217 protein-coding genes and 6 pseudogenes (1 of these 223 cut by a window edge) are annotated in these 230,686 nt (G+C 44.4%); 119 read left to right on the plus strand and 104 right to left on the minus strand.

Annotated elements, in window-relative coordinates; all coding sequences use genetic code 11:
• Positions 1-101 precede the first annotated feature (101 nt).
• Positions 102-1,574, minus strand: coding sequence for a group II intron reverse transcriptase/maturase (ltrA, locus tag PG915_RS23910; protein WP_353500326.1), 1,473 nt, complete (start codon positions 1,572-1,574; stop codon positions 102-104).
• Between the two features lie 993 nt (positions 1,575-2,567).
• On the opposite strand from ltrA (PG915_RS23910), the gene hflK reads away from it, so the two are divergent.
• Genes hflK through nhaA form a run of 3 tightly spaced genes read left to right on the plus strand, consistent with a single transcriptional unit; the run spans position 2,568 to position 5,952 of the window.
• Positions 2,568-3,626 (plus strand): FtsH protease activity modulator HflK, encoded by a 1,059-nt coding sequence (hflK, locus tag PG915_RS23915; RefSeq protein WP_353500327.1) that lies wholly within the window; start codon positions 2,568-2,570, stop codon positions 3,624-3,626.
• Positions 3,623-4,612 carry a protease modulator HflC gene (gene hflC / locus PG915_RS23920; RefSeq protein WP_353500328.1) on the plus strand — a complete coding sequence of 330 codons (990 nt, stop codon included), beginning with the start codon at positions 3,623-3,625 and terminating at the stop codon, positions 4,610-4,612. The genes hflK and hflC overlap by 4 nt, the downstream gene beginning before the upstream one ends.
• Positions 4,609-5,952, plus strand: a complete 1,344-nt coding sequence (gene nhaA, locus PG915_RS23925; protein ID WP_353500329.1) for a Na+/H+ antiporter NhaA — start codon at positions 4,609-4,611, stop codon at positions 5,950-5,952. The genes hflC and nhaA overlap by 4 nt, the downstream gene beginning before the upstream one ends.
• 148 nt (positions 5,953-6,100) lie before the next feature.
• On the opposite strand, the pseudogene PG915_RS23930 reads toward nhaA, so the two are convergent.
• The 7 genes and pseudogenes from PG915_RS23930 to PG915_RS23960 form a co-directional block, all read right to left on the minus strand.
• Positions 6,101-6,408 (minus strand): annotated as a pseudogene (locus tag PG915_RS23930) (DUF1840 domain-containing protein).
• Positions 6,409-6,500: 92 nt separating this feature from the next.
• Positions 6,501-6,878: a type II secretion system pilot lipoprotein GspS-beta gene (gene gspS2 / locus PG915_RS23935; RefSeq protein WP_353500330.1), complete on the minus strand. Its 378-nt coding sequence runs from the start codon at positions 6,876-6,878 to the stop codon at positions 6,501-6,503.
• Positions 6,862-7,974, minus strand: coding sequence for an alanine/ornithine racemase family PLP-dependent enzyme (locus PG915_RS23940; RefSeq protein WP_353500331.1), 1,113 nt, complete (start codon positions 7,972-7,974; stop codon positions 6,862-6,864). Before PG915_RS23940 ends, gspS2 begins: the two co-directional genes overlap by 17 nt.
• Entirely contained in the window at positions 7,971-9,176 is a 1,206-nt protein-coding gene (locus PG915_RS23945; protein ID WP_353500332.1) for a DUF1611 domain-containing protein, read from the minus strand. The genes PG915_RS23940 and PG915_RS23945 overlap by 4 nt, the downstream gene beginning before the upstream one ends.
• A 305-nt stretch (positions 9,177-9,481) precedes the next feature.
• A pseudogene (locus PG915_RS23950) lies at positions 9,482-10,084 on the minus strand (IS5 family transposase); the annotation flags it as partial.
• A gap of 198 nt (positions 10,085-10,282) precedes the next feature.
• Positions 10,283-10,809, minus strand: a pseudogene (locus PG915_RS23955) (IS66 family transposase zinc-finger binding domain-containing protein); the annotation flags it as partial.
• Positions 10,790-11,149: a hypothetical protein gene (locus PG915_RS23960; RefSeq protein WP_353500432.1), complete on the minus strand. Its 360-nt coding sequence runs from the start codon at positions 11,147-11,149 to the stop codon at positions 10,790-10,792. The gene PG915_RS23960 and the pseudogene PG915_RS23955, both read right to left, overlap by 20 nt.
• Positions 11,150-11,996: 847 nt before the next feature.
• On the opposite strand from PG915_RS23960, the gene PG915_RS23965 reads away from it, so the two are divergent.
• Positions 11,997-12,470: a hypothetical protein gene (locus PG915_RS23965; protein ID WP_353500333.1), complete on the plus strand. Its 474-nt coding sequence runs from the start codon at positions 11,997-11,999 to the stop codon at positions 12,468-12,470.
• Positions 12,471-12,508: 38 nt separating this feature from the next.
• On the opposite strand, the gene PG915_RS23970 is transcribed toward PG915_RS23965, so the two are convergent.
• A complete protein-coding gene (locus tag PG915_RS23970) occupies positions 12,509-14,698 on the minus strand; it encodes an Ig-like domain-containing protein (RefSeq protein WP_353500334.1) in 2,190 nt (729 codons plus the stop codon).
• The gene (locus PG915_RS23975; RefSeq protein ID WP_353500335.1) at positions 14,652-14,903 is read right to left on the minus strand and encodes a DUF4165 domain-containing protein; all 252 of its coding nucleotides are present in this window, start codon (positions 14,901-14,903) and stop codon (positions 14,652-14,654) included. Before PG915_RS23975 ends, PG915_RS23970 begins: the two co-directional genes overlap by 47 nt.
• A 179-nt stretch (positions 14,904-15,082) precedes the next feature.
• Here PG915_RS23975 and PG915_RS23980 point away from each other — a divergent pair, with 179 nt between their 5' ends.
• Both PG915_RS23980 and PG915_RS23985 read left to right on the plus strand, forming a co-directional pair.
• Entirely contained in the window at positions 15,083-16,915 is a 1,833-nt protein-coding gene (locus PG915_RS23980; RefSeq protein ID WP_353500336.1) for an ATP-dependent helicase, read from the plus strand.
• Between the two features lie 106 nt (positions 16,916-17,021).
• Positions 17,022-17,990, plus strand: coding sequence for a hypothetical protein (locus PG915_RS23985; RefSeq protein WP_353500337.1), 969 nt, complete (start codon positions 17,022-17,024; stop codon positions 17,988-17,990).
• Positions 17,991-18,051: 61 nt separating this feature from the next.
• Here PG915_RS23985 and PG915_RS23990 read toward each other — a convergent pair whose 3' ends face one another.
• Together PG915_RS23990 and PG915_RS23995 are read right to left on the minus strand one after the other, a co-directional pair.
• Positions 18,052-18,567 carry a hypothetical protein gene (locus PG915_RS23990; protein WP_353500338.1) on the minus strand — a complete coding sequence of 172 codons (516 nt, stop codon included), beginning with the start codon at positions 18,565-18,567 and terminating at the stop codon, positions 18,052-18,054.
• A 10-nt stretch (positions 18,568-18,577) separates the two neighbouring features.
• Positions 18,578-18,847 (minus strand): hypothetical protein, encoded by a 270-nt coding sequence (locus PG915_RS23995; RefSeq protein ID WP_353500339.1) that lies wholly within the window; start codon positions 18,845-18,847, stop codon positions 18,578-18,580.
• 85 nt (positions 18,848-18,932) lie between these two features.
• Here PG915_RS23995 and PG915_RS24000 point away from each other — a divergent pair, with 85 nt between their 5' ends.
• The 6 genes from PG915_RS24000 to PG915_RS24025 all read left to right on the plus strand — a co-directional run bounded on the left by PG915_RS24000 (position 18,933) and on the right by PG915_RS24025 (position 23,444).
• The gene (locus PG915_RS24000; RefSeq protein ID WP_353500279.1) at positions 18,933-19,853 is read left to right on the plus strand and encodes an IS5 family transposase; all 921 of its coding nucleotides are present in this window, start codon (positions 18,933-18,935) and stop codon (positions 19,851-19,853) included.
• 311 nt (positions 19,854-20,164) lie between these two features.
• On the plus strand, positions 20,165-20,425 hold the full coding sequence (locus PG915_RS24005) for a hypothetical protein (RefSeq protein WP_353500340.1): 261 nt from the start codon (positions 20,165-20,167) through the stop codon (positions 20,423-20,425).
• A complete protein-coding gene (locus PG915_RS24010) occupies positions 20,425-20,757 on the plus strand; it encodes a hypothetical protein (protein WP_353500341.1) in 333 nt (110 codons plus the stop codon). Before PG915_RS24005 ends, PG915_RS24010 begins: the two co-directional genes overlap by 1 nt.
• Before the next feature lies 1 nt (position 20,758).
• Complete coding sequence (locus tag PG915_RS24015; protein WP_353500342.1) at positions 20,759-21,274, plus strand: hypothetical protein; 516 nt, start codon at positions 20,759-20,761, stop codon at positions 21,272-21,274.
• A gap of 10 nt (positions 21,275-21,284) precedes the next feature.
• On the plus strand, positions 21,285-21,785 hold the full coding sequence (locus PG915_RS24020) for a hypothetical protein (RefSeq protein WP_353500343.1): 501 nt from the start codon (positions 21,285-21,287) through the stop codon (positions 21,783-21,785).
• Between the two features lie 195 nt (positions 21,786-21,980).
• On the plus strand, positions 21,981-23,444 hold the full coding sequence (locus tag PG915_RS24025; RefSeq protein ID WP_353500344.1) for a tyrosine-type recombinase/integrase: 1,464 nt from the start codon (positions 21,981-21,983) through the stop codon (positions 23,442-23,444).
• Between the two features lie 1,008 nt (positions 23,445-24,452).
• On the opposite strand, the gene PG915_RS24030 is transcribed toward PG915_RS24025, so the two are convergent.
• Entirely contained in the window at positions 24,453-24,911 is a 459-nt protein-coding gene (locus PG915_RS24030; protein ID WP_353500345.1) for an aromatic amino acid transport family protein, read from the minus strand.
• Entirely contained in the window at positions 24,871-25,005 is a 135-nt protein-coding gene (locus tag PG915_RS24035) for a hypothetical protein (protein ID WP_353500346.1), read from the minus strand. The genes PG915_RS24030 and PG915_RS24035 overlap by 41 nt, the downstream gene beginning before the upstream one ends.
• Before the next feature lie 753 nt (positions 25,006-25,758).
• Here PG915_RS24035 and PG915_RS24040 point away from each other — a divergent pair.
• Both PG915_RS24040 and PG915_RS24045 read left to right on the plus strand, forming a co-directional pair.
• A complete protein-coding gene (locus PG915_RS24040) occupies positions 25,759-26,091 on the plus strand; it encodes a hypothetical protein (RefSeq protein WP_353500347.1) in 333 nt (110 codons plus the stop codon).
• 3 nt (positions 26,092-26,094) lie between these two features.
• Positions 26,095-26,271: a hypothetical protein gene (locus PG915_RS24045; RefSeq protein WP_353500348.1), complete on the plus strand. Its 177-nt coding sequence runs from the start codon at positions 26,095-26,097 to the stop codon at positions 26,269-26,271.
• 301 nt (positions 26,272-26,572) lie between these two features.
• Here the strand turns inward: PG915_RS24045 and PG915_RS24050 are convergent, their stop codons facing one another.
• From PG915_RS24050 to PG915_RS24095, 10 genes and pseudogenes are all read right to left on the minus strand, one after another.
• The gene (locus PG915_RS24050; RefSeq protein WP_353500349.1) at positions 26,573-27,502 is read right to left on the minus strand and encodes a DMT family transporter; all 930 of its coding nucleotides are present in this window, start codon (positions 27,500-27,502) and stop codon (positions 26,573-26,575) included.
• Positions 27,503-27,507: 5 nt separating this feature from the next.
• On the minus strand, positions 27,508-29,343 hold the full coding sequence (gene asnB, locus PG915_RS24055; RefSeq protein ID WP_353500426.1) for an asparagine synthase (glutamine-hydrolyzing): 1,836 nt from the start codon (positions 29,341-29,343) through the stop codon (positions 27,508-27,510).
• A 14-nt stretch (positions 29,344-29,357) separates the two neighbouring features.
• On the minus strand, positions 29,358-31,832 hold the full coding sequence (locus PG915_RS24060; protein ID WP_353500350.1) for an ATP-grasp domain-containing protein: 2,475 nt from the start codon (positions 31,830-31,832) through the stop codon (positions 29,358-29,360).
• Between the two features lie 7 nt (positions 31,833-31,839).
• Positions 31,840-32,526, minus strand: coding sequence for a thioesterase II family protein (locus tag PG915_RS24065; protein WP_353500427.1), 687 nt, complete (start codon positions 32,524-32,526; stop codon positions 31,840-31,842).
• Positions 32,527-32,528: 2 nt separating this feature from the next.
• Entirely contained in the window at positions 32,529-33,062 is a 534-nt protein-coding gene (locus tag PG915_RS24070; protein WP_353500351.1) for a phosphopantetheine-binding protein, read from the minus strand.
• On the minus strand, positions 33,059-34,213 hold the full coding sequence (locus tag PG915_RS24075) for an AMP-binding protein (protein WP_353500352.1): 1,155 nt from the start codon (positions 34,211-34,213) through the stop codon (positions 33,059-33,061). The genes PG915_RS24070 and PG915_RS24075 overlap by 4 nt, the downstream gene beginning before the upstream one ends.
• Before the next feature lie 13 nt (positions 34,214-34,226).
• Positions 34,227-35,189 carry a TauD/TfdA family dioxygenase gene (locus PG915_RS24080; protein WP_353500428.1) on the minus strand — a complete coding sequence of 321 codons (963 nt, stop codon included), beginning with the start codon at positions 35,187-35,189 and terminating at the stop codon, positions 34,227-34,229.
• A complete protein-coding gene (gene sbnB, locus PG915_RS24085) occupies positions 35,189-36,214 on the minus strand; it encodes a 2,3-diaminopropionate biosynthesis protein SbnB (RefSeq protein WP_353500353.1) in 1,026 nt (341 codons plus the stop codon). The genes PG915_RS24080 and sbnB overlap by 1 nt, the downstream gene beginning before the upstream one ends.
• Complete coding sequence (sbnA, locus tag PG915_RS24090; RefSeq protein ID WP_353500354.1) at positions 36,198-37,178, minus strand: 2,3-diaminopropionate biosynthesis protein SbnA; 981 nt, start codon at positions 37,176-37,178, stop codon at positions 36,198-36,200. The genes sbnB and sbnA overlap by 17 nt, the downstream gene beginning before the upstream one ends.
• Positions 37,179-37,755: 577 nt before the next feature.
• Positions 37,756-37,930 (minus strand): annotated as a pseudogene (locus PG915_RS24095) (IS1634 family transposase); the annotation flags it as partial.
• 588 nt (positions 37,931-38,518) lie between these two features.
• Here PG915_RS24095 and PG915_RS24100 point away from each other — a divergent pair.
• On the plus strand, positions 38,519-39,313 hold the full coding sequence (locus PG915_RS24100) for a hypothetical protein (RefSeq protein ID WP_353500355.1): 795 nt from the start codon (positions 38,519-38,521) through the stop codon (positions 39,311-39,313).
• 46 nt (positions 39,314-39,359) lie between these two features.
• Here the strand turns inward: PG915_RS24100 and PG915_RS24105 are convergent, their stop codons facing one another.
• From PG915_RS24105 to PG915_RS24120, 4 genes are all read right to left on the minus strand, one after another.
• Positions 39,360-39,827, minus strand: a complete 468-nt coding sequence (locus PG915_RS24105; RefSeq protein ID WP_353500356.1) for a hypothetical protein — start codon at positions 39,825-39,827, stop codon at positions 39,360-39,362.
• Between the two features lie 232 nt (positions 39,828-40,059).
• On the minus strand, positions 40,060-40,704 hold the full coding sequence (locus tag PG915_RS24110; protein ID WP_353500357.1) for a hypothetical protein: 645 nt from the start codon (positions 40,702-40,704) through the stop codon (positions 40,060-40,062).
• A 1-nt stretch (position 40,705) separates the two neighbouring features.
• The gene (locus PG915_RS24115) at positions 40,706-41,095 is read right to left on the minus strand and encodes a hypothetical protein (protein WP_353500358.1); all 390 of its coding nucleotides are present in this window, start codon (positions 41,093-41,095) and stop codon (positions 40,706-40,708) included.
• 5 nt (positions 41,096-41,100) lie between these two features.
• On the minus strand, positions 41,101-41,472 hold the full coding sequence (locus tag PG915_RS24120; RefSeq protein WP_353500359.1) for a hypothetical protein: 372 nt from the start codon (positions 41,470-41,472) through the stop codon (positions 41,101-41,103).
• Positions 41,473-41,835: 363 nt separating this feature from the next.
• On the opposite strand from PG915_RS24120, the gene PG915_RS24125 reads away from it, so the two are divergent.
• The 15 genes from PG915_RS24125 (at position 41,836) to radC (ending at position 49,749) form a co-directional block, all read left to right on the plus strand.
• On the plus strand, positions 41,836-42,132 hold the full coding sequence (locus tag PG915_RS24125; protein WP_353500360.1) for a hypothetical protein: 297 nt from the start codon (positions 41,836-41,838) through the stop codon (positions 42,130-42,132).
• An 11-nt stretch (positions 42,133-42,143) separates the two neighbouring features.
• Positions 42,144-42,407: a hypothetical protein gene (locus PG915_RS24130; RefSeq protein WP_353500361.1), complete on the plus strand. Its 264-nt coding sequence runs from the start codon at positions 42,144-42,146 to the stop codon at positions 42,405-42,407.
• A 125-nt stretch (positions 42,408-42,532) separates the two neighbouring features.
• A complete protein-coding gene (locus PG915_RS24135; RefSeq protein ID WP_353500362.1) occupies positions 42,533-44,266 on the plus strand; it encodes a hypothetical protein in 1,734 nt (577 codons plus the stop codon).
• A gap of 251 nt (positions 44,267-44,517) precedes the next feature.
• Entirely contained in the window at positions 44,518-44,790 is a 273-nt protein-coding gene (locus tag PG915_RS24140; protein WP_353500363.1) for a hypothetical protein, read from the plus strand.
• 1 nt (position 44,791) lies between these two features.
• Positions 44,792-45,130: a hypothetical protein gene (locus tag PG915_RS24145; protein ID WP_353500364.1), complete on the plus strand. Its 339-nt coding sequence runs from the start codon at positions 44,792-44,794 to the stop codon at positions 45,128-45,130.
• 10 nt (positions 45,131-45,140) lie between these two features.
• Entirely contained in the window at positions 45,141-45,389 is a 249-nt protein-coding gene (locus PG915_RS24150) for a hypothetical protein (protein WP_353500365.1), read from the plus strand.
• A gap of 11 nt (positions 45,390-45,400) precedes the next feature.
• Positions 45,401-46,009, plus strand: a complete 609-nt coding sequence (locus tag PG915_RS24155; RefSeq protein ID WP_353500366.1) for a hypothetical protein — start codon at positions 45,401-45,403, stop codon at positions 46,007-46,009.
• Positions 45,999-46,547, plus strand: coding sequence for a hypothetical protein (locus PG915_RS24160; RefSeq protein ID WP_353500367.1), 549 nt, complete (start codon positions 45,999-46,001; stop codon positions 46,545-46,547). Before PG915_RS24155 ends, PG915_RS24160 begins: the two co-directional genes overlap by 11 nt.
• Positions 46,548-46,618: 71 nt before the next feature.
• A complete protein-coding gene (locus tag PG915_RS24165) occupies positions 46,619-47,170 on the plus strand; it encodes a hypothetical protein (RefSeq protein ID WP_353500368.1) in 552 nt (183 codons plus the stop codon).
• Entirely contained in the window at positions 47,163-47,408 is a 246-nt protein-coding gene (locus PG915_RS24170; RefSeq protein WP_353500369.1) for a hypothetical protein, read from the plus strand. Before PG915_RS24165 ends, PG915_RS24170 begins: the two co-directional genes overlap by 8 nt.
• A gap of 91 nt (positions 47,409-47,499) precedes the next feature.
• Positions 47,500-47,802, plus strand: a complete 303-nt coding sequence (locus tag PG915_RS24175; RefSeq protein WP_353500370.1) for a hypothetical protein — start codon at positions 47,500-47,502, stop codon at positions 47,800-47,802.
• Positions 47,803-47,835: 33 nt separating this feature from the next.
• On the plus strand, positions 47,836-48,417 hold the full coding sequence (locus PG915_RS24180) for a hypothetical protein (RefSeq protein ID WP_353500371.1): 582 nt from the start codon (positions 47,836-47,838) through the stop codon (positions 48,415-48,417).
• A 9-nt stretch (positions 48,418-48,426) separates the two neighbouring features.
• Positions 48,427-48,861, plus strand: coding sequence for a hypothetical protein (locus tag PG915_RS24185; RefSeq protein WP_353500372.1), 435 nt, complete (start codon positions 48,427-48,429; stop codon positions 48,859-48,861).
• 9 nt (positions 48,862-48,870) lie between these two features.
• Positions 48,871-49,152, plus strand: a complete 282-nt coding sequence (locus PG915_RS24190) for a hypothetical protein (RefSeq protein WP_353500373.1) — start codon at positions 48,871-48,873, stop codon at positions 49,150-49,152.
• Between the two features lie 72 nt (positions 49,153-49,224).
• Positions 49,225-49,749, plus strand: a complete 525-nt coding sequence (gene radC / locus PG915_RS24195) for a RadC family protein (RefSeq protein ID WP_353500374.1) — start codon at positions 49,225-49,227, stop codon at positions 49,747-49,749.
• A 113-nt stretch (positions 49,750-49,862) separates the two neighbouring features.
• Here radC and PG915_RS24200 read toward each other — a convergent pair whose 3' ends face one another.
• Positions 49,863-51,299 carry an IS1182 family transposase gene (locus tag PG915_RS24200; RefSeq protein ID WP_353500429.1) on the minus strand — a complete coding sequence of 479 codons (1,437 nt, stop codon included), beginning with the start codon at positions 51,297-51,299 and terminating at the stop codon, positions 49,863-49,865.
• 290 nt (positions 51,300-51,589) lie between these two features.
• Between PG915_RS24200 and PG915_RS24205 the strand changes: the two genes are divergently transcribed.
• The 5 genes from PG915_RS24205 to PG915_RS24225 all read left to right on the plus strand — a co-directional run bounded on the left by PG915_RS24205 (position 51,590) and on the right by PG915_RS24225 (position 58,087).
• Positions 51,590-52,432 carry a single-stranded DNA-binding protein gene (locus PG915_RS24205; RefSeq protein ID WP_353500375.1) on the plus strand — a complete coding sequence of 281 codons (843 nt, stop codon included), beginning with the start codon at positions 51,590-51,592 and terminating at the stop codon, positions 52,430-52,432.
• A gap of 168 nt (positions 52,433-52,600) precedes the next feature.
• A complete protein-coding gene (locus PG915_RS24210; RefSeq protein ID WP_353500376.1) occupies positions 52,601-53,998 on the plus strand; it encodes an AAA family ATPase in 1,398 nt (465 codons plus the stop codon).
• 78 nt (positions 53,999-54,076) lie between these two features.
• Positions 54,077-55,171, plus strand: a complete 1,095-nt coding sequence (locus tag PG915_RS24215; protein ID WP_353500377.1) for a DUF3150 domain-containing protein — start codon at positions 54,077-54,079, stop codon at positions 55,169-55,171.
• A 51-nt stretch (positions 55,172-55,222) separates the two neighbouring features.
• On the plus strand, positions 55,223-56,866 hold the full coding sequence (locus tag PG915_RS24220; protein ID WP_353500378.1) for a vWA domain-containing protein: 1,644 nt from the start codon (positions 55,223-55,225) through the stop codon (positions 56,864-56,866).
• A 63-nt stretch (positions 56,867-56,929) separates the two neighbouring features.
• A complete protein-coding gene (locus tag PG915_RS24225) occupies positions 56,930-58,087 on the plus strand; it encodes a DUF7146 domain-containing protein (RefSeq protein WP_353500379.1) in 1,158 nt (385 codons plus the stop codon).
• A gap of 46 nt (positions 58,088-58,133) precedes the next feature.
• Here the strand turns inward: PG915_RS24225 and PG915_RS24230 are convergent, their stop codons facing one another.
• Positions 58,134-58,685, minus strand: coding sequence for a hypothetical protein (locus PG915_RS24230; RefSeq protein ID WP_353500380.1), 552 nt, complete (start codon positions 58,683-58,685; stop codon positions 58,134-58,136).
• 158 nt (positions 58,686-58,843) lie between these two features.
• Here PG915_RS24230 and PG915_RS24235 point away from each other — a divergent pair, with 158 nt between their 5' ends.
• On the plus strand, positions 58,844-59,599 hold the full coding sequence (locus PG915_RS24235) for a DsbA family protein (RefSeq protein WP_353500381.1): 756 nt from the start codon (positions 58,844-58,846) through the stop codon (positions 59,597-59,599).
• A 495-nt stretch (positions 59,600-60,094) separates the two neighbouring features.
• Here the strand turns inward: PG915_RS24235 and PG915_RS24240 are convergent, their stop codons facing one another.
• Positions 60,095-60,997 (minus strand): hypothetical protein, encoded by a 903-nt coding sequence (locus PG915_RS24240; RefSeq protein WP_353500382.1) that lies wholly within the window; start codon positions 60,995-60,997, stop codon positions 60,095-60,097.
• 797 nt (positions 60,998-61,794) lie between these two features.
• Between PG915_RS24240 and PG915_RS24245 the strand changes: the two genes are divergently transcribed.
• The 3 genes from PG915_RS24245 (at position 61,795) to PG915_RS24255 (ending at position 69,089) form a co-directional block, all read left to right on the plus strand.
• Entirely contained in the window at positions 61,795-62,319 is a 525-nt protein-coding gene (locus tag PG915_RS24245; RefSeq protein ID WP_353500383.1) for a hypothetical protein, read from the plus strand.
• A gap of 1,342 nt (positions 62,320-63,661) precedes the next feature.
• Positions 63,662-66,967 (plus strand): Ig-like domain-containing protein, encoded by a 3,306-nt coding sequence (locus PG915_RS24250; RefSeq protein WP_353500384.1) that lies wholly within the window; start codon positions 63,662-63,664, stop codon positions 66,965-66,967.
• A 532-nt stretch (positions 66,968-67,499) separates the two neighbouring features.
• Complete coding sequence (locus tag PG915_RS24255; RefSeq protein ID WP_353500385.1) at positions 67,500-69,089, plus strand: EAL domain-containing protein; 1,590 nt, start codon at positions 67,500-67,502, stop codon at positions 69,087-69,089.
• 68 nt (positions 69,090-69,157) lie between these two features.
• On the opposite strand, the gene PG915_RS24260 is transcribed toward PG915_RS24255, so the two are convergent.
• The 13 genes from PG915_RS24260 to PG915_RS24320 all read right to left on the minus strand — a co-directional run bounded on the left by PG915_RS24260 (position 69,158) and on the right by PG915_RS24320 (position 81,191).
• A complete protein-coding gene (locus tag PG915_RS24260; RefSeq protein WP_353500386.1) occupies positions 69,158-69,787 on the minus strand; it encodes a LysE family translocator in 630 nt (209 codons plus the stop codon).
• A gap of 458 nt (positions 69,788-70,245) precedes the next feature.
• Positions 70,246-71,223: a sterol desaturase family protein gene (locus PG915_RS24265; RefSeq protein ID WP_353500387.1), complete on the minus strand. Its 978-nt coding sequence runs from the start codon at positions 71,221-71,223 to the stop codon at positions 70,246-70,248.
• A 2-nt stretch (positions 71,224-71,225) separates the two neighbouring features.
• Entirely contained in the window at positions 71,226-72,257 is a 1,032-nt protein-coding gene (locus tag PG915_RS24270; RefSeq protein ID WP_353500388.1) for a Gfo/Idh/MocA family protein, read from the minus strand.
• Positions 72,250-72,555 (minus strand): pyrimidine/purine nucleoside phosphorylase, encoded by a 306-nt coding sequence (locus PG915_RS24275; protein WP_353500389.1) that lies wholly within the window; start codon positions 72,553-72,555, stop codon positions 72,250-72,252. The genes PG915_RS24270 and PG915_RS24275 overlap by 8 nt, the downstream gene beginning before the upstream one ends.
• The gene (locus PG915_RS24280; RefSeq protein ID WP_353500390.1) at positions 72,542-73,144 is read right to left on the minus strand and encodes a hypothetical protein; all 603 of its coding nucleotides are present in this window, start codon (positions 73,142-73,144) and stop codon (positions 72,542-72,544) included. The genes PG915_RS24275 and PG915_RS24280 overlap by 14 nt, the downstream gene beginning before the upstream one ends.
• Position 73,145: 1 nt before the next feature.
• On the minus strand, positions 73,146-73,895 hold the full coding sequence (locus PG915_RS24285; RefSeq protein WP_353500391.1) for a hypothetical protein: 750 nt from the start codon (positions 73,893-73,895) through the stop codon (positions 73,146-73,148).
• A 12-nt stretch (positions 73,896-73,907) separates the two neighbouring features.
• A complete protein-coding gene (locus PG915_RS24290; protein ID WP_367357795.1) occupies positions 73,908-75,071 on the minus strand; it encodes an MFS transporter in 1,164 nt (387 codons plus the stop codon).
• 209 nt (positions 75,072-75,280) lie between these two features.
• Complete coding sequence (locus PG915_RS24295; RefSeq protein WP_353500393.1) at positions 75,281-75,736, minus strand: hypothetical protein; 456 nt, start codon at positions 75,734-75,736, stop codon at positions 75,281-75,283.
• Between the two features lie 66 nt (positions 75,737-75,802).
• On the minus strand, positions 75,803-76,045 hold the full coding sequence (locus PG915_RS24300; protein ID WP_353500394.1) for a hypothetical protein: 243 nt from the start codon (positions 76,043-76,045) through the stop codon (positions 75,803-75,805).
• A 351-nt stretch (positions 76,046-76,396) separates the two neighbouring features.
• A complete protein-coding gene (locus PG915_RS24305; protein WP_353500395.1) occupies positions 76,397-77,038 on the minus strand; it encodes an IbrB-like domain-containing protein in 642 nt (213 codons plus the stop codon).
• Complete coding sequence (locus tag PG915_RS24310; protein ID WP_353500396.1) at positions 77,035-78,255, minus strand: phosphoadenosine phosphosulfate reductase; 1,221 nt, start codon at positions 78,253-78,255, stop codon at positions 77,035-77,037. Before PG915_RS24310 ends, PG915_RS24305 begins: the two co-directional genes overlap by 4 nt.
• A gap of 206 nt (positions 78,256-78,461) precedes the next feature.
• On the minus strand, positions 78,462-79,715 hold the full coding sequence (locus tag PG915_RS24315; RefSeq protein ID WP_353500397.1) for an aromatic amino acid transport family protein: 1,254 nt from the start codon (positions 79,713-79,715) through the stop codon (positions 78,462-78,464).
• A 75-nt stretch (positions 79,716-79,790) separates the two neighbouring features.
• The gene (locus PG915_RS24320) at positions 79,791-81,191 is read right to left on the minus strand and encodes a tryptophanase (RefSeq protein WP_353500430.1); all 1,401 of its coding nucleotides are present in this window, start codon (positions 81,189-81,191) and stop codon (positions 79,791-79,793) included.
• Positions 81,192-81,893: 702 nt separating this feature from the next.
• On the opposite strand from PG915_RS24320, the pseudogene PG915_RS24325 reads away from it, so the two are divergent.
• The 6 genes and pseudogenes from PG915_RS24325 to PG915_RS24350 all read left to right on the plus strand — a co-directional run.
• Positions 81,894-82,115 (plus strand): annotated as a pseudogene (locus PG915_RS24325) (IS5/IS1182 family transposase); the annotation flags it as partial.
• Positions 82,116-82,368: 253 nt separating this feature from the next.
• Positions 82,369-83,007: a hypothetical protein gene (locus PG915_RS24330; protein ID WP_353500398.1), complete on the plus strand. Its 639-nt coding sequence runs from the start codon at positions 82,369-82,371 to the stop codon at positions 83,005-83,007.
• Positions 83,004-83,471 (plus strand): metal-dependent hydrolase, encoded by a 468-nt coding sequence (locus PG915_RS24335; RefSeq protein WP_353500399.1) that lies wholly within the window; start codon positions 83,004-83,006, stop codon positions 83,469-83,471. Before PG915_RS24330 ends, PG915_RS24335 begins: the two co-directional genes overlap by 4 nt.
• An 89-nt stretch (positions 83,472-83,560) precedes the next feature.
• Positions 83,561-86,032: an Ig-like domain-containing protein gene (locus tag PG915_RS24340; RefSeq protein WP_353500400.1), complete on the plus strand. Its 2,472-nt coding sequence runs from the start codon at positions 83,561-83,563 to the stop codon at positions 86,030-86,032.
• A gap of 275 nt (positions 86,033-86,307) precedes the next feature.
• The gene (locus tag PG915_RS24345; protein ID WP_353500401.1) at positions 86,308-88,785 is read left to right on the plus strand and encodes an Ig-like domain-containing protein; all 2,478 of its coding nucleotides are present in this window, start codon (positions 86,308-86,310) and stop codon (positions 88,783-88,785) included.
• Positions 88,786-89,122: 337 nt separating this feature from the next.
• Complete coding sequence (locus tag PG915_RS24350; protein WP_353500402.1) at positions 89,123-91,096, plus strand: Ig-like domain-containing protein; 1,974 nt, start codon at positions 89,123-89,125, stop codon at positions 91,094-91,096.
• A gap of 20 nt (positions 91,097-91,116) precedes the next feature.
• Here PG915_RS24350 and PG915_RS24355 read toward each other — a convergent pair whose 3' ends face one another.
• Together PG915_RS24355 and PG915_RS24360 are read right to left on the minus strand one after the other, a co-directional pair.
• Positions 91,117-93,033, minus strand: a complete 1,917-nt coding sequence (locus PG915_RS24355; protein WP_353500403.1) for a helicase-related protein — start codon at positions 93,031-93,033, stop codon at positions 91,117-91,119.
• Positions 93,034-93,086: 53 nt separating this feature from the next.
• Positions 93,087-93,446 carry a hypothetical protein gene (locus PG915_RS24360; RefSeq protein ID WP_353500404.1) on the minus strand — a complete coding sequence of 120 codons (360 nt, stop codon included), beginning with the start codon at positions 93,444-93,446 and terminating at the stop codon, positions 93,087-93,089.
• A gap of 162 nt (positions 93,447-93,608) precedes the next feature.
• On the opposite strand from PG915_RS24360, the gene PG915_RS24365 reads away from it, so the two are divergent.
• The 3 genes from PG915_RS24365 (at position 93,609) to PG915_RS24375 (ending at position 100,835) form a co-directional block, all read left to right on the plus strand.
• A complete protein-coding gene (locus PG915_RS24365; RefSeq protein WP_353500405.1) occupies positions 93,609-97,829 on the plus strand; it encodes an Ig-like domain-containing protein in 4,221 nt (1,406 codons plus the stop codon).
• A 109-nt stretch (positions 97,830-97,938) separates the two neighbouring features.
• Positions 97,939-98,601, plus strand: a complete 663-nt coding sequence (locus PG915_RS24370) for a hypothetical protein (RefSeq protein ID WP_353500406.1) — start codon at positions 97,939-97,941, stop codon at positions 98,599-98,601.
• A gap of 1,169 nt (positions 98,602-99,770) precedes the next feature.
• On the plus strand, positions 99,771-100,835 hold the full coding sequence (locus tag PG915_RS24375; RefSeq protein WP_353500407.1) for a replication initiation protein: 1,065 nt from the start codon (positions 99,771-99,773) through the stop codon (positions 100,833-100,835).
• 373 nt (positions 100,836-101,208) lie between these two features.
• Here the strand turns inward: PG915_RS24375 and PG915_RS24380 are convergent, their stop codons facing one another.
• On the minus strand, positions 101,209-102,057 hold the full coding sequence (locus tag PG915_RS24380; RefSeq protein WP_353500408.1) for a hypothetical protein: 849 nt from the start codon (positions 102,055-102,057) through the stop codon (positions 101,209-101,211).
• A gap of 166 nt (positions 102,058-102,223) precedes the next feature.
• Here PG915_RS24380 and PG915_RS24385 point away from each other — a divergent pair, with 166 nt between their 5' ends.
• From PG915_RS24385 to PG915_RS24405, 5 genes are all read left to right on the plus strand, one after another.
• A complete protein-coding gene (locus tag PG915_RS24385) occupies positions 102,224-102,724 on the plus strand; it encodes a S26 family signal peptidase (RefSeq protein WP_353500409.1) in 501 nt (166 codons plus the stop codon).
• A 34-nt stretch (positions 102,725-102,758) separates the two neighbouring features.
• Positions 102,759-104,189 carry a TrbC family F-type conjugative pilus assembly protein gene (locus tag PG915_RS24390; RefSeq protein WP_353500410.1) on the plus strand — a complete coding sequence of 477 codons (1,431 nt, stop codon included), beginning with the start codon at positions 102,759-102,761 and terminating at the stop codon, positions 104,187-104,189.
• 3 nt (positions 104,190-104,192) lie between these two features.
• Positions 104,193-104,336 (plus strand): hypothetical protein, encoded by a 144-nt coding sequence (locus PG915_RS24395; protein ID WP_353500411.1) that lies wholly within the window; start codon positions 104,193-104,195, stop codon positions 104,334-104,336.
• A complete protein-coding gene (locus PG915_RS24400) occupies positions 104,333-105,484 on the plus strand; it encodes a TraU family protein (protein ID WP_353500412.1) in 1,152 nt (383 codons plus the stop codon). Before PG915_RS24395 ends, PG915_RS24400 begins: the two co-directional genes overlap by 4 nt.
• A 63-nt stretch (positions 105,485-105,547) precedes the next feature.
• Positions 105,548-105,949: a hypothetical protein gene (locus PG915_RS24405; protein WP_353500413.1), complete on the plus strand. Its 402-nt coding sequence runs from the start codon at positions 105,548-105,550 to the stop codon at positions 105,947-105,949.
• 6 nt (positions 105,950-105,955) lie between these two features.
• On the opposite strand, the gene PG915_RS24410 is transcribed toward PG915_RS24405, so the two are convergent.
• On the minus strand, positions 105,956-106,777 hold the full coding sequence (locus tag PG915_RS24410; RefSeq protein ID WP_353500414.1) for a hypothetical protein: 822 nt from the start codon (positions 106,775-106,777) through the stop codon (positions 105,956-105,958).
• Between the two features lie 153 nt (positions 106,778-106,930).
• Between PG915_RS24410 and PG915_RS24415 the strand changes: the two genes are divergently transcribed.
• The 9 genes from PG915_RS24415 (at position 106,931) to PG915_RS24455 (ending at position 113,745) form a co-directional block, all read left to right on the plus strand.
• Positions 106,931-108,277, plus strand: a complete 1,347-nt coding sequence (locus PG915_RS24415) for a PhoH family protein (RefSeq protein ID WP_353500415.1) — start codon at positions 106,931-106,933, stop codon at positions 108,275-108,277.
• Between the two features lie 3 nt (positions 108,278-108,280).
• Positions 108,281-108,634: a hypothetical protein gene (locus PG915_RS24420; RefSeq protein WP_353500416.1), complete on the plus strand. Its 354-nt coding sequence runs from the start codon at positions 108,281-108,283 to the stop codon at positions 108,632-108,634.
• A 118-nt stretch (positions 108,635-108,752) separates the two neighbouring features.
• Positions 108,753-108,992 (plus strand): 2Fe-2S iron-sulfur cluster-binding protein, encoded by a 240-nt coding sequence (locus PG915_RS24425; protein ID WP_353500417.1) that lies wholly within the window; start codon positions 108,753-108,755, stop codon positions 108,990-108,992.
• Positions 108,989-109,231: a hypothetical protein gene (locus PG915_RS24430; protein ID WP_353500418.1), complete on the plus strand. Its 243-nt coding sequence runs from the start codon at positions 108,989-108,991 to the stop codon at positions 109,229-109,231. The genes PG915_RS24425 and PG915_RS24430 overlap by 4 nt, the downstream gene beginning before the upstream one ends.
• Positions 109,232-109,300: 69 nt before the next feature.
• Entirely contained in the window at positions 109,301-109,930 is a 630-nt protein-coding gene (locus PG915_RS24435) for a hypothetical protein (protein ID WP_353500419.1), read from the plus strand.
• A gap of 22 nt (positions 109,931-109,952) precedes the next feature.
• Positions 109,953-110,351 carry a hypothetical protein gene (locus PG915_RS24440; RefSeq protein ID WP_353500420.1) on the plus strand — a complete coding sequence of 133 codons (399 nt, stop codon included), beginning with the start codon at positions 109,953-109,955 and terminating at the stop codon, positions 110,349-110,351.
• A gap of 74 nt (positions 110,352-110,425) precedes the next feature.
• The gene (locus PG915_RS24445) at positions 110,426-110,962 is read left to right on the plus strand and encodes a hypothetical protein (protein WP_353500421.1); all 537 of its coding nucleotides are present in this window, start codon (positions 110,426-110,428) and stop codon (positions 110,960-110,962) included.
• A gap of 86 nt (positions 110,963-111,048) precedes the next feature.
• Positions 111,049-111,660, plus strand: a complete 612-nt coding sequence (locus tag PG915_RS24450; RefSeq protein WP_353500422.1) for a hypothetical protein — start codon at positions 111,049-111,051, stop codon at positions 111,658-111,660.
• Positions 111,661-112,938: 1,278 nt separating this feature from the next.
• Positions 112,939-113,745, plus strand: a complete 807-nt coding sequence (locus PG915_RS24455; RefSeq protein WP_353500423.1) for an AAC(3) family N-acetyltransferase — start codon at positions 112,939-112,941, stop codon at positions 113,743-113,745.
• Between the two features lie 259 nt (positions 113,746-114,004).
• On the opposite strand, the gene ltrA (PG915_RS24460) is transcribed toward PG915_RS24455, so the two are convergent.
• Entirely contained in the window at positions 114,005-115,477 is a 1,473-nt protein-coding gene (gene ltrA / locus PG915_RS24460) for a group II intron reverse transcriptase/maturase (RefSeq protein ID WP_353500326.1), read from the minus strand.
• Between the two features lie 798 nt (positions 115,478-116,275).
• Here ltrA (PG915_RS24460) and PG915_RS24465 point away from each other — a divergent pair.
• Positions 116,276-117,805, plus strand: coding sequence for a DUF4041 domain-containing protein (locus PG915_RS24465; protein ID WP_353500424.1), 1,530 nt, complete (start codon positions 116,276-116,278; stop codon positions 117,803-117,805).
• A 270-nt stretch (positions 117,806-118,075) separates the two neighbouring features.
• The gene (locus PG915_RS24470) at positions 118,076-121,936 is read left to right on the plus strand and encodes an SIR2 family protein (RefSeq protein WP_353500425.1); all 3,861 of its coding nucleotides are present in this window, start codon (positions 118,076-118,078) and stop codon (positions 121,934-121,936) included.
• A gap of 894 nt (positions 121,937-122,830) precedes the next feature.
• On the opposite strand, the gene PG915_RS24475 is transcribed toward PG915_RS24470, so the two are convergent.
• From PG915_RS24475 to PG915_RS24540, 14 genes are all read right to left on the minus strand, one after another.
• Entirely contained in the window at positions 122,831-123,835 is a 1,005-nt protein-coding gene (locus PG915_RS24475; protein WP_353500215.1) for a hypothetical protein, read from the minus strand.
• Positions 123,835-125,076, minus strand: a complete 1,242-nt coding sequence (locus PG915_RS24480; RefSeq protein WP_353500216.1) for a ParA family protein — start codon at positions 125,074-125,076, stop codon at positions 123,835-123,837. The genes PG915_RS24475 and PG915_RS24480 overlap by 1 nt, the downstream gene beginning before the upstream one ends.
• 118 nt (positions 125,077-125,194) lie before the next feature.
• Complete coding sequence (locus tag PG915_RS24485; RefSeq protein ID WP_353500217.1) at positions 125,195-125,560, minus strand: hypothetical protein; 366 nt, start codon at positions 125,558-125,560, stop codon at positions 125,195-125,197.
• A gap of 211 nt (positions 125,561-125,771) precedes the next feature.
• Positions 125,772-126,086 carry a hypothetical protein gene (locus tag PG915_RS24490; RefSeq protein WP_353500218.1) on the minus strand — a complete coding sequence of 105 codons (315 nt, stop codon included), beginning with the start codon at positions 126,084-126,086 and terminating at the stop codon, positions 125,772-125,774.
• Positions 126,087-126,468: 382 nt separating this feature from the next.
• Complete coding sequence (locus tag PG915_RS24495) at positions 126,469-127,299, minus strand: hypothetical protein (protein ID WP_353500219.1); 831 nt, start codon at positions 127,297-127,299, stop codon at positions 126,469-126,471.
• Positions 127,292-129,646, minus strand: a complete 2,355-nt coding sequence (locus tag PG915_RS24500) for a hypothetical protein (RefSeq protein WP_353500220.1) — start codon at positions 129,644-129,646, stop codon at positions 127,292-127,294. The genes PG915_RS24495 and PG915_RS24500 overlap by 8 nt, the downstream gene beginning before the upstream one ends.
• A gap of 61 nt (positions 129,647-129,707) precedes the next feature.
• Positions 129,708-135,218: a conjugal transfer protein TraG N-terminal domain-containing protein gene (locus tag PG915_RS24505; protein WP_353500221.1), complete on the minus strand. Its 5,511-nt coding sequence runs from the start codon at positions 135,216-135,218 to the stop codon at positions 129,708-129,710.
• A 9-nt stretch (positions 135,219-135,227) separates the two neighbouring features.
• Positions 135,228-136,637: a conjugal transfer protein TraH gene (locus tag PG915_RS24510; protein WP_353500222.1), complete on the minus strand. Its 1,410-nt coding sequence runs from the start codon at positions 136,635-136,637 to the stop codon at positions 135,228-135,230.
• A complete protein-coding gene (locus tag PG915_RS24515; RefSeq protein ID WP_353500223.1) occupies positions 136,637-137,059 on the minus strand; it encodes a hypothetical protein in 423 nt (140 codons plus the stop codon). The genes PG915_RS24510 and PG915_RS24515 overlap by 1 nt, the downstream gene beginning before the upstream one ends.
• A 122-nt stretch (positions 137,060-137,181) precedes the next feature.
• Positions 137,182-138,114, minus strand: coding sequence for a conjugal transfer protein TraF (gene traF / locus PG915_RS24520; RefSeq protein ID WP_353500224.1), 933 nt, complete (start codon positions 138,112-138,114; stop codon positions 137,182-137,184).
• Positions 138,111-138,644 carry a hypothetical protein gene (locus PG915_RS24525; RefSeq protein ID WP_353500225.1) on the minus strand — a complete coding sequence of 178 codons (534 nt, stop codon included), beginning with the start codon at positions 138,642-138,644 and terminating at the stop codon, positions 138,111-138,113. The genes traF and PG915_RS24525 overlap by 4 nt, the downstream gene beginning before the upstream one ends.
• A 58-nt stretch (positions 138,645-138,702) precedes the next feature.
• Complete coding sequence (locus PG915_RS24530) at positions 138,703-139,302, minus strand: hypothetical protein (RefSeq protein WP_353500226.1); 600 nt, start codon at positions 139,300-139,302, stop codon at positions 138,703-138,705.
• Between the two features lie 198 nt (positions 139,303-139,500).
• The gene (locus PG915_RS24535; RefSeq protein WP_353500227.1) at positions 139,501-139,962 is read right to left on the minus strand and encodes a hypothetical protein; all 462 of its coding nucleotides are present in this window, start codon (positions 139,960-139,962) and stop codon (positions 139,501-139,503) included.
• A complete protein-coding gene (locus PG915_RS24540) occupies positions 139,946-141,028 on the minus strand; it encodes a hypothetical protein (protein WP_353500228.1) in 1,083 nt (360 codons plus the stop codon). The genes PG915_RS24535 and PG915_RS24540 overlap by 17 nt, the downstream gene beginning before the upstream one ends.
• Positions 141,029-143,217: 2,189 nt before the next feature.
• On the opposite strand from PG915_RS24540, the gene PG915_RS24545 reads away from it, so the two are divergent.
• From PG915_RS24545 to PG915_RS24600, 12 genes are all read left to right on the plus strand, one after another.
• Entirely contained in the window at positions 143,218-143,922 is a 705-nt protein-coding gene (locus tag PG915_RS24545; protein ID WP_353500229.1) for a hypothetical protein, read from the plus strand.
• Positions 143,915-144,748 carry a hypothetical protein gene (locus PG915_RS24550; protein WP_353500230.1) on the plus strand — a complete coding sequence of 278 codons (834 nt, stop codon included), beginning with the start codon at positions 143,915-143,917 and terminating at the stop codon, positions 144,746-144,748. The genes PG915_RS24545 and PG915_RS24550 overlap by 8 nt, the downstream gene beginning before the upstream one ends.
• Before the next feature lie 3 nt (positions 144,749-144,751).
• Positions 144,752-147,229, plus strand: coding sequence for a MobH family relaxase (mobH, locus tag PG915_RS24555; RefSeq protein ID WP_353500231.1), 2,478 nt, complete (start codon positions 144,752-144,754; stop codon positions 147,227-147,229).
• Positions 147,219-149,126, plus strand: coding sequence for a conjugative transfer system coupling protein TraD (gene traD, locus PG915_RS24560; RefSeq protein WP_353500232.1), 1,908 nt, complete (start codon positions 147,219-147,221; stop codon positions 149,124-149,126). Before mobH ends, traD begins: the two co-directional genes overlap by 11 nt.
• A 10-nt stretch (positions 149,127-149,136) precedes the next feature.
• Positions 149,137-149,769 carry a hypothetical protein gene (locus PG915_RS24565; RefSeq protein ID WP_353500233.1) on the plus strand — a complete coding sequence of 211 codons (633 nt, stop codon included), beginning with the start codon at positions 149,137-149,139 and terminating at the stop codon, positions 149,767-149,769.
• Positions 149,756-150,457 carry a DUF4400 domain-containing protein gene (locus tag PG915_RS24570; RefSeq protein ID WP_353500234.1) on the plus strand — a complete coding sequence of 234 codons (702 nt, stop codon included), beginning with the start codon at positions 149,756-149,758 and terminating at the stop codon, positions 150,455-150,457. The genes PG915_RS24565 and PG915_RS24570 overlap by 14 nt, the downstream gene beginning before the upstream one ends.
• A gap of 10 nt (positions 150,458-150,467) precedes the next feature.
• Complete coding sequence (locus PG915_RS24575) at positions 150,468-151,487, plus strand: S49 family peptidase (protein WP_353500235.1); 1,020 nt, start codon at positions 150,468-150,470, stop codon at positions 151,485-151,487.
• An 8-nt stretch (positions 151,488-151,495) separates the two neighbouring features.
• Positions 151,496-151,966, plus strand: coding sequence for a hypothetical protein (locus tag PG915_RS24580; protein ID WP_353500236.1), 471 nt, complete (start codon positions 151,496-151,498; stop codon positions 151,964-151,966).
• The gene (locus tag PG915_RS24585; protein WP_353500237.1) at positions 151,948-152,199 is read left to right on the plus strand and encodes a hypothetical protein; all 252 of its coding nucleotides are present in this window, start codon (positions 151,948-151,950) and stop codon (positions 152,197-152,199) included. Before PG915_RS24580 ends, PG915_RS24585 begins: the two co-directional genes overlap by 19 nt.
• 264 nt (positions 152,200-152,463) lie before the next feature.
• The gene (locus tag PG915_RS24590; protein WP_353500238.1) at positions 152,464-153,855 is read left to right on the plus strand and encodes an IS4 family transposase; all 1,392 of its coding nucleotides are present in this window, start codon (positions 152,464-152,466) and stop codon (positions 153,853-153,855) included.
• 153 nt (positions 153,856-154,008) lie between these two features.
• Positions 154,009-154,479 (plus strand): hypothetical protein, encoded by a 471-nt coding sequence (locus tag PG915_RS24595; RefSeq protein WP_353500239.1) that lies wholly within the window; start codon positions 154,009-154,011, stop codon positions 154,477-154,479.
• Positions 154,480-154,489: 10 nt separating this feature from the next.
• A complete protein-coding gene (locus PG915_RS24600; protein ID WP_367357791.1) occupies positions 154,490-154,933 on the plus strand; it encodes a hypothetical protein in 444 nt (147 codons plus the stop codon).
• A 188-nt stretch (positions 154,934-155,121) separates the two neighbouring features.
• Here the strand turns inward: PG915_RS24600 and ltrA (PG915_RS24605) are convergent, their stop codons facing one another.
• Positions 155,122-156,594 carry a group II intron reverse transcriptase/maturase gene (gene ltrA / locus PG915_RS24605; protein WP_353500241.1) on the minus strand — a complete coding sequence of 491 codons (1,473 nt, stop codon included), beginning with the start codon at positions 156,592-156,594 and terminating at the stop codon, positions 155,122-155,124.
• A gap of 615 nt (positions 156,595-157,209) precedes the next feature.
• On the opposite strand from ltrA (PG915_RS24605), the gene PG915_RS24610 reads away from it, so the two are divergent.
• On the plus strand, positions 157,210-158,295 hold the full coding sequence (locus PG915_RS24610) for a toxin-antitoxin system YwqK family antitoxin (protein ID WP_353500242.1): 1,086 nt from the start codon (positions 157,210-157,212) through the stop codon (positions 158,293-158,295).
• Between the two features lie 76 nt (positions 158,296-158,371).
• On the opposite strand, the gene PG915_RS24615 is transcribed toward PG915_RS24610, so the two are convergent.
• From PG915_RS24615 to PG915_RS24645, 7 genes are all read right to left on the minus strand, one after another.
• Complete coding sequence (locus PG915_RS24615) at positions 158,372-159,013, minus strand: hypothetical protein (RefSeq protein ID WP_353500243.1); 642 nt, start codon at positions 159,011-159,013, stop codon at positions 158,372-158,374.
• 395 nt (positions 159,014-159,408) lie between these two features.
• Entirely contained in the window at positions 159,409-159,768 is a 360-nt protein-coding gene (locus PG915_RS24620; RefSeq protein WP_353500244.1) for a hypothetical protein, read from the minus strand.
• A 25-nt stretch (positions 159,769-159,793) separates the two neighbouring features.
• Complete coding sequence (locus PG915_RS24625; RefSeq protein ID WP_353500245.1) at positions 159,794-160,021, minus strand: hypothetical protein; 228 nt, start codon at positions 160,019-160,021, stop codon at positions 159,794-159,796.
• Between the two features lie 33 nt (positions 160,022-160,054).
• Entirely contained in the window at positions 160,055-160,201 is a 147-nt protein-coding gene (locus PG915_RS24630) for a hypothetical protein (RefSeq protein ID WP_353500246.1), read from the minus strand.
• Positions 160,201-160,584, minus strand: coding sequence for a hypothetical protein (locus PG915_RS24635; RefSeq protein ID WP_353500247.1), 384 nt, complete (start codon positions 160,582-160,584; stop codon positions 160,201-160,203). Before PG915_RS24635 ends, PG915_RS24630 begins: the two co-directional genes overlap by 1 nt.
• A 723-nt stretch (positions 160,585-161,307) precedes the next feature.
• Positions 161,308-162,972, minus strand: coding sequence for an ATP-binding protein (locus tag PG915_RS24640; protein ID WP_353500248.1), 1,665 nt, complete (start codon positions 162,970-162,972; stop codon positions 161,308-161,310).
• 183 nt (positions 162,973-163,155) lie between these two features.
• Entirely contained in the window at positions 163,156-163,347 is a 192-nt protein-coding gene (locus PG915_RS24645) for a hypothetical protein (RefSeq protein WP_353500249.1), read from the minus strand.
• Between the two features lie 396 nt (positions 163,348-163,743).
• Between PG915_RS24645 and PG915_RS24650 the strand changes: the two genes are divergently transcribed.
• Positions 163,744-164,622, plus strand: a complete 879-nt coding sequence (locus PG915_RS24650) for a hypothetical protein (protein ID WP_353500250.1) — start codon at positions 163,744-163,746, stop codon at positions 164,620-164,622.
• 219 nt (positions 164,623-164,841) lie between these two features.
• Here PG915_RS24650 and PG915_RS24655 read toward each other — a convergent pair whose 3' ends face one another.
• The gene (locus tag PG915_RS24655) at positions 164,842-165,126 is read right to left on the minus strand and encodes a DUF6471 domain-containing protein (RefSeq protein ID WP_353500251.1); all 285 of its coding nucleotides are present in this window, start codon (positions 165,124-165,126) and stop codon (positions 164,842-164,844) included.
• Positions 165,127-165,272: 146 nt separating this feature from the next.
• Here PG915_RS24655 and PG915_RS24660 point away from each other — a divergent pair, with 146 nt between their 5' ends.
• The 3 genes from PG915_RS24660 to PG915_RS24670 all read left to right on the plus strand — a co-directional run bounded on the left by PG915_RS24660 (position 165,273) and on the right by PG915_RS24670 (position 166,559).
• Entirely contained in the window at positions 165,273-165,800 is a 528-nt protein-coding gene (locus tag PG915_RS24660; RefSeq protein ID WP_353500252.1) for a hypothetical protein, read from the plus strand.
• A gap of 40 nt (positions 165,801-165,840) precedes the next feature.
• Positions 165,841-166,143 (plus strand): hypothetical protein, encoded by a 303-nt coding sequence (locus PG915_RS24665; protein ID WP_353500253.1) that lies wholly within the window; start codon positions 165,841-165,843, stop codon positions 166,141-166,143.
• 176 nt (positions 166,144-166,319) lie between these two features.
• A complete protein-coding gene (locus PG915_RS24670) occupies positions 166,320-166,559 on the plus strand; it encodes a hypothetical protein (RefSeq protein ID WP_353500254.1) in 240 nt (79 codons plus the stop codon).
• A 71-nt stretch (positions 166,560-166,630) separates the two neighbouring features.
• On the opposite strand, the gene PG915_RS24675 is transcribed toward PG915_RS24670, so the two are convergent.
• From PG915_RS24675 to PG915_RS24690, 4 genes are all read right to left on the minus strand, one after another.
• On the minus strand, positions 166,631-166,819 hold the full coding sequence (locus PG915_RS24675; protein WP_353500255.1) for a hypothetical protein: 189 nt from the start codon (positions 166,817-166,819) through the stop codon (positions 166,631-166,633).
• Positions 166,820-166,901: 82 nt separating this feature from the next.
• Complete coding sequence (locus PG915_RS24680; protein ID WP_418642828.1) at positions 166,902-167,027, minus strand: hypothetical protein; 126 nt, start codon at positions 167,025-167,027, stop codon at positions 166,902-166,904.
• A gap of 234 nt (positions 167,028-167,261) precedes the next feature.
• Complete coding sequence (locus tag PG915_RS24685) at positions 167,262-168,389, minus strand: hypothetical protein (protein WP_353500256.1); 1,128 nt, start codon at positions 168,387-168,389, stop codon at positions 167,262-167,264.
• A gap of 240 nt (positions 168,390-168,629) precedes the next feature.
• A complete protein-coding gene (locus PG915_RS24690; RefSeq protein WP_353500257.1) occupies positions 168,630-169,562 on the minus strand; it encodes a DNA cytosine methyltransferase in 933 nt (310 codons plus the stop codon).
• A 268-nt stretch (positions 169,563-169,830) separates the two neighbouring features.
• On the opposite strand from PG915_RS24690, the gene PG915_RS24695 reads away from it, so the two are divergent.
• Together PG915_RS24695 and tnpA (PG915_RS24700) are read left to right on the plus strand one after the other, a co-directional pair.
• Positions 169,831-169,992: a hypothetical protein gene (locus tag PG915_RS24695; RefSeq protein ID WP_353500258.1), complete on the plus strand. Its 162-nt coding sequence runs from the start codon at positions 169,831-169,833 to the stop codon at positions 169,990-169,992.
• 206 nt (positions 169,993-170,198) lie between these two features.
• Positions 170,199-170,645, plus strand: a complete 447-nt coding sequence (gene tnpA, locus PG915_RS24700; protein ID WP_042473647.1) for an IS200/IS605 family transposase — start codon at positions 170,199-170,201, stop codon at positions 170,643-170,645.
• A 152-nt stretch (positions 170,646-170,797) separates the two neighbouring features.
• Here tnpA (PG915_RS24700) and PG915_RS24705 read toward each other — a convergent pair whose 3' ends face one another.
• Entirely contained in the window at positions 170,798-171,814 is a 1,017-nt protein-coding gene (locus PG915_RS24705; RefSeq protein ID WP_353500259.1) for a hypothetical protein, read from the minus strand.
• Positions 171,815-172,161: 347 nt separating this feature from the next.
• On the opposite strand from PG915_RS24705, the gene PG915_RS24710 reads away from it, so the two are divergent.
• Both PG915_RS24710 and PG915_RS24715 read left to right on the plus strand, forming a co-directional pair.
• On the plus strand, positions 172,162-172,653 hold the full coding sequence (locus PG915_RS24710; protein WP_353500260.1) for a hypothetical protein: 492 nt from the start codon (positions 172,162-172,164) through the stop codon (positions 172,651-172,653).
• Positions 172,646-173,314, plus strand: coding sequence for a DUF4406 domain-containing protein (locus PG915_RS24715; protein ID WP_353500261.1), 669 nt, complete (start codon positions 172,646-172,648; stop codon positions 173,312-173,314). The genes PG915_RS24710 and PG915_RS24715 overlap by 8 nt, the downstream gene beginning before the upstream one ends.
• On the opposite strand, the gene PG915_RS24720 is transcribed toward PG915_RS24715, so the two are convergent.
• From PG915_RS24720 to PG915_RS24730, 3 genes are all read right to left on the minus strand, one after another.
• The gene (locus tag PG915_RS24720) at positions 173,298-174,200 is read right to left on the minus strand and encodes a tetratricopeptide repeat protein (RefSeq protein WP_367357792.1); all 903 of its coding nucleotides are present in this window, start codon (positions 174,198-174,200) and stop codon (positions 173,298-173,300) included. The genes PG915_RS24715 and PG915_RS24720 overlap by 17 nt on opposite strands.
• An 88-nt stretch (positions 174,201-174,288) precedes the next feature.
• On the minus strand, positions 174,289-174,705 hold the full coding sequence (locus PG915_RS24725) for a DUF4145 domain-containing protein (protein WP_353500263.1): 417 nt from the start codon (positions 174,703-174,705) through the stop codon (positions 174,289-174,291).
• A 380-nt stretch (positions 174,706-175,085) separates the two neighbouring features.
• A complete protein-coding gene (locus PG915_RS24730) occupies positions 175,086-175,493 on the minus strand; it encodes a hypothetical protein (RefSeq protein ID WP_353500264.1) in 408 nt (135 codons plus the stop codon).
• A 116-nt stretch (positions 175,494-175,609) separates the two neighbouring features.
• Between PG915_RS24730 and PG915_RS24735 the strand changes: the two genes are divergently transcribed.
• Both PG915_RS24735 and PG915_RS24740 read left to right on the plus strand, forming a co-directional pair.
• Complete coding sequence (locus tag PG915_RS24735; protein WP_353500265.1) at positions 175,610-175,768, plus strand: hypothetical protein; 159 nt, start codon at positions 175,610-175,612, stop codon at positions 175,766-175,768.
• 12 nt (positions 175,769-175,780) lie between these two features.
• Positions 175,781-176,023, plus strand: coding sequence for a hypothetical protein (locus tag PG915_RS24740; protein WP_353500266.1), 243 nt, complete (start codon positions 175,781-175,783; stop codon positions 176,021-176,023).
• Between the two features lie 37 nt (positions 176,024-176,060).
• Here PG915_RS24740 and PG915_RS24745 read toward each other — a convergent pair whose 3' ends face one another.
• The 3 genes from PG915_RS24745 to PG915_RS24755 are packed head-to-tail and all read right to left on the minus strand — an operon-like array spanning position 176,061 to position 179,895.
• The gene (locus PG915_RS24745; RefSeq protein WP_353500267.1) at positions 176,061-176,525 is read right to left on the minus strand and encodes a hypothetical protein; all 465 of its coding nucleotides are present in this window, start codon (positions 176,523-176,525) and stop codon (positions 176,061-176,063) included.
• Entirely contained in the window at positions 176,525-177,493 is a 969-nt protein-coding gene (locus PG915_RS24750) for a hypothetical protein (RefSeq protein WP_353500268.1), read from the minus strand. The genes PG915_RS24745 and PG915_RS24750 overlap by 1 nt, the downstream gene beginning before the upstream one ends.
• Before the next feature lie 20 nt (positions 177,494-177,513).
• The gene (locus tag PG915_RS24755; protein ID WP_353500269.1) at positions 177,514-179,895 is read right to left on the minus strand and encodes a hypothetical protein; all 2,382 of its coding nucleotides are present in this window, start codon (positions 179,893-179,895) and stop codon (positions 177,514-177,516) included.
• A 210-nt stretch (positions 179,896-180,105) separates the two neighbouring features.
• Here PG915_RS24755 and PG915_RS24760 point away from each other — a divergent pair, with 210 nt between their 5' ends.
• From PG915_RS24760 to tnpA (PG915_RS24795), 8 genes are all read left to right on the plus strand, one after another.
• The gene (locus PG915_RS24760; RefSeq protein ID WP_353500270.1) at positions 180,106-181,278 is read left to right on the plus strand and encodes a DGQHR domain-containing protein; all 1,173 of its coding nucleotides are present in this window, start codon (positions 180,106-180,108) and stop codon (positions 181,276-181,278) included.
• Positions 181,279-181,285: 7 nt separating this feature from the next.
• Entirely contained in the window at positions 181,286-181,609 is a 324-nt protein-coding gene (locus PG915_RS24765; RefSeq protein WP_353500271.1) for a hypothetical protein, read from the plus strand.
• Positions 181,602-181,835 (plus strand): hypothetical protein, encoded by a 234-nt coding sequence (locus tag PG915_RS24770; protein ID WP_353500272.1) that lies wholly within the window; start codon positions 181,602-181,604, stop codon positions 181,833-181,835. The genes PG915_RS24765 and PG915_RS24770 overlap by 8 nt, the downstream gene beginning before the upstream one ends.
• A gap of 14 nt (positions 181,836-181,849) precedes the next feature.
• Positions 181,850-182,311, plus strand: coding sequence for a hypothetical protein (locus tag PG915_RS24775; protein WP_353500273.1), 462 nt, complete (start codon positions 181,850-181,852; stop codon positions 182,309-182,311).
• 96 nt (positions 182,312-182,407) lie between these two features.
• Positions 182,408-183,193, plus strand: coding sequence for an endonuclease/exonuclease/phosphatase family protein (locus PG915_RS24780; protein WP_353500274.1), 786 nt, complete (start codon positions 182,408-182,410; stop codon positions 183,191-183,193).
• 312 nt (positions 183,194-183,505) lie between these two features.
• Positions 183,506-183,910, plus strand: coding sequence for a DUF6088 family protein (locus tag PG915_RS24785; protein WP_353500275.1), 405 nt, complete (start codon positions 183,506-183,508; stop codon positions 183,908-183,910).
• Between the two features lie 2 nt (positions 183,911-183,912).
• Positions 183,913-184,848, plus strand: coding sequence for a nucleotidyl transferase AbiEii/AbiGii toxin family protein (locus PG915_RS24790; RefSeq protein ID WP_353500431.1), 936 nt, complete (start codon positions 183,913-183,915; stop codon positions 184,846-184,848).
• Positions 184,849-185,090: 242 nt separating this feature from the next.
• Entirely contained in the window at positions 185,091-185,537 is a 447-nt protein-coding gene (gene tnpA / locus PG915_RS24795; RefSeq protein WP_353500276.1) for an IS200/IS605 family transposase, read from the plus strand.
• A gap of 602 nt (positions 185,538-186,139) precedes the next feature.
• Here tnpA (PG915_RS24795) and PG915_RS24800 read toward each other — a convergent pair.
• Both PG915_RS24800 and PG915_RS24805 read right to left on the minus strand, forming a co-directional pair.
• Positions 186,140-187,084: a LysR family transcriptional regulator gene (locus PG915_RS24800; RefSeq protein WP_353500277.1), complete on the minus strand. Its 945-nt coding sequence runs from the start codon at positions 187,082-187,084 to the stop codon at positions 186,140-186,142.
• Positions 187,085-187,211: 127 nt separating this feature from the next.
• Positions 187,212-187,502 (minus strand): hypothetical protein, encoded by a 291-nt coding sequence (locus PG915_RS24805; RefSeq protein WP_353500278.1) that lies wholly within the window; start codon positions 187,500-187,502, stop codon positions 187,212-187,214.
• 234 nt (positions 187,503-187,736) lie between these two features.
• Here PG915_RS24805 and PG915_RS24810 point away from each other — a divergent pair, with 234 nt between their 5' ends.
• On the plus strand, positions 187,737-188,657 hold the full coding sequence (locus tag PG915_RS24810; protein ID WP_353500279.1) for an IS5 family transposase: 921 nt from the start codon (positions 187,737-187,739) through the stop codon (positions 188,655-188,657).
• A gap of 13 nt (positions 188,658-188,670) precedes the next feature.
• Here the strand turns inward: PG915_RS24810 and PG915_RS24815 are convergent, their stop codons facing one another.
• Entirely contained in the window at positions 188,671-188,982 is a 312-nt protein-coding gene (locus PG915_RS24815; protein WP_420884641.1) for a hypothetical protein, read from the minus strand.
• An 86-nt stretch (positions 188,983-189,068) separates the two neighbouring features.
• Positions 189,069-189,827: a hypothetical protein gene (locus tag PG915_RS24820; RefSeq protein ID WP_353500280.1), complete on the minus strand. Its 759-nt coding sequence runs from the start codon at positions 189,825-189,827 to the stop codon at positions 189,069-189,071.
• 439 nt (positions 189,828-190,266) lie between these two features.
• Here PG915_RS24820 and PG915_RS24825 point away from each other — a divergent pair, with 439 nt between their 5' ends.
• From PG915_RS24825 to PG915_RS24850, 6 genes are all read left to right on the plus strand, one after another.
• Positions 190,267-191,724, plus strand: a complete 1,458-nt coding sequence (locus PG915_RS24825) for a DUF1214 domain-containing protein (RefSeq protein WP_367357793.1) — start codon at positions 190,267-190,269, stop codon at positions 191,722-191,724.
• 172 nt (positions 191,725-191,896) lie between these two features.
• Complete coding sequence (locus PG915_RS24830; RefSeq protein ID WP_353500282.1) at positions 191,897-193,336, plus strand: DUF3943 domain-containing protein; 1,440 nt, start codon at positions 191,897-191,899, stop codon at positions 193,334-193,336.
• A gap of 1,040 nt (positions 193,337-194,376) precedes the next feature.
• Positions 194,377-195,318 carry a substrate-binding domain-containing protein gene (locus PG915_RS24835; protein WP_353499453.1) on the plus strand — a complete coding sequence of 314 codons (942 nt, stop codon included), beginning with the start codon at positions 194,377-194,379 and terminating at the stop codon, positions 195,316-195,318.
• 62 nt (positions 195,319-195,380) lie between these two features.
• The gene (locus tag PG915_RS24840) at positions 195,381-197,507 is read left to right on the plus strand and encodes a sensor domain-containing protein (protein ID WP_353500283.1); all 2,127 of its coding nucleotides are present in this window, start codon (positions 195,381-195,383) and stop codon (positions 197,505-197,507) included.
• A gap of 13 nt (positions 197,508-197,520) precedes the next feature.
• Positions 197,521-197,808 carry an EAL domain-containing protein gene (locus tag PG915_RS24845; protein WP_353500284.1) on the plus strand — a complete coding sequence of 96 codons (288 nt, stop codon included), beginning with the start codon at positions 197,521-197,523 and terminating at the stop codon, positions 197,806-197,808.
• A 64-nt stretch (positions 197,809-197,872) separates the two neighbouring features.
• Positions 197,873-198,793, plus strand: coding sequence for an IS5 family transposase (locus PG915_RS24850; protein ID WP_353500279.1), 921 nt, complete (start codon positions 197,873-197,875; stop codon positions 198,791-198,793).
• Between the two features lie 13 nt (positions 198,794-198,806).
• On the opposite strand, the gene PG915_RS24855 is transcribed toward PG915_RS24850, so the two are convergent.
• Positions 198,807-199,364, minus strand: a complete 558-nt coding sequence (locus tag PG915_RS24855; RefSeq protein WP_353500285.1) for a GmrSD restriction endonuclease domain-containing protein — start codon at positions 199,362-199,364, stop codon at positions 198,807-198,809.
• 47 nt (positions 199,365-199,411) lie between these two features.
• Positions 199,412-200,371 (minus strand): LysR family transcriptional regulator, encoded by a 960-nt coding sequence (locus tag PG915_RS24860; protein ID WP_353500286.1) that lies wholly within the window; start codon positions 200,369-200,371, stop codon positions 199,412-199,414.
• Between the two features lie 99 nt (positions 200,372-200,470).
• On the opposite strand from PG915_RS24860, the gene PG915_RS24865 reads away from it, so the two are divergent.
• The 5 genes from PG915_RS24865 (at position 200,471) to PG915_RS24885 (ending at position 204,288) form a co-directional block, all read left to right on the plus strand.
• The gene (locus PG915_RS24865; RefSeq protein ID WP_353500287.1) at positions 200,471-201,685 is read left to right on the plus strand and encodes an argininosuccinate synthase-related protein; all 1,215 of its coding nucleotides are present in this window, start codon (positions 200,471-200,473) and stop codon (positions 201,683-201,685) included.
• Between the two features lie 10 nt (positions 201,686-201,695).
• A complete protein-coding gene (locus PG915_RS24870; RefSeq protein ID WP_353500288.1) occupies positions 201,696-202,430 on the plus strand; it encodes a 2OG-Fe dioxygenase family protein in 735 nt (244 codons plus the stop codon).
• A gap of 1 nt (position 202,431) precedes the next feature.
• A complete protein-coding gene (locus PG915_RS24875) occupies positions 202,432-203,334 on the plus strand; it encodes a DMT family transporter (RefSeq protein ID WP_353500289.1) in 903 nt (300 codons plus the stop codon).
• A gap of 9 nt (positions 203,335-203,343) precedes the next feature.
• Complete coding sequence (locus PG915_RS24880) at positions 203,344-203,538, plus strand: hypothetical protein (protein WP_353500290.1); 195 nt, start codon at positions 203,344-203,346, stop codon at positions 203,536-203,538.
• Between the two features lie 63 nt (positions 203,539-203,601).
• The gene (locus tag PG915_RS24885) at positions 203,602-204,288 is read left to right on the plus strand and encodes a hypothetical protein (protein WP_353500291.1); all 687 of its coding nucleotides are present in this window, start codon (positions 203,602-203,604) and stop codon (positions 204,286-204,288) included.
• Between the two features lie 619 nt (positions 204,289-204,907).
• Here PG915_RS24885 and PG915_RS24890 read toward each other — a convergent pair.
• A complete protein-coding gene (locus tag PG915_RS24890; protein ID WP_353500279.1) occupies positions 204,908-205,828 on the minus strand; it encodes an IS5 family transposase in 921 nt (306 codons plus the stop codon).
• Between the two features lie 117 nt (positions 205,829-205,945).
• On the opposite strand from PG915_RS24890, the gene PG915_RS24895 reads away from it, so the two are divergent.
• The gene (locus tag PG915_RS24895) at positions 205,946-206,143 is read left to right on the plus strand and encodes an excalibur calcium-binding domain-containing protein (RefSeq protein WP_353500292.1); all 198 of its coding nucleotides are present in this window, start codon (positions 205,946-205,948) and stop codon (positions 206,141-206,143) included.
• Between the two features lie 28 nt (positions 206,144-206,171).
• Here the strand turns inward: PG915_RS24895 and PG915_RS24900 are convergent, their stop codons facing one another.
• On the minus strand, positions 206,172-206,702 hold the full coding sequence (locus PG915_RS24900; protein WP_353500293.1) for a hypothetical protein: 531 nt from the start codon (positions 206,700-206,702) through the stop codon (positions 206,172-206,174).
• Positions 206,703-207,059: 357 nt separating this feature from the next.
• On the opposite strand from PG915_RS24900, the gene PG915_RS24905 reads away from it, so the two are divergent.
• From PG915_RS24905 to PG915_RS24930, 6 genes are all read left to right on the plus strand, one after another.
• The gene (locus PG915_RS24905) at positions 207,060-207,383 is read left to right on the plus strand and encodes a hypothetical protein (protein ID WP_353500294.1); all 324 of its coding nucleotides are present in this window, start codon (positions 207,060-207,062) and stop codon (positions 207,381-207,383) included.
• A 521-nt stretch (positions 207,384-207,904) separates the two neighbouring features.
• On the plus strand, positions 207,905-208,234 hold the full coding sequence (locus PG915_RS24910; RefSeq protein ID WP_353500295.1) for a type IV conjugative transfer system protein TraL: 330 nt from the start codon (positions 207,905-207,907) through the stop codon (positions 208,232-208,234).
• A 10-nt stretch (positions 208,235-208,244) separates the two neighbouring features.
• Positions 208,245-208,895 (plus strand): TraE/TraK family type IV conjugative transfer system protein, encoded by a 651-nt coding sequence (locus PG915_RS24915; protein ID WP_353500296.1) that lies wholly within the window; start codon positions 208,245-208,247, stop codon positions 208,893-208,895.
• A complete protein-coding gene (locus PG915_RS24920) occupies positions 208,892-210,055 on the plus strand; it encodes a hypothetical protein (RefSeq protein WP_353500297.1) in 1,164 nt (387 codons plus the stop codon). The genes PG915_RS24915 and PG915_RS24920 overlap by 4 nt, the downstream gene beginning before the upstream one ends.
• Before the next feature lie 10 nt (positions 210,056-210,065).
• On the plus strand, positions 210,066-211,415 hold the full coding sequence (locus PG915_RS24925; protein ID WP_353500298.1) for a TraB/VirB10 family protein: 1,350 nt from the start codon (positions 210,066-210,068) through the stop codon (positions 211,413-211,415).
• 10 nt (positions 211,416-211,425) lie between these two features.
• The gene (locus tag PG915_RS24930; RefSeq protein WP_353500299.1) at positions 211,426-211,920 is read left to right on the plus strand and encodes a hypothetical protein; all 495 of its coding nucleotides are present in this window, start codon (positions 211,426-211,428) and stop codon (positions 211,918-211,920) included.
• Positions 211,921-212,013: 93 nt separating this feature from the next.
• Here the strand turns inward: PG915_RS24930 and PG915_RS24935 are convergent, their stop codons facing one another.
• From PG915_RS24935 to PG915_RS24985, 10 genes and pseudogenes are all read right to left on the minus strand, one after another.
• Complete coding sequence (locus PG915_RS24935) at positions 212,014-212,247, minus strand: hypothetical protein (protein ID WP_353500300.1); 234 nt, start codon at positions 212,245-212,247, stop codon at positions 212,014-212,016.
• Between the two features lie 310 nt (positions 212,248-212,557).
• Positions 212,558-212,710 (minus strand): hypothetical protein, encoded by a 153-nt coding sequence (locus PG915_RS24940; protein ID WP_367357794.1) that lies wholly within the window; start codon positions 212,708-212,710, stop codon positions 212,558-212,560.
• Complete coding sequence (locus PG915_RS24945; RefSeq protein WP_353500301.1) at positions 212,700-213,710, minus strand: recombinase RecT; 1,011 nt, start codon at positions 213,708-213,710, stop codon at positions 212,700-212,702. The genes PG915_RS24940 and PG915_RS24945 overlap by 11 nt, the downstream gene beginning before the upstream one ends.
• A 44-nt stretch (positions 213,711-213,754) precedes the next feature.
• Complete coding sequence (locus tag PG915_RS24950; RefSeq protein WP_353500302.1) at positions 213,755-214,798, minus strand: PD-(D/E)XK nuclease-like domain-containing protein; 1,044 nt, start codon at positions 214,796-214,798, stop codon at positions 213,755-213,757.
• A gap of 74 nt (positions 214,799-214,872) precedes the next feature.
• Positions 214,873-215,466, minus strand: coding sequence for a hypothetical protein (locus PG915_RS24955; RefSeq protein WP_353500303.1), 594 nt, complete (start codon positions 215,464-215,466; stop codon positions 214,873-214,875).
• A 172-nt stretch (positions 215,467-215,638) separates the two neighbouring features.
• Positions 215,639-218,701, minus strand: a pseudogene (locus tag PG915_RS25155) (Tn3 family transposase).
• Between the two features lie 284 nt (positions 218,702-218,985).
• The gene (locus tag PG915_RS24970) at positions 218,986-222,054 is read right to left on the minus strand and encodes an efflux RND transporter permease subunit (protein WP_353500306.1); all 3,069 of its coding nucleotides are present in this window, start codon (positions 222,052-222,054) and stop codon (positions 218,986-218,988) included.
• 14 nt (positions 222,055-222,068) lie between these two features.
• Positions 222,069-223,133: an efflux RND transporter periplasmic adaptor subunit gene (locus tag PG915_RS24975; protein WP_353500307.1), complete on the minus strand. Its 1,065-nt coding sequence runs from the start codon at positions 223,131-223,133 to the stop codon at positions 222,069-222,071.
• 490 nt (positions 223,134-223,623) lie between these two features.
• Positions 223,624-223,929: a helix-turn-helix domain-containing protein gene (locus PG915_RS24980; RefSeq protein ID WP_023404383.1), complete on the minus strand. Its 306-nt coding sequence runs from the start codon at positions 223,927-223,929 to the stop codon at positions 223,624-223,626.
• Positions 223,901-224,269 (minus strand): type II toxin-antitoxin system RelE/ParE family toxin, encoded by a 369-nt coding sequence (locus PG915_RS24985; protein WP_023404384.1) that lies wholly within the window; start codon positions 224,267-224,269, stop codon positions 223,901-223,903. Before PG915_RS24985 ends, PG915_RS24980 begins: the two co-directional genes overlap by 29 nt.
• Before the next feature lie 206 nt (positions 224,270-224,475).
• On the opposite strand from PG915_RS24985, the gene PG915_RS24990 reads away from it, so the two are divergent.
• Entirely contained in the window at positions 224,476-225,087 is a 612-nt protein-coding gene (locus PG915_RS24990; RefSeq protein WP_353500308.1) for a recombinase family protein, read from the plus strand.
• A gap of 90 nt (positions 225,088-225,177) precedes the next feature.
• Here the strand turns inward: PG915_RS24990 and PG915_RS24995 are convergent, their stop codons facing one another.
• The 3 genes from PG915_RS24995 to PG915_RS25005 all read right to left on the minus strand — a co-directional run bounded on the left by PG915_RS24995 (position 225,178) and on the right by PG915_RS25005 (position 227,058).
• A complete protein-coding gene (locus tag PG915_RS24995) occupies positions 225,178-225,777 on the minus strand; it encodes a hypothetical protein (RefSeq protein WP_353500309.1) in 600 nt (199 codons plus the stop codon).
• A gap of 528 nt (positions 225,778-226,305) precedes the next feature.
• The gene (locus PG915_RS25000; protein WP_353500310.1) at positions 226,306-226,830 is read right to left on the minus strand and encodes a hypothetical protein; all 525 of its coding nucleotides are present in this window, start codon (positions 226,828-226,830) and stop codon (positions 226,306-226,308) included.
• A 27-nt stretch (positions 226,831-226,857) separates the two neighbouring features.
• Positions 226,858-227,058 carry a hypothetical protein gene (locus PG915_RS25005; protein WP_353500311.1) on the minus strand — a complete coding sequence of 67 codons (201 nt, stop codon included), beginning with the start codon at positions 227,056-227,058 and terminating at the stop codon, positions 226,858-226,860.
• 171 nt (positions 227,059-227,229) lie between these two features.
• On the opposite strand from PG915_RS25005, the gene PG915_RS25010 reads away from it, so the two are divergent.
• The 4 genes from PG915_RS25010 to PG915_RS25025 all read left to right on the plus strand — a co-directional run.
• Positions 227,230-227,916 carry a hypothetical protein gene (locus tag PG915_RS25010; RefSeq protein WP_353500312.1) on the plus strand — a complete coding sequence of 229 codons (687 nt, stop codon included), beginning with the start codon at positions 227,230-227,232 and terminating at the stop codon, positions 227,914-227,916.
• A gap of 77 nt (positions 227,917-227,993) precedes the next feature.
• A complete protein-coding gene (locus PG915_RS25015) occupies positions 227,994-228,746 on the plus strand; it encodes a hypothetical protein (protein ID WP_353500313.1) in 753 nt (250 codons plus the stop codon).
• On the plus strand, positions 228,743-229,432 hold the full coding sequence (locus PG915_RS25020; protein ID WP_353500314.1) for a TraV family lipoprotein: 690 nt from the start codon (positions 228,743-228,745) through the stop codon (positions 229,430-229,432). The genes PG915_RS25015 and PG915_RS25020 overlap by 4 nt, the downstream gene beginning before the upstream one ends.
• Positions 229,429-230,686, plus strand: the beginning of a protein-coding gene (locus tag PG915_RS25025; RefSeq protein ID WP_353500315.1) for a TraC family protein. Its footprint extends 1,460 nt past the window's final position; only the first 1,258 of its 2,718 coding nucleotides appear in the window; it begins with the start codon at positions 229,429-229,431; its stop codon lies beyond the right edge, outside the window. The genes PG915_RS25020 and PG915_RS25025 overlap by 4 nt, the downstream gene beginning before the upstream one ends.

The raw sequence follows: 230,686 nt of genomic DNA on the forward strand, positions 1-230,686 counted from the left end.
CGACACCTGTTACCAAGTGCCGTCCCTCTAAGAACCCAGCGTGCAACTTTCACCGCACTAGGCTCAAGCCTTCACGAAGGCACCGATTGGCACCCAGCAACTTATAAAGAAGTGAGAGCAGGCTCATGCCAAGAGTTACGGCATTGCTTCTTTGATTTTCTCTTAGCCAAGTATTCTTGGTATTGAGGATCAAAAGGCGTAGCGGCACTCCTGATTTTCACATGTCTTTCTATTGGCACCTTAGCTATTTGAAACAGATTGAACTGACAATCCATATTCATAATCTTCTGCCAACCGTGAAATTGCCATTGACCTTGACGGTTGATGAAGTATTTAAGGGCGATCCAAGTTCTAGATTTTGTTGGATGACGTCTTTTAGCCCAGTGCCATAACGTATGGAATAGCTTGTGACCTACATATCCGAATACCTGTTTAGCCACGCAGTGTCGATAGTAATTCGACCAGCCCCTGAGTTTCGGATTTATCAGCTTGATAAGATCGTTGACAGGGATGGTTACGTGCTTTTTGATGAGTTCGCGCAAGTTACTCAAGAACAGGAGTGTATTGGATTTGCTCGGTTTAATGAGCAATTTCCCTTTGTATTTCCTATGATTAAAACCTAGGAAATCAAAACCTCTGCTGATGTGGGTAATGTGCGTTTTCTCTTCGGAGAGTGTTAAGCCTCTTTCTGCTAAGAAATCAGCAATCAACGGTTTGATATCGTTCTCCAACACTTCTTTTGAAGCACAAGTGACGACGAAATCGTCGGCGTATCCAATAAAGTTGGCTCTTGCACCCTTTTTGAGTGCGGTAGACTTTATGCGTTGCTCAAGCCCTGCAAGAGTCATTAGCATCAAGGTTGGGGATATGACCCCACCTTGTGGTGTTCCCTCGTCAGTACGATAGAACAGCCCTTTGTCCATAAAACCAGACTTTAACCATTGTTCCAACATGCGTTTATCTACGGCAATGTTATTCATAAGCCATTGATGCCCGATCTTGTCGAAACAGGCTTTGATGTCTCCCTCAAGAACCCATTGAGCTGATTTCTTTAGTGCCAGACATTTAAAGCACTGTGCGACTGCATCGGCAGTGCTGCGGTTTGGTCTAAATCCATAGCTGTTAGGGTCGGCAAGTGTTTCTGATACTGGCTCCAGAGCAAGAAGATGAAGCGCTTGCTGCGCTCTATCGACCATGCAGGGGATACCCAGTGGTCTGAGCTTGCCGTTTTTCTTGGGGATGTAGATACGCTTGAGCGGTTTGGCTTGATAAGCTTTTCTGCTCAATTGATTGACTGCTTTCATGCGGCGCGTATCTGTATTCCAGATAACGCCATCAATTCCAGGAGTTTTACTGCCTTTATTTTGAGATACCCGCTTAACAGCAAGAAGTTTTGCTGATCGCGAGTGAGTCAGTATCCACTGCAACGCTTTCGCTTTACTGTGTTTACCTTCTCGTGTTGCCTTTGCAATACGCATCTGAAGCTTTAAAACATGGGATTCGATGTCTTTCCAATTGATGGATTGCCACTGAACACCGTCAGGAGAGGCACTAATCTCTTTTGAAATCATCATTTGCGTTTCTCCTTGAATAAAGTTCTTCAAATTCTCTTGCAACAGAAGACCAGTCGGAAGTCAGCTCACTTTCGTGCCAGATAGAGACCTGTATCTGCATCGTTACAATGCAGCCTTCGCTTTTTCCAACATCCTCTACCTGCATCACTATCGGTCGCAGAGACTTTCCCAAAGGGAGTAATACAGGCTTACCGTGTTTCGTATGTCGCGCAATGTCAGTTTAGATGCCCGCTATGGTGCGGAGAGTTCAACGATCACGAAAGAGCATGGGGCAATCTCTTTCCGACTCTCTTGCCTTTTGGCTACAGCGTGTTAACCACTTCCGCTGTTTCATCACATAACGCACCTTACACGGATTCACGTATGTTCATCATGCTGACTACCTAGCACTCACCCGATTGCGTGGTTATCAGGAGGATCGTTCTCTCGCGATTTAGATCCCGATTGGTAAATACCAACCTTCGTTACATTGTCAGAGCCGCTACTTTATTCAGGCTCCTAGGTTCATCTGGTGATACAGATGGTTCACTCGTTGAGCGGTGAACAGCGCTTCATACGACCTCACGTCGCACGCCCCTAAATGAGTTACGTCTAGTATTAATGACTAGGTAATCAGCGGACTTTACAATACATTAATTAATGTGAAAAATAAAATATTAGGCCGTATCTCTGTTACTCAAATAGACAGTAAGCACCCTCACTGTGTTTTTAGGTGCAGAAATCGAGATTATTCCTCTCGCGCGTTTCTAGTACTGCTTCGTTTTTGGTCACTTTGAAGTTTACTTACTGTTTTAGTTCACTATTTTATCGGTCAGATTTTACTTGAGGAAGTATTGAATCGCCATCATCGATGAATAGATCAGTTAATCTCTATCAGTCTTAAGTAAATATCTCAAATTAAAAAAATATGCCCTTGTTAATTCGATGTCTCCCCCCAATGTATAAAGATAGAATAGGTGAAAATTTGTTCGCCTATAGCCGGAGGGCATGCTCATGCTCCATCATAACCAACCTTCAGGTAGCCCTTGGGGCGGAGGAAAACAAGATCCTCCTAATTTAGGTGAGGTATTTTATACTATTCTCCATCACTTAAAAAAAATGCTTCCAGGCGGAAGGAATTCAAGCTTTTTTATCCCTCTTATTATTTTCTTTTTAGCAATCATATTCTGGACGTGTTTTTACACGGTACCAAGCGATTCTGTTGCTGTGATACAACGCTTTGGCAAATATGTCCATATTGTTCCTGCAGGGCTTCATCTCAAGATGCCACTTGGCATTGATACGGCTGAAATCTTACCTGTGAAACGACAACTAAAGCAGGAGTTTGGGTTCATAACACCCATGGCAAAAAATCCCAACCAAAGCCCGAGAATAAACACTCGACGTCAAGAAACACAAATGGTTACAGGTGATTTAAATGCCGCTCTCGTCGAATGGGTGGTGCAATATCGAATCTCCGATCCCATCAAGTTTTTGTTCGAAGTTCGAGATCCTAGTGAAACCCTTCGATATGTTTCTGAATCCGTAATGCGTGAAGTGGTGGGTGATAGAACTGTGGATGAAGTGATCACAATTGGTCGGCAAGAAATTGAGTCTGAAGCGCTCTCAAAAATGCAACAGCTCGCTACAAAATATGCTTTAGGGATCAGAATTGACCAAGTTCAGTTAAAAAACATCAACCCTCCTCAACCTGTCCAGGCATCGTTTAATGAAGTGAACCAAGCCCAACAGGAAAAAGAAAAGCTCATAAACGAAGCTCGCCGAGATTACAACAAAGTGATCCCCTTAGCGTTAGGTGAAAAAGATCAACGGATCAGAGAAGCTGATGGCTATCGCTTAAAACGCATCAATGAAGCTAAGGGAGATACGGTTCGCTTCAATGCATTACTGTTCGAGTATGTTAAAGCCCCAGAAGTAACTAAACGCAGAATTTATTTAGAAACAATGCAGGCAGTATTACCTAATATTCGGACCAAAATTATCATTGATGAACGAGCAAACAATATTTTGCCTTTGCTCAATCTCAACGACACACAAGGAGAGCCTAGATGAAATCGATTAAAAAAGGGGTCATAGCCGCATTGATTTTAGGTACATCTTTTAGTGTATATAACGCACTTTACACAGTAAGTGAGGTTCAACAGGTCATTATCACTCAGTTTGGAAAGCCAGTAGGGATGCCTATTTTTAATGCTGGATTAAAAATAAAAGTACCATATATTCAAGAAATTAATACCATCGACAAACGAGTGTTGGAATGGGATGGTCGCCCTTCCGACATGCCAACAAAAGATAAACTGTATATTTCTGTAGACTTGTTTGCTCGATGGCGAATCGTTGACCCGCTTCAGTACTTTTTACGTCTCAAAGATGAACGCAGTGCACAATCTCGACTAGACGATATTTTAGGTAGTGAGACACGAAATGCTGTAGCAAAACATGAATTGATCGAAATAATACGTACTAACAAAAATCGCAAACCATTACGAGATCCATTATTGAGTGAAGCTGAAAGAGATCTGAAAATAGGCGCCTTAGTTCCTATCCAAAAAGGTCGCCAATTTGTAGAGCAAGAAATATTCTCTGCAGCGTCAGAAAAAATAAAAATCTTTGGAATTGAGTTGCTCGACATTAGATTTAAACGTATTAATTACAATGAAAGTGTTCGCCCTAAAATTTATGAGCGAATGATTAGTGAACGTCGTCAAATTGCAGAACGTTTTTTATCCGAAGGAAATGGGGAGGCTGCGAGGATTCGAGGTGACAGAGTGAGAGACTTGGATAAGATTCAATCTGAGGCCTATCGTGAAGTCGAAGAGATTCGGGGACAAGCTGACGCTAAAGCCGCCGAAATTTATTCATCAGCTTACAATAAAAATCCTGAAACAAGACAATTTTATGAATTCACACGAACGATGCAGTCTTACTCGACCGTTATTTCAGAGAACACAACGCTTGTTTTGTCTACTAATAGTGACTTATTCAAGTTTCTTAATGGTATAGATAGAAATCCAAATATCACAGTTGAAAAACAATGAGTAAAAGAGAAAAAATAACACCAACTAATATAACTCGCCTACCCAAGGGATATATTGATTGGATCTCTCAACCAATATACCGTTTCATACATATTGAATCTGCAGCAGGTATTGTACTATTTGTTTCAACGTTAGTTGCCATTTCACTAGCCAACTCAAATTTAAGTGAATCGTTTACTCGCTTTTGGCAGATTTCGGTAGGGGTTACTTTTGGTGATTTAGTATTTGAACGGTCATTACACAAATGGATCAATGACGTAGGAATGACCTTATTTTTCTTTCTTATTGCCTTGGAACTCAAACGTGAGTTAGTGCTAGGAGAACTTAGGAACCCTAGATTAGCGATTTTGTCTATTGCAGCTGCTCTTGGGGGCATGTTAGTGCCTCCTCTTTTCTATTTTCTTATACAGTTTGGTGAATCAGGGCAACATGGTTGGGGCACTGTCATGGCTACAGATACCGCATTTGTGATCGGGTGCCTAGCACTTTTAGGACGAAGCATTCCAAGCAGCTTGCGTATATTCATGCTATCAATGGCTGTGGTAGATGATATCGGCGCGATCTTTGTTGTTGCTATTGGCTATGGAGATAGTGTTAACTGGATGTCCATACTTTATGCCTTGTTAGGGTTTATTATTGTTCGGGTTATGGGCTTTTTAGGGATCCGCAGTATAGTGCTCTTTTCTATTGTTGGAGGAATGATATGGATAGCCATCGATATGTCTGGCATACATCCCACAATCACCGGAGTGATTCTCGGCTTACTAACCCCTACAAATAAGTGGGTGAGTAAGGAGCATCTTTCCATCATTATGGATACCGTAGTGTCATCTTCCACTATAGAACAATGGAGTGGTGATAAAGTAGAAGGAGAGACGTTAAGAACCGCTGCAGCGGCTGCGCGCGAAACTCTTTCGCCAGTTGAGCGGCTGGAAATGTTACTTCATCCTTGGGTTGGGTTTGTCGTGTTACCGTTGTTTGCTCTTTCCAACGCGGGTGTTTCGCTAACTACGGCGAATTTAACTTCTCCAATTACGCTTGCTATATTTTTAGGTTTTATTTTTGGCAAGCCAATAGGTATTACCTTGTTTAGTTGGATTGCCGTCCGACTTAAAATTGCAATATTACCTGAAAACTTGAATTGGGGAATGATTATAGGGGGGGGGATGTTAGCTGGCATAGGTTTTACTATGGCATTGTTCATCGCGGAATTAGCTTATGACCCTAACCAAATTAATTCTGCGAAATTAGGCATCTTCCTAGCGTCTATTTTTTCGGCTTTTCTCGGCATCATCTTTCTTCGCTATTTCTCTGTTAAAGAAAAACGGAAAGATGCTTGATGATGCTTGTTATTCCAACTTATAAAATAGGACATAAAAGAAGTCACTACTTACCTCTATAATAACAAGGTAGGTAGTGAATATTAAAGAGAACAGCATATACTCTATTGATTGATATGTTGAAGAGAAAAGACTCATTTATTATGAACTACAGCGTTTCCCACATAACGTCACATTTCCCTTCTATTGCTGTTTTTAATAATTCAAGTAATGGATAAGCTCGCTCAATAATTGAAATAGTAGGTTCTGCTTTTTCATGCACTTCAACAATATTAAGGTTTCGTATTTTTTCACGTTCGAACGCACTATTTAGTTTTACCAGTACCTCTGGTATATCTGATGAAAAAATCGCACTTGGCACCTTTCCACTATGCCCATTATTTTTATTATTTCTTGAGCAACGTCACCAAACATGATGACACTTGCATGATTTTTACAACTAAATTTTACTAGCATAAAAACCTCTCTGCATTTGCTATCTAAACAAAACTATGTCTTAAGCAGCTTCAAAGATAACCCCAATTGAATGTTTGCTAGTATCTATTTGTTCATTCATCATTAATACATGTGTTTAAAGAGATGGAATTGAGGCTATCTACTTTATTACTGGAATATAACGTTATAATTCGATAAGAAATACCACGTTTCAATAGATATCTAGTTTCCTCTTTCTCACAAAATTCGATAGCGACTTGCTTAACTAGACTATCCATATCAACAAATTTGCTTTTGGTAAAAATAAGAGAAATGTTATTCGCATCTGACTTGGCTTGTAATAGTGTTAATGCTCCTATTTTTTGTGGGAGTCGACTTGAAATAATCGTTGCTCTATAATCAGATAACTCATTTGGTAACATTTGATTTGATAAACAACCGTTCAGCAGAATGATGATAAATAGTACGAATGTATTACGATGTTGATTCAAGAAAAACACTCCCTCTTGAACTATTTCTAGAGTTATAATTATGAAAAACTTTATGCATTGAGTTGGATGACATAGCCGACAAAAATGCACTGTAATCGAGAGTGAATTGAACTTTCGTTCCAACGGTTAAGGGCTTTTGGGAAGTTTCGAGAATCAAGTGATCACTGCTTGACGACAAAATGTTCATATCATATGGAGCGATAAGCCCCGCCACACAAACATCTTGACGTCCCAGGGCGAGAATTGCTTGCGAAACAGCTCCGCGGTCTTGGAGTATTTCCCTTTCACCAAATGCATTGCCCCCTCGATTCCCCCATGGCAAAGAAGGTTTAATTTTAGCTTCGATCACCTCAGCAGTTAACGTAATCGCATCGGTGTGTAACCCTTTGATTGAATTCTGCTCTACAGGGACACAGCCTAAGAATATTGCTTCTCCGAGTCGCAAGTTGTTGACTCGAGTTTTCCCCTCATGAGCTAGAACCCAATTGATTGAAGATGAGTTTCCACCTGAAATAATCTCAAGACTAATACCAAAAACTGCTTCAATACCGTCTGCAAGATCAGAAAGAAGCCTCATCTTTTTATCATCAGGAGCAACACCATAGCGACACGTAAGATTCGCCCCTATCCCTTTGATAACTATATTGGGTAATAGAATGATCTCACGTATGAAATTAATGACGCGACATGGCATAACACCTTCTCTCAAATCTCCAAGCTCAACCATTATTATCACACCGTGTTTAGTATTTGCTCGTTTTGCTACACGAGAGAGCCGTTGAATAACTTGAACTTCAGTATTCAGACTGATGTCACAATACGCCACCACACTCGCAATCTGACTCAGCATTGGAGTGCGTATTAACATTTTCGGAACAGCAACCCCACAATGTGTCATTCTTTGTATATTTTCCACTCTAGAATCAGCAAGCATACTTGCTCCAGCATCAACCAGAATGTGCGCAATGATAGGATGACCTAAACAGGACTTTGTAACTGGTGTGACTGAGACATTTTTTAAAGCCAGTGTTTCAATAAGAAACTTGGCGTTATGGTGAATTTTTGAACAGTCAATATTTAACTTCGGGTAACTCACCTTTGCTCTGATATTTTGTTTTCTAACAAAGGATAGGTCGAAAATACCATCTGAAGCAGTTGTTCTTTAGATTGAGATAATGGATCTGTCACAGGTAGGTCAAACTCAGCAGAATACACACTTATTTCGGAAATAATCTCATCTGAAGACATCCCTTCATGATTCAGAGTTAACCCGATAACTGTAGTATTGGAGAACGCCTCTATGAGGTTTATCTCACAGGCAACGGAAGGCATCGGCATATCTGGGAAATCTGTGCGATACATACGTTTAGGCGCATGTTGTAGAATAACACTAGTCGGACAACTACCACGTAATATAAACGAGCTGGTAGAGAATGCAGGATGACTCAGTGCTCCCTGTCCTTCAATAATAATGATATCTGGATTCTCTGCTTCATACGCTTTAACAATGACTGCTTCTAGCTCCCCAGCACAAAATTGAGAGGGGACAGCATCTAATGCCACACAATAAGGAGCACCTTGTATAATGCCCGTTTGTCCCGTCGCTATCATAACAACATTGAGACCCTTATTTCTTAACTCATTCGCCAGTATCGTCGCAGTCGTTCTTTTCCCCAATGCGCAGTCCGTTCCCATTATCGCAATTCTTGGACACTGAACAGTGTGTATTTTGCCACTAAATAATTGCAGTTCTCCCTTGCTCTTGGGTCTACGAATATCAAGAATATGAACATTATTTTTTAAGCTGGCTTCACGAAAAACAGGGTCATCATTTAAGAACTCATGTAAGCCATTCACTATATTCATATTTAATGACATAGCATCGAGAATAATTTTCTTTTCAGAATCTGAAAGAAAACCTTTTGACGGTGCTATCCCAAAAATAAAGTAATCAGGAACTGTTTCTGCCTGAATAATGGCTTCTTCAATATTGGCCACAATAGGAATATGATTTTTCGTACCATAAAGAACTTCACCGGAATCTAAGCTAGCTAGCTCACTATCAATGACAGATAAAATGCGATAATTGTGGGAATGCCTTACCAAACCATTCGCTGTCTTTCCGTCAGTTTTATTAAAGTTACCTTCACAGTAAATAATTGCAGAGGGAGTCGTCGGATTAACTTTATGGCAAAGTGGCGTCCAAGGTTCCGGACGAGTTGGGCTATGGTTGTTTTTTATATGTTCGGTTCTAGTTAATTGAAAGATGTTTCTTAACTTTCTAGTTGAAATTGACATAATTAAAGCCTGCAGTAAGGCTTAGGGGGGGCTACTAAGGAGTGCCGAGATGTGAGTTCGGAAAAGAAAAGAAGTCCCTACTAAGCGGTAGGGTGAGCAACCATGCTAACACACTTCCAAGACTTTTGTTGGTTATTATTGATACACTTTCGGCGTCTATCACTTTAAGACTTAACCCATACTCGAGTGATTGATTAGAGATTTAAGACTTCTTGTTCAACACTTCCATATCAACCTCTAAGGTTTAAAGTTTCAGATACTTTTTCTAATATCAGTTGAGTGGGTCAGAGCTTTTAGTGTAACTGGCAACTCCTTGTGTCGTAAGCACCATCTCCAGATATCTCGACGATTCGTCGACGTGTTTGCTTGAGCAAATTAGGAAGGACTTCTGCATCAGTGACATTAGATAAGCTCAGCTCTGCTGCTACTATCTCGTGAGTGCTTGTGTCAACTGCTAAATGCAGTTTTCTCCAGACTCTACGCTTCCCGTCAGTACCATGCTTTTTGACCTTCCATTCACCTTCGCCATAAACCTTGAGACCAGTAGCATCGATGGCCAGATGCTGTATCGCACCTCTGGTTTTAGTTTTAAATGAAACCTCAACTTCCTTAGCTCGACGGCTTATACAGGTGTAATGTGGACAAACAAGCGGTATGTTAGCCAGCTTAAATACAGAGTCTAGAAAGCCTTGCAGCGCTCTCAATGGCATAGAGAAAACACGTTTTACCATCAATGCGGTAGTAATGGCTAGATCGCTGAATCGACGAGGCCTGCCGCGCTTACTCTGTTTGCTTTGCTTCCACTCGCGTATTGCTTCTTCATCAATCCAGAAAGTGAGTGAACCACGGTTGATTAGGGCTTTGTTGTACTGTTTCCAGTTAGTTGTTTTGTAATGAGGTTTCGGCATAAGGCTACGATGATTAACTGATGTAGCCGATCAGATCGTAACTTCCTGATTTAGTTCCATCGAATTACGCAACAAAGCCCCTTGCAACTCAGAGGTGCACCACAATGTGTTTGCGGTGATTGACTAATTGCTTACCTAGATCAATGATTGACATGCTTTTTGTTATGTATGTAATGTACCTAAAGAAGTTTAATGTCACATAACCCATCTCGCCATAGTCGTGCGCGATAGTTCGATTCCCGACTGGGTAAATAGCGACTCTTGGCGATACAGTGGCATCGCGTATTGGTATTTGCCAGCAAGCTTTCTGTCGCGAAGCTTTTAGGGATAATGCTTTGCGGCGCTGGCTTTTGAACGATGTGGCTTTTGTCTTCAGTTTGCTCACACTGACGGCAAGCATATTTAGGACGAACATATTCCAGCACTTTGAGTACCGCTGGCGAGAACTCTAGCTTTTCACTGCGGTCTTCACCGATTTTATGCAGGCTATGCTTGCAGCATGCACATTGTTTTTCGTTATCATCTAAATCGAGTTCGATAACCTCACGAGGCAAGGTCTTTGGAAGTGGCTGACGTTTACCACGCTTCTTCGTTGTGGTGGTGGTCGTCATGACCTCAACCTCTTCTTCCTTAGCAGCTTCGCATTCCACTTCGTTGAAGAGGTCACCTTGAGATTCATCGTAAGGCTTTAACGCCTCCGAACGTTTAGCGAACTGGCGATCGATCATCGAACGAGGTAACTGGCGTAATACTGATACACAGTACCGCTTCCAACTCTTTTATCAGGTACCCAAATACCTCAACATCATTGGATGCAGTGTGCTGCGGTGTGCGGCTCAACTCTTCAAGTGCGATTAGAGCGGTCTTCCCTCGTTTAGCAAGGACGTCGATATTTTTAAGCTCATTTCGAACAGCGCGGTAATCAGCATTGGTTAAGTATGGCTTAATGAGTTTCCGCAGCGTTTGGTTCTGAGTTTTTAGTGGAACATGTTTGCCGGGCATTTGACCATAATAAGACAGTAGGATGTGTGTTGTAGCCGCGCGAAGTTGTTGACTGTAGTCCATATTATTCAGTTTTTTAAAGCTCTAATATGAAAGGAGTATATCAAGATAGGACTGAACGTGCAGAGATTCAACAAATGACGAAAGGAGTCATTACTAATCAATGCGATAATCGTCATTCTAGAGCACTATAACTGAATGTATAGGTTGCCAATAAGATAAACAAGAACAAGAAAAAACAAGAACCTCGATAACAAAGCCAACTTGTTAGCCCGAAAGGCAATATGGCTCGCATTTAGTGACGATTTCATCTCAATGAAAAACGTGGACACGTGGCACGTTTTACCAAGGCTCGGCCTCTTGGATACTATGCAGAAAAACAAGGAGCTTACCAATGAAGAGAATAAACATAAGACGCAGTGGGGCGTCACAAAATGATCACCCTATTGTGTTGAAACAAGCGCGAATGTCCGTGGAGTCTATATCTGTAGATCGTAAAACGGTAGGGGGCATTGTTATACCATTTCGAGTAACGTCTGCAGGTGGAGGGTACACCTCTGTTACCGTAGAGATCCCCTTATGCGAGCTCACAAATATGTTTATGGCAGAGTTAGAACCCATAGCTACAACGAGCTTTCAGAGCACCTCATTCATCCACAGGGTACAAATGGTCACTCATAGAAAAAACGCGCATCAGTACAGCAAAGATTTCTTGAAGGGGTTATTCGGCAAAGTCATAAACGCTATCCCACTCTGGCAAGAAAACAAGATATGAAGGTGTTCGACGCGTCGACAAAAGAGTTACTGAGCGAAAATATCGCTGAATACCTCAAAAACACTGCTTGAGGAATGTTGCCTATGTTTTAATCAAGGTGCTTTAGAGTGAACAAGTCGAAAACATGGAGGCATTATGACTTTACATCAGCGTGTTATCACCGGTGTCTTTCTGGCATTACTTCTTACCGGTTTTGTAAATAGACAACAAAGTAAACCGAAGCAAGAAGCGAACTACTTTGTGTTCGATCTGCGCGACTACTCTAGTTACGTGCTCGCTAACAGCCCTAATTGCCCGCTAAGCGAGGAAACGGTAAGGGTAGAAATACAAACTAATTTCCCGCACCACTCATACCAGATGAAATGCAAGTCTGCTGAGACAGAACGAAAAGTTGAGGTAGTCAATGTGATATCGAAGCGAAACGAATTACCTCCATCAAGACTCACCGGCTATCGTTGGCACTATGTAGACTCTAGTCATGGTGATTACCCATACGCGGTATTTGTCACATCAGTAAAAAAGACGGGCGCCGACTATGCTCTGGTTGTTGAAGAACACCCACTGAATCGTCAAGGGGTACAATTCTTTGAGCTATACCGAAGTAAATAGCGCAGCGGCAATGATAACGTCAAACATCATTAAAATGACTAACGTATCCCGGTAATTTCAATCATGTAGTTGGCCTGACCATGCACGTCCTCAAGAGCACTCACCGGTAGGTTTAGCTGACCATTGTCGTCAAGCGATACATACATCTCTTTGGTCTCTCCAGGACGGACCACAACACCGTTAAAGTTCAGAGAGTAATCAGCGTCAGCACGCACAGTGATGAACAGCCGCTGCTCGCCACTGGCGAGTTGACCATTATCGGCTCGAAGCGTGTTGGAAGTAATTAATGAATGCGGCTTGTTGTAAATGTCGGCTAGCGGTCGGTTGTGAGGTACGGATGTGATCGCATCGAGCTTGAAGAAGTTATCTGGTTCGTAGGCAAACTGATAGACTTGTGTCTGTACCTGGCCAAATGCGTCTGTCACAGTAACAGTGAGCTTATAGTCCTCTCCGACATTTGTCGGGAATGTTCTCGGATACTCAAGCCCATAAACATTCTCGCCTTGATCGTTGAACGCCAGTTCGACGTTATCGTTACTAGGACCACCACTAAGATTTAGTTTGGTAAACTGATAAGCGCTATTCTCGTCAATCCTTAACCTGATACGTTCAAGACCTTTCACTAACATCCCAGGCTCGTAGACTTCGCCATCTTTGAGTTCAAAGCTGATGACGGGAGGAGACTTATCATTGTTATATTCAAAGCTATCCCCGACAGTCGTAGCCCCATGGTTTTCTCTTGCCTTTACAGCAATCGTAAACTGCCCCTCAGGAAGCGACGTTAGATCCCAGCGATAAGTATAATCGGTTCGATCTTCTGCTATCTTTCCGCCTGAAACGTTGAGCGTTTCACCTGTATTTTGATCAATGATCCAAGCACCATTTAATCTCAATCGGTCGAAGAAATGTCCCCGTCCTAACTGTTTTATGTAGGCGGTCATAGTCTTGTTTACTTCATCAAACACGCTAGTGATTTGAGGGTAATACTGGCCATTCCAATGCGTCTCGCCCCAACGCGGGTTTGAACGCAAAGCATTCGAAGGATCATAGACAGTAGCGTTACCATGCAAATAACCTAGCGTGCCATCTTGCATCGTGTAGTCGATATCAAACTCACAAAAGGTCTCGCCTGGAGGGATAAAACATTCCTTGCCAAAGTGAACGAAACGTTGCGTGTAACTTCTCTCTTCAACGTAACCACGAACACCAGACACGCTAACGGGTAGGGAGGACACATCCACATAATAGCGGTAGAAATCGCGCCACCCGACATCGCTGAAATTGTAATGGACGTTAACTAGATAAGGCGTTTTGGGCGCAGCATCAGACAGCGTAACGTTATAGCCAATACCATGCCCTGACCATTCATGTTGATTTACAAACCGTATATAGTTGCCATTAGTGTTGCCATACGGAGCGCTAAACACAATATAGACATACTCATCGTCCTCGCCAGCGACCCGGTTCTCACCTAGTCCATTTGTGAAAACGAGTCCACCATAGTTATAAGAGCGCCAATTGCTTTTTTTGACGCGATAAGCGCCGACAACTGGGTTCGTATGGACAACCATGCCGCTTTGATACCGTTCAAAACCATCGAGACCTGGTCCTATCGAGCTAGAAGCTGACGGATTGTAAAACCCCCAAAGCTCGACGGCTCCTCTATCGTTATCCATGCGAGCTGTTTGACGTTCACTGATGTAACGATTGCCAGCTTTGTCTACGATGACAACTTCCAGCAGGAAGTCTTCGTCCAGATTTGAACGAGGAAAGACACCGGTCTCAAACGTTCTTGAAGCAACGTTGTTGGCCGCGTCATATTGCATAGGTGCAGTAATAAGAAGGCTGCCATCTTGTCGATAGTTGTTCACTGTAACGCTTTCGATCCCACTCTCGTCTGCAATGTCTTCTACGATAAGCAGAGCATAGCCACTACCACCATACCCGAGTGACCATACTGGACCTGTCGTCACCATATTGTAACCTCCAGCGTTGTTGATAAGCGCGCTGGCTGAAGGTGAACTGGTATCTACAACTACATCATAAGAAACACTACCGGTCACATTAGATTCAAAGTCCAAAATGTCCTGAGTAAAATTGTAGGTACCATCTATCAAGAACCGTTTCTGCACATCAAAGACTACGCCGTAATAGACGTTACCAGCTGAGTCAGAGATCCTGTCATCGACGGTGATAAACTCTGAAACGTTGATAGGCAACTCCGCCATTCTGCTGACGTACCGTGAGTCTGACCCGTCTATCCAAACCTGCCGACAGTAGAACACCTACATCTGATGAAGGGTTAATGTAACCCTGCGCTGAAGTATGTCGTTGATCGCCATTCGTATCGACAAAGCTAAATTCGACAACATCCGCCCGAGCTCCAAACGATATGAGTACAACAACGATTGTTGCAAACAGAATCTTGTGCATGATCACTCCCTTTTCCAACAGCAATCTATTTGTGTCCTAAACCTGCCCAAAGAATAGGGGTAGAGAGTGCAAACTTTCCAAAGGGTTACTTATGACAGACCTTTTTGGCTGCTTAATCGGCACTTTTGATACATAAGTGAGGTTAACCTACCAATAAGATCCATCGCGAGGAGAGCACAATGCTCAATGCGGAACAAAGCTGTGCCGTTCAGCAAACCAGTCACACACTGATTGTCGCCATTCCGGGTTCTGGTAAGACGCACCTTTCTATCGAGTATGCCAAACGCATAGTCACAGAGTCACTGTATGATGCGGTGTGCATGATCACCTTCACCGATGCCGCCGCTCAAAACATGCTAAAGAGAGTTAAAAAAAAGCTGAACATACCCGAGCAAAAGAGAGTAGTTACCTGCACATTCCATTCTGCTGCCTGGCGAATATGGCGCCATATGAATCCTCAGCGCAGGCTCATAATGGACAATGACCGGAGAGTGTATGTTGAGCGCGCTATGCGCTCTGTTGGTTGGGTTGATTTAGAAGAAGCTGAAGATGTATTGGAACAGCTAGGTTGCAGCTCAATCCACAGACGTTTTGACGAACATACAATGGCTCTGTACGAAAAGTATCGTCAATACCTTGAGCAGGACAAAGTTATCGAACTCTCCATAGTAATGCGAGATGTCGTAGAAGGCATGCAGCAAGGGCATTACCCCTCTCTAAAAGCACTTTACGGCACAAGCCATTTGGTTATAGACGAGTTCCAGGATACGGATACTTTGCAATACGAGTTTGTCATGACTCACTTTCTACAAGGCTGTACGATTTTCGCTATCGGGGATGATGATCAGAGCGTCTATCGATTTAGAAATGCAAATGGAATCTTGAATTTAGAGAACTTTGTGAAAGACATTGATGGCAAAGTACTTCCTCTCATAACCTGCTACCGTTGCCCTCAAGAGATATTAGACGCTGCGAATTGCGTCATTAATCACTGTTTCAAGAGATACGACAAACAGCTGATATCCGCACTCGACAGGAAAGGGGAAGTAACTCTAGTTGAATACCAAAACGCGTCATTGGATAAACTTATAACCCAAGTGGCCAAAAACACATCTGAAAACCACAAGCCAGAGGGCCAAGCAATTTTGGCTCGTACCAATCGCACGCTGACCGAGTTTGAAATGACACTTCAAGAATATGGCGTGACGAATTACGTAAAACTCGGTGGTAAACGATTTTTAGATCTCTTCTACATCCGATTCTACTTGAGAATGCTTTATACATTCAGTCAAAAGTCATATTCACACCTTATCGAATCGCTTGCTTACTTCGAGGTATCAGAGAGTGCACTTGATGAAGTGCGCAAGGATATGCGAGAACACGACTTCACCGAAGTCATAGGACAGTTTGTGATTCGGTGTCATGAACCGCAATACAAGCGTAGTCATGGAATCTCGGATGAACTGATAGACTTTCTTCATACGGTTACAATTGACGGTTTCCCAAAGTTCGAAAACGCCTCGGACATAGCCCATTTCCAAAGGGGCATTGTTGAAATGTTATCAATCAAGAACGCCGGTGATCTTGAGAGCCTATTGCGATTTACCGACATGCTCACGCGGATGGCATCCAAGAACCTATCACTGCAACCAATCATCAATCACTTCTATAGTCAGCTACAGAAGAAAAAGCGTAGCGCCGACACCGACTTTAAAGGCAAATTGGTACTTAGTACTTTACACGGTTCAAAAGGCTTAGAGTTTCAACACGTGAGCATTCTGCCCTGTGTGGAAGGGCACATACCTTTCCTCGAATCCCACGATACGCCATTGCTTGACGATGAGCACGATGAAGAGGCTAGGCTCTTTTATGTTGGAATGACCCGCGCCGAACAATCCTTGACGCTTTACACCATGGCCAACAAAGCATCGCGTTATATCGTTGATCTGTATCAGCACGTCAATTGTTCATTTATCGATTTGAAGGAGATGGAATTGGAAAAGCAAACCTAACCTAACATCTATGGAAAATTAACAAGCCTCGATTTGTCTGCTTAATCGTCAAGAACACAAACTTGCTTGTGTTTAACTAAAGTTCATCGCATAAGGAAATGACGCTATGAACTTTCTACTCACTATTGGTACAGCTGCACTAATCACATTGTCGTTTCATGCTAGTGCGTATAACGCACGCAGTGGAGCGGCACTCGCGACCTACGCAACACTCGCTGAACAAGATAAAGAAACACGTACACCAATTGGCCAGCCGTACTTATTGGCAACCTTTAGTCGAGAACATTGGCGCTATGACCAAAAGAACAATCGACACTTGGTTTGCAAACATCCTAATAATGATTCGATCAAATTTCTACCCGTGGAAACATCACTACGGTGCCTAGGACCCGACTTCAACTGGACTCGTCTCTACGGAGGTAAGACGCTCTATCCAAGCCACACAATTGAAGAGTACTTGGGCTGGCAATCTGGGCGCACAGCAGAAATTGAGCTGATAAAAAATAAGGAAGGAAATCTCCTAATTCACTATAAAAATGTGGGCACCTTCGATTCGGATCGATACACCCAAATGTGGGACAGGAGAATGAGCGCAATCAAACTCGCTCGTGAGGCTCGAGATACTAATGAACCTACTGGTGAACCTGCAGACCCACAATCGTTAAGCGATTTTATGGAGAATTCAGTCATCATCTGGTTCTATATTCCTGCCTTCGTCCTACTAATGATGGTCGTAGCAGCGATAAATCGATTCATTACAAAGAAGCGTGAGTCTAACGAGTCTGAACCCATGATTCGAAGTAGGAATTCATCATCAGATGATGTATTCGCAAAAACCCAGCGTCGTCCAAGTCAAACAGGTAGACAAAGCCGTCGAACCATATCCACTCATTCAAACTCACGCTCAGAATCTAGTGATTTTGTAACCGGTGCTATGGTCGCCAACGTCATGATATCTAGCGGGAGTGACAACCCCAGAAATGGTGGCAGTGCTCACAACGACTGCAGCTCATCATACAGTGACAGTGGTAGCTCTGGAGGGGATGGAGGCTGCGGTGGTGGTGGTGGCGAATAGGAAGCAACTGTTTTCTATGGCCAAGGTATCTCTATGATGCCAATCTAGAGTCACAAAAACATTATTCAGTGAAATACATCGGTACATTCGCTCCGTAAATGGAAACAGCACATCTGTACCAAAGCGCCTTATCAAAGCTGCAGGACAATAAGGGTTTTAAAGTCTTTAGCTCTTGTTCTATTAGGCGCTTAAACTCCTTCTCTCGCTCAACATTATAAAGCCTAGCGACCTCGTTATAGCTTGGCAGCCATTTCGAAACAAATTCTATAGCGTCTAAATGACTAGCAAACGTTCTAGGACGGTATTTCCTATCAACGAGGCTACGTGAGTGAACTTGCCAATAATCTTTTAGCAGCCCTGCACGGTCGATTTTCGTGCAAGGACGAAGAACATCTTCACCGAAGATTTTGACAAAATAATGTGGTGGACGACAAGGTACGTTCAAATAGAGTTCGTTTCTTAGCCAAATAGCCTGGGGCAGACTTTTAACGACGGGTTCCACCTTTTTGTTGTCGCGCTTAAAGCGAAGCTGACACGAGCCACTTGGTAGTCTTGAAATGTTACTGAAACTATCCATGCTATATCCCCTATCTCCACCAATTAAATGCAGTCCAGACATAGACACGCTCGCGCAAAGCAGGGTGGTCATCAAGTCTCGGATTGGTGATTAATATATTGCACTGCATGAGAACCGCGTAACCATCAGCAGCTTGGCGGCCTGTACGCTGCGTGAAATCTTTAAGCGCACCATCGTTCATGGCCACCTTTTCTCCCACAGAATAGAGTTTGTCACCAAGCCGGCAGCCTTCCATATCGTTCCACTGCCATGCGCGATAGAAACGAAACTCAGGTGGCATTTGATCGGCTTTGTTGCGTAATTCGATGGAACTAAATCAGGAAGTTACGATCTGATCGTCTACATCAGTTAATCATCGTAGCCTTATGCCAAAACCTCGTTATAAAACAACGAACTGGAAACAGTACAACAAAGCCCTAATCAATCGTGGTTCACTCACTTTCTGGATTGATGAAGAAGCCATAAGCGAGTGGAAGCAAAGCAAACAGAGTAAGCGCGGCAGGCCTCGTCAATTCAGCGATCTTGCCATTACAACCGCATTGATGGTGAAACGAGTTTTCTCTATGCCATTGAGAGCGCTGCAAGGTTTTCTAGACTCAGTATTTAAGCTGGCTAACATTCCGCTTGTTTGTCCACATTACACCTGTATAAGCCGTCGAGCCAAGGAAGTTGAGGTCTCATTTAAAACTAAAACCAGAGGTACGATACAGCATCTGGCCATTGATGCTACTGGTCTCAAGGTTTATGGAGAAGGTGAATGGAAGGTCAAGAAGCATGGTACTGACGGGAAGCGCAGAGTCTGGAGAAAGCTGCATTTAGCAGTCGATACCAGCACTCACGAGATAATAGCAGCAGAACTAAGTTTATCTAATGTCACTGATGCAGAAGTCCTTCCTAATTTGCTTAAGCAAACACGTCGACGAATCATCGAGATATCTGGAGATGGTGCTTACGACACAAGGAATTGCCATGATGCCATACGGATTAAGCGAGCTGTTCCGCTTATCCCACCAAGAGAAGGGGCTGCCTTCTGGGAACAAGGACACCCTCGCAATTTATCGGTAGGTTGCCAAAAGCTCTACGGCTCCAACCAGAACTGGAAAAAGCGGTATGGTTATAACAAGCGTTCACTCTCAGAAACAGCCATGTATCGTGTGAAGCAGTTGCTAGGAGGTAGATTAAGCCTGAGAAATTACAATGCTCAGGTAGGTGAAACCTACGCCATGATTAAAGCACTGAACAAGCTTACAGGGCTTGGTATGCCTGAAACTCAGTATGTTGTATAAGAATTACCCAATTTCAGGCAGTTTGGTTTTCTGTCCGAATTACGCAACAAAGCCCATTTGATCATCGGCATAAGACGTAGTGAGAGCGAAAATAAGTGACATAAAAACAAATAAATACCTACACATAGATCCAACCTCTAATGAGACGTTGAACTTAGAATAGGGCTAACGTTAATCCTAGCAATAAATTAAGCAGCCAAAATGACACTGCTTAATCAAATGAATTTTTATATAAAAACTGTGAAGCCTATCTTTGTGTTAACGGTTCCAAGATTGATGACATAGAAGTGAACAATGAGGAGACATAGAGCATGCATAAGGTTAAAGAAGCTGCAAAAACAACCTCCTATCAAATCCTCGGCACCATAGGGGCTCTATACATGGTAGCAATCCCTATCATACTAATTCATGCCTTGTATCTGGAGCTTGAACAGTACATAGACTGGGAGCACATAGTGCAAGCGAGTAGATATGCAGTGTTGGCTTCTATCGTCATAGTCCCTTGGTTCCTCATCAATCTGTGTTTGGCGAAACGTGGCGTTGAGCAAGAAGAGGGTAAGAAGGAGAAATAATGGGCATTCTAACCTTTATATGGACAGCAATAATCTTTTCAGTGAGTGTGACCATCTACTATCAGGCGCTTAAAAGTGAAAAGGAAGGTTACAATGAAATGTACCTTATAACGCTTTTTGTTGTAACGTTAATATTGTGCGATAAACAAATAGAACAGCTCTTTCTACTAATACAGTCCTTTCTACCCGAACAAGGCACACACGCAAGCAACTTAACGGCTTTCATTATTACAGCACCTTTAATAGTCATTCCTTATTGCTACGCAATTAAACTGACAGGAAAATTTATTCATTTCATCTTACAAAAGCGCAATCTTTCAGAGGAGATATAGTATGATTGATAACATAGTTGGTATTAAAGTATATAAAGAAGATTATATTAAGAGCGTAGGAAAATGTTACACACAAATCGCTATTTTCTACACTATCATTGTTTTCCTTTTAGCTTTTGCTTGCATTCCAGAGATAGATAGCGAAGCGACAGGCGGTACCTACATCTTTCTTTTGTTTATGAGAATATTACTTAGCGTAATAGTTTTATTTGTGGTTGCAATGCTAACTATGAGTACCGTGTTAAAACGAGTGGGGATGATGTTTGGTTACTATATACCACTGCCGGACGAGGACTTTGCTGCATGGTCTGATTTTGACTTGCTCAATACTGAGCAGAAAAAGAAGCTAATGAAACTGGCCTCTGAGCATGCAGAAGTGCATGAATTTGTTGAAAAAATCTTTGAGCAGGATCGCGAGCCAAGATACTATGAATTCAAATGCTTGGCGAGTATTGTCACACGAAAAGACGAAATGGAAACGGAACGACGATTTAAGTCAGAATTTTCAGAAGCGTAAGGTTGATGATATGGATACGTGGAATGAAGATAAATTAGTCTTACCTGTGATAACCAAGTCTCAAGTAATTAGAGCAAAGAATGTATTTAGAGTAACATTCGCTTTACTATTCCTGGTTTCACAGGTTTTATTAATACAATTGATTGGTCAGATTTCTATAGACGAAATTGATATCGACATCTACGTTGGGTATCTATGTTTAAGTATAGTTGTACTATGTATATGTGGGTTACTCACGATTATAATGTTAAGCACTATAGCAAAGAAAATTCCCTTTTTGCCTAAGATAGACAAGGAGCCCGTTCTATGTTTCTTAAACAATAATCCAATAGATACAGAACAATCAAAAAAGCTATGTGAAATGAGTGACCAAGATGACGATGTTCATGACTACATTAGTGACGTAAACAAGCAATATCGAGATATCCAAGTCTTCGAATATTATATGTTGCTTGATTTTATCTCCAATAAGAAAGAAAGAGCGATTAAAAATCAATTAAGAAGCATATGAAGAATTAGGTAGTGCTTTGGTGCACAAACTTTCAAGAGCGGCTTGCTCAAAGCCGCAAGGTTACGAGCAACAGCAGCTCACTATCTACAAGTGACAACGACAGAACAGCAAAAACACCGATATGAAGATCAACATTTGAAAATGGATCTCAACGTTATATAATGTCCATTATAGAAACTTGAGAATGATCATCGGATGAACAGTAACCAAAACGACATCATTGTTGTAGACCAAAACCACAGTCAAATCGCTTCAAATAATCTGGAGTTAGTTGCTCTCAACCGCAGAAAACGAAACAGTGACAGCGTCACGAATCCAGCGCTTAGTTACATCAGTTCTCTTAGCTCCACCAATACAACGGGTGGCCAGGCTAATGCCCGATACATTCTTGAGCGTTTTTCTCGATTCTTTCTCGGTAGCAGTTATCAACTGATTGATTGGTTCCAACTGTTCAAACAACCTTCACTTCTTTCTAGAGCGTTATCGAGTTTCATCATCTATAAAGAGCATGAAGTTGCCAGGCTAAAAAAAGCATCGGAAACGACTCGAAAAAACCTTGAGTCAACACCACTCCTCGAAGGCTTACAGATTGTCGCGCAGCAATATTTTGACGCCAATCTGCTAGAAGAAGTGACATATAATCAATTACTTATAACCTTACGTGAGTTTAATAAGACCAGTGAGGCAACAGATCTTCTCTCCTATGGTTGGTTAAAGCCCAAGCACGCCAATGTAAGGATCGAGTTCGAACCGCACATCAGTGCAAAGGTTGAAAAAGCGATTGAGTCGTTCGCGTGTTACTGCATCACTAGCTGCATCCATCGCTATAACTGGGATGAACTGCTGGTGGCTCCTGTTGTACAAGCTTCTATGAACGAATATCTCTACGATGGTGTGCAAGAATACGACAGGGAACTTGGAAAAATCGTCAAAGTACGCGACTACAGCCCTGCAACCGTCGACAACATTTTTCGAATGATCCGCGGCGTTGCCAAGAGTCACTGGTTAGCTGGCAGGTTAAGTATTGATGATCTTGAGCGGATAAGAGCAATTCGTCTTAGTCGAGGATCGCGTCTAGATTCCGGTCGGTACATAGCTAAGTCTGAATTCGCCAACATAATGGAAATTACAAAGAATCAAACAAATCAGGTGAAAGCCCACAGAGATCGCGCCATGTTGGGACTGATGTACGCTGCCGGTTTACGCCGTCTAGAGGTGGTTCAACTCAAAGTAGGAGACTGTGATCTCGATACCGGTGAGCTCCATATCATTGGTAAGGGCAATAAAGAGCGGTACGTATACATCGCAACTTCAGGATTTGTCGTCAAACTTCTAAGAAAGTGGATACAAGTTCGTGAAAATAGCCAGAATTTTACTTCACGAGACCCTATGTTCTGTCGTGTTAATAAGCACAAGCAAGTGATAAATCAGGCTATGACCACACAGTCCGTCAATCGTGTCTGCCAAGAGGTATCGCTTGTATTAGGCCGTACTATATCACCGCACGATTTTCGTCATTCCACGGCCACGAATCTATTAGGAGAAGGTTATGATGATTTGACAGTAAGTAAGGTCATGGGACATGCCGACCCAAAAACGACAAAGCGTTATGACCAACGTGGCATTGAGGCTATTAAGAAAGCTATTTTACACCTATAACTGCAGACTTATTCAACTGGTCGTTTTTTATCCTAATACTCATTAATATTGTGTATATCGATATCATCTTCGAATACTTCCTCTAACACTCTCTTGAGAACCGTTGTTCGTGTCTGTCACAAATACTGAGCGCTTCGTTGATTCCAACGCTTAAATGATGGAACCTTCAAATATTTCTACGAAACAATCTGTGAGAAACTCTAGTTTGATGTCTATGTATATAGCTCTCATCGTGTGTATTTTCCATGCCACACGATTTCCAATACTCATGCGTACTTAAATATTATATACTACATGTTTTATATGCGTATAGAAGGGAATCGGATCGTGATTACGTTAGGCAGTAAATTGGAGTGCAGCATAAAAAACCTCAATTTAGGATCAAGAGAGCAAGCTGTAGTTGTTGTTAGGAATGACGATGGTATATTGAGCCAGTCAAGAGATTTTCTTATATTTAACGACGACGACGAAAATGTTAGAGATGACCCATTGATACAGTCACTTGAAAATCATGAGACTATTTTATGGATCAACCCCCATGACCAAAATGCTCGCTAACAGGTCGGTCTACATGGCTTAACAGGATCTTGTTTATTATAGCGGTACGGTAAATTGAACCATCTTATGAAGTGTTAAGTCATACCTCATAAGATGAAAGATGCCACTATGACCTAGCGTTCCAGACGAACTTTTAGTGTGAAATTCCAACAGAAAGAAAGACACCTTCGTCTCAATTTTAACTACATTCTTACTATATTTGTGCTTAAACGAATTAATTTTATTCGTTTAAGCACAAATATAGTAACTGTCATGATTCTTGTAAGCCTGGCTTTATTTGCCAATTTTCCGAGTGAAAACCTGTCATAAAAACCTTATGTAATCCTGACGTAAGGCCACTTGTCTATACGAAAAATCACTTATCGGTCACAAGGTTCTTGTCGCCAGTTTCTAATTGGCTTCGGCCATTTCTTGGAGGAGGCTCTGTGAGAGTCCACGCGCAGTTGCCCTTTAGGTCCAACCGGCCATTATTGCGAGTTGTGCCACCACAATAATCATGCCGGTCAACGCCACCAATCCGAGCATGGAAGCCCCACCTCGGACTTGGTAAGCCCCCGTGTTAGCCGCTAGGCGTCTTTTCTTCATGATCATGGCAAGAGGCAGGAATATGGCAATGATGGCTAGGAAAATCGAGGAAAAACCCAATGCAAATACAAATCCATTGGGGAAAAACCAGGCAAACAGCAACGGCGGCAATAAGGTCGCCACCACCGGGTAGCTTTTTTGGGGCTCTTGCCCCACTTTAGGAGTTTTGATCATGTCGCCGATGAAATCCTTCAGTCCCATACTAACTCCCAAAAATGACGTCAAGAGTGCTAAACTGGCGAAGCTACTAATGTAGTCGTGAATCCCCGCCACGTGCGTCACCTCAGACAGACTGGCGACCAATCCGTTGATACCACCACTCACCTTTTGATACCGCTAGATTGATGTTGAGTAGAACTGGTTTTGATCCATAGCTCATAAAGACATTCTTCAGAGCAAGCATGTGTTGTTTTGCCATCTGTCCTCCTTCGGTTCCATATTCCGTGCTGCTACCGATAAGGGCTCTAGAAGGTGAGACTCCACCAGAACAGTTGAAAAATTCAACCTAATCGGAGAACTTCACCTATATGGTGGATTAATGAAAAACCAATCAATAAGCCAGTCCCTGATAACTTTCAGAAATTACGAAGGAAAAACTGGATTAGTAATGGAGACAGGCTGATTGAGAATCCACCAAGTGTTGGTCGATAACGTTGCGGTTGAAAAATTTAACCCGCGATTCCGAGAGGCATCTGCTACTAAGAGCACTACAAACGACAAAAAACAGCTACAAATAGGCGCGAAGCTAAGCTAGCCTAAACCCCTATCCCCGTAATAACATAAGAAGGTATTACATAGTCTTCTTTAAGCAGCCGCATTCACCTCTTTTACTGTTGTGCCTCACAAATCTCTGTTGGTTCTGGGGTATAGCCGTTTAGGTAGTTGACTCCGTAAAGCACAAATACTAGGTTAACTGATGAGTTCACCTTGTCGACGTGACCTTGTGTCACACAAACTAATCTATTGTGCAAGAGTGACAGCAATGCAGTTTAGCTCACTGAATACTGCTAGCGTGGTCTGACTTATAGTCGCCGAGAATGTGCGTGTCGCCCCAAAACAAAGAGCGCTCAAACCACTAAAGGCCTTTCATTGAATCGCCTGGGTAAGTGCGCCCTGCAAATTGGGCTTAATAATCAACACCAGACAAACACATTTTCAATAAGGAAAGACTATGAAAAAACAACTCGATACAAACGTTGTAGAACTCTACAATTCCCACCCCTTTCGTCGTTATCTCATCGATACTCTAATCGCATCATCAACTATCTATACCCGTGATTTGATATGGGATTCACACAAAGCACACTTACCCTCTCGACTATATAAAGGTAAAAGGCAACCTCAAAAAAAAGGGATGTATCTTCGAAAGATAACTAAAGATATGCCGTTCATCACTGTTAGCAAGCACAAGCACTTTCATAAAAGAAAGGTAAATGCGTATTCACTTTCAGAGAGTGCCAAAAAGTGGCTGAAAGAGCTGATTAGCAAGAACGACAAAAGGTGAGATATGGAGGATCATAATGGTGTAGGTGAGAGTGAAATACTCTGGGCTTACATAAAGGCCGTGAACGAAATTGACGACTATTTTGAATACATGTACCAGTCTCAAGATGACAGAGATTTTGTCTATGCGGTACTGACAGAACTTGCTCTATCTATGGAACAACATTTAGTAGAACGTTAACGCAGACTTTCAAACTCTTAGTGTATGCCTCTCTGTCTAGAGACACTTTCCATTTGCAGGGAGGTCATGCCATCCATATCAATAGAACGTAACAATACAGAAGAACAAAGGCTCAATTGAATTAGTCGTGACTTGAACTGCCACTTCTCTAGCAAAGATGAAATCAGATCTAACCGATTGCCCTAACTCAATTTTTATTTAAAGTTTGTTACGCTTCTAAATAAGTTGTAAGAAGACTGCTAATTTTGATGCACATGAAAAACCTGTGTCAGAATGGCGTATCTGCTCCATAGCCTTATTTTTAGCCCATCGATGGAGTCTTCTGCTTTTTAAACACATTCCCTTCGTATAGCACTGAAGCAATCGAAACGGTGACGATCAAAGAAACCAAGCCAACCAACATGTTTGAAAGTGGATAACCAGTTAACACACTTTGTATACCCAAAACGACAAGCGGCGAAATCGCCAGTGATGTCGATACAGCCAGAGAAGAGGTTTTCTCGATTCCTCTTTGAAGAACGTAAATCGAAGTACACACACCCACAAGTGACACAGCCAGAATGGCAAACATGTCTTCTTGTTTGAAAGTCAGCGTTTGCTGAAACGGAATAAAGGCACCTGTTACGACAATGAGCAATGGAAACCGAACAGACAACATGGTCGTAGCAGGGATCTTGGCTACGGCAAACTTTTTCGAGATGACAACTGTTGCGGTAATGCTAATACAGCATAAAAAAGCAAACACCATCCCAAGAAACATTTGTGAGTTGTCATACGCTGAGTACGCAGAGCGGCTTACAAATACGTGAATGCACAATATGGCGACCGCAAACAATGTAATTAAATGGCATGTTTGAGTGAACGCCGATACCTTTTCTTTACGAAATAGCAGCCAGGAAGTCATCACCACAGGGCCGAAGCCCTGAGTGATAGTCACGGCCACTGAGGGCTCCAGGTATTTAACCGACAAAAAGTAAAACAGCCAATTGCATAACGTCACGACGTTAAAGGCAACGACCATCCTCCATTCCGCCAGAAGGGGGCGAAAAGACCGCGGCTGCTTGTACATAGCAATTGCCGAGAATACAGCTGTTGCGATCGTAAAACTGATAGCTACCATCACAAATACATTGATCGAAACGAGCCAAATATTCAGCACAACACTTTGGGTTGACGCTATGGCAACATAAAGCAAGACCAACAGGACACCCACGAAATACCTTTCGCCCATCTTATCTATCGCCTCTTATCAAACATCTCAAGGAACCAAACTTCCAACATATATAGGGTCCATAGCGCATAACTATTTTCCGGCTTAAACTCAGTAACAAACTTAACCAACTCATCGCGCTCAAACAGTCCTCGATTGATCGCTCTTTCGCTCAGCAACGTTTCCACTATCTGATCTTTTAGGTGGCTGAGAAGCCACTTTTCTAACGGAACCGCGAGCTCTTGTTTCTTTCTTTCCAGAATATAATCAGGCAGGTATTTTTTTGCCATTCGATAGAGAAGATGCTTTTCCTTACCGTCACGAAGTTTGAATTCGGGTGGCATTGAACTCGCTAAGGTCACTAAAGACCGATCCAGGAACGGTGTTCTGACCTCCAGAGAGTTGGCCATTGATGCGATATCCACCTTGACCAGTTGAGCCTCATTCATCCAATGATTGAAGTCATACTCCATCGCCAGATCCAAGTTATGCCTTGAAACAGAGCCCAACTGCGCAGTGTATTGCTGATGCTTTTCGATGCTGCGCTCCTGGGCAAGTCGCTCTTTAAAAGTTGAGCTATAGAGCAGTCCCCGACTGTCATGATCTAACCCATCCGTTAGTAACGACTGATAAAATTCGGGAAACCTATCTTTACTCCAATCGCCACTGCTTAGCTCCACTTTTCTTGGCAACCCCATATCCTTTGGTATATTTGGAAAGTGTTGGACAAGCTGATACCTTGCATACCCTCCAAACAGCTCATCAGCTGCATCTCCACCAAGCACTACCGTGACATGTTGCTTTGCTAGCTTGAACATGAAATAACTAGCAATGGAGGAAGGGAAAGCAAATGGTTCACCGAAATGCTTAACCAGATCATGAGCAGCCTGGATGGCCTCTTCCGGCTCAATGATATAATCATAGTGGTCTGTTCCCAGATCCTTAGCCAGTCTTCTCGCATACTCAAGTTCAGAGAACTCGCCGTCCTTAAAGCCGATTGAGAATGTCTTCAGGTTATGGATGGTCCCCTGCTTCTGGGCAATTGCAGTAACAAGGCTTGAATCTAGCCCGCCACTGAGCATGGTGCCCACTGGTACTTCAGCCAGTAATCGACTTTGAATTGATTTGTTTAAGAGATTATCAACCTCATCGACCCATTCTTGCTCTGTTCGCTCAACTATACTTGGAGAATAACGAACAGACCAATGCTTAACTGGCGTCATACCTTCATTAGTAAACTTTATACAGGAGCCAGGAGGAACCTTATGAACATTGTCGAAGACGCTCTGATCATTAGGCATCACGCGAAACTTCAAGAAATAGTCAATCGCAGAAAAGTTTAGTTGCGGTTCTATGAATCGACTCTGCACTAGAGATTTCATCTCAGAAGCAAAACTTAATGTATTATCTTCTAAACTGTAATATAGCGGCTTTTTGCCTGCACGATCTCGAACCAATAGTATCGAGTCCTCATGAATATCGTAGATCGAAGCGGCGAACATGCCTTCGAGCTTGTTGTAGAAATCCTCTCCGAACTCCTGATACAGATTAACGATCACCTCAGCATCAGAGTCCGTTTTAAATTTAAGGCCTCGTTTCTTCAGCGAGTCTCTCAAACTGACGTAATTGTAGATTTCCCCATTGAACACGATAACAAATCGACCATTATCACTGATACAAGGTTGCGCCCCATTCTCAAGCGCGACAACCTTTAGACGGCACATCCCTATATGAGTCGAGCCACTGCGATAAACCCCCTCGTCATCGGGACCTCGATGATACAAAGCCTCGAGCATCGCATTTAATGAGCCTTTATCGCCTACCAATTTGTTAAAGTGCTGTATACCTGCAATCCCGCACATCACTCATTCCTCCACTAAGACTTGTATCTACGTTTACTGACTGCGCAGTTGATCTCGCTTTCGGCGACGCGAACCACTTCGATGTCACCAACTAAGCCAGACTGAATCATATCTGCGATATCTGGGTTACGGTCCAGTAGATCTTCTTTAATAGAATCAACTTGAGACTGACTAAGGTTCGGATCGGCGATGCGTATCACAAGTCCACCCTGCGTATCATCTAAATCATATGCTTTGTAAGGCGCGTGCTTAGCGATTGCTGCGGTAATATCTGATAGGTTAACTTTCTCGCCATGCTTAAATTCCCCGGAATAACGGCCAAGGCAGCGATCAAAAACATAAACAGTTTTTCCCTTGTGCTCGATACAATCGAACCCTTCAATTAAATCATTTGTGACAAATCGAATAGCAGGAAAACTAGAACGTGCAAATGAGGTAAGAAGTAACACTTTGCCAGGCCCGTTGTAGTTCACCTCTGGGTACAGAGTATTGGCATCAATGACCTCTGGCAAAATGTAATCATCGAACTGATACTTGCCAATCTCATGATTAAAGAACGCGATTGAGCCGACCTCAATACTTCCAAACAAATCCAGAATGTCACTAACGCAAATACCGAAAAATGAAGCGACTTTCTTCTGCCAATCTAAGCTGGCAACGTCTCCTAGAACGATAATTTTCTTTGGTGTTGCCTTAAGTTCACCCGTCGCAATAAGCGCATCGAGGATCATTGGCATCGTGAAGAAAATCTCAGGGTTAAAGCGGTTCAAAATATCGATATGCTCCGCGATTGGACGAGTAAAATCGATCAGCTCCGTTTTACATCCCATCAAACGAAAGATCTCGCCAGCTGTCGAAGCTGCATGCCCTGTGCCTAAATCGGCGCACGCTGTTTTGTAATGGATTCCACAGAAATTCTGAATGACATCCTTTCTTTGCTTAAGGTAAATTTCCTGATCGGAAGGAACATACAAAATGCGCTTTCGCTTTCCAGAGGTAGTTCCTGATGTCAGATACACATCCATCGATTGGAACTTATGGTCAGCATGATAGTAATGTTCCGTTAAAACCGCTTCGTCAACTAGCGGCAAGTCACTGATGCTAAAAGGCTGTTCGAGATCGACATGGTTCATTTCTCCATACCATGGGAAAGTCTGTTGGGTCTCCCGAATTAACGAAGCTAAATGGTGATCATCTGCGGGAATCTTTGGAACCTCCCCCAGCCCCGTATCATAGAACGCTTTCTCGGTCTCTCTCACCTTAGCGACGGTTTCGAACAACGCCTGGCTGTCTTTCTCTATGACCGTGATGACACCTGGCGCTGTCAGCAAATCGATTGTCTTGCTTTGTGTATCACCAATGTCGTAGTGATACTTCGCAGACACCACTCCTTTAATATTTTTCAATGCCGGAAGCGGATCCTCAAGCACGCAGCCATTTTTAGTACTGATCATAAAAACGTAAGCTGCCTTCTTGTGAGAGATCGCGTTGGTGTTTTGCAATTGGTTAACTGCATCATCAAACGCCTCTGGTCTTACGATGGCATCCACCAGCTTACTGACCTGAGAGTGACCCAACGTCTCCTCAATGATGTAGGGATCTGCACCACCGGCAATCCTAGCGCCAACCTCGATAAGGACAGGGCCGCGCTCGGTTAACATAACTTCGGCATGAAATGCTCCGTTACGTAAACCCAAGGCCTGACACGCCAACTGTGTATAGTCCGCTAACTCGCAATAGCACTCGTCATTCAGGTAGCGCAAGATCTGCTCATCGTAGACCGGGTTGCCATCAACAAATCGTTTTCTAGATTCATAGAGCTCAGTAAAGAAAAAACCGCTATCGCGCGCAATCCCATTCACGACGTACTCCACTCCGTTCAAAAATTCCTGGCAAAGTACTGATGTATTAGGCTCTCCAAACACATCGTTTTTTCCCATAATGTTGTGGAATGCATCGAGCGCCTGGCTTTCCGAGTAACAAATTGACACTCCATCCGTTGCCGCACTTCTCATAGGTTTTAGTACGACCGGCCAGTCATTTCTTCCAGCCAACCAATCAGACAGCTCTGAAGTACTCGTCACCACAGCTTGATCTATAGACGTAACCCCAGCCTTCTTGATTGCTTCCTGCATTGCGTATTTGTCACGTCTTGCATTAGACAGTTCAACATCGTTAGAAAACGATAATGCAAACTCATTATTGAGCTGGTCTGCCAGCTCTACGGCACCTTCACTGCCAGCGATGATGGCTTTAATCGAGTAATCACTTAAAGTCTCCAACAACTCGCCATACCCAAAATTGTATATGACCGTTCTATCGCAAGTACGTCGAGTAAACTCCTGGTCTTGATCGAAATATGAAGGCGTAAAGGCTGATTCAATATGAATAACTTTGTAGCCAATCGCTTGAAAGGCAGGAACCAGGTATTTACCACCTGTGTATGCGTCAACAATAACGATGACTTCCTTGTTATTAACTTCAGACATGCTATCCCTATAATAATATTTGTTGAGTAATGATTTGCGCCACTTTAGGAAAGTGATTTTTCCAGTAAAAATGGCCGCCAGAGAAGCGTGACACGCCGTGGAAGCACTGAGTCAGCTCTTTCCAGCTATCCATCGTTTCATTGACGTATTCACTCTTCCCGCACAGCGCTAAGATAGGCGTTTTGAGCACAATTCCCGGCTTTGGTGCATATTCATGATATTGCCGGTATTCGTCACGAATATCAGGAAGGAAGGCTCTTAGTACTTCCACATTTTGAGTAGTAGCTCCGTCACTGAGCGACATCAAGTGTTCTAAAAATAGATCATCTTCCAAGTCAAAATAGCGGTATGCACCCTCTTCACGCTTAGAAGGACACAACGCGCTCGATACAAACAAGCATTTGGGAAAAACACCCCGCTTCTCAAGTTCTCGTGTAACTTCGTAAGCCAAGGCACCGCCCATGCTGTGTCCAAATAGAGCAAAATCAGTATTTACAGACCTGGCTACGATCTGCTCAACAAGGTCATCGACAATCAAATTAAAGCTTGCATTTGCTACCTCACCAATCCTTGAATAGCGGCCGGCACGGTCAATAGCCGACCAGTTTATATGTTCAGGGAATGCATTTTGCCAAGAGTGATATTGGTGAGCACCGCCTCCGGCATGCGGAAAGCAAAAGACGTCCAACTTCATACTCACAGGACCTCCATTCGCTTACACTTAATATGGGCACTCAGAGCATCGATCGTTGGGTGTTGAAATAGGTCAGGTAACGATAGGCGAACCCCTAGGTTTGTTTCTAATGCGACCATTAAATTCATCGCTGCGAGAGAATCACCCACATTGAAGAAGTGTGTGTCAAACGCTAGATTGGGCTGCTCAAGTACTTGCTCCCAAACCGCTTTCACGCGCTCAGAAATTACGTCAGAACCTGGGCCCAATTGACTTTTCGTTTCCCCCTTCGCTCGAGACTCCCAGGACTTAACTAACGATTTGTGGTCCAACTTTAGGTTGTCAGTAAGAGGAATGTTCATCACCTCTTGCCATAACGATGGCACCATATATTCAGGAAGAAGCTGAGTGAGTTTGTTTTTCAAGGCCATTACGTTTATTTGACCGCCTTGACCCGAGACGACTGAAGCAAGTAGCACTGAATTGCTTGCGCTGTTTTTCACAACGGAAACGGCAACTTCTGATACCCCTTTAAGATTAGCTATCGCTTTCCTCACTTCTTCCAGTTCGATGCGATAACCACTGACTTTGATTTGGTCATCAAGCCGACCCAAAAAGATGAGATCGCCATTGGAACTGCATTTGACAAGGTCACCGGTACGATAGCTACGTTTCCCCTGGAACATAACGAAAGCTTCAAGCGTTTTCTCAGGGTCGTTGTAATAGCCTTCAGCGAGATGGCACCCCGCACGTAAAGTTCACCGGGCTCATTGTCCGCGCATACGGCTTTCGCTTCATTCACAACCACGCATTCCACCCCCTTTAAAGGCTTTCCTATCGTTGGTTCATTTCCTGTTATCTTTGTAATAGTGGTATTAATCGTATTTTCAGTAGGTCCGTACACGTTGAAGATTGTGGCATCTAGGGCAGACAGGTTGCTCCAAAGGTCATCATCTATTGCCTCTCCCCCTACAATGACAAGCTTTAAGCTCTGCACCGAACCAAGGCCCACTTCAAGCAGCAGTTTTAAATGCGATGGCACCAAATCAATATTGCAGATATTGTGGCTTCGTACATATTCGACTAGAAGTTGCGGGGATTTTCTTGTCTCATCACTCAATACATGGAGGGAGTAACCCAGAGCAACGAGAGCTAACCGCTCCAGGGAACTGTCGAAACAGAACGACGCATTCATCGCGACGTTTCCGCTCGCTAAACCGTTGGGTGAATAAATCTTGTTTTGATGTTCTTGAACTAAGTTCTCATAGGCTTTGTGACCAACAAGTACGCCTTTGGGCTTGCCTGTCGTGCCAGAAGTAAAAATGATGTAAGCATGGTTTGCATCTGTTTTTCCTTTTTCCTTCGGATTAAGGACACGAACCCCCTCAGCGTCAATCAATAACTCTGCATCTGACAGTGCTTGAACTGTTTCTTTTCGCGATGCTGGCCAGTTATCATCCATTGGTACATAGACGCGTTTGGCCATCCATGTGGCATAGGCTGCAACAACGAAGTTCACCCCACGAGGCATACAGACAGCAACCGCGGCCCCAGGACTAGAATGGGCTATGATACTTTTTACTAATGATTCAATTCGGTCATAAAATTCGGAATAACTTAATGATTCATTTTGGTCTGTCACCGCCGTGTCATTAGGCCGTTTAGCGACGTTTATTTTCAAAGCTTCTAGTAAATACATTTCAGACATTATTCTCTCCCACTTATAGCTCTATCGGGTCTATCAGAGCGACACGCACTGCCCGCTCACCTTGAAACGGTTTGCGCCCGTGGCTGACGAGCAAATTGTCGCCTATCAGGAAGTCACCTTCTTTCCAGCCAAAAGCAACCTGACAATCGACAAATGCGGCGCGAATTTTATTAACCACGGCATTGGGAATTTCTTCCCCATTTCCGTAAAATACGTGCCTTGGTAAGAGATCGCCCCCTAACGACGATAACATTGCCTGCTGTATCGCTGGTTCCAGATTGGTTACGTGAAATAGGTGGAGCTGGTTAAACCAAAGCTCATCGCCAGTGATTGGATGTTCAATGATTGCCTGCCTTTTTTGTCGAGTCCTCAAGTGACTAGTGGAGATCCACTCGAACTCGATTTCATTGTCTTTGCAGTAATGTTCAACTTCAGCCGGGTCATCCGACTGAAAAGCTTCCTGCCAGGATAGATCAAATCCGCCATCGAAATTTCGCTGATACATTACCCCAAGCTTGCGGAACTTCTCGACTTCTTCTTCTGGCAATATGTCGATAATTCTCTTGTTGTCTGATATCGGGGTTTCTCCCCCTTGTTCCGCGACGACAAGTGAGCAAAATAAGATTTTACCTGGAACCACTTTCTGGAAAGCATTTTCACTGTGATTCGCAATCTGCTTATTCGCTGGATACTCAGTGCTTGTATAGACACCTTTTGCTGTTTGAATACGCTGAGTAGAGCGTTCCTTGTAACTCAACTCCTGCTGCGCAAGATCAGAAACTATCCGACTAAACTTATCATCGCTATCGACGTTGAACCCGCGAAACAGTAGACACTTCTTTTCAGCCAGAAGAGCATCTAAATCCAAGTTTACTAAAACGTCTCGAACGGTTTGCCCCTCATCGCCCGGCTCTACCAGGTAAATATGCTCATAGCCATCTTCCAAAAGGGATACTGTACAACCTTCCATTTTCATCACTCAGCCCACCTCGATACATCAGGGAAGAAGTCGTTTAGGGCATGTCGACCCGGTAAGTCGGTATCATGCTTGTAAATGAACATGGATAAGGCCAGGTCCAGAACACCTAGTCCAAACGGTGAAAATATCGTGGGCTTCGTTAAATCAAGCTCCAAATTGCCTGATATGTACGCCGCTAATGTGCCATCCGCAAAATCGCGATTGCCAGTCATTTGCTCTGCCAAATGAGGGGAGGTATTAGCTTTCATACAGTGTTCAACATCGTCGAACACATTGTTACTCTGAAGTATAGTTTCAGCTGGTATGTCTCTCAGTGAAATGTTTAATACAAGCTGATTTGCGTTGAATCGGAAGTCAGGGTCTAAGTATGGTGCCGGTGCCGTAGTGGCAAAAACCACAATATCAGCCGACAGTGCGGCCTCTAAGGATGTGCAAATATCGATGTTTCTGCCTGTTTGCTTTGACATATTTTTTGCAAACAGGTGAGCATTATCCTCGGACAAATCATAGATCTCGAACTGTTCAATCTGCCAGTCATCGGCATGAAAAAACTCAGTGATGTATCTTGCGATCACTCCCCCGCCGATAATGCACACTCGCTCAGCACGCTTTCCAGTCCGAGACAGGTGATTTGCAGCCAGTACAGCAGATGCTGACGTCCTTGCTGCACTTATCTGCGCTCCTTCTAGCAAACAAAATGGGTAGCCGGTAGTTCTGTTGTTGAGCAAAATCGCCGCCGACGCCCTTTGCAGGTTGTGTTCAATGTTTTTTGGAAAACTTGAAATCCACTTAATCCCTGCGATATCTATCGACGCGTTAGTGTCATTTATTGATGAGGGTAACGCAATGATTCGCGCTTCAGGCTTGTCCTTAAAACGCAAGAAGTAACTATCTGGGTTTTCGGTAAAACCATTTTCGTGAGCAAGATACGTTGACTCGATTACACCCAAAATATCTTTCTTCCATTGAGAAAGAACACTTGCTATGTACTCTCCGCCAATGACTTCAAATTGCTTTTGCATATTCTTCATTTTCTCTTTCAGCTATAAATCCATACTTCTCTTCACACCACTCGTTATTGAAAACGGTGCTGACATAACCCGCCCCAAGGTCAGGGGAAATCGCCACGACCTTATCGGATTCTTTGAACCGGTGACTTACGCTCTTCAACCCAGCCAAAACGGTTCCTGTCGAAGCACCGGCAAGGTATCCATATTTCTGAGCGATTTCTCTGCACATCTTGACCGCTTGAATTTCGGGGACTTGTATCAATTGATCGACATGTGTTTCGTTAAAAAATGGAGGGAGAACACTGGCGCCTAACCCAGGTAAAAAACGTGGACCTGCTTGCGTTCCAAATGTCACTGAACCTACCGAGTCGACTGCTATTACTTTTGTATTTGGAGAATGGACTCTAAAATACTCTGCGCATCCCATCAGCGTACCGGTAGTTCCGGCACCAATAACCAGATAATCTACATCCCCGATGCTTTGGTGAATAGATTTGGCAGTTAATGAGTAATGGGACTTTACGTTACCTGGATTGGCGTACTGGTTGAGCCAAATGAGAGACGGATCTTCATTGAGCCTACTTTTTATATAGCTCAAGCGATTACCTAGATAACCACCTTTTTCGTCCTTTTGAGTAATGATTATGACCTCGGTCCCTAACGCTCTCATTGTCTTGATGTTTTGTTCAGACGTATTGGCATCTGCGACACAAGTAAACCTAAGAGATTTGCTAGCCGCAATGATACTTAAGGCTACGCCCATATTTCCTGAACTGGATTCTATAAAGTGCTTCGAATTGGATAGGTTGGTATTTATTAGTGCATCTTCGAGCAAATATTTGGCAGCTTTTATTTTTATAGACCCACTTGCACTTAATCCTTCAATCTTTAATATCGGACTATTTGTTTCACAGAAATCCGTTAGCCTTAGAAAGACATCATCATTTATGATGTCACTTATATCTTCAACAATCATTTAACACCCGCTGAAATAAATAAATCTCGGGCAGGTTAGTAGAAAAATAAATATCAAACAATCATAGATTTGGTTTTTGTTAACTGCACCTTAAACACATCTTCGGAACAAAGTAACTGAGTAATTTAACTATAAAGCAAGAGCAAAATATTACAAAAGAATCATTTTAAGCCGTTGTTTTTTAATTCATTTAAAGAGAACGCGACGAGAAAAAGCAATCAAATCTTATGAGTAGAATTTACGTATACATGATGTTGGAAGAAACATCCCGCATCCGTTCAATTTAGCTAACACATTTGTTATTCAGAATCAGTAACTTATTAGAGATAAATTTTGAACCGCGCCACAAAAATAGCATACGACTTTGTCGATAGAATAATGAATGTTACTAAATGCTTACAAAATTATTAAAAATAGAACCGTCACTTACATATCATCTGTATATTTTTTTGTAGTCCATCCAAAAATAAGTAATAAACAAATCAATACAACCACAAAAACCACCTAAACTATGTGGAATTAAAACGGCCAAATATTGCTCAACGCTCAGTTTTATTTCCGATATTCCGCAGTCAATTTAGAAATAAACCGCTTCATACAGCGCGCCAAGAAGCTTTAGCAGCCAAAACTGATGCTCTTGAGCACCCGTAATGAAGTTCTGACCGCCAATCGAGTGTTTCGATAACTTAAAAATTTAAGAATTCACCACGAGCCGTCGGTTTGGTTGTCATCATGTTCTTCACCATGCTAGGAACGCCCGTAACGCATCTCTTTTGAGATTTAAAATTTCGGTTGTTAAATCATTGATTGCACATTCAAACTCTTTGAAAGATTCGATGTTTATTTGTTCCCTAAGCTCACTTTCAATAGCAGATAGTTCGGCGGGAACATTCTTCAGTAAGATTTCTTCGGGGTTTTACTGCTAGATACAAGCCCTATGTCACCTGCAATCATCGCAGCCCAGTTTCAAGCTAATTACTTAATGGCTGACTCACTCACGTTCTTTCCTACCCACGTAAGTCTTGGATCATTCGCTGTTAGCTTGACGGTTCTTTCAATTTGTTTGGTAGTCATATCTCCTCCTTAGAGTAAAAAGTTACAAACTTTTTACATCAGACTAAAACCGAATAAAAAACTGGTAGCTATCAATGCAAATTCAAAGCAAGCACAGAAGTATTTTATAAAATACAATAAGGTTATTTCGAAATAAGAGTTAACCCTTATTAATTCAGTTACTTGCATCACAATATTAGAACGCCATACTATATTGCCATACCCAGCTGTAATAACACAAAAAACTATTATAATATGTCTACCGTGAATCACTGACAGATAAAGCTATGGAAGAAGCATTAAAACAACTTTGGACAGAGTACTATCAGAAAGAACAAAACTTTCTCAATTACGTAACTTCAGTATGCGTCGAGCAGCAGTCCTTCGGTCTACACTGCTATCCACGCTATGACTTTGACCCTGAGACGAACAAACACAGCAAGCCGCGGTTTATCCGCTGGGTTGGTCATTGTTCTGGGAAAAGAGAGTTATTCGAGCGCCTTCAGAGAGAAAATGAGGCCATCAGCGCCTTATATCAACAAGCGGCTGAAACTGAAAAACTGAGTCACCGCTGCGGTCACTTTTTCGACTCCGCCCGAAAGCTACGAGTGAATCAAAGCGATGCTTACTCTTCTGAAAGTCCGCTTAAGGTTCCTACTCTGGTGCTTACACGTGTGATAACTGAAAATCTGTCTGACGATACAATCACAGAATCACAGGGTCAGCTCAAGCAATACGCAGCGACGCTAAGAGCCCTAGGTGTTGATTCAGCTGCGGTAGTCACCACACTCAAAAGTGTACAGCTGCAGGCTGACTACATGGAAATCGGTAACCTGTTAAAACTGCCGCCAGAAAAAATCGTCTACCGAACAGCTACAGGAACTCAGTACCGCTGTAGGCTGTATCTTGATGAAACCTCAAAATCAATTCAGATGAAGCTAGGTTTTATAATCACCCTCGACCCAATTGAGATATTTGTTACTCAGCCAGGTCGAGAGGAGCGCTACGACAGCTACGAAAAACAAGGGATAAGATTGGATTTTCCTGTGCCTAAGGATGGTGTGTTTTGGGAAAAGCTTTAGCGCAAAACTGATTGCAAGCATTCAATATGGAGCCCGTTGCAACTCGTTACAATGCGTTTTCTTTAAGCCAAAGTCGATTCTGGTAGCGCTTAAACTCGGACAAGTATTCATCCTCGTCATCTAATTCGTAGTCTCCACTATCTATGTATGCAGCGAGACCGGAGTCAATCGCAAAATAAGGGTGCTCCTCCGCAAGCTCTTTCAGCTTGATGTATGACGAGAGGTCGGAAATCGTTTCTATGAATATGCGCCTAGAGACAATCTTGCCGTCTTTAATTTTCGCAATTATTGTGCGTGAGCTTGGATGAAAAGGAGCTCTCTCAACGTAACTCAGCAGAAAAGCATACTCTTGCTTTGAAATATCACGATAGTGCGTTGGAACCATGTGGCTATAAGCCAATATTGCTAGTACCAGCAGCCATATCCAACCTGTATATGATGCTCCCCATAAAAGGTAAACAGCGTAAAGAAAGACTCCAACAAAAATAACGTGCTCAATTGCTGTCCAAATCATATGCACCTCTCAATGTCTAAATAGACCAAATCGCTATCCAAGGAAGTAAATTGAACCCAGTTACGGCCACCAAAAAGCAGCAAGCAGTTAGTAGCCTCGCTTTGCCTATGATCAGAATGAGATATGACAAAACTGGAATAAGCGCTGGCCAGACGTAAAAAAATAGAGCAGATCTGAGCAGTGTAAACATATGCGACTGTAACCAAACGGCCTCTTGCTGTTCGACTGATGATTATTGAATTACGAAGCCAGGCGTGTGCAAATCACCCTTAATAAATGCAGTATTCGCTGTGCTGATGAGATGCCACAATTCGCCGTCTTGGATGGTAGCCAAGTTGATTGGAGCAAGCTTAAGTACTGCCGCGCTATCTTTTGGAAGACCATATAGGTTATAGGCATCCCTGTCTGGGTATAAATAGATTTCAAGCCATTCACCATCATCAAACTTGGGTATGGCATAGACAGTACCTGTTGAAACATCAAAATTTCGGTGCTTACCATACCAACTGAATACTGGCTCATCCTGCTTAAAAATGTACGACGCCAAAGTGCTAACAAAAATAATGCCAGTGATAATCACAACAAAGCGTCTTTCTCGCTTTCGCCCTGCCGCTCGGCTCATTGACACACTAATCATACGCAGTGCACGATGGCTCCATTGAGACAACTGGTAGTAACCGAGCGTGTAATAAATCGCAGCATTCATCATCGCGTACAGTATGCACAAGGACAAAAACCGCTCTAACCCTGCAGGTACAAAAGATAGCAATGGCGCCCACAGAACCATTCCGGGCACATACATCAGCATATTCCACAGGGCTATGTGAAAACCTAAATCCTCGTCAATGGTCTCAAGACGGTCAGATCTTCCAGACATACTAACCTACTACCTTTGAAAAATAATCGCGCGGATCGCCGAACCAATATAAGTGCGCCTTTCGTGATACTCGCAAAAGCTGGGTTCGAAATGACAGCTCGTCTATCTCGGTAAAGTCCAAGTTCGAGTCTTTGAACTGATAACGTACATATTGACTAAGCGGCGTGATCATCAACCCTTGCGCACACCCAGTCTTATCAATATGGTGCCACAGTACATGACAATGCAGCGGCACAACGAAGTGGTTCCCGATCAGGTGTTGCTGGCTCCAATGATCAGATAGCGAAACTTTTTCATGTGCAGGCTCAACAAAAGAGAAAAAGGCACCAAAGACGATTGAGATAACAAGAGAGACAATCGTCAGCAACTCATGCTGCATCAAGACTATCATTGCCTTTATTCCGGCATCTCAATAGGTTTGAGGTTTTCGACTATCCGCCTTGCAATACTTCGCTCACGAGTAGTGATTGAGGGATCGTCACAGTAACGCTTCAAGTAGGCATTGTCCTGCGTCTTCAACTCTCTCTCAAGACGTTCATCTGCGCTGATATCGGCCAAATAGTAGAGATTGAACAACAAGACAAGCCAACATATAGCACTAATATAGGCAGTATTTGCTATTGCAGTCCCGATGGTGCCAAACGTAGACGGTTCGACCGGCAGTGGAACAATAGCTGAACAAGCAAAACCAACACAAAGACTAGCGCCGAACACCGTTTTCGATAATTCTGCTCTTAAATCCAACTTTGCCCTTCTAATACAGTCCATCTTCCCTCCATATGCATTTAATCCAATAGTTAAGTTAGGCGCGTTCTACTTGTCGTGAAAGTTAAAATTATTAACTTTTCCAGTACGACAACAATCCAAAAGCACTATCCACTGTGGCTTGGAAGCGCTTATACAAACTTTTGGCTGCTTATTTCGGTTGACCTGACTTTCTCTCTCATATCCTCAGTGCAATGACTTATTACGCGCTATGCGCTTACCGCCAACGTCGAAATTTCCGAGTCTCATGACTCATCTAGCTGCGCCACTACTAACGGCGTCTGTCTTTTGACAGCCCTTCGCTTATCCAAGCAATAACCAGGCACCCAGAACACCACTGTGCCCATTTCGACCCAGGAGGTCATTGTGATTAACCAACATGAAACACCCAAGGTTGTCTATTTAGACAGCCAAAAAGGAGCTGACATGATGAACTTACTCATTGCTCTTCGTGAGCAAAGAGCTAAGAAGAAGAATGTATGCCCCGTCATGTGGACAACGATTAAAGCCATCGTTGTTAACCATCCAGAAGCCCTTCATACCTACAACTTATTGGTCGATATGACCGGGAAGTTAATACACGGTATGGAGAACGCAAACGTCGCCTCGCGCCAATCTTTTAGGGGAAACATGCGTGAGCTAACTCGAGTTCTGAAAAGCTAGGGAGGCAAAGTATGAACTTACGAAAAGCATCGGTTGGCCATATTAGCCACCAGCTACCTGAATCGTCTAAACCGCTGCTTCATTCCACTCTCTATCAAGACTTAGAGAAAACGATTGAAGCTGGCCATGCCATTCTATTGAAAAATGGAACAGTCGCATTTGGCTTTGACATTGAAAAGTATCCGCACTGCGAGTGTCTTATTCGCTACTTCGATACCGAATCATCCTTTTGGTCATGGGTAAGAGAAGAGAAGCAAGCCTTCTTCTATCACTGATTTTTGTTAATCCCTACCCACCTGACTAATAAGCCGTGACCTTGTCACGGCTTTGTTGCGTTTTGTTTAGGCGAGAAACGCCTGTTGTTTGCAAGCCAACACTACTCAACATCTAGGAGAAAATCATGAAAACGATTATCGACCAAATCCATCAGCCAGAATTTGGTAAACAAGTTCTCGCGCACCTTGAGCGTCGCTTTAACACGGGACCCGATAACGGCGATGAACTTATCGGATACGCTGGTGGCGCAGTCGCAGCACAAGTGATTGAGCTGCTCGGACTCGACATTCCAGTAGCATACAACGATTTAGATGTATGGCGATTCAAACCTCATGGTGAGTTTGCCAACTCTAAAGTATTCAGCTATCAACGCATGATAAATGGCTATGGTGTCGAAAGCATCTACAAGACCGGCTACATCATCAATGGAGTCAAACGTGAGGGGCTAATCAATACCATGACGGTCAACACACGCTATATGTGCGAGTTAGTCAATGGTTTCGATATCAACTCAATCGCTGTGGGTGTGACCTATACTGGTGAGCTGGTATATACAAAAGCGTTTGAGTCATTTCTGTATCGACCACAACTTAAAGTACAGACTTACTGCACGCCAAGCCATAGCTTTATCCGCTTACTCAGCAAATCCAAAGATTTGGGGCTGCCGATAGGCGATGGCGAGATTGACAGGCTAATAGACTGTCTATCCATAGAAGAGGAGCTTAGGCTTAAAGAGCGCGTAAAGCGCTGTGTTGGTTTGTTTGGTTATGAGAAAAAGTGCCGTCTTCTCAGTGTCATGTCCAAACAGGAACTGCATAAACTAGGGATAAAAGTCGAGCCGACAGTCATACGCCTTCGCCCACGTGGTTCTTGGAGTGTAAGACATGTCGCTTACGACCCTATGGCCGACAAAAGCAGAACGCGGTGCTTCTTCCAGCTAAAGCTGGTACGACCGAGAAACATCGTTGAGCGAATTGGCCGAGACCATAGTGAATACGACCGTGCAAAAATTGCAGAGCGTCTAATTTACATGAGAATGCACTTTCCGATGAACCTGCCAATAGCGTTATCGATACCAAACTTCGATGATTGGCAGCTTGTCCGTCTTTGCGCGTCTAACTTCTCAGGTTCGACAGCTGAGATGTGGACTCGTTATAGAGAACTGTCTTATCGACATCCTGAAATTAGTAGCCACGAAGTTAATTCTGGAAATACATTGGGAATGTTTGTAAGAAACCTGACCTGGCTTGAGAATCACTGTCCAATATTGATCGGCATGATTGCTGGGCAAGGTAGGCCAACTCAAGGAGAAATTGTACCCAAACAATTGGCTCACTGGGAAAGACTGCCGCTCAAAGAGCTGTCACAACACGCAAAGAGCTTCATGGAATCAATGAAGGAGACTAAACAAAACCATAGCATCGTATCGCTCTCATCAGAAATCGAACTCAGTTCGCTTACTGAAGGGAAGTGCGAGGAGATGTGCACCGAGTACGATCTCATCGCACTTGGAAACGAGCAGAGGCATTGTGTGGGCGGCTATTTTCACCGACTTCAGCACTCAGCTGACATGATATTTAAATGTGTCACTAGCGAAGAGGTCACAACGCTCCACATAACACCCGTCTATTGCGAGCTGTTGTATTCGCTCTCATGCTCCGAACAAAAACCCATCATAAGTAGTAGGGCTCTTAACGCTGGTGGTTACATCAAGGAATACCGGATTGAACAGCATATGGGGCATCGAAACGAGAAACCGACACAAGCAAACTGTCATCTCGCTACTTCGATTCTTCAACGCGTCAATCAGTATTCATCTCATTTGTATAGCCTCGGAGCGCTAGCACAGGCTTCTTAATATCTATGACTAATTACGCTCTGGTTCGCCAGAGCTTTTTTTTGGATGCCATTTTGGCTGCTTAAATGCAGTTTCTCTCCCCTTCGCCTCACTACACTCACCTCATCCACCAGAACAGTTGGATCGCCACATTTGTGGCTACAACAGTTCTACCCAGTTGTCGTGCTGCCAAAACGACCGTTCTATCACTAGAGCGCCGCCGCCTGTTTCAGGCAATAACCACTTACGTTTAGTAAAAAACAGAGGTCCCTATGACCCCTTTAACTTGCAGCTGCTGCGGCAGCTTATTCAATGGCATTCAAGAAACCACGCATGACGATGGCTATGGCACCTGTTCACACTGCGTGACAACCGTCATCGAGCCAAAGATCAATCAAGAATTGGACAAAATCGTCACCGTTCTTGAGCAACGTGGTAGCAAGGATTTTCTTGAATCTTTCACAGCAAAAGACCAAGTGCAAAAGCGCCAATTCGCACTCAAATGTGTAGAAAAAGGGCTGATTAACTGGTCTTTCGGAGGCTAACATGCAATTAGAAACCAAAGAAATGTCACCTGTTGAGCAATCCTATTACGGATCGCATATTGGACAACCCATTAACGGTCGAATCCAGATAGTCGACGGTGAAAACACTGTGTTTGCAAGAGGTGTTGAAGGGGAGATGATCCTCTCTGACAAAATCACGCAACGTTCAACGTTAGTCAACGTGCTAAATACTGCTGAAGTACTGCCACGCGATACCTTAGCGGTAACACGAGACATTGCGTTCGAGCATGGTCTTTCTGACGGTGAACTCGTATCAATGTACCTCATCGAAACAGACACATTCCAACTAATGATGAAACGCATCATGAAATACTCATAAGGAGGCTGACATGTTTGCAATTCATTACTTAACTGCTGTTGCCTTCGACCCGTTGGCAACTACAAAAGAAATCGCTCTGAACGTTTTAAAGTGGTTCCTATTCACCGACCTCTTGTCGGCTTGTGTAGAAGGTCTTCTCTTTGGAGAAACATTTAGCCACCCATTTGATGTTGTCAGAGTATTCGTATTTATACTTTACGGCGCATTCGCAACCCATCGTGCTTGTTTCTATAACGATACGAGCTATTTGGATGCATAGGAGGGATCATTATGTTGCTCGATACCTTCATAAGAAATCCAGAGTCTTTTAACCATATTCAAAACGCAGCGGACTTTAAGCAATATTTGGAGAGTAACCTCGCCATTATTGAACAAAACGAAGGCTTCTATGCGTTTCCCTACCCTGATGACTTTGCCTGGATGGCGCTAGCAATTTATCGCTGTTTCACGGTCACACGTCAACAGGTGGAGGTGTTTTACCATGAATGCCTTGGATATGGCGTATTGATTGACGCAGAGCTTGATGGCGCTGTACTGCAATACTGGTTCGATAGTCAGCAAATTTGCTCAGCAAACTCCTATCCCGCAATCCATGCCAAAGACGGATGGAGAAAGGTTCAAGAAAGTGCATTACTGGAGAAAAACTTCCATGCGCTTCACGAATCCCTACTCAATGAGCTCAATAGACCGGAACTGTACTTTGTTGATGACGACTTTCGTTACTCAGCACTGGATGGTTCGAAGATCTCAAAAACCTATTATGAGTCGTGGTTTTGCACCGGCATCTTCACTCTATGGGTAAACAGCGCAGTCGATGTACTGTTGGGCGATGTCCCTGCAGAGCACGGGAAAATCTTGGAGGTACTCAATGGACATTGATGCTTTTGAGAGCTTTGTCCGCAACCCTTTTGGGTTTGTGCACATACAGCCTTTGCTGGAGCATGAGGAAGACTCTCGAGTTTTTCTAAATGAGCTTATTCAAAACGTCATCTCAACCGAAGGTGATGTATTGCATGGCTTTTCTGGCTCAGAAACTGAGCTAGCAATCGGCGTTACACACCTTTTCAACTGCTTACGCTACAAATGCACCCTCCACATGGTGAATAGCGCATTTGTCATTAGCCTGAAAACCGCAACGCCTAAATCTGGTGAAACCTTTACCGTCATTGACCGGGAAGGGATTCGCAAACAAAACCACCCTCTTCCATGCATCATCAAAACCACACCTCCGTGTTGGTTTCATCAAATGATGGTGAGTGAAGAAGAGCTGTTTGCCACTAATGTATTGGCATTTACTGAAGGAGAACAACGCTACAGTGCGCTTGATGGTTCAGTCATTACAGACGAGTGCTACTTTTCCAAATGGTTCTACACGGCGCTTGTCGTGAGATGGTTTCGAGAAATCGTAACCCTCTAACCACCACCCTTAACACCCACCAGGGCTCACACCCCTGCGGGGTGACCCTTTCACTCTAAAGGGAGTACAACATGGGATTTTTTTCGTTTCTAACAACCGATACTAATGAATCTATTCGCGCTCAAGATACGTGCGATGTCTTTCTGCTCAAAAGTACCGGCAACCACGCCCATGCCACCTATTACGATGGCTACGGAAACTTCACCACCGATCAAGGTATCATCAACGTGTTTCATTGGCTTTCGCTAACGAACCTCAAGAGTGGTCATCTCGCGACACTCTCCGATGATGAGCTCACTACCATTGGGATCCTGATGAGCCCAGATTGTGGCCATTACCTGATGGATGCAAAAGGCGTCGTGTATGTTTGCCAATTACATTGGAGCGAAACCGCGATTGAAGCCTTACTTGAGGATAAAGAAGTTCATGGGTTTCACACGTTCGCGGCCGATATCGTTATCGATGGTGTCACTGCATCAGTCAATTGTCATGAAAGCTCTGGTCGGTTGACTCGTCATGAGTATGTGCCTAAACATCCATTAAAGATTGCACGAAATCGTCGTTCTTACGATGCATGCCTGCCATCGACCAGCTGTCCGCATCAGGGGTTTTTCTATGATTGAACAAGACCTGTTCGCGCTGGTGGATGAGCTAAAAGAGCTCGAGACTAAACTGCAGCAATGGCAAACACAACGACCTGAGTACGCAGTGCAATACGCTGCTCAATATACCGGTGTTTGTCACGCGAGAGTCAATCTCGAAATGATCTTGGAGCGATATGTCAAACGGCCTATCACAATTGATTCACAGCCTCTTCCTTCTAAGGAAAAGCTTAACCTTCACCTCAACCCCAAACCATAGCCAGCATCTGCTGGACTGGTGACAGATCCCACCTCTGACGCCAGATCGTTAACTACCCAAAGCTCACCTTTGGGTGGGCTAAGGATCTGATATGAAAGACGTCATTGACTACACCGATTGCTTCGAAGGATCGCTACTTGCCCAAGGCAAGGAGAGAAACTTTCTAGCACTTTATCGCTGTAACCCACAAAAGCGCAACGACGGCAAAGTTGGCACCTTTGAACTTCTCTATCGCTCATTGAGCGCTGACTGCCAGCACGAACGTGATGAAGCGTGGTGCCTGGTGCAATACGCCGAAGTCAATATCTTCCAGAAAAAGGAAATTGGCGCGCTCTTGAAAGAGATCAACAGCGACACCCAAGTGTCACTGTTCGACCACTTCGAGCTTTGGTAACCACCCAAAAATCCAAGACCTAGGAGGTCAACGATGGAACCCATTCTATGCAATGTAGAGGATTTTATTAGAAATCCCTACTCATTCGCGGCTCCCAGAAAACCTGAGAACCTAGCGTTTGTAGCAGAATTCCTAAGCGCAATCGATAACGGCTACGCAGTGAGAACACTGCCAACCGATTTTGAGCAATTCGCAAAGGAAGACCCACTGCTCTTTACCTCGGCGATTCAAGAGTTCCTCTCTCACGCCGGAGTGAAAAGCTCCATTTACTACTTCGATACGCCAGCGTTACCGACTTACGCCGTTATCGCAGAAGTAAACAACAATCGACTGTATTTCGACCTGTCTATGTTGCACTTCAACCCAGATTTGGGCGTGCCGCTCTTAGATGCATTGGACGATGGTGATTTACTCAGTCAATACAACAGCGCTATGAGCGACTATTACGACCAATTCGACATTGAAGAGTTAGTGTATGAAGTCGATGGGCAACATCACAGCGCGATCAGCGGAGAAGAGAAGCATCCCACTGACTTTTTAGACGATTACCTTGTCGGTATCGGCTATGGGTACTTCAAGCATCTCTACGTGAACTGGCTAGGCGCTAACGCCTAAGGACTATTTATGAATACTTTTTCACTAATCATCGCAATCAGCGTGCTGATTGTCGGTACCGCCATCGTCGGCGTTTATCAAGCACACGGGATTTGGGCGACCTTGTCCTTTATCACTATTACGTATATGGCCGCGAAAGTGACCGCGAAAGCAATGCTCAAAAAGCCCCGCAAAATACGGATAGGACATCGTGGTGTAACGGATGTGGTAATTGACCGCATCTGGTTAACCGTTGGCAAGCGCAGGATCATGTTATATCGAACTGCGGAGGTAACAACGAAGCAACGCCGTGGAAGAAAATACCCATGGCGCAGTGCGACGCTTGATGTCAAAACCATGAACTCGCTGAATGCCTCCATTCCTGCAGTGTTAGGTCGTGGGGATAAGTTCTTAACTGCTTACGGGCAGGCGTATGTGAACAAAGCGGACATTACCAGTGAATAGGAGTTGCCCATGGAAATGGTCAAAATCATTAAAGCTGCAGCCAAGCTGCGCGGTGATGAAGATGATATCGAGATGTCTGCCATGACCGCAGCTCACCTTTCGCTGCGTAACAACGGACTCTTGGCGTCATTTATCGAAACAGGAACCGATGGCAAGCCCGCGTATATCGTCAGCCTATGGCGTAGCACCACATACGACAGTGAGTCACTACCTCGAGGCATGCGTTATGCCTACCTCCCAAAACCCGTATTTGAAGAACTGTCAAATCCCGACATCAAGATCTTCAAATAACCTCAAACACCAACCAATGACGATTGGCGTCTTCGCTTAACCAGCGAGACGTTATTCGTCTTAGGAGTTGCTATGAATTTATACGTCAGAACCCAGGCGCCGCTTTGCGGTGCCTATGATTTGCGCGAGGCTTGTTTGGACGATTACCGCAAGGCAATCCCTGATGAAATCAAACTAGAGCTCGCAAAAGAACTACTGGAAGGGCAAATCCGCGAAAGCGGGCCGCTCACCAGCCCTGAGCTTATGAAAACATACATCTGCACCCATCTTTCTTGCAAAGAGCGGGAACACATGTTGGTGTTATTTTTTGATAGCGCACTTAGGCTTATCAAATCAGAAGTTATGTTTAAAGGCACGATAGATGCTGCATCTGTCTATCCGAGAGAGATAGTGAAAAGGGCACTGGAGCTAAACACAGCTTCCTGTGTACTGGCGCATAATCACCCCTCACAACACAGCTGTGAACCGAGCAACGCAGATCGTCGCGTCACTCGAAAAATAGCAGATGCGTTAGAAACCGTAGATATAAAGCTTACCGACCACATAGTGGTCGCGGGCAGTAATACCTGCTCTTTTGCAGAGCGTGGTTTTCTTTAACCCCATTATCCAAGCACTCCTAAGGGAGTGCTTCAGATTGCTGACGAACCCCGCTTTTTCAAGCGGGGTTCTTTTTTCTGAGCGGCCGTAGGCCGCGATCGCGATATTTTTTGTTAGATAGCGCTCTGAAATAAGTAGGGCTTAAATCGGCATACAGAGGTCAGTATTTGCCTTATTTGAGCTGTATTTAAGCCCATTTTTCGCAGATAGCTTACCACCAACGCTATCTTCTTGATGTTTTGAGCGGCAGCGGCTAACCAACATTGCATTTGCACTTTTGCGAGACCGCGGTAGCGCGCGTAACGGTGGCCATGGTGTTGTTTTGCATCGGCGAAGCTTCGTTCTACCGTTTCACTTCGCCTCCGATACGTCTTTTTTCCGTAGCAAGAGAGTCGCATTTGATTGGCTCGCTCCACCGCCTCACTATAGAGGTGACGCGTTATGACCTTCTGCATATTTTCGCTCTTAGTACAGTCGTCCCGAACGGGGCAAAACGCACATTGCTTTGGGTCAGAAGAGTATGAGCGATAGCCTGCGCGTGTTGTGGTTTTATAGATAAGTTCCTGCCCTTCTGGACAGCGATAGGTATCGGTCTCTTTTTGGTATTTGAAGTCTTTCTTCTTAAATTTGTTCTTAGTTCTTGATGGGCGGCGATATCCGAACACACCTAATAGACTGCGGCGCTCAAGTGATTCAGCAACAGGTGCTGTGAAGTAACCTGCATCGATACCAACTGCGATGGGGTTGAGGTTGAACTGCTCTAGTGTGTGGTCGAGACGACGGATATAGGGCTGTGAGTCATTCACATTCCCCGGTGTTGCGTATGTGTCTACGATGATACCGTGCTTGCCATCCACGGTTCGGTGGTCAAGATAGAAGAAGCCTTGAGGCTTATTGTCTCGCGTCATGAAGCCACTTTCAGGGTCGGTGGTGCTGACTTTGGTGTTTTTGATGTCTGTCTTTGGTGGAGTCTCTTTGAATGGCTTTTTACCTTCGGTTTCTCGGTCTGCGGCCACATCTTCATTTAGCATATCAAGATAAGCGCCTGCACTAACTGGGCGCAGACGATTCATGTGCTTGTTCTTGTTAGCATTGGCTTTAAGGTGTGTACTGTCAGTGAAGAGCTCTTGTCCTGCGACTAAGCCTTTTTCCATAGCCTGAAGCACTATGTTGTTGAAGATGCGTTCAAAGACGTCAGTACCATTGAAGCGTCGAATTCGATTCTGGCTTAACGTCGAAGCATGGATTACTTTTTCGGTCAGTGACATTCGTAAGAACCAACGATAGGCGACGTTCACTTCAATTTCTTTGACCAGTTGGCGCTCACTTTTGATGCCGAATAGGTAGCCAAGCAAAATGATTTTGAATAAACGGACAGGGTCTACGGGCGGGCGGCCGTTATCTTTGCAGTATAGGTGCGCCACTTCGTCTCTGATGAATTCGAAGTCGATGGCATTATCAATTTTACGAACAAGGTGATTCTGTGGAACGAGCTGTTCCATCGTGACCATTTCGAGTTCGTACTGCTGTGGAGAAGGTTCTTGAAGCAGTCTGAAGCACTCCTAAGGGAGTGCTTTTTGCATGCCGTATTGTCTCTGCATCGGTTCAGTACACCTTTTTGGCTGCTTAATCGAGCATCAAGCATTTCTCAAACTCTATTCTCACAACACCTCTTGAGTAATTTGGAACTGGCGCTATTGCGTCTACAAATCACTCAAACAGTTACCGTGCTGCCAACACGGTCGCCTTCGGTAACGATGGTGCACTCCTCTCCCTTTCGGGAATAACTCAGTCCTTAATCACATCGTGACATGGGCTAAATGCAAAAAAGGTAAATCCTATGCGTTCAATCAAAGTAAACAGCGGCCAGATTTCTGGTTTGATCACAAACATCCATCCACAACAAGGTGGTAAGTTCGTCGAGATACGCAACGACAACTACTACTGGAGTGGAGGCGATGAAAAAGTCATATCGTGTCAAATGATGCTTTACGTGCCAGACACCGAAAGTACACACGATACTCTCAAGCAAGGTGATTTTATCATCGCCAACGTAAGATATGAGAGTTATGACGTCCAAGGTAACAATAGTTCTACATTTAAGCAAAACAGCCTATTTGTGTATTCCATTGATACCTACATCCCATCCGAAATGGTGAGTAATACCTCTGACGCTCCGTGGTATCGCATCAGCTCTAACAAGTTCACACTCGGCGGGAACGTCGGAAATGTTGAGCAAAAAAACGGTAATAGCGGTGCTTGGAGCACTGTCACTATCGCGCTCAATCGTTCTTTCAAGGATGAAAGTGGTAACTGGCAAGATGCAGACCCTGTCTGGGCAAGGATCACTATCAACGGTTCACAAATGAAAACGCTGCCTCAAAAAGGCGACGCACTCATCGTTGATTGTGAACTCAAAACTCGCCCATTCGAAGACAAAAACCAAAACCAGGCAATGTCATACGACTTCAAGTTTTCTCGCGTTCTTCATCATGTGAAGAAGACCGAAATGGAAGCAATGAAGCAAGGTCAAGGTCACACACCAGTTCAACAAAATCCAACTGGCTCACAAAATGTTCCACAACAAAGTGGCGCAAATAACCGTTCTCCAGCAGGTCAGTTGCGTTCGCAACAGCCCGCTAGCCGTCCTAGTCAATACAACCAAGGACAGTTTGAACAATGACCAATCAATCATCCGAAGCCAAAAGACGCGTTCAGCGTCTTTTGCGTATTTCTCGCGGCCAAAGAGGCCGAAAGATAACCCGACATGCAAGAAAGCTTAGCCGCAAGGCAAAGCATCTTCCTAAACACTGAGCAACGCTCAACTCCTAATTAATAAGAGGCAAACCCTATGACTATGCAAGTCGATCAAGCGGCTGGCACAACTACGCCTGCTGAAAACACAGTCGATTATGACGAAATGGAACGCGTTTACGCACGTGACATCTTTAAGGGCATCATCAGCCCCAACAATAGCATCGTAATTGAACGACCAAAACACCGATGCGCCGGTGTGCCTACTGGTTCACCAACCTACATCCCAGATCTAGAGATTTTAAAAAACGCTCTAATGTGGTTTTGTAGCCCTATGCGCCCGGCCTTTTTTCACGGATACGGACCCACTGGGTCTGGTAAGACTGAATTTTGGACTTGGTTTTGCGACAAGATGAACTGGCCGTTGGCGATTGTCAGCGTCAATCCATCTTTAAGACCAGAAGCCATGCAGGGACGATGGGTACTCAAAGATGGTGAAACCATCTATGTCCTTGGTCCAGTAGCACACTGCATGAAACATGGTGGCGTTGTACTTCTGGATGAAGCGGATACAGGCTCGAAAGACTTCATCGCTAAGCTCCACTTACCCAGTGAAATGGGCAAGTCTTGGCTAATTGAAGATACGGGGGAGACGATTACTCCTCATAAGAACTATCGCTTCGTCACGCTCGGCAATACCGCAGGCTGTGGTGATATTTCTGGATTGTATCCAGCGACACAGCGCTGGTCTACGCCGTTTCGAAATCGAGCGTACTTGGTGCCCTTTGATTACCTAAAACCTGCTGATGAAGAGAAAGCCATATACTTAGCTTTTCCTCACTTGAAGAAGGGACACCGACACAGCGTCAAGCTATTACTCAAATTTGCTAATGCAATGAGAGATGCCATGTTGGGTTCAGATAGGAAAGGACAGCAGAAATCCTCTATATCAGTTGCGTTTTCAACACGCGCATTGATGAAGTGGGTGTACTACATCTGCTGTTACGGCAAGCAACCACCACGTTTGACTCTAGATTTGTGTTTTCTCAATGGTGTTACCGCCAAAGAAAAAGCCGATATAGAGATCGTCTTGAACCAGGTCTTCAACTCAGCCGATGGTCATTTTTTAGATGAACCATTCGGATGGTATGACGACTTGAAGACGAAGCAGCGTTCTGGCGCTCCGTCCGCTAACGGCTCTAGCCAACAAGGTAGCGATGAAGTTGATGTATCGTCGTTTGTATTTGAGATGTATCGCTTCACCGATTCGTCTTCAGACAAGGTCTGGGGTTGGGTCGTGGAAGACGGCACGCTCTACACCGTTGCTGGCGCAACCAAAGCAGCAAAACTGCGTCTCTACACCAAAGTGCTAGGTAGTAATCAAGAAGCGCAAAAAGAGGCTTCTAAACGCTTAAAAAGCAAGCAGCAAGCGGGTTACTCGTATACAGAGAATAAGGTCTTTACCAACGACCAGATCCTAAACTCCGGCGCTTAACTACTTATTCATTTACCCACAAGGGAGATCGTTTCCCTTATGGGGAGCGATCTTACTCAAACATCCTCGGAGGTTGTTATGAAAGATCCAAATGATACACAAACCCAAGAGATTGAGAACGCCATCAACAATGGTGCTGGAAATCTCTCAGCATCTGAAGCGAAACGATTGAGCGACGGGCTAGTGCTCGTCAATGTCGTTGTTTCCGGTCTGTCCGGAGAGAGAGTCCTTCAAGAGAGTAAAACGTTGGTCAACAACCAAGAGGTTGATGCAGACATTACTCGTAAAGGTGCCATTCAGTGGTTTCCAAAGGAGGAGCTAAAATTCTCCAAAATTATCGCAAGGCGCAGCCAGCGTGAAATCGATCAAATAGCTGTACGCTATGGTCGCCTTTCCGCTGTTCCTATTGGCGAGCTTACTCAGTTGTTGTCTATTTTAGACAAGCACAAAGCTGAGTATGACGCTGCAGTTAACGCGCTCGAACAAAACTACGATTCGCTCATGGATGGACACAAAGCAGCCCACCCAACCATGGCTTCTGAAATCGAAAAGGTGGCAATACAAAAAGACGACTTTGTAAGTCGCTTTAAGTATGAAGTACTTCCACCTATCGCGTTCAAAGCGTTTATGGATGAGCACCGTGAGGACACTGAAATCGTCATTAAAGATGCGATTTTGGCCGAGATCATGGAGCGTAGTAAATCAATCTTCGAAGAGAACAATGGTAAGAGCCTCATCCGAAAAAACGGTGTACGCCGCTTTTTAACCGATGTACGAGACTATGCCTACAACTTCTCTGATGGAAATCCGCTGCTCGAACGCATCGTAGATGACATCGATGAGACCATTTCCGATCTTGGTGGCGAAAAAGTCTACCGAGACGCTGAGGTCACCAAGTTTCTCGCGCTTGCCTACAACGCAAGCAAGCTTGAGAAGCTTGAGTCTTCGTTACTCATTACGCCCGAGCCCGAACCAGAGCCCGAACCAGAGCCCGAAGTACCAGATGAACCTTCACCTGGCGCAATGGCAACTGGATTTGGATTTGGTTTTTCCGCACCAGATACTCCTGCACCAGCAAGTGCGGAGAAAAAGCCTCAGCCTGTTGCTGATGCAACTCCCCCTACACCCGAGCCAGAAGGCGCGTTTTGCACCTTCGGCGACGCTGAATGGTAATCCAAAACTGAGGTGGCAATCGTCACCTCCTTTTTAACGTATGGAGGTTCTATGAACTACAGTACGATGCAAACCATCCGCACCCTGATGAACATGCACCACGCTCATCCAGACTGCAAAATCATATTCCGCAACGGCCCTTGCGCGACCGATGGAATCAACTTGTTTATCAACGCTGGTTCACCAGATGATCACATTTGGCTTAGCTTAGTCGAATCAAAAGTGACGCATGAAATCGGTGGCCACCAGCGCCACAGCTCCTTTAGTGAGGAGATACAAAAGTTCCTAGTGACGGCGACACCTACTTTTCGCTCGGTCTGGAATATCATTGAAGACTGCTACATAGAGTCGCAAGTCATCAGTGAATATCCTGGTACCTTCGAAACGTTTGAAAAAATGACTCGACTTCTATTCCAAGAAGGCTACTGGAAACCGGTAAGTGAAGAGGGGAACAGAGCTTCTTGGCTGTTTGCTTTCCTTCTCTATTCAGGACGTGGGAATGCGATTGCAGGTCAATCACACCTAACCAGTCAGGGTGACTGTGCTAAACAGCTGCTTGTTGACGATGGCCTAAGCCCAACCGTACTACAGGATATGGAAGACCGCATGGTCTCGTGGGGCACACTTGAATCTACTGAGGAGTGCATCCAAGAAGCGATTGCGGTCATGACGATTATGGAAGGATTGGTTGAACCTGATGATCAAACACCTCCAGACTCTGAAGATCAGCCTGAAGCAGGTGAAAACGCTGGTGGTGACGGTGATTCTGAAGGTTCTGATGATTCAGAAAGTTCCTCCCAAACGTCTGCTGGAAAAGGTTTCTCACGTGATGAATACGACAGCGCAGGAGAAGCCTATGTCGATATGCACGACATACTCGACGACGCCATTAACGAACAGGCCAAAGATGATGTCTCTTTAGACACACTCAAAGCCTATGCTAATGACGGTAGTACGAAGAGCGAGCGCAAAGGTTACTCAGACTATGCTTGGCATCTACTTATTGATCGTGAATCAGACACCTTCTCTCGGCGCATTGCAGCAGAGATAGAAGGTGCCATGTGGTCAAAAGAAATACAGCCACGTAACTATGATGACAGCGGGATACATTTCGACCAAAACCTACTTGCAGGCGTCGCTGCTGGAAACAATCACATTTTCTACCAAGAGAATGAGGTTGAATCTAGCAAGAGTGCGTTTGTCTTGCTGGTAGATCGAAGTGGATCTATGGGTAGCGATGACATGCATATAGCGAATGTCAGCGCGGCTGCCATCGCGAAAGCATTGGATATATTGAATATCCCGAATGCTACGTGCTATTTCGACAATAGGTTTGAAGTTGAATCAGGCTTTGATAAGAGTGTCGACGACATGCATTTTGATATTGCGTCTCGAGGAGGAACCAGTACGGAAATGGCGCTTGAAAGAGCGGCAGACCTGTTTGATTCCCTTGCTGAAGTTATCCCTAAAAAGCAAATTTTGGTGATAACCGATGCCGCTTGCGACGCGAGTCATGTCCGAGTCATTGAAGCACAGTGTAAGGCGCAATCGATAGAAGTAGCATCCATCCAACTGAAATGCGGCGAGGATGGTGGTGTTGAAAATTTTGTTGTACTCAACGATATCGAAGAGTTGCCGGAACTGATGGCAACCATTGTAAGAGAGAAGTTATTGGATACGATTGCCGTGTCCTAAGTCTCTCCCACGGGTAAAGCTCTCCCGTGGGAGCTTACCATTCTAAACGAATGAGAGGTTACTATGGATAAGTTCGATTCCTTCGTAGAGTTTGTTGATTTCATTCAGCAAACTGTAGCTCGCCACGGCGGTTGGTCAGCTGTGTTTTCAGCATACCCAGCCCTCGATGACGCCTGTCAAAAGTGTCGAAAGGGAACTAGCGTTGCTGGACCATGTCCGATCACCAAAGAAGGCGATACCGTTTTCAGATTGTATAAAGATTGGGAATCTGTCGGGGGTGGATACCATAACCAATACGGACGTATGGGTGATGGCATCGACATGGTGGCATGGCTTGAGAATTGCTCAAAAGGCAAAGCCTGTTACCACATTCTTGACATATTGGGTGAAACCACCGATACGCAGAGAGACATTAAGCAATTTGGTGTTAAAAAAGAGCCCAAGGTGACACAAATAGACAGTAAGGAGCTTGAAAAGCGACGCTGGATACTTTCTCAAGTGGAAAGTAGGAGTGACTTTGCTGCTCGTTCGAGTGTAGCAAAATCATACGCTGAGAACCGAGGTCTGAAAATGCCTCTGCCTGACAGCGTCGGCTTTAACCCAGCGCTCAAGACTTACGCTAGTGATGGTAGCTTAGTCAGTCTACCTGGTCTTGTGTTCTACGTGGTGAATGAAAAGAATGAGACGGTCACTATGCACCGAATTTTTCTCGAGCCCGATGGGTCAGATAAGTCCCAACAAGTCGACAACGCCAAAATGATGTGTAGCCCCATTAAGGAGGTAAATGGCTCAAGCATCAGACTCGGTGAACCCACACTTTGCAAAGATAGCTATGGCAATCCACGCATTGTTCTAGGCGTCTGTGAAGGACCTGAAACTGGACTGGCGATTCAAGAAGCTGAATCGTTCGGTATATGGTCAGGTATCAGTTCCACCATCATGGAGCGAATGTGGATACCCGAGAGCGTGACTGATTTAGTCATTTTCGAAGATAAAGACAGACCCCACAAACTGCTTGGTCGCCGAGAAGGGGCGCGAGCAGCAAAAGCATTAGCAGCAAGGATAAAAAAAGTGCGACCAAATATCCTGGTCACGCGGTGTACACCACCAGGAGATATTCAAGAGAGCAAGAAGTCGCAAGACTGGCTCGATGAGTATCAACACGGTGTTGAACACTTTCCGAGCTACTTAAGCAAAAACGGTCTGACAATAGTTAGATAATCACATATCAGACAGCGGCTGGGTTTCCAGCGCTGTCTTTTTTTGCCTACGATTTCTTCAGAAACTGTTCGACAATTTGGCGATGCTCATCACGATATAGATTGTAAATAGGCACATTGTAGGTCGTCGCAATCCTTAGTGCTTGGCCAGTGGTACCGCCACTGCTCTTCCGCCCATCCAAGCTCCCATCACCTGTCCAACATATCAAGAACCGAACCACAGACCGAGTGTCTTGCCCTAAAATTTGAAAAGTCGTCGCCGCTACAATCTTTCGTTCAATGACTTTAAGATATCGCCAACGTCTGTTGTAGCGAGAAGCAATGTTTGAAGCAAGTTTCATGTCACCAATGTGAACGCAAGGCTCATTCACAGAGCGAGAATTGAAGCCTTCAAAAGGGAGAAAAATCTGCTTACGCTCAGGGTATGCGCTATTGCAACCGGCCTCGAAAGCCGACGCTGCGCCTTTTTTGGCATTACTCCGCAGTATCACGTTCTTAAGTGATAGCTGGCACCCGATATCATTCATCAAACAAAGCACATCATCAGGAGTATTTGATGCACCGAGCCCTGCATACTGATTTACCGTCATTAAGCTCATACGAACATCCTTCGCTGTCGTTTCCGTAGGCTTAGGTTTAACACAGAGACAACCTGATAAAGTCCGTGCGATTAAACTCATCATTTTGGCTGCTTATTCCAGTTTTTGATGATCGGTTGACTGCCATAGTTGATGAACCATCAAACGAGGGCAATGGCATGTTATTGAAAAAAGTCACACTTACATTTATCTGCGCATTAAGTGCAGCAAGCGCAATAGCACACGAAATCACACAGCAGGAGTTCAATAATCTACTCAAGAATGCATTTCGTGATAATCCCGAACTGCTACTAAGTGGTTTCAAGCAAACGCAGTCACTGGTAGCCCGTATGAAAGATCAAGAAGACAAAGCCCGCCTTGCACAACTTGAGCGAGCCGTGTTCTTTGACCCTTCTACCCCTGTTCACAACCCAAATGGTGTCGTTAAGGTGGTAGAGTTTTTCGATTATCGATGCGGGGCTTGCAAACGCGTCGCTGCTGCGATGAAAACCCTTGCTACGGAAGATCAAAATGTACAAATTATCTATAAGCCAGTCGCTGTATTAGGTGAGTCGTCAAGTCATCTCGCAAAAATCGCTCTGGCCGTGCATAAAATCTCTCCAAATCAATACCCTGCTTATCATTCACAACTAATGTCACACCCGCAGCCTTCGGTGGAAATTGCATATGAATTAGCTAAACTTCTTAATATTAATAGTGATAGGGTTGCGGATGTGGCTAATTCGATCGAGATAGAGGATCAGTTAGCGACCAACGTGCAACTATTTATGGATCTCGGACTGACAGGGACTCCAACCATTTTTGTTGAGCGCACGAAGTATCCAGGAGTGACAGCGCTTACTACTCTTGGACCGGAAGTGCGTAAGTACTTAAACGATGAATCTTTACGAATTAGTAAGGCGAGTTTCGAGTGAGATGTACTCGACGATCAGTCCTTACTGCTTGTCACAAGGAGGTGACCAGTCCATTACTCTAGAGTAACCCTTAGTTACCATTGCCCGGTGTTTGTGGTTAGCTTGATGTTTAATCTCAGCAGCAAACGATCAGAACACTTAAGAGCCACGCATCTGCGTGGCTTTCTTTTTTAGACATAGCGCCGCCATCGTTCTATATTTTCTATAGCCGCGTATTTCTCCAAATCTGTTGTTAGTCTGGTTTATGCCTACTCCAATAGTTGGGTGTTGCTCCCATCAACTGCAATCTGTCCTTGACTGCCCTTCGCCATACAGCGCTAAGTCTTCCTCGTCCAGCGGGTCAGCGTACCTCTTAAAGGTTTTCGAACGAACAGAGTGCCTTTAAGGGTGCGCTGATTACGCATCAATCATCGGGCGATGGTGACACGAGATCATAGGAATGAAGCTCGTGTAATCACTAGGGTAAGAGTTAACGACTCTTACCCTTTTTAACTTCTAGGACTGTCTTTCGCTCCGCGTTCTTTTCTTCGGCAACCCCTCGCTCTCATCACTGCGGAACAAATACTTCTCTACGATGATAGGCAGCTTTTGTTTCATCTCATTACACCTGGTGGTATAGAAGCCCAGACTTTTGATCTGTGTAGATAAAGCCATCACCATCGAGCTATTAGTAAGGGAGCCCAACTCCTCATCTTCGTTGTTTTGTGAAAAATCACAGTTATCGATAAATACTGAAATATCACTCATTAAGGCAGACATCACTGGCTTAAACTTCCTTCGTAATAGCTCCTTAATTTGAGTCTCTGGTTTACCGCCAGAAGGCAGCGAATCCCGCTCTTTCAACTCACGATAGACACTCCTAGCGACTTCAAATACAAATGCTCGACTGACCGTCCTTTGACTAGCGGCTTTATATGTTTTGCGTTTTCGCTCAAGTCTCTTTCTCTCTACTTCAGCGCTTTGCTCAGCTGTCATTTGACCTGACACGAAGGAATAGTTGGGGTTGGCTTCTTTAGTCAAAAGGGATCCAGGTAAAAATGCTGAGTCTTCCCACGTGATTCTGTTTGATTGGGGCGCATCATGACCTTTATAGTCCCCATGCGGCCAAATCACATGTGTTGTCACCGGCGCCGCTATAGAATTCGAATAGGGATCGGAATTGGGTTGTTTCTTATCTTTGCTAGGCCGCCCTTTGAGCTTGCTAGAAACAACGACGTGTCCTTCAGAATCAACACCACCATACGCTACTTTTGGAACACCATCTTTTGACTGATACTGCCAATCGCATACGAACTGAGAATCGGATGGTGTACCTTTTACTTCAACTGAATAATGAACCTTATCGCCGACGCCCGAAGCATTGGCTGCGGCAAGCGCATCTTTAACACGGTATTCCACGTAGTTTGCATGTCGACGATTGGCACCGGAGGTAATCGGATAAAGATTCTGCGGGATGCCCTTCCCACCGAGGTCGTGATTGAGTAAATGCCCTCTTGCCCAGCCGGCATTGTACTTGGAGACAAGTGAGTCGATACCGGTATACGACTGACTATCAGCGACTGCAGAGCCTGTTACCTTGTCTTTAGGATCTAGGTCGGCATCTACTTTTACGCCAACAATTCCCTTCGCCCCCCTCCCAAGTTATTTCTTTACTTGAATGTTTTATGGCAGTCTTAGCTTGAATAGGGGCCGTGCTTGCCGAAAAAAGTAGATGGCATAGAGCGATTATCTACGAGAACTGCAGCTTTGCTCTGCGCACCGCGTTTCGCCGCCTTCGACTTCAATGACCTTGCGTCAGCCTTATGAGTCTTACTGGCTTTGTACATGATATATCTCTCTATGATTACTTACCGTATTAGAAACATAGTAAACTGCGGAAATAGGTGCCCCTAATTAGTACTCACGTGATCACAACTATCATCAAATACTGCGTTTTTTAAACGACCTCAGTTAGGTTGCTTAAACCGAAACTAGTCGCAAATATTCATCCAAACTGAGCATTAACACAACCAAACCTTTGGCTAACTATGACTGAATTTATCCTTCTAATACTAGCGCTCCTTGGAATCCGATATGTACTGCTGTTGTCACCCCTGAGGAAACCACTTCTATTCGTAACAGGTCTTATTGGCGCACCGGTACACGAATTAGCTCACTACGCCGCGTGCAAGCTCAATGGGTTTGAGGTAGTCAACATGAAGCTGTTTCAAATGCCGACACCCAGCGATGGCCGCATGGGCTACGTCGAATTTGCAAGGCCTCTCACAGTGCTCGGCGCATTGGGTTCTGTTTTGGTAGGTATTGCACCGCTAATAATGGGGATTGCCATTTTTGTCGGGGTGAGCCAGATTGATATCTACAGCACTCTCTCATCATCGCTAATTCAAAAACGTGACCCTTTTTTGATGATCCAAGCGTTAATCAGCTGGTGGAGCAATGCGTTAGTTGAACCAAAAATAGGATTACTGGCGCTAGGCAGTGTCGCTCTCTACATGACCCCAAGCTGGGCAGATGTAAAACTTTCTATTCCGGGCTTAGCTATTTCATTAGCCATTACATTGTGTCTTTTTCTGTTTGTACCGGGCACAGAACAGATCATCCCTTTCATAGATGATGTGTTTAAAGAGCTCTCTACATTTCTGATTGTAGGCGTTATGTTCAGTTTACCTGTCTTTTCAGTCGCTTTGCTTAGCCTGGTGATCACAAAGCTCATCCGCTAAGCATTTCTACTTGTAACCAACAGCAATAGAAGATAGTTTTATACTGTTTTTATATACAGAATAAAACTCTGAAGTCTATCCGTATCCGATTTAACTACAATACCGTTCAACTAAACGAGCAAGGCGTTGTTGGGAGTAGTAAAAGTGTGTGTGGAGTCCAAGTGCAAGTGCTGCTGAAAAGCGGGGGCTGATTTTCATGGATTGAATGATTTTGACATACTCTCAACAAATGGGGAGTCAGACCTAAGATGGTTAAAATATTGAATGTTAGTGCTTACTATCCTGACGAATTCAGTCTAGCTAGTTTCTACAAAGGTAATGTCTATCTTATCGGTGTATTTTAGCGCCAACCCAAGTGTATACCTTGTACTTCAAGACAAGATCCCGTTGAGCTTTTACCTCTCGAAACCACAAAGAAGGTGCTAAATAAAAACTACATCGTTTAACTGCAAGGCTGGAAGAAAGCAAAAAGATAGAATTATGCAAAAATAACGGGATTTTAGAGTAAACGGTGTAGTAGTCGCTAGCGTTCCAGTGGACGGGACTCAAACTAGGCAAAAATACTGAAGCAGCTCATCATGCCACCAGCTGGGAGACAAACTGTTTCAAAGCAGTAATCTTTATGCTCGCTAGCGAGTATAAAGATTCGAACACGAACTTTACAATTACTTTTCCCCTGATGTACCGCTCTTAGTCTCTTGCCTATATTTTAGATTAAATAAGGCTCCCAATCGAAATCAAATCGTATGTGGGTCAAATGGTAAGGGGTTATTGATTAATTAGCTCATTTGACTCGAATTATGTACTTAAGCAGAAATAAACATAACATTACAGTCTTTTCTTAATAAATCAAAGCTAATTTAAATGTGATCTCCGTTGAAAAATATAAAATTCAATTAAAAAAACCACTAAAATTTAAATGTCAAGCCACTGAAACAAAAGAAATAGGCGGATTATAAATACTAAGCTAAAACTCTAATCAATAATAATGAAGTGGATAAATTATATTTAATAATTATAATTTTAGATATTAGGATGTGACTAAACATAAGGGATACTAAGAATGGATTATGTAATTTCTACCTTCCTCCATCGTTATTTCCCTTCCCCATTAGCTTGGTTTCGCTGGCACACTGCGGATCCAACCATTAATTTACCCACCAGAAAACCTGCTTTATTAATTATGTAACGCCTTAACACAGAACCAAATGCTCAGTTGGTCAAGGTCGCGTGTCTTATAAAAACTTCTTTTGTTATTCGAGGTTCACTGGATTAGAGGCACGCAACGTCACTTTCTCTCGCTATATTGATTGGAGCAAATCCGCTCCAGAAGGGTATATACATGAAACGGAAGATAAACATACTAGCACTGTTATTTTTGGTGTTACTGATTAATGGTTGTGATTCGTCAGACTCAGAACAATCCAATCACCCCCCATCTCAAAAGGAAGAGTACGAATTAGTCCTTGAGAAAAGAGAAACACTCCCCGTTGGTTTTGCGACAAGTCCATCCGCTCGACTGGTCTCAACGATGACCGGAGTTAGTCAAGATGTGACTGACCAAGTGTCCCTTACGTCCTCTGACCCATCGGTTGCTCACTTATCTGAGGGCCAGGTGCAAGCTCAAAGCTCGGGTGAAACGGAACTCACCGCTACGTTGACCAGAGCTGGCGTCACCTACTCTTCGAGCTCTTCTCTCAGAGTCTCCGAGGCGCTTGTCGACACCTTAACTATCCAAGCGCCTCACGTCACCCTAGGGGTTGGTGCGAGGCAACAATATACCGCCATCGCTCAATTCGACGATGGAAGTACTTTAGAAGTTACAAAACAGCCCAATATCAATTGGAGTGTTAATTCTAGCGAAAAAGCCTCTATTGAGTCGACAACAGGCCTTTTGACTACGATCTCTCCAGGAGAGGTCTTAGTCGAATTGAGAGGCCAAGCGAATGGGGTTTCATTTAGAGGTAGCAAGTCGCTTACCATCACAACGGCAACAGTCAAAGGGTTGAGTGTGACGCCGTCTGGGGCTCAATTAAGACAAGGGATGACCCAACAATACACTGCCACCGCAACTTATTCTGACCAGACCACAAATGACGTTACCAACGCGGTCACTTGGTCCGTTGATGCTCCTCAAGTCGCCAGTATTGACAGCTCGACGGGATTACTCACCGCTGGCACTCAAACAGGAAACGTCTCCGTTACCGCCAGTTTTCAGGTTTCGGGTCAAACCTTCAGTGAATCTGTTTCGGCTACCGTGGACAACAACACTCAAGTTTCCTCATTCTCAATTACTCCTAGTTCGGCTTCTTTCCCCATTTTATCCAGGCACCAGCTTTCTGCCATTGCGTTAGACGAACTAGGGAACTCATACGACGTATCAGCTTCTACTACTTGGAGTCTTGACTCTTCAACCTACGCCTCGATAGACGAAGGAGGCCTGTTGCAAATCCGGGACAGAATCATTACCACCCCACTCGGCGTCACTGCGACTTATCAAGGGAAGACGGCAACAGCCTCTATACTACTAACTTCTTCCCCACTGGATCGTTTTGTGGTTTCGCCTCAGAAGGTTAGTTTACCGAAAGGACTTTCCAAACAATTGAACGCTACCGTGTTCTTTGAAAGTCAGCACTCCCTAGACTTTACGTCTTCTTCCTCATTAACATGGAACACTGATAACGCGTCTATTGCCTCTGTCGCAGACGGTTTGGTGACTGCCCACGACGTCGGGAGCGCACAAATCCAGGTTTCGGGCAGTTACCAAGGCCAGGCTTTTTCTTCCTCTACTGAAATTGAAGTAACACCTGCTGTGGTGAAAAACGTGGTAGTATCGCCTTCATCTTCTCCCCCACTCAGCACTGGACGAAGTCAGCAGTTTATCGCTAAAGCCTTTATATCGGATCTCACAGAATTTGATATAACGGATGCTCCCGCCATTTCTTGGAGTTCTTCGGACAACACAATTGCAGACGTGGACGCAAGAGGACTCGTTACCGCCAAATCTCCCGGACTCGTCACTATAACGGCGGCATTTGACGGTTTACAAAATACCGTCCCCCTACCTGTAGTCAACGCGAACATTGTCGAAGCAATCTCAGCCAGAATAGTCACTGATGGACCGTCCAATCTTCCCTTGGGTGCTCAAGCCAACTATTTTTTGGAGTTAACCGACTCACAAGGCGCTACGAGTCTTGTTCGCTCAGCGTCTACCTTCAGCTACGTTAGCAGTGATCCAACGATTGCAAGTATAGATGCCAATAGCGGGCTTCTCACTGCAGAACAAGTTGGGGGACCGGTGACCATTTCAATCACCGGAAGCATCGCCGGTATCCAAGCGACAGATACGAGCGTGACCGTCTCTTCCGCCACTTTGCAGGCTCTCGAATTAACACCAAACAACACACAAACTAGGCTCATTAAGCCAGTAAACTTGACCGTCACTAAAACATATAGTGATGGTAGTCAGGATAACTCCCTCACCGATTTAGCTTGGCAAAACAGCGATCCCACAATAGGGAACGTTGACACTAACCCTGCGACATTTACTCCTTCGCAAACGGGATTGACCACGCTGAGTGTTACCTCTACATTAGTACCAAGCCTTGTCGCTGAGAGTCAAATTGAGGTAGTAGCAGCCTCGCTAGAGAGCTTTAGGATTGAGTTATTAAACAACACACCGCCTACATTAAATGTAGAAAAGCCAATGAGAGCGACTGGCATATATTCTGACGGCTCCACCAAAGACATTACTTTCTTTGTAGACTGGTCAGTCACCTCTCCAAACATTGCGACCATCAACAGGAAGGGCGTCGTCACAGCGACGGCTTTAGGGGATCTGACTATCGTAGCACGTTATGCCGGACTTCAAGACCAACAGTTAGACACTGTTGTCATTCCCCAGGTTACCTCACTTTTCATCCAAAACTCTGACTTAACTCTTAGTCCTGGTGCAAGCATGCAACTTATCGTGCAAGATCAAAATGGTCAGGACATCAGTGACGTAGTCAATTATACAAGTAGTGATGAAACCATCGCGACCGTTAATAGCAATGGAACGGTGACCGCGCTTAAAGCTGGGTCTGTCAAGATAACTGCGACTCTACACAATCTGTCTGACATCGTGACTCTCAGCCTTCCAACCAGTGTGACTTCCTGTGGCCCAGTAAACAGTACCGCGAATAATACTGATGGTGCTTGTCTCAAAGTTACCAGTTCCGCTGACAACACGAAATTGTTCACGGCAACACCTTCAAGCGCAGCCCTTGTGGCACTCGGATATACTTATAACTGGTCAACTCAGGCACTAAGCGTAAACTCCCCATTAGAAGGGGTAGTGATGCCAAACTTCTATATAGGTTTTAAAGGCCCAGGTCAGCCTAATGATGCAGGCTCTTACTGTACATTTCTTGGGACAGTTAAGTTCCTAGACTCGTCAGGCTGGCGTCTTCCTACTAGCCAAGAACTGTCTGATCTTATATCGACAAAAGGTCCATTAGGAACCAATTATCGTTGGCCTTACCCAAAAGGAAAAGGCTATCGCGTTTCTGATCTATCAGAAAAAACACTTCACATTCAATGGGGTAACGAGTTAAACGAAAATAAACTAAATGCTGCACCCACGTCCTGTGTAACAGATAAACCTTAAACCCATGACTAAGTCTCTCTCACTTTCCTGTGAGAGAGGCTTGTTTGACTAGTCGACTAACTCCCAAAATCCCAAGAGCCTCATTTTGCAACTGTCTAACACCCGCCTTCGATAAGCCTTTCATCGACCCTATCTCATATCTCCCTGCTCTTCTCCCTTTCAGTAGCCAGGCACATAGCAGCAGGTATTGTCCGTTGTACAATATTGGTCACTAATCCGATTGTTCCATCTCTCAATAAGCGCAACCGCCCCAAGGAAACCGTATGCATAACCAGTAGTCATTTCAATCGAGTACCGCTGTGATTGACATATGAATTCACATATTCGTTAATTCCTCATCACTACCTCCATTCCAATCGATTAATCATGCTATCAACAGTGATTGGCTTCTCGGTTTTAGAATTTTACCCTTCATCTTATCCCGATTTATGGAGGATAATATACAAATTAACAATACCTCAACAACCCCCCATAAGTCACAACAATACTTCTAGCTCAACCACAGTTTCTTGATAATTATTAAGAGTGAAGAATGCAATACATACAACATAGGTTAAACTTCCTTCTCAGCCCCCGTTGGGTCTATAATGCAGGCGCTTTGTTGCTGGCGCTCCTGTTTAGCCTATTTGCCTCGTTGAGCCTGAGTCTGTATCAAGTACATGATGAAATTCGTCACGACATCGATCATCTTGATCAAATCGTCTCTGTTGCCATTAAATATGGACTAGAAAAACCAACCCTTTCCGTTGACAGTACCGTGAGTGGTGAGTGTTCTATTGACACTATCGAGCAACTTGAGAAGCTTTATGTATCCCATTTACTGATGTCGATCCCCATCGTTAGCTTGGATAAACAGCACCCCTATACTTACTGCTCTCCGTTTGGGGTTGAGCAGTTTGACGAAACTAATTTTAAGAACTTGCTCAATACCGAGCTAAAAGGAGAAATGTGGCGTTTAGCTATCGTTTCTTTACCAACAGCTCCTAAAAATCTGACCTATCTGTACGGCTCAAATGGAATCAATGGTTTCCTCTTTCCATTGCGTACTGAATACCTTTTCCTAGAGAACGATTTAGACCATCAACGTTCCATTCGCTTGTCTTTACAACACGTAAATTACACCATCCTTGAAATTGGTAGCATGCCAACGAGCGATCGTCTTTACTCTAACGCTGTTGATTCAAAATACCTTCCTCTCACCTTTGAGGCCTCCGTCTCAACCGCTCGCGTACTCTCAAGATTTTATGAGCAATTATGGCCAGCTACTACCATTCTCTTTCTGGTCTCTTTTACCGTGCTTCTGCTGTGCGTTTCTTATTGGCATGCTAAGAAGGAGATCGCTCTACAAAAAGCCATTCGAGATGCTCAGTTTTTTCCCTATTATCAACCTATCGTCGATGCAAAAACAGGTCTAATGGTAGGCGTGGAAGCCTTACTTCGTTGGCTCCCTTCTGACGGCCAAATCATTGAACCGAGAAAGTTCATTAAGCACTTAGAGCAAAGCGGCGCCATTATTCCAGTGACAGAAAACCTCATCCAAACGGTTTACCAAGAGCTGTCTCCTTTGATGGATCAACACGAGCAATTTTACTGCAGTGTCAACATCACTCCTCTGCATCTTCAAAATGACGACTTTTATCGCTACTTGCAACGCGCGACACTTGACTGCTCTAAACTGGTTCTTGAATTAACTGAGCGTGAGCCCATCGACGATTTAGAGTTAGCCAGACAGCGTATTGTGTTACTTAAAACACTGGGGGTCAAAATCAGTCTCGATGACGCAGGTACCGGTTATGGTGGTAACTCCTACTTACACTGTCTCGACATTGACACAATCAAAATTGACAAAATGTTTACTCACTCAATTGATGAAGGACAGTCAGCAGTTCTCGATGGTTATATTGAAATGGCTAAACAACTGAAACTTGAACTGGTCGCTGAAGGCGTCGAAAACGAACGCGAAGCTCGAGGCTTATTGCTGCGAGGCGTCTTTCATCATCAGGGTTACTTTTATGGTAAACCTATGCCAATTAAAGATCTTAAGGCATGGTGCCTAAGTCACGGATTTAGTGAGTGCAAAGATGAGCTAGTTACTGAGGAGGAATTAAAAGTAAGCCATTAAAACTAGAAAGCCATAGCCACACCTCCACTTCCTAGTCTAAAGCTGCCTCAGAGACGGCCTTGCCGTGCTCACGTCCTGAGAAACGCCATGACTCCTAGAACAATAAAAATGCTTCCCGCCCATCGTGAACAGTAGCTAATCCACTTACGGTTAGTACGTAATTTTTGTTGTAGCTGTGCACAGAGTAACACACTTAAAAAATCGGCACTGCTGAACAGAACGTTGGTCATTACCCCTAAGATTAACATTTGTAGCCACACATCAAACGTCCCCTCCACATCAACAAACTGTGGCAAAAAGGCCAGATAAAACAGCGCTGCCTTAGGATTGAGGACATCGACCACCACACTATCAATGAACACTTTTCGTCCTGAGTAAGCGGACACAGGAACGCCCTGACTTCGTAACATACTTGTCGAAAATACTCGTTGGAGGCCTAGTATCACAAGGTACGCGGCACCTGCCTTTTGAATGATAGAGTAAAGTTCAGGGTTTGATAGTAAGACCGTGGACAGACCGAGCACAGTAAGAATCACGTGAAAGTAGCCGCCAATGTGAAGCCCAAAGACTGCCATTAATCCCACCTCTCGCCCACCTGAGGCTGTTTGAGCAATACTATAAAGCATGGCCGGCCCAGGCATAAACGCGTACAATAACGTTACAAACAAGTACGACACGAATTCAACGTCAGAAAACATTCATCCTTCTCCTTCTTTTCCCCTACCTTTGAAAGAATAGGAACCTCGACTAAGTGGTCTCAAATCAACACTCAAACGTGAAAACCGATACGCACATTATGACTCTGGTACTTGACTTATGTTTATCGACAGCATTTTGTTGTCCTCAGAGCCTGAAGCCAACACCAGCGATTCTCCACCCTTATAATGGGTAAATTCTCTTTTTTGCTCACTTGTTATGGTACAGTCGGGGAGTTCATTCGCTCCCAATCGTAAAAGCGACTGAGAGCCTCCAATTTCTGATAAAGGCAGGCGACGCCAATCACATCGTTGACACAACGTTTTTCAGGAAATACAAAGCGATAGCAGTCATTTCGACGGTTCCCCTAAAGTAACCACTGTCCGTGTAATGGTTAACCAAGGCAAATAGAAAATAAGTTCAGCGAACCTTGGATAAACACTTAAAACTGTACACCCTATTAAGATTTGGTTCCCAAACGCTTGCGTTTTTCTCGTCTCATTCGGGCGACTTTGAGAAAAGGTGTTAAATAATGATTAATAATGCCCGAATACTGATGATATGGCTCACCTTGAAGTCCAAATTCCAATTCAGTGTTTTGATTAAGATGAACCTGGGTGCCAAATAAGCGATCCCAAAATGAAAAAATAAAACCGAAATTCTTGTTGTAGTGCCTTTTTGAACGGCTATGGTGTACTTGATGATAGGCAGGGCTAACAAAGATGTCTCTTAGAACCCTTGGATAACGTAACTGAACGTGAGAGTGTTGTAAATTTAGCCCCAAAACTAATAGCAAACACATTAAGCCGTTTTGACCCGCTAACACCCACGTTAATGACTGGCCAGGATAGAACGCGCCTACCACCCCACTGAAGATCCCCATCAAACTGCCTGTAAGTACCACAAAAAGCCCTTGATTTACGGGATGCGAACGATACGCTGTAATCGGGTTGAGGTGCGTCGGAATGTGGTGGACTTTATGAAACTCCCATAGAAATTTATATTTATGCGACAAGTAATGCTCAAAAAAAGTCCCAAAGTCAAAAACAATTAAGACGCCTGCTGTATAGAGGATGGTGACAAAGAATGAGGCCTCCCCTAAATCAGTACTTAGCTCAAAAAAATCCATGATTAAGATAGTTCGTTCTTTGAAAAACACCGCTACACCGAATAGAAACGTGTAGATAAATCCTAATAGTAGCTTATCCACAATAAACAGCTTTACATCGTCCCCAAAACTCACGTTATTCACAAGATGAAGATGTTTTAAATACTGTAATGAGCGCAACACGTTGCCGGTTCTGAGTTGATAACAGCCATAGGCAGTCGCAATTATCCCCGCCACAAGTAAATACCCAACATAGAGGCCATGGCTTGGCTGCAGAAAGAAGGTGAATTGATGCTTAAAATAGTCAAACCACTCCCCTAGAGCGAACATCCTTACGCTCCGCCCTTAATAGCAATCGACTTAGCACCCACGTGCGCTACTTCTAGAAACAGGGCCGCTCTAATTGCCTTTTCAAAACTTTTCCTCACCCGCTCTCGCTGTTGAGGAGACTCGATCGCTAGAGAAAAACCCAAGAGCATGTTTCCATGCTGCGTACCGGAAAAATAAGCCTTTTTTTTCTTTTTCTCTAAAAATGGCTTAAAACCTGAGCGCACAGTAATGTCACTGAAACGCTGAATGTCACCATACACAAATGAGCCCCAGTACGGCATCACAAAATCTTTAATAATCACTTCACCCATAGAGCCACCAAGAAAAAGGTATTGACTTGCCGTTGCCCCTCGATACGACGCAAACAGAGTAAAAGAAATGGCTCGACTATACCCGGTGATACGGGATTCCACGACAGCTCCCCGCTCATTCACCACACAATAGCTACTCACATCGAATACATCCTCGATAAACTCGACCAAGGTTCGTGCGGTATACCACCCCAAGTCCCCCATCGCCCCCAAAGGCTCGAGGGCTGGGTTTAGCGTGTTCGAGCCCGTTTCACAATCGGGCCAACAAAACTTCACCTCAATGTTTTCAACACGCCCCACATGCTCTGAAGCAATATCGTGTATGGTTTGCATTAAGACATTATGTACGCAATGCGTAGCGTCCAACACCACCAAATCCTTAACCTTCGCCTTTTCATACAGTGCGAGGGCGCTCAAAGAAGTGGGAATCGGCTTCTCTAAGAGCACATGTTTCCCATAAGCGATGGCCAAGGATAAATAGTGTTCTTTTTCACTCGTTGGGGTAGCAATATAAACCGCCTCAACCTTTTCATCCTTAAAAAGATCCAAGGCCTTGCAGTATCTCCTGTCTGAAGGAATGGAATAGCGCTCCCCAAACAGAAATGCCTTTTGTTCGGTCCTCGACAACACCGCATAGACCTCAAGCTCTTGTGTCCCATCATTTATCTCTTTGGCAATAATATTTGCCATCATACCGGTCCCGATAATCGCCAACTTAATCATAGTCACACCTATAATCCAATGTCTCCTCGACGTGCACTTCAAACAACGTCTTTTTCGGTATCGTAATAACGGCTTTGGCTATTGCTTCCAAAGTTATGTCGTTGAAAACAAACGTCGCTCGCCCGGAGTAAATCGTAAACCTCTCAGCTCTCACGGTTTTCCAGATGTATTTTCCAACCAACATATAACCAAAGGTGACCCGGTTTCCCCGCAAATCTTTAAAATCACGAATCAAAGACAAGCCATTGAAGAACGTAAAGCTGCGGTCATACACTAGTGGAGTCTCATACTTCGTCATTAGCCATCTCCGTGATCACTGTATCATCGATGCTTAAATTTAATGTGAAGGGAGCAGTCACCACCTCTGGCATCGGATCAAATCCCAAATGTTGCCTTTTATCAAATCGAAAACATTTCCTTCTGGTGTAACACAACACGAGCTGTAAACGATTAGGGTAAGGACACGCCTCTCGCCAATGAACCAATGCCTTACCGTCCAGAATGAGGGCTTCTTTATTTCTCAGATCGACCCTCTCACCTTCGATATAAATCGGCCAATCGTCTTCACCTTTGTTATTTATATTGAACGACACAATGTAATCCACGGCATCTCTGTCTCGATGTTTGGGGACTTCATGGCCTTTTTTGTAGTTCCAAAGAAATGAGTAACAGGGGTAGACTTCTTCTCCAACAGCTTCACTAACCGTTAGCGCAAAACTGCTTAATAACGCCTCAAAATAAGGAATGGAATAATACATATGGGCACTGTGCCCATCCGCATTACCTTTCAGAGCCCCCATGTTTTTCATTATCGCCAAATACCTCATAATAGAGTCTAACTCTCTATCGGTCAGTGCCTCTCTCAGGATCTGATAACCTTTAAACATTTCAACCCACCCCCAAGATCTTCGCTATAAAGGAATCATGCCTTTGCTCTATCCTCTGCCGTATCACCGACTCTTCCAAACCACTTAACTCTGAATACCACCTAACCGCGTTATCGTTCATATGAAGAATTTCTCTATAGTCAGCCAAATGATCCGCAACAAAATCAGCATAAGAAACATCCTCGGTCATCTTATTTTTAAAGTACTGCACGCCCATCTGAACATGTCTTGCTTCGTCTTGCAGTGTACCCTTGTAGATTTGGCCGATTAAGCTGTGCTCACCAAACGTTGAAATAAATACGTTAAATTGTTCTAGTGCACCATTCTCCAAATAAACGTGGCTTAAAAAGACCTCATCAAACGAGCGCAACTCACCAAAATGCTGATCATACACTTCTTGCGTTTTTGAGCAGTCACGTATGTCTCCACCAGCCAAAAGGGCATACTTAGCAAACAGCTCTGCATGCCTAGCTTCGTCGTTCACCGCTTGACCCAATCCCAATTTCAAGGCGAAATTTGAACATTCCGCCAACAGCTCAGCCGCATTCTGCATACCTAAAACCTCTACATGAGCCGACATGCTTGCCACCTCAATCGCAAAAGAGTGAAGCCCCTCTGGGACGCGGTCATTGCGAGCTAAAGACCAATCTAGTCCTCTATCCCAGCCTATATTTTCCTTTCCTTTTAAATACACCTTATAATGAGGGTCACTAAGAAAACTAACGTCATGTAATCGGTCAATATTAAGCATCTTCTCTTCTCGCTATGCTTGTGGTTCTTTTACGGGCGTCTTTATGTCCTTTTGTCGCAAGGCATAAATAAAAACGCCCCCCAGTAGAACGGCCGTGATTGTGAACGTGTTTTGGATCCCCCATACTCCTGAGGTTACCCCGCCAAGAATAGGCAGTGACATCGCAACCAGCGCCGCAATCTTTTGAATATATCCAGTCACCGTCGCCAGTTGGGAAAATTTAACAGCACGTCTAATCCCCAGTTTTAATGAGACAAACGCTATCCCTGACGCTATCCCTGTGACAAAAATCGAGCCGTAGTAAAATAGAGCCGCCGTAGACTCCGTATCCGTCAATCCCAAAACAGCGAAGGACGACGCGTTGGTTAAAATCGACAAGGTAAACACTGAGATGGGCGGAATTTTCTTCAAGGTCGCGCTGGCGACTTTCGTGCCTATCACGCCCCCTACACCCAAGATAGTAATGATGTAGCCAATACTGCTTTCCTCTTCTCCGATGTATCTGAAGAAGACGCTTAACATGTCGTTGCTAAGATAAAATGAAATACTCGACATGATATAAGTCAAAGTTAATAAAAAGAGGCCTCGATTTTTCCTAATAAGATCTCGAACTGACGCTCCCTCTAACAACCTTTCATTCAGCGAACTCTCGGGCTTATACGCACTATCCGCCAAGGTAGTCACTAAGCCAAGAAAGCTGAAAAACACCGACATCCCAACCACATAGCTCAAACCATATTGGTCATATAAGGTAATCACTACAAGAGGAACACCAATTCGGCTAAGGTTTAAAATATAACCCGTCACCTCATAAAATTGTTTCGACTCTTCTTTATTTTCATTAAGCTTTGGTATCGAAGTACTTAAGCCAACTCGAAGAGAAACCTTGAATAACAGCAACCCGTAAATAGCGAGCATAGAATCAATGAAGAGTATCGTCGGCGTACACAGGGCACAGATAAAAAATAAGACAGCGCGTGATGGTCTAACGTCCGTTTTATCAAAATATCTTCCGTACCTAGCACTCAAAAAATAGAAAGGTATCGCATAGCACGCCCCAAGAAATCCCACCTCATAAGTTGAGGCGTTTAAGATAAAGATTGACACAATTGAGAACAAAGCATAATCACTGTACGTGTCCATCTCACTTGAACAAATAGCAATGTATTTTTTCATCATCCTTCCCACATATTATGAACGGAGCAGGTCTTTGCCCTGCTCCGTAATTATTAATTACAAGACACCGACTGGTTGATAATCACACATAGAACCCTCCTTTCTCTTTCTTCCATAATAAACAAAGTACTATCGTTAGCACTCCCCTTTTTTTCAAACGGGAAACGGTCTAATTTTGATATAAACGCATTCCCTATAAGATGGTTAATCTATTCATCAACTCTGACTACTTTCGATTTCTGTTTGAATAGATAATATCTTTCTTTAATTTCGCTAGAATAAACAAGTAATGATTGCTTAGCTTGGGAATACCTCTCGGTAGAATCGAATTCGCCAAACATTCGTTTACCTAGAAACAAACTTTCTTCCAATTGAAGTCTTAATATTTGCGCCCAAACCGCCTGACACATCGGATGCCCTTCAAGATCACTAGCGTGCCATCCCCACCCTAACCAAACGCAGTCGTCATTAAGAATAAAGTCGGAATTCAACACAATCTGCCCATCCTTAAAAACCGCCCAAGACGCTTCTTCTTCCTGAAGCGTTAGCGCAATCTTCTCCCAAGCCTTCTCGAGTCTCTCCACTGTTGGGTTCCACTTCTGAGTTTGTAAACAACCCGTTACTATCTTTGAAGCGCGAAAATGATCTAAGGCCTTTTTCTGCACTTCACCAAGTTCAATATAACGTTTTATCCGGTAGCACCTCGGAATAGGCGGTAGTGAGCTCAGCTTCTATAAACTTGCAATGACATCAATCTCAGGACAGTGGCATGACAAGATGAACTCAAAACCAAACGCTTCAAGAAATAACAAACTGTACGGCAAGTCTCGCCCGTTGATCAGTATTTGCATCGGCCTTGAAGTCTCACCACGCTCTTTATTTATCCGTTGATAGAGCGCTTCCACTAATAAAAAATCATAGTCTGGCACCGCAAAATACAAACGGTCATAGTCAGAGTAGAATTCGTTTCTCATCGTGGTACAGACTCCCAACAACAACCGACCTTTTCTTCCAGTAGAAGCGTGGTGTTCTGTTTGGATCTCGAGAATAACGGAATCCTATCCAGCCTCTGCTCTGACTGAAATCTCTCCACGCGTGCTCTATCGCTTTCTTTAAAAAAATGAAATTGCATAAGCCCTCCTTGACCTCGACAGCGTACTGTCGATTGGAATTCAGCGTCTTTATCTTCAGCCCTTTCACCTCAGCTAGCTCAACAAATTCACTTGTCAAGAGTGAGCCAATTTTGGTGGTTTCACTTTAGGAAAAACCTTCCTCTGAGCCAGAGTGACCCTCTGGCCAACGAGCGCCATCTAATCAACAACTCTTTATTCCCAAGCCTTAGAAAAAGAACGATCCCTAAAGGCCTCTGCTAACCCAGTAATCTGCTGCATTCTAAGCACTTCGTCTTTATCCATCCCTAGCTCGCTACCAATTTTTTCGTCCGACCAATCCATTTCCCTCAGTTTGATCACTAAGCTAGCGGTCAATTCCACCTGATGCTCCCCTCTCGCCATGTTATGGCGAATCGATGAAGACATACGCTCTTCACGGGTTTTATTCAACACGACGACTGGAACGTAGTTGGCCAAAGACGCATTAATGTCCGATTCCGTTTTAATGAGTTGGGTTCGGTGCGCACCATCAATTACAACATACCTTCCATCATCAGAGAGCTCTCCTACCACTACCGGCATAGTCACCCCATCGCTTCTAATAGAATGCTTGAGTAAACGGTATTCTGGAGGAGCCACATTATTAGGGTTGTAATCGTTGTCCTGAACCAGATGACTCTCCACCAGTCTTACATTAAGCGCCGGATGCGTAAAACCCACTATTTTACTCGACAGATCTGACAGTAGATTGAAAATCGCCACCCGCTCTTTTACCGTTAATTCGTCAATCTCCTCGAAAGAGATAGCAACTTCGTACATTAATTTTGAGGCTGCCAATAAGGATTTCGTATTCATAATTTATTTTCCTTCCTGAAACAATCATTATACAAATCGATATAATGCTCCGTTAGGCGTTTATTTTGACCAAAAGAAAGACCCCGACACCAATAATCATTTTTAATCAGAACTTTACATATACGACGCCAACTAGGAACTTGCTTTTTAGCTTCCAATTTCTTTTCAGCAAAATCCGGTATCGAATAAATCCCAAATCGCTTTCCGTTTTTTCTCCACCAATTTAGAAACTTAAATACTCGCTCACGATAATGGCTGGCAAGATGTGGCGGCATGCTATTTAGTAAATATTTACTGTAAGAGCGATAGGTATAACCTTGTGGCAATTCAAATTTATAATACCCGAGTATTCGCCCTTGTCGTTTGCAATATCTCGCTCCGAAATTGCATCCCTCTACCCGCTGCACCAATTTTTGCCAAGTCCGGGGTTCTAAAATGTGGTACAACCAAAGCCCTTTCCGTTGATCATCCCCGAATGGCTGACAAAGCCGCTGCTGAGCCAAGGTTAGACCCGCTTGATACATCAGATTATAGACACGGTTATATGGCCAGCCATAGCGACCATTGGCGACCCAAACGTCAATCACATGCCAATCGTAAATGGGGTAAGCCTTGTAAAAGAGCTCACTCGCTCTTGTTGTCCATCCGTAAGGCTCAAGCTTTCTTTTCTTTCTGTTTTTAATTGTGTTGTAACGATGAAGAGATTCATCCGCGCGAATCGCCACTAGGCAAACGCCACGATTCTTCTTCCGTTCACAATACCACTCGCCAAACCCAGCAACGAATTCTTCGAACTCCATGGCATAACGATAAAAAGGAAAGTAATCCATCTCGTCAATCACCGACAAATGGAGTGGCTTTTGTCTCACCCATACGTCCTCTTTGTCCGGCTCCCAACACACCCATTTCGGTCGAAACTGCGAGACTGAGTTTCTCAAACTTAACGGCAAACACACCCAAAACGCATTCACCTCCTCTTTGTTTACCATCGTCTCTATAAACTGAATGGTTTGCTGGTACTGTGCTTCCAAGTCAACAATTAAGACATCAACAGGCAACCTTTCCCGTTTTTTCGCCTCTTCAATGACGAGGTTCAGTAGAACCCCTGAGTCTTTACCCCCAGAAAAGGACACATAGAGGTGGTCAAACTCATCAAATAATATTCGAATCCTATCCCGAGCTGCTTCGTCTACGTTCTTGTTCAATCTACGTTTCATGCTATGTCACCTAAAAAAGACCTACTCAACCCCTGGATGGGTAGTTACGGTTGAGCAGGTCAAACCATCGTTATCTGCCCTCATAGCCGGTTAGGTGCACGACAAAAATGACCGACAGTACAAACTTATTACGCCAAAAAACAACCAACGTTGGAGAATGACGACCGCCATGAGAATGCTTGTTTATGGCTGTGCCATCTTCACTCCTAGAACTTTGGTAACAAGTCAAACAAACCCAGGAGCATGACCAATATGAGCAAAAAACTGTACGCTAAAACCAGCCAAGGCGTTAACCCACCACCTAAAGTGACATAGCCATTTTTAATCTCTTCCTTCTCTGGAGTATTTTTTCGGCTCTTCATAGCTATCAAAGCTGGATAGACACCAGCCCACATAGCTCCTGCTAAACCGGCAAATCCTATCGCCACTAAAAAACCATAGGGGAAAGCCAGAGACAGTATTAATGGAAGCAATAACACCGACACTTTCGCGTAACGCGTTGACAACTTATAGTGGCTTGAAAGAACATCTGTTAGATAATCTAAGAGTCCCTTTGCAACACCAATAAACGACGTCAGGACGGCCATTTGTACAAAAAAGAACATGAGCGATTTAATGTCGTCACTTTGACTGATGGTCTCTACCACATTTTCGATATTGTCTTTCCCTGCACTTACCGACGAAATCATGGCATCACGAGACTGATTTCCCATAATTACCAGTAACCAAACTAAGTAGATAAAGGACACCAACCCAAGCCCAAGGGCTATACACCTAATCACGCGGCGAGGTTTATCGTCATAGAGCTGCCTAAGCATCGGAATGACTTGCTGATATCCCATTGCAGCCATAAAAAACGGAAGAGACACGAACAAAAATGGTAGCAGACCAAAGGAATAGTCATGTTCAATCGCTGGTTCAATAATATTGTTGACTTCAACGCTAAAACTAAGCTCATAGACAATAGAGACGAAGGATAAACTCATCAAGAGTACAAAGACACTCAAAAAACGGCTAATGGTTATGGGAATCGTATAAAATATCGCGCCAAAGACTCCAGCAAAGAGCAACCCAGCAAAATACCTATTTAATTCATAGTCAGTAAATTTACCGATGTAAAACTGGACAGCCTCGGTACCCACAGTGATGTATGCATATAGCAATATAAACCCATTAAATATCATCATACAGTCGCAGATTAAGGCATGCTTACTCCCCACCAAATCACGAACCATACTGTGTATCCCCGTTCCAATCGGGTACTTCATGTTCACTTCCAACAACAATGAACCTGACGCTAGAACGTAAAACGCAGTTGCCGCCAGAACAACCAGACTGAGAGAAAACCACATTCCTATGCTAACGATAGGCAGACTCATCATACCAACACCTACAGCGGTACTCATAACCACCGCTGCGCCGTACATAAGTGAGACACGTCGACTTGGAGAACTAGCCATAATTATTAATCCTTTCAAGTTGAAGAATAGCTGCCTCAATGAAGTCACTCAGAAAAGCAGCAAAGTTGACCTGATTTATAGCGCAGGTTCGAACTGCGCTAGAAAATGTCGTAGCACTACAGGTTCGTAAGTAAAACGATACCCTGATATCTTGCGTCGATTTTTTTTCAACTTAATAAGGCTTTCAGCTACATAATCTAGGTGTTCATTGGTGTAGGTTCGCCTTGGAATTGCGAGTCTTAAGAGTTCCAGAGGAGACGCTTTTTGGATACCAGTCGTAGGATCGCGTCCCAACAGTAAGGACCCAATTTCAGCAGAGCGTATTCCTCCTTCCAAATATAAGGCGTTCGCCAACGCGTGACCTGGAAATTCATCGACACTGATATGAGGCAAAAAAGCCTTAGCATCAATAAATACTGCATGACCTCCGGTGGGTTTTTGAACGGGTATTCCCGCATCCGTCAGTTTCTGAGCCAACCTGTTCACTTGATGAATACGGGCTGAAAGATAGCCATAATCCATCGCCTCATATAACCCCACCGCCAGAGCCTCAAGGTCGCGACCAGCCATGCCGCCATAGGTCGCAAAACCTTCCATTGGAATGCAGAGCGCTTGAGACGAACGGTATAGATCTTCGTTGTCTTTAAAACAACATAACCCCCCAATATTGACCATAGCGTCTTTCTTAGCTGACATCGTAAACATGTCCGCATACTGAAACATTTCTTTTACGATCTCAGCGATACTCCAACCCGAGTATTTCTCCTCTCTTTGCTTGATGAAATACGCATTTTCCGCGAAGCGTGCAGCGTCCATAACAACCGGAATTCCATATTCTTTTGCAATATCGTAGACGGCTTTTATGTTCTCCAGAGAAACTGGCTGCCCCCCCATGCTGTTGCAAGTCACAGTAATAATAATTGCTGCTACATTTTCTGAACCGTTCAATTCAATATGCCCAACCAACTGTTCTAAATCGAAATTGCCCTTCCAATCGAATGGCTCTGTTAATGTATAAGCCTCTTCAACGACAACATTTACCGCCTTAGCACCATTTAACTCAACGTGTGCTGCCGTGGTATCAAAATGATAGTTGGAAATAAATACAGGTTTCGTCCCACCTCGCTTCATTTTCATTTTTTCTATTAGCACGGGGAACAAGATTTGCTCGGCTCCCCTTCCCTGGTGCACAGGGATCGTATATTGATACTGAAATATGTCATCCACTGCTTCTTCCAATTTATAAAAACTGGTACTGCCAGCGTAAGATTCATCCCCTTTCATCATCGCCGCCCACTGATTCTGGCTCATAGCGCCTGTTCCCGAATCAGTCAACAAGTCAATGTACACTTCTTCACTCTTTAACAAAAATGGGTTAAAACCTACTCGCTCAAGCGCTGAGAGGCGTTCTTCTTTAGGAAGTAAGTTAATCGGCTCGACGGCCTTGATTTTATATGACAGAGGTAAATTGCTCATCATAAGTCCCCTACTGGCCCTAGAATTTAGGGCTTCTTTATTATTAGTCAATAATCTACTGACACTAGAAACAATATGCCTTATTAAAGGTAATGCTAATTCAAATAGCACTAATGCATAACTAAGGCAGTCAATAAAAAAGCATTAACGGGGAATGAGCCTTGAAGGTGTTTTAATTTTAGGATCAACAGTATACCAGCGAAACCAAGATACAGGAGAAGCTGTTAAAATATGTAAAAATACAAAGCAAAACATTTTCATTACCATCTCCTTATATAAACTGTGTTAACCAATGTAAAAAACAATATACTTAACACAACAGAATATCAACAAATGAAATGTTCAAAATAATCGAATAGAGTTATTGCTTTGTAATAAAAAATATAAAAAAGCAAATACTATCATTTACTTATAAAAATAATGACTCTTATTTCACCCCCAATGCTAAAGTGCAACATTCAAAAAGTGGGTAAAGCATCACATATTAAAATAATCTTATAGAGCAGAGACGACCTCCATTAAAAGAACTCTTGAGGCAGTAATTTATCAAGATGACGAAAAAATCAAACCATTGAAATAACATAAAATATAAGATATTTAATATCGACATGAGGGAGTTAAGAAGTTCAAATTCATCCTGAGAGGCACCTCTAGCCCAACAAGGAGCGACTCGCTGACGGCAAAACCATTTCGGTAACATTAAGGAACGGAGCAGCCTTCTGGGAAGAACGTCCTCCGCGCAATTTGGCGGATGGTTGCCATAAGCGTTCGTTATCTGAGACCGCTATGGTATCGCGTAAAACAGTTACTGGAAAAATAAATAACCTTTGTAATTATGAAAGAAAACTTTGTGACACTTACGCCACCCTCAAAGCTCTCAACAATCTTACAGGGGTCAGTATGCCCGAAATACAACCGATTTAGGTGGCGTTTACTCTTAAGCTGGATTCAGCAATAAAACTCTAAAAACTGTATGAATAAACGATTACCATAGTAATGCATGCCACTAAAAATTGGTCAAGCAAAGACGGTTTAATTAACTACTAACCATCTAAATTACCGCCGATTAATCGAGCTAAAATTCGCTACCAAGAGTTATTTTTTATTAAAAATTAATGAAGTTCGTAGTCGTAGTGACTATAGATACACTAACGATATGCAACAGAGGATAATCGTTATGTCTATTTTTAAGTCAGTTTGGATTGGGATCGTGTGCTTAGGGATTACCGCCTGCGCATCAAGCCCTGAAGATGAATACGCGAAGCGCCTACAAGAACAACAAGAGCGAGTGGAGAAAATCAAAGCACAACAAGATGAGCTCAAAGCACAAAGTATCGACGATGCCATTGTTGAAGTGCCACCGTGGTTCTTTCAAGCGCCAGCCAATAACGGGAGCGGCTATTATGGCACGGGAACAGGACTGAGCTCTACGATGCAAGGTGCAACCGATAAAGCTAGGATACGCGCAGAGAGTGAAATCGGTCGTAAGTACTCCAACGACGTGGCGACCAACGCTAAAGATTACCGCGCCAGCGTGTCATCAAACGCCGCAGCCGGAGACACTGTCTCAGAAAGTACTGAAGTGACCATTGATGCGTTTTCGACGTCCCGACTCTCAAACCTCGAAATTGTGGATTACAAAATCCTTCGAGAAGGCACACAGTACCGGGTCTATGTCTTGATGTACGGTTCAAACCAAGTGTTTGATAAAACCGATCTGCTCAATGATGTTCGAGAAGACGCCGCACAAGCGCATGAAGCTCTTCAAGAACGAGTGAAAGCAGAACGCGCGTCGGCATCGACGAGTGCGCTATGAATGCCATAAATCATCAACTGACGACTGCTGCTGCTTATGTAGCTATCTATAACCAGCAGTGGTCAACTTTTGAGTTTATGAGCCTTCCTGATGGACTTGCTTTTGCCATGCTTGGGGCGCTATTGCCGGATATCGATTGTCGCCATTCAACCATTGGGCGCAAACTCCCTTTTCTCTCTCTACCCATCCAATTGGTATTTGGACATCGAGGAGCGCTCCATTCCCTCTTGGCTGCATTTTGCTTGCTGTATTTTGCATCCCTTGCTGCTTTTCCTTGGGCACAGAGTTTAACCTTTGGTTTTATCGCGCACTTGGTTGGTGACTCGTGCACAAAAGCTGGTGTTAATTACTTTTGGCCAGTGTCGAGTCATCGCTTTCGATTCCCCATACTCATCGCTCGAAATCCACTCTTCGAGTACACCACTTCCGCTGTACTTCTCCTATTAGCTTTTCTTTCCTTTTGAGACTTCATTCTGTCTGCTTAATCCCATTACCCCGCCTTATTAGCCGCTAGATCTACTAGATGATTCTTTCTCATGTAATGGATTGACCTATGCTTAAGCAGCCAAATCTCTGTACTATGTCGCGACGTCTTCTCTTTGGCGCTTCTCTTCTATTTATCTGTAACTCGATGCTCGCTGCGCCCATAGAATGGCGCTATGACACTCACACCAAGCCCGTGTTCGAGAAGAACGCGCTCGGTAGCTTACAGCCCTCTCTAGTTGTAGCAACCGGGCTTGACCGTTTTGTCGTTGTAAAAGTGAAGGCCGCAGATGGAACTCTGCTCTCAGAGCATAGAACCGCACGTGTCACCATAAACGACCGATTAACGACAAGCACTGGCAGCACTTATGGGAAAAGTATCCCGCTATCATTTCCTCGAGAAGGGAAATATAGCGTAACGTATCAGATGCTCGACACACTAGATAGGGTCATCGAATCAGCTGAGTACAATGTGATTACGGACATCACCGCGCCGAGTGTTGGCCGTGTTACCGCAAGCATTCCATATGGACGCGGTATCGCTAATGATGGGCTGCCAATTTGGTCGCCTATTGAAGCTCGCGAAATTCGCGTTAGTAGTATTAGTGACAGCAACCCCATCATCGATACTTATTATGAAATTAGATATCGAGAAGGAGCCAAGAATGGGGATTTGATATCAACAGGCAAGCTAATCTACAACGCTGGCGAGCAAACCGCCATGCTTGGAACAGGGAGCATGTACTCCATTGACTACTCAAACTTTCCATCGGAGAAAATTGGCGCACGCTTTACTGCATTTGTTAAAGATGAGGCTGGTAATATTGCGAGCACTCATATTGACTATCACAACAATGGGCACTGCGTATCTCGACCACAAGCTTACGCATACGGAGTTCAAAGTGGTGGTAGCGTGCTGCTTGGCCAGCCGAACATGCGCCTTGTAACGAACAACAATTTGGTCGACAAGAATCCCGTTGACATCATTTTTCGAGTCCCCAACGATGAATCAAAAAAACTCAACCCAACTTACGGTGGATACCCCGAAGGGCATGGAGTTGCAGTAAATTACCAGTGGTTGACGCACGATAACGAATTCAGCTATTTGTTGGTTAAACAACTGCCGGTCGGCACAGATGGTCATGCTATGTGGCCGATCATAGGCCATACTGATCAATTCACATGGCGTTGCCACCCGTATACTCTTCCTAACGCGACATTTACAAGCTCCGCAATAGCACCAGTTTTTTTACGCTACGAGGCACTCATAGACAATTATGGCTGGGTTCCTAACTCGACAGGAGTAATAAATACCCCTGACATTCCGCGTGACACAAAACTATCCCAGCTTAAAATGTTCGCTGAACCAAGAAGTTATGCGCAGGATCTGATAGACGCAAACCTAGGGTATATGTGTACTGTACCTATTGGCGGGACAAGTTGCATTTATCGTCCTAATTGGCCGTTCAACTCTACGGGCACATCGGGTCACTATCATCAACGTCCCATGCTTACGAAAAGTGGAACAGAGCTCAGGACAGCTACCTCGTATATCTTTGAGTACGACGGCTCTTCTCCGATTATTCATGACGCATTTGAGTGGCTCGATTCAAAACGTATTCTATCGTTTACTGTAACTGAGTTGTTTAGTGGTGCTACTTGGGGGCGAGTCAAACTCGCACGTGCTGGAGTTCGCGTCTGGTCTACGGAGAACCAATTAGTAGCTGAAATCGATGGTATTAGTGAAACAGATGGTGATATCTCAAAGGTCAACACATCTCTATCCGGTATAGCAAGTGGAGACTATCGCATCGAAGCGTTTGCTGTCGATAACAGCCACAACACTACCAGCAAGACACTGCTCGACCAGGTGACGTTTGACAATGATCCCCCTGAAATAGAATTGCTCGTAAATCAAATAGATTTCATTCAAGGACAACTGGTAAAAGGACTCGAGTCATTGATGATCCGAGTGATAGATCAAAATGACGCAAGTGTAGAAAGTATGACTCTAACTGGTGGACCTGCGAGCGATTCTGTGGAGCTTGCGTTTGTTACTCAACAAAACGGTCTGACGTCGGTCGAGTACCCAAGGCTTTTTCCAAGCTTGGAAGCGGGTCAAGAGTACTTGATGACCATAGTGGCTGCAGATAAATATCAAAACAGCATCACTAAAATGTACCGCTTCAACTATGAGCCAAACAACCTGATTCGGCTCGAATCAATAGCCTATTTACCTGTTGCTCAAGAGCTCTTCGACAGTGGCGACGTGCCATTTGCGCGTGTATTGTCGAATTCACTGCGAACGGATGACGGTAGCATCGCGAGTGGAGTCCAAAGCCTGTTAGTGTCAGTGAGGTCAGACTCACAAACAGGAATCGCCATCAATGAGGTGCAGGTTCTTCCTGGTGAGACAAAGTCGGTGCAATACACCATTACAAATCTTGAAGGAATGTTGGAGCTACCTATTCGCCCCATAACTGTCGATAGCAATGGCGACGGTAGCGCAACCTTTCTTGTCGAAATCCCGTACATCAAATAAGCATCCATTTTGGCTGCTTAATCGGAAATCGAAGGGACAGAAAAACGCACACTTACATGTATTTTCACTGCGAAGTTCGACATGAAGACGGTAATGCTCTTCTTTTTATTTGCATTTTATTTGGTCGCGTAATCACAGATTAACACATAAGCATTTACAGCTGGATACGGGCAGGTGGAATTACCTGTTCGAAATGCATCCGGAGTACTAACACCGACAGCAAAAAGTGCCTTGGCTTATTACGGTTTGAGTGCCCCCCTTTTTGGAGAACGACAATGAATAGATCTCTCTCATCCCTTGCCGCGCTGTGTTTTATGATTATGACTCCCGCTCACTCAGCCATCATCGAAGGGGCTATTTTCAGCACTCCCCAAGGACAAAGTGTTGAGCGAAAAGTTGAAGCAACAACATTTGTAAATTCGGTTGGTGATATAACGCTATTCGTATCGTCGGGTTTAGACCGAAAGTTGCAAGTAAATGTGAAACACAACGGTATCGTCATAGAGCAATTTACGTCACCGGTTATCAATACTAACAATAGATACACGTTTGGTGAAAAGAGCTTTTATGGACTAGAGCATACTCTGCGATCTTTGAATAAAGAAACACGCTACGAAATTGACATCACAACTTTTGATCTATCAAATAACGCACTGGCCGTAGATAGTTACCTATTTGTAAGAGACGTGACTCCTCCCCAAATCACTGGTGAAATCTATCGAAGTGACACTCATGGTGGGCACTTTCCAATGTTCGGAAGCATTGAAGCATTCAGTAACCGTGGGTTCAACTATTCGATCAGTGTTAATGGTATCCAAGATAGCTTGTCTGGCGTCGATAGAGCCACATACTTTATCCAACACCCAAATCACAGCGACTCAGAGCGCTATGAGGTTCAGGCCGATGTCGATGCAGCATCTGGACTTGCCATGGTGCTAGCGAAACAAGCGGCTAACATCGAATATGCGGCGAAACGCGCTGACTACACCATTGGGTTTGACCTATATGATAAAGCGAATAACAAAGCAACCGTAACTCGAGTGTCTAAGATTGACAACGAATGTCCGAGTAAGCCTGTATTACAAATTCGAAATGCTGCATCCGGTGTATGGGAAAACTACAATTCGTCCGGGCATTACATCCATGCCAACCCAGTTCAGTTTCGAGCCTTGAGACCATCCGCTGACTTTTACATCAATGGTTGGTACGGGTGGGGAGATTGGCTAGGCTCTTCATACGCCTATAGCGGCGGGCTATATGGCCTACCCCAATCATCATATGAGACAGGACAATGGAAAGTCGATGAGACGACATTCTCATACCCTAACAGTCTTATTTGGCTCGATTTCTTTACGAAATCTGGCTCAAGCTGCTCTGTCCAGAGATTTGGTAACACGGATCTAAATCTAGTACCTGCGAATCAACATGTACAACTGGCCACAAAGTTAAACTCTACCCAAATCTTGGCCAATAATATTTGGGTTGACCCGCACCCTGCAACAGAGTTCAATGGAATCGCTTATGGCATAAAGGAACCAACCCATGTGTCGCACATTCGAGCTCACGTTGAACCAAGGAGCTATGTACAGGTATTGACCGATACGCTTGTGGGTACAACGTGTCATGTACCAGTCGGCGGCACCTACTGTGATATACCGGTTAACTATTCATTTACTCCAACATCTAAATCATTTTTCTCTGATTTTTATATTAATGCGAAGTCGACAACAGGTCAGTTTGAGCAACGTGTTGGTATTGCACGCATCGTTTACGATTGGAACCCAATTAGTATCACAGACATTAGCCAGAATACGTTAGGACAAGAGCTGAAGGTCATGACTCAAAATGGTGACTTAACCAATAATTGGTGGGATACCTATTTTGGCCTTCGTACAGTTGAAGCCAAGTCATTGACAGATAACACGCCTCTAACTCATGTCAATCTGGAACGCTATGATGTGCAGAATCGCGCTGATTTTTTATCCTTAAAGGGGCTAAGTGAAGGCGTCCATGATATAGAGGTCACTATCACCGACAAGATTGGTACTATAGCTAAAACCATCACAAAAGTAGATATTGATACAATATCCCCGTCATTTGATATCAGTTATGAGTCAGGTTCAATGCCAGAGACTATTTCCGACATACGAGATATCTTGGTAACACTAATGGATATGCACAGTTCACATGTTGTTGAAGCACACCTAACGGGTGCGTCAAGTAACGAAAATATCTTCCTTGGCATAGTTAACAATAATAATACCGCAACCTTTGAGCTTCCTCGTATTTTTCCAACTCTAATCGAAAATGAGCGTTATCAGTTAAAAATTGTCGCTGAAGATAGCTATAGAAATCAATCGACTGTGACTATCTCATTTGGATACATACCAAAGGGACTGATTACGCTAGAAGCGCAAACAACGTTGCCGGTTAGTCACCCGCTAAAAGACATCAATGACAATGCCATAGCGCGTTTTGTCAACAATTATCCATTAGTCACCGACAGTGGCATGATGGCCACCGGTAATCAAGATACGTACATAACGAATCGAAAAACGTCGGACTTCGCAGTTATGGTGATAATAGATGGGGTTAAAGAGACGGTAGAACCGGGGACAACCAGTCGAACGTCCCTCGACCTAGGAAATACCGGTTCGACATTTGAGATCCCTATTTACCCCGCTAGACCGGGCGAACTTGGTACTGCAAGCATAATGCTCGATATTCCACAGTTAAGAAGTATCCATGATTAATGTTAAGCGCTGAAAGTGCTCACAAGCCCAGCAAGCTCTATTGCTGAATAATGTTTTAAGAACTTGAGCACTATTTCACACCTGGTTATCTCTAGGATTGACCCTACAGCTTCTGGGCTTCCATTAAACTGGTAACGTGACATTGCCGTGTATCTTGTTTGGTTTCAGATTTAAATGCAGTCAAACAAGGAAGGTCTCGCGGAGTTTCTATTTGAGATCCCTCAACTGAAGTCCATTTACTGAGATAAAAATTTAGACTAAATGGGTCGCTTAATCCCACATAGTAGATGATTCGAACGCTAGCCTTGTATGAATCAAGCGCTAGTCGGAGTCGAATATGAAAAAGGTAATGCTCTTCTTTTTACTTTGCATGCCATTTAGTCACGTAATCTCAGCTGAACTGATAAGCATGCACAACTGGGTGCAAGTTGGTGCCCCAAGCTCCGGTGATTGGAACGTTGCTGAAGACGGCAATAGCGTCTATCAAAGTATCAACGGTCATCCAACAGCCTTTGTGTCTAGTGAGAAATACTCTTACCGAACATTTCGGGGAGTAATTCAAGTAAGTGAAGGTGTCGGCGACGACGATTACATCGGCATGATCTACGGCGAACCCGCTGGAGGGGGCTTTTATCTATTCAGCTGGAAGCAAGGTGCTACGGGAGCAAAAAACGGTTATACCCTACTCTATTTTGATGGAACGCTTGACGAAATGTCACACTATGGATGGTTAGTGCATGACGAAGAAAAAGGTGTCAACACCATTCTTGGCAAGAAAGAAGGTGTCGGTTGGGTGCATGGCCAAGAGTACGCATTTGAGCTTCAAGCGTATCCGGATAGGCTTGTCGCCAAAATTGATGGTCAAGTAATTTTCGATGTGAATGACCTTGAGATACCAGAGTCAAGATTCGGCTTCTACAACTGGTCACAAGGTGGAGTCCGTTACAACTCTATAGAACAGCTCTACCCTCCAATAGCAGAAAGTTTAGAGTTTGATTCAATGCAGGGTAAATCTCTACGAATCCTAGCCGCATACTCCGACCAGAATAGTGGTGACGTACATACCTGCTCGTATTCCTCACCAGAGTACGGTTACGTTTGGAGTAAATCCAACTGTTCTTTTATCTATTTTCCGTCGCCAGAGCATGCTGGGGTCGACTACTTCACCTACACCGTTACGGATAATTCAGGTCTCAGTACCACTGCAACAGTAAGAGTCAAGAACCAGATTGGTGGCAGCTACTTCGAGATGCCACATCAAGTAGAAGCGAACAAGACTTATTCTATCTCTCTAAACCAACTAGCCCCAACAGAATCAGAGTTTCCAAGACCACAGATCAACATCGTAAACAAACCGAGCTTTATCACTTATAACAGCCAAACAGACAGTCTGGAAATAACCCCCCTAATCAGCGATCTTGGGCTACACAAAAACATTGAGGTAACGTTCACACAGGGGGATGTGGAATATACTTCAGGCTCCTATGATCTATTAGTTCATCAGCCCGCATCCGATATTTCTTTAACTCAAAGCACGGGGGCGCCACCAGCGAATAGATTACTTCGCACTATCAATGAAAAACCTGCTCATGCTTTCAGACTACCGCCAATACATACCGTTCAAAACCACCTAGCAACTGGCATCCACAAAGCTATCGTTCACTCCAACAGTACCAATGAAGCATCGTTTATCGTATCTAATAAAGATATCAAGCCAGGAGATACTAGTGAGATCTATATCGACCTCACAGAAGAAGGTACGCACATTAACATTTACGCGTCAGACACATCGTCTCGTATCCTCGATGTGAAATTAGAAATCCCGAACCTCTGGTCACCAAATGACCTCTACTACATTAGAAGCTCTGCATGCAGCAACGCATATTTCACACCATATCGATGTCAGACGACCCTAGAGATAAATGGGAACCTGGCAATCGAGGATGATATACAAGTCATCGTATACAACACGGAAGACAATGAATTCCACACCATGAGCGTCGATCATTTCTTGACTAAACTACCTTCTTTTGAGAGCTGGCTTCAAACCCTACCGGAGTTGAGAGATGAGCACCTAGTCTTGGTGAACTGCAATTATGGACCTTATGGTACTGGGCGCTGCCAGCAGATATTTAACCTCACAAAAACAGCATTGGGGCTTGTAGAAGATACACGAGCGAAGTTTCAAAAAGGCACAGGCTTATGGGTGTTCAATAATAATAAAGGCGTACTTTGGCAATCTAATGACTACATCAACACTATTGGCTGGGGCAGTTCTACGACAGTATGGTTCCATTCTGATGAACTCTGACAACGCAAGTGAGGGGAGAACTAACTCTGTTTTTTTTCTCCCGAAGTACCTAGCATTAAAGAGCTCGACTCTACCTTTTCAATGACTGCGTTAAGTGACTCAAACTCTATCGCATGATCAACCAGTAAGCCTTTACCTTGGCCACTTTGTGCTGTGCCATCACCCATATCCCCCATACCGCGAAGTAACAGATCGGCTTTGGCTAGAGAAAAACCATCTTCATTTTCACAAAGCGTCTTTAAGCGTATCAAGGAGTCGTCAGAGATAGGCTTTGTTGGAATCAAATCACAATACCCGACACCTCCAGAGCGGGCAACTCGCCCTCGGATTTGATGAAGTTGCATCAGCCCCAAGTTTTCAGGATTAATAATCACCACATGCATCAAGTTTGGAATAGTCACTCCAACCTCAACGAAGGTGGTGCTCACCAAGATTCGACCACAGCCTGATTTCATGTCAGTCATGGCCTGATCATTCACCTCTTTTGATAGACCGCCATGAGCCAATTTCACGCTATCTTTGCCGTAAACTTCTACCCAGTCTTGATATAAGCTCTGTGCGTCGACACGATCCTGCTGACTTCCCTCCTGCAAAGACTCTCGCTTGGTGCAAATAAACAGTACCTTGAAGCCTTTTGCTACCGTATCCTGAACTCTGTGTACCACATCGACGACTTGATTATGCGAAAACAGTTCGGTCAAGACTTGTCTAGGGGTATGGTATCGAGTGATAGCAAAATATGGCACCATACCTAGCTCTAGCATCGCTTGAGTGCGCGGTATGCAGGTTGCAGAACTTAGTAGTAAGTGAGTTCGACCTACTGTAACAAGCTCCGCCTCTTTTTGCGAAACGCCCAAACGCTGCTCTTCATCGACCCAAACCAGATCAAACTCCACCGACGCTCGATTGTGGATGATTGCAGAGGTGCCCACCACGATATCCATGCTTTCTGAAACTTCAGCTGCGACATTGAAACCACGCTCTTTAAAACGAGCAAGCTCTGCACGATTAAGCAAAAAACACACTGAAAGTTCTGGGAAAAGATCGACTAGCTCCGTGTAGATTTGAATACCCAATATGACGCTTGGGATCATAATAGCAACACGCCCACCCGCATCAACGAAATGCCGAGCAACCATTGCACCTACAATGGTCTTTCCCGTACCGACATCCCCCATAAGCACGGAGCGTGGCGCGCCTTGTTGATAGGCAGACAAAATACCTCGAACCGCTCCTTGTTGTTCGTCGGTTAGACAAAAGCTCGCTCTATCAAAATAAGCGTTCACTTCTTTTTTGAACGTGAGTGGGGCGTCAATGCGTGAGTCGCAGGCCTTAGACGCGACCATTAATAGTGAAGCCAGCTTTTGTAATATTGAAAAACATGTCTGTGCGCGTGCAGTGTCACTTGGATAATGAACTTCACGCAGCACGTCCTCCAATTGAATGCCATGAGCTTCTATTACCTCTCGTAACTTCGCTGGTGGCAGTTGCATACTGCTAATCCGTTCGCGAATGTAACTCGCTGATGCAGCAATGAGCCCTTCGAAGTATTCAGACAGTTTTGCAGAGTAACTCAGCCCATTTAGGGCTTTAACTCGGCATGTCTTATAGAGACCGACGCGCTTGAGTCGTAAACTATCGGGGATCAGTTTTGGTGTAGTGAGGTACCTTTGCTGACCGACATCCTTTACTTTTACAAGTAGTTCAATTGTGTGACGATCCGAAGCCGCAAATCGCAGAGCCTGGTTAATCTCAGAAGACGCAGGGTCGAATGATGACAACTCAAACCGACCTTCATTGGTACTGATTTCTCCGTAACCTCGGCGATAGTGACGTTGCCAACGCGTAATAACGCCACGCACCACAACTGTCGATCCATCTTGGCAATCTAACGCAGAACCGACATTCAAAGAAAGATAGTCAGTCGGCAGCCTCAAGAGAATTTGCCATGGATGTTTAACTTTGAATAATTTGCAGAGCTCTTCCAATGTTATTCAGTGGATGGGCGAGAGATAACGTAGGTCTTTTCAGGTACGTCTTCAAACGTTGTTCTCTTCACCTTAAGTGTCCACTCCTCCCCTTTCATAGGTTCAAATGTAAACTCCTGGAACTTGCTTTTTCCAATCAAGCGTTCCTTATCTCTAGTGAAAGCAACACGCAGCAAGCCAGTCTGGGTAATCAACCCTTCATCTACGATTTCAAAGCTAAGTCCATTGTCACTCTGCCATTCACCAAGCAACAGGTGATGTTCAGTCTTTACTGTGGTCTCGGCAAAATCTGATTGGTATACCCAAAACACAGGAAAACTAAGCAAGCCAACAATACAGCCAAGCAGTAATTTCTTTTTCATGATAACCCCCTTCACACGCCGTAATGTCCGTTATGGTAGTGAAAGCAACAAAGCAGAGTTTAGAAAACACACTAATGCAGCCGAAATAGGCTGCTTAATTGGGAAAAAGGAGAATTGCTAGCTCTACGCTATCTCTATTGCTTTAAGAAAAGGGACAGCATCATGCGCCTAAATCGCTTTCTAGCTCTGGGGTTCGCCTCAATTAGCCTAGTGTCTTTCGCAAAAACGGTCACGATCACAGGTACTATCAAAACCGTTATGCCAAAGTTCGAAGTGACGTTACCCGAGACAATCTATCGCAGTGTCAAGGAATACGAGATACTTGGGCGACAAACCCCTGGGAGTAACGAGGGGTGCGAACTCACGACGGATCTAGAGCTTGCGAAAACCTCGACGGTCGAACAGCTCTATTGTTACTTTGAATGGACAAATTCATCGGCTACAAATGGTACAGGATGGTCGCAAGAGCTGTTTGACTTGGAAGGGCGCGCACTACTAGCTGCAGGTGAGTATTCACATGATTACACGATTTCCTTCTTCTCCGGTTCCAACCACGAGAAAGTGATCATCGATACAGGAACCCTTGATTACACCGTCGTTGAGCCTGAACCCCCTCTCGTAACCAATGTCACTACCATAACTAATGACCGTGACATTAGTGGATATACACCAATAACTCACGACAGAAACGAACGGTTCAAAAACGTGCGTGTCGAAGTCGAACCTCGACCATACGACCAGCTAATTCAAATCCCTGTTCTCAGCGATCGGGCTTGTACGGTGCCAGAAGGACAAACAAGTTGTAACCTAGCAGGAATAAACATCAGTATCTCCTCGGGTGCCACGGAACTGGTCGGAACCATGCCGGTGGGATTCAAAGTTAGCGACAAGTACGCTACGTTCAGCAACAATAAAACCATCTCTTTCGCGTGGGACTTTCGCCCTCCAGTCATAGAGCAATATGCCTTCAACGCGCGAGGTCAAGATGCTTCTGTCAGCCACCCAACCGTGCTTGATGTGGATGGCACTCCTTTTACAGTTGAAAATAATGAGGCAGTGGTTGTTATAAGCTCACCACACAGCGTCAACCAATCAGACTTTTGGTGGTTGCCAGCCAGTCTATCGCTAGACATAACCCCAGACGAACAACACGCTCAAGATGTATCGTACATAACACTTAATGGCGAAAACATTAGTAGCCTCTTCAGAACCAGTCTTTCGTACTACACAGACTCAACGCTATCGTCACACGGCACTCCAGAACGTATTGGTGACAAATACGTGTATCGATTTAACGTCGCTAGCATTAAAGACGGCATCTATCGCGGGGAGATTAGCGCGAGTGATGTGTTCGACAATGGATCATCTATTGAACATGAAAACACCCTTATCGACCGCTTGGATCCTGAGATCCACCTCTTTAACATTGACGATAAGTTCACAAATGGCGACCCCGTATTCTTTCTTGAGCACCTCGTACTTACAATACAAGATGAGACATCCAACAATAATGTCATCACCTCTGTAAAACTTGATGGCCAAGAAATAGAACACAAAGGTGATTTCACAATGGCCAGAGCCATTCAGGACGGCATTAGCCTAGAAGCTCGCACTGTCCATGATCTCACCATTGCAGGTACCGACGGAAATGGGAATACAGTCGAGCGTACCTTTACACTTAACTTCCTTCCACTCGATTTCCGCTACTCTGATGTAGAAAATCAAAAGTTTGCTTTAGTGCAAAACCAAGGAATCACTTTTAAACAAAGTACCGGCAATCGCTGCACTATGTTCAAATCTGAAATCGAGGCCGTCACAGCAATCCGAGAGCATGGGCAGTTGCACTGCTCCGTAGAATGGCTGGAAACACCTATCGGTCTTGAGTCTGCATGGGATACATCCGAGCCTGTATTGATTGGCGCTTTCGCGACTGATGGCGAGGCATATATTAGTGCGAGGATTTGGTTACACGATAAGTTCGGTAGAAAGAACTTAGTAAAAAATGACGATGTCACATTACTCGTTGCAGCACCTCCATCACCAGAAATTCTCTTTGATGAGAAGGAGCAGTTCGCACACAATCGGTACGCTGTTGAACCTGGCGAGTCGAAAGTAACACGATATCGAGTCAGGTCAGCATCATCGCCAATCACTGTAACTCTCAAGCGCGATGGTAAAGTGCTCAACTCAAACGTGGTCAGACAATCACCAAGATACACGTATCATAATGTCGCTTACACTGTCATGGACACTGAGAAGGCCTATAACCGTAAGCTTTGGGATGAGAACACTTATACCGTCGAAGTACGATATTCATTAATGCCCAATATTTCTGTCGAAAACTCGGCATACAGCTATGCCGTACCATCTAAGCGCATCCGAATGAGGCTAGAGTCTGGTGTAAAAGAATTGTCTACGGCTGATGAGCTTACACTGGATTCAGCATTTGGCCTTTATGATACCTTCTACCGCCAGATCCGCTACAAAGCCAGTGATATGGGTGACTGGGATGTTCGAGTGGTAGCCGAGAACAAAGATCGCAGCATTTCACCTCTCACTGAGTGGCAGAGTGTTGCATCAGACGGAAACACCCCATTTACCATTGACTGGGCACCAGAAAGCATTGGGCAGACTCGTTATTTTGCACAAGCCAGATTGAAATCACCAAACCCTGACTACGAACATATTGTCCGCTCCAACAAATCCACAGTACAGGTGCTCAAAGGAACGGCAATCGAAGGCCAGTTAAAAACCATGCGTATTTCCGGTCCTGCGCCATTGTCGACCATGATCCAGTACGTGCACGCCTCTAGGGAAGATAAAGATGCGGCAGAAGAAGTGACTTGGTACATCAGTGACGACAATACCCAAACATGGCAAGAGTATCCCGAGAAAGGAAAACGATTCATGTACCGTGCCGAAACTGAGGGGGTATGGTGGGTTCAAGCGAAAGTAAAAAACAGGTTCACTGGTATTGAGTCCTCTACAGATAGGGTTCAAGTGATGGGTTATGGTGTGCCTGATCTAGAAATTGACGGTGCAACCAACGTTATCGAAGGTCTGACAGAAGAATATACACTCTACGATCACGGAAGCATTGCTGACTTATCAAGTCTTGTTGTTCAATGGTCAACCGATGGTGGTGCAACTTATGCTGATGGTAGTGCCTCGCTTATCCATACCGTTGAAGGGCTGGGTACCAATAAAATTGCTGCGCGTGCCGCCTATATTGGCTTTGAAAGCAACCCTAATGCTTGGCAACATGTAGCTCTTGGTGTCCGAGGTCAGCCACCACGACCAGTACGAACTCGAATTCTCGGCGAGAAAGAAACTGAAGTTGGTCTGCCTATCTCTCTCGCAGCGAAAGTATCTGCGCCTTACTCTCGAATGAACGCCCCTATCGTTACGGAATGGATAGCTCCTGACGGTAGCCGGTTCAATGGTGATGACTTTGTTTTCAACCCAACAGAAACAGATCTAGAGTGGGCAGACTTTCATGACGTTACCTTAACGGCTTGGATTGATGGAGCGAAAGAACAAACATACGCAGAATACAAACATCGTGTACAAGTATGGGCATATGAGTTCCCAGAGTTCACTTTGGCGTACAGACAGCGCATCAAGGTAGCGCCTTCAGAATTTGAAGTCTGGTTAAGACGACCAATTGGTAGTAACTTGCATGAAAACTTCAAGTTCGACTGGAACGGTCAAGGCAAAGTCGAGCTCACACGAGATCTTGGATACAAGGCTAGGTTTACCGCGAAAAAGCCCGGCTTATATCCAATTACAGTTACCGTCGAGGATGACCGCGGCAACTACCAAGATTTTATTGAGTACATCGAAGTGCTAGAGCCAGAGCCGATGAGCATTGAGTTGCTAGAACGATTCTCCAATAAGTACCAACGTGCGCCTCTTGATGTGACCATGCGCCCTATTATACGTGGCGGCCACCCGACAGACAGAGCAGCTGACTATCGCTGGTATCTCAATAGTGAACTGATAGAAGAAGAAACTCGAAGTACAGCCAAGATTGAAGGACTTCAAGCAGGTGTCCATGATATCAAGTTCGAAGTTGTCACTCGATATGGTCAAGAAGAATCATTCACACAACGTGTCGAAGTGGTACCAAACACTCCACCACTTTGCACTATTAACTACTCCATGTTCTCTAAATCAGCCAGAATCGAAGCGGCTTGTGAAGACGTGGATGGCAGAATTGCTAGGTATCACTGGACAGTGGATGGTGTAGAGCGTCGAAATATAGGTAAGCGTATTACTGAATATCGTGACTTCGGCGCTCAAGCAGTGGTCACACTCGTCGCAGAAGATGACTCCGGTGACACTGCGACTGACACTATTACCGTGCTTTGGCCTACTCAATAGCAATCAATTAAATACCTTTCAAATTTAAAGCGGCTCATTTGGGTCGCTTAACTTCTTTGTGCACGTTTAACGAACACTACACTAGCAAGACAGCTTAGAGGAGATCTGCATGATCAGACCAATTTTTGTGCTAGTTGTTAGCCTGAGTGTCACTGGAGGGGCATGGAGTCAATCACCACTACCAATGACCAAGACGAATAGTAAGACCATTGAGTTGACCAGGAACGAAGGTAAGGTGAGTTTTTCAACTGGACGGAATGTGCGTTATTCATTGATGAGCAAGCAAGTTGGAATCGATACCCTATATGCCATCAGAGATAGCACTATGGCTTTCGACCGCATCGATAAAAAAGATTGGGCGTTTATGGCATCAATGGTCGAAAAGCCATCCATTGCTGTGACCAACGAGCACCTTTTCGTCGCCGGAGCTAGCTACAACGTACTCAGATACCTCCAGATCCCCAAAAAAGCACAGCGTTACCATGGTAAACAGTACTGGAGCTCTAAACGTTGCGAACTAGGAGGCGCTACTTACGAATTTCTGGGGTTAACCTCCAAGAACGACACTGCAATTGGAATAGGTACGATAAAGCAAGACCGCCATGTATTTGTTGTTGAGACACCGCTAGATGCTGGTGGAACTTGTCGTTACCACAATACAAAGCTGGAATACCAAGCGGATTTGAGCTCAGAGATCATTGGTGACTACGACGATGCCCTTTTGATTGCAATACAGGGAAAGGTAGTAACGGTGAAACTAAAGAGTGGTTAAGTATTTCAACTTGTACAAGGGAGAGCAATCGCCAACACTTGTAAGCGGAAGATCGAACAAATAGATCAACATCACACATGAATTCCGCGTAAACACGGATTATATGTGTGAACAAGGACAAAACACGGATAAAGTGTGTGATTAAATAGAAAAAATGCCATTTAGGAGTGCTGCCCAAACTTGTCGATAAGAAAAACACGGGAAAAGTGTAGGGTAAATGAAAAACACACGGATTATTTGTGTGAGATAATGATATCTCACGGATAAAGAGTGTTATTAATCAATCTAACACGGGTAATGTGTAATAGAACACGGATTAGTTGTGTTAGTTGCACGGATAAACTGATCAATAAAAAGTGTATAGCAAAGTAACCCGCTGACCTTGATTAAGAACAGTGGGTGAACCAAGGGCATCAACGGTTATTTTGCACGCTGATTGTGTATAAAAAAACCCCAAGTGTAGAGGTACTCGTGCCTGCGACGGTGCGCGGAAAAACTGTAATGCTTGGAGAATAAACAAGGATTATCTGTATGACTAAGACAAGAAAACAAAGAGATAGCGCTATTACCCATCGTCAAAACACGGAAAATATGATCAATAAAGCCATTTTCTTAAGAATCCAGCAGGTATGATGGTATTGATTGCCGTTACAAACACGGATTAAATGATCAATAGTATCACTATATTGCGTTGAAATGGTGTACACAGCATAATCGAAAACGGTGCTATCGAGAATAAATACGTTTTTAAACAGTGATATAAGGTTACATCAACAATGAGACACCAGCCTGTCGGCAAGTACCTCGTGATCGAAATTTGACACGGATATTATGTGATAGTACACGGATTAAATGATCAATTATTTCACTGACAAAACTCAACCAGTCACAAATTGAACAATATTGCTGTACTAGATATAGGCGCCCTGCCCTGTCCCAGTCAGAACTAACCCTTCGCCAGAAGGAACTGAATCTACAACTATCTCGGTGTCTACTTCCGTGACTAATGACGACTGGAATTGTGTGATGCGACACGGATAACGTGTAATAAACACGGATTCTGTGTAATAGAACACGGGTTTCTTGTGATGAAACACGGATTTCTTGTGATCACAACACGGATTACCTGTTATACTTCATCTCAATAGGAACACCATTGAGAAGAGACCATGGGCAACAAGGTCAATACAACAAAAAAACATACACTTCCAAAACAGTTCAAAAAAGCTCACAAGCTTGTTTTCTCCCAACAAGACCTCACGCAGCGTGAGGCAGACCTATTTGCGCTCATGATTGCGCACATGAAGCCTGAGGACTGGGATAACAACAATACGCCGACGTATGAGTTTACCTCTACTCAGCTTGCTCGCTGGCTAAGTATTGAGCCTAAAGACTTAGCAAAGACACTAAAGCCTGTTGCCGACCGACTCACTAAGAAAAACATAGGTGTCCTTGTAGAAGACGAAACGAAAGCCATTCAGGAGTTTGATTTCATTTCTATCTTCAAGCGTGTCACTTACAAAGACAGACTCCTTACTATGAAGCCAAACGACGAGCTCAAAGAGGCTTATATTGAATACAACAACAGCTACGCTCTGATAACTACGCAAAGCTTCCTCAGTCTAAAGAAAGAGTACGCCAAGCGTCTTTACGAGATACTCTCTCGCTTCAAGGGGGGCGGTACGTATCTACAAACCTTTGAAATAGAAGATTTAAAAGGGCTATTTGGCCTTCATGATGCCAGTGGAAAAATAAAGTCCGGCAAGAGCTCTTTCGCAAACAATAGCGTCTTTATTGACCGCTGTATCAAAGCTAGCATTAAAGGGATCAAAGAAGACTCAGAGACCAACCGCGAGATCATGTTCTTCGATTCAAAAGATGGTAAGACGCACGGGTATGAAGTGTATCGTGAAGGTCGCAAGCTCTCCAAGATCAAGTTCCTTTACCGTTGGGTAGAGAAAGAAGCGCCGGCGCACAATATCAACCTCGAAGATATGAAGCAGATCATTTCAACTCTGGAGCTAAAGCGCAAAGATGGTATCGAATTGAACATAGAGGAGCTTAAGAACCTAGCTCACTGCTACGCATCGCTCGGTGAAAATGAACGTGCAGGGAAAATTAAGCTAGCAATAAAACGCAGAGAGAAAGAAGAAGAGCAACGTGTGGAAATGGCACGTTCAATAGAAAGCTTTATAAACGAGATCAACAACATAGCAGTTGATGATGACTACTAGCAAAAACAAAGAGATAGAGCACTTATTCACAGTTAAAAATCTGGCTATAATTTTATCCAAGTCAAACGGTCAACAAACACGGATAAAGTGTGTGATTAAATCGAGCTAGATGATCAGCGAACACGGATATACAGATCAATTCGAAGGATAGAGAGATCAACGATTCGGATAGAATGATCATAAGTTCGGATTAAGAGATCAAACCTACGGAAAATGTGTATCCAAAAACGCTAAATGCTGTTTTAAAACAAAAAGTTAGGAGGATGCATAGATCTTATAGATCTACATAGTCTCAATACATTTAATAGTTATATTTATAGTTTCCTATAGTACCAGTAGATAACTATTAACTGATAAAAATGTAAAATGAGTACTATCGTAGCATCGGAAGCTTATCGATGACTTCATGAAATCCTGTGCTTGAGTAGATACCACACATAGTTTTAATTTGATCAAGTACGGTCATACTGTCTAGATGCGGATGATTACGGCAATACTGGCTAAGTGCCTTTAAACCTATTTCAAGCGCATCAGGCAGGCATACAGGTACTGATTTATACGCTTCATTTGGATTGGCTGCAGAATCCTTTGGTTGACCAAGTGTAATAAAGAGATGCGTCGTCTGGTGCTCTACGATGAAATATTTACCTTTGTCGTTAAACATTCCATGATTTGAAAACTTAATTTTGGTCAGGAGACCAAAACACACTCCAATAAACAACGGTAGCTCGTTACGAGTCAGTCGCAGCATTACACTTTCATGCCATTTGTAAGAGCGACTTTGACCACTGCAAATTGAAGCTGCTTCGAGTCGAATAGTATGAAAAACAGCCCTATTACCTTCTCTATCCACAAGGTGCTTTTCTGAATCTTTCATGTGTTCGACACATTTAATATCAAGTGCGGCCTTAGACCCATGCACTTTATAACTGTGTGCTCCAATTACTGTATCCTCTCGCGATGATTCATCGTTGGCAGGCTGCTGTCGATGGTCTGCATTGACAGAGGTGCTGTTGAAGCTCCTTGTGTTCGTCGGTACCGCCACATCGGTCACAGGTTTTGAACCTGTAGTCTGCGTCGATACATTTGTACTCTGTGAAGTACTGGCGTTTCGACGTGGCCTTAGAGGTTGCTGCATGTGCCCTCCCCCACCTTGACTATTTACATTGGAATTAGCTTGAGATTCAACACGAGTTGGATCTGGACGTAGTGGTGTATTCATCACAATTTACTCCTGACTTATAGGCTACCAACCCAGTTTACTCCCGCTATGAAATCAAAAAGTCCGTCTACTGAGCATTCAATACGCCATTTGGGTCGCTTAATCAGGAAATGAGCTACATAAAGACGTCACACTAACACCTACGTTCATCAATGAGTCGAGAAGCATGAAACTACAGTTCACAATGAGTTTCGTCCTAGCAGCTGGTGTATTCCTGACAATCGTTATCTATCTGACACAGCGATTTGAAGTCAAAGTAACGGCATCAGCAATTGGATGTCTTCCTATTAGTTATGCAGTGATAGATAAAAACAACACAGAGCCTGTTAGAGAGCAACTGGTGTCAGTTCTTGCTTCCAATGCTGAACCACTATTTGCCGATGGTACTAACTTTCTAAAACTGGTTGCTGGGGTACCTGGAGACAGAGTAGTAGTGACTACAAAACAAGTGGTCGTATCGAACCAACACTATTCACGTGAATACAACATCGATGCATCTCGCATGCTCAGTTACTTAAAGTGGCCCCCTAAGAACATCGAACGTGACTTCACTGTTCAAGAAGGCGAGCTGTTTCTAATAGGCACCCTACCGCAAAGTTTTGATAGTCGTTATTGGGGAACTGCCAAAGAGACAAATGTGATGGGGGTTGGTTATGCGATTTTTTAGTAGCCTGACATGTCTTTTAATTGCAACTCAAGTGATGGCTAATCTCACCGAGCAAGATCTCAATAGCATTCAAGAAAGTAAGTCGCAAATATCGCAAGCTATGGAAGGTAAATCGAATATAGAAACGCAAGCGTTATTAGATCGCTCAAAAGAGATCTTGAATTCTGACAAGATGCGAAATGAGCTTATTGAATTAAAATCGCAGGCTCAGGAAATTAACGATCAGATGCTTGCGGAGAATCACAACCTTCTTCGAATCGACAATGATGGGCAGTCATACATTGACTTCGAGCACTTAGAAAGCTTGCTTGGTTCAGAAGCTCGCTCCAAAGCAGAGGATGCACTAGCACCCTTTACACACTCTCCTACCCCCCTTGAGCAAAGTCTTAAGGCTGATGTAAGCAGAGGAACACCCAATCAAACACAGTCCTCAACTTTGTGGATTTTTGTCTCCTCCTCTATGAGCGAGCTTCAGCTAAAAAAAGCGTATGAAATGGCAGCGGAATGGGGTGCTCGAGTCATGTACAAAGGGCTAATTCCTGGTCATGACAATCTAAACAGCATGATTAAGTACGTAGCGACTGAGCAACTTAAACTTAATGAAATCAAGAAGAAAATTGAACAGGGAAGCACTCCATTCACGTCTATACCTGCTGAAACCAAAGGAGCGATCTATCTAAACCCCCTGCCGTTTGATTCTTTCAATATCGACAGAGTTCCTGCACTTGTTTGGGAAACCAATCGCCCTACCGGGGAGAGTTTCACGGCCAAAGTATACGGATTAATCAATCCAAGTTACCTCATGGATAAAGCGGAACAAGCAATGCTAAAGGGGAACGAGTCGTCGCTGTTCCTTGGGGAGCTCGGTACTGTCGGAAAGATTGTGGAAAGGCACTGGATTGAGGAAGTTGCGGAAAGAACGGAACGAATTGACTGGGAAAAAGCACAAGAAGAAGCCGTTCAACGTCATTGGCGCATCCGAACCTATATCGATCTCTCCTCTACAGATGTAGATAAGACGTTTCTATTTGACCCTTCAAAGGTTGTGGCAAGAGATGTAAAAGCTGTCGACGGTACCGTACTTGCTCGTTCTGGCGAAAAGTACAACCCCATGCAACACATGCCAATGCATATGACCATTTACGTCTTTAATCCGAATGACACTGAAGAGATGGAGTTTGTTCGCCATTTAGTCATTTCTGAGTCTTTGGGTGAAATAATCCTCATGGCTACGACGTTAGACCCTGAGAGAGGCAAGGAACAACTCAAAGAAATAAACAATTACTTCAAAATACCGATGCGTCTTCTTACTGCCGACGTAAGAGACAGATTTGGAATTCAAGTTACACCTACCAAGTTGCAGACAACTGATTACGCGCGAATGAGGATCCAAGAGTATTCGAGGAGCACCGTTCGTTCGACCAATCAATTCAATCGTATACAACAGTCAACAAAATCGGAGTAAGGTATGAAAACGATATTAATTTTAGTCGCAGGAATGATGATAGGTGTATGGTTAGCCGATTCTCATCCAGACTACGCTGACTACTTGCGATATATAACAAGCTTCGTTACTGAAAAGGCATCTGAGGTTGGAGCGGCAAGCCGATGATTCTCTTTAGAGCTTGTCTAATCGGCTGTATTGCGTTTTGTAGTGTCGTCTTCGCGTCATCGGCTACTGCCAATGATGGCGCTAGAAGCGCAGTGGCCGGAGACATGTGTCCGGATGCCAATGTACTGGCCGGAATTATCGACCAAGTATGTTGGTCCTGCTTGTTGCCGGTGAAAATCGCTGGTTTGGGTGATAGCCCCGAGGGTTCAGCGTCATCGAGTCCGTTTTGCGCATGCTTTGATGAGGATCTTGGTCTTCCCGAAGTTGGCATGCCAATTGGTTTTTTTCAGCCAGCTCGAATTGTGAGTTTCAGCGCAAAGCCGTACTGCATGCCATCATTTGGTTCTAGATTAAGTGACGATGTCACTTCTCTGGGCAATGCAGGGACGGCAGATACACAATCTGTTGATGATAAGTCTTTCTTTCACTATAAGTATTGGACTTATCCGCTAATGTCGATGATTCAGATGTTTACGAATGCCGACTGCAATAACACGTCTGCTACGACTCTCGATTTAATGTACTTCTCAGAAGTCGACCCACTATACAACTCAGATATGCTTGCTTTCCTTATGGCGCCTGAAAGCATTGTGTTCGCGAACGCAGTCGCACAGTCAATTTGCACCGCAGACTGCGCAACACTTATGGCTGGTGGAGAGATAGAACAGAACTTTTTTTGTGCTGGTTGTGCAGGAAATCTGTACCCACTAACCGGAACGTCGACTACCTCTGACGACGACATGGTTCGGAATACGGAACTGCTCACTACTCGCTTATTGGCGACCCTACATCGGAGGGGCCAGGCTTGGCTGACGATGGGTAATCACATGGTTAGCGGAAGTTGTGAAGTGCAGTATGCCCCTACCCTACCAAAGACGCAGTACAGAAGTAGCATGCTTTTTCCAGTGCCCGAAGCGCAGAATACGCAGGTCAGTTTCGTAGATGGCGCAAACAGTAGTGTTGGTAGTGTTAATGAAGGCAATAGCGTTCAAGTTCCAAATTACCAAGATAACCGAGAAGTCTTTGATCAGAAGTGTTGCCATAAACTTGGGGAAACGACTTGGAAATGGGGATTGAATCGCACAAGACCAGGCAATGATGCCTTTGTATATCTATTGTACCAATGGAACGATTGTTGTCTTCGGTAGCGTTGCACTAAATTTTGGTCGCTTAATTTGACGCTGCCATTACATGAAAAACTAGGATTGTTGATGACGACTTTCACGCTAGAGGAAGAAATGATGAAAGCGAGTAAATGGTACACAGATAAGAAACTTCGCTATGGTGTCATTGCAGGCGTTTTCGCGTTTGCAACATACCACTTTTCGATACAGACAAATGACGATACTGGCTTCATTCAGCTCAAGCAAAAGTGCCAAGCACATGAATTCGAAGCCTGTGACGCGATGTTTGAAAGATATACCAAACTGAGAGCAGCAAGTAGGGTTCCAGGTATGCAAGATAGCGAACTCATTCAACTGCATAAAACGCTGGCGGTACAGGGGTACGATTACAGTATTGATGAGCTTACTGGCGGGCTGTTTCGTACACTACCAAGCGGCAAGTATGTAATAAATGAAAAAATCGACCTTTTGGACATCATGCTTAAGTAGTGCGCCCTAACTTCTTTGTGGGTCAATTGGTTCAAAAATGGCTCTCACTCTGGACTTAACGTTAGAGCGAAGATTTGAGACACATGGTGCGCTGGTATCAAACAACTCAGCGAGCTCCAGAGATGTATAAAACTTGTCCAGTAGACCCGCATCATTCAAATAGATGACTTTTTCTTTTGGTGGCATAGCATTAAATGCGTGCTCTACTTGCTTGCACGCTCTAATTACGTCAATAGATAGGTCATACATAGGAGACTCATGTCCGGTTTCTTCATGTTGTTCGGTCTCTGACTTAAACATACTAGACTGTTTGTATCCAAGCTTCATCAAGCTAGTTTTTTTGGCAACCAAAGATGTATATAAGTAGTGTTCTAGTGCTTTACCAAAACATGGCTTGTACTTCTGAATTTTAGAATGCAGCATTAAATATCCTTCGCTTTGCAATTCATTGAAACTCAGTTCACCGTCGGAGTAACTCCTGAGCGTCACATAACTTGTCTGTTGGTTAATCGTATTCAACTGCTTTGCAATGGAGTTTAGTGTGGTTACTGCTGCAACTAATAGGTGTCGCTGAACGGATTCTGTTGGTATCAGAGTAAAAACAAAAAACGGTGTTGGCTCTAATTCGATAAGATCTTCAATCGTTCTGCAGCGCAAAACGCGAGACTGTATCTCATCAAGCGTCCAGCATTTGTTAAGCGCTTGCTTGGCAATGTTCGGAAATTGAATGCGCGCTTTAGCACTCGACAGAATGCTTAACTTTCTAGAAGCTTTTTTCAACGCTACGTAGCTCTCTTGATAGAGCTGTTCAATCAATTCATCGTTCATGTCTGTCGATCCTTTTCATCTCGCTACAGACTCACAGTAACCCTACCCCACTAGATTGAAGTCCCTAAGTAGGGCTTTTTGGCTGCTTAATTGGATTTTATCAATCTCTAACTAGCTAGGCTTCTAACAGGCAATCGAAGTTAGGATGCAGTTATGGCGCGATATTTCTTGGATACAAACGTACTTATTTCCAATCCACATGCATTGATGAACTTTCAGGAACATCACGTTTACATTTCGATGAGGGTGACGAAAGAACTCGATGGGTTGAAAGGTTCAACTCGTTCATGTGCGGTAGACGCTAGACATGCCATTAGGGTGATTGAGTCAATCATAAAAGATGCCTCACATGAGGGTATTCAATCAGGTATTAATCTTCCAAATGGATACGATGGAAAACTCTCTATTGTTCCTGATGCAATTCTATCCGATGACTCTCGTGCGGATGATGTCATTATTGCAACGGTGCTTGAGCAACAAGAAAAGCTTGGCGACATAGTACTCGTCACCAATGACATCCATATGCGATTGCAGGCCAAGGCTTCAGGAGTGGAACAGGTTGAAAGTTTCCGTACTGATAATATCGAATCGGAAGAGGTCATTGAAGGTAAAGGGTATTTGAAGCTCAGCGGAGATATCTGGGATTACATTGAGTCAACCTCGACAATACATGCTGATTTGGAACAGGTATATGACGTATGTTTAGACCCTTGCATGCACGATTGTCTATCTAGCATCCATCCTGGTATGTACATTTTGGGAGAGAGCGATGCCATTGCAAGGGTGATAGAGTGCGATGGAAAATCGATGAAGTTTGTCCTTAAAAGCAAAGTCAGCTTAATGAAAGCTGATGTCTTTGGAATCACTCCACAGTCATTCCAGCAAGCTCTGGCCATTGACGCCCTACTCGACCCAAGCATAGATATCGTGATTATTACCGGCGCTGCTGGCACAGGGAAAACGCTCCTGACTTGCGCTGCTAGCCTAGAGCAATCCTTTAGTACAAAACGATACAGCCAAGTCATCGTCACTCGTTCTGCTGTTGATATTGAGCGTATCGGATACCTTCCCGGAAACGAGAGCGTAAAAATGTCTTCCTATATGGCGGGATTTGAAGACTCACTTGATTTTTTGGTGGAGCAAGATGTGTCTCCCCATAGCTCAAAAAACTACATCAAAGATAAGTGCATGGTGACTTACAAAAGTCTTAACTATCTGCGTGGATCTTCAATCTCAAACTCATTCATTGTTTGTGATGAGATGCAAAATACTACTCGCAATAAAGCTAAGGCGGTACTCACTCGAGTCTCAAAAGATTCGAAGATGGTAGTTATGGGGAATCTCGACCCTTCGCAAATAGACGATGACTACATTACGCCTATGAACTCAGGTTTGAGCCGAATAGTGGAGATCTACGCACAGTATTCGAATGCCGTACATATTCAACTTGAAGGAACGTTGCGTGGTAGCGTTGCTGAGATCGCTGAAAGGGAGTTGTAGTTTATGTCTCTCTTGTCAGTAAAGATAAACGAAGTGACCAAGTTGGATGATGCTGACATACATTACTTTCAACAAAAGAATCTCGATTTGGATCACTTAGTGAAACTAATGAGTCCCCCTGAACGACTCACAAAAGCAGAGTGGATAGCACTTTTTGAACGACTAGCCCCAAATCGATTTGATGCAAGTTGTGATAGAGAGGCGCTGGTGGATGAGCGTCAAGCGGCTCAACTTTCAATCTTCAGCGCTAAGCAGAAAACGATTCTCGTTATGGTTGCCCAGTTCTATCACGCCATATCAGATGAACAGAAAAAGCTATTTGAGGCTGAACTTCTTACATGTATTACCAATGGGTAAATTGGACTGGTGCTTTGCACTATACAATTTCCCGACCAGTTTTCGCGCTGCCAACGCGAACGCTTTTGAAAGAAAGTGCCACCCCTCTTTTTATGAGAGATAACAAGGAGGTCATCCAATGAAAGTGAATGACAAACCCATCCAATCAAATCCCAATGAAAGCGTTTTAGTTTGTCTAGAACGTCACGGTATTAAATTGGATTCATGCTGTAGAGAAGGTATCTGCGGTGATTGTAAAAAACAGTGCACAGGGAAGCCAGAGTACATGTCTGAGCCTCTTGGCTACTTGCAAGAAGGCGAAGTCCTTACCTGCATAGCGCGTGCATCATCAAACATTAATCTGGAGATTAAGGTATGAGTGCAGTATTAATCGTTTATGGACAAGACTCAGAGACCATTAAAAAGGTTCGCGAGTTTCATACAATCAGTCGTCTTGCACCAAGTCTAGATTTGGTCAAGGTAGTCCTTGAGCATGAAGAAGATGATACGCTTGTCCAACTGATAATGTCCTCAGGCCTACAGTTTATAGGTCCAGCAGGTTCACTAGTAACAAGATTCGAAGATTTCGAATCACATAATCGAGTTACTGCTCACTAATCACATCAATCCCAACGAGGGCTACCTATGTCCTCGCGACATAGTTAGATCCAATATGGAGTATTAATTATGTCGTATGAAATTTGCTACCAAACCAAGTGCTTCGTGTCTCCTGCAGACGGTATGCGTCCAGCAGCTGAATCGGTTTTAGGAGACAATTATGAAGCAAGGCTTCTTTCTGATTTCAGCTTATGGGGATTGGAAGACCTTCATTTCGTATATGCAGAGATCGGTTCAAGTAATTGCTTTGACTCTGACAATAAACGCGCCAGGAACTGGCAGCTAATAGCGTGTAGCGACTATCAAACTTGTCTTGAAGAAGTAGGTTTGAAGTGGGCTAAATATGTCAGTCGTGGCTACCTACAACCATCAGGTCGTCGAGGTACACCAGAAGGCTGGATAAAAAAAGTCCGTGCGCTTTTGGATGCTAACGACCCAATTTGCGGCCGAGTTCCATTATCTATCGATGTAGTACTAGAAACTCCCACATGCTGGGAGGATAAGCATCGAGTAGATTCTTTTCTGGAAAAACTTAGCTTCATGAATATCGAGAGATGCTCGGTTGGTTGCGGCAATATGAAGCAAATCAAACTAACCCTAAAACCCAAAACCTCATTTGAGCTATGGCTGTTTCAAGCCTACTTAAACCGCGTATTCGGCTATGTGCGGCTCACTGAGCCCTACATCGTAAGCGCATGAGGAAGTAACAAGAGGAGATTGTATGAGCGATATAACAATCGTGCTAGATAACGTTATCTCTCTTGCGAAAGATGAGATCCGTGACTCTAAAGAGCATGTCCGGCTTAACAACCACTTACTCAAGTCCTTCAAGCGCAATCAAGCCATAGTCATAAAAAACCTCGATACGAACGCTTATGTATTACGTTACGTCAGAGGTTCAAATGGACTCAGAGGACTTACCAAATCCACTCTAGCTTGCGACTACGACACAATCATTGAACTCGGAATAACAGATGTTTCTGAAGTTCGTTTGTCTGTTGAAAAAGCGAGCCTGTGGCACATCGTGCATTCACAGTGGAATCATCAAAACGCGGCTATTCGGTTTAATTTTAGAATAGCGATCATTGCATTCGTATTGGGCTTGCTAGCTTTTATCTAGCTTTCACAATTCGATGTACCGTAAGGGAAACTTGTCCCTTACGGGGCAGGTTCCCTTTAAAAAAGGGATTTGCTATGAAAAAGCTTAACCTCTATGAAGATTTCACTCTTCATGAGCGTATTTTAGAGCATTACCTAAAATACCAAGATATAGAACTTACTGCTTACCGCTATAAAGTGAGTGTGGTTTTAGTCCACCAACTAGCACAAGGTGATACCAGATTCTTCAGAGTACATGCTGAGAGCGCGAAACTTAAGAGCGGCAATATTGTGATTACCCCTATTGGCGTTCAGAAGTTTTGTTCTCGATGTGGCGAGTACTATCCATTTGATTCGACTTTTTTTACTTATCGCGAAGACGACCGAGTTTCAAGTCATTGTCGCGTTTGTCGATCAGAGTCAATTAAAGGGATACCGTCACCTAAGGTGATTAACGAGCCAAAAGCTCGATTGGTGGTTGTTAGCGGCAACTTCAACCTTTCTTTAAAACCAAAGAGGTTTTTGTGGTCGTCAGAAACACTGATGCGTTTTTGCAATCAAGTGCCTGGCCTTATTCATACCCATGTACGGATAGGAGATCAGGTAATTGATGTACGTAGAATTATCAATTAGTTAATGAGCTGGCCATCGGTCAGCTCTTTTTTTTGTGAAGTTCGTGTGTCTCCTCGCTATAGATAGAGGGTAACTAAGGAGTTTCTATGTCTAATCTCATTCAAAAAGCGAAGCAAATTATAGATAACTGGACTGAGCGCTACCAAACATCAGACGCTCTGATCGAGTTTTTATTTAACTGGGGATATTCTCAAACATGTCTCAATCCCGTTGAGGCGCCTCAATTTACTGATAAGCAGTTCATAAAAGAAAGCGCGATGCTAAGTGAATATCTTCACGAAGCAATGTTGTCGGACACACCACTTGCCCTCGTTAGTGTGCTGTCAGAGTATGGAATTGATAGTTTTGATTCCCGTGAGGCTTCATTTTCTCAGTATGAGTCTTTTCAGTACATAACAATTGTATTCGATGACTTTGGAAACGGTGAAACACTTTTACAGGTTTTAAGTGATCGACTCTCTTCTGCGCACGAGAACAACGAAAGTGTTGAACTATACATTGAATCAAATTCTCCCATGAACGCTGTTATCTCCTTGATTCAGACTATGTACATCATCGCCTACATAGATCAAAGGTCGGCGGCATCATCTAAGCCGCAAGTTCTTGCCGTGGTGCAAGGAGATCAAGAGTGTGCTATCAGCAAGGCTTATAGTTACATGACAAGAAGTGATGATTTTGAGGACGCTACGAGGCATTAAGCGCATAAGTCTTCTTTTTATGTTTGAGAGGTCAGAATGGAATTGCCGATAACTATGTCAGGGTAGGGCTCCTAGTTGGGGTAACTACAAACTAAATCCCACTATGACACCGGTGTCAAAAACATTGTTTGTCTATGTCAGTCCACGGAACGGCAAAGGTATATTTGCGAATAGGCGTTGACTACGTTTTTTAACTTTGCAGTTTCAGACAAAATATAACGTTATACAGTTCATACTATGACACTGGTGTCAAAAAGAGGAGGTTACATAAATAATTTATATAAAACAGTTATTTAATGAATTTCTTGCTATTACTACGCTTTTGTCAACATCGTACTTAGAGACTGTCGTGACTGATAAATCTCACTATGACACCGGTGTCAAAAACCGAGTACCTGTCTAGAAGGATTGAAGTTGTGTCTGAGACAAGTATCACCCAACTCTTTGAGTGTTTACGAACCCAACACACATGGATGACTAAAATGAACAGAGCAATACATGCGCCTATAGACAGGTATTTTATGTACCTTCAACAAGTGTCCATTCCCTTTGACTCAATACACATAGTTGGCGCGCTGCATAAAAAACAATATTGCAGGGTTAAATGCAAAAAATAGCTCCTCTAATTGCCAAAAATTAAGTAAATCCTGTTCATACTATCCGCCTAGTTGTTTAATTCGAGGATACGTTATGGCTGTATTTGATGTTCTAATACCTGCTCTGTACCTGAGCATATCAATCAATGTTTTGCTGGATGTAGTACGCAAACTAGCAAGTAAGAACCATTCTGAATATGCAGTTGCGGCACTAGTAGGATGGGATAGGGTGGCAAAATTCGTTTTTGTCGCTCTAGTTATCATTAACATAGTCGCTCTGCTTCATTTTAGGGAGCTACATATGTTGAGTGAGTACTGGTTTTCAAATTGATCAGGGGTAGGGTACGTAAGTACAGGCGCATTGGATTTAGTGACGCACTATATTTGTAGCGGCATTAAATCCAATGCAATTGCTAGATAGGCACATAGTTTGCCGGAGTTCTGTCGAGCAAGCTCATTCTCGGTTCCTATTGCACAATAGAAGATATGGGATCCGACGATAACAACCTCGTCCTTGCCCCAAAACGTGTTGTCCTCGATAGAACCACATCCACTCTTGGCTCATAATCACATTAACAAAGTTTATATATGACGCAAAAGGCAACAAGCCTCCTCCCTTGAACCGAATACTTTATAGTGACCAAAACTCGTCTACCATTACGGAACCAAACGGAGAACAAGGATGCTAACCAAAGAAGATATCGTAGATCAGCTTGGACGCCTCAACATAGCAAACAAAGTTGTGTGCTTTCACTCCTCATTTAAGTCTTTTGGCGATGTTCAAGGCGGCCCACAAACAATTATCGATGCCTTTTTGGAGAGCGGCTGTACCTTGGTTTGCCCTACCTTCTTTTATTCGGCTCAGACCTACCCAGCACGTATAAACTATCTTAACAATGGTATCGACTACGAGTCGGTACCTGAAATGTGCTCCGTGAACTACATGGGGGCTACATCTCAAATAGAGCCGTCGATGGGAGTAATTGCAAAGATGCTTTTGGGTATTGAATACACCACTCGGACAAAGCATCCAACGAACTCGTTTGCCATTGCAGGTAAAGACAAAGCTTTGCTTCTCGCAAATCAGAGCCCATTTAATGTTTATTCCGCATATAAAGCCATTTACAGCGAAAATCTGCCAGCGTTAGTGATACTTGCCGGAGTCGATTTTGAATCCTGCACACCGATCCACTATGCCGAAGAACTTGCTGGGAAAAGTTTGTTTCGGCGTTGGGCTGTACAAAACGGTCAAGTAGTAGAAGTAGAAGAAGGAAGCTGCTCAGATGGTTTTGAAAGTCTAAGACCTTATGTTAACAAGATTGAAAGTGAAATTAAGATTGGCGATAGCTTAGTGAGGGTTTACAACTTTCACTGTCTCGTAGATACCATTGCTGAAGCTATCGTACGTGATCCTAGTATTACTCACTGTGGGATTGAGAACTGTCATAGGTGTAACGATATGGTGCGCGGTGGGAGAAACAAGGCGTAATCACCATCGTAAGACCAATCAAGATTAGATCTGCCAACTAGGCTGCTTTTGTCTTTTCCTACCTAACTTAATGTGAAAGCTACCCAACGTTGGCAACCCCAAACATACGACTGTCTACAATTATCTCGGCACCACGTAACGTAGAATTGTCGAGTAGACGACACCTGTTACCAAGTGCCGTCCCTCTAAGAACCCAGCGTGCAACTTTCACCGCACTAGGCTCAAGCCTTCACGAAGGCACCGATTGGCACCCAGCAACTTATAAAGAAGTGAGAGCAGGCTCATGCCAAGAGTTACGGCATTGCTTCTTTGATTTTCTCTTAGCCAAGTATTCTTGGTATTGAGGATCAAAAGGCGTAGCGGCACTCCTGATTTTCACATGTCTTTCTATTGGCACCTTAGCTATTTGAAACAGATTGAACTGACAATCCATATTCATAATCTTCTGCCAACCGTGAAATTGCCATTGACCTTGACGGTTGATGAAGTATTTAAGGGCGATCCAAGTTCTAGATTTTGTTGGATGACGTCTTTTAGCCCAGTGCCATAACGTATGGAATAGCTTGTGACCTACATATCCGAATACCTGTTTAGCCACGCAGTGTCGATAGTAATTCGACCAGCCCCTGAGTTTCGGATTTATCAGCTTGATAAGATCGTTGACAGGGATGGTTACGTGCTTTTTGATGAGTTCGCGCAAGTTACTCAAGAACAGGAGTGTATTGGATTTGCTCGGTTTAATGAGCAATTTCCCTTTGTATTTCCTATGATTAAAACCTAGGAAATCAAAACCTCTGCTGATGTGGGTAATGTGCGTTTTCTCTTCGGAGAGTGTTAAGCCTCTTTCTGCTAAGAAATCAGCAATCAACGGTTTGATATCGTTCTCCAACACTTCTTTTGAAGCACAAGTGACGACGAAATCGTCGGCGTATCCAATAAAGTTGGCTCTTGCACCCTTTTTGAGTGCGGTAGACTTTATGCGTTGCTCAAGCCCTGCAAGAGTCATTAGCATCAAGGTTGGGGATATGACCCCACCTTGTGGTGTTCCCTCGTCAGTACGATAGAACAGCCCTTTGTCCATAAAACCAGACTTTAACCATTGTTCCAACATGCGTTTATCTACGGCAATGTTATTCATAAGCCATTGATGCCCGATCTTGTCGAAACAGGCTTTGATGTCTCCCTCAAGAACCCATTGAGCTGATTTCTTTAGTGCCAGACATTTAAAGCACTGTGCGACTGCATCGGCAGTGCTGCGGTTTGGTCTAAATCCATAGCTGTTAGGGTCGGCAAGTGTTTCTGATACTGGCTCCAGAGCAAGAAGATGAAGCGCTTGCTGCGCTCTATCGACCATGCAGGGGATACCCAGTGGTCTGAGCTTGCCGTTTTTCTTGGGGATGTAGATACGCTTGAGCGGTTTGGCTTGATAAGCTTTTCTGCTCAATTGATTGACTGCTTTCATGCGGCGCGTATCTGTATTCCAGATAACGCCATCAATTCCAGGAGTTTTACTGCCTTTATTTTGAGATACCCGCTTAACAGCAAGAAGTTTTGCTGATCGCGAGTGAGTCAGTATCCACTGCAACGCTTTCGCTTTACTGTGTTTACCTTCTCGTGTTGCCTTTGCAATACGCATCTGAAGCTTTAAAACATGGGATTCGATGTCTTTCCAATTGATGGATTGCCACTGAACACCGTCAGGAGAGGCACTAATCTCTTTTGAAATCATCATTTGCGTTTCTCCTTGAATAAAGTTCTTCAAATTCTCTTGCAACAGAAGACCAGTCGGAAGTCAGCTCACTTTCGTGCCAGATAGAGACCTGTATCTGCATCGTTACAATGCAGCCTTCGCTTTTTCCAACATCCTCTACCTGCATCACTATCGGTCGCAGAGACTTTCCCAAAGGGAGTAATACAGGCTTACCGTGTTTCGTATGTCGCGCAATGTCAGTTTAGATGCCCGCTATGGTGCGGAGAGTTCAACGATCACGAAAGAGCATGGGGCAATCTCTTTCCGACTCTCTTGCCTTTTGGCTACAGCGTGTTAACCACTTCCGCTGTTTCATCACATAACGCACCTTACACGGATTCACGTATGTTCATCATGCTGACTACCTAGCACTCACCCGATTGCGTGGTTATCAGGAGGATCGTTCTCTCGCGATTTAGATCCCGATTGGTAAATACCAACCTTCGTTACATTGTCAGAGCCGCTACTTTATTCAGGCTCCTAGGTTCATCTGGTGATACAGATGGTTCACTCGTTGAGCGGTGAACAGCGCTTCATACGACCTCACGTCGCACGCCCCATTTTCAGTTAGAGTAGGAATTCATTCACATCCTGCTCATCTGGCTTTTCCATACAAATACTAATAGAAAGCCTCGAAGCATGTTGGCACATGAAGTCAGGATGATTGACTCACATTTTCCGCACACAAATATCTCTATTGTGACATTTGCTCGGTTACACGAGAGTAGATATTAGTTATCTTATCAGTTTCATATTTAATGAGACGGTAGGGGGCGGTAAATGGAACAAATTTCACTAACTTACATGCTAATAGGAGCTATAGTAATCTTGCTTGTTGTCGGGGTTTTTTGGGTAAGAAAGTCTTCAAAGCTGAGTCAGAAACTGGCAGTTACAGAAACTCAATTATTAGAGGCAGCAACAACAATCGAAGAGTATAAAGAAAAATACTCTCAGATATTTGATATTGAAGCTGAGTGCGAGCAAATCAAGGATCAGCTGAAAATTGACAAGAAAGAGATAGAAGAAAAAGCGCGTCAAGCCTTACGCGAAATCGAATCCAAGAGAGACGAGGCAATTACGAAACGTCAATCTGTTGAAGAGCAGATCAGTGAACTTCAGGTCGACTACAAAAGTAAGAAAATCACTTATGACTCTTTAACTACGCAAATCGCCATATTCAGCGAAGATATTGAGCTTATCGAACTCGGATTCTATGAGCCAAAGTTCGATTTTGATGCATCTGAAACATTCAAAGAAGAGATCAAGAAATGTAAAGAGTGCCAGAAAACCTTGTTGAGAGAGAAGTCTTCCAGTGGAGCGATACACTGCTACCGTGAATGGACTGTAGACGGTTCTCGAAGCGAAGGAAAGAAAATGACCAACAAGAGTATTCGTCTCACCGCAAGAGCCTTCAATAACGAATGTGAGGCAGCTATTGCCAACTGTACGTGGAAAAACGTTACAAAGATGGAAGAACGTATAAAGAAAGCGTTCGCCGCAATCAATCAGCTAAATGAACCGAATGCTATATCTATTACAGAGCGTTATCTCAAAGAAAAGTTAAAAGAACTCCAATTGACTTACGAATATCGTGAAAAGAAACAACGCGAGAAAGAAGAACAGGCGGAAATCAAAGCACAAATGCGTGAAGAAGCAAGAATAGAGGCAGAGATAAAAAAAGCAGAAGCGGAAGCTATAAAGGAAGAAAAACGTTATCACAAAGCTCTGGATGCTGCGAGAAAAGAGCTTGAAAAAGCTAGCGACGAAATGAAATCAGAACTAGAAAAACAGATTGCACAGTTACAGGCAAACTTAGAGGAAGCAGAGCGCAAGCACCAACGTGCTCAATCAATGGCTGAGCAAACTAAGCAAGGTCATGTTTATGTTATTTCTAACATTGGATCGTTTGGGGAAAATGTCTACAAGATAGGCATGACCCGTCGATTAGAACCAATGGATAGAGTGAAAGAGCTTGGAGATGCTTCAGTACCGTTTACCTTTGATGTACATGCAATGATTCATACAGATGATGCTCCAACTCTAGAGAAGAAGCTTCACGATAAGTTTGATACTCACCGATTGAATATGATTAATCGCCGTAAAGAGTTTTTCAGTGTCTCGCTGGAAGAGATCAAACATGCGGTAAGTGACTTTACCGATCAGTCAGTGGAGTTCATTGAAACAGCTATTGCACAGGACTATTACGAAACACAAGCGATGAACAAACAGCGCCTAGCAAGAGAAGGAAAGTTAGAAGGAGAAGAGTTATCGTCTTCCAGTGCTCTCCCCAGATTTGCTGATGTCTTGTAGAGCGCCTTATAGATTTTACTGAAAGGGGCATACAGTAATTTGAAATGTCCCACTTCGTGACAGCCTCTTCAATCTGGCACGATTATGCCCCATTCCATGCAAGTGATGCTCATTCTCATGAATCACTTAAAGGTGGTTTGACCTACTTTTTCTTATCCGTGTATTGTCTAGATAACCGGGGTCTTACCATAGCGAGTTTTTGAGCATAGTGACGAAGTCGGCTCCCAAGCACAGAATTTTGAAATATGTGATTGATAGTTAGGTGAAGTGTTGCAACTGGTTGTAGTATTGACCGCTAAGTCTTATCAACACAAATGGCCAACTATGCGCTTTAATTCCGATAGTCCTGATATTCCTGATGTACTTCTAGAAAGAAGAGATAAGGGGAGGGTGGTTTTTCTTTGTGGTGCGGGTATTTCTTTCTCATCTGGACTTCCTGGCTTTGCTGAGCTGACTGAGTATGTAGTAGATTTTTATCAACCAGCAGAAGATTCCGAGCTATATAAAGCCTTTCAGCCTTGGGTTGATAAGAATGCCAAAGAGGACACTCCCAAGGTTCCGCTAGACCAGATTTTTCATATGCTGTGTCAGGAATACGGTCGTGAAGAAGTCAATAAATTAGTCGCTCAGAGGCTTGCTGAGCATAAGCCTGATGGTGGTGCTGGGTATGAACATGGGTTGATTCGACAGCTATCTACAAGTTCAGATGGAAAGCCACAAATCGTAACTACCAACTTTGATTTACTGCTTGAGTTAGGAGATGGGAAAGATCTTCCTCGTCATGAACCCCCTGCTTTTCCTGACATAAAACTTGGGGCATCGCTAGAGGGAATTACTTATCTGCATGGACGTTTAAATGATACAGGTGAAGGACATCACCCATACATTCTAAGTAGCGCTGATTTTGGCAGGGCTTACTTGTCCGAAGGTTGGGCTACCAGTTTTATCTTGAAGCTGTTAGATAGCTACACAGTGGTTCTGGTTGGCTATCAGGCTGAAGACCCACAGGTTAAATATTTACTCCAAGGTTTAAATCATGACGGTCAATATGACCGAACCAAGATATACGCATTCGATAAGGGTGAACCAGAAGACATTGAAGTCAAGTGGCGTGACAGGGGTGTCACTGCAATAGCCTACTCAGACCATCCTGTTTTATGGTCGACTCTGGAGGCTTGGGCTGAGCGTGCTAAAGACCACAGAGCTTGGCGGAGCAAAGTTTTAGAGATGGCTCAAAAGAATCCTTCAGAACTGGAACCTCATGAGCGTGGAATGGTTGCACACTTAGTAAGGAGTAATGCGGGAGCAAGGGCGTTTGCAAATGCTGAGAATCCACCACACGCAGAATGGCTGTGTGTTTTTGATGCGGTGGTCAGGGCAGGAAATACCGCTACAGATTATTCAAGCAACTCTCAGATTGACCCACTAGATGCTTATGGCTTGGATTCAGACCCTGCTCGATTTGAAGATAGGCGAGGGCTGGAAGGCGACGATGACGACGATATTCCCGTTGTTATATATGAAGACTTACTGACCGGCTCATGGGCTGATGGTCAATCTAATGCTTTAGATTGCCGCTTGGGTAGCAAGCAGATTGGATTACCATCTAGATTGGATAGCTTGTCGCGTTGGATTCGAAGAATTCACGATAGTCCAGTGGTCGCTTGGTGGGCGGTGAAGAAGCTTGGTTTACATCCGACTCTAGAGATAGAGTTAAAGAGACTCGCGCAAAGAAAAGACATTCACCCTAATTGTCTTAAAGCTTGGGCACTCATCTTTGATGGAATAAAGCAACATGCTGCGCCTTATTATTACCGTCCATATTATACGCTGTTGGACTTACTTAAAACGCAAGGTTGGACTGATGAAGTCCTTGTGTTTGTAAATAATGAAATGGCTCCTTACCTCCGTTATTCGCCCTCCACGGGAGTTAATGGGGTCATTCCTCCTAGGTTTGAGTGGGACGATGTTGAGTTGCATCATCTTGGTTATTGGGAGGTTAAGAGCCCATTCAGGGACATAACAAAAATCGACCTCCCTAAAGAAAATCTACTTAAGCTTGCGAGAATTCTAGAGGGGCATTTGAGTTTATCGGACAGGTATCATGAAAGGATAGACAGTGTAATGTCCTACCCACCATCATGTTATCTAGACGTTGTTTCCGAAGAAGACTATCAGGAGTTTAACTTCTTTCGTCTGGTGTTCGATGACCTAGCTCAACACGCTCCAAATGACGCTCGCATAATGGCCAGTGGATGGCATTTTAATGATGGACTTCAGTTTATTAAGTTAAAGCTTTATGCATTGAACTTTAGGTCTTTGTTCACTGCAAGTGAGGTGACTGATGCCATCTGCACCATAGATAGAACTTTATTCTGGAGTGACAAAAGCAGACAGGAACTACTCTTCTTGATTAAAGGGAGATGGGGTGAACTATCCACTCTTGAAAAGGAGCGTGTAATTAGCAAATTACTAGAGGGGCCAGAGAGATACGAGTATTGGTCAGAGTCTGAATATCCAAAGTATAAGGCCGATACTGTGGCCGAGTATTTGAGATGGATAGATATTCAACAAGAGTTGATCCCGGTCAGTCTTATGGACATTTACGATACTCTAGTTCCTGCACTTAACCAAGTTAGCGAAGAGCGCATTAAGAGCCTTGCTGAACCAAGAAGAGTTCGCGTTAGTCGCATTACGCAAGATGAATCTACTGACCCAATTAGTGGCCTTCCTGCTCACAAGATAATTGCAGCTATCGATGCGATTGAGCCAAGAGGCTTTAGTAGTTTCGTTGACAAGGCTCCATTTGCTGGGCTAGTCAAAGAGGAGCCAAGGAGGGCATTGGCCGCACTCTTGTATCTGTCAAAAAGAGGGGAGTATCCGGTTGCTTACTGGAATAAGACTTTACAGGACTGGCCTGAAATTGATGACCCTGAAGCTCATAACACACTCCTTCGTCGACTGGGGTTGCTACCTAAAGGTGTATTATCTGAAATCAGTCATGCATTAAGTTCTTGGTTCGATAAGTTTCTTGTCACGATGCTAAATGACAACGAAGAGGCTCTATGGTTTGCATTTGATGAATTCATTGATGCTATTTGGCAGTCCGAAGAAGATGTAGCTAAGAGCTCTATAGTTGATACTACCAGAGGAGGTAGGAGTTTAAATCTATCTCGTAGAACGTATGGTCACGCTATCAATAGCCCCGCAGGCAAGATAACTGAAAGTCTCTTTAAGCAACTGAAGGCAATGAATTTAGAGAAGGGTGATGGGATACCTGACTTTATTAAAAGTAGGTTTTCCAAGCTAACCACCTTGGGTGGGGAGGGGCAGGATTATGCAGTTGTTATTTTTTCGAAGTTTACTGAATGGATGATGTGGTTAGACGCGGACTGGACAGTCAAAAACACCATACCTTGGTTCAGTTTTGAGCATGATAACTCTGAGCCAGCATGGAATGGTTTTATCTCCAACAGTAAAGTGCCGAATCTACCTTTCCTAGAGCACATTCGGGAGCACCTCAAGATTCTGTTTCCACAAATTTACAAGTGGTCGTGGGGAGAGGGGGAGCGAAAGGTGGCAGCGCAAATAATCATAGAATTGGGCATGCCTCACGAGGATGCGCCCCTGTGTCTTGAGTCTCAAGATTTCAGAAATAGCATTCGAAATATGAAAGAAACTCAAAGACGTGAGGCTATTCATTATTTAGGGGTTGCTGGAAAGAGGGATGGGGGTGTATGGGATTATCGTGTTATTCCATTTATTAATAATGTCTGGCCTAGAGAGAAAAAGTTTCGCACTAAGTCTGAGGTTCAAGCGTGGATTAGTTTTCTAATTCACTCAAAAGAAATGTTGCCTAATCTACTTAAAATCACGAGGTGGTGCTTAACACCAGTTCGGCTTGAGTCTTATTGGATGCATGAACTTACGTACGACTACCAAGATAGGGTTCCGTTAGCGACCGCTTATCCGGAAGAGGGTTTGGAGCTATGTTCATTGGTAACGCCAAACAACTCGACAGGCTTACCTGTTCATTTAGAGGATGTGCTTGACCTAATTGAGCAAGCTAAGCCAGGGCTGGTAAACGATAAGCGCTTCCAGTCCTTGTTGGATTTGGTAGAGAGTGCCTAGGGGGCTCTTTTCTATTTGCATTGATTTATATTTTGAGTGAATTTGACCTGTATGATGGCAACCAATACTAGCTTGAGTAGTACTAAATGAATACTACCTATAGTCAATGGAAGAAAGTTAAGTCCCCTAGTAGGAGTAGTTAGATTAGATAGTTTGCCAGTAGTGAATGTTATCTGAGTTTACGGATGTTATACGATATTCGAATCAAGTAAGCTATTGCCATACTGCCAACTGATGTTAGGCAATAGCAACTGACTCTTGATTAGTGGGAACTGGGTGGCTGTGGGAATAATTTCATCGATTTCGAATAAATGCCTTTCTATGATTTAGTCGAGATTCTTCGTATATGACTGTCTATTTCGGTGATTGCGAAGTGTTTGTAGTGGATAAGATATTCTGACCATCTTTTTTGAGTTTTCGATACTAACGCTAATCCGTAATTTACTAATTTAGCAAAACCTATAAAACACTTATGTCCAAAACCTACTTAACAGTAATAAAAAGGCCACTGTGATAAAAAAACCACCAGCGCGCTGGTGGCAATACGAGTTTTTACTCAAACAGGTGGTAAGTGTAATAAGTAATCTGGCTAGGGTACTTATGAGACAAACGCTGGGTAAAGCTCTCTACTTACCATAAGTCGCCTAACAATAGGTTGGAACGACGAACCAACTATACTCCATTACCATATCGCTTATAGCTAAAGCGGTGACTTGTAGCTCGCAAATGTTCATGAAAAGGATTGGAAAACGCTAAAACTTAGCCAAATGTGCTGAGAGCACGGTAAGCGAACCGAGCAACTTATCGTAGCTGATTTACGGTGAATACCGTTTCACTTGCTGTTTGTGGAAAGAAAAAAGGCACCGTTTGGTGCCTTTTCAACATAGAAAGAGCTTAGTTAAATGAGGCGAGTAGTTCCATTAGTTTGGCCTCTTGCTCGGCGTTCAACTGACGACATTTAATTTGCACTTCCTTGCCATTTTTATGCCTGATAACTTCCGCATAGGTATGCTTACTCTTTTCGAACACACGTTCAGGTTTAGACCAGGTAGGCTGAACAGAAGGCTTCTCAACACTAGATAGTCCAGTCAATTGCTTTAAGATAGAGGCTTGCTTTTCCTGAGTTGATAGTGATGCATCAACTGTAACTTGGACGGTTTTGATCCAATTTAGTAGTGTCGGAGTCAATCGGTCAAAAAAAGTGACATCATGCTCTGTTTTACCTTGAGTCACCTTATGCTCTCTACCAACGGCTTTACATACGCTTTTCAGTTTATCGTAGTATTTGCTGTCTATACCTTCCGAGTCTGGAAACAAGTCGATTAATTCTTGTGGCAATACGGCTGCACTGATGTAGCGGCGAACGGTTCGCTCCTGGCTTGGTTTGAAGCGAAACTTTTCCAATAGGGCAGGGAAGCTCTGAAGCTTTTCATCATCTTTGATTGCTTTAACGAGCGGAAGCCCTTGTTCTCGATATGATAGGGCTCGATGCAACCGGGCGATCTCAGCAATATACTCAGCATCATCACGACTTAGATTCGCACTCTCATCAAATACCCAAAGCGGTAAATCAGCACCGCCGATTTCTGCTGCAGCTAGTCGGCGAGAGCTATCAAGTACGAGGTATTTACCATCAACGGTTTCTGCAACGCCTTCGTGGTTAACGCCAGTTGTTGAAATCGTAGGTAGAATATCCGCTAGTGCTTCTTCACTTAGGGCTTGTTGATATCTTGGATTTAAAGGGTGCACAGCTACACGGGACTTGAGTTCCGCGTGGGGTACTACAACTCGTTTAGCTGTTCGTTTAGAGCCGTCACGCATAACAAATTCACGAGTGATAACTTGGTTGCTTGCTTCTTTGTTGCGGTTTCGGCTTCGTTTGTTTTCGTAGAAACTCATTAGTTATCCTTCAGCAAATTCTTGAATTCATTGGCAACGGCTTCGACAGATGATTGTGCTTTGTCGAGTTGTGTATCTGGGCACAGTTTATCCGTTTTACGAATGTCACTGACTGTTCGGTAGTTTCTTGCAGCAGCCTCGAATGCACTGCTTTTTAGGATTTGATTGTTTAGCACAAGCGAACCCATTTCATCTTTGATGATATCGACGATAGCGTCATCGCGATTGTTTTCTGTATCGCGGTTGGTTATCAGAAACTTCTCGAACGCAATACCTTCTGCACCCTCCGGCAGGTTGCGAAGTTGGTTTGGCAATGACTCATAGAATTGAATTGTGCTCTGCCAGTCAAGTTTATGAGGCGTAACAGGTATCAGTAGAACTTTCGATGCATAGAGAGCATTCCAAGAAAGAGGGTTAACGTGCGGACCTGTGTCGATAAAGATAAGATCAAAGTCGTCTCGCAGAAAATCAATCACGCGCTCTTTTAGAAGTTTCAAGCAGCTAAGATCACCGGATGCTAGGCCATCTTGCCAAGCAATGCTCGAAAATGCTTCATCAGATGGAATAGCAGGCAAAATCGAAAGGTTAGGCAAGTGTGAACTTAGTAGTGATAGATCAACGATTTCTTTATGAGAGTATCCTTGTTCAATATATTCCTGATACAAGCCACTAGGGGCTTTGTCTCCAAGCATAAGCTCTACTGTCGTTAGCATATCAAGATCCGACTCTTCTAATGCATCAGGGTCAACGAATACTCGAAGGGAACCTTGAGGATCTAGGTCAATGACGCAAATACGAGGACGCAAATTGAAATCTAACGCCAATTTAGTTGCTAGAGAAATAGTGGAAGTACTTTTGCCAGTTCCGCCTTTTTGGTTTTGGACGTTAATCACACAAGTCTGATATTTGTCAGACCAACGTTCTCTCTCCAGATAGTCCATCATGGCGTGAACATGTCGAGGGGTATATTGCCACTTACCTTTATACTTAATCGCAGGCTCCATCACACCTTCTTCAATCGCCTTCTCTTCATAGGCAATGTACGTATTTAGAGAAATGCCACAAATACTAGCAATGTTGGCTTTGGAAACGCAGTGTGTGAGAAGAAGGTTTGAAATCTCTTTGTCTTCGATTTCAACGTAAGTTTGGTCAATAATCGCATCTCGTCGAGATATTTCACTCTTCGATAGCCCTTCGGCGCGCGCCTCAATTCTGTCTGCTAAATCAATGTTGTTACTCACGTTGAAAGTCCTTTATTGACAAATAGATGTTCCGATTGACAGTATAAAGCATAAATAACACCTTGCAACTGTCAAAATAGACAAGGCAAAAACCGAGCAATCGCTCGGCTTTTGTTCTTTATTGTCTGCGTGTTCGACGTTGAGCACGAGGCTCATGCTGTCGATTAGCAGCTTTTGTTGCTTCACGCTCACGTCTTTCGTCCCAATATTGCTGTTGTGAGTTAGAGGCTTTTCGTCTAGCTTCGGATTCACGTTGGCGTTGATGGAATTGGGCGTCACGTTGGCGTTCATTCTTAGCTCGTTGATGAGCTTTGTATTCGTATTCCGCTGTTTTTGCATCCATCTTTTGATGGTCATCTAGCTCTGATTGCCATGCAGCAACGGTATCTTCGCTGAAATGTGGCTTAGAAACGTTGTGCTGACGCTGCTGAGCGATGAAATACATACAAGCAGAAAGTGCAAGGATTGCGATTAAAATACCCATAATTCACCTCCAAGTGATAAGTGGGTGCCAGATGGCAGGTTTGTGCCCAAATGGGCGAGATGGCAGTCGAGGACTGGTGGACGTTGTAAGCGCCACAACTTGGTAGAGAGACTTTCACACGAAGTGAGAAAGACCATCTCTGGGGGTAATCGCTAGAAGTGTAGGTTCAGCAGTTGGCGAAATTGAGGATTAAGCGGCCAAATGGATGTTGTTAGCGGAACGAAACCGAGTAGCATTTCTCCGTTTCATTGGAGGTCTGTAGTGAGTGAGAGAGCAAAGGATCGGTAATTTCAGTTTCAATAGTTATCTTTCGAGAAAATGACGTTTCACCATTAATGGTTAAAGAAGTTCTCTGTTCACTAATTTCATTTGGTGCAATGGTTCCTAGCATCAGAGCACGCTTTAATGCCTTATCTTTTACTAGGCGCTCGAGTTGTGCTGGTTCTAAGCCAGAGTGTTCAATACAAACGACCTCATCGATCGCATACGCAGCAGAACAAAGCAGAACGAGGAGTAGTGCACGCATTAGTTGTCTCCAGCCACTAGAAACGGCCATTCTTCGTTGTGCTCATCAACCATACTCCAAATGACATAACCAAACCCTAATGGCTCTTTTTTTAAGCGAGACATTTTGGTGTTCCCGCTACTTGGAGAGTGCCGAGTAGTAAAATTGATTGATGAGGCTAAAGCATGAGCAAAGACGACATTTACATGGTGACTCGTTAGTTCCAAACGCATCTCCCAAGCTAAAGCCACGTAGGCGAGAGGAAGTACAAGTGCTGGCCACCATGGAATGTAGTACCCATGGGATACCGATGTTAGGACACTCACACCATAGATGATTGCTGCAGCGCAAATTAGTAAGCGAATCCCCTTAAGTATGGGGGAGGTGAGATGTTGAAGTTCGATCATCTTAAAAATCTCCGTAACTCTGTTAGATAATTTTCCGGTACGTAGGGCTGCGTGAAGTCAAACAACTCTGCTGATAGCTCAATATGAGGTAGCCATTCATTAGTGGAGTGGTTCCAAGACAAAACTTGGGCATTAGAACTGATGTTGCAGTTCAACAGGTAGTTTTCCAATCCATTAAATGGATGCAATGGATCCACGTAGATGGTCGACTTCTTAGACGCTTTGAGTAGTAGGAAAGCGACAGGACTATCAGTCAAAAACTCTATCTCCTCGTCATTCTTGAATTTGGTGCGAGTGATGATGGGGTTACCCAAATGGCTGCTACCTTGTTCGTTAATGAAGGCGGTCAAATAATTAACTCTCAGAGCTACGATTAGTTGGGGTGAGGTGTCTGCCAAGAACGCAGCAAGTGAAGATTGGTGCAATTCACAAGCATCAAGTAGATGGTTAAGCGAGTCACCACTGAGAGCGGGTAAGCTGAATATTTGGTTGCTATAACGTTTGGACAGCTGTGCATTAAACCCGTCATTGGCTACTGGGTAATGTCTTCTAAGGTAGTCGATAGGCTTTTCGACCTCTAAGGTTGTCAAAAGATGTCTGTAGAGGTCATTTTTTATGTATATCTTGTGCTTTTTGCATGCTCGAAGAAAAATTAGCTCCTTAGGAGCATCGCTTATTCTATGTTCGACAGCGAAGGCATCCAGAAGGTCTGTACTGGTTAATGATTGATGATCCACTGCATATATTCTTCTTAAAGCGGGCAGAAGTTTGCCTTCTTCTAAAGCTTGCAATCTATCAATCATTGCTTCTGTAGATTGTTTACTCATCTATAACACCTAACTGATATCCGAAGCTTTTACTGGCTCTAATGTCGCATGTTCCTGCCACTGTTTTGGGATTTGTGGCAAATGCAGAAAAGCACGGGTGTTGTGTAACGAATCCTGTTTCAAAGTCGTAGTCAGTGATTCTGCGGGAGGGGTTTACAACAATGTCATGGATAAATGGATTACTTGCTTTCACTTTCTGTCTAGGTGCAGACAAGCCAGCTTGGACTTTAATCGTTTTCTCACGCAGCGCTAACTGTAAACCGGCTCGATTCTGAAAGGTAAGGTCGGTTCTCAGATAGTCTCGAATCCGATATTGCTCAAGGACACATACGCTATCGCGAGGCTTATTGACGATGTGTTTACGTTTGATGCCGCCACTTTGACCAGTGTTCATAGTTTCGCCCTCATGTTTAACAACACTCATGTCCAGCATGATACCTGTCGAACTATCCCCAGTGAGTCCGTAGCTTAGATCTACTTCGTTCCAAGTCTCTACAGGCTTGTATCGAAACTGCGAACGATCAGTTGCTCCATTTGCATAAGCAGCCAGCTCCTTCCCAAGCTCAGTCACACGCAGGTAGGTAGAACTTCTGGTCGCTTTGTAGTAGTCCCGTGTGGCTGGCATATTCCATAACTGAAAGCACTGCTCCCTGGTTTCAAAATCCCGCGGTAGAACAATCTCATCAGATAGTGAGCCGAATATGTGTTGGTGGTAGACGTGATTCCAGTTGTAACCACCGAATGACATAGCGTAGTTAGAAAGCGGAAAAGAGTCCTCTGGAGTCTTGGTTATTGATGGTTTATCACACAGATAGAGGTCCTCATCCGTAATCGAATAGAACTCAAATGAACGAAGAGCACAAAGGTCTCTCACTAATCCACTAAAGTCATACCGTAGATTGATCTCATGAATTGTAATTGCTAGCTTTTCTGACGAATTCTTAGTCGTGAAACCATAGATTTCTAACGGTTGCATCTCTGTCCTAAAAGATCCCATTACGTAATAGTCATTTGTTTCTTCATAAGGCGTATCTTTCAATGGAACCAGTAGTTTGAATGGAGTCTGATTGATCCCTACATAATCACCTTCTAATGGCTTATCTGGCCAAGGCCTGTAAGGTCGCAATTTGTTATCGATAGTCTTTGTGACAGCAGGGGAGTTGCCGACTGCTAGCGCCTTAAGATCGACAGCATGGAAAAACGGGTTTCTCCGATAGTATGATTTGACAGCGTCACTTATTTCCCGACCATAGGCATCAATCACGGGTCTGGTCTTGTCGATTATGTATTGCTCCAATCTAGCAACTGTGTTTCTAGTATTGGGATTAATATCTTCAAAACTCGAAGCGAGCCAATCGAGATAAGTGGGAAAAGGTTGGGCACGGAAAGTGGTCTTGAATAAGGGTGAGTGACGATAGAGATCGGTGACGTCACTCGCTGACCATCGAGTTATAGAGCGCATTTTTTTTCGCTCTAACAGAATTGCCCTTGTTAGGCCTGCATCAACGGTGAATTTTTGAGTAAACGAATAGCAAGTACCAGAGCCACTTCGACATGAAACTTCAGTCTGCTTAAAAGAGTTAGGGATGACTTTAATAGCAGGTAGTAAAGCCTCAAAGCTAGAAAGCAGTTCATCATTGTCCAAGCTTTCTTCTCGTCTAACCACTTTGTAATTTAACTTAGAAAGCGCATTGTCGCGAAGTGCTCTTTTCAGTTCGTCTCGGAATACCTCTGAGTTGATGTCTCTATTTGAGACATCAAGAATAATGTTACCGACGATGGCAGTATTGTTGTCGTTAGCAACAACAGCGTCTGCATCGGAAAAGGACAGGTCTAGGTCAATATTGGTACCACTAGCCGTGTATGGTTTATCTTGAATGGAAACTCCTGATTCCATAGCGAGCTCTGACAGCATCATGAGATGCTTGGAAAAGGGGCTGACAAAAGTGCGTCCAGGCAAACTATCTTGACTGACAAAACTCATATTTTGGTTTAGTACGCTGATAGAGTTGCCAACGTTGAGTGCGATAGAGGCTTGGATACAAAGCTTGCTAGCGTGTCGATGGCTTTCAACACATGAGCCATGCTTCACTTGCAGTATCTCCATTGATAGTGCATCAGGATACGCGCTGCTCGAGTGATACTGTAAAGATTCCAACTCTGAGCTTGAGAGGTAGATTTTTGATTCTTCCCGTGCTTTGTCAATCGCAAGATAGATTGCAGCTTGTTCCGCCAAAGTCACACTATGTGAATCGTTGCTATCTAGTGCGACTTCAGCTACCGCGGTGTATTTGATTGCAGCTGTAGCATTTACAGAGAATATCAATAAGAGTGCTATCAAACGCATATATTTTCTCCCCTAGTTGCATATTAATAGGCGCAACGAGCAGGAACTTCACTTTTTTTTGCTAACTTTTTTTCACATCGCTATCAATATCCAGTGGAGATTCAGTGCCATCAAACGTTATGTTGTCGAGTCTTCCTTGTACGTCAAACATATCTAGAGATCCATCAAGTGCTGAAGGAGGAGAGATCAACGCTTCAGTTGTTGAAAGCGTCGAGTTTCCTGTAGATAAGGGCTCCGAACTTGACAACGTAGACCTTGTATCATCAGACGGTAATTGCTCATTGGCAATATTGCTTCTTTGATAATCTGTCAACGCGAAGCCGTATCTGTCAGACAAAAATTGGATTTCCTTCCAATCCGATGACGTTATGTTGGCGCCTGAATCTTGAGACGAGAGGACGAGAGCTACTTGGTTTTGAGTAAGTGTTCCACGTTGCTCTAGATCTCTTACCGCAGTTTCTTGTGCAGCATCATTGACGGTTATGTCAGCAATCGGTTGAGCAGGAATAAGAGCTTCACTTGCCACCCCCTGACTCGGGCTTTCTTGGTTTGCAAAGTCAACGTTGTTTCTAGTGGTTACGAGTTCCGCCCCGTCACTTCCCTGAAGGTCTTTTATGTCCTGAGAAATGTACGGAGTTTCTTCACTACTTCGACTAGTGGTTTGAGCAACTGTCTCGCTGGTGGGTATGAGATCTGAACTCGGCTCATTGCTTACGTTACTAGGTAGTGGCTGTACTTCTTCAGTCGCTCTAGTTGGCGAGAACTCCGAGACTGCTTGGGTACTCGCGACGTTGGTAGAGCCTTTTAGCTCTGTACCAGTTGGTCCTGGCTCTGGTTTAACAGTATCCACATTAGCAAGAGAGTCTGGTGCTGTCGTAGATTCAGGTGCAGGCGATTTCGCTTCGGGCGCAGGTGAGTTCACGTTTGGCGCAGAAGACGAAGAGCCAGTTTGACTTACGATACCAGCAAACGTCTGCGCACCGTTGTTACCCGCTTGTGGTTGACCTACGTCGACCGATTTTGTGCTGCTAGGTTCGCTAGGTTCGCTAGGTTCGCTAGGTTCGCTAGGTTCGCTAGGTTCGCTAGGTTCGCTAGGTGCTTGGGTGCTCGCGACGTTGGTAGAGCCTTTTAGCTCTGTACCAGTTGGCGCTGGCTTACCCGTATCCACATTGGCAAGAGAGTTTGGTACTGTCGTAGACTCAGATGCAGGTGAATTCGCGTCGGGCGTTGGCGAGCTAACGTTTTGCGCGGAAGGCGAAGATCCAGGTTGACTTACGACACCGGCAAACGTCTGTGCACCGTTACTATTCGATTGTGGCTGACTTACGTCGACCGATTTTGTGCTGCTAGGTTCGCTAAGTGCTTGTGCACCCGCGACGTTGGTAGAGCCTTTCAGCTCTGAAGCAGCAGGTGCTGATTCAGATTTACCCGCATCCACTTTAGCAAGAGAGTTTGGTGCCGTCGTAGACTCAGATGCAGGTGAATTCGCTTCTGACGGTGGAGCGATTACGTTTGATGCTGAAGTAGTATTATCACTTCTACTTGCTACCTTCCTCTCAGCGCTGTCACCCGTAGTATGTTGGGTTATGACTTCAGGTAAACTCGTTGCAACCTTGTTCGTTGGTTTGTCTGGGAGTGCTCGTCCAACAGGAGAGCTATCACTAGAGTATTGAGGATCGACAGCGACCTGCTTAGTAGGTGCTAGTCTACCTTTGTCGTCTTGCTGTACCTCTCCCTTACTAGCAGTAGAAGTGTCGGTCTCAGAGGTAGGGCTACTTGGTTGTTTTACAGTTGAAGTTGGTGCGGCCTTTTCAGTTGTGGGGGTCACCCATCGCCCTGAAAATTGCTGAGGTTGAGGACTCTCTGTTTCTTTAGATGCGTAGATGCGTTCGCGCTGAGCATTACTTAGTTGGATATTATGTTGCGCTGCTAAATTCTCTACTTTAGCTAGCTGCTCTGGAGGGATATTGGTAGCCAGAGATTGTGACTGACGCACAAGTTCAGCATCTTCAGATTTGATTGAACCATGTTCAACAAGACTTTTGAGTTTAGCGTTTTGACCATTATAGATAGCGGTCTCTGATTGAGATTTACTATTGTTTTCGATAGGTCGAGAAAAATCGACAGAATAGCTTGGGTCTTCAAGTTGCTGCACTGCTTGTGACCTGCCTGAAGAGGTTTCACCAGATACTCTGGCATATGGTCTTTCGTTAAAATAATCATGCATAGCTTGTCCTGCCTCGCTAAATTTAGAGGTGACAAACTTGGACGCTGACTCATTTGTTGAGTTGTCACCAAGAGCGCTTGAAACATGCATGACATTGCCTAGGTTTTCTTCGTTCATCGAAGAGCGACCATGGGCTTTGTAGCTTATGTAGTCTCTATATTGTTCGGGCGTGTATAGCCCCGTTTGTAAGCCAGAAACTTCTTTCGCAAATGTCGGATTATCAGCTACTAAATCGCGTACACGAGTTTGGAACTCATTAATTTTCTTGATGTTATTGTCATCAAGGTTGCCGTTACTAACCAGTGCATGATCAAGCATCGACTTTCCGTCTTGCCCCGGCATAGACATAGCCGCGAACGTTGCAAATTCAGTTCGTGCTTGTGAGTTCTGATAATTGACAGCAGGGGAAGTCCAAACGGAACCCTGGTTTGCAATAAACCCTTCGCCTTTATCAAAAGATATATTCGATAGTCCAGTATCCAGAGCTTTTTTGGCAAACGATGAAAGAGTACCGAAATTACGCAATCCATTATTTGCGGCCTCCAGAGCAATCCCAGAGTTGGACAATGGAATAAAGTCATGGGCTGCTTGGATTACAGAACCAAGCGTTTGCTTGATAAACTGATGGTTCAGTTGATCAGGGCCGTTTCCAACTGCGTCGTTAACCGTCGCAGAGTGCTTTTTAGTTAGGGTGGCGTTTTCAATATGCTGATCTTTTGCTTTGGCTTCGTTGGTAGCACGAGCTTTTGCGACAACTTGCTTGCCTTCTTCATAGGTACGTTCTGGAGACTGAGCATTGACCGTACTAGTGACAGCGTTACCTACGTTGGCACCTTCAGTTGCAATAACTTGGCTTGCACCTGTCGTGTTAGTAACGTCATTGTAAGCCGGTAGCTCAGGCAAAGAGACCAGTTTGCTTTGAAGAAGAGTTAAATTGTTGCCCATGGCTTCGAGATTTTGCTCACCAATTTCTTTACCAAGAGATTTAAATTCTGTGGCCATGGATCCAAGCATGTGGATTCGTTTATCAAAATCTGGTTCATTAGCAAACTTTTGCTGTCTTCTTGCGACTGATTCCTTCCACACTTCCGCTGAGGCCATGTCTCTGTTGCCGTCAAAATACTTCGCTCTCTCAGTGATAGCGCGGGTCAGATCATTAGAAGATAAACCAGTAGTGTTATTGTTCATTAGGAACTTTTCCATTCTTCCGCCACTGTAAGCTGCCGCACTTAAGTTGGTTGGAGCATTAATTGTCATACCTCTCGTAGCACCAAGCGTCTGATTGTTAAGCTCCATGCGCTGCTTACTCTCAGAATAGCTTTCACCCGCTTGCCACATCTTCGCAAACGCACTGTTGTCATTGTGGTTGCTTGAAAAAGCTTTTCTAAGCTCTGCGACGCTGGATACTTGGAAGTCGCTGCCGGAGTTTTTCATCTCCTGATTGGTGGCTTGAATTGCTTTTTGCATCGACTCTTTTTCGTCTTTGCTTAGCGTCATGTTGGATTCTGCACCAAATACACCGCCTTTACCTCTCGCGCCAAAGCCAGCTTTAGCAACTACCTTCTGCGCTTCGTCATAGGACAAATTGTTTTGGTGAGCATATTGTCGAGTGAGCGCGTGCTGAAATTGACTTGCTTCAGAGTAGTTTGCACGTTCCCCACTTGCGCTAGACCCGCTTAGTGTGCTTGAACGAACATGCGCAAGTGCTTGCTGATATGAGGTGCTGAACTGTTGTTGGGACGACATCATTGCGCTACTCAACGCTTGCTGACTGCTATTGATTGAAGAACTGATTCCCGCAACACCACTCATGTTGGTCATACCAATATCGCTCAGACCTGATGTTGTACGAACAGTTTCACCGTTTTGTCGAGTAAACGAATCTAGACCAACTTTGAAGGAGCCTGACGCAACATTTGGAGCTAATTGCGGCGCAAGTGGAGCTGCGTTCACACCACCCCCTCCGAGGCGATTGGCCATAGAAACCATGGCGTACTCGCCTCCTTTAAGCATGATGAAAGCGAGTAGTGGTATGAAGGTGTACATCATGGAAGCATTAGCAACGTAACTCGAAGCTGTTGTGTAGAAGGTATTTAGTCCACCAATACTAAAGGCATCGCCGGAGCTTAAGGATGCCGTTTGAAATTGGTGCCTTTGGATAGACCAATCTAAATAGAAATCAATTAGGGCTGCAACGACCGGATAGAGCCCCACCAACAGTAGTATTTTGACAAATCCAGTGGCAGTTTTTAATCCACCTCCAAATACAATCATGAAGGAAGCCAAAGGCGTACAGAACCAAGCAAAAACCTCCATTATGGTTATCAGAGCAGGAGCCATTTCTAGCCATAGTTGTCTCATGCTTGATTGTTCAACGATACGTTTAGACTTTGCTTGAAACTCTTGATAGTCAGCAAGATAGTACTGGAAACCCTCATCTTCAGTACGCAGTTGTGCATTCTTGTAGTGATGGTACGCAATGAAATTATTAGTGACAATGTCACGTGTTTCTAAAGATTGAATACCTAGTTGAATGATTGCATTGTCTACTTCTTCTTCACTAAGGCCAGTGAGTGAAAGCTGACTAAGAATTGCTTGATAGTAACCAGTGGATGCGTTGCTAAGTTCATTTGCAATTAGGGTGTATGCGCTTTGGCAAGTTACCGTCCGGAAACTGTCGGTATTGATTTTTACTTGCGTGAACCATGCTGTGGCATCGACTTTTAGTTCTGTAAGTGGTGTAGATGACTTATACAAACTACCGATATCGGCTTGGGTTATTCCAGGATAGTTCATCCGCAGATCTTCGTAATAGCAATCATTAATGTAGTTATCAAATGACGCAGAAAGGTCGGTACGAAGACCGGACCCGATAGCTCGATAGGGTTCAGACCGACCACCCACGCCCTCGAGCTTTGTCACGACGCGAAGCGCATCAAGTTGACCGCCCTCCGCTTGTCGAGGTGATACAAATAAGTCTTCTAGCGTATCTAGAAATGCGTATGGTAATCCTGTTGCAACAGAGCCACCAATAGCAATAGCAGCAGGCATTTGAGGGTAATACGCGACATCTCCCGTTTTGGGATGCTCTAGAATCACATCGATTCGTGGAACAAATGTAATAAGCCAAAAAATATAGCCTGTTATCAGCATTTTGAAGTCAGGGAATCCTCTATCAAAGATCCCTTGTAGTGCACCAGTGAAAAACGAGAGTACAAGTGCAACACCGAGCATCGCATTCGGGACACCGAATTCACCCGTATCAACATCGAAAGCCATTTGCAGAGCTCTGAAAGCAAGAGAGGTAAAATCAAAGTTACCTAGCGTGTAAATCGTCAGTTCCATTGTGCGCTCCTAGAGAATCCATGGCATTTCTATTGACCACTTACGAATAAGTTCACGTGCTGCCTTGGCAGAATCAGATTCGCGTCGGGTTGATATTTCGCTGGTTAAGCTATCCATCTGTTTGTCGATGTCTGAAATCGCCTCTTTGATAAACTCAGCTTGCGTTAGATGGCTGTTCTTTATGGTGAAATGAGTAGCCATGAGATCTCTTCGAAGCTCATCTCCAAGGTGTTGTGCAAAGCGATAAGCGATTTCGTCAGACAGATAAGCCACCATGCCGTTAACTTGTTTAATGTCATAACCTCGAAGAGCAAGACGTCTAAAGACTTCGTAAACGTTGAACGGACTGCTGATAAACAAAGATTGCTGTGCACTGGTGATTTGATTGTTAGGGCTTCGGCCACCAGTACGAATAGCAGAAAGGAGGTTGTTTGCACTAGGTTGCTCACAATTGTCGTCCTGAGCACCTGTAATTATTTGGCAAACATGCATTGCAAGTGAGACCCAGTTAGGCATTGGTTGTTCAGAAATTTCAAAGCACTTTGAGTCACTTGGGTTAACACATTTTATATAACTGAAGTCTTTTTCCCTTCCGAACGCCAAGTCTTTTAACGTAAAGCGCGAAGAAATGGTCTTAGAGCCCAATTCACTAGAATCGGAGAATTCAAAGATCTTTGCACCCACGAGACTTTGCATAATTTCTTCGTATTTCCAACCATGGGTAGTTTGAATGGTTGATACATTTGCGAGATCCATCGAAACATAGATGATATTGCCAAAGTACTCAGAGCTCCCTGGATCAAAGCTTCCAGATGGTTCAATGTCATTCAAAATAGTCGCTAGACTTTTGCCGGGCAGACTGGAAAACCACTCACCTGTATCTGAGACCCCTTCATTAACTGCGGACATCCAAGTGTTGTTTCTAATCTTCTCAGAAATGCCAAAGTTGTCGTTAGCCCACCTCGCCATCGCTTGACCAGATTGACATGAGTCTTTGAAGAATTTATTCCATTCATCGAGCTTTTCTTTTAGTGCTTGCATAAGAGAGCTACATTGAGCACACAAGCTGTCTACAGCTAGCATAAACGCATAAGAGCCTGTACCCGCGGCAATCTGACGCATTGAGTTTTGTAGCTGGCCGCCTAAATCCCGAATCATACTGAATGCTCCCATCTGAATGTCGATTCCATTACAACCTGCAGCAAGTGAGGGGGGTTGAAATCGCATCAAGTTCTGGGTGGAGGTTTTGAAGCGCATATTGTAGGAACCAAAAACGACGCCACGACGCTGTTGTGTCTCTACACTGGTAACGCCATGGCTCACTTCATAGGCGTCGAATAAGTCTGCGAGAGGTGTGGCTGAAGTGTGCCAAGAACAGACACTAAGAGAACAAAAAAGAATCAACAGTGAAAGCTTCATTAGAACTCTCCTTCTACTACTTCTGGCAGTGGGATATGGACATGAACTTGACGGATAGTCTCTGTCGAATCTGACGTGATGAAATCCTCATAGAATTTTTGGTAGCTGGGTTCCATAGCGCTTTTATCGGCTAAGTAGAATTGAATGAACTCATAGCTACTGTCTTCTACAAGTGAATAGAGTCGAACAGATAGAGGGTCTTCTTTGACTAGAGCTCGATATCGAAGCGTAGGTAGAACTGCAGCGTAGTAACGCATAATGACAGGCATCACGTTCTCGTCAGAAGATTCGATTTCAGTGATGAGCGTATTGACCTTTTCGATATCGATAGTTGCAGCTGGGATCGAATCGAAAGGGGAAGCCATCACATATGGCGATGTACTGACAAGTGCGGCCAGAGTCGTTGTTACCCAGATTTTCATAGTTCAATCCATCATGCTTGAAAATTGAACCAAGCATGGCAGATTGATGACGTCGTTTTTCTGATTAAGCAGCCCAAATGATGTGATTAAGAAATAGGCTTCAGTCTCAATGCAGTCTTTTGTTATTCGTTGGGTAGTAAAATCTGATTGAAGTACGCCGCATCTGTAGCCATTCGTTCGGCATCTGGAATTTGGTCGTTTGGGATCTGATAGCGGTTAGTTCTTTGGGTCTTGGCAACACTGTTGAACTCAGTATCCGTTATCAAGTCTGCCGTTTTAGATTGTTGAAAAATTAGCTCTTCGATTTCACTTACAGTGTGTAGCCCCTGAGTGATTGGGATGACAAACTCACCGTCATAGGTGACTAAGAACAGAGCGGGAACACGTGCCACCTTTAATTGCTTATGCTTTTGTCCCATATCAAACGTATAGTTTGGATATAGTCCTGAGACTAAGCCAGGTCCATCAATACTTATTGCTTGAATATCAAGTCCACCATACTCAAGATGTTTTAGCAGCGGTGCTTGTCTGTTGCAAAGTTCACAGTCACTTTCAAAAAAGAACCATAAGCCTGCCTTTTTGCCGATTTCTTCTAGTAGGGTAGCTCTATTTGCATTCTGTTGGGCATTAAATGCACCAATAGCAAAGCTTGTAGCAGGCCGTGCGAGCGATTCATTGAGAAGAGGGGTGTTGATAGAGTCTTGGATGAACGCATCGCTAAATTCCGTCGACTTGTCCATGATCACGCGTTGGAGGAGGCGAACTCTTCGGATGTTTTCTGGTGTTGGGGAATCTATAGCAGCATCGCGAAACTTAGGCCATTGTTCCCGGATCCATGCTGAGCTGAGAGGGGCGGGCGCTGATGGTTGCATAGGTGTTGAAGTAATTGGTGTAGTGCTCTCTTGAATAGGAGGCTCTTCTTTTTCCGGTTTAGGTGGATCCTCATCATAAAAGTGCCACCCAGACGGTGCATCATCAGAGCGCGAAATATAGTCCCCAGTGGTAGATAAACATTGAAACGGCAGTAGTACTGCAAGAATAATAATTGGTCTCATAAGCCACTCTCTCTATTACGACTGCCGCAGAATGGACATACTGTCAGATCTTTCTCAAACTTCACGATGTAAAGACAATGGCATTCTCGACTCTGGCACTTCACCATCTTGAGAGAGTGCTCCCGTATTTTGAGAAGAACGCTTAGTGCGCGGTTGATGTCGAGATGGTCACGGCAGGATTGGTGATCATAGGTAACAGACAAAACTTGGTAGCTTTCAAGAAACGCTTTCGGATCTATAGGCTTTTCAATATCGGGGTCTTTAGTTAGTAAGGTGTAGGTTTGATAGAAAGCTGCAGTCAATTGGTATGCTTCAAGATTACTGAACTCAAGGAAGCTGCTGACTTTCCCTGAACGAGTTAAGGGCACGGTGCGCTCTTTCCGACGTTCATCAATTTCATTTCTCACATTCAATGAACAGGAATTGAAAAGGTTTTGTATAGTTAATCGAGTCGCACCGAGGGTGGCGAGCTCAAGAGCGGTCTTGTTTGATTCAAAGTGGTTACGTGTAGAGGTCGATAGCAAGTCCATAATTGCCTCCGATAACGTGTTACTTAAAGACCTCACGAGTAGGTGAGGTCATTGGAGGTCAAATTGCTGCAATAAATGACGATGTTTGTACAGCGTGACGACAAAGAAACGACTGCAACAAAGCCTTGCGATCTTGATGCTCTACAGCGGCAATTAAGTCGTCCCCGCACCGAAGTGTAAATGGAATAAAGCCATGGTCAATGCAACGAAGAATCTCTGTCGTAGAGAGAGAGGCAAGGGCTGTAATGTCCTTTCTAGAACAGTACAAAAGCGCACGCAAGTTATCCGGATGCTCTTTAGCAAGCTTGCTTAGTTCAATGAGGATTGGAGTTGCTACGCAGTGCATTACGTGTATTGTTGAATTGAATTTTTTACATTGATTATGTAGGCGATAGGTTTCAAGGTAGTCGGAAAAGTCATCTTTTCGACATGCGTCCACGAAAGCTTCTATGCCCGAGCGGTGGCGTATATTGGTCTTGATAAATTCAAGAGGACAATTCACACCACGCAAGAAATCACTTAGCTGCTGAGGGTCTAGTTTGCGAAATTTTTCAGCATTAAAATGCACGAAAAAATTGTTTGAAGTGTCGCGAAGACTGTGTGAGTGAGCCGTAAGAACCAAGTTTCTTGATAGCTCAGAAAACTGACGTAATCTCATAATTATTCTCCGATATAAAAACTTTTTTGCCCAAAAAAGTTTTGGTGGAAAGCCGCCCTGGCTTTCCGGCTTGATCTAACTTCCTAGTCAGATCGGAGTGCAAATTTCCTATTTGCACAGCAAGAGTATTGTTTGCAAAGTAATCGATTTCAAGGTTGAAAAAATTAAGTGTTGCAATTTGTCAAATCTAAACTTGTTTCAATTCTGAGACTTATCTGTACTTTCTACCATTAATTCTTCTTCCATGAACATCAGGTTATCAAGAAGGGAATTACTATGGTTATCGATGGGCTCGTTTATTGCACTAGAATCATCGACATTGGTAGAAGTCTCTGAATATTGCGCAGCTTGGTCTTCTTCAGCCATGAAATAACCAAAAGCGTAACAAATCTCTTCCAAAGCCCGAGTCGGCGACTGGGAGGCCGAAAGATAAGCCGAAAGCTCTGGGTAGATCTCGCTTACTGAGAGTCGAATCTCCACCACTGGAAGCTTAAGTCGCCTACCTTCTAAAGCGTATAAATCGACGGTGGATACGCCTTTGGCTTTAACAAACGCATTAAGCCCACCAAGTAAAAGCTTTCGCAAAGCTCTAGCTTCGAAGTTTTGATAAGACTCCGGGATCGCTGCGTGAGAGCAACGAATATTATGCCGGCTCGTCATGGGTACGCTCTGCATTTTGGCTGCTTCGCCATTGGCGAGCAATCTCCCCGAAGCCACGAACCACAGCACTTGCATGGTCTTCTACGAGTATGATGCGATGGTGAGGGAATGCTTTCTTCATCGGTTCTAAGAAGTAAGGCGCAGGACCACCAGCTAATAGAAATTCAGCAATATCGACAGCGCTGCCAACCTTGTTTTTTGTAAACTCAATGCAGTCATTCACATGAGCTCGAATGATTGGAAGTACGTCAAAGCTCTCACAAGTTGGAAAAGAGTAAGATCTACCAAAGACGTGCAGTTCACCTGTCCTAAATGCTTGGTCAACGTGCTCGGCACTTACGTTGGCGTTAAAGCTGTTCGTCAAATGAAGCGAAACCGCCGCAAGCGTTTTATTGTGGCCGATCTGCGCGGCACCAGATTGAGGCTTGTCAGGCAATAATCCGGATACAGTAAGGCAGTCAAATGTGCCGTAGCCTTGGTCGAGCACTGCCCTTTTCGGAACTCCATTTAGAAAGTGCATGATGTCCTCTCTCGGGTTCTCTTTATCGGCAGTTTTCTTTGCATGCCATAATAAAGCGCCAAGAGGCTGAGCAAACACCTTTACGTGTTTGACGTTTATTTTTCGGCTACCTATGAAATGAACACCACTCATAAGGTCTCTGACTTCTTTGGCTTTGATAAGCGCATCTAAAGGTAGTCCAACAACAAGGAAGTCTAGGCAGTCATTGGGCTGTAATCCCAATGCGCCTTTATACAAAGCTAGATAGCGCTCACTGGATACGAAGTCGGAATGAAGAGCACGAACGCCATCCGCAGCTTGGCTAGAAACATTGGGACCAACTTCATAGTCAGTGCCGTTCACGTGGACTATGACTGAAGCTTCACTGGTGGATTTCCCTTTCCACATCGCTGCGTCCGTGCTTGAGTGATCGAGTTTGTTAATCCTGACTATTCGAGATGGGTAATCAATATAAAAGGGCACTCTATGATGTAGGTTAGTGGTAACGGCACATGTACCAAACCCAATATCAATCGCAGCTGAGGTAAGTTCATTCTTACTAGACATAACAGGCTCCAAATTAAAAAATCACTCTTGAAAAATAGGTTCTCGAAAGTAGCCATTGGTAAATTAAGCAGCCAAATTGAGCTTGCCTAAATGGTTAAGTTACCGCATCTGCGTTAAATACAGGAATATGTGTCGGTGAGTGGCAATGGTGAAGCAAGAAGTGGCGAAAAGAGGCGCGCGCGATTTCGGGTTTGCGTTGGCTACACACCATTCAAAGCGTAAAAGGCTAATAAGAGAGTAGTAGTGGCAAAAGGTGGCAAAAGTGTAAGGGGGGAGATTAGCACTAAAAAGCTCGTAAATTGGCAGATAGAGAATTCTATGTTGAGCATACTTTCTGAACGGTATTTCTAGTATTGGGTGGAAAGTGGGCGTGAAAATCATGAGAAAAATGAAATACACTTATAAAACAAAATGATAGATTTTTATTTCATTGATAATCACAGCCTGAAGGACAGTAATGGGTGGAGAGCCATATTTTTACTAGTGCGAAATTGGCCTGAATTTTTCAAAAGAACATAAAAACAATAAGTTAGAATTTTTCTTGAAGTCACAATTTTCGAGGAGTTCCCGTAATGGGTGGAGAGCCAAAATTATGCATGTAAAAAATGCGCGTGTATTTGAGAAAAGCACATAAAAACAGTCGTATACCTTACTACTTAAAGTAAAATTAGCCAAAAGAATGGGTATTTGGGTGGAGGGCCAAAAAAACAAGAAATTATCTGTAATGGGTGGAAATACTCCTCACTATCCACCCAAGAATTATGCTGGGGGAATATCCACTGCCAATTATTATCGTCCCTGGCACGCGCCATCGCGAGAAAGGTTCTGCAGCGACGCCTTTCACTCTGACCTAAATATCGACCTTGGCCATCGCGGCCTAGAGCGCTAGATAAGCCTAGAGCGGTTTCAATTACATCTAAAGGCGATTAATGGCTCTTTCCACATTCATCACCGCTATCTTGGCCAATGCGGCCTTGAGCTCGTGCTGGGTTAGTACTGTTGGAATGGATCCCTGCGTCATGCAGCCTGTCGCTGTGCCTAGGGTGAAGAGCGCGCTGGACTGTGCCGTTGGCAAGGCTCTCGAAATCAGAACAATCTAGGTATCTAGCGGCGACGCATTAGGGAACTGCCTCAGGGTCATTCCAATTAAGACTGGGCGAGTCAACACCAGTAGAGCGCATAGCGCTGATATGGGCTTTGTATTCGTACTTAGGGGCGTTTTCAGTCAGTAGGCTCGATGCTCTGGCAATACCACCGAGGGAAACTGCTAGGTAGCCTGCTAATCTCAATCGTCGAGCCTAGGGCTTAGCCAATGTGATCGGGCGCTCTGTAGCTCCTGCCAGGTGACATACCTTCCAGGTACAGGCCACAACACCGCGGGAATCCGCTAGGTAGCCTGCTAATCACAATCATCGAGCCTAGGGCTTAGCCAATGTGATCGGGGCGCTCTGTAGCTTCTGCCAGGTGACATACCTTCCAGGTACAGGCCACGACACCGAGGGAAACTGCTAGGTAGCCTGCCAATCACAATCATCGAGCCCAGGGCTTAGCCAATGTGATCGGGGCGCTCTGTAGTTCCTGCCAGGTGACATACCTTCCAGGTGCAGGCCACGACACCGAGGGAAACTGCTAGGTAGCCTGCCATTCACAATCATCGAGCCCAGGGCTTAGCCAATGTGATTGACACGCTCTGTACGCTCAATCTTGAACACCATTGCTAGGCAGTGGTCACAGTGATAAGGCAAGCTGCTGGGGAGGCTTATTGTCGCTGGTGGCGACCCTAGAGCTTCGCCAATGTGAACGTCACTCGCTTCTTGGCATAGCCCGGTATACGTCTCTCCTCAAATCTCGACGCCAGAACCGTCGCCCGCTACTGCACTTTGCGCTGCCAACATTTAATTCTATTCAAACCTACCTCTAAACAACCTGACAATCACCAGCGAAGAGGACGGGTCACGCCTGGGCTCTGTACTAGGTGAACTTTACGACCGGGGTACGCGCCAGGTTAGCGCCACTGGCCTGGGCGAGTACCTTGGCCACTGAGCATTTGAATTCAGCAGGGTTGTTCGTTTTCTAACCAGTGCGCGATACGCAAGGAAAATGAATAACACGCGTCATTTGGGCTGCTTATTTCGATTTTGGGAATTCTTTAAGTGCTTTACTGAGCTCTAAATGCACAGGAGGTTGCCATGAAAGAACGATACAACCCAGATTTCCCTACCCTGAGTCTGCATCACTTTAGTGAGGCTAGATTCAGCATGGAGCACGAGCTGAATCGTGCAGCTGGTGTTGTGCTTGATGGTATTAGGCAGTTCTACACGGAGCCGCAGCAAAAAGAGAATGCGCGTATCAGTCAGATCAAGCAGAAGGGATACCGCAAATCAGAGCACTTCGGGCAAGTGGCGATCTTCTTTTCGGTGAATCGGCGCAACAAGAATTACCCAGACGCGATGAACTATGAGCTTAGATACCGAGATTATGCTCGTGATGATGATGGCCAGCGCAAATACAACGCGAAACACTCAAAGGCGCGTCTCTTGGTTTTGCGAGGCCGCTCGTATGAGATCCGTAAAGGCAGTTACAGTAGTGAGTCTAGAGGCTTCTTTGCAGTCAAATCGCTGTCACGTCACATGAAGTCGTGGGAGCTCGAATTGCATGAACAGCTTGTCAACAATGTTGGGGTGCACCTTCTGTACTACTACCGCCTACGCAAGCACTACCAGAATATCTGCGCTGATGAGCGCTCACTCATTGAAACCGAGATCAGAAATCGATTTTTGATCTCCATTCCGGCCGCGCGCCGAAAGACCATCGACGACTTGCTGCAGTTTCGTGGCGAATTACTCGATAAAGCGGGCTTGAGCCCTACCTACGAAGGAAATACTTATGGCTAAGTTTATTCAGAAACGAAAAGCGCTCCAGTTCGAGGTGAACTGCCAGTCTGAAATCATGCACCGAATCTTGCTAGAGAGGGGTGGTGTATTGGTTGGCGCATTGCAGCGTGTCGCGACGCTTCGTGAACACTCCATTGGTCAAAAGCATCTACTCAACGCGATTGACACTCTGTTTAATCCCATTTTTGAACGTTTTGAAAATGACTACCTTCACTTAAAGCGAGAGTCTGACATTCTTGTTCGCCAGGGCAGAAAGGCGCTCAAGCGTCTCAACGTGAAAGAAAATGAATTGAAGTTCGCGGTACCTGAATCGTTCTGTCACATTCTAGAGCTTACGCATCCGAGCATGCTCAGCGTTGCAGACAGGGTCAGCGCAATGGATACGCTAGCGACCAGGCTTGAAAATTACTGGTACTGCGCATTGATTGACGACGAACAGTACGATGGCATTCGACGTCGATTGACAGGAATGATCCTTCGTATCTGCAATGAGATTTACGAGCAGACCAACCGCCTACGTTCCTCTACAAAATCGATACGTTCGACTAGGTACAGCGTTATCAATCAGCTGACCGCTTTTAATCAGCAAGCGGCCTATGAATCGGACCGATTAGCGGAAGAAGCGGCAATTGCAGAAGCTGTCGACACTGCGGATAGCGCAGTTGAAACGGACAATACTCAGCATCACCTGATTGATGACACCTTTTCCACTGAAGACATGACCGAGATGCTTGAAAATGTGGAAAGCACGCTTGAGAGCGATGTCATTGTCGATGACCAAGAGTTAGATGCTAACGTTGAGCTCGACGAAGAGCAGGTGAATTAACGCATGCTTACTTACGTTTGGGAGAAACTCAAGTTAAGCGCCAAAGGGCTCGACCTCGTGCGCCTTGAGTTACAAAACTCAATGAGCGCGGCCATCATTGATGAGCAGCGCAAACACATTGCTCAGATGCAGCAACAACTGCGCGAACTCATTGAGTATCCCCCAACACCAAGCGGCGTGCCAATCGTCAGTCGTTCTGATATTGCCTATGTGTACCGCGCCATTCTTCGAGAGACCTGGCTCGCTTCTGGGATGACCCCGGAAAGTACTGTACAAGGCAAGATCACCTTTGAAACCACTTACCTTGCGGTTATCAGGCGCATGATTGGTTTTTACCATCTGCTCCCTGCGTCTGAGTACAACCATCACCGTGAAGTTGGGGGACTACTGCGTCATTCGCTGGAAGTGGGCTTGATGTCGCTACGCGCGTCAAAGTTTACCAAGCCCAACCCAATTGGCTTTCAAGATATCGAGCGCGAGCGGATCCCGCGCTGGCAGTTTGCTGCTTGGCTTGTCGGTATTATTCACGATGCCGGGAAAATCATCGCTGACATGGAAGTGATCTCTCATAAGCCAGAAGGCCTGGTGTGGCAGCCCCAGGTTGAAGATATTTTTGAGTGGGCGGAGCGCGAGTCCATCCGCCGCTACACTGTCCATTGGCGCGCTGGTCGCGTTCACCAGGAGCATGACAATCTTTCAGTGATGCTGCTTGATAAGTTACTCACTGACGATTTGCGTCGCTGGTTATACACTTCTAATGACAACTTGTCTCTACCGCTTATCAATTGCCTGCGCCACTACAAACAGAGAGACGGCTACCTCGAAATTTGCCTTCGCGCCGCTGATAATCGCTCCGCTGAAGCGGACATGCGAACCCAATGGCACCGTGCTTTCGGTAAACGACGCATCGGCGTGGAAACCTCGATTGTTCTTGCGATGCGCGATCTCTACAAGCGAAGCTGGCATAAAGGCATGGGCAAAGAGCATGCGCGTGTGTTCATGATTGATGGAAGTGTCTATCTGGATGCTGATAAGGCGATTAAAGAGATCATCGCTTATGTAAATAAGAGCCTGAATAACGCCCTACCTATCGTTCCTCAAGGGGTGATCAACATTATGTACGATGGCGGTATGCTCCGTCGTCTTCACCCATACTCTCAGACCTGTGAGCTCCGCTTTACCAAACCAAACAAAGAAACTGTATTCAAATACAACCTGGTGCAGCTCAACTGGAATGGCGCCTTGTTCGATAGCAACGTGTTCCCAGAGGATATGACCAATGCGACACTCACGCTCTCTAAGTTGGGTGAGCTGGTCAAAATTGACGAGGCCGGCCGTCTTGAATACTTCCCATCAAACATAGCCGAGGTGGAGAACTTCTTTAACGGCCATGATGTACCTGAGTTCATCGCATTCTCCGAAAAAGCGTTAAACAACATGAAAGGGCAAAAACCGGCAGCCCCGAGTGATGGCAAAGCAATCGAGAGCGCTGGCAAGCAGGAGCAGAGTGCCAAAGAGTCGCCCCCTGGGACAGATAAGCCAGCACAAGCGGTGACGCAAAACGCGGCCAATACTTCGCCTAAGTCCAAGAAATCCACTTCGAAAAAGGCGCAATCTCAAAGAGCGCTTACCAATGCGTGCAGTTCCCAGTCTAAAGCAGCCAAAAGTGGTAATCCCTCAAATGGCGCCTCATCGTCGAAATCGCAGCGTGCTAAGCAAGGCCGTACAGGGTTCGCACCTTCACCGAGCAGTAAGGTCGCGCAGGCGCTCGGTTCATTCAATGACAAAGCTGGGTTTGATGGACGCGATGTGCATCGTGAAGTACCTGATCATCGTTTGCAAGACGTGGTGGTACAAGACAGTGAGTCGGGGCGTGCAGTGAAAGAGATGGGCATCGATAAGCGTCCGAATGTGAAAGATGGCATGCCTGCGAATGTTCAGGCTTATCAAAATCAGGTTCAAATGCGAATGGACTCAGTCAGACACAATCCTACCGCTATTTTTCTTGCCTACTTACTCTCTCGAGGAGTGCTTGCCAATTACTGGCCAAAGGACAGAGATTGGATCCGCCCAGAAAAGCACAAGGGTTTGCTTTATGTCCGTGTCGGTTGGCTGACCGAGCTTCTCAACATACACAACCAAAGCGCCACGAAAGAACTTGACTTATTCGCTGTGGTTAAACAAAGCGACTACTGCCAAGCGGTCAAAGAGAAAACACTCGGAGACGGTGAGAACGGTTATGTGCAGGTGCTGCTGGATGTGTTTGCCTTGGCAGCGACCGTCGTCGCGGTGCCATCCACCGAGCTTTACAACATGGCGATGAAGGTCGACATACGAGGGGCACGATTTGCCGATCCAAAACCACTCGATGATAAGTATCAGCCGCTCAGCATCGTCAGCGCGTCATTCGCGAAGGCGTTACTTGAAAGCGAAGAGGCCAAAAGGATAGGTCTGTCCAAGGAGGCACTGCATGTTATATAGACCCGATACCGATACGATAACGCATCACTTTCGACCGGTTTATGAAGCCGATCAGGCTAAGGTATGGCTGGTGGGCTGTGCATTCTACGTAGTCGCTGGAGGTGTCGAGGCTGTTCGTCTGCTTTGGACAGGAAATTCGCTCAGCGACATGATGGCCTTTGCGGTTTGCGCAGCGCTTATCTGCGCAGTGATGGGGTACACCCGGTTTCGCCAGGCTTGGCCACTGGTAAAAAGACAAGCGAAGTTGGTGTCGTCACAACTGACCATTGAACCACTGGGAAAAACGCGTCAGCGCGCCAAGAAGTATAAAGACCGCACGTACTTTGGCGAGGGTTATAACTATGACCCGGAACACGCCACCGACGCCTACAAAATTATGGCGATGTCTACCAAGCGTCGTAACATTGTTGTCCCGGTCTACCTAAGACAGTTTGTTCCTTACGATCCAGATTTGACGGAATATCTCGGTGGGGAGCCCTTTTTAATGGGGCTTGGTGAAGAGCACCCCATTTCGGTACGTGATGATACCTGGCGTGCACACACATTGTGCCAGGGCTTGCCTGGTACCGGTAAAACCACGGCGCTGAAAATCGTCGCTCTTAATGAGCTTTGGCGCGAAGAGCCAGTACTGCTTATCGTCATCGACCCTAAAAATACCCCGGAGCTGAAAAACGGCTTAGAAGCGGAGATGAAACGCCAAGGCAAAAGCGATCAGTTCTACTACTTCTCTCCCGCGAGACCGACAGAGTCGGTGGTGGTGGATTGCTTGGCCAACATTAACCGAACCACAGATATCGCCACGCGCATCATTAACTGTATCCCAGAAGGTGGCGCCAGTGGTGAGGTGTTTAGAGCGTTCTGTTGGGAGCGAGTGAACCAAGTGGCTCAGGCGGCGCACTACGTCGGCGAGCGAGTGACGATAATGTCACTGCGTTATTACCTTCGACGTGAAGGCATGGCCAAGCTGGTTGAGTCGTGTCTTAAGCGTTATTACGTCGACAATTACGGTGACGAATGGGAAAAGAACCTCGCGAATAAATTCTCCAGCGTACCGGGCAAAAGTTTGTTCGATAAAATGATGACCTATTACCAGTCGACGCTGGCGCGTGATTACGCTGAAGAGTCGCTGTCGGGTATTATCGACCAGTTCAGCAAGTCCGACTCTGATGTCGCGTCAAAGACGGCATCGCTCAATGCACTGCTAGAGCAGCTCTGTTCAGAGCCATTATCACATTTGTTATCTCCAAATAACGACAAAGTCCTCGATAACGACCCGCGCATCGTGAACATCGAAGAGATCGCCCGAACCGGCGGCGTGTTATACATGGCGACCGATGGTTTGACTGACCCAATCATCAGTTCGTCCTTGTCGAAATTGGTGAGCTCAGCTGTAGCGGGGGCGTCGGCACATCGCTACAACTTTAGCCAAGGGGAAGAGCCCAAAGTCGTCTTTCTCATCGACGAGGCGCATTCCGCACTCAATACCATTTTGCTCGACCTTTTAGCCGTCGGTCGTCAGTCTCGCTATCAGCTGTTTCTCTGCACGCAAGGCCTGGCAGATATTTCTGATAAATGTGGTGAAGACACCATGATGCGCGTGCAGTCCTTGTGCGCGAACACCATCAGCTTTCGCTGTGAAGACAAACTGACTCGTGAGTATACCTCAGAGAAGATTGGCGTTGCCGACCTCGTCAAACACACCAAGATGCGCTCTAACACCACCAGCACGCACGACACGATGTCGCAGTTCACGGGTGGGCGCGGTATGCGCGAAGACTCTGAAGAGAGACCGCTCTTTCCGCCGCATTTGGTGTCCGCTTTACCGAACCTTCAAGCGATTTGTTCGTTCTCTAATGGTGAGAAGACGCTCGTGCGCTTGCCGGTCGAACCACGCTAATGGAGATGAGATGGAATTAGTCGTTGAGCAGCATGGCGCGAAGAAACTCATTCAGCTGACGTTAAGCAGCGGCGATTCGCGCTGGCTTCGAACCATGTACACCCAGTGGCCGCGCCTGGCAGATATCACCACTAACATCACAATGCTGGTGGGGCATCAGGTTGGCCATGACCAGGAGCGAGTGTTGCGATCGATCTTAACCGGGCTTATTGAATGCTACCGTCGCCATCTCGATGCCGGGTTCAGTGTGTGGTCAAAGCATGCGTTTGTCACCATCTTCAACGAGCTTTCCCATGTTTTTGACTATTCCGTGTCGATAGAGATGCACAAAGCGCCGCCAACGGACTGCTCCGTGTATTGGGACGTTTTAGAGTGCTCCTATCAAGAGTTCGTTGTGCGCCATAAACCCGCGCTCGATGCCGGTGAAGCAAGCTTGGTGTGTCACAAGAACAAGCACACCTTGACGGACTCGATGAGGCGCTCAATGACCATCTTGTTGCTGCCAAGGATTTACACCCGAGCGGATTTATCCATGTTTGGCTTAACCGCAAGTGTGGGCAAAGACACCTGCTACAGCTCGCTCGATGCGTTGATGGCACAAACGGAAGACAATGATAAGGAGCAAGACGATGTCCGCGTATGACACCAACGATCTTATCAACGAAGGCAATCGCGCCATCCTTGGCGACGGTAAGGCATCGTCGTCACGCATTGTGATTTTTGTCGTCGTGAGCTTCTTTTTGCTGCTTTCATACAGCACCTTCTTGGTGCCAACCGATACCCTCTCTGGCGAAATCGTCACGGAAGTAAAAAACAGTCAATCTGCTTTGGAGCCCGCTCAGTTTCGCATAGTGCTGGCACGCACCGAGCGTTGGTACGAAGCGTCCGTCGTCGCCACTGGGATCCAGCATTATCTCGACAGTCAGGTTTCTAAAGGGGTGAGAGAAGGGGAGGCGCGCGGTAAAGGCATGATGGCACTCTTCCAAAATGGCGCCGCTCGCGTTGGGCAGAACATCAAACTGATGATCTATCGCAGCCTGTTTCGGATTAATTACATGGCGCAGTGGTTTATCTATGGTTCTGTCGCGTTTTTTATCTTCCTGCTTGATGCGTACTACACCTACAAAATCCGCTTAAGCACCTTTGAAGTTCAAAATATCAAGCTCTCCACGGTAATGCTCAACTCCACCACGCTCTATCTCATCATTTTGTGGCTGTACCTGTTTATTCCACTCTGGGATCTGAGTTTTTGGAATTACCTGCCTCTGGTCTTTATGGCTGGCGGGATCTTGTCAACGACCACTCTCATCAGACACTACACGCGCGTATAAGGACTTTGGTATGAAACCCATTAGACGACAGCATTTCCTCACTAAGCCACTGACTTACTGGTCAAAGCGCAATGCAGCGCCTAGGCGTCGTAAAGGAGACACTCTGAGCGGGCAAATTGCGGACATGACCGAACGATTTAAGCTGTTCACTCGCATGAACACGCTGAAAGTCATCGCCATTGTTTCCGCAGTGGTGTTTGGTATTGCGCATACCTTGTATGTGTATCACTTCTGGCAAGCACCATTGCCGCACATCGCGCTTATTCAGCTTGAAGGCGCGGTGAAACGTGGTTCAAAAACGGCCGATGGCACCATCTTGTCTGAAGCGTTAAAAAAGGCGATGAATGACCCGTTGGCGCACGCAGTCATCATTGAGGCGAACTCCCCAGGCGGTTCTCCCGTTCAAGCGGAGATCTTACACCGCACCATGATGGACATGCGCGAGACGACCCACAAAGCCATCTATTTTTCAGTCGGTGAGGCGTGCGCGTCAGCTTGTCTATACATGGCGAGCGCCGCCGATGTTGTATTGGCACACAAGAACAGCTTACTGGGCAGCGTCGGCGTGCGAATGGACACGTGGGGTTTTGACAAAGTGCTCTCAAAGCTTGAGATAGAAAGGCGCACCATGACTGCAGGGGCGAATAAAGCCTCACTTGACCCTTTCTTGCCAGAGAATCCTGAAGTGAAGGCGCACATGCAAACGCAGGTGCTCACTCCTTTGTATCGTCAGTTTAAAGCCGCTTTGATTGAGGGGCGTGGCAACAAACTTGATACCGGCAACCCCAATCTTTTTACGGGGCTTGTTTGGACGGGTGACGAAGCGGTCGCGCTCGGCTTGGCTGATGACATCATGACCCATTTCGAACTGCGAGAGCAGCTGATGGATGAGTACGACATCACGCTCATTCAAAACTACACCAAACCCTCATTCAGTATTCAGAACCTTATGAGCTCGGATTTTTGGGCTGAAGTGGTCACGAAAGCGTTGACCAACCTTGAAGCTGAGCAACCTTTGACGATTCGTTAGGAGGACGTATGCGAACGATCACACTGCTAAACCAATATGACGAACTCTTCTTTCAGGTGACTTTCGATAATCGCGCTGATTGGGATTTCTGGTGGGCGGAGAGTTTAATACTGTTCAAAGTAGAGATGGTTAACGGGCGGTTCAAACACAACGATTTTGCTGTCCAAGATGCCATGGACGATCTTGAAATGCTCTTCGACATTTCGGTCGACGACAAGAAAGAGCTGGAACGAAGAGCATTTCTCCTTGCTGCGCTTTTGCGCTGGATGATTGGGGAGAAGCCTCCATTCTCCGATTTGGTGGTGTCGCTTCGTGAGATGCGATTCCGCTGGCCGGAATTGATCGATGTGGAATCGATGATGAAGCCCATGACGAACGCCCATAAATATATGGCGATGCGTGAGTTGTGCCATTATAGGCCGGTGACAAGCGATCAGTTCATCACCTTGGGGGGTAGGCCATGGATGATGTCCAGGTAGAGTCGAGGGAGCTTTTTATTGCTTTGATTGTTGCCGTGTTTGCCGCGGGGATAGCCCTTGCGCTCATAGCGCTGTTTATCCCCAATGTGGCGCGGTTAGTCGACATGCTCGGTGGCCACGGAGGGCTCATTATTCCAGTTGGCATTGGGGCAAGCTTTTTTGTGTTAACGGTAGCGACTATCGCAGACAGGCCGATTGATAAGAAGCGTCGTGGTGGAGAGAGCAATGAATAGCACACACTGGAAGGCAAAGACCTGCAGGCGAATTATCTGGGTATCGGCTGCGAATGCAGTGCTTGGAGCTGTGTTTGGGCTAGGCATTCCATTTTTGATATTGAACATGGATACGGCACTGGCGCCGTTACCTTACTTATCAAATGGTGGGCAGTCGCCCTGTCTCTTATACACAAATCCTCGAACTTAGTTCGGGGATTTTTTTTGAACTCTTTTCCAAGGCTGCGATCTGATCACTTAAGCAATATTGATTAGGTAGCTAATATGGAAAACTTAACACCAATGAAGTGGGCACAAGTACAGTTTGGTCTGGCAAAGCTTAACGACCCTAGACGAACTCAACGATTGATATCAATGGCTGCTTCACTTGCTAATCAACCAGGCGTTGCCGTGTCTAAGCTTGCTATTTCACCCGCAGATATGGAAGGCGCTTACCGCTTTATCCGTAATGACCAAATCCAACCGAACGATATCGCTGAATCAGGCTTTCAAGTCACCGCTCAGCATGCGCAAGACCACTCGTTACTATTGGCACTAGAAGATACGACCTCACTTACTTACCAACACAAAAGTGTACGAGATACTCTTGGACATACGAATCAAGGCAACCGAAGTCGTGCTCTTCTTGCTCACTCTATCTTACTTTTCGCACCTAATACTCATCAGGTAGTCGGTCTTATTGAGCAACAACGCTGGAGCCGAGACATCTCTAAACGAGGGCAAGGTCATCAACATGCGTCTCGCCCCTACAAAGAGAAAGAAAGTTACAAGTGGGAAAAAGCCTCACAAAATATGTCAACTCGCCTAGGTGAGCACCTATCTTCGGTTATCTCCGTTTGTGACAGAGAGGCTGACATCTATGAATACCTGACCTATAAGACAGAACAGCAGCAACGCTTTGTCGTGCGTTCGATGCAAAGTCGATGTATTAAAGAACATGACCAGAAGCTTTACGACTACTCAAACAAACTGCCAGTAGTAGACCTTAAAACGCTGAATATTCCTCAACGAGGTGGTCGTAAGGCCAGAGATGTTGAGCTGGAAATTCGATATGCTCCAGTCACTCTTAAAGCACCCGCTAACAAAGTGTCTGAACCGGATATCCCACTTTACTATGTGAGTTGCATTGAGCGTGGAGAGGATAAAGATAAATTGGCGTGGCACCTGCTGACGTCTGAAGTAATAAACTCGTATGATGACGCTATAGCGGTCATCAGCTATTACGAGCATCGGTGGCTTGTCGAAGACTATCACAAAGTCTGGAAAACCGGTGGTACAGACGTAGAGGCGTTAAGGATGCAGTGTGGTGAAAACCTTGAGCGAATGAGCGTCATACTCGCCTTTGTTGCCACAAGATTACTTCAACTACGCTTTATGAAATATGTTGAGCCAAAAGGTGATGTGATGAGTTGTGAAGTGGTGTTAGGTCATAAAGCGTGGAAGCTATTATGGTTCAAAACCGTAGGGAAGCCACTGCCAACCCAAGTACCAGATACCCATTGGGCTTATGAAAGCCTTGCTAGGTTGGGAGGGTGGAAAGACACCAAGCGAACAGGGCGAGCATCAGTCCAAGTGTTATGGGAAGGATGGTTCAAATTACAAACCATCCTTGAAGGCTATGAACTAGCGATGTCTCTTGAACGAGCAGACTTGTGATCAAGAGACAGGGCAGTCGCCCGGCTATTATTTGGTCGCACTGTGTGTGCTACTTGCGTGCTGTTTGACCGTTTTCATGCACTTCACTGAACTATGTCTTGCCAGACGACTACTTTCAAGGATTTGCCTTCAACAAACAAAAGGATCGCTCTCATGAAACTAGAACCAGATAAGTCGATGGCGTACAGGGCGCTATTAAAAGACGCGCACAAAAGAATAATGCTGAGTGTCGCTGGCTGTGTGTCGGTGCCAATTGTATTAATCGAGCTGGATGCAGTGATACAACAGCTTGACCCGCTCGGTGAAATAGGCCGGCCTGGTGGTGAGTTCAAACTCATTATCATGCTATTTCCTATTGTGTGTTCTTACATGGCTATCTTGGCGTATTTGGAGGCGAAACATCTGCGGAAGAAACTTGATGAAGGCTCCACACACAAGCCCCTTGCAAGTGCGTCAAGCAGCGAGCTCGCAAGGCTGCGAATGTGGTCACGTCACTTTAGCTTTGTTCGTGAGTTTGAGATGCGCTGCCGCGCGGTTAACGCGCTCGTAACCAGTACAGATGTCAACAATGCAAAGCGTGCGGTTCAAAAGCATTTGTGCATGCCGGATGATGGAAAACGATAAGGAGAGCATGATGGGAACAGGTAAACTTAGCTTTAGAGACATCATACTGATCATGCTCTCTCTTCTTATTCTTTTGTTGTTTTATTTTTTGCTTGTTACGGCTGACGAGCGTCTGAACTCCTCGATGACAGCGATGCAGGAACAAGCTTGGGCATGGCAAGACCTGATGGAGCAGGTGGAGCAAACGTCAGCTGGTGAGTCGTTACCGGTCGATGCCATTAATTATCAAGGATACAAGTCGGGCAACAATATCTTCGCGCTGGATGTCCAAGGTAGAACTGTGTTAACACATGCCGAACTTCGTAACCTTGAACCTAGCACTGTCTCAGTTCGCTACCCTATCACTGACGCTCACCCGATAATTGCGGCAGACAAGCTCGAACAACACGTGGCAATTTGCGTCAACGAACAGTCGTCTCGCAATTGTGTCATCGGCTGGTGGGCAGCGCAGTAAGCGATTGATTCGTGACTCGCCCACATCCCTCTCATTTTTCACTCCGTGTATATGCACTTAGTTGTCATTCTGATAGTGTCGAGTAGACGACACTTGTTACCAAGTGCCGTCCCTCTAAGAACCGTACGTGCAACTTTCACTGCATACGGCTCAAGCCTCCGCTAAGGCATCGTTTGATACCCAGCAACTCATAAAGCAGTTGGAACAGGTTCAACCCAAGAGTTTCGTGCTTGTCTCTTTGATTTCCGCTTAGCCAAGTATTCTTGGTAATCGGGGTCATAAGGAGTCGCGGCGCTTCGGATTTTCACATGTCGCTCTATTGGCACTTTTGCGATTTGGAACAAGTTGAAGTGACAGTCCATGTTCATAATTTTCTGCCAACCATGAAATTGCCATTGGCCTTTTCGGTTGAGGAAATATTTGTGAACAACCCAGTCTTTAGACTTGGTTGGATGACGTCTAACTGCCCAGTGCCATAGCGCTTGGAATAGTTTGTGACCTACATACCCAAATACTTGTTTAGCAACGCAATGGCGATAGTAATTCGCCCATCCTCTAAGTTTTGGATTTATCATCCTGATAAGATCATTAACGGGGATAGTGGCGTGCTTTTTGACAAGTTCACGTAGATTCCTCAAGAATAACAGCGTGTTGGACTTGCTCGGTTTAATGAGCAATTTCCCTTTATACTTCCTAGGGTTGAAGCCCAGAAAGTCAAAGCCATCATCAATATGAGTGATCTTCGTTTTCTCTTCGGATAGGGTTAACCCTCTTTCAGCCAAAAAGTCAGCAATCAACGGTTTGATATCGTTCACTAGCACTTCCTTTGAAGAGCAAGTGACCACGAAATCGTCAGCGTAACCAATGAAGTTAGCCCTAGCTCCTTTTCTGAGTGTTGTGGATTTTATACGTTGCTCTAGCCCTGCGAGAGTCATTAGCATCAAGGTTGGGGATATTATCCCTCCTTGTGGCGTACCCTCGTCGGTGTCGTAGAACAGGCCTTTATCCACAAAACCAGACTTTAGCCATTGCTCTAACATACGTTTATCTACAGTGATATTTTCCATAAGCCATTGATGCCCGATTTTATCGAAGCAAGCTTTAATATCGCCCTCAAGAACCCATTTTGCTGATTTCTTCTGTGCCAAACATATAAAGCACTGGCTGATGGCGTCAGCGGTGCTGCGGTTTGGTCTAAATCCATAGCTGTTAAGGTCGGCAATTGTTTCAGAGACAGGCTCTAGTGCCAACAGATGGAGCGCTTGTTGCGCTCTGTCTATCATGCACGGAATACCTAGAGGTCTGAGTTTGCCATTCTTTTTGGGGATGTAGATACGTTTAAGTGGTTTGGCTTTGTAAGTCTTACGACTCAATTGATTCACTGCTTTCATACGGCGCGTATCTGTATTCCAGATAACGCCGTCTATTCCAGGCGTTTTACTGCCTCTATTTTGAGAGACTCGTTTAACAGCAATAAGCTTTGCTGAACGAGAGTGAGTTAAGAGCCACTGTAAGGACTTCACCTTACCGTATTTCTTTTCTCTCGTTGCTTTTGCGATACGCTTTTGAAGCTTTAATACGTGCGCTTCAGCGGATTTCCAGTTGATAGACTGCCACTGAGCACCGTCAGAAGATGCACTAATCTCTTTCGAGATCATCATTTGCTTTTCTCCTTAAATAAAGTTCTCCAAATTCTCTCGCAATGGGAGACCAGTTGGAAGTGGGCTCACTTTCGTGATCAGGCACAAGCCTGTATCTGCATCATTACAATGCAGCTTTCGCTTTTTCCGACTTCCTATACCTGCATCACTATCGGCCGCAAAGGCTTTCCCTAAGGGAGTAATACAGGCTTACCGTGTTCCGTATGTCACGCAATATCAGGTTAGATGCCCGCTATGGTGCGGAGAGTTCAATGATCACGAAAGAGTATTGGACAACCTCTTTCCTACTCTCGTTGCCTTTTGGCTACAGCGTATTAACCACTTCCGCTGCTTCATCACATAACGCACCTTAAACGGATTCACATATGTTCATCATACTGACTACCTAGCACTTACCCAATTCGTGGTTATCAGGAGGATCTTCCTCTCACGATTTCGATCCCGAGCAATTGTTGAACTGCTCTTCGTTACATTGTCAGAGCCGCTACTTTATTCAGGCTCGTAGGTTCATCTGGTGATACAGATGGTTCACTCTTAAAGCGGTGAACAGCGCTTCATACGACTTCACGTCGCACATCCAAAATTAATTTATAAAATGGATTTTGGTATAAATAAGTGAACAAAGTAGTTGTTTTATTGAGCATTTTTCTGTCGTTTGGGGCTGTGGCAGAAGTAGTAAAGACATATTACGAAAGTGGGGCGCTGAAAACACAAGAGAACCACAAGGACGGCCAGCAGGAAGGTGAGACGATAATTTACTATGAAAGCGGGAAATTGAAGGGCAAGGAAAAGTATAAAGACGGAAAACTTAATGGTAAGCAAGTCATATATTTTGAGAATGGCCTTCTATTTCGAACCGGGAGTTATCTCAACAATCAGTTGCATGGTAGCTACAAAGAGTTCTATGACAATGGCGCTAGGCACAAAGAGATCCACTACGTACATGACAAGCAAGAGGGACTTGCCAAGACTTTTTACAAAAATGACTCCTTAAAAGGCGCATTTCAGTATGTGAATGGTCAACTCCATGGCGAACAGTTGGAGTACTTTGAAAGTGGTGCGATTCAAAGTCGAGTTAATTATAAGAATGGAAAGCAGGAAGGCCTTGCAACTCAATATTACCAAAGCGGCGGTAAAGAGTTCGTGTGGAATTACGTTGATGGGAAGTTAGAGGGCATTGTTGAGGCATACTATGAAAGCGGTGCAATCAAAACTGAGATGAACGTCTCCAATGGTGTTCAAGATGGAACGCATCGCGAGTTTTATGAAAGTGGTGCCATTAAACTAGAACAGTCTGCAGTTAATGGCCTTATAGAAGGCATTGTTAAAGCATACCATGAAAATGGTGCCATAAGGATAGAGCAAAATAAAGTTAACGGTAAACTTGAAGGCGTGTCGAAGGTTTATTATGAAAGCGGAGCTTTACAGTCTAAAGAGTTCTATAAGAATGGTCTACTTCAGGGGCTCGTTTCTAACTACTATGAAAGTGGGGCAATTAAAGTAACGAAGCCCTATTCCAAGGGTGTGGCTGAGGGTTTAGCTAAGGGCTATTTTGAAAGCGGCTCTCTTAAAGGAGAGACGAATTATGTCAATGGTGAAGCACATGGTGTGTCTAAGGTTTACAATGAAAAAGGCGTCCTCATCATTAGAGAGAACTATGTAAACGGTAAGCTAGCAGGCTCCTGGCATCGCGACAAGTAGTGCCCAAGTCATCCAGTCATCAAACTTTTACCAAAGCCGCTAACGCATACAGCCAGCGGCTTTCGTCATTTTTGAGCTACTTGTATTCGTACACACCGGTTTCGGGGTTGCCAGTCAGTTGTATTTGCTGAAACCTGCTTCCATGTGGCGTTTCAACCAGTCCCTGCGCCACGCAAATATAGGCTCCCGTCATCATGGGTCTAGCGACGACGATACGTTCGTGAGTAAAAGTGGTTTTCGCGCTTAAATCTTTGAAAAAACCATCACAAATTTGGTTGTGCTCTTGCTGTGCCAGCTTCTTCTTTTCTCGCTCTGCCATGCACTCAGGACTGCTTTGACAGGCTTGTTCTTTGGCTTCTCTTTGGGCACGCTTACGCGCTTGCTCTTGAAGTCGCTGCTCCTCACGGAGCTCTTTGGCCGTCATGTTGCTGATGTTGTTCCAAGTATCGACTTTGCCCTTGTAGATGTATGTCGTAGCGGAGTAAACTGTATAGTCAGGCGCGATCACATCCATGATATGACCACTTGGCTCGTACACCCATTCATAGTAGCAAGACGTGACGTCTCGACCATTGCTCTTAATGGTCTTTTCACCGACCAGCGTTTGATTTGGTCTCAGTTCACATAGGGTTGGCTCAACCGCCGTTAATTCGGGTTTAGATGTGCACCCCGCGAGGGCGAACGCTGTGATTGTCAGCACTAATAGTTTGATTTTCATTACCACCACCGTAAGTTATTTATGAGGCGCATCCGTGCGCGCGTATCTTAACGGGGTTAAGGTGAGTTGGATTGAGAATTGTTGGAATATGGCTTATTCCAACTGGTTATCAACGAGTTATACGTGCTTTTGTTGTGGCGATGGTTAACATCTGCATCGAGGTTTGAAGGGTTCTTAGAAAGGGCAAACGCTCTACTATTGGAAGAGCGTTATGTCAGAGAGGGTGTACGTGTCTTGCCACTCTGCAGAGCAGTGGGTGCAGCGACACACTTGAATCGCAGTCTTACCTTCGATTGATATTGAGCCTCCCTCTATTTCGTCGCTACGACAGCAAGGGCAAAGGTTGGGCTTATTAGTATTGAGGTAACTTGTTTTTTGCTCTGCAGTCATCCCTTTCATTTTAGTGCTCCAGTTTCATGTGATTGCCATGCCATTTCGATGGCGTTTATCAGGTGCTGAATACGCGATGCACAAATGTAGCTTTTTTGCTCATGCAGTGCGGTCAGAGTGGATTCTAAAAGCGGTAATGAAACGTTATTAGGCGTGATCAAAAGATCGCCAATAGCATTAAAGACAAAGCCGTTAATCTCAGTTCCCGCTGTTGTTGTCACCTTGTAAAACCCACGGTCTTCAAGCTCGTCATGTTTACTTTGAGCAGATTCGTATTGGTTGTCATCATATAGGAAGCGCTCTGAGTGCTGACTATGGTGATGTTCTTCAGTTTTATACCCTGTGACGATAAATAGAGAGTTCATAATCTTTCTTTTTGACAATGCAGTATTAACGAAGCTGCTCGACTTCAAAGACGAAATCCGTTTCGTGGGAAAACGCTTTATCGGTGACAACATCGATGTAGATATTGTCGTTCCAAGAGCTGTGTTGCTCTGAGAGTATTAGTTTTGCAGCGATTAACGCCGCGTCGGAAAATGACATGGCAGACACAATATGAACGGCGGTCTCACCGAGAGCTGCTCTACCTACGGCCATGAAGTCTTGTTGTTTAGCCATTTAACACCTCACTATTTTGCTCATCACTCGCCACTAAAGGCGTATTCCACGCTCTAATAACTTGGCTTTGATCTCTGACATCTCTTTGCTCATTTGTATTTGGAGCGCCGCAGGGAAGCCAACCCAGTGGCGGTTAAGCCACTGGTACCTGTCTAATAGGCATTGGTTACTTTTGTACATTAGAGCTCCCCCCTTGCATTGAGGAGATCGTGTCTCCAAGCGATCAACAATTTAGTGATCGCGGTTAGGATGACCTCACACTGTCTATGCACCAACATAGATCGAAAGCTTTGACCTTCTGCGGCGCTTTTAGACGCAGATTCTAATTCTCCGTACGCTGCATCAAGCCACTCGATGGCGATTTGCTGTGCCTCGACGGAATCATCTTCTTCGATAGTGGCAAGCGATTTTTCAACCAACTGCTGTGCATGACTAAAGCCGTCGAGTCTCTTCGTATCGGTCTCTCCAATGAAGCTTGCTGCAACTCGCGATAGGTCGAGGATTTTTGCTAGCCCTTGAAGTCGTGCAATTCTCACAACCGAGTTTAGAAGCATTGTTTTCATGTCTACCTTCCTTGTTGGGGTTGATGTACAAAATAAGTATAATCGTGCACGAGTATAAATCAAGAAAATACCTTAAAAATATAATCGCGGGCGATTATAAAAGCTTGTCCCCTATTGACGCATTTTCTTTCTATGAGTGGGGTTACGTTCGCAGTTGGCTCAGCGAACTTGTTCAAAATGAAGAGAGGAGCATGGAGCTGTTGATGCACTGGGCAGCGCAGACGTGTGGAAGTGTGATGAGGGTGATTGGAGCGACGCAGAAGCCAGATAACTCTGTTCGTTTTGCTCTCTTTGGAGAGGTTCTACGATTGGTTAGCGTCAACATCCGATACAAACAAAAAAAAGCACTCAAAGGTGCTCTGTTGTCTATGTTTTGGTCAGTTCTAAGCCAGTAAACCGGTTAGTGCTTCAACAAAACAACTGATACTTAAAAGCAGTCCCGTTAACTGGATGGTTATTGGCACTTCTTTGAGGCTGACAATCAGCTTTGTTAATGCATTGACTAGGGTTGCTGCTCGCTTGAAGCAGAAGGTATGAAATATTCTATTCATAGTTATTTTTTTAGAACTTTAGTAACTATAAAATTGAATGTCAAAACTAGGAGTACCTTTTACTTCGCTGCGTATCTGAACGTCATGTAACTGGTACACACTGTTTATAAATTGGAGTGGCAACAGGGCAGAGAGGAGCGAGCATAAACCTCACGGCTTATGCCCTTTCTCACTACTTGAGAGTGAAATTACCCTGGTCATCAAAGGTTATCGTAAAGGCGCTGGTGGCGAGCTTAGCCTTAGTGGCATGCCCGTGCTCAGCTAAGGCGCGCTCTAAAATACTCTCTAAAAGTTCGGAGTCAGAGTTTACGCGATGCAATGTGACAAACTCCTGAAGCTTGTGACTGTCAGCTTCAAATTCTGTCTCTAGATAACTGAACTCGGATTGATACGAGTTCAAAGCGGCGGTAATTAAATCGGCTTTAGTACCAATATCGCAGTCGTTTGATATATAAAGCACATTGTCTGAGACTGTCCAATCGAGAGGCGCACGCTTACCAGTGGTAAATTGTCCGGCAAGGCTCTCGCAAAGCACGATATCAAAAAATAGATAGTAATCACTGGTGAAGTAGATAGGCTCGCCAGCCTTGCTGGCGTCTAGCGTTACGGAAAAGCTATCAAAGTCCATTGTCATTGAGTGTATCCAGTGCTCGGTTGGATACAGACCTGTTTGCACGAAAACTACATCGTCGCATGCCATCAACGCATGCAGTGTGAGCATGTCTTCGTCATCATACTCGCAGTCACATTCTGGCATCGCCACCAGCGTAAGATCTTTGATGTCAGACTTCGTGAGTACACCTTCATAAATTGTTTCATCGAAGTTGTCACGTCGGTCAAAGTCATAATTGCCAGAACGCACCACCGTGTGCATTGGGAGACAACTCATCTTGTTGAGTCGCTCTGGACAATAGTTTTTTAAGCGCGAATGGCACCGCTCATCCGCCAGAAAGGCTTCTTCTGACATGGTGGATAAATCGCTGTCGACCATCTCGACCATCGTTTGGTTAAACAGTGCTCTGATTTCGCTCACAACGTCCGAGTCGTCGATTAGGCAATCGCGGTCTGGCATACGAGCAGGAACACTATCATCAAAGTGAACAATGACCGTCGGTAAGTGACTTCCATAGGTGTAAATGACCGATGTTAGACTGCTGGAAATAGCCGCGCCTTGTAGGAATGTTTTTGGCTGAAGGTTTACTGCTTTGTGATCAATGAACACGGTGGCGCAACTTGTTCTGCGCTCTATGAAGTTACTGCACTGTCGAAGCGCTGGTATTGAGTAGCGGCTATTGGCTTTTTCATCATTAATATAGACATTCAGCGCGTAGCCTTCACTGGCTTCATGCAATACCTGCAGCGGTCGAGAAGATCGTTTGCTAAAGAGCGATTTTTTGACGTTGTCATTAAGCCCAATGAGCGTGATGCTCGTCCCTGTTTGTGATGCGCCGTCATCCGGCACATCGAAAAACTCTTGTTGATTGATGATGTCTTCGGTGTCTACGAGTAGATACCGACCATTACTTCGTATGAGCAGTTGTCGACAGACAAACAAGGTGCTTGTAAAGCCCATGCCGAAGGCAGACTGTGTGTTGATGGTTGAATCGTCCCAACCTGATTGGGCGACATTGAAAAGTTTGGAGAAGTCTTTGATACCTTCTCCGTTGTCTTTAAAGGTGAGTGACTCGTGCTCGCCTTCTTGTTCGGTGGTGATGTTGACTTCCGTAGCACCTGCGCGGCAGGCATTTTGTAGCAGTTCAGTCCAAATTTTGGTGTTGTTTGAAAAAAGTGTATTGAGTTTAGCAAGTAGCCCTTGCTCGTTTACGGTGAGTTTCATTGGCGTATCTCCTGTACTAGAGATACCCATTATGTGGAACGCCGTAGTGAGAAAAGTCCGTTTGCTGCAGCTAAATTAAGTCAAACAAGGATTCTGAAACGAGTAGATTGGGGAATAGAAAAATCGTAAAACGGAGACAGGTGAAAAAGGGCGAGTTATCTGATCTCACCCATTGTCGCCGAGTTATTCGAAGTAGCCCCAACCATCCTCATCGAACGTCCAGCGAACTTCACTCATTTCGTTTAGTTGTTCGATGTCGGTTCTACCTAAGGGGTCGATTTCGTCAAGCCAACTGCGAGCATCTCCCCATTCCTTATCGGCGAGCGATTGAGCCACACGGCTGTCTACTGAGGTGTCTGTGCTTGATTTTCTCATGCTAGTTCCTTTTACGTCAGAAATTAAAGGAGGTGTTGGCCAACGAAGAGACCCTAGCTTCATTCTGCAAACCCGGCCAAAACCCGGCTCCCACTCAGTGCTTAAAAATGTGAGGTTGGTCACAACTTTTTCTGTATCTCTGAAGTTACTGCGCTGTCGAAGCGCTGACATTACGTTTAGCAAGTAGCCCTTGCTCGTGTCTCAAACAAGAGGGCTAAACCGAGTAGATTAGGCGATTGAAAAAATGAAGCCACTTTGTCTTTTGAGCCTGAGAGGCGTCAGAGCAAATTTGTATGCAAATAACATGTAAGCACCAATCTGAAGGCTTCATTTTAAAGCAGTTGCTATTCTCTCTAATGCATAATAAATGTGTTACACAGTCAGAGGATAGGTTTCATGGAACAGACAAAAAAAGAACTCACACGTTTCGAACTTGCGCAACAAAAGCGTGTATCGGTAGGATTTTTAGGTGCAACGCTCGGAGTGTTTGCGGCAAGAGCGCTAACCAGCGCTGCAATTGTCACAGTAGGTAAGGCGGTAGCGAAGAAGGCGTATGACGCGGCTTTCAATAAAAAAGTCTACTCTAGTGACGCAACGCCACAAGACTGCATTACTTTGAGCAACGTTAATGCTTTGGCGTCAGCGAAGCTCCTAGTTAGCCAGGCATTTGATGAGCAAAACTACGCAGATGCAAATAATGCTATGGAGGAAGCGTGTAGCAATATCTCTCAAGGACTGAGCCTCGTTGAGTCTGGACTTGATGATGATGCCAAAGGCTATTTTGAGCAGGCTATTAAGGCTGCAGCAGAGGCAAAACGTATTGCGAACGACAAAACCAACCCAGGGTATTTAGGTCTCTATTACAATGCAGCGAGCCTGTTTATTCTCGCCAGTCGCCAGCATCTAGCTGTGCTGACTGATGAGAAGAAGATTGCAGGGTATAAGAAACTGTTGGTTGATAATATCGATGAGTTTGTTGGCCATGTGACCAACGAGAAAGCGACGACAGACTTTATTGAAAGTATTGAAGCTAAATTTGGCCAAGTCGAAACCTACAGGAAAGATGACTGGGATCAGTTCCAGTATACGTATGACGATGCGGGTAATCAGACTAAAGTACTAACACCAAATGAAGATAAAGATATGACATTGGCAAAAACAGTCAGGGCTGGTTTCCTAGAAGCTGAGCAGCAAGCTGCCTACAATGAAATGGTTCAACCTGACGTAGTCAATCAATGGCTCATGTTAAAAGAAGAATTGCAGGCTAGCGAGTAGCAACCTCGGAGCTACTAAAGAGCAACCTTCTGACGTTGGTCGCGCTTGGCGTCGAAGCTTTCGGGCTTTGTCGCCAAGTTTTCTGTAGCGGTACTGCTTCTTCAACACCGACGTAATGCGCGCTCAAAAACCAGCGATTACGTATTTGTCTCACCCACTGATTTCTAACCCATCTAGAGTGGATAACGCAGTCGTAGAGCGCAGTTATTCTGGGACTTCTCAAGAGGCCGACTGTCTATCAATCGCCTTGCCATGGGTGTTCTTGATGGCCTTTATTAAGTCCCAGTACCACATCGTCTGATGGGTACCTTTACTGATTTTGTTTCTCAACCCCTGAGCCGTGATCGGCCTGCCCATCTCTGTCAATCTTTGCGCCACAGTAACAGCAGACACATTGTGTAGCTTCATTTGAGCTTTGATGTGCCTTTTGATTTCGTCGTGTGCGACCTCATCTAGTGCTTTCTCACAATCCGACTTTGTTTGTTTAGTTATTCCGTTCGTCACTCTAAGTCCAATAACCGTGTTGGATGATATTTATAATCGCACGCGATTAAAAAAAACGCAAACCAACTGGATTTATAACCGTGTATGATTATGATTTATGATGTAAGCACACAAGATGATTATGTGCAGTTAAACAGAGAGGCACGATGATGACGATTTCAACATTAAGTGACTACATCATGGATAACTATGACTACAACGAAGAAGTCGATGACTTTTGTATGGGCAAAAGCGCTCTGAGCGGCACTGAGGGCTATCTTGATGAGAACTTTGAAAACCTCGTGAATGACTTTTTGAATCAAGTAGAAAGGAAAGGCCATGTGAATGGCAATGAGATAGTTCTGCATCGAAAAATAGGTCTATCTCGAGGCGCGCAGCCCCGCCCATGCTTGGGTAAATCTTGGAGTCTAACTAGCGAACGGGCGACAGCGTATTGCGTTGATAGAAGCTTTAGTGACGTCGAGAATAGAGCTCAAGATATTGTAGAGCTTACTGCCACATTTTCTGTGACTGATATTGATTGGTTGGAGTCTTTCCACCTCTATGTTTTAGTCGATTTTAAAGACTACGAACTTCAACCAAAGGATGGTGTAACACCTCTTGATCTCAAAGTAGCTGGTAGACCTGTTGTTATCGATGACGAGTACCGCATCGCTGAGTACCAAAATAGCTGAGCTGCGATAAGCACTAACTAAAACCACGAGGGCGAAGACAATGAATGCTTTTATCTTTCTTATTAATGAGCATGGACACTATTTTCAAATATCGAAGCAGGCATGGTCTCAGTTTGATACAGACTATCTGCTCAGGGCAGGGTGTGAGCTGTATCCGTCAAAGGATGCGATGTACCAATGGGTGATGAGCCGAGATCAACTCGCTTTGGATGAAGTGGATGGTACTGAAATCTTAATTATTGCAGACGACAAAGGGGTTATAGTCGAAGTCAGTCATAGCGGCCAGCGAACTGAGGTAGACGATCAGGATATCAACGACTGGTTGGCTGCCTATAAGCTCTGAACCGTTAACAGCGTTTGTGCTTCAAGAGTTGCTGAACAAATGAATATCCTCCCCCCGTTTTGGTTCTAAGCCCTGCAGTATGCGGGCTTTTTTTCTTTTTTGGTTGGGGGGAGGGTATTCCGGCGCTGCCATACTGACGATGTTTCCATTACAGTCGTTCGAATTAGGAGTCAGTTATGAGCCATCAAAGAAACAAAAATACTGATACAAAACCACTCTCGCATGCCCCCTATTCTGCAGCACAGCCTGAGGTTAAGAATCGAGATGCTGAAATTTGCTCCTTGCAGCGTTCAGCGTCTAGAGCAAGGTTCTTTAGCAGTCTGCCTTTGATTGACCACGCTGAACATGATTACTTTCAGCGACAGTGGGACGACATGGAAGCCGATACCTCTCTATTTGATGACTTTCTAAGTTAGCTTATGGCGAGGAAAGTGAGCGCACAACCGCCATCCATATACCTTGAATCTTAGCTTGTACATTGGGCGGCTCAGCCATGAAATAGCTTTAGAAGAGCCGCTAACTCAATGTTATGAAGGCTTGCTAGATAAGCAGCACTAAACAGCAGTAGTAGTTTGCAGAGTGTCTTGATGATTTCTCCAAGGTGCTCTGAGTTGAACCCCTCTGTTTTGACACACATAAATAAGAGTGTGCAGATACAAGCAATCCAATAAACCATACGTCCTCCTTGTTCCCCAGCGCGCCATTCACTTAATCTAACCGAATGCAGCAGCGAGTGTGCGAATTTCCATGCTTACTTTTTAGAGCACTTTTGTTTCCGCATTTTTGACAGTGAAGGTGGCACAAATTGCTTTCCCTTCGACATGCACACGCAACCTGTCTTTTGTAGCTGATGTCCAGTACTTCAAGAGCGTTTGCCTTAGCACCTCTCATACAAAGTCCATAGGGGTGTAGTCATCATTTTTCCAAATGAACTATGCAGTGCAATGTATGTGTGTAGGAGTTGAGATTTCAATGCAAAAGAAAAAAACGAGGCACTTATGTTTTTGGAAAAGGGAGCAGTTGATACAAAAATACCTACCACTGGGTAGGTATTTCATCATGTAAAGCCTGCTGGCCGGTCAAGACGCTTACGCGTTTACGTCTTCTAATTTCAATAATTATGGTTTGTAAAAGTAGCGGTTATCAGACAAAACATAACCAATGATCTGCAAACCTTCCGCTTCTGGATCCAGTATGGTCGACATGCAAGCATCGCTTTTCGAAATATACTTATCAATCTCTCCTAGTTCTATGGGTAGCCTTGTATCGACATGCTTTGTAAGAGTGGGGAGCTCAACCATACCTATCAAAGTGGCGAAATAGTGGCTAGGCACACAAATTAGCAACTCATTGTCACTGAGAATGTCTGCGCTACAAATTGGGTATTTTTTCCCATCTTCGCCGGTGTACATTTCGGACAAGGTAGAGTTTTCCAGAAGCGCAGCAATGTATGTTAAGTCAAAGCCCTTAGGTAACTCGACGAGTACACTCTCCAGCGCATTTTTTACTCGGTCTGCGAACAATTGGATTTTGTACATATCGTGAATAATCGCTTGTGCCGCCTCTTCGTCAGTCGATGCGTTGCTAAGAACGATTTTTGTCACAGTTGCTTCGTCATCGCCATAGTTGCGATAGTTAGGGTTATCGTTCTTTAGCTGAGCGCATGCAGCAAGCGCCTCTTCTAGGGTTTTGCACCACGCTTTATGAGTTGCTCTATCCCAAGCACCCCCATCAAGGCATTCGACCCTAAATGTTCTATTTTCGCCATCAAATGACTCGAAAATGAAAGGCACGTTAAACCAGGCTTTTATCTCTTGTTCACTGCGTTGCTCATTACTGATATCAGGGTCTAGCGGGCTAAATTGAACGATTGGGCAACCTTCTATGACTTCGAACTCTGTTTGCTTTGGCGGGGCTTGCGTTAGTGCTAGCAGTATTTCTTCTTCGCTTAGTGAGTCGTATCGCTGGCTGAATGCAGCGGAGATGCGCTCATAGAATTTATCTGTCTTACGCCAGTTCAACCAACGTCCCGTTTCGTTGGTGTCGCTAGAAGTGAGGGCTTTAGCACAGTGTGTGAGATCAGAGTGACCTTTATAGCCGAACGCCATCGCGAGCGCGTCATTTCGCTTAAATGCGGAGAGCAGGGCTTGGTCACGGTACCTATAAACGATACTGCTGGAAATTTGCTTTGCTAATTGTTTGAAGTCTTCAAAATCCGAAGGGTAGACTTTGATCTGATGGGGCATGCATTCACCTATATCTATAGTGCATCCGCTTGCCTCAGGTGCACTACGTAAGTCAATGCATAGAATAAGATGTATAAAAAGCTATTGAGCATGGCAAGGCTCGAGGCGCAACCCTCAGTGCAATACTATCGTAAAATCAGAATGTTGCAATAGTCTATTGATTAAGTATGCGGGCTACGCTGCCGTTCTTTACGATAGAGCACCAAACCCTCCGTCGTCTGATATTCATCTGAGTCGACCTTAGGCATATTGGAGCACGTAATCAGTTAATCGTTTAGCGAAGGCTGGTGGTACGGCGTTGCCAATAAAAGCTTTTGTGGCGACTTTCGATGCTGGCCAATTGTAATTAGCAGGGAATGTTTGCGCGGCGGCTATCTCCTCAATTGTGATTGGTCGGATTTTATCTCCGATCACAAGACTGTGTTTGTTCACGGTGGTGATTGTCGGTATAGGGGCATGAATGCTGTGCCCGCTGGTGGCACTGCCGTAGGCTGAGTCAATGAAGATATCACCATGGTCACGTCTTGCGTTAGCCACTCGCTTGCGTGTCGCCGGTACACGGTTGGCAACGTTATCCCAGTCATGTCCTGCGATACTGAGATCAAGAAAGCTGCTCGCACCAATGAGCGGCTCTTTTTCAAGCTGAATAGGTAAGGGCGATCGCGTTCTTGTGGCAAGCAGGATAAGGCGATTACGACTTTGTGGTACACCATGATGTTTTGCATTGAATGTGTTTTCAGAGACGGCGTAGCCAAGGGCTTTCAGTGCTTCAAGCCAAATGGGATATAGTGACCATTTTTTGAAATCTATGACGTTTTCAATCAGAGCAACCGGGGTTTTGTGACACTCTAAACAGCTAATGACAGCCCAAGCGGTTGAGCGGCTCTTGTCAGAGTGGTAGTCGTTGTGAGGTTTTCCGCGTGCACGGGAATGTCCCTGACAGCATGGACTAGCGTAAAGAATGTCGTGCTTTGGCAAAAGACTCCAGTCTGCTTGGTGTAAGTCTTGAGTAACGTGTGTAGTGTTTGGGTGATTTCTTTGATGGGTCTCTACAGCAAGTGCATTGTGATTTGCTGCCCAGAGAACATCGACTCCTCCTAGCGTGGCTCCGACGCTGGTACCACCAGCGCCTGCAAAAAGGTCAACGGCGGTGGCTACTCGATTTTTTATCATAACAAGGATCTCCTGTTCGTGGTCTCCTCTTCATTCTTCAGCAGGTGGGTTAAAAAAAAGTCCGAAATTAACTAAAAAAACTTCGTAAACGGACTTTTCTCAGAACGTCCCCCTTTATGATGGTCGTAAGGTTAGGCCATCAGCGGCACTTGCTTGGTTCGCCCTGAAACGGTCTAAATCAAAGTTAATTCTTGATGTGGCGTAGCGATATCGCTTGACTGGGAAGAGATATAGTCGAGCTCTATTGAAAGCCATGAGGAGCGCGAAAATGGAAGTGATTGTTCAACTTGAAAATGGCGAGAAACGTATCGAAAACCTAGTCGAGTTTTCTGAAGGTTCGTTGGAAGATCTTTGTGAACGTGTTAGTTCAAATACAGGCCATTGCGTAGAAACTATCGATCTATCGACGTCGGAGCTCAAGCTGTTTTAACCCAGATAGGCAGAGCTCTTGCTTATCGAATCGATAGGAAAACGCCGCCCAAAGCTGAAGATGAAAAGGCTTTGGGCGGCGTTTTTGTTTTCTAACCCTAAACCACCTTCTAGGAAGGTGGTGATCGTCCATTAGGGCTTTGCCCGAAGGACGCTCATGTTCAAGATATCCAAGTTTGTAACCAGCAAATCAAGGAGAAAAAGAACATGAGCAGATATGAATCCGCTTCACACGTATATTACAGGTGCCAGTACCACATAGTTTGGACGCCGAAGTACCGACTCAAAATTCTCAAGGGTAACTTGGGCAAAGAGCTGTACCGAAGTATCTATATCTACAGCAACATGAAAAACTGCAAGGTTGTAGAGTTGAACGTTCAAGTAGATCACGTCCACTTAGTTGTGAGAATGCCACCAAGTTTGAGTATTTCAAAGTATATGGGATTTGTTAAAGGACGGACAGCGATAAGGCTGTTCAACAAATTTCCGTATCTAAGAAAGCAAAAGTTATGGGGCAATAAGTTTTGGCAGCGTGGCTATTTTGTTGATTCGGTAGGAATGAACGAGGAAATAATCCGAAGATATGTCAGGCACCAAGATCGTGTGGGAAAGGAAGAAGAAGAGCGTCAGATGCATCTAGGGTTGAGTAACTAAAAGTTAGCCCCCTTCTAGGGGGCCATTCAAAGCCACCTGCTCAGCAGGTGGATTATTTACTCTACAGCGTCATATCTTGCGCCCAGATGCGAACGTACTGAAAAATGTTGGTAAGCAGAACGACTTTACGCCTCGAGTAAGTCACCAAACGATTACTTGCGTTGGTAGCTAAAAGGCACATTTGTACTCGACTGAAGAGCGGTTAATGTTGGCAGAAAAACCACATTTCCGGCTTCGAACTGCTGTTTTAAATCCTTCTCTCCATACGTTCTGGCAAACTTTGATGGTGAATAGAACCAAGCAAAGGCTGGTTGAAAAGCGTAGTCATATGGGTACGTGCTGCTTAACGCACTCATCGGAAAATCATCCGGCAATATCGCACTGATGACAGCGTAATTCGGTACTTTGCGTCCGTTGAATGCAGCAACTGGCTGTAGGTTGTCATTGACCACAAATTGGAGGTGATTCAACACTTGAGACTGGCAATTCACGTCGTATATTGCATTTAGGCGAGTGATAAAACTCTCGACTTCAGGTGTACTTTGTTTGCATAACTTCGAAAAGTTTCGATTCGAATCCGTGCGATTCCACGGAATGACGTGGTACGCGCTCTTGTACCAAACTTTCTCTAGCTCTTGAGAGAACTTTGTTTCGTCAATAAAAGTGTAATCGACATCGACTTTTCCGTAGCTAGTGGCAATCAGCTGTGCGAGTTCCTTTTGGTGGCTAGTGATTAATCGTTCTAGCTCCACTGGTGTCGTGGACTCACTCACTTCGACGAAGCGTAATATGCGGTTGTTGTTATAGAGTGAGCTGACATCCTTTTTATAGGATGAGCCCAAGAGGAAAGAGGATGCATCCAACAAAGACGCACCGCTTGCTAGCAGAGCGACAGTACCACCAGCGCTAATCGCATCTTTTGCCGCCGAACTTCCTCGGACGAATGGCTGGTCAAGGTTATTGGCTCTGTCTATATCCACTTGGGTGTAGTCATACATGATTTTCATCGCGTTAGAGAACTGCTCATCGGGTTCAACCGCTTCTAATGACGACTCTGAAGCGAGCCGTTGATTCTCAATTGCGTATTGACCTGCATTGTAGGGTTTCGACGCGCACCCCACGATACTAAGTGAAGCGGCCATAGCCAGTAACTTTAAGCCAGTATTCATGACGTTTTCCTTAACTAAATTAGTAACTTATATATTTTATAAATTAAGGTTATCATGCCCTCGTAGTGAATGACATAGTTGAAGGAAAACTCAGAACTCTATTTCTTGATAGCCAATCTCAGCTCGAAAAATTCAATAAGAGTGCTGTCAATTTAGTTCGTGTTTCGTTAGAGGTTATCTTCTAAGACCTAAGTACTGTCTATCAGAACGTCTATCCCACTAACTAAAACCTTTGTTACTTTTGATGAAAAATCGTCCGGTTTAATCATTTTGGCTTCTAAATCGGACTTTTCCCCTCATTGAGTCGCGTACTCTGTTAATCAAGTCAGTGAACAAAGGAGTGCCTCATGGGCGTATTTTTTGGTACCACACATTTTGTCGTCTTCGCCGACAGCCCATCGGATTGCTTGGTCAGCGTATCCAATTGCTACCCGTCACCATTGAACCCAAATGTCTACGAGCCAGTTGTTGGCCGTGAATATCTCTCTTTGGGTGAGGTAAAGCACTTTGACGATTTCGAGTCTGCCAAGGAGGCGCTCAGGTCACATATCTTGTCAACGACCGAGCTGGATCTCCTATCAAACGTCTATGCACAGACTTCTGCAAAACTCGATTTAGAAAGGCTGCAGCATGAGCGCAAAGTGGCCATTCGCAATAGCCGTAACGTAGCCTCTGATTCCAAAGGATATTTTCAACAAGAGATCGAGCGCTTAAACAAGCGAATTGAGTGTCACAAGTCGTCGGTTGCCAAGCTTGACGCTCAGGTCAGAGCGCTACGAGCGCTGCGCAGAAGAAAGATTGAAGTGTCATTTTTACCAAAGGAGAAGGTCTATGCTTGAACGAGGCTTAGCTGCAGACTTGATGCAAACGATTATGGAAGCGTGCGACTTTGGCGAGTACGAACTGGTGGCGTGCGATGGCGTCGATGTCTACGAAAAGAGTATTGAGCAGGTGTGCTACTTCAAGCGTTGTGAGGATGAGCCACATGCCACACGGCTATGTTTAACGAATGACGCTGTTCGTCACCCATACTTACTCAATTGTGAGCAGGTAAGCGAACTGCTTAAAAAAGAGTTAGCCGAGATCAATCATGAAGTGTTGCCGGTTACGGGCAATTTACTACAGTTTCCCGTATCCAATAAGGCTAAAGTAGAGCCAATTCGTGAAGTGGTCTTTCTTTCAGGGGCAGTGACCGCCGGTGATATTACGTCTAACCGCAAAAGGTTCATGGACAGCGAGAAGCGCTATAGAGACTTAGGCTATACCGTTATCCACACCTGTCAGTTACCGCTTGGACTGGGAGAGCGTGCCTACATGCGGGCTTCGATGGCGATGATATTCAATTGCGATAGAGTTGTGATGTTATCAGGATGGGAGCGCTCCTCAGGCGCACTAGCAGAGTACTTTTTGAGTAAAAAACTAGGATTACCTATCGTGTTTGATAACCCTAGTCATCCCAGTGAGTCTGATACAGCTTGCACCACTACATCCACTCACTGAATATATGCGAAGGTGTTATCGTGGGTATGCCACCGCAGCATTTTTTGTACTTCTTACCAGAACCGCATTTGCAGGTATCGTTTGGTTTGATTTTTGCCTTAGCGATATGAGGATTTGTTGTCGGCTTCTTTTTTTGTTGCTCAAGTGATGTTCGGATCTCCTGAAGCATCGTGCTGGCTTCGCTAGAAATCCGCTCAGCAATTTGCCTTTGCACACTCCTAGATAAGCTGTACTCAATACCTATTTGGCTACCCATTTTTATCGCTGTATTTAACAACTCATGGCCTTGTTTCTCGTCTTTACTGTCGGTAACGCCTTCAAAGTAATCTATGGCCTTGGTAGCGTATGCGTCAGGGCAGTCGAGCTCAATTGCTCTGTCTAGAAACTTGCGCGCATTGTCATGATCGGGAGCGATGAAATTATTATCGGTATAAAGCTGATAGAGGTCGATAAGTGCTTTCGTGTTCTCTTGTTCTGCCGCCTTGATAAAGTATTCGATAGCCAATTCATAGTCTCCTTCCCGACACAGAACGTTGGCCAATAGGCATTGTGAAGGGGCGTAGCCGGCATTCGTTGATGCTTCCAGCCGCTCTCTTGCGTACTGAGGCAAATTATCATCGTTATACAACTGATAAGCGACACTCGCGTATCGAAAGAGTGGCTCCGATTTTCCCCATTCCAAGATCATTTCATGGACGGAATTTTCGTGACCTTTCAGTTTTCGATAGCCTTCCATGTTTGTTGATAAGGCGCAGGCCATGCTGTAGCAGGCGAGAGCATGCTCAAGAAGCTCCATTCGCGACACTAGCTCAAGATCTGTTCCTATAACCGAACCATGCAAGACGCTATGGTGATACAACGACTCGTACATTCGTCCGGCTTTCATCTTTGCGTTGTAGTCAGTGCTTAATGTCGCTTCTGCAATAATGACTTCGGGCTTCTTTATGCTGACTTTGGCAAGGGAAAGGTCAAGCTCACGTCTTGTTATGTAGAAGAGATGATACGGTTTTAAGAACTTCTAGTAGCTCCTCTCTTGCCGATAAAGCTAATTCTCTCAGCTTGTCTTTTCTTTGATCATGAGTATCTGCAGACACTTCTTTTTTGTGCGCGCCGCTGTTGCCCTTAATTCGAATCGAGTGTAGAAGGTCAGCAAGGTAACTATCTATTTTGCTGGCGTCTTGCAACTCTTTAATTTTCGTGAAAATAGAGGCGGCCTTTAAGCTGTAGTTGTGGTGAGCGGCGATAAGGTCAATGATGTGGTCGATAAGGTCGCGTAGGGTGACTAGGGTGTAATCTGGCAGTTCATCGATAACTTCAAGCGCAGTGCGATAGTCACCGGTAAATTCAGTCAGGTATGTGTCGACAAACTTCAAGTCCGTTATGCGTTTCATCCGTTGCCTTCTGCTCGTTGCGTCGCTTATTAGTATGGGTGCATATAATAACCACGCTTATACAGAATGGATAGAGCGATAGGTCTACTGTATTGAATTTATGAGAGATAGGCAGGTATAGCCTAGGATGAATGACGATTTTCACCAGCAAGAAAGAGTCGTAATGTCAGCGGTAAAATGCCGAGCGCGAGCAGCAGATAACCGGGGGCAGGATAGGCTCCAGTGGTTACTACTGCCATTACCGCAGACGGCGAGATACGCATCAGGGAGCCCCTGGGCGGTAAAGTGACACCAAAGTACATTGAAGAGAAACATCATCATAAGCCCTGCGACTATCAGCAGGGAACTTGCAGTCAGGGATAGCTTGGATATTTTGTCGATCATAGCTTCACTCCCTGGTTTGTGAGGATGGCAATAAGCGCATCTGGATCCATTAATAGGCCAAAGAATAGATCAAAGCCTTTCGGTGGCGGAATGACTTGCTGATAGAAGTCGTTAACGACTTGTTCTGTAGCGGTTGGTTGTTGCATCACCGCAATAGCGATTCCGACGCAATCTTTATCAATCCTCGTGGAAAAATCCTTAACGCAAAGTAGATAGCTGTCAGCAAACGCTTGATGCGCGGATGACTGTTGTGAGAACTCGTGAGAAATGGAATGCTCTATCTTATCGACGTGGCTTCGAGTCGCCATGATAGTGGCAACAAATGAGGCGCCTAACACCAAATAGAGCAGTAAGCCGAAAGCTTTAAGTGACATTTTCAATAAGGGGTTAGTTGCTTCTTCCATGTCGCTCTCCTATTTCTTTAGATAAAGCATAGAGCGATATGCACTTGGCTTGAGGTTAATAATTTCAACCACGACGTCGCCCTTACTGTAGAGAAGAGTGAACAAGGAAGGTCCGGATGAACAAGGTAATTGTCGCCGCTATTATTATCGCGCTTGGCAGCGTCATTGGTGGATATCTAGCAAACCCGTTCCATAGTGCAATGCACGCATGTAAAGCCGCCAGTCCAACAACTAGTGATGCCGTTTGTATTCGTGTGGTTTCGGGATACAAGTAGGGAGAAAGAACGATGAATACGAAGAACTATGTCGTAAAATTTAAGAACGGAGAGACTATTAATATAGAAGGCGAAGGCAAAGAAAATGTCGACCTTTATGAGTATATTAAGGATATCTGTAGTTCTGGCAATGCCGTGAAGATTCAACAAGATACTTACGATAAGCAGACTGGAACGCGAACATTTAAACTGAAAGCAACAGATAAGCAAGGTCAGCTCTTTCTTGTACTGAAGTTGGGGCATTACTTGCAGTAAGTTAGACTACTGTCTTTGATATAGCGCTGAGCTCCAACTAGAGCTGCAGCGACGCCTCAAGCAGCGCTTTGCGTCGCTCGTTAAATTGTCTTTTCAAACGGCTCATATGTGACGCAGTAAGATCAAGCAATTCACAGACACGTGCTTGCGGCATATTGTGCACTAGGATCATTTCTAGGGCGCCAGTACTTTGCTTGCTTGGCTGGGTCGCGTGTAGGTCTATGAGTAGCTGAAATTGAGCTAGTGGGAGAGGGCTGCTCGCCTCCCTGTCGAGTTTCTTCAACTTATCTGCCATTGCCTGCCAACCTGCTACCGTGCGCTCGATATAACGACGAAACTCGTAGTCTTCGCCTAACTCATCAATAGCGTTCTGAAGACCAGCTGCTGGCACTGTCGTCACTAGTTTCTCTGCTGCTTCGTGAGCGCTCTTATTTCGAGGCTTGCGCGATACTGATGCTAATGCCTTGATTTGCTCTGGCGTGTACAGTGCTCCCGATGTCATTACGATGCCTTCCTTAACGATTCTAATAGCTGACGCTTTGAGTCAGACAGTTTGCCTTGTGCGCCAGCCATACTCGAAACAGATACGTTGGCTCTGATCGCCTGCTCCGCATTGACTGTCGCTAATTGAGTATATAACGGATGTACAGGAGAATTAAGAGCACTAATACAATCACTTAAGGCTTTTTCTGTCGCCTTTTGCATGCCCTGCTCAGCGTTGTGGCCTAGTGCATAGGCAACTCTGTGTGTCATGCCGGTGAGGAGTAAAAACGGGTTTCGACCAAGGCCATAGTGTTTAAAGGCTTCTGCAATAGGTGAAAGCAGTGCCTCGTTGTCTAGTTCCAGGTTACCAAATCCATCATCGTGAAAATCGTCAAGGGTTAACTCGGTCAGTGCTGCCGATACGCCTTTGCTGATACTCTCAAGTTCGCGGCGAACATGCGACAAACATGCATGAGCGGTCTTTGCATAGAAAGTTGCGAGGGACTGCATGCAAGGCAGGTTGGCTAAGATCTGTTTTTGCTCCTCGCGAGTGGTCAGAAGCTTTAGCATGGCATCGAAATGTGTTGCGCCTGCTGAATACGTTTGAAGCCAAAGTTCGTTGACGGATTGCTTCGCATTGTCTTTGTCAGTAAGTCTGTAATGCGCGTCATAGATGGCATGGCCAACCAACTCTGTTTGAAGGTGCTCAAAATATTCTTCAATCCTCGCTTGAACAACGCGCTCTACGCGCTGGTGAGTGGCTTGCTGCTGCTTTTTACTTAGCGCTCTACGTGAAAGGTTTCGCGCACGTCGGATCCACTTGAGGTGGTTAGCTTTTTGAAGACGATGCTCACTCATGAAAATGACATTCGGCAACTGAGACAGCCTTTGATAGTCAAAATCAGAGATTTGGTAGAGTGCATTTGAGTGGAATAACTCGGTTCTAGCGAGGCTACGCTGCACATAGCTCTCAAATGACGTGGACATGATAAGACCGGCGTGATTCATCAAGTAGTGAAACGCGGCAGTTCCTTGATAGGTGCGAGCGCAAGTCCTGCTGAACGGCTACGTAGAAGCGCTTGGTTGTGATTGGCTATACAGGTATTCCAGTGGGTCTCTATGAAGTTCTGAAACGCAGAGTCGTCGATGTCGATGGAGTATTCCATATGCCCAACAAGCTCTTCATCCAAATTGTAGTCGTGCAGTTGAAAGAGCTGCACTCGCTTCTGACTTCTATCTGGCAGCCAGTAGCCAATATGTTGTTCAAACTGCTCCGCTTGGCTGGAACGTGTAGAAGGGACGTAATCTTGAAGGGACGTGCGTCCAGCAACCCATTTACCATCACGCTCTTTGCTTCTCGTGCGCATTGTAAAGCGCACGCCACTTTGGCGCTTGTTGGTTTTCGTTTCACGTAAGGCAGGGTAGGCACTCGAAAACTCTTTGCACTCGGGCATTTCAGTTAGAAACTCAATACTGATGACATCGTGCTGCGACAGGGGCTGTCCAATCATGTCCTCGGTGGTAATATCCTCTCCGTACTTCTTGACTAGCACTCGATGCAGCTTGTCTTTTGCAAGTAAGAGGAGCTGCTGGTGGGCGTTCGAAGACGTTGGTAAATCAAAGTTAACCCCGCGCTTGCTGCGTTTTACTGAAAGTGATTCGCCTTGATCATCGATTCGGTAAACCACCTTTAGGCGTAGGTTATGCAGCGCTGTCATATTGTGACGGTTTACAAAGCGACCGTCAGCATCTGGAGTTAGCACAGGTGTTGCTTGCGATGAGTATTCAGTTAGGTTGATTGGCGAGTGCGCCAAGCACTCTTGTTCGCTTGCCTCGCTGTTAAACGTTTTTGCCGGTGTGAACAGTTGATAAACCAGTGCATCTGGTACGGTTTTATTTAGCACCGAAGCATCGTCCCAATCAGGGAGTCCTGCGGCGCGGCGTGCATCATTGAGCTCAGAGTTAAGCATGGGAAACGGCTTGCTCTTGCCATGTTGAACCGCATCTAAGATCTTCATGGGTCTGTAGGGTGTCGATTTAACCCCATTCAGTGACCATAGAGCAGACAGAAGTCCCGCGTGCTGCTCAGTGAAAAGAGACAACATCGGTGCGTCGCTCATGCGCGCGATGTACGCTTCACGGTATTCACGCTTCACGGCATCAGATAAAGTTGGGTCACTCATGATATCAAGTACCCCTTCATCGTTATCGATATCACCTGACGCCAAGCGCTCGCAAAATTCTTCGTGAATGCGCTTTTGTTTTTCAGTGATCTGCGCCGCGTAGTAAAGCAGATTCTCTAAGACGTTTGCTTTTAGAACATTGGGCTGAAGGTAGATGTTACTCGTCACTCCGCAGGTCGCTCGAGGGTGATAAGCTCTATGGCGAACATCAAGACTGACTCGAACAAAGTAATCACGAAAGCGAAGTACATCGTCACCAAACCTAGCCCAGCGAGGATACTGCATGATCTCCTTGCCACTGTGATCATCACTGACCACGGGGCAACATTGACACCCATATCTTGCCGTTCCGCCGCAAGTTGACTGTGACGTGACGCTACACACGTCATCAGAACCTTCACCGTACAGAGCGAGCAGCAAACCAAAGCTCTCACAAAAAGCACGAATAGCGTGCTGCTTGGATGGGCGTTGAACGGGGTTTTGCCCAGCGTGTGTTAGATAGTTGATGACGTCGCGAGTATCCCAATCAGAGATGGGTGCGAAGTTAGTGATGCTGTAGCCGACAGGTAGGCTCTGCCAATGCTGTATAAGTGAAGCAGCGGTGCGAGAATCTGTGCCTGCTTTCTTCATGTTATTCTTACGACGTTGGCTTTCCTCAGTGCGACTACCTGAAATGTCGACCCAGTGTGCTGAGCGATAACGGGCAGGGAGTCTATGCTGGATTTTTTCTAAGCAACGTCTTGAAGAGTCTAATTTCCAAATGATGCTGCAGTCGACAGTTCTCCCACTGCGTGCAGACGGAAGTAGCTTTTGTGTGCCAGCGAACAGAACCATCAACTGTTGGTAGAGTGGTGGTGAAGCGACTTCAATCTCGAGATTAATGCCCAAAGAGTCACAGTAGGCCTTAACCAGTTTATGTGCATGGGGTACATAACAAGACAAGTTATATGGCTCTAATGTGGTATCAACGGTGATGACCACCAGTGGTCTCGTCGTTTCAATCGTGCCTTGTTCCAGGCAGCGTCGCATAGCTTCAATGCTTGCGTTAAGAACAGTGCTGCTGTCTTTACCAGTGCTATAGCCAACCTTTAACACTGCGCCTTCTTCTAAGAGCCTCATCAATTCTTTAATGACTTTCTCTGACTTCGTAAAGACCGCTTCAGAAAGTTCGTATTTGAGCGAGCTAACATCAATAAAGTTCAGCATAACCGTGTCTCTTTTTGTGTACCTATTAACAGTAAAGTACATGGGTACAAAGTTGTCAAATTAAAACCTAAAAGGAAATAATTGTATAAATTTAAATCGTTATATATCCGTTATTTAATACTTTTATGTGTGATTTTGATTGTTGATTGCTTGATTAACATAATAACACCGACTAGTTTTAAGTTAACAATTTAAAAACGAGGTGCCATCATGGATATGACTACAATCGATTTATCAGCGAACTTAACACTAGAGCAGGCGTTCGAGCTTTTAGTGATCACAGGTAACGAGGGAATCGGTGAAACTCATCTTGGAAAGATTACTTTTGCTCAGTTTTGCATGATGACTCGCATAGAAAACGACTCAATCGATGAGAAAGCACGCATGCAGAGGTTGGTACAATCCACTCGTGCCAGTGGTATTACTCACTATGCTGTCGAACGAGAAAATACGGCTTTTCCTGAAGTGATAGTTGTGTTGTCGAATCACGCAAGCGTTAAACCCATTGAGATGCCATCTGTACAGGCCAATGGCACCAAACTTGGCATGTTATCGCTTCCAGTTGGGACGCGAACGTTTGTGCTCGATGGACAAGGGCGACGCGTAGGGATTGAACAAGCGTTGAAGCTCAAGGGCAGTCTTGCCGGTCACCATTTGGACGTAAAATTTTGGATTGTACCCTCTGCCGATGTCTATGAGAGTGCGACCGCTATTCGTCAGTTGTTCGCGGATCTGCATCTAGGGCTTCGTAAACCTTCCCGTTCTCAGTCCATCTATTTCGATAGCGAAGATGTCCTGAATGTATTTGCTAATGAAGTGCTAACGGTAACAGAGAGTCGCGGTGCCCCGCTAAGTGAGGCTGTTGCTGTAGAAGGGCGCTTGGCGCAAGGTCAGTGGTGTAACATGTCGCAAATCGTCGACTTTTTCTGTGCCTTTATCGGTGGCAGCAAGGCGGAGGTAAGAAGCGCGCTTGCTAACCGCGATGCTTATGACGCTTATCTGCTCGACATCACCCGTTACTTAGCCTCGCTCTACGACCACCTACCATACAAAGCGATTCAATCGGCAAACAAGGAGCAGTGGAAACTGCATGTGTCGAACAACTTGTTTTGCTGCGCTATTGGACTCAAAGCGCTCGGTTTGCTCGGGAATAGTCTACTTGTGGATGCCAAGGTTCGTGGCGAAGAGGAGTTTGATTTAGCACCACTGAAGGGACTAGAAGCACTTCCGTTTACAGAGAAAGACCATGCGCTTTGGATTAACGCGCAGGTGTATCAGAACATCGACGGAAAACTGAAAATCGTGAAAAGCAGTGAAAATCGTCTAGCAAGACTGCTTTGTACTGAGCTTAGAGTTATTGCTAGCGCTTATTGCAATCGCTAAGGAGGGCATGATGTTGATTCTAGATCTACAGGCGGAGCGCTGTCCAAATGCGATGAGCCTAGTACGACTATCACTCACTCGCGCGGTGCAATCAGGCTTTGAAGGAACGCTCCAGATACGGACTTTAGAACCTTCTCTTGAGAGTAAGATTAAGATCTTTGCTGAGCTTTCATCGTTGCCGTGCACTCTCGTAAACAGTCAAAGCGTTTCACTGAGCCAAGAAAGACGCGATGAACTTCTTGAAACAGAGGACATTGATACCAAAGAGCTCGCGCACTTCTCAAGCGAGCAGTTCATTACAGTAACCATAAACGGAGTACATCATGCCTAATCGATTTCCAAAACGCTATGAGGTTTGCGGTGACCATGTCGTTGTCTCACAAGAGCTCCATCGGACACTGAATATTCTTGCAGGACGTTTCTATTCGCAAATGGGCTACAAGCACATTGAGGGATTCGACTATTCATCGTCTTTGCATCCACAGGAACAGCTTATGTACGCCTTTGCGTTGGAAGCTGCCTATCTGCAGCAATCAACGGGTGCACTCGATGACTGATAAGGAGAAAGGATATGAACTACGAAGGTCACTATCTGATTTTAAAAAGGGCTGACTACACACGTGAGCTTTGTTTAACAGCCACAGAGTCAGTCATGGCACTGATACAGTGTGGTTTTTGGCCGCTCTACAAGCAAACACCTTGCAAAAATATCGTGAAAAGTGGAGAGAAAGTCCTAATTTACTTGCCGGGTGATGAGCCCGACACGCAGCATGTAATGGGGTCGTTCACTATCGCGAAAGTCACGCCTTGGACAACGTTTCATAAACGCAAATATCCACTACAGCTTGATGCAGAGCCGAGCGTTGTTCTCGAAATGACGGACGTGGAAGTGTTTGATTTGCCGGTACCAATCAAACCACTTCTCGACAAACTGGACTTGACGCCAACGAATCGCCAGAAATGGGGCTGCGTAATGGTCGGAGGCATGCGAAGGATCACACCCAATGACTATTCGCTACTGAGCTCAATGTAGCAGTCAGTTGATTGGATTGATGTCCACAAGATAGCCCTACAGAGCGCTAATCACGCTTGTGGATGCAAAATAGATTTGAAAAGGCTAGGTAACAACATGAAAAAATGGAGTTTGGGTTTAACACTTACGGCAATTTCAACGTTAAGCATCGCACAGAGCATTGATGTGATGAGCTATAACGTTGAAGGTGGCTATCTCTCAGATGCGAAGGTGACAACCGTAGCAAGCTATCTAAAAGCGGCACCAAAAGCGGATATCTATGGCTTTAGCGAGTTGACACAGTCTTGGTCTCCGCAGCTTAAGTCTCAAATGGGTGAGCAGTACCGTTATCTGAACAGCGACCAAGCGACTGATACTACGGATGCCCTGGCTTTGTTCTTTGATTCTTCAAAATTTAAAGCAGTTGAAACCGGTGAGCTTGTATTCAATGAACATAAGCACGAGCGTCCAGCGCTATACGCGCGCCTGAAAGATAAGCGAGAAAATATTGAGTTTATCGTCATGGTGAATCACTTAATGAGGGGAGATGCGTCTATAAGGCAGCGGCAATCAAAGAAACTCCAAGCTTGGGTAAGCGGGCAAACTCTACCAGTGGTGGCACTGGGCGACTATAACTTCGATTATGACGTACCTACAGGGAAGACGAATCAGGCTTATCGAGAGTTTGTTGCTGGTGGATACTGGCAGTGGGTAAAACCAACAACTTTAGTAAAAACTGGTTGCCATAAAAATTACAACAGCATTCTAGATTTTGTTTTCGTAGCCAATGGTGCGAAGGGGACTTCGGAGATTTTGTTTGCTGAGCCTGAATACTGCAACGATGACGATAAGCGACCTGACCACCGACCAGTGTTTGCAAGTGTTAAGATCCCTACCAGTTAGTTAGCAGAGACGAAAGTAGTCGTTAGTGATCGTTACAATACTTCCCTCGAGACAGAGGACTATTGGCGACGAAGTTGATCTCGACATTGAACAATTGGTGGCATTTAGAGCTTTGTTGAGATTTAGGTCATTGATTAAAATTATGATGCCTGGCTGCATGTTTTTTGAAAATAATATTCAACAAAACAATTAGCTAATGGTAAATTTTTGTAATGTCGTGTCGTATTTTCTCTTGAGCTAATGCCGTATATATTTCATGTGAGGGTAACTTTCAGGTATAATGAGGGCAAGCATCACGCAGGAGGGTTAATCATGACTGCAATTGATCTTATTTATCAACAGATAAAGCGCTCTCGACGCTATGTTTTCGAGCGTAAAGACTTTGACAACTTCGCTAGCTATGATCAGATTGGTCGAGTATTGAAAAAACTTGTGGATAGAGGTGTGCTGATGAAAATTGGGTATGGTCTATACACAAAGTCAACAATCAACAGCCTTACGAATAAACCGATGCCTACGAACCCAGGTGGCACTGATGCAATCATGCGTGAGATCTTAAGAATGCGCGGTGTAGACTTTGAGATGGACGCTTTGACATTAAAGAGTATAAATGGGCAGTCCACTCAAATTCCAGCATCCATCAGATACAAGTGGAACCCAAAACAGTTCAACCGAAATCTCAAGGTTGGTAACCGAGTATTGAGTAAGCGACAATGAGTATACCAAAGTTAAAAAGACAATTTCTTGAAGTATCTGACCTCCTTGAGTTAGGTAACCCTTCTATCACTGAAAAGGATTATTGGGTTGTGTCTTTGCTTGCCATGTTGGAAAGCGTAGAAAGTGAGCACCACCAGCTTGTTTTTTCAGGTGGAACAGCTTTGGCAAAGTCCAATATCAAGATTCTACGCATGTCTGAGGACGTTGACATAAAGTTGATACCAACTCAGGAGTTTCTCGAAAAGGGCACAAATGCGCGGAAAAAAGCTCGCAAAGCATTAGTCGATAATCTCATAACAAGGTTAGCTGATCATAGTTATCTGGATTACTGCGATAAAAAGGTACGCGATGAATATCGATATGTTGAAATCGTAATAGAATATCCACAACAATATAAACAAGCACCGTGTTTGAGACCTTTCATCAAACTGGAATTGATCGAGACAATAGAGCTTGAGGGTGTTGAACCTCGCTCTGTTTCATCACTGGTGGCGCAGAGCTACCATCAACCTGCTGAAGTTAATTCGATTTCGTGTATTTCTATTGACTCTACGTTGGTTGAAAAAGTGCTTTCTATGTTGCGGCGCACCATGTTAGTTAAGCGTAACCCGCAGCGTAAGGATGACAGAACACTTGTTCGACATATTTACGATGTTCACTGCATCAGCCACGGGCATACCATTAATATGGACGTACTAAAGCCGATGTTTGATACTGTACTGGAAGAGGACAAAAATCGATATGGCAATCAACATCAGGAATTCGTCGATGACCCACGTAATGAGTTAAACCTAGGATTAGAAGAGATAGAAAACAACGAGCAGTTTCGTAAACGCTTTGCCGATTTTGTGGCTCCAATGGTTTACAACTCAGATCCCCATGACTTCGATACTTGTTTTGCCTCATTTAAGGGCATTTCAGAGCAACTGATAAACTAATTTCTTCGATACATAGTGCCCCAACATTTAGCAACGCTTACAAATGTTGGGACAATATGCTCAAGAAGTCTAAATGGTTTCCTCTTTTACCTCAGTACCTACATAACCTATAGATTTGTTTTGTTTTCTAACCCTAAACCACCTTCTAGGAAGGTGGTGATCGTCCATTAGGGCTTTGCCCGAAGGACGCTCATGTTCAAGATATCCAAGTTTGTAACCAGCAAATCAAGGAGAAAAAGAACATGAGCAGAGATGAATCCGCTTCGCACGTATATTACAGGTGCCAGTACCACATAGTTTGGACGCCGAAGTACCGACTCAAAATACTCAAGGGTAACTTGGGCAAAGAGCTGTACCGAAGTATCTATATCTACAGCAACATGAAAAACTGCAAGGTTGTAGAGTTGAACGTTCAAGTAGATCACGTCCACTTAGTTGTGAGAATGCCACCAAGTTTGAGTATTTCAAAGTATATGGGATTTGTTAAAGGACGGACAGCGATAAGGCTGTTCAACAAATTTCCGTATCTAAGAAAGCAAAAGTTATGGGGCAATAAGTTTTGGCAGCGTGGCTATTTTGTTGATTCGGTAGGAATGAACGAGGAAATAATCCGAAGATATGTCAGGCATCAAGATCGTGTGGGAAAGGAAGAAGAAGAGCGTCAGATGCATCTAGGGTTGAGTAACTAAAAGTTAGCCCCCCTTTTAGGGGGCCGCCATTCAAAGCCACCTGCTCAGCAGGTGGATTTTTACTTTGATCTGAATGGCTTTGATTCGGGGGTTATATCCAAAGTCGACTTCTGTGACACTTTCAACTAGTAAGCCTCGTTTTTCTGCAAAATCCGCTATCTCACCAAGGGTAAAAGTCGACATTTTGTTCGGTTTATTGAAGCGATCTCATGTTGCTCTAATGTGTTTATTTGTTTTCTCATTGATTGCCACAATTTTCCCCTAGCTTTTACGTGTAACTGTTCATAAAAAAATAAGCAATCACGACTGACATGTTTTTTCAAATTAGTAATAGACTAGTAAAGTTAGTCACTGTTCGGTAGTTTTGATGGGTATTTTGCCTTAGATCAGGTTATCTGAAATATTCCAACCCTTCAAAAACCGTAACAAGGTTTTGTCCATAAACATCGTAACCTACATATTTAATGCGACTAATGATGTGCGAGCCCTGTTGACATCACTTTAAATGAGCTCGTTGATGCTCTAAATCCATGAAGGTCTTTCTGGAAAGATACGCGTGCTTTGTCCTTCCTTCACAGAAGGAGGGGCATGTTGTACGGTCGTTAGCTTAGGTGCTTTATCGTGTCGAAAACAAGCCCTTTTAACCAAGTTAGATACGGTGAATGTCGGGAGCGATGAGCAAAAAAACCACCAATGGAGAATTCTGGTCCATCTTCAAAGTGCTCTATATCAAGTAGCGTCATATTTTCTGGAATAGAGTGTCTAACAATATGGCTGACAGGAAAAAGACAGTGGTGTTTACGTACTGCTTGATAGCATAGACCTATTTTGTCTGTTCGTAATAATACCCGAGGTTCAATATCCCGCGCTCTCAAATAGGTTTCTGCAAATGTTTCCCCTTGGTGGTAATCAGGCATTAACATTAATGCTAACGGCATGCTTCCGACATCTTGTGGGGTTATGCTTCCTTTTCTACTCATTGGATGTTCGGTAGAGCAACAGAGCTTAAACTGAGCCGCAACAACATGTTGCTGCACGATCTCTTTAGTAATGCCTAAAGGCATAAAATTAATCCCTAGGTCTACTTGGTTGGTTTTGATTTTAACTTCGGTATCGTGAGACCAGTTTTGGATGACGATCGTTGCATTGGGAGCGCTTTTAGTGAGTGTTTTGAATAAGGGCTCCATTAGTGGGTAGCAGAGCACTGTGTTGATGTGAATATTGATTTCGCCAGAGTAGTCCTCCGGGTTGAAACTACTTCCTTGTTCAAATATCGCTTCCAGTCTTGATAAGACATCGGGAAGTTGTCGAAGCAACTGATCACATTTGGGTGTCGGCTCTAACCCATGCTTTTGTCTCAAAAACAGTTGATCGTTGAACTGCTCTCTGAGCTTTCTTAGTGACTTGCTTACTGCGGGTTGGCTGATAAAAAGTCGCTCGCCGGCTCGTTTGGTATTCTTCTCTTCGCCCAGTATTTTAAGCAACTTTAGAGAATTAAAGTCGAGTTTTAACATCTCCGACTCTTTCATAGGCAATCCTTGCTTCATGATAACCACATCAGGTTATCATGAAGTTAAACATATTGCACAGAGTCCAATAAAGTAGCGATCGGTTGGATAAAGGAGGGCTGCCTTTGTGTGCACCTTCGATCGATAGTGTATAGAGTTTGACTAACTAATTGAACTCGTATCGATAGTTAATTGACAGGGTGTTTTTTGAACCAAATTGTGAGCTATTACTGACAATGCCAAAGCTGTTTATTGATTGGTTATCATCGATTCGATAGCTTATGCCACCACCAAGATAACCATTATTTGTGTTATTGCTTCCTGCACTACCTCCACCACCTAACATCAGTGTAAGTCCATGACCTATTGGCTTAAGTGCGAGCATTCCCAGATACGCGCCATGGCTTTCAATGGGCACCATTAATGATTGACCGTGGTATGAGTGAGTGGTGGCCACTACAGCGCGTCCTTCTGTGTAGTTATAACCAAAGGCTGGAAAAAGTTGCCAGCCAGCTGGGTTCACACCGAAAACGCTGAGAGGTATAAATGTCCCCAAGTTGTAGCTGGTGCTGTTACCACCACTCTCATACTGATTTTTCTTGAAGTTGAAGTGGCTTTGTTGCGTAATTCGATGGAACTAAATCAGGAAGTTACGATCTGATCGTCTACATCAGTTAATCATCGTAGCCTTATGCCAAAACCTCGTTATAAAACAACGAACTGGAAACAGTACAACAAAGCCCTAATCAATCGTGGTTCACTCACTTTCTGGATTGATGAAGAAGCCATAAGCGAGTGGAAGCAAAGCAAACAGAGTAAGCGCGGCAGGCCTCGTCAATTCAGCGATCTTGCCATTACAACCGCATTGATGGTGAAACGAGTTTTCTCTATGCCATTGAGAGCGCTGCAAGGTTTTCTAGACTCAGTATTTAAGCTGGCTAACATTCCGCTTGTTTGTCCACATTACACCTGTATAAGCCGTCGAGCCAAGGAAGTTGAGGTCTCATTTAAAACTAAAACCAGAGGTACGATACAGCATCTGGCCATTGATGCTACTGGTCTCAAGGTTTATGGAGAAGGTGAATGGAAGGTCAAGAAGCATGGTACTGACGGGAAGCGCAGAGTCTGGAGAAAGCTGCATTTAGCAGTCGATACCAGCACTCACGAGATAATAGCAGCAGAACTAAGTTTATCTAATGTCACTGATGCAGAAGTCCTTCCTAATTTGCTTAAGCAAACACGTCGACGAATCATCGAGATATCTGGAGATGGTGCTTACGACACAAGGAATTGCCATGATGCCATACGGATTAAGCGAGCTGTTCCGCTTATCCCACCAAGAGAAGGGGCTGCCTTCTGGGAACAAGGACACCCTCGCAATTTATCGGTAGGTTGCCAAAAGCTCTACGGCTCCAACCAGAACTGGAAAAAGCGGTATGGTTATAACAAGCGTTCACTCTCAGAAACAGCCATGTATCGTGTGAAGCAGTTGCTAGGAGGTAGATTAAGCCTGAGAAATTACAATGCTCAGGTAGGTGAAACCTACGCCATGATTAAAGCACTGAACAAGCTTACAGGGCTTGGTATGCCTGAAACTCAGTATGTTGTATAAGAATTACCCAATTTCAGGCAGTTTGGTTTTCTGTCCGAATTACGCAACAAAGCCAGTTGAAGTTCACGATCCCCTTGCTAAATAGCCAAGACCCGCCAATACGCCACTCACTAGCATCGGAATTGATATTGCCGCTGATCATTCTGGCTTCATCCAGCCCTAACGAACCATTAAGCGTTAACTCTCCATTATAGCCAGCGCCAACTCTTGTCACTATTTTAGTAGGGTCTTCTTGGTTTTTTTCTTCATCAACTAGCTCATAAGCCGCTACCTGCAGCGCTAGGATGGGTAATATGAGAGATGTAAGTCTCTTTTTAAGTAACATATTTAATCTTCCGATATGTTTATAATTGGTTGTTTTTATTTTTTAGTTTTATATTTCTGAGCTGTTCGCCATCCATGGCAATAGTTCTAAAATTGATAGTTATATTCGACTCTGAAATCAGTGCCGTTTACTGCTTCACCAAAATTCCAAAATGCTCGGATATTGCTTTGAGTATCTATTTGATAGCTCAAAGCAACTTCATGCTGCCAACCATATAAACTGCTTAATGCTTCAACACCACCCAATTGAGTTGTGTACATAGGGTTGTAGTTCAACCAAGCTTGGTCGGTTATCTCTATTTTCGAGTAGAGGCCTAGCAAGCCAAAACTAGATGGGATGGCATAACCTATTGATCCGAACGATTCACCTTCATCGACTAATAGAGCCGAATCAACGTCCGCAATATTCACTCCAATGCCAGCTAGTGGGTAGAGCTGAATCGCTCCCATAGCAGGGAGTGCTTGAATCATGGAGTATGAGGCTGAGCCTAGCTTTTGATTGAAGTCCCAGTTAATGTCCACTTGAGAGCCAATACCGTTTTGCATATTGACATTAAAGTGGCGGTAACGAAGAGAATCGAAGCTATCATTTCCTTTTAATCCAAGGGTATCAGCAGCAAACCCCTTTGCTTCAAGGATATGCATTGCCATTGTGGATTCGTTGTTGGTGTCATACGCCTGACCGAACTTGAAGTTTAGGCCTTTGTTTGTTGCTCCAATTCCTGCTTGTGAATAGACTGAAAGCGGGTCTGACATATCTTGATATTCTTCAGCAACAGAAGTGTTAAATACGACAGATAGAGCAGATGCGATAGTTGCTACTTTAATATAATTGATTGTTTTCATAATAACTCTTATTTTATTTAATTTATCCCTGGTGAGTATTGAAAGCCCATTCCAATTAGGCCATCAAGTGATATGCATAGACTTAAAATTAAATGCCTTTGCTATGTGGGAAATTCTATAATAAGGTCTTTTTATTTAAGAAATGACTATGGTGATTTCATGCTATTACGATTGGTTATATCTAAAATTTACCAAGATAAATATTAATTTAATGATATGATTTCAAGTTATTTCTTAATGTAATAATTGTTATTTCTTGTTGGTTTAATTAGTCGCTAATATTAACGTGGATTGATGATGTGGGGAGCAATCATCTTATATTGAAGAAATGCTGACTATGGAATGTCTCGGTGTCTCTTATAGAGTAAGCACGATAGCTATATTGCCAAGTTAACATAACTTTTGCGATTGCATTGCGCTATACCAAAAAACTAACTCCATGAGTGAACTTAATATTATGAAAAAATCAATGATTACTTTGGCATTGGCAACGGCTGCTTTTACTAGTATTGCGAGTGAAGTTCCATCTGGATATCCGGTTCTCAATAGCGAAGAAGTTTACCAGCAAATGGATCTCGAGAATCTAACAAGAGCGTTTGTCGACCTGCAACCTGAAGCTGCCTTTATGTCTCTTTACCACTCTTATTTTGATGCCGGTTCAACAGAGCAGAATATAGGTATTATGAAAACGTCGGTAGATCCAAGACAAATTGTGCTTACTGCAAACTCTGAAACCGTTTATGCCGTTCATCCTGTGAACTTGGAAGTACAAGGAGGAGCCGTGGTGTTAGAGGTTCCACCGGGTGTGATGGGTATGGCAAATGGTCCTGGATGGACGTCGTTTGCAGATTTTGGATTGACTGGTTCTGATCGAGGCAAAGGAGGTACCTATTTACTTACTGCACCTGGATGGGAAGGAGAAGTACCGTCAGATATGATTCACGCACCTTCACCGACCAATACTATCGTCTGGCTAATTAGAGCTTTTCAAGGTAAGGAGGGAATGCCAGGGGCCGTCAATACATTAACAAACGGCCTTAAAACGTATTCTCTTGCTGATGCGAATGAGCCACCTAAAACTACCTTCTACAATACCTCTGCACCGGTATACGATGATGGTGGGTATCAGGATATGCTTTTTCATAAGAAGGATATTCCGGCATTGATTCAACAGTACTATCTATTAAATGGATATGATGCAGAGAAGCACAGTTACAATACTGCACACTTATATCATGCTGGCTTTTTTAATAATTCGATTGATGAAGATTTGCTAAAAGAAGCAAAGGATCTAGCCTGGGAACGCGTACTTACATTAACGTTTTCTAACCGAGAGCAAAATGCTTATAAATGGGGGCAAGAGCAAAGCCATTGGGTATTACCCAATACAACGGCTGATGAAAACTGGACACATCGGGACTTTGATATTGTTGACCCAGTAGCTCAAGTTGTTTGGGCTCATCAAGCAACCTTTACCGCTGCAGCCATGACTCGGCCGCCTAGAGGCACAGGAGCCGTCTACGTGTCTACCTATGTAGATAGCGACGGAAACTATTTGAATGGTTCAAATTGTTATCAGCTAGACATTCCAGCAGATGTTCCTTATAGCAATTTCTGGTCTTTGGTGACCTACAATGCGCCAGAGCGTTCAATGATTCAGAACGATCATTTTACGTGGGGAATAAATAGTTACCAAGAAGGGCTGGAGCAGAATACCGATGGGTCTTACAGTATTTATTGGGGGCCTAATGTAGACAATAATGAAAATTCAATTCAAACCAATTTCAATGAAGGGTTCTTCCCATATTTTAGAATCTATGATCCTACTGACACGTGGTATGACAATAGCTGGGTAATTCCGAATATTGAGAGAGTTGAATGTTCGGAATATAAATAAACGTTCCCATACTATTTATATAATTGTATGAGCAATATGGTGCCTATATTCCAAGGCACTATATTGTTCAACATCTCTTGAAAATAGAAGCCTCTCCAATTTAATAGTCACTTTGCAAGGCATTTATTGTCGACGCCCCATTATATGCAATGTGATGTTTAAAGGTGCTCCAATGAATATACCGTTTATCACTGCCCAGCTAGGGCTAGTGTTGACCATTTCGATGTCCGCAGCGTTTGCAAGTAACACCGGAAAAACGCTTAAGCTAAGTAGTGAGAATGTTGTCATTACAACAACTCACTGGCGATATAACTCTGTCAGCGAGTTAGAGGATGCCAATGACATCACAAGCCTGACGATTTATTCAGCGAATAGCTACTCCAACTCGGCGTGGGAGGAAATGGATCATTGGGATGATGTGTACCATTCTCCCTATCGAGTCTCTTTGTTCTCCGCTGAAAATGGTGAGGATGCCGAGCGTTTGTGGTCCCAAACTAAATCAATAGGGGCCTATGGGCTGGGAGTCGCTGGAGTGTTAGCACTAATGCCTACCTCTATTACTCAATGGGAAAAAAACGGTGATCCATTAATGGAGAAATGGTGGAACAATGTCAGTAAAGGACCAGTTTGGGATCGTGATGTTTGGTATATCAATTACCTTGGGCATCCTTATTTCGGTGGTGTCTACTATCAGTCGGCAAGAAAGTCTGGTTACCGTCAGTGGGACTCATTTCTATATTCCACATTGATGTCTACGTTTTACTGGGAGTACGGTGTAGAAGCATTTGCAGAAGTCCCCTCTATACAAGATTTATTCGTAACACCCATCATGGGTTGGGTGTATGGTGAGTGGGCATATCATAAAGAGCAACAGATTAGGCTCAGTGGCGGAACAGTTCTAGGTTCCTCGACGTTAGGGAGCACTACACTGTTTTTCTTAGATCCTGTTGATAGCCTTGGGAGAGGTGTCAACCACTTAGCGGGTCGCGACTTAGTGACTGCGGGTTCTGGTTTCATGGGGGTTCAAGAAACAAACTTGCCCAATGGAAGTACCGAGAGGCAGTTTAGGTTCCAGGTTCAATATGAGCTGGTCACGACAACAGGTTCAAAAAAACATAGAAGTGATTATTACTCACAAACAACGCAAGATCCCGTGACGTACAGTATCGTAGGTGTATCTGCGGGTGTCAGTCATGTCGCCCCTGCTAACAGTTGGTCATTGGAGCCAGGTATTGGAGCGACATTTTCCCTTGGTTTACATTTTTCACCTGAACTCTCAGGCCACTTAACTTATACCCGAGCTCAACTAAATGATGTTCAAACTCAGCAGTCGGTTACTTACGAAAACTATAGTGTAAATGCACTTTACTATTTCAATAGTGATTCTTCGTTAAGGCCTTTTTTTACCGCTGGCTTTGGTGAAGCGATGAAAGACATGGACAGAAAACAAAAAACGTTTCAAGTTAACGGAGGTCTAGGCCTTCACTACAAAATTAATAACAATTGGGCGATTCAAACAGATTGGCGTTATGCCAAGGGAACAAGAGAGAGTGTTAATGATAAAGTGACAACAGGAAAGCTCATTTATAGATTTGGTCGTGGAGAGCTGTAGCAGCAGTGTACTCAAGTTCATCCAAGATAATAACGTGTACATACAGCGAGCGAATCTTTATTGGAGATTTTCAAACTGATATAGGTCGTAGATACCGTGACCCTAATGACGCACGGAGCGGGCTAACAAGGGGGTATTGGGGTTCCGTTACAAGAGCTAGACTACTTTGAAAAACTCAGACATGTTGCTACCGCGATGGTGACCACAGGTGTGTTTCTTAAGATGAGTGACGTCATCGTAGGGTAGAGGTTTCCATCTGATCCGGTGTGTCCTGGACGTCAGTTTAGCTATTTACTATCCCTGTCGTTATTAATTGCTAATATTTGATTTTGCGTAGATGACTTTTGTCCAAAAGTTTGTTGGAGGAAAGCTGTAATGTGTTTAAAGTGTGTGCTGTACTAATAGCTTGCCAACCAATGAAGAATTTGTGATTGCACAGCAGTCGGTTGCACTCCTAGATTGATTTACATTCAATGATTTAAGGCCAATCCTCTTACAGGGCTGGCCTTTTTTTATCATTAAAAACAGATATTTACCATTGCTTATAAAAGATAACTTACCCACAAAAATCGTCTGAACTGATTGGTGCTATGCGGTCTAATCGATATATTGAATGCCTATTGTATAGCGTGAAAATTAGGAACAAGTATGGAAATAAGAAAAGCATATATTTACTACAGAGCATCACCTATTGGCTAATGACTCCCAGAGATAAGAGTGAAGTTGAGTACTATCTGGTGCTATCTCGGGATGAACAAGCAGTAGACTTTAAGTTCATTTCGAAAGAATGGGCTGACTTTTTGCTAGAAAAGTGGAGATAGTACTTCTTTGTAAATGTTCTGCGTGATAAGGAGGCAGAAGCTGATTAGGATCGACCTCGGTAGCGCAATATGATGATCACTTTAAGGGATGGGGAGTTTCATTTGTTATGAAGGCAGTAAAGACATTACATTAATTTATACTAATATAATAATGTTAGTTCTATGTTGCTAAGTCCAGCGTTACATGTGTTGCTAACTAGAGTTTGGTTGGAGACCATTATGAAAAAGATGATCGTGTTATGCTTGCTCTTTCTCTCTATGGATGGAGAAACGTCTGAAAAGCAACTGGTTTATCTTGTTTCAGATTTGAGAATACCCTTTTGGGAAATTATGAGGAGAGGAGTTACTTCGAAAGCAAACGTCTATGATTACGACGTGCTTGTCCTCTCTGCCAACAATGATGCTAAACAAGAATTAGAAAATCTTGTATTGGCCATCGATATGAAGGCTGATGCCATTATCATGTCTCCAACGAATTCTTCTGCCGCGGTGACCTTGCTTAATTTGGCAAAACAAGCCCAGATCCCTGTTGTCATTGCCGATATTGGAGCAGAGAGTGGCGACTACTTGTCCTACATAAAATCAAACAATCTCCAAGGAGCCTATGATTTAGGAAAAATGCTTGCAGCTAAGATGGAGCGTAGCTCAAGTGTTGACGGCACCGTAGGTATTATCGCTATTCCCCAGATGAGAGTGAATGGTCAACAGAGAACACAAGGTTTCATTGCTGCTCTTGATGAAAGTGGTATAGATGTTAATGGTCTTTATCAGCAAGTGGATTTTAGTTATCAGGAAACATTTGATTATACAATCGAAATCTTAACAAAAAATCCTAGAACGCGTGCTATTTGGCTACAAGGTTCGAACAGGTATCAAGCTGCTCTTGATGGTATCGCGAAAATGGGTAAAGGGAAGGAGGTTTTGTTGATTTGTTTTGATGCAGAGCCAGAGTTTCTGGAGTTGCTCAGAACGGGTGTTATTGTTGGAGCTGCGATGCAACAACCTTTTAAAATAGGAGAGCGTTCAGTCGAGACTGTTTATGAGTTTTGGCAAGGGACGAAGATTGAATCAACACAAGAACTTAAGGTGCTTGCTGTGGACAAAAATTCCCTTGATAGCCAAGAAGAAGAAATTAAAAGAAATGTCCTCGGTTTGGATTAGAAAGGAACCTGATGGGGAAAATGAACGCTTCTTCCAAGTCCGTCGCTCTCATAAGAGTGACCATGCTAGTTATCATGCTTAGCATCAGTCTCGTGATAGCTATCTATACAACGATTGCTCTTTCAATTGAAAAACAAGCACTCTCAAAGCACATCAATAAACAAGTTGAAATGAGCTTAATTACACTGAGTAATAATATTGCTCCTTTGATGCAAGCGTATGCTATTAATGAATATAAAAAAATCATCTTAAATGAAGCAAGAGAAAGAAATTACCAAGCTATTGTGGTTTATGACAATCAGTTCGCCAAAATTCTTAACCGAGATAACTATGTTTCGGGTGTAACAAAAGTTAATGGTGAAATTTCAGAGTGTGACGAGGAAAAGGGCTATTTGTTTGGTGATGAGTTTGTCATAACAAGCATGCCTATTGAATCACCAAACGGTGAGGAGATTGGCAAAGTAAAGATCAGTGTTTCTGATAGCATTATTAAGGATAAGATGTATGAGTCGCTTTTTCATGCCGTACTCTCAGGTCTAATACTTAACGCTGTTATCTTATCGATATTATATTTTCTTTTACAACGGTTTGTATCGAAACCCTTAGCGAGTTTAAAGCTTCAGTTAGAAGTTGATGAAGTCAATACCATTCCCAATCAGGAGTTGAAGCTCAGTGGGTATAATGAAATTGATGGTTTTATTCGGGTTGTAAACCAGATGTTTTCAACAATCAAAGCAACGCGAATGAAGCTGCTGGAAGAACAGAGAGATTTGAATAGTGTTATTGCAGCAACCAAAATTGGCACTTGGTACTGGAATATAAAGTCGGGTGAAGTTAAATTTAATGAAAGATGGGCAGAGATGCTCGGCTATCGCTTAGCAGAGCTTGAACCACTCACTTTCAAGACTTGGGAAAAGCTCTGTCACCCAGAAGATTTTGTTCAATCAGAAGAACAATTAAAGCGCCACTTTGAAGGTTCTCTTGAAGTTTATGAATGTCAATGTCGTGTTCAACATAAATCTGGACAATGGCTTTGGATACTCGCTCGAGGACAGGTGGTGAAATGGGAAAAGACTGGTGAACCGATAGAGATGTTTGGGACATATCTAGACGTAACGGAAAAGAGCCATGCAGAAGAAGAATTGAGAATGTCAGCGAGTGTTTTTGACAACACGAGAGAAGGTATTTTAATTCTTGATAATTTGGGGTTAGTTCGAAGAGTTAATGAAGCGTTTATTTCAGCTAATGACTACAGTAGAGAAGAACTATTGGGTCACTCTTTAGAGTCAATGATAGATGAAAGTGAATCTCAGGTTCGCTATGCCCAACTGAAACAAAAAGTGTTAAGTAATGGGTTTTGGCGTGGTGAATTATGGCTCGTAAGAAAAGATGGTCAAGCTTATCCTGAACTTGTCAGCATAACGGCAGTTAGGGACTCTCAAAATAGGCTATCTAATGTTGTTGCTCTGTTTACAGATATATCACGCCTTAAAGAGCAAGAGAAGCAACTAGAGTTACTTGCACTCTATGACCCCCTCACGAAACTGCCTAATCGTAACTTATTGGTGACCAAAGTCAGTGAGTTAATAAAATTCAATGAATTCGGTCGATATATGGCAGTTCTGTTTATTGACCTCGATGAGTTTAAAAAGATTAATGATTCTTTTGGACATGAAGTTGGCGATGAGGCACTAAAGTTACTCGCTTCTACCTTGAGTAAAAATATTCCTTCAAACGATATTCTAGTAAGGTGGGGGGGAGATGAATTTATTATTATCCTTAATAATGTTCGGAATAAAACTAAAGTAAAATCGTACGCTTCAAAGCTACTCAATATAATTTCTACGATGAGATTTAAAACAGATTTGATTCACCCTCAGCCCTTCTCTGCGAGTATTGGTGTGACTATGACGGAGGCGGATAGTGTCACAGATATAGAGCACCTTATTCGACAAGCTGACCTAGCTATGTATGAATCGAAACTGCAGGGGGGGAATAGTATGTCATTCTTTAACCCTGAGCATGATAGAAGTAAGCGAAAACGACATGCTAAAAAGCGACAGTTGGAACAAGCCGTTTCTGAAAATGAGCTGGAACTATACTTTCAGCCAAAAATGAACCTGAGAAGCAATGAGCTGATAGGAGCAGAAGCCCTTCTTCGTTGGAATCACCCGATAAAGGAGTGTTAACCCCGAGCAATTTTTGTTTGATATAGAAACTCCCGCGCTACAATGTGAGATTGGTGACTGGGTAATGACTCAAGCCGTTCATCAAGTGTCCGAGTGGATGAAATGTGGCATGGATATACAATTGTCTATTAACGTATCCAGCTATCAATTGGATGATATCAATTTTACCAGTCGCCTAAGAGCGCTATTGTCTCAATATAAGGTTCCTCCAAGCTATGTACAGATAGAAATTCTTGAATCGAGTGCTCTAGAACTGGTAGAAAGAGCTCAGGCGGTGATTGAGCGTGGCTTTGTTGCGTAATTCGATGGAACTAAATCAGGAAGTTACGATCTGATCGTCTACATCAGTTAATCATCGTAGCCTTATGCCAAAACCTCGTTATAAAACAACGAACTGGAAACAGTACAACAAAGCCCTAATCAATCGTGGTTCACTCACTTTCTGGATTGATGAAGAAGCCATAAGCGAGTGGAAGCAAAGCAAACAGAGTAAGCGCGGCAGGCCTCGTCAATTCAGCGATCTTGCCATTACAACCGCATTGATGGTGAAACGAGTTTTCTCTATGCCATTGAGAGCGCTGCAAGGTTTTCTAGACTCAGTATTTAAGCTGGCTAACATTCCGCTTGTTTGTCCACATTACACCTGTATAAGCCGTCGAGCCAAGGAAGTTGAGGTCTCATTTAAAACTAAAACCAGAGGTACGATACAGCATCTGGCCATTGATGCTACTGGTCTCAAGGTTTATGGAGAAGGTGAATGGAAGGTCAAGAAGCATGGTACTGACGGGAAGCGCAGAGTCTGGAGAAAGCTGCATTTAGCAGTCGATACCAGCACTCACGAGATAATAGCAGCAGAACTAAGTTTATCTAATGTCACTGATGCAGAAGTCCTTCCTAATTTGCTTAAGCAAACACGTCGACGAATCATCGAGATATCTGGAGATGGTGCTTACGACACAAGGAATTGCCATGATGCCATACGGATTAAGCGAGCTGTTCCGCTTATCCCACCAAGAGAAGGGGCTGCCTTCTGGGAACAAGGACACCCTCGCAATTTATCGGTAGGTTGCCAAAAGCTCTACGGCTCCAACCAGAACTGGAAAAAGCGGTATGGTTATAACAAGCGTTCACTCTCAGAAACAGCCATGTATCGTGTGAAGCAGTTGCTAGGAGGTAGATTAAGCCTGAGAAATTACAATGCTCAGGTAGGTGAAACCTACGCCATGATTAAAGCACTGAACAAGCTTACAGGGCTTGGTATGCCTGAAACTCAGTATGTTGTATAAGAATTACCCAATTTCAGGCAGTTTGGTTTTCTGTCCGAATTACGCAACAAAGCCACTCTAATGCCTGCTTTTCTGCATCGTCGACAGTCAGAGAATATTTACGCTTAATCATAACTACTCTGTTCGCATACCAGCATTGATTGACTTCGGGAAGCCAACTCGCAGCATCTTTATCGCATTTGCCTTGCTTGCTACATCGATTGACTTTAGCGGACGCCAAAGTCAGGTTCAATAGATCAGACGCGAAGTCTTTCCTTGTTTGAGTAGACGCATCGCAAAGTCCGCTATCATGCCCCTCTGCAGCCGCAACTATGTGTTCGATATCGGTATTCTTCGCTGAAGAGAAATAGCTACCGCTATACGGGCCATAGATCTTACCGTCCATCTCACCAATGATGTCCGTTTCCAAAGATGCTCGATAAGGATATTGTTTTTTCTTGTTATAGTCGGAGCAGCGATTTTCTGGTGCGACAACCAGCCCTCGCCATAAGTCCTCGGCCACATTCTCAGAGTGAGAGCTAAACGAAGCGCCGCTCAATGCCAGTAGTAAATATTGAAAGTATGCTTTCATTGTCGTCCCTTCACTAATACAAAAGCCACCAGCCCGCGCTGGACTTATTAATCCATCATTGAGAAAGCTTTGATAGGTTCAAGTTTCAAGTGCCTGTTGTTATCAAGACCACTTTTTACATAGTCTACAAACGCACGAAGCTGTCGAGGAATGTACTTTGATTGCACATATTGAGCGATAATTTTGCCCTGGTAGTTACCACTCACATGCCAATCAGCGAGGAGCGGTACAAGGGTACCATTATCAATATACGACTGAACTGCAAACTCCGGAAAGACTGACACCCCGAGCCCACGAAGCACCGCTTCTCGACGAATTTCACTATGATTTACCGCAAAACTGCCTTTAACGTCCACTGTCGTTGAGTGTCTGTTCGACGAGAATGACCAGATTTTATCTCTTGGGTTCTCTCCTAGGCACAAACAGTTGTGTTCTGAAAGCTTATCTGGATGAGATGGCATACCAATACGTTCTACATATGCAGGGCTTGCACAAAGAATTAATCTGCATTGCCCAAGGCTAGTAGCAACAAGATTCTCTTTGGGTGAATTTGTGATTTGAATTAATACATCAACTTCATCACTCATAGGATCGATAAAGTGATCTGCTACTTTAAAATGTAAATCGACATTTGGATAAGCCTCTGCAAAGTCCAAAACTATTGGCATTAAAACTTGTCGTGATAACGCTTTTGGAGCCGCGACTCTTAACGAACCGCATATATCCTCTTGTTCAGATTGTGCAGCAAATACTGCGTTCTTAGCAGAACCCAACATTTCAAGGCAATGCATATGGACTTTTTTGCCTACTGGGGTCAAAGCCATATGTCTAGTGCTACGCTCTATGAGTTTTTCATTCAGCGAAGCTTCAAGTCTATGAATAGTTCGACTTACTGAAGACGGCGCACAACCCAGCACTTTTGCCGCCTTTGCAAAACCACCTTGTTCGATGACTTCTACGAAAACTGCCATCTCATGCAATAGTCCGATCAACTTACTTTTGTCCACAGAGCAATTATCCTTTGCGTTTGGAGCTATTTATTTCCTTTGAATCAATATTAATACTTATATGGCCTTCTTTAAAGTCATCAGCAAAGGAAATGCGTTATGAAGAAATTGAGAAGTATTGAAGATTTATTATTAATGTCTACGCAATGTAAACATATTCTCACCCTCTTTAGTGGTGGTCTAGACAGTGCGTATTTATTGTCTCTCCTATCTGAAAGTAAAGCTAAAGTCACTGCTTTAGTGGTTGACGTTGGCGAGACATATGACCGACAACGCTTACAAATAGTCTGCGACCACTTTGATGTTGAATTAGCTATTGTGGACGCAAAACAAGATTTTATTGAGTACGGCGTTTTGCCCGCTATTCAATCTCAAGCTTATTATCTAGGTGACTACCCAGTGAGTTCATCACTTAGTCGCCCTATCATTGCCCAACACGCAGTCAACACCGCAAAGAAACTCGGCTGCGACGCCATTGTTCATACCGCTACTCAATCTCAAAATAGTCTCCGTCGACTCAACGGTGCTATTGAAACGTTAGGCTTTGACGGCTATTACGGTTCTCCATACGAGTATTCAGCGATATCAAGAGAAGAAAAAACGGATCACTTAGCTGAACAAGGTCTCATGCATTTTAAAGGCAGAGAAGTCAGTTCAGATTCTAACCTATGGTGCCGTGAGTTCGAGTCCGGCGTTATGGATAATCCCGAAGATTTCGCTGATCCAAATAGTCACTTTTCTTGGGCAGTATGGGAGCCAGAGCATCATTTGGAAAACCACACCATCAAAATTGGTTTTCATAAAGGCCACCCTGTTGAATTAAATGGTCGCGCAATTCAACTGAGTCAGCTAATCAGTTATCTAAATCGACACATTGGCGGTTATGAGATAGGACGATATGTTGGTTTTGACCATTTGGAAGAAGACGAGAAGGTACTAGAAATTAGAGAAGCACCAGCGGCCACATTATTGATGTCTGCGTTTAAATTGCTGTCCGTCGCTACGCTACCTACTGATATTTTGCGTGCCAAACGAGTCCATGATGACGCCTGGACTATGGAAGCTGTAGAAGGACGTTGGAACAGTTTGGCTCAACAGATGAGCTATCAGTATATTTCCACGCTTTCTGAGAGTATCACTGGCGATGTGACCTTCACATTAACCCGAGGCGCAGCGCTACCAAGTGCGATTTACGCAGAGAACGCTCGTTACTTAAAAAACAGAGACGAGTGGGAAAAGCTCGTGACCAAAGAGCGCAGTCTACGAACAGTGAAAGCTCGTGCCGGTTTCGATCTCGATTCGAACGTAGCGTAAGGAGTGAGTCATGAATACGTTAATTGCTCCCCACAGTACACGCATCACAAACGAGCTAGGCTCTAACACATACGCTTACGAGAAAGGTCAAATGTTACGTGAAGCGCTGTTTATTGATGACCAAGATATAGCTGAGTTTGCATCTCACTGGCACCAGCTCAAAATCGATAAGTATATGAACGATGGGGGTCGATACCGTTATCGTCGTTACAGTCAACTGATTAAGCTCAGACACTCAAATGAGTTAGTCCTACTTCCCCACGAACCCTATCAACAATCTATGTCCGTCAATTCACTCAATGGTGGCACATTACGCTATTTCGAGCCGATGACTGATGACTTTCTCACCTCACCATGCCTAGAACGTCTGCTTGTTTTCCTCGCTTATTGCTTCGACGATATTCTCGGTGAAGCTAACGACTGGAACATCAAGCTTCACCCTTACCGAATCCTAGCAAATGATGAGGCTGGACAACCGACCCCTGAAGGACTGCATCGTGACGGCGTCACTTTTATTTCATCTCTTCTCATTGCTAGACACAACATTCGAGGCGGCACGACAACGATTACCGATAATCAATGTAAGAAACTTGAGGAGATCACGATGACCGACGCATGGGACATCATCATCGCAAATGACGCGCAGTCTATGCATCAGGTCAGTGAAATAACGCGTGAAAATGTGGAGTTCGATGCTTATCGCGATGTATTGGTGATCGCCTTTACCAAGATCGAGGACAAATAAAATGCATATATTGTCAATTGTGAACAATGAAAAGCACCGGTGGCCAGTTACTGAATGGCTTTTGTTACTGGTCGCCATTTTTTGGGGTACCAGTTACGGAATGACGAAGTCCGCCCTGGTGTTTACCTCTGTTCTTATGTTTATTGCGATTCGCTTCAGTCTGACATTTATAGCACTGCTGCCTGTAGTCATTAGAGATTTTAAGCTAGGACGAAATAAAGACTGGATAACTGCGATACCGACAGGCGCTATCCTCTCTGCCATTTTTTTCTGTGAAGTAATTGGTGTTTCAAAAACCACGGCGTCGAACGCTGCGTTCTTAATTAGCCTTTCAGTGATTTTTACAGCGTTTGCAGAGAGACTGGTGAACAAGCACGAGGTGAGCATGACCTACAAATCGCTCGTTGTCTTGTGCATTATCGGTGTCTATCTCCTCAGTCAACCAGATCTCACAAGCTTTACATTTAACTCTGGTGACTATTGGATCCTCGGTGCGGCTTGTCTCCGCGGTTTGATGGTCACTACGACAAAACGCCTGACAGAAGGGCGCGTTATTTCAACGGTCTCTTTGACAGCCCTTCAATCGGCGACGGTCGCGGTCGTCGCCATCATTGCATGCGGATTGTTTCTGCCAATGGACGCCATATCAATCCCAACCTCACTATCATTTTGGTTGATGACCCTCTACTTGGTTGCGTTTTGCACCCTGTTCGCATTCTTTGTTCAAAACTACGCCGTTCGTCGCTTATCACCTACTCGCGTTTCTTTACTCATGGGGAGTGAGCCGCTATTTGGCGCACTGTTCGCAATGCTCTGGTTAGGAGAGCAATTAACTGCGCTGCAAGCACTTGGCGCACTGATGATCATCTCTAGTGTTATCTACGTGTCTTTGAAAAAAGCTTAAGGAAAACCTATGTACGTTGCTATTTTTATACTCTCAATATTGCTGATTTACGCCATCTTTTGTCTCTATACCATACAGAAACAAGTACGGGGTCTTATTGATGATCTCGAAAACATGCCCAATAAGAAACTCTCATTCACACTAGCCCTAAACACCCTAAATGGCTTGTATTCACGCATGCCACTTCGCTGGATGGATGATTAGGCTCTTAAGTTCAAACTGTTAGATAAACCAATGTGTTTCAGAATCAAATAGGTGATATTGAAGATGAGCCTAGAAAAAATCGACATTAACGTTACGGTCTACAATCACGCGCAGTTCTCATTTTCTTCGTTTAGCATCGCGCTATTCGACGATAATCAGTGGAACTTACCCATAGATGAGCAGACGATTTACGCTCGTCACTGGGCGTCAGCTCCACAGCACGACGTTGTTTATGAAAGTGATTACGACCTGTTATCTTCTTCGTGCCCACTGACAATTGAATGGGCGATTGATGGAGTTGTGCTTGATGGCCAAAGCAGATTGGGCTGTATTATCGCGTGGCATGCAACTGGAGATCCTAGCATTCAGATTGTAAGCGGCGAACTTGACCCGTCTTCGCTCGCTTTCGCTCTACCAAACGATGCGGCTTCAATGCTCTGGGGCAGCGTCGATAGCCACTTGCCTGGTATTGAGTTCTTAGACAATGGAAATACGCTGTCGAAGATCGCATTAACAAGGCTTCTTCGCCCTCCACGAGGCACTACCACACACCCAGGTGTGTCCATCACCCTAGACCGCAGCAACACACAGTTCGACATCCATATAGGGAGTAATAGAAGCTGTTCAGAGAGCCAAAATAGCCAAGTATCGGTGCTTGACCGAAGCTTAGTAACGTTAGGAAATGGCACGAATGTGACAAGAGCTAGAGTTGTTCCTATTAGTGTGGAGAAACCAAGCTTCGAGGAGTAGTCGTGGTGGTTTCGAGAGTATAGTGAGAGCGCACGCCCTCACTATATAACGTATTTCTAATACAGGGCGCCAATCGATTCCAAAGGTGTAATCAGCTATGCTTTGTCGGCTAGATATTGCTCCCGCGTAATGTGAAGACCATTATAGAGATCCAACAGTTTCTGAAAATCATTCACGTTTTTCTGATTCTCTTTTATACCTGTTTCAACCAATATCGCATGTAAATATCGATTTGATTCTTCCAAAGCACTTACTGTGTCGGTTAACTTCTCATTTTTTTTCTCAAGCAGCAGGCGCTTGCTTTCTTCTTTTTTGAGCTCACGTAAGTAGTGTTACTTCAACAGGAAATATTCTATCTTTGAATCGATGAACGCCAATATTGAGTCGATATCACATCCACTAATGAATCGTGACCGATTGCCCGTTGGGTGGCTTTCGACAAACATAGGCTTTTGAATAGTTGACAACAAGGAACGGAAAAACTCAGCGTAAAGCTCTTTGGGAAAGGCGTATGTCTTCACTGGCCACAGTTCAACGTTGTCCGAACTAGCTTTCACTAAGTCTGGGCTTTGTTGCGTAATTCGGACAGAAAACCAAACTGCCTGAAATTGGGTAATTCTTATACAACATACTGAGTTTCAGGCATACCAAGCCCTGTAAGCTTGTTCAGTGCTTTAATCATGGCGTAGGTTTCACCTACCTGAGCATTGTAATTTCTCAGGCTTAATCTACCTCCTAGCAACTGCTTCACACGATACATGGCTGTTTCTGAGAGTGAACGCTTGTTATAACCATACCGCTTTTTCCAGTTCTGGTTGGAGCCGTAGAGCTTTTGGCAACCTACCGATAAATTGCGAGGGTGTCCTTGTTCCCAGAAGGCAGCCCCTTCTCTTGGTGGGATAAGCGGAACAGCTCGCTTAATCCGTATGGCATCATGGCAATTCCTTGTGTCGTAAGCACCATCTCCAGATATCTCGATGATTCGTCGACGTGTTTGCTTAAGCAAATTAGGAAGGACTTCTGCATCAGTGACATTAGATAAACTTAGTTCTGCTGCTATTATCTCGTGAGTGCTGGTATCGACTGCTAAATGCAGCTTTCTCCAGACTCTGCGCTTCCCGTCAGTACCATGCTTCTTGACCTTCCATTCACCTTCTCCATAAACCTTGAGACCAGTAGCATCAATGGCCAGATGCTGTATCGTACCTCTGGTTTTAGTTTTAAATGAGACCTCAACTTCCTTGGCTCGACGGCTTATACAGGTGTAATGTGGACAAACAAGCGGAATGTTAGCCAGCTTAAATACTGAGTCTAGAAAACCTTGCAGCGCTCTCAATGGCATAGAGAAAACTCGTTTCACCATCAATGCGGTTGTAATGGCAAGATCGCTGAATTGACGAGGCCTGCCGCGCTTACTCTGTTTGCTTTGCTTCCACTCGCTTATGGCTTCTTCATCAATCCAGAAAGTGAGTGAACCACGATTGATTAGGGCTTTGTTGTACTGTTTCCAGTTCGTTGTTTTATAACGAGGTTTTGGCATAAGGCTACGATGATTAACTGATGTAGACGATCAGATCGTAACTTCCTGATTTAGTTCCATCGAATTACGCAACAAAGCCCATTAGAGTCGATACTATCGAATTGCAGTAGTGTTGAAATGGTATTCTATCCACCAAATACAGATGTGAGTGTTAAGGTCGTACAGTTAGACCCTCTTGCTCTGTACGATGAAAATGAGAATGGCAAAATTTCGTGTGCCGAAGCTCGCCTCCATGGTATCGCTCCTGTCCTTCGGGCGCACGCTGCATACAAGTTCATGAACGACGCGAATGATGATGGTGTTGTGTGTAATTAACCTGCTTTCGAGCTGTTGCAATTGACGATTAAGAGCATGGCGTCTGTCGGTACAATGAGGCTTTTATTTTATGCGGATGTTCGAATCGACCATCGATAATCGCTTCTAGCCGGCTTAGCTTTTTAGACTTTACGATGTCGAAATGCTCAGCACCAACTATATTCTTCATTTCATCGACTCTGACTGTAACGATAGCGACGGCACTCAGCACAGCATCATGATTCTCTTCTTGTTCGATATAGTAACTTACTGCTTCTGCAATAAATACAGCGCACGTTTGGGAAGTAAGCACAGCACAATGTGGTACGGTTAAGTTTTTAAATACGGGGGGCGTTTGCTTGATTTCGTTGTTTATTCGACAGGTTTCAAATAGTAGCTGCATTTGTTCCATCACGATGGAAACGTCAGCAAGCTCAGAAATAAATGCGTCTAAGGTCGACTTCTGCTGTATGTAATGCCGAGTGGTTTCTGCTATTAGTTCTCCGCATTCGCCCGTGGCTATGAGTACTTGTGACGTTTCGCCCCATTTATCCAGCGCTTTTTGATAGATTGATGTCATACCTTTCCCCAACGTAGAAACCGCGTTCAAGACAAGTTCTACTTATTATTGGCTCTCGAAAAGAGTGTGCGTTAAGTGAAATAGTATTAGTGGTTCAAAAGTGAAAACGTTTTTGGGCAGCTTAATTGTACTAAATAAGGATTTTAGCCCGATTTGCATGCAATTTAGCACAAGCGATTTAATCAATAATTTACTCAGTTTTCTGTGAGAAACTAATAATCAATGAACAATCAATAGATTAGAAAAAGTGTTGTCTCTTTTTAGTGATCACAAAAATTAGGGTGCTTAATAGAATTTGAAAGGGAGGAACTTATCGATACTCGTTACGACTTCAACACACAACTAAAGGAATGTCGTATGCTAGGTCAACTAAACTCCACTTTTAAATCTAACCTTTCTCAGTTGCGCTACGCTCTTGCCTTCGCATTACTTTGTGCCAGTTCACTTGTTATGGCTGGTTCAGGTGGTGATGCTTTCCAAGGCGTAATGGACGACTTGATTTCATTCGCCGATGGTATTCCTGGCCAGATCGTTGCATTTCTTACGGTCGCCGGTGTGCTTATTTTCTCCATTGTACGTCCAAACCTTGTTGGTTTAGGGGCTAGTATCATCGTCATGGTCGTACTTGCACAGTTGAACACAATCATCACAACTATGCTTTCAGCAGGTTTGCCTGTTTAATCACAATGCAATTACCCAACCAACTAGGCTCCGAAAGGAGCCTTTTTTATGCTGCGACGAAAATAAAATACAACATCGAATAAAAAAGAAAGAAACGGACTTTTTTAACCGCTACATCGATTAGACTACGCGCGCATAATCAAAATGAGTGACTATATGAAAACTAACGACTCAAGTATTGCCATACAACCTGTTGCTTTGCATACAGGGAGCGATGGCTCTTACGTCAATACGCTGCTTTTAAATGGAGTAAATTAGCGAAGATACCTCGGTTCTCTTTGCTAATGCGAAGAGATGGCAACCTAGGTTCGCACTCTCTTGCTCTATCCATTTCACTTTCGATGTTGGCGTACAGCCTGCTTGTTTGAGCAGGCTTTTTTATTGCCAGCTGCCAACGAACTGGCCTCAACAAATGAATGGTTAACTTTTTTAACCTGCGTCAGATGGGTCGCTTAATTGCGAAATCATCACACGTCATTGTCTTTACTGGAAGCTAAGCGAAGTAATAGAGGCGTTTACTCATGAGTAAAATAGACGTAGACAAAGATGCAAAGCCCGCTCTACCAGAAACACACACCTATATTCCAACAGGTATCAATCAAAAATGGTCATTGATGTCGATTGAATCCGACACGCTTGGCATCATTCTCGGCGCTATCGCGATTGGTAACTACACACGAGACGTTCTCCCTTTCATGATTGCTGGGGTATTTATTGCAGCTGGGTATGCCTACATCAAAGGCAAATATCCGAGAGGTCGACTTAAACATCTTCTTTGGTGGTACGGCTTAATAAACACCAAACAAACTCGCTCAAAACCCAATCCATACAATCGCCGTTTCTACAAGTAGGGACTTGAACATGAATTTATTCAAGCGCAAAGAAAAAAATGAAACAGAAGCTATGTCACCTGGACAAGGAACTTGGACTGCCGCTATCAATCAAGCGAAGAAGTTGACCACAATGCTTATGATCAGTGTTCTCGCCAACTTGGTATTGGTCTTCTCACTTGTTTCCAAGCAGCCAGTGATGACGGTGACCCCTCCAAACTTTGCAGAGGCATTCACACTAGTTGGTGAGAAAGCAGATGAGGCTTGGAAGCGAATGTGGGCGGTCGCTATTGCTGAACTGCTTGGTAACGCGAATGAGCGCTCTCTCGATACGGTACTTGATGCTTTTAAACCAATGCTTCGTGGTGATGATTATGAAGTGATGGCGTCTCAACTTGAAGCACACGTCAAAGCTTTGTCGATTCGCAATCAATACCAAGAGTTCGACGTTGTCGATTCTTTCTTCGATGAGAAGTATGACAGGGTCATCATATACGGTCAGCGAAGTATTAAGAGCAAACGTGTTTCAGACGATGAGAGGCTAAACAGTCGCCCCATCAGATGGACATATGAGATAAGCATTCAAAACGCGTTTGGTACGCCGAAACTGATGCACATCAGCCAATACGAAGGTGCTCCGAAAATCGATAGAGCCCGCTTTTCAAGGGAGTCCACACAATGAAAAATCTAACAATGGCAATTGCTCTTCTACTAGTTGGAATAGGGATAACGCCAACCTATGCGCAGGTGGCAGACATCGTTCCAGTGGACAACAACAAGCAAGAATTGACAGAAGAACAGGTAGAGTCCGTCATGTCGCAAGTTGTTGACCAGCTACCTGTTGAAAAAAAGCAAAAGCTCATCAATTTAACGACAGAAAGTCAAAGAGATGATTTTGGACGCTCTGTCAGCACTGTAGGCGCAGAAAAAGCGGTGTCACTAACCCCTCAAAACTCTCGGCCAACTAACAATGTAGAGCCTATAAACAACGAAGCGCCGCCTAGGCCACTATCGTCTATGGAACGATTGCAGGCAAACATGATGAAGAAATATAAAGGTGTGCAGCGGTATAAAGTCAATGCCGGTGACAACATAACGCTACCGGCTGCTAAGTACATTCTTAATCGGATTAAAGTCAATTTCTCCGAGATAGCAGTGCGCTCTAGCGATCCAAATGTAGTGCTTAAAGTTGAAGGTTCACATGTCTATTTCTCTACTGAGTCAGATGCACCATTTGGACTCATAATGTTTGAAAAAGGGGTGCCAGATACACAAATCAATGTATCCATCGTGCCGCTCAATGTGATGCCTGCCATGGTGGATATAAAAGTTCGTTTTAATTCGACCATGAAGTCTCAAATAGCCAAGGTTAAACGAGAGCGACAACATGACATACAAGAGCAAGAAGAGCGGATCAGAGATATGGAGTCAGAGCTCCTGCTACAGTCAGATCCGGACTTCCAAAGCAATGATTACGAAACTTCCATCGACTTGCTCGTGGCACAAGTAGCAGGTAATGGGAGACCCAATGGGTTCGACTTAAGTGATAACATTCCAGACTCTGCTCGATACCCTTGCAGGTTTGACGCCTATGCGGTGACAAAGCAACGACTTATTTCTTCGAGGCGCATTGTTGATGTGGTGCTGGTAGAAAATAAAAATCGATACAACGTTGTTCTTGAAGAGAGCCAGTGTTGGATAGATGACGATGTAATTTCTACAGGGATCCTAAATCGAACAACTTTAGCTCCCGGCGAGAAGACAGAAGTATACGTCGTACGAGACCGCTTGCATGAGACTCGAATGAAATCGAGAAGGCTGCGTCCTTCATTATTGGACTGAGGGTAGAGCAATGGATATTAAACAATATTGGGAAAACAGTACCGTACGTTTCGGTGTTGTATTCGGTGCAATAGCAGTTGTAGCTTTGCTTGTTAGTCTATTTATTCGACCAGAAAAAATAGCGGATCAAATTGAAGCAAAGAAAAAAATTACACCCATTTACGCGCCAAATAACACAGGTGACTTGCTTGAGCGCCAAGAAATGGCGCAAGTTCAAGATGAGCTAACACGTATTGCGCTGGAAGATCAGCGCTCAAAAATCAACAATAACAGCTACGAGTACGATGCACTATACAGTCAGTTGGAACGTATGGGGAAAAAAGTCGATAAGTTAGACAATGAGTTGACGCTTTGGAAAACGGGTCAGAAAACACTTGAGCGAACCCCTTACCAACGAACTCAGGTTCCCAATAGCCGCCAAGTAACAGTGGATGCAAATGGGAATAGGGCAACCGTTGAGCCAAGCTCGGTACCAAGGCCTTCGTCAAGCACTAATCAACTTAACCAAAGTCTTCCGAATAGAGTCTCCGGTATACGAAGTGTCGATGAGGCGAACGATACGATTTTACTTCAAAACGGACAGGTAAAAACCCTTGTGAAAGCAAACGAAATTATGACGCCTGAGAAAGCAGAATCCGAAGCTGAGCTACAAGCCTGGCGTGATAAGAAAGAAGCCGAGCTTTCAGAAGCACTAGCCAAACTAGAAGCTACACCTGAGAAAGTATCTTATAAGGTGCAACTGCCTACCACCAGCTTGATTACCGGTGTGCTGTTATCTGGTATGGAGGCACCAACATCGGTAGGCTCAAAGCGCGAACCGCTTCCAGCTGCAGTGCGAATCAAACATGATGCACTACTGCCTAACAACTACCGAGTTGATTTACGTGATTGCCAAGCTTTGGTTTCAGCAGTGGGTTCTTTATCAGACCGCCGTGCTTATATGCGTATGGAATCTATTGTGTGTATTGATGAGCAGGGGCGTGTAGCCGAATCAAATGCGAAAGGCTATGCCACTGGTGCTGATGGTAAAGCCGGAATACCAGGTATGCTGGTGGCTCGAAACGGAGAAGTGTTAAAAGGTTCCATGTGGGCAGGTTTCTTTTCAGGTTTAGCGCAAGGCATTGCTCCTCAGCGTGTCGTCGGTATTGACGTTAATTCAGAAGGTGGCGGATTTCAAACTCCTGATCTTGGCTTTATCGGAGCGGCTGCAGGTTTAAGTGGAACAGCAACGGCGCTAGATAGGATTGCAGATTACTACGTGAAGATGCTGGAAGAGATCTGGCCAACCATCAACGTGGATGCATTCCAAGAGGTCACGTTTTTTCTTCAAGCACCACTCACTTTAACTTTCCAAGACTAAGGGGGCGAGCATGTCGGACAAGCAGCACTCTGTGAATGAGAATATGATAGATGTGATAGGTCCTCAACAAGACCTAGAGGAGATGATTGAAAGTGAAGAGACAAAGGATAAGAAGTCTCGTATGGAAGGGGTGCTAAACACTGCTGCTTCTTCTGCCTCTTCACACAAAGGAACACGTATTCTAGTTATCTTGCTCGCACTGCAGATGGTCATACTGGCCTTCATGGCAAATACAATTTGGTTTACTTCAGATGAAGCGCCTTTGAAGCACGAAGCCTCATCTCGATTGGTAGTTTACCCATATCGACAAGTTCACGATGATTTGAGGGCACAGGGCTATTCTGCCGTTTCGATTGAGACCTACCATAAGAACATGATCACGATATTGAATCGTAAAGGTTATATCGTGCTGTCTGCAGGTGCAGTTGAAGGGGCGATACCAGCGGAATGGCAGGCTCCATTGATAAGTATCGATGAAATGAATGCGTTAGCTGACGGTCAATGAATCTAGATCAAGGGTAGTTTTCGTTGAGATAACTACGGAGAACAGGGCTTGCATGGTAAGTGTCATGCAAGCCTTTTTAATTGAGGATGTTGATTAAAAGTTGCTGGCGTTTTCTTTTCTGTTCATAGGCTTATCAAGCCATTTTAGCGGCCATGCCTTAAGTATTTTGTTAATTCGCTCTTTTGCAAGAGAGCTGGCTATTCGTTGGTCTTTGATTTGAGACATTTCATCAAGCACAAAACGAAGCTCTTTATATAGGTTAATAATGAAATAGACCAGTTTAAGAGCAGCAATAATACAAAGTAACACTATTAACGTTTCAATCATACGCTATCCGCTTATTCTTATGATTACAAATAATCTTTTTAATCCAATGGTTTGACGTTTCTGTAAGTGCTAAAAGCACTTCTTATCATCACTCGATTAGTATAGGCTTTGAAGCGTACGGTTTTTAAGATTAAGCAACCCAAAATTTATATTTCTGAATTAACCCCACATAATTAACGTTCTGTGCATGTTTGTTAGATTGATAACGTATTGATTGAAAGCGATTTAGCATAGTTCTAAACGTAAGTTCTCAATTTTGAGACTGGATCAATTTAATCTTTAGCTATCTGTTAATGGCTTTCATTTTTTCTTACTTCTCTGAAGGCTCTGTTTGCCTTGTACGATGACTAAATAGGGTCGCAATCGCCAAGGGGCTAGAAACATCTTTGCCTAGAAAGTTCTTTGGGTTTTGCTTAGTCAATTTCTTCAGTAAAGTTTTAAGCTGAGTGTCTTTACCATTCATCGTCCATCCATCCTCTTCCACTGAAAACGTTGCAGTCGGTCACTTCTGGTGTCTGTTCGGTGCTTTGCCCCATGATATAGCCTGCGTTATAGCTTGGCGCCGAAGTAGCCGATGCTTCTGGTACCCGGTCAATGATGTGCGTGTACTCGGAGGTCACCACTTTTGCATTGAAGCGACTAGGTACTTTGAAGGCGAAAGCGGTATCTTCAGCGCTTTCCTTTTTGGCGAGCTCAATAGCTTGGTTGCGTCGCAGCTCATGGTCAATGAACTGGTTGGCCTCAATCATGCTCCAAAAACGTCGCTCGATACGTGAAAGTGCTTGCAAGCGTATTTTGAGTTCTGGGTTATCGTGTAAGAATAAATCCACGCAGCTGGCGATAACACGGCGAAGCGCAGTCTTCTTGAGCATGACGGTTACGAATTCATTCGACCAAAGTGAAGAAGCGACTGGGCTGTTCTGATGGTGTTTAATTGTAGCCTCTACAAATTCGCGCTCCAGAACTTCGACGTAAATTTCACCATCGACCCCCTCAACCCTTCCATACAATGCTTGGATATTCTCCAAACCGGTGGAATTGAATGTTGCCTCATGAATTACATCCTTGTTGATGCCCTGGAACACAAAATTATCTCCGTTGTATACCAGTGCTGCATCAATACGCTTTACGCAATTCGACTCTTTGAGAAGCTGAATCATGCCATGGTAAATAGGGTAGTAGCATAACTCATAGTCCCCAGAGTCTGGATGCTTGTTGAATAGAAGGGTAGCGTGATTGAGCCCCTCCTCTATGGACAGAGCGACCTCCGCCATCTCCAAAACGGTGTAATAGATAGAGCTTTGGTCTAGGTCGTTGTAAATTTCGAATCCAAATTGTTCAATTGCATTCTCAATACGTTGAAACTCTGCATTTGCATCCAAATGGGGCATTCTAGCTGCACGTTTAATGTACTCTGGTTTTGCAGCCTGCAGTGTTTGATAAGTCGTTGAGTTTTTAAACATGTGGCAGTTCTCCTTTGGTTTAAGGGTAAGTTCTTGACTGATTTTTAGTAGTACTCAGGGATGTCGACCTCTACAACACCACCGCTACTCACTCCAGTTACAAAATCATCTGCATGAAGACGTGCTTGTAAGTCTTTCAAAGCTCGTAAAGTCTTGGTGAATGCTCTCTCTTTGTTTCGGACCCGGATGATTTCGGTGATGTCAGCTTCCAAGTATTCAACGCACAGAAAAATGAAGTCCTCCAGATCGACATTGAGCAAAGAAGCGACATAGGTGTAAAAGGCTTCTTGATAGTGGTAACCCAGAGAGCCTGCTTGTCTGACGAAATCGTTGATGGAGGTTGAACGCGTGCTTTTGACATCAACTGCATCGTTATCAAAACGTAGCCAGTCAAATCTGCATTTAAGCATTAGACCCGTGATTTGGCATTTAGCAATGAAGGTCACTTCTGCTAGGCCATTACTAATGAACGCACTTGCCGTTGGGTGCTCCTCAAAGGTTTTATAAGCTCGATGGGCGTTGTCCCACACCATGCCATCCAAACCTGTCTTATCTTCGTTGTAAGGGTCGTCTTCAATGTTTTTTATAACGTCGTCAAAGATGGTTACTGGAGCATTCGCGGATTTTAGTGCCTCAGCTAGGACAGGCTTAGTCGCAGACTTTGGAACTTCAACTTGGTGCTTTTCACATGCCAATACGAGCTCTTTTTGTGTGATAAGGGCATCAGGGTAGTCTTTCTCAAGTGGCAGGCGATAGTAACGATCATAGAAGCCGGTGCCTTCCAGGATTAACTCATGAATGATAGTCCCTGTATCTAGCGTGCGCTCTTGAGCTAGATTCTTAGTGCGCGTAGTCTCAATATTTGAGAGATATCGACGATAATAATGCGCCGCACCTTTTGTAATGTAGGTTTTGATCTGGCTAGAACTGATTGCGGGCAGTTCATGGTAGACATTATTCTCTAGGCCGATATAGATACCTTCAAGAAGCTGGCCTTCTCGCAGGTAGTTTGGGTTACCTTGTTCATCATATGCCTGTTGAATCGGCGTTGTAGAGTTCATAAAGCAGGTTTGGGTTGCAGCGTTCATGGGTATCTCCTCATTGCGATTTGATACCACCCTAACGCCAAGAGATGGAAATTAAGTCCATTTAAGGGTGATTTTTACTCTCGAAACCATAAAAGAAGTTTTGCCAGTGGAAACTGCGCACTTTTTACTAGACCTGAAATGCGCTTAGAGATGGCCGCATTAGTTATGTTGGCATCCAGAGCTATTGCTTTTTGTGATGTGTAGCGGGCGAGTTCAGCGAGCGTTTGCGACCGACTATCGTCAAGACCAAGTAGAAAATGCGCGCGTTCGATGTCACGTTTACAAGTGTAAGCGGGTACCGAGCCTGAACTTAAAATCTGTTCGTAACTCGCTGCATCTCGTTTATCTAACAAAAAGTCGATTCTAGCCACTGATGCCACAGCGTTGAGCAAAGCTGTTTCATTCTCTTTGTGCATCAGTGTAACGATGATGGTGGGGTAGGTTTGCTTAATGTCGTGAAGGAACTTAAGAATTGAATAGTGGCTGCAATGGTACAATGACAGGGTGCAGATAATATGATGAAAGGTCTCAAAGCTTGGGATCGATTTCGCCTGTTGAAGCGTGGTGATAGTTGTTACCAGATTGTTTGACGTGGAATGTAATATGGATTGCTCAATACCTTTAGCCATAACCAAGTCGTCTTCTATAAGCAGAACATGACGGTTCATAATGCCTCACATTGGTCAGAATTAGATCGCGGTGAAATGATTCTGCCAATGATAGAGTAAGCTCTACCCGCTCTAGGTCCTAACTAGGGGTATTGCGCCCATTTCTACGAAAAGTTCCACGATCCTTAATAAGCCTTTGTTTATTCAGTGGTAATTGTTGATTGCTCACCTATCAAACATCTTCATCATCACCTAAAGTCCCTTCTGATAAAGGATTGACATCTTCCAGCAAGGCTTCAAGGTTAAGAGCATCTTGCTCATCGGCAAAGGTATAGTTACCCGCCAACTGAATGTGACTCCAAGCTACGGGAGACAGGTTAGCCAGTAGATCGACCACCGTTTGGTTACCTTTTTCTTTAAAGCGTTCAACTAGCCCTGATAGTAAAGCCGAGTTGTAATAGATTATACAGTTGGCTATGAGGCGAGCGCAGTCATTCCATTGCTCGATTTGGTAGTCATGACCACCACGAAACTGATTACCGTTTACCGACGCGATGGCACGCCGGAGTTGGTGATAGGCCTCACCTCTATTTAAAGCCTGCTGTACAAACTGCCGGAGTGTTTGATTATCGACATACTCAAGTACGTAAATACACTTGATGAACCGATCGTATTCTCGCAGGGCTTGCAGCGTACGAGTACTTCGTTTGGTATTAGCCAGCTTTTTCACCACAGTACTTTGACTGGTTGATTTTCGGCTCAACGAGCAGACAATATGTTGAATATTGTCCCACTCCTGCTCGATCAGCTTGCGCTTAATAGGCTTCTTCAGAGTAATATCTAGCTCTGGTGTCACGCTCACATCAAACAAGCCTTCAAAAATACGCTTAAATCGCGCATAACGCGGCGCAAATTGATAGCCAAAAATGTCCAGTAATGCGAAATTGACACTGTTAACCCCGTGGGTGTCTGTTGCTAGTGAGCTTGGCTGTATCTCACTACTATTGTTATAGAGAAGGTCAAAGGCGAAGTGAGCTTCATACTCATTGGGTGCATTTACGGCTGTATTAACTGGCACATGATTGACGACCAGTGTCAGTGCGGAAACTCCTTTTCCTTTACGAAAGTACTTGGCTGAGAATCGGGCTTTGAAGGTATTGATGCGACAAGCATGCTTTTGCCCATCGATACTGCCAAATGGCGCCTGCTCGTTAATGGTGTAGTACTTAAAGATTGGCAGTTTTGCTGTTGCATTGGAAATAAGGTCGTTAGCAGCCTGTGTGGTCTCGGGTCGAATGTAGCTGTCATTGACTGCGCGGAGGGAGCCCACGCTGCGATCGGATACAGATGCAATATGATGAAGCCCATAGTTTGCTCCATTGCCAAATAGACATGCAATCAGATCTTCATCATTCGCTTTGACGGTCTTCTTCCGTGATGCCATTGCAGAAAAGGCACTGAGATAATCCGTTTTACGGCTGACGTAGCGCATCACCTCGATGATCCCTTTGTGCTGGAGTTGGTTGTATACAGGGTTGTCGATGGCAGTCTTCCAGCGCCGGTTTGCCAAACTCCAAGTCAGCTGATTAGAGCGAGGTTGGCATTTTACAAACTCATTGGCATCCGCTTTTATGTTGAGTGTGACACGCTTCAGCAGTGTCTGAAAGCGCCCTTCAAGCTGGGACAAGGTCTCTGATATTGGCGTAGCCAATCGTATTAAACCTGTTTTTTCAATCAACGAAGCTTTATCCGCCCGCCAGGTATCGGAAGGAATCAGGTCGTCTTCTAACCTGCGGTTCTTTTCACTTTCCGTGACATAAACCTGTCCACTCTCAATAAAAGTCGCAATGCGCTGGTAAAGGTAATGTTCAAAACGTATAGGATCTGGTGTGTCATAGGCAATATATGGTTGCTCACGAGGTGGGATCAGGAACTCATTTATTGTCTGTACTGACGAGTGCCGAGTCAGTTCCCGTTTAGCGACAATGATTTGCTCAGCCAACGCAGGCTGCAGCGTCTCAATATCGATGGCGATAAAGAGTTTTCGCAACATTTTCCCTGTTTTACGTGCATGCTGATCTATTTACTGCCATTGGTAATCTCGTAGATCGAGCTCGTTCTGACAGAGGTGCTGACTCACTCTATCCAGATCTGCAGCTTCAAGCAGGGAGAAAGCGCGTTTCCGCACTTCGCCGAGTGAAAGTGAGTCTTCAATATCGTGGTCAGTAAACAAACGCAATATACTGCCAGCCTCTTTGAGTTTCGTCCGAACCGCTTCCAGATCATCAGCAACCCGCTGCCTTGCATACGCTTTCGCGGCTTCGCGGTGTTTTTCAACCCGGTAGCAAAATGCTGTAACTAAACGATCATTGTTTTCTCTGTATCGAAAGTAGAGGTAACACACCAGATATAGCAGCCCTTGCCATTTTGGTGTGCGTCGTAGTTTATATAATGAACGATGTTTTACTAAAGAGGCGTAATAGATCATGTTGCCTCGCGAGAGCTGCAGTAAACTGAGTAAGGCTTTTAATGTTGGATAGAGACGCTGCAGTGTTTGGTGTGTATTTAGTTCGCGTTCTAACTCGGAAGACGCAAACCCTCTGGCAGAGCCACGGTACTCAGATAAGTTGCTAAGCTCTCCTTTATTCTCCATGATGCTCTGTAGTGCCTGAACTGCTTCCACTGACAAATTTTTGGACATGATGTCTTCAATGCGCTGCCTTTCTGAACTGAGAACCGTGGTCACCAGTGACTGAAGCGTACTGTAACCAGGTAAAGCAATACGCTGTTGACTGAAGAAAGCGAGAGCTTCATCTAGTAAGTATCGAGGGTCGCTGTAAATCGTTGCGACATCAAACAGTCGGCTTTGCAACGCTGCTGAATGCTTTGGTGTCAAAGTAGAAAATTCCAGCTGTGCTAGTACCTGACTAATAACGCGTGATTTTGTTGCTTTAGCTAAAGAGACCTGTTGCGGCTTTTTGCCTAAGAAGTAGCGCTGACTGAGGTACTGGATGTCACTGCGTACTTGAGTAAGATGAAACTGCGGTACAACGGGTTTTGCACGAAAGTACCCCAGATACAGGACAAAATAGTACTGTGTTTCTAAGCGTGACAGAGACCGAACATAGCGGAGCAATTTATCATCGAGCGCGAAGTACTCTTCTCTTTCTGTTTGGTTAAAAGTAGGCAGGCAATAAAGCGCATCAATTTCGTCGGCTTTCAGGATCTGGAGGCGTTGCTTTTTTTGTTGCTGGCATTGGGGATTATCTGAAGTATAACAAGAGGATGTCAGCATGCTAAGTGAACGTCGGGCCCAAAACAACATAGACTTATATGTGATCCATGATTATGGGAAATGATTTGACCTGGTTGGTGATGCCCAAAAACGTGCTCACAACCAACTCAGCACGTTTTTGGACATAAATAAGATATAGAATTTTCTAAATTAGCTTTATTAGGATTACTCTGAGTATTACAAAGACTGACAGTTAGTGCTCACAGTTGCCACCTGTCTACATACCTAGGTCAGATTCAGTTGGAGCTGAATCTGACCTAAAGCTTCAATCAATCTCCGTATCTTTAGCCCCCCGCTCTGTCCTTTACACTAGGCTTAATCCTAAAGAGAATCGAGTAAAGTACAGGGACAATGACCAGTGTAAGCAAGGTGGCAAAGCTTAAACCAAATACAAGAACCACAGACATTGACTTGAAAAAGGCGTCAAAATAAAGGGGGATTACTCCTAAGACAGTAGTAAGAGCCCCCATCAAAACTGGCCTAACACGACTTGCAGATGCATCGACAATAGCGTCAATACCCGGTTTACCCTCGGCTATTTCTAAATCGATCTGGTCAACCAGAACGATAGCATTCTTGATCAGTAATCCAGAGAGAGATAGCAAACCCAATATAGCCATGAACTCCATTGCGGTATTGGTTGTTAGCAAACCGATTACAACGCCAACTATTGCTAAAGGAACTACTAACCAAATCACGAGAGGCTGCCTCACTGTGCCAAATAGTACGAAAACGACAATAATCATAGCCAAGAAGCCTAGCGGGATAGTTGATGCTAAGTTTTCATTTGATTCCTTAGAGTCGCCGTATTCTCCACCCCATTCCAACTGATAACCTTCTGGTAAATCTATCGACTCAACCTGAGGACGGATACGGTTAAACAGATCGGTGGCAAGTTCACCAGCAACAGGGTCTGCCTGCACTGTTAGCTCCCAGTTTCGATTAACTCTTCGCACAAGGCCATCACGCCATACTGTGCGGTAGCCATCGACTACCTGTCCGATTGGAATACTTTCCCCTGTAACTGAGCTCACAACATTGACACTAATTATGTCATTTACTCGAGAGCGCTCGTCTTCGGTTGCCCGAACAATAATCGGGATCAGGTCATCTTTTTCGCGGTAAGCCCCTGCGCTCTGCCCTGAAAAGTTTCTCTCCAACGCCCTTGCAAGGTCTTCACGAGAAACCCCAATTCTCTGAGCCGCTTCCTCTGAATAAATTGGCTCAATCACAGGAACAGGCTGTCGCCAATTATCTTTTACCGACAATGCCTTCCCATCAGCGAGCAATATCCGTTTGGCTTTCTCAGCAAGCTCTCTTAGAACGCTTGGGTCAGGTCCACTAAATTTGGCCTCAACTTTTGATCCCCCGCCGGGGCCAAGCGAAAACTTCCACACTTTGCCAAGGGCGTCAGGAAAGTTTGAATCAATATAATCTTGAATGACCGGTAGTAAAGCATCAATTTGTTTGTCGTTGCCAGTACGAACCAACAGCTGACCATATGATGAATTTGAAGATTGAGGGGCATAAACCAACATAAAACGTGGAGCACCACCACCAACGGATGACTGCACACTTTCGACCCCCTCCAACTCTGTAACAAATTCAGACAGCTTGTTTATGTCACCCTCAGTTATTTCAATGTCTGTGTTTTGTGGCAGCCAATAGTCTACGACAAAAAGTGGAGTGGTAGAGGCGGGGAAAAAACCGGGCTTAACAAACTGAAATGCCCAGATAGATAAGGCAAACAAACCAATAACTCCGAGCGTGACGGGGTATCGCATACGCAGAGAGGTTTTCAGTACAGCTTTGTATCCCAAGCTGAACTTACCGTCTTTTTCGACGGTATCTTCGTCAACAGAGTTAGCCTCTTTGAACAGCCAGAAACAAAACAAAGGGGTTAATGTAATGGCAAATAGCCAGCTGTATAGCAGAGAAATCAATATTACCCAGAATAGGTGGCCGGTATACTCGGCGGTAGAGCCAGGTGCAAACCCAATCGGTGCAAAAGCAATAATACCAACAAGAGTTCCCCCGAGCAGTGGCCATATAGATCGTTGGACAATTTTTTTAGCAATGTCTAGCTTTTTAGAGCCTTTCTTAATGCCAACCAGTATACCTTCGGTAACTACAATGGCGTTATCAACCATCATACCAAGCGCAATAATTAATGCTCCAAGGGAAATACGATGCATAGGGATGTCAACGTAATTCATTGTTGCTAAGGTTGCGGCAATAGTCAGGATCAGAATAGCCCCAATAACAATAGCGGACTTGATACCCATAAAGAGCAGCAGTGTGACGATTACGATAACTAGAGCGGCAATCACGTTTAACACAAAATTCTGCACCGACGCATCAACAATGTTAGCTTGATGATAAAACTCATGAAGTTCCATACCTACGGGACGCAGATCGATAGTATCCCTGATAGTCTTATCAATTTGTGAGCCGATTTGTACTATATTACTCCCCAGTACTCCAGACACACCAATGGCGATAGCAGGTTCGCCATTAAACCTGAAGAGCTTTTCCGAAGGTTCTTGATAACCACGATAAATGTTGGCCAGGTCTTTCAGGTAAATCAACTTACCATTGGGCTCGACTGAAATGAGTAAGTTTTTGATGGAATCCAGTGAATCTATCGCGTCTGTAGGGTCAATAATCAGCCTTTTGGTGCCGGATTTGATGTTGCCCGCGGGGGTCACTGAATTTTGTTTCGTCAGTAAGTTAAGTACATTTTCAAAAGAAGCTCCTAAGCGTTTGACCTCGTGTCTAGATATTTCAACGTAGATGACTTCTTTTTGCAGTCCTTCTAATGTGACTCGAGCTACCCCTTTAACTCCGAGTAGCGAGTTTTGAAGTGTTTCGGCGTATTGATTGAGTTCCTTATAAGAAAAACCTTCACCCGTCAGAAAATAGAGCAGGCCAAAGACATCACCAAAATCGTCAGCGACATAGGGCTTACCTGTGCCTGGTGGCAAGGACTGCTCAGCGTCACTGACTTTATTTCGTAACTTATTCCAGACCAACTGGAGATCTGAGCGGCTCTTGGAAGCTTCGTACTTAACCTCGACCCTAATTTCAGACTTTCCTTGGGTGGAAACAGAGCTAATTTCTTTAACTTCGGCGAGTTGTTGAATTGCTTTTTCGAGAGGCTCGGTGACTTCTAAAGCGACTTCACTAGGGGAAGCTCCTGGATAAGATGTGATGATCATGGCTTCCCTGATTGTAAATTCAGGATCTTCAAACCGCGCCATATTGTTATAGGCATGCCAGCCACCTACTAAGGTGAGCAAAATGACGATAATACTTAAAACTTTGTTTTTTATAGTAAATTCAGCAATGTTCATATTGTGCACCTAGCTTATTCTGCCATCCACTTTCTAACTTTTACACCCTCTAATAGCTGACTTACTCCAGCACTAACTATTGTATCGCCTTGATTAAGGCCACTCACAATCGCTATGTTGTCTCCGACAGAATCACCGATTTCCACCACTCGCTTGGTCACTGTGTTGGTGTCGCCTTCTATCAACCACACAAACTCACCATTCACGTCCTGACCAATTGAATCTAACGGTACAAAAAAGGTGTTCTGGTCATTGTTTTCCTGTTTAGCAATGCTGACAGATACATTCATGCCAGGAAGAACTAAAATTTCTGGCAATGGTTCAAAAGCAAAGGTTAAGCCAAATGTTTGAGTAGTAGGATCCGCTACAAGGGTTGCCTCTTTAAACTCGGCTGGAAAATGCATGTCTGGATTAGAGCTCAAAGACACCCACATTCTCACAGACTGGTCGTTTTTTGCACTTTGATGTAAAGAGGCTAAGAACTTGTCAGGAACATCTATAGATGCTTCCAATTCTCCCTCTCCAATGAGGATAGCTATAGTTTGTCCACCGGATACGACTTGATCTTTTTCAATAAATGTTTGAGCGATAACGCCATCAAATGGCGCGACGAGTGCTGCGTCGTTTCTCGCTTCTTGTGCGATGTCGAGTTGAACTTTTGCTACGTCTCTCTCTGTCCTTTTCACTTGCAGAGAGCTTTTTGATACTGCACCAGTTTTTGATAACTTAGCTAATCTTTGGTATTCGTCTTCCGCAACTCTGTATTCGGCTTGTGCTTGGCTAAGTTTGTTGTTTAAGTCCCTCTGGTCGAGCTCTGCAAGTAACTCTCCCTGTTTGACCGCCATTGCTTCGGTAATTGGAAAGTTGATGACTCGGCCTGAACCCAAAAAGCTAATTTCTTGTAAGTTACGACTTTCAATGACTCCGGGGAAAGAGGAGATTGTTTCAGTGTTTTTGTTCGTCACCGAAAATGTCTTCACTGGTCTTATTATTTCAGAGCTTTCCTGAACCACCCCTTCTTCGGAACAGGCTTGAATGAAAAGTATCAATGTAAATGCAATTATGCTTTTGTAGTGCATAACTAGAGTCCTCAATTTCAATCCAACAAACGTTTGCTTCACTTTGTCATTCATGACATTGAAAGCGATAACCGATTGTTAAACATAGGACAAATATGAAAAATACGCCACTTGCGCCCAATAGCTAGAGAGGGATTGAGAGGAATATCACTATGAAAAGTATCTAGCGTAACGTGTCGCATATATCCACCCCTTCACAGTCTCTCCAGCTATCTGGCCGGGGCTTGAACCTAGCAGTTGCTGAAAACAGTCATTCAATTGGATGCAAACCGTTAAAGTACAGAGACTTCGGCCACCGATTAGGGCTTAGTGTGGGGTATAGGGGACTCTTCGCGCCTGTATGCTACGCAATTATCGTTAGTAAAGGTCGGGCTACTTTCTGGCGAGTATTGTTGACTCTTTTTTGCGCAAGCTTGGAATGGGGCAAAAGTGAGTCAGAGCTGGGCACTCTGACTCAGGTGATTAGATAAATATTACCTTGTTGATATCATTAGACCTTCATACCAAAGTGATGCCCGTCCGGCATTTCTATATCGATACGTAACCGACCGCCTAACGCTTCAACATAACGTTTTAGTGACAGAAGCTTAACGTCTTTGCCATTTTTCTCTAAACTGGCGACGGTAGGCTGCTTTATCCCCATAGATTCTGCAACCTGAGCTTGAGACATTTGAACACTATGGCGAATCTCTGCAAGATTAAGTTCAAGTAACATCTCTGCAGCTTGTTGTTGTGCCAGGTGCAGTTCATCTGCAGTCATCAGGTCATCAAGTGCGCTTAGTGGCTGACTTTTCATGATTTAGCTCCTCCAGATGCTCCTTAAACTCTCTTTCTGCGATAGGAATCATCTTCTTGTAAAAACGTTTATCACCAGTCTTATCGCCACCACACAAGATGACACACTGGCGCTCAGGGTCAAAAGCGAAGAAAACCCGAATCGGTTTTCCACTACTCTGCACGCGTAGCTCTTTTAAATTACTGACTTTGCTGCCTTCTAAGGTGTCAGCGTATGGCCTAGGTAAAGTTGGGCCTCTTTCTTCTAGCAGAATAAGGGATGCACGTACATTAACCTTATCCCTGCTATTCAATGTTTTAAACCAGTCAATGAAGACTGGCCGATTCAGTATTGTCCACATAGTCGGTGCTTGGCTTCTTTTGGAGTGATTATAGATTAGAATCTATATAGATTGCAATCTATATACACGAACCAGTAGTACTCATAGGGTACACGTTACGCAAACCATATGGTTGCACCTCTCAAATTGGTTCGCAAACCATTGATAAGTAACCCTACTCGAACTACCATTGCAAACCATACCCTAATCAAACTGGTGCCAAGTTAATGTTCATAAGAGCATATCTACGAGCGTCAACCGCTGAACAAGATGCGAAAAGAGCTAAAGAGGAATTAAGCCAGTTCGCAGCTAAAAAGGGTGTTCAGATAGCCAGTTACTATATCGAGAGCCAATCGGGCTCGACGCTAGAAAGAGCTGAACTGGCTAGGTTAATCGATGATTCCCACCAAAATGATATATTGCTTATCGAAAAGGTCGATAGGCTATCAAGACTACCTTATGAACAGTGGAAGCTGTTAAAACAGCGATTAGTTGAAGCTGGATTACATATCGTAGTTGTTGATCAACCGATGACTCATTCAGTTCTCCATGATAACTCTGATGGCTCCATGATCTCGAAAGTGCTAACTGAATTTATGATCGATTTAGCTGCAGCGATGGCTAGGGATGATTATGAGACTCGCCGCAAGCGCCAATCTCAGGGGATTGAAAAGGCGAAGGCGCTGGGGAAGTACCAGGGACGGAAGCCCGATGAACAACTAAGATCCAATATTTCCCTTCTTTTGGGAGAGGGAAAGAGCTGGTCACAGATACAGGGATTGCTTGGGTGTAGTAGATCAACGATCGCTAAAGTACGAAAAAAGGTCGTAAATTGGTAAACCCGGAAATTTAAAACCCTTTATATACAGTGATTTAGCTAATTTCGTGGAACTTTTCGTAGAAATGGGCGCAATACCCCAACTAGGCGTCTATTTTCTAAACCAAAGCAATAAAGCGGAGTATTGTATACCAACCTGCTGAACGACTTTACCGATACGCTTTGAAATCGCAGCGTTTGTTTTGTCTTCATCAATGGCGATAGAGTTTTGAGGGGTGTACTGTGCAAGTTTTGTCAGCGTGTCTGCTTTTGTTCTAGAGCAATCCAGCAGTGCAGCCGCTCTCTCTAATTCACGTTCAGTGACTGTCAAAATCTGCTTGGGAGAAAAGATCACGTCTATGATGTTCTCTTCTTTGCTCTTATCGATAAGGTGATCGATATCCAGCTCGTGGCAGATTGCTTCAAGCAGTGGCCAGTCCGAGTTTTTTGTCATTAACGAGACTGTGGTTGAAGGTAAGACATCACGAACGGTACGTATCCAATAGATGATATCAAACGGGGTAGCACCTGATATGCCCATGTCTATGATGAAGTGGTATGACGCGCCATCATAATCAAGCGCTTTTGCTTCAGAAAGGCTTCGATAAATATAAATGTTTGAATGACTTACGCGCTTGCTTAATTCATTCTTTATCGATGTCGAGATAAAGGTCTCATCGACAACGATGATAAAGTCTTTTTTGATGTCCATATCAAATTGCAAATTCCAGCTGACTAATGAAGATACTTTTTTTGGTTATTATAGAAAACAATATACGCAATTACACAATGCAAGTGAATATTATTTTCAAATTTATTCACTACTTCAAAGCCTTACGCGGTAGAATCTTCTGTAAGTCATTGAAAATAAACTTTTTGATAGATGTGTTTACTAATAGGTTAGTGCATGATAGGTTAAATAAAGACGCTCATTACAGCATGCTGTATTATAAGTTATAATTATAAAACTGTCATTAACAGCTGGAATAAATGTTTCATTACCCGTAAAGGATTTACAGCGAACTATATTCCTGAAGGGGTGATTTTTGATAATATGCCTTCGATGAATGATTTCGTGAAACGTATTCACTAGCATGTATTTTAGATAGTGGTAGTTAATATATTTAACTTGCTTGCTTGGTATCCTCAAATACTATAAAAATACCGGGTAATGTATAAAAATAACAACAAATGCTAAATTGGCCAGTGCAGCAGGAATCGTCCGCACTGGCCATTTTCTTTAACAATAATAACGGTTTGCGACACGCGTAAACTGCTTCTGTTCCAAGATCTTAGCTAGCCCAGCTCGCGACATTGATAGTTGACGCGCAATGTTCTCAAAATTAAGCCCGTTAGGATGTTGCTTTAGCAGCTTCACGGTATCTCTAGTGATTTTCTTTCTATTGTCTTTCAGGTTGAGTAGAGATTTGCGGATCACATGCAACCAGTCGTCCTGACCATAGCGAAGGAATGCAACACCATAACGTTCAGCCAAACGCTGCGCCATATCAGCTAGTTTGTGGTCTCTTGTAATAATTGTCACATGGTCAATTAGGCCTTCCTGTAGCAGTGTGTTTGCCTCTAAGATCAGCTCCAAATCCGCGGCTTCTTTACGGCATTCCACCCGTTTGAACTGCAGGTTATCAATGTTGACGCTGCAAGATTTTGTGGCGGATGACGCGATGACACTAACATCACGTCCAGAGAGATCGCGTAGAGTCAGCGGTATGTGAAATTGATCGGCGTCGATTAAAACTAACTTCATGAGATTTTCTCCATCATTGATTAACTTCTAGTGTGAAGCCCTAATAGCTGCTCCGCGAAGCCACTTACGGCCGCGTGAACTCAGAGCTGCATGAATTCTGTGGTTTTGAATGAATACAGAGCCAACCAATCGTGCTCTCTTCAGCGCTAGCACCTTGAGGCGTTCGTATCCATCTATGGTCTCTCCTAGTGCGATGCTATACAGGATTGATACTTGTTCCTTAGTCATACAATCACCACTCTTTTGCTTGAGTTAACTCTATTAAACACCACGGCTGTGCCACAAAAGTCCAAATAAGCAGCCAAAAAACACAAATATTAAAAAAATTGTGTCTAGCAGGACCGTGATTGAACTCAGATTAGTAATGATGTGTGCAGAAAGTAACGGTAGAGGTGAGATGTGAACGGATATATCGTGCCAGTGAAACAAGTTGAGGGCGTCTATTTTAATGTAGGCATTCCCGTTGTGCTGTCCAATATAGGGTATAGCAGTGTGTCAGGGCTGAACAACCGTGTGTATCACCTTACGGTTTCGCAAGGCTCTACTTGGTATGACTCAGAGCAATTGGTTGAGCAGTTGATCACTTGTCGAAAAATACTAGAGAAATCGCGTCAAGATATGGATTTCTACCTGTTGAAAATGAACATTGACCCCGGTGCTCCGGCCGACCAGCGCTATCTTGATGCACTTAACAAAGTAGTTGAAGCAGAACCGACAACAACGTTCAAGCTCTGCGGCAATTATCATCGCCAGCTTTTAAGTCAGACTGAGTTTCGAGTACTTGTATTGGATTTTAGAAACAAACAGACAGAGCTGGATCTGACCCCAGTTTTAGTCGATACAGTCCCAAGGCCTGATGAACTTTCAGTATGCGCTCCCGCACACTTGTTACATTGCTATCCCCAAGCTTCCGCTCGAGAGGTTGGATGCGTTAAGTTAAAGCTGTTCGCGAACATCATCTATTCAAATGCGGTACTTGTGCTTCGGGATAGGACAAATCGACAGCTGTGCGAAACAGTGCATCATTGGTGTGCGACGTTTGGGATCCAGTGTTTAGACTTCCACGTGGAGAAGAAAGGCATTTAAGGATGGCCTTTTGGGCTGCTTAATTGGTTCTATCATGTTTTCAACTCACCATACTTGCCCTAAACATAGGAGCAAGTATGAACAGATTCACACGATCGCTGCTTCTTTTTAGCGCGACACTATTTCACTATCAATTGGCAGCAGAGCAAAAGGTTGACCCGAGCGTCTTTGGTGAAGTTGATATCAAACAGTCTGCTTTCTACCAAACGCCAGGCATTGTAATTGCTGAGCTCGAGTCAGGTGATATCTACCTTGCGACGGCTGATGGACGCTTTGTAATAAAAAACCCGACCATCATCCAGTCAGTGAACGCTAAGGTTCTCAATTCCTTTGATGACTTCAAATTAGCGATGACACCGACGCTTCATGATATGGGGATTGAGCCTAGGGAGTATTTTGTAGGTTATACCATTAATAAAGGTGCGGCTGATTTTGGCGGAACCTTATTCGTTGCACCAAACTGCTCTGCGTGTAAAACATTCAAGCAAGAACTGCAGTCTCGCTACCCCTCCAAACAATTCTTTATAGCCATTGCCCCCATTCTTTCCGCAGACGATTACAAGAACACCATTTTGGCTTCTTGCAGCGCAAATCCAGAAGGCGCTTACCAGGCACTTCTTAGCGGTAGCTTCAGCGAGCATCGTTTCCCGAAGGTGGGTGATTGCAAACAACAAGTCTCTGATGTGAACGTTACCGTTGCTGGGTTACGTCTACTTAGCACTGGCCAGATGGGGGTACCAACGTTTGCTGGTGGTGCGAACACTCAGGTCGGTTTGCCCAAAGATTTCGCCAAATTCGAGCGTGTTTTTTTCGAAGGAGCTAAACAATGAAGAACCTCATTCTCGCAATCATGCCATTGCTGTTGGTCGGATGCTCAGTCGTGGGTCATGAAGAAGAGCAGACATGTGCAGGCTCGACCCATGGTATCAAGTGCGCTTCGTCTCGCGAAGTCTATGAAATTACCAACCACTACAATAACGCCGAAGACTATGCCAAAGACACGGGTGATTCTCGGGTAGTGGTTCTAGATGAAGAAGGCAAGAAAGTGCCCTATGGCACAGTGGCAAGTCCGGAAGAGTCAAGCCAACAATCGAAAACAAGCTCCTCGTCAACACACACTGCCAAGCCTTATGTAAAGCCTGATCCGTACCAACATCTCATGCTACCAGCCCCTGAGCCAGTCGCTATGAGAAGACCCGCTGATATTGTCCGCAATCTGATACGTCCATATGTCGATGTAAATGACAGACTTAAAGTTCCAGGTCATAGCTACATTGAAGCTCGTTCTCGCACATGGGTTATTGACCGGAATGCGCGCAGTCAAGCAAATCAATTTATCGATGTAGGATTAAGACAGTCGTCGCAGATTCAATCGTATCAGGTCAAAGATAGTGGCGAGATTGGCGTAGAAAGCCGAAATGGTCAGGCTGCGCCATCGCCTTCTGAAGTGAAAGAGCAGGCTAAGCAGAACGCATTCAAGCTCATGCGAGAGATCCAATCAGGAGGTGACCAATGATTGCAGATTACTATGAGCGTCAGAATAAAGAAGGGAAATTTTCAGACCTTTTACCTGTCATCGACTATGTGAAGAAACCTAAAGGCCGAGAACGATTTGGGTACTTTGTACTTGATGACGGATACATCGGAAGAATGTATGAGCTAAAGCCTGTGTCTGGTGGTAATGCAGAACTTCAGAACATGATGGAAGACATCTTTAAAACAGAGTTTCCCGAAGACACCTTTGCGCAAGTGATGTTGTGGGCAAATGAAGATGTCAGTGGATTCGAGCAGAACTTTGCACACTTCCATGGCGGTCGACAATCTAACCCAGAGACTGATGAGAAGCTCACAGCAATGTCGAAAATGATAGCAAAACACTATCGTAGATCGGCGGAGAATGGTTTTGATAATAGCAATTGCCGAGCTCGAAACTTTAATGCTTACCTGACAATCAAGATCCCTGTTAAAGGCCGCTACGGTCGACCATTGGATAAGGAATTCGATGATTTCTACGACAAATGCATCACCATAGAGGAGACACTCACAAAAGTGGGACTGCGACCACAAGAGATGGATCAGTGGGACTGGCTGTCGGTCATGCAGCGAATGCACAATCGCCGAGACTCGGCAAGCTGGCGTAAAGGTAAAAAGAATAAGAATGAGTTGTACATGGCTCGCGAGCAGGTCATGGAAGTAGGTGGAGCGGTCGAGTTCCAGAGCGATAAAGTATTGATTGATGAAAAACCAATTGCTTCTCTTTCGCCAAAGACATATCCATCTGCGATTGGATTCGGAGACATGCTCAACGTCTTCTCAGACTGGCGGTTTGGTCACAATACTATTTGGTCCAATTTTGCAATTGTCCTTAATGTCCATTTCCCAAACCATGACAAAAAGAAGCGCTCGAAATATCGAATGCGCAAAACCATGGATATGCAAAAGGGTAACAAGCTCGTCAACTGGTCTGAGAAAGTGAGATGGCAACTTGGTGACTTGGACGAAATGTATAAAAAGCTCGAAGCAAAAGGCTCACGCTTGGTGAACTGCCACTTGCAGTTTTTCGTGTGGGGAGACAATGAAGAAGATCTTCAGCGTCAAGTTTCGAGAATGAAGAAAATCGCTAGTTCACCGGCAGGCTTCGAACTTGAACTAGATAAATACATGACAAGCCCCTTATTTCTTCACTGTACGCCTTTTGGTCCTGACAAGCCCTCAATGGATTTTATTAACCGCTATCTATTGATGCCATCGGACGTGGCTGCCTTCTTAA

It is taken from the genome of Vibrio sp. CB1-14 (assembly GCF_040412085.2).
Lineage (GTDB): Bacteria > Pseudomonadota > Gammaproteobacteria > Enterobacterales > Vibrionaceae > Vibrio > Vibrio chaetopteri.

Excerpts from the sequence above, each read along its gene's own strand:
- PG915_RS24290 (WP_367357795.1), bottom strand. The coding sequence starts at position 75,071 with ATGAAAAAATACATTGCTATTTGTTCAAGTGAGATGGACACGTACAGT.
- PG915_RS24970 (WP_353500306.1), bottom strand. The coding sequence starts at position 222,054 with ATGAACATTGCTGAATTTACTATAAAAAACAAAGTTTTAAGTATTATC.
- PG915_RS24530 (WP_353500226.1), bottom strand. The coding sequence starts at position 139,302 with ATGAGATTACGTCAGTTTTCTGAGCTATCAAGAAACTTGGTTCTTACG.
- PG915_RS24155 (WP_353500366.1), top strand. The coding sequence starts at position 45,401 with ATGTTGCTCGATACCTTCATAAGAAATCCAGAGTCTTTTAACCATATT.
- PG915_RS24435 (WP_353500419.1), top strand. The coding sequence starts at position 109,301 with ATGTCGTATGAAATTTGCTACCAAACCAAGTGCTTCGTGTCTCCTGCA.
- PG915_RS24780 (WP_353500274.1), top strand. The coding sequence starts at position 182,408 with ATGAAAAAATGGAGTTTGGGTTTAACACTTACGGCAATTTCAACGTTA.
- PG915_RS24570 (WP_353500234.1), top strand. The coding sequence starts at position 149,756 with ATGTCCGCGTATGACACCAACGATCTTATCAACGAAGGCAATCGCGCC.
- PG915_RS24390 (WP_353500410.1), top strand. The coding sequence starts at position 102,759 with ATGGCTAATCTCACCGAGCAAGATCTCAATAGCATTCAAGAAAGTAAG.
- PG915_RS24685 (WP_353500256.1), bottom strand. The coding sequence starts at position 168,389 with ATGCCCCATCAGATCAAAGTCTACCCTTCGGATTTTGAAGACTTCAAA.
- PG915_RS24745 (WP_353500267.1), bottom strand. The coding sequence starts at position 176,525 with ATGACATCGGGAGCACTGTACACGCCAGAGCAAATCAAGGCATTAGCA.
- tnpA (WP_353500276.1), top strand. The coding sequence starts at position 185,091 with ATGAGCAGAGATGAATCCGCTTCGCACGTATATTACAGGTGCCAGTAC.
- PG915_RS24875 (WP_353500289.1), top strand. The coding sequence starts at position 202,432 with ATGCATATATTGTCAATTGTGAACAATGAAAAGCACCGGTGGCCAGTT.
- PG915_RS24330 (WP_353500398.1), top strand. The coding sequence starts at position 82,369 with ATGTCTATTTTTAAGTCAGTTTGGATTGGGATCGTGTGCTTAGGGATT.
- PG915_RS24715 (WP_353500261.1), top strand. The coding sequence starts at position 172,646 with ATGCTTGAACGAGGCTTAGCTGCAGACTTGATGCAAACGATTATGGAA.
- PG915_RS24665 (WP_353500253.1), top strand. The coding sequence starts at position 165,841 with ATGAATGCTTTTATCTTTCTTATTAATGAGCATGGACACTATTTTCAA.
- PG915_RS23960 (WP_353500432.1), bottom strand. The coding sequence starts at position 11,149 with ATGGACTACAGTCAACAACTTCGCGCGGCTACAACACACATCCTACTG.
- PG915_RS24185 (WP_353500372.1), top strand. The coding sequence starts at position 48,427 with ATGAATACTTTTTCACTAATCATCGCAATCAGCGTGCTGATTGTCGGT.
- PG915_RS24000 (WP_353500279.1), top strand. The coding sequence starts at position 18,933 with ATGCCAAAACCTCGTTATAAAACAACGAACTGGAAACAGTACAACAAA.
- PG915_RS24405 (WP_353500413.1), top strand. The coding sequence starts at position 105,548 with ATGACGACTTTCACGCTAGAGGAAGAAATGATGAAAGCGAGTAAATGG.
- PG915_RS24650 (WP_353500250.1), top strand. The coding sequence starts at position 163,744 with ATGGAACAGACAAAAAAAGAACTCACACGTTTCGAACTTGCGCAACAA.
- PG915_RS24065 (WP_353500427.1), bottom strand. The coding sequence starts at position 32,526 with ATGAAGTTGGACGTCTTTTGCTTTCCGCATGCCGGAGGCGGTGCTCAC.
- PG915_RS24375 (WP_353500407.1), top strand. The coding sequence starts at position 99,771 with ATGGGCAACAAGGTCAATACAACAAAAAAACATACACTTCCAAAACAG.
- PG915_RS24450 (WP_353500422.1), top strand. The coding sequence starts at position 111,049 with ATGTCTAATCTCATTCAAAAAGCGAAGCAAATTATAGATAACTGGACT.
- hflK (WP_353500327.1), top strand. The coding sequence starts at position 2,568 with ATGCTCCATCATAACCAACCTTCAGGTAGCCCTTGGGGCGGAGGAAAA.
- PG915_RS24110 (WP_353500357.1), bottom strand. The coding sequence starts at position 40,704 with ATGTCTGGAAGATCTGACCGTCTTGAGACCATTGACGAGGATTTAGGT.
- PG915_RS24205 (WP_353500375.1), top strand. The coding sequence starts at position 51,590 with ATGCGTTCAATCAAAGTAAACAGCGGCCAGATTTCTGGTTTGATCACA.
- PG915_RS24810 (WP_353500279.1), top strand. The coding sequence starts at position 187,737 with ATGCCAAAACCTCGTTATAAAACAACGAACTGGAAACAGTACAACAAA.
- PG915_RS24165 (WP_353500368.1), top strand. The coding sequence starts at position 46,619 with ATGGGATTTTTTTCGTTTCTAACAACCGATACTAATGAATCTATTCGC.
- PG915_RS24395 (WP_353500411.1), top strand. The coding sequence starts at position 104,193 with ATGAAAACGATATTAATTTTAGTCGCAGGAATGATGATAGGTGTATGG.
- PG915_RS23965 (WP_353500333.1), top strand. The coding sequence starts at position 11,997 with ATGACTTTACATCAGCGTGTTATCACCGGTGTCTTTCTGGCATTACTT.
- PG915_RS24590 (WP_353500238.1), top strand. The coding sequence starts at position 152,464 with ATGGAAAACTTAACACCAATGAAGTGGGCACAAGTACAGTTTGGTCTG.
- PG915_RS24710 (WP_353500260.1), top strand. The coding sequence starts at position 172,162 with ATGGGCGTATTTTTTGGTACCACACATTTTGTCGTCTTCGCCGACAGC.
- PG915_RS24640 (WP_353500248.1), bottom strand. The coding sequence starts at position 162,972 with ATGAAACTCACCGTAAACGAGCAAGGGCTACTTGCTAAACTCAATACA.
- PG915_RS24350 (WP_353500402.1), top strand. The coding sequence starts at position 89,123 with ATGAAAAAGGTAATGCTCTTCTTTTTACTTTGCATGCCATTTAGTCAC.
- PG915_RS24255 (WP_353500385.1), top strand. The coding sequence starts at position 67,500 with ATGCAATACATACAACATAGGTTAAACTTCCTTCTCAGCCCCCGTTGG.
- PG915_RS24540 (WP_353500228.1), bottom strand. The coding sequence starts at position 141,028 with ATGTCTAGTAAGAATGAACTTACCTCAGCTGCGATTGATATTGGGTTT.
- PG915_RS24490 (WP_353500218.1), bottom strand. The coding sequence starts at position 126,086 with ATGCGTGCACTACTCCTCGTTCTGCTTTGTTCTGCTGCGTATGCGATC.
- PG915_RS24265 (WP_353500387.1), bottom strand. The coding sequence starts at position 71,223 with ATGTTCGCTCTAGGGGAGTGGTTTGACTATTTTAAGCATCAATTCACC.
- PG915_RS24175 (WP_353500370.1), top strand. The coding sequence starts at position 47,500 with ATGAAAGACGTCATTGACTACACCGATTGCTTCGAAGGATCGCTACTT.
- PG915_RS24675 (WP_353500255.1), bottom strand. The coding sequence starts at position 166,819 with ATGGTTTATTGGATTGCTTGTATCTGCACACTCTTATTTATGTGTGTC.
- PG915_RS24150 (WP_353500365.1), top strand. The coding sequence starts at position 45,141 with ATGTTTGCAATTCATTACTTAACTGCTGTTGCCTTCGACCCGTTGGCA.
- PG915_RS24500 (WP_353500220.1), bottom strand. The coding sequence starts at position 129,646 with ATGCGTTTGATAGCACTCTTATTGATATTCTCTGTAAATGCTACAGCT.
- PG915_RS24925 (WP_353500298.1), top strand. The coding sequence starts at position 210,066 with ATGGATATTAAACAATATTGGGAAAACAGTACCGTACGTTTCGGTGTT.
- tnpA (WP_042473647.1), top strand. The coding sequence starts at position 170,199 with ATGAGCAGATATGAATCCGCTTCACACGTATATTACAGGTGCCAGTAC.
- PG915_RS24335 (WP_353500399.1), top strand. The coding sequence starts at position 83,004 with ATGAATGCCATAAATCATCAACTGACGACTGCTGCTGCTTATGTAGCT.
- PG915_RS24535 (WP_353500227.1), bottom strand. The coding sequence starts at position 139,962 with ATGACGAGCCGGCATAATATTCGTTGCTCTCACGCAGCGATCCCGGAG.
- PG915_RS24855 (WP_353500285.1), bottom strand. The coding sequence starts at position 199,364 with ATGAAAGCATACTTTCAATATTTACTACTGGCATTGAGCGGCGCTTCG.
- hflC (WP_353500328.1), top strand. The coding sequence starts at position 3,623 with ATGAAATCGATTAAAAAAGGGGTCATAGCCGCATTGATTTTAGGTACA.
- traD (WP_353500232.1), top strand. The coding sequence starts at position 147,219 with ATGTTATATAGACCCGATACCGATACGATAACGCATCACTTTCGACCG.
- PG915_RS24980 (WP_023404383.1), bottom strand. The coding sequence starts at position 223,929 with ATGAAAAGTCAGCCACTAAGCGCACTTGATGACCTGATGACTGCAGAT.
- PG915_RS24885 (WP_353500291.1), top strand. The coding sequence starts at position 203,602 with ATGAGCCTAGAAAAAATCGACATTAACGTTACGGTCTACAATCACGCG.
- PG915_RS24020 (WP_353500343.1), top strand. The coding sequence starts at position 21,285 with ATGGATACGTGGAATGAAGATAAATTAGTCTTACCTGTGATAACCAAG.
- PG915_RS24115 (WP_353500358.1), bottom strand. The coding sequence starts at position 41,095 with ATGATAGTCTTGATGCAGCATGAGTTGCTGACGATTGTCTCTCTTGTT.
- PG915_RS24830 (WP_353500282.1), top strand. The coding sequence starts at position 191,897 with ATGAATATACCGTTTATCACTGCCCAGCTAGGGCTAGTGTTGACCATT.
- PG915_RS24145 (WP_353500364.1), top strand. The coding sequence starts at position 44,792 with ATGCAATTAGAAACCAAAGAAATGTCACCTGTTGAGCAATCCTATTAC.
- PG915_RS24275 (WP_353500389.1), bottom strand. The coding sequence starts at position 72,555 with ATGACGAAGTATGAGACTCCACTAGTGTATGACCGCAGCTTTACGTTC.
- PG915_RS24930 (WP_353500299.1), top strand. The coding sequence starts at position 211,426 with ATGTCGGACAAGCAGCACTCTGTGAATGAGAATATGATAGATGTGATA.
- PG915_RS24815 (WP_420884641.1), bottom strand. The coding sequence starts at position 188,982 with ATGTTACTTAAAAAGAGACTTACATCTCTCATATTACCCATCCTAGCG.
- sbnB (WP_353500353.1), bottom strand. The coding sequence starts at position 36,214 with ATGCAAAAGCAATTTGAAGTCATTGGCGGAGAGTACATAGCAAGTGTT.
- PG915_RS24910 (WP_353500295.1), top strand. The coding sequence starts at position 207,905 with ATGAGTAAAATAGACGTAGACAAAGATGCAAAGCCCGCTCTACCAGAA.
- PG915_RS24565 (WP_353500233.1), top strand. The coding sequence starts at position 149,137 with ATGGAATTAGTCGTTGAGCAGCATGGCGCGAAGAAACTCATTCAGCTG.
- PG915_RS24775 (WP_353500273.1), top strand. The coding sequence starts at position 181,850 with ATGAACTACGAAGGTCACTATCTGATTTTAAAAAGGGCTGACTACACA.
- PG915_RS24760 (WP_353500270.1), top strand. The coding sequence starts at position 180,106 with ATGGATATGACTACAATCGATTTATCAGCGAACTTAACACTAGAGCAG.
- ltrA (WP_353500326.1), bottom strand. The coding sequence starts at position 115,477 with ATGATGATTTCAAAAGAGATTAGTGCCTCTCCTGACGGTGTTCAGTGG.
- PG915_RS24300 (WP_353500394.1), bottom strand. The coding sequence starts at position 76,045 with ATGAGAAACGAATTCTACTCTGACTATGACCGTTTGTATTTTGCGGTG.
- PG915_RS24015 (WP_353500342.1), top strand. The coding sequence starts at position 20,759 with ATGATTGATAACATAGTTGGTATTAAAGTATATAAAGAAGATTATATT.
- PG915_RS24045 (WP_353500348.1), top strand. The coding sequence starts at position 26,095 with ATGGAGGATCATAATGGTGTAGGTGAGAGTGAAATACTCTGGGCTTAC.
- PG915_RS24585 (WP_353500237.1), top strand. The coding sequence starts at position 151,948 with ATGGATGATGTCCAGGTAGAGTCGAGGGAGCTTTTTATTGCTTTGATT.
- PG915_RS24510 (WP_353500222.1), bottom strand. The coding sequence starts at position 136,637 with ATGAAGCTTTCACTGTTGATTCTTTTTTGTTCTCTTAGTGTCTGTTCT.
- PG915_RS24840 (WP_353500283.1), top strand. The coding sequence starts at position 195,381 with ATGCTAGTTATCATGCTTAGCATCAGTCTCGTGATAGCTATCTATACA.
- PG915_RS24130 (WP_353500361.1), top strand. The coding sequence starts at position 42,144 with ATGAACTTACGAAAAGCATCGGTTGGCCATATTAGCCACCAGCTACCT.
- PG915_RS25020 (WP_353500314.1), top strand. The coding sequence starts at position 228,743 with ATGAAGAACCTCATTCTCGCAATCATGCCATTGCTGTTGGTCGGATGC.
- PG915_RS24720 (WP_367357792.1), bottom strand. The coding sequence starts at position 174,200 with ATGAAAGCCGGACGAATGTACGAGTCGTTGTATCACCATAGCGTCTTG.
- PG915_RS24225 (WP_353500379.1), top strand. The coding sequence starts at position 56,930 with ATGGATAAGTTCGATTCCTTCGTAGAGTTTGTTGATTTCATTCAGCAA.
- PG915_RS24850 (WP_353500279.1), top strand. The coding sequence starts at position 197,873 with ATGCCAAAACCTCGTTATAAAACAACGAACTGGAAACAGTACAACAAA.
- asnB (WP_353500426.1), bottom strand. The coding sequence starts at position 29,343 with ATGTGCGGGATTGCAGGTATACAGCACTTTAACAAATTGGTAGGCGAT.
- mobH (WP_353500231.1), top strand. The coding sequence starts at position 144,752 with ATGCTTACTTACGTTTGGGAGAAACTCAAGTTAAGCGCCAAAGGGCTC.
- PG915_RS24950 (WP_353500302.1), bottom strand. The coding sequence starts at position 214,798 with ATGAACGCTGCAACCCAAACCTGCTTTATGAACTCTACAACGCCGATT.
- PG915_RS24600 (WP_367357791.1), top strand. The coding sequence starts at position 154,490 with ATGGGAACAGGTAAACTTAGCTTTAGAGACATCATACTGATCATGCTC.
- PG915_RS24975 (WP_353500307.1), bottom strand. The coding sequence starts at position 223,133 with ATGCACTACAAAAGCATAATTGCATTTACATTGATACTTTTCATTCAA.
- PG915_RS24210 (WP_353500376.1), top strand. The coding sequence starts at position 52,601 with ATGACTATGCAAGTCGATCAAGCGGCTGGCACAACTACGCCTGCTGAA.
- PG915_RS24725 (WP_353500263.1), bottom strand. The coding sequence starts at position 174,705 with ATGAAACGCATAACGGACTTGAAGTTTGTCGACACATACCTGACTGAA.
- PG915_RS24785 (WP_353500275.1), top strand. The coding sequence starts at position 183,506 with ATGACTGCAATTGATCTTATTTATCAACAGATAAAGCGCTCTCGACGC.
- PG915_RS24005 (WP_353500340.1), top strand. The coding sequence starts at position 20,165 with ATGCATAAGGTTAAAGAAGCTGCAAAAACAACCTCCTATCAAATCCTC.
- PG915_RS24400 (WP_353500412.1), top strand. The coding sequence starts at position 104,333 with ATGATTCTCTTTAGAGCTTGTCTAATCGGCTGTATTGCGTTTTGTAGT.
- PG915_RS24880 (WP_353500290.1), top strand. The coding sequence starts at position 203,344 with ATGTACGTTGCTATTTTTATACTCTCAATATTGCTGATTTACGCCATC.
- PG915_RS24190 (WP_353500373.1), top strand. The coding sequence starts at position 48,871 with ATGGAAATGGTCAAAATCATTAAAGCTGCAGCCAAGCTGCGCGGTGAT.
- PG915_RS24945 (WP_353500301.1), bottom strand. The coding sequence starts at position 213,710 with ATGTTTAAAAACTCAACGACTTATCAAACACTGCAGGCTGCAAAACCA.
- PG915_RS24705 (WP_353500259.1), bottom strand. The coding sequence starts at position 171,814 with ATGAATACTGGCTTAAAGTTACTGGCTATGGCCGCTTCACTTAGTATC.
- PG915_RS24475 (WP_353500215.1), bottom strand. The coding sequence starts at position 123,835 with ATGAGTTTCTACGAAAACAAACGAAGCCGAAACCGCAACAAAGAAGCA.
- PG915_RS24305 (WP_353500395.1), bottom strand. The coding sequence starts at position 77,038 with ATGAATACGAAATCCTTATTGGCAGCCTCAAAATTAATGTACGAAGTT.
- PG915_RS24890 (WP_353500279.1), bottom strand. The coding sequence starts at position 205,828 with ATGCCAAAACCTCGTTATAAAACAACGAACTGGAAACAGTACAACAAA.
- PG915_RS24455 (WP_353500423.1), top strand. The coding sequence starts at position 112,939 with ATGCTAACCAAAGAAGATATCGTAGATCAGCTTGGACGCCTCAACATA.
- ltrA (WP_353500326.1), bottom strand. The coding sequence starts at position 1,574 with ATGATGATTTCAAAAGAGATTAGTGCCTCTCCTGACGGTGTTCAGTGG.
- PG915_RS24075 (WP_353500352.1), bottom strand. The coding sequence starts at position 34,213 with ATGTCTGAAATGTATTTACTAGAAGCTTTGAAAATAAACGTCGCTAAA.
- PG915_RS24345 (WP_353500401.1), top strand. The coding sequence starts at position 86,308 with ATGAATAGATCTCTCTCATCCCTTGCCGCGCTGTGTTTTATGATTATG.
- PG915_RS24370 (WP_353500406.1), top strand. The coding sequence starts at position 97,939 with ATGATCAGACCAATTTTTGTGCTAGTTGTTAGCCTGAGTGTCACTGGA.
- nhaA (WP_353500329.1), top strand. The coding sequence starts at position 4,609 with ATGAGTAAAAGAGAAAAAATAACACCAACTAATATAACTCGCCTACCC.
- PG915_RS24080 (WP_353500428.1), bottom strand. The coding sequence starts at position 35,189 with ATGAAAATGGAAGGTTGTACAGTATCCCTTTTGGAAGATGGCTATGAG.
- PG915_RS24340 (WP_353500400.1), top strand. The coding sequence starts at position 83,561 with ATGCTTAAGCAGCCAAATCTCTGTACTATGTCGCGACGTCTTCTCTTT.
- PG915_RS25005 (WP_353500311.1), bottom strand. The coding sequence starts at position 227,058 with ATGACTAAGGAACAAGTATCAATCCTGTATAGCATCGCACTAGGAGAG.
- PG915_RS24895 (WP_353500292.1), top strand. The coding sequence starts at position 205,946 with ATGGTATTCTATCCACCAAATACAGATGTGAGTGTTAAGGTCGTACAG.
- PG915_RS24100 (WP_353500355.1), top strand. The coding sequence starts at position 38,519 with ATGGAAGAAGCATTAAAACAACTTTGGACAGAGTACTATCAGAAAGAA.
- PG915_RS24285 (WP_353500391.1), bottom strand. The coding sequence starts at position 73,895 with ATGCTTAATATTGACCGATTACATGACGTTAGTTTTCTTAGTGACCCT.
- PG915_RS24215 (WP_353500377.1), top strand. The coding sequence starts at position 54,077 with ATGAAAGATCCAAATGATACACAAACCCAAGAGATTGAGAACGCCATC.
- PG915_RS24990 (WP_353500308.1), top strand. The coding sequence starts at position 224,476 with ATGTTCATAAGAGCATATCTACGAGCGTCAACCGCTGAACAAGATGCG.
- PG915_RS23995 (WP_353500339.1), bottom strand. The coding sequence starts at position 18,847 with ATGCCACCTGAGTTTCGTTTCTATCGCGCATGGCAGTGGAACGATATG.
- PG915_RS24120 (WP_353500359.1), bottom strand. The coding sequence starts at position 41,472 with ATGGACTGTATTAGAAGGGCAAAGTTGGATTTAAGAGCAGAATTATCG.
- PG915_RS24670 (WP_353500254.1), top strand. The coding sequence starts at position 166,320 with ATGAGCCATCAAAGAAACAAAAATACTGATACAAAACCACTCTCGCAT.
- PG915_RS24835 (WP_353499453.1), top strand. The coding sequence starts at position 194,377 with ATGAAAAAGATGATCGTGTTATGCTTGCTCTTTCTCTCTATGGATGGA.
- PG915_RS24245 (WP_353500383.1), top strand. The coding sequence starts at position 61,795 with ATGAAGCTGTTTCAAATGCCGACACCCAGCGATGGCCGCATGGGCTAC.
- PG915_RS24025 (WP_353500344.1), top strand. The coding sequence starts at position 21,981 with ATGAACAGTAACCAAAACGACATCATTGTTGTAGACCAAAACCACAGT.
- PG915_RS24575 (WP_353500235.1), top strand. The coding sequence starts at position 150,468 with ATGAAACCCATTAGACGACAGCATTTCCTCACTAAGCCACTGACTTAC.
- ltrA (WP_353500241.1), bottom strand. The coding sequence starts at position 156,594 with ATGATGATCTCGAAAGAGATTAGTGCATCTTCTGACGGTGCTCAGTGG.
- PG915_RS24260 (WP_353500386.1), bottom strand. The coding sequence starts at position 69,787 with ATGTTTTCTGACGTTGAATTCGTGTCGTACTTGTTTGTAACGTTATTG.
- PG915_RS24660 (WP_353500252.1), top strand. The coding sequence starts at position 165,273 with ATGATGACGATTTCAACATTAAGTGACTACATCATGGATAACTATGAC.
- PG915_RS24735 (WP_353500265.1), top strand. The coding sequence starts at position 175,610 with ATGAACAAGGTAATTGTCGCCGCTATTATTATCGCGCTTGGCAGCGTC.
- PG915_RS24380 (WP_353500408.1), bottom strand. The coding sequence starts at position 102,057 with ATGAATACACCACTACGTCCAGATCCAACTCGTGTTGAATCTCAAGCT.
- PG915_RS24315 (WP_353500397.1), bottom strand. The coding sequence starts at position 79,715 with ATGGCTAGTTCTCCAAGTCGACGTGTCTCACTTATGTACGGCGCAGCG.
- PG915_RS24250 (WP_353500384.1), top strand. The coding sequence starts at position 63,662 with ATGAAACGGAAGATAAACATACTAGCACTGTTATTTTTGGTGTTACTG.
- PG915_RS24800 (WP_353500277.1), bottom strand. The coding sequence starts at position 187,084 with ATGAAGCAAGGATTGCCTATGAAAGAGTCGGAGATGTTAAAACTCGAC.
- PG915_RS24770 (WP_353500272.1), top strand. The coding sequence starts at position 181,602 with ATGCCTAATCGATTTCCAAAACGCTATGAGGTTTGCGGTGACCATGTC.
- PG915_RS23990 (WP_353500338.1), bottom strand. The coding sequence starts at position 18,567 with ATGGATAGTTTCAGTAACATTTCAAGACTACCAAGTGGCTCGTGTCAG.
- PG915_RS23985 (WP_353500337.1), top strand. The coding sequence starts at position 17,022 with ATGAACTTTCTACTCACTATTGGTACAGCTGCACTAATCACATTGTCG.
- PG915_RS24425 (WP_353500417.1), top strand. The coding sequence starts at position 108,753 with ATGAAAGTGAATGACAAACCCATCCAATCAAATCCCAATGAAAGCGTT.
- PG915_RS24900 (WP_353500293.1), bottom strand. The coding sequence starts at position 206,702 with ATGACATCAATCTATCAAAAAGCGCTGGATAAATGGGGCGAAACGTCA.
- PG915_RS24440 (WP_353500420.1), top strand. The coding sequence starts at position 109,953 with ATGAGCGATATAACAATCGTGCTAGATAACGTTATCTCTCTTGCGAAA.
- PG915_RS24545 (WP_353500229.1), top strand. The coding sequence starts at position 143,218 with ATGAAAGAACGATACAACCCAGATTTCCCTACCCTGAGTCTGCATCAC.
- PG915_RS24485 (WP_353500217.1), bottom strand. The coding sequence starts at position 125,560 with ATGGGTATTTTAATCGCAATCCTTGCACTTTCTGCTTGTATGTATTTC.
- PG915_RS24995 (WP_353500309.1), bottom strand. The coding sequence starts at position 225,777 with ATGGACATCAAAAAAGACTTTATCATCGTTGTCGATGAGACCTTTATC.
- PG915_RS24170 (WP_353500369.1), top strand. The coding sequence starts at position 47,163 with ATGATTGAACAAGACCTGTTCGCGCTGGTGGATGAGCTAAAAGAGCTC.
- PG915_RS24620 (WP_353500244.1), bottom strand. The coding sequence starts at position 159,768 with ATGAACTCTCTATTTATCGTCACAGGGTATAAAACTGAAGAACATCAC.
- PG915_RS24160 (WP_353500367.1), top strand. The coding sequence starts at position 45,999 with ATGGACATTGATGCTTTTGAGAGCTTTGTCCGCAACCCTTTTGGGTTT.
- PG915_RS24135 (WP_353500362.1), top strand. The coding sequence starts at position 42,533 with ATGAAAACGATTATCGACCAAATCCATCAGCCAGAATTTGGTAAACAA.
- PG915_RS24635 (WP_353500247.1), bottom strand. The coding sequence starts at position 160,584 with ATGAAAACAATGCTTCTAAACTCGGTTGTGAGAATTGCACGACTTCAA.
- PG915_RS24420 (WP_353500416.1), top strand. The coding sequence starts at position 108,281 with ATGTCTCTCTTGTCAGTAAAGATAAACGAAGTGACCAAGTTGGATGAT.
- PG915_RS24515 (WP_353500223.1), bottom strand. The coding sequence starts at position 137,059 with ATGAAAATCTGGGTAACAACGACTCTGGCCGCACTTGTCAGTACATCG.
- PG915_RS24690 (WP_353500257.1), bottom strand. The coding sequence starts at position 169,562 with ATGATAAAAAATCGAGTAGCCACCGCCGTTGACCTTTTTGCAGGCGCT.
- PG915_RS24615 (WP_353500243.1), bottom strand. The coding sequence starts at position 159,013 with ATGAAAATCAAACTATTAGTGCTGACAATCACAGCGTTCGCCCTCGCG.
- PG915_RS23970 (WP_353500334.1), bottom strand. The coding sequence starts at position 14,698 with ATGGCGGAGTTGCCTATCAACGTTTCAGAGTTTATCACCGTCGATGAC.
- PG915_RS24985 (WP_023404384.1), bottom strand. The coding sequence starts at position 224,269 with ATGTGGACAATACTGAATCGGCCAGTCTTCATTGACTGGTTTAAAACA.
- PG915_RS23975 (WP_353500335.1), bottom strand. The coding sequence starts at position 14,903 with ATGCACAAGATTCTGTTTGCAACAATCGTTGTTGTACTCATATCGTTT.
- PG915_RS24505 (WP_353500221.1), bottom strand. The coding sequence starts at position 135,218 with ATGGAACTGACGATTTACACGCTAGGTAACTTTGATTTTACCTCTCTT.
- PG915_RS24825 (WP_367357793.1), top strand. The coding sequence starts at position 190,267 with ATGAGTGAACTTAATATTATGAAAAAATCAATGATTACTTTGGCATTG.
- PG915_RS24625 (WP_353500245.1), bottom strand. The coding sequence starts at position 160,021 with ATGGCTAAACAACAAGACTTCATGGCCGTAGGTAGAGCAGCTCTCGGT.
- PG915_RS24905 (WP_353500294.1), top strand. The coding sequence starts at position 207,060 with ATGCTAGGTCAACTAAACTCCACTTTTAAATCTAACCTTTCTCAGTTG.
- PG915_RS24695 (WP_353500258.1), top strand. The coding sequence starts at position 169,831 with ATGGAAGTGATTGTTCAACTTGAAAATGGCGAGAAACGTATCGAAAAC.
- PG915_RS24230 (WP_353500380.1), bottom strand. The coding sequence starts at position 58,685 with ATGAGCTTAATGACGGTAAATCAGTATGCAGGGCTCGGTGCATCAAAT.
- PG915_RS24060 (WP_353500350.1), bottom strand. The coding sequence starts at position 31,832 with ATGTCTGAAGTTAATAACAAGGAAGTCATCGTTATTGTTGACGCATAC.
- PG915_RS24820 (WP_353500280.1), bottom strand. The coding sequence starts at position 189,827 with ATGAAAACAATCAATTATATTAAAGTAGCAACTATCGCATCTGCTCTA.
- PG915_RS25000 (WP_353500310.1), bottom strand. The coding sequence starts at position 226,830 with ATGAAGTTAGTTTTAATCGACGCCGATCAATTTCACATACCGCTGACT.
- PG915_RS24750 (WP_353500268.1), bottom strand. The coding sequence starts at position 177,493 with ATGTCCACGTCATTTGAGAGCTATGTGCAGCGTAGCCTCGCTAGAACC.
- PG915_RS24915 (WP_353500296.1), top strand. The coding sequence starts at position 208,245 with ATGAATTTATTCAAGCGCAAAGAAAAAAATGAAACAGAAGCTATGTCA.
- PG915_RS24385 (WP_353500409.1), top strand. The coding sequence starts at position 102,224 with ATGAAACTACAGTTCACAATGAGTTTCGTCCTAGCAGCTGGTGTATTC.
- PG915_RS24495 (WP_353500219.1), bottom strand. The coding sequence starts at position 127,299 with ATGAGTAAACAATCTACAGAAGCAATGATTGATAGATTGCAAGCTTTA.
- PG915_RS24270 (WP_353500388.1), bottom strand. The coding sequence starts at position 72,257 with ATGATTAAGTTGGCGATTATCGGGACCGGTATGATGGCAAATATTATT.
- PG915_RS24220 (WP_353500378.1), top strand. The coding sequence starts at position 55,223 with ATGAACTACAGTACGATGCAAACCATCCGCACCCTGATGAACATGCAC.
- PG915_RS24955 (WP_353500303.1), bottom strand. The coding sequence starts at position 215,466 with ATGAACCGTCATGTTCTGCTTATAGAAGACGACTTGGTTATGGCTAAA.
- PG915_RS24920 (WP_353500297.1), top strand. The coding sequence starts at position 208,892 with ATGAAAAATCTAACAATGGCAATTGCTCTTCTACTAGTTGGAATAGGG.
- PG915_RS24235 (WP_353500381.1), top strand. The coding sequence starts at position 58,844 with ATGTTATTGAAAAAAGTCACACTTACATTTATCTGCGCATTAAGTGCA.
- PG915_RS24445 (WP_353500421.1), top strand. The coding sequence starts at position 110,426 with ATGAAAAAGCTTAACCTCTATGAAGATTTCACTCTTCATGAGCGTATT.
- PG915_RS24180 (WP_353500371.1), top strand. The coding sequence starts at position 47,836 with ATGGAACCCATTCTATGCAATGTAGAGGATTTTATTAGAAATCCCTAC.
- PG915_RS24595 (WP_353500239.1), top strand. The coding sequence starts at position 154,009 with ATGAAACTAGAACCAGATAAGTCGATGGCGTACAGGGCGCTATTAAAA.
- PG915_RS24430 (WP_353500418.1), top strand. The coding sequence starts at position 108,989 with ATGAGTGCAGTATTAATCGTTTATGGACAAGACTCAGAGACCATTAAA.
- PG915_RS24310 (WP_353500396.1), bottom strand. The coding sequence starts at position 78,255 with ATGAAACGTAGATTGAACAAGAACGTAGACGAAGCAGCTCGGGATAGG.
- traF (WP_353500224.1), bottom strand. The coding sequence starts at position 138,114 with ATGAGACCAATTATTATTCTTGCAGTACTACTGCCGTTTCAATGTTTA.
- PG915_RS24040 (WP_353500347.1), top strand. The coding sequence starts at position 25,759 with ATGAAAAAACAACTCGATACAAACGTTGTAGAACTCTACAATTCCCAC.
- PG915_RS24465 (WP_353500424.1), top strand. The coding sequence starts at position 116,276 with ATGGAACAAATTTCACTAACTTACATGCTAATAGGAGCTATAGTAATC.
- PG915_RS24730 (WP_353500264.1), bottom strand. The coding sequence starts at position 175,493 with ATGGAAGAAGCAACTAACCCCTTATTGAAAATGTCACTTAAAGCTTTC.
- radC (WP_353500374.1), top strand. The coding sequence starts at position 49,225 with ATGAATTTATACGTCAGAACCCAGGCGCCGCTTTGCGGTGCCTATGAT.
- PG915_RS24280 (WP_353500390.1), bottom strand. The coding sequence starts at position 73,144 with ATGTTTAAAGGTTATCAGATCCTGAGAGAGGCACTGACCGATAGAGAG.
- PG915_RS24630 (WP_353500246.1), bottom strand. The coding sequence starts at position 160,201 with ATGTACAAAAGTAACCAATGCCTATTAGACAGGTACCAGTGGCTTAAC.
- PG915_RS24580 (WP_353500236.1), top strand. The coding sequence starts at position 151,496 with ATGCGAACGATCACACTGCTAAACCAATATGACGAACTCTTCTTTCAG.
- PG915_RS23980 (WP_353500336.1), top strand. The coding sequence starts at position 15,083 with ATGCTCAATGCGGAACAAAGCTGTGCCGTTCAGCAAACCAGTCACACA.
- PG915_RS24035 (WP_353500346.1), bottom strand. The coding sequence starts at position 25,005 with ATGGCAAAACAACACATGCTTGCTCTGAAGAATGTCTTTATGAGCTAT.
- PG915_RS24105 (WP_353500356.1), bottom strand. The coding sequence starts at position 39,827 with ATGATTTGGACAGCAATTGAGCACGTTATTTTTGTTGGAGTCTTTCTT.
- PG915_RS24765 (WP_353500271.1), top strand. The coding sequence starts at position 181,286 with ATGATGTTGATTCTAGATCTACAGGCGGAGCGCTGTCCAAATGCGATG.
- PG915_RS24415 (WP_353500415.1), top strand. The coding sequence starts at position 106,931 with ATGGCGCGATATTTCTTGGATACAAACGTACTTATTTCCAATCCACAT.
- PG915_RS24365 (WP_353500405.1), top strand. The coding sequence starts at position 93,609 with ATGCGCCTAAATCGCTTTCTAGCTCTGGGGTTCGCCTCAATTAGCCTA.
- PG915_RS25015 (WP_353500313.1), top strand. The coding sequence starts at position 227,994 with ATGAACAGATTCACACGATCGCTGCTTCTTTTTAGCGCGACACTATTT.
- PG915_RS24140 (WP_353500363.1), top strand. The coding sequence starts at position 44,518 with ATGACCCCTTTAACTTGCAGCTGCTGCGGCAGCTTATTCAATGGCATT.
- PG915_RS24865 (WP_353500287.1), top strand. The coding sequence starts at position 200,471 with ATGAAGAAATTGAGAAGTATTGAAGATTTATTATTAATGTCTACGCAA.
- PG915_RS23945 (WP_353500332.1), bottom strand. The coding sequence starts at position 9,176 with ATGTCAATTTCAACTAGAAAGTTAAGAAACATCTTTCAATTAACTAGA.
- PG915_RS24740 (WP_353500266.1), top strand. The coding sequence starts at position 175,781 with ATGAATACGAAGAACTATGTCGTAAAATTTAAGAACGGAGAGACTATT.
- PG915_RS24410 (WP_353500414.1), bottom strand. The coding sequence starts at position 106,777 with ATGAACGATGAATTGATTGAACAGCTCTATCAAGAGAGCTACGTAGCG.
- PG915_RS24940 (WP_367357794.1), bottom strand. The coding sequence starts at position 212,710 with ATGAATGGTAAAGACACTCAGCTTAAAACTTTACTGAAGAAATTGACT.
- PG915_RS24360 (WP_353500404.1), bottom strand. The coding sequence starts at position 93,446 with ATGAAAAAGAAATTACTGCTTGGCTGTATTGTTGGCTTGCTTAGTTTT.
- PG915_RS24050 (WP_353500349.1), bottom strand. The coding sequence starts at position 27,502 with ATGGGCGAAAGGTATTTCGTGGGTGTCCTGTTGGTCTTGCTTTATGTT.
- sbnA (WP_353500354.1), bottom strand. The coding sequence starts at position 37,178 with ATGATTGTTGAAGATATAAGTGACATCATAAATGATGATGTCTTTCTA.
- PG915_RS24550 (WP_353500230.1), top strand. The coding sequence starts at position 143,915 with ATGGCTAAGTTTATTCAGAAACGAAAAGCGCTCCAGTTCGAGGTGAAC.
- PG915_RS24645 (WP_353500249.1), bottom strand. The coding sequence starts at position 163,347 with ATGAGAAAATCAAGCACAGACACCTCAGTAGACAGCCGTGTGGCTCAA.
- PG915_RS24935 (WP_353500300.1), bottom strand. The coding sequence starts at position 212,247 with ATGATTGAAACGTTAATAGTGTTACTTTGTATTATTGCTGCTCTTAAA.
- PG915_RS24320 (WP_353500430.1), bottom strand. The coding sequence starts at position 81,191 with ATGAGCAATTTACCTCTGTCATATAAAATCAAGGCCGTCGAGCCGATT.
- PG915_RS24010 (WP_353500341.1), top strand. The coding sequence starts at position 20,425 with ATGGGCATTCTAACCTTTATATGGACAGCAATAATCTTTTCAGTGAGT.
- PG915_RS24755 (WP_353500269.1), bottom strand. The coding sequence starts at position 179,895 with ATGCTGAACTTTATTGATGTTAGCTCGCTCAAATACGAACTTTCTGAA.
- PG915_RS24870 (WP_353500288.1), top strand. The coding sequence starts at position 201,696 with ATGAATACGTTAATTGCTCCCCACAGTACACGCATCACAAACGAGCTA.
- PG915_RS24525 (WP_353500225.1), bottom strand. The coding sequence starts at position 138,644 with ATGGACTTGCTATCGACCTCTACACGTAACCACTTTGAATCAAACAAG.